Annotated in this window: 189 protein-coding genes, 1 tRNA gene and 17 pseudogenes (1 of these 207 cut by a window edge); 123 read left to right on the top strand and 84 right to left on the bottom strand. The window is 66.4% G+C overall.

The features are described from left to right. Positions 1–71 carry the 5' portion of a DUF427 domain-containing protein gene (locus MMSP_RS01005; RefSeq protein WP_020785102.1) on the bottom strand. Its footprint begins 607 nt before the window's first position, so the window shows 71 of its 678 coding nt (coding positions 1–71); it begins with the start codon at positions 69–71; its stop codon lies beyond the left edge, outside the window. Next, the gene (locus MMSP_RS01000; protein ID WP_020785101.1) at positions 68–1,219 is read right to left on the bottom strand and encodes a phosphotransferase; all 1,152 of its coding nucleotides are present in this window, start codon (positions 1,217–1,219) and stop codon (positions 68–70) included. The genes MMSP_RS01005 and MMSP_RS01000 overlap by 4 nt, the downstream gene beginning before the upstream one ends. 116 nt (positions 1,220–1,335) lie before the next feature. On the opposite strand from MMSP_RS01000, the gene MMSP_RS00995 reads away from it, so the two are divergent. The 9 genes and pseudogenes from MMSP_RS00995 to MMSP_RS00955 all read left to right on the top strand — a co-directional run bounded on the left by MMSP_RS00995 (position 1,336) and on the right by MMSP_RS00955 (position 10,067). After that, on the top strand, positions 1,336–2,529 hold the full coding sequence (locus MMSP_RS00995; protein ID WP_036425919.1) for a CoA transferase: 1,194 nt from the start codon (positions 1,336–1,338) through the stop codon (positions 2,527–2,529). A gap of 142 nt (positions 2,530–2,671) precedes the next feature. Then, positions 2,672–3,221 (top strand): annotated as a pseudogene (locus MMSP_RS00990) (hypothetical protein). Between the two features lie 37 nt (positions 3,222–3,258). After that, entirely contained in the window at positions 3,259–3,963 is a 705-nt protein-coding gene (locus MMSP_RS00985) for a hypothetical protein (protein ID WP_012392377.1), read from the top strand. Beyond that, positions 3,960–5,168 (top strand): cytochrome P450, encoded by a 1,209-nt coding sequence (locus MMSP_RS00980; RefSeq protein WP_020785097.1) that lies wholly within the window; start codon positions 3,960–3,962, stop codon positions 5,166–5,168. Before MMSP_RS00985 ends, MMSP_RS00980 begins: the two co-directional genes overlap by 4 nt. 1 nt (position 5,169) lies before the next feature. Next, entirely contained in the window at positions 5,170–6,138 is a 969-nt protein-coding gene (locus MMSP_RS00975) for a zinc-binding dehydrogenase (protein ID WP_020785096.1), read from the top strand. Beyond that, complete coding sequence (locus tag MMSP_RS00970; protein WP_020785095.1) at positions 6,135–6,839, top strand: HpcH/HpaI aldolase/citrate lyase family protein; 705 nt, start codon at positions 6,135–6,137, stop codon at positions 6,837–6,839. Before MMSP_RS00975 ends, MMSP_RS00970 begins: the two co-directional genes overlap by 4 nt. A 53-nt stretch (positions 6,840–6,892) precedes the next feature. Further along, positions 6,893–7,627, top strand: coding sequence for an SDR family NAD(P)-dependent oxidoreductase (locus MMSP_RS00965; RefSeq protein ID WP_020785094.1), 735 nt, complete (start codon positions 6,893–6,895; stop codon positions 7,625–7,627). Next, positions 7,624–9,129: an NAD(P)/FAD-dependent oxidoreductase gene (locus MMSP_RS00960; RefSeq protein ID WP_020785093.1), complete on the top strand. Its 1,506-nt coding sequence runs from the start codon at positions 7,624–7,626 to the stop codon at positions 9,127–9,129. The genes MMSP_RS00965 and MMSP_RS00960 overlap by 4 nt, the downstream gene beginning before the upstream one ends. Then, positions 9,126–10,067 carry an alpha/beta hydrolase gene (locus MMSP_RS00955; RefSeq protein ID WP_015354171.1) on the top strand — a complete coding sequence of 314 codons (942 nt, stop codon included), beginning with the start codon at positions 9,126–9,128 and terminating at the stop codon, positions 10,065–10,067. The genes MMSP_RS00960 and MMSP_RS00955 overlap by 4 nt, the downstream gene beginning before the upstream one ends. A 4-nt stretch (positions 10,068–10,071) precedes the next feature. Here MMSP_RS00955 and MMSP_RS00950 read toward each other — a convergent pair whose 3' ends face one another. Next, entirely contained in the window at positions 10,072–11,178 is a 1,107-nt protein-coding gene (locus MMSP_RS00950) for an alcohol dehydrogenase catalytic domain-containing protein (RefSeq protein ID WP_036426988.1), read from the bottom strand. Positions 11,179–11,216: 38 nt separating this feature from the next. Between MMSP_RS00950 and MMSP_RS00945 the strand changes: the two genes are divergently transcribed. Then, on the top strand, positions 11,217–11,690 hold the full coding sequence (locus tag MMSP_RS00945; RefSeq protein ID WP_086085822.1) for a thioesterase family protein: 474 nt from the start codon (positions 11,217–11,219) through the stop codon (positions 11,688–11,690). Between the two features lie 72 nt (positions 11,691–11,762). Then, positions 11,763–12,203 carry an SRPBCC family protein gene (locus MMSP_RS00940; RefSeq protein ID WP_015354174.1) on the top strand — a complete coding sequence of 147 codons (441 nt, stop codon included), beginning with the start codon at positions 11,763–11,765 and terminating at the stop codon, positions 12,201–12,203. 24 nt (positions 12,204–12,227) lie between these two features. On the opposite strand, the gene MMSP_RS00935 is transcribed toward MMSP_RS00940, so the two are convergent. Beyond that, complete coding sequence (locus MMSP_RS00935; protein WP_020785090.1) at positions 12,228–12,920, bottom strand: GntR family transcriptional regulator; 693 nt, start codon at positions 12,918–12,920, stop codon at positions 12,228–12,230. Positions 12,921–13,079: 159 nt separating this feature from the next. Here MMSP_RS00935 and fadD5 point away from each other — a divergent pair, with 159 nt between their 5' ends. The 13 genes from fadD5 to MMSP_RS00870 all read left to right on the top strand — a co-directional run bounded on the left by fadD5 (position 13,080) and on the right by MMSP_RS00870 (position 28,005). Then, on the top strand, positions 13,080–14,759 hold the full coding sequence (fadD5, locus tag MMSP_RS00930) for a fatty-acid--CoA ligase FadD5 (protein WP_036425914.1): 1,680 nt from the start codon (positions 13,080–13,082) through the stop codon (positions 14,757–14,759). 242 nt (positions 14,760–15,001) lie between these two features. Next, a complete protein-coding gene (locus tag MMSP_RS00925) occupies positions 15,002–15,778 on the top strand; it encodes an ABC transporter permease (RefSeq protein ID WP_015354177.1) in 777 nt (258 codons plus the stop codon). Position 15,779: 1 nt separating this feature from the next. Further along, positions 15,780–16,649 carry an ABC transporter permease gene (locus MMSP_RS00920; RefSeq protein ID WP_012392390.1) on the top strand — a complete coding sequence of 290 codons (870 nt, stop codon included), beginning with the start codon at positions 15,780–15,782 and terminating at the stop codon, positions 16,647–16,649. Between the two features lie 4 nt (positions 16,650–16,653). Continuing rightward, positions 16,654–17,958 (top strand): MCE family protein, encoded by a 1,305-nt coding sequence (locus tag MMSP_RS00915; protein ID WP_020785089.1) that lies wholly within the window; start codon positions 16,654–16,656, stop codon positions 17,956–17,958. Next, positions 17,955–18,995, top strand: a complete 1,041-nt coding sequence (locus MMSP_RS00910; protein WP_015354180.1) for a virulence factor Mce family protein — start codon at positions 17,955–17,957, stop codon at positions 18,993–18,995. Before MMSP_RS00915 ends, MMSP_RS00910 begins: the two co-directional genes overlap by 4 nt. After that, positions 18,992–20,557, top strand: a complete 1,566-nt coding sequence (locus tag MMSP_RS00905) for a virulence factor Mce family protein (RefSeq protein ID WP_036426986.1) — start codon at positions 18,992–18,994, stop codon at positions 20,555–20,557. The genes MMSP_RS00910 and MMSP_RS00905 overlap by 4 nt, the downstream gene beginning before the upstream one ends. Further along, entirely contained in the window at positions 20,554–22,161 is a 1,608-nt protein-coding gene (locus tag MMSP_RS00900; protein WP_020785087.1) for a virulence factor Mce family protein, read from the top strand. Before MMSP_RS00905 ends, MMSP_RS00900 begins: the two co-directional genes overlap by 4 nt. Before the next feature lie 71 nt (positions 22,162–22,232). Continuing rightward, positions 22,233–23,384 carry a virulence factor Mce family protein gene (locus tag MMSP_RS00895; RefSeq protein WP_036425909.1) on the top strand — a complete coding sequence of 384 codons (1,152 nt, stop codon included), beginning with the start codon at positions 22,233–22,235 and terminating at the stop codon, positions 23,382–23,384. Continuing rightward, positions 23,378–24,931 carry an MCE family protein gene (locus MMSP_RS00890; protein WP_020785085.1) on the top strand — a complete coding sequence of 518 codons (1,554 nt, stop codon included), beginning with the start codon at positions 23,378–23,380 and terminating at the stop codon, positions 24,929–24,931. Before MMSP_RS00895 ends, MMSP_RS00890 begins: the two co-directional genes overlap by 7 nt. Next, positions 24,901–25,704 carry a hypothetical protein gene (locus tag MMSP_RS00885; protein WP_020785084.1) on the top strand — a complete coding sequence of 268 codons (804 nt, stop codon included), beginning with the start codon at positions 24,901–24,903 and terminating at the stop codon, positions 25,702–25,704. Before MMSP_RS00890 ends, MMSP_RS00885 begins: the two co-directional genes overlap by 31 nt. Further along, positions 25,701–26,690 carry an RDD family protein gene (locus MMSP_RS00880; protein WP_012392398.1) on the top strand — a complete coding sequence of 330 codons (990 nt, stop codon included), beginning with the start codon at positions 25,701–25,703 and terminating at the stop codon, positions 26,688–26,690. Before MMSP_RS00885 ends, MMSP_RS00880 begins: the two co-directional genes overlap by 4 nt. Next, the gene (locus MMSP_RS00875) at positions 26,687–27,244 is read left to right on the top strand and encodes a hypothetical protein (protein WP_020785083.1); all 558 of its coding nucleotides are present in this window, start codon (positions 26,687–26,689) and stop codon (positions 27,242–27,244) included. The genes MMSP_RS00880 and MMSP_RS00875 overlap by 4 nt, the downstream gene beginning before the upstream one ends. Further along, on the top strand, positions 27,211–28,005 hold the full coding sequence (locus MMSP_RS00870; protein WP_020785082.1) for a hypothetical protein: 795 nt from the start codon (positions 27,211–27,213) through the stop codon (positions 28,003–28,005). Before MMSP_RS00875 ends, MMSP_RS00870 begins: the two co-directional genes overlap by 34 nt. Before the next feature lie 67 nt (positions 28,006–28,072). Here the strand turns inward: MMSP_RS00870 and MMSP_RS00865 are convergent, their stop codons facing one another. The 5 genes from MMSP_RS00865 to MMSP_RS00845 all read right to left on the bottom strand — a co-directional run bounded on the left by MMSP_RS00865 (position 28,073) and on the right by MMSP_RS00845 (position 34,074). Next, positions 28,073–29,200, bottom strand: a complete 1,128-nt coding sequence (locus MMSP_RS00865) for a phosphodiester glycosidase family protein (protein WP_020785081.1) — start codon at positions 29,198–29,200, stop codon at positions 28,073–28,075. 63 nt (positions 29,201–29,263) lie between these two features. After that, positions 29,264–30,637, bottom strand: coding sequence for a YhgE/Pip domain-containing protein (locus MMSP_RS00860; RefSeq protein ID WP_036425905.1), 1,374 nt, complete (start codon positions 30,635–30,637; stop codon positions 29,264–29,266). Between the two features lie 49 nt (positions 30,638–30,686). Beyond that, positions 30,687–31,412: a pirin-like bicupin family protein gene (locus MMSP_RS00855; protein ID WP_036426983.1), complete on the bottom strand. Its 726-nt coding sequence runs from the start codon at positions 31,410–31,412 to the stop codon at positions 30,687–30,689. A 199-nt stretch (positions 31,413–31,611) separates the two neighbouring features. Next, positions 31,612–33,039, bottom strand: coding sequence for an alpha/beta hydrolase domain-containing protein (locus MMSP_RS00850; protein WP_020785078.1), 1,428 nt, complete (start codon positions 33,037–33,039; stop codon positions 31,612–31,614). Positions 33,040–33,159: 120 nt separating this feature from the next. Continuing rightward, the gene (locus MMSP_RS00845; protein ID WP_020785076.1) at positions 33,160–34,074 is read right to left on the bottom strand and encodes a sigma-70 family RNA polymerase sigma factor; all 915 of its coding nucleotides are present in this window, start codon (positions 34,072–34,074) and stop codon (positions 33,160–33,162) included. Positions 34,075–34,135: 61 nt separating this feature from the next. On the opposite strand from MMSP_RS00845, the gene MMSP_RS00840 reads away from it, so the two are divergent. The 4 genes from MMSP_RS00840 to MMSP_RS00825 are packed head-to-tail and all read left to right on the top strand — an operon-like array spanning position 34,136 to position 38,424. After that, a complete protein-coding gene (locus MMSP_RS00840) occupies positions 34,136–34,975 on the top strand; it encodes an alpha/beta hydrolase (RefSeq protein WP_020785075.1) in 840 nt (279 codons plus the stop codon). Between the two features lie 46 nt (positions 34,976–35,021). Then, the gene (locus MMSP_RS00835) at positions 35,022–35,771 is read left to right on the top strand and encodes a DUF2786 domain-containing protein (protein WP_012392406.1); all 750 of its coding nucleotides are present in this window, start codon (positions 35,022–35,024) and stop codon (positions 35,769–35,771) included. Then, positions 35,768–36,292 (top strand): TIGR04338 family metallohydrolase, encoded by a 525-nt coding sequence (locus tag MMSP_RS00830; RefSeq protein WP_012392407.1) that lies wholly within the window; start codon positions 35,768–35,770, stop codon positions 36,290–36,292. Before MMSP_RS00835 ends, MMSP_RS00830 begins: the two co-directional genes overlap by 4 nt. Positions 36,293–36,348: 56 nt before the next feature. Further along, the gene (locus tag MMSP_RS00825) at positions 36,349–38,424 is read left to right on the top strand and encodes a beta-glucosidase (RefSeq protein ID WP_020785074.1); all 2,076 of its coding nucleotides are present in this window, start codon (positions 36,349–36,351) and stop codon (positions 38,422–38,424) included. Between the two features lie 45 nt (positions 38,425–38,469). Here MMSP_RS00825 and MMSP_RS25480 read toward each other — a convergent pair whose 3' ends face one another. The 4 genes and pseudogenes from MMSP_RS25480 to ilvD all read right to left on the bottom strand — a co-directional run bounded on the left by MMSP_RS25480 (position 38,470) and on the right by ilvD (position 43,394). After that, positions 38,470–38,631 (bottom strand): metallothionein, encoded by a 162-nt coding sequence (locus tag MMSP_RS25480; RefSeq protein ID WP_231389811.1) that lies wholly within the window; start codon positions 38,629–38,631, stop codon positions 38,470–38,472. Between the two features lie 114 nt (positions 38,632–38,745). After that, positions 38,746–38,868 (bottom strand): hypothetical protein, encoded by a 123-nt coding sequence (locus MMSP_RS29245; RefSeq protein ID WP_020727835.1) that lies wholly within the window; start codon positions 38,866–38,868, stop codon positions 38,746–38,748. A gap of 103 nt (positions 38,869–38,971) precedes the next feature. After that, positions 38,972–41,474: pseudogene (locus MMSP_RS29685) on the bottom strand (PE family protein). 225 nt (positions 41,475–41,699) lie between these two features. Further along, the gene (gene ilvD / locus MMSP_RS00805; RefSeq protein WP_020785071.1) at positions 41,700–43,394 is read right to left on the bottom strand and encodes a dihydroxy-acid dehydratase; all 1,695 of its coding nucleotides are present in this window, start codon (positions 43,392–43,394) and stop codon (positions 41,700–41,702) included. 139 nt (positions 43,395–43,533) lie between these two features. Between ilvD and MMSP_RS00800 the strand changes: the two genes are divergently transcribed. The 5 genes and pseudogenes from MMSP_RS00800 (at position 43,534) to MMSP_RS00780 (ending at position 49,348) form a co-directional block, all read left to right on the top strand. Next, on the top strand, positions 43,534–43,824 hold the full coding sequence (locus tag MMSP_RS00800; RefSeq protein ID WP_011739296.1) for a metal-sensitive transcriptional regulator: 291 nt from the start codon (positions 43,534–43,536) through the stop codon (positions 43,822–43,824). 117 nt (positions 43,825–43,941) lie between these two features. Next, positions 43,942–45,198 (top strand): MFS transporter, encoded by a 1,257-nt coding sequence (locus MMSP_RS00795; RefSeq protein WP_036426981.1) that lies wholly within the window; start codon positions 43,942–43,944, stop codon positions 45,196–45,198. A gap of 119 nt (positions 45,199–45,317) precedes the next feature. Next, entirely contained in the window at positions 45,318–46,331 is a 1,014-nt protein-coding gene (locus tag MMSP_RS00790) for a L,D-transpeptidase family protein (protein WP_036425899.1), read from the top strand. Between the two features lie 197 nt (positions 46,332–46,528). Beyond that, on the top strand, positions 46,529–47,125 hold the full coding sequence (locus MMSP_RS00785; RefSeq protein WP_036425897.1) for a TetR/AcrR family transcriptional regulator: 597 nt from the start codon (positions 46,529–46,531) through the stop codon (positions 47,123–47,125). Beyond that, positions 47,112–49,348: pseudogene (locus tag MMSP_RS00780) on the top strand (molybdopterin-dependent oxidoreductase). The gene MMSP_RS00785 and the pseudogene MMSP_RS00780 overlap by 14 nt, the downstream one beginning before the upstream one ends. Positions 49,349–49,404: 56 nt before the next feature. Here MMSP_RS00780 and MMSP_RS00775 read toward each other — a convergent pair. Continuing rightward, positions 49,405–51,399 (bottom strand): annotated as a pseudogene (locus tag MMSP_RS00775) (M13 family metallopeptidase). 42 nt (positions 51,400–51,441) lie between these two features. Between MMSP_RS00775 and MMSP_RS00770 the strand changes: the two are divergent. Then, positions 51,442–52,089, top strand: a complete 648-nt coding sequence (locus MMSP_RS00770; RefSeq protein WP_020785063.1) for a hypothetical protein — start codon at positions 51,442–51,444, stop codon at positions 52,087–52,089. Continuing rightward, the gene (locus MMSP_RS00765; protein ID WP_011739302.1) at positions 52,086–52,775 is read left to right on the top strand and encodes a hypothetical protein; all 690 of its coding nucleotides are present in this window, start codon (positions 52,086–52,088) and stop codon (positions 52,773–52,775) included. Before MMSP_RS00770 ends, MMSP_RS00765 begins: the two co-directional genes overlap by 4 nt. On the opposite strand, the gene MMSP_RS00760 is transcribed toward MMSP_RS00765, so the two are convergent. Next, complete coding sequence (locus MMSP_RS00760; protein ID WP_012392417.1) at positions 52,762–53,301, bottom strand: helix-turn-helix transcriptional regulator; 540 nt, start codon at positions 53,299–53,301, stop codon at positions 52,762–52,764. The two genes, MMSP_RS00765 and MMSP_RS00760, sit on opposite strands and share 14 nt — an antisense overlap. After that, positions 53,298–56,315: an efflux RND transporter permease subunit gene (locus tag MMSP_RS00755; RefSeq protein ID WP_020785062.1), complete on the bottom strand. Its 3,018-nt coding sequence runs from the start codon at positions 56,313–56,315 to the stop codon at positions 53,298–53,300. The genes MMSP_RS00760 and MMSP_RS00755 overlap by 4 nt, the downstream gene beginning before the upstream one ends. 354 nt (positions 56,316–56,669) lie before the next feature. Here MMSP_RS00755 and MMSP_RS00750 point away from each other — a divergent pair, with 354 nt between their 5' ends. After that, on the top strand, positions 56,670–57,179 hold the full coding sequence (locus tag MMSP_RS00750) for a hemophore (protein ID WP_012392419.1): 510 nt from the start codon (positions 56,670–56,672) through the stop codon (positions 57,177–57,179). A gap of 1 nt (position 57,180) precedes the next feature. Here MMSP_RS00750 and MMSP_RS00745 read toward each other — a convergent pair whose 3' ends face one another. Next, positions 57,181–58,398 carry a TIGR00374 family protein gene (locus MMSP_RS00745; RefSeq protein ID WP_015354199.1) on the bottom strand — a complete coding sequence of 406 codons (1,218 nt, stop codon included), beginning with the start codon at positions 58,396–58,398 and terminating at the stop codon, positions 57,181–57,183. Positions 58,399–58,580: 182 nt separating this feature from the next. Between MMSP_RS00745 and MMSP_RS00740 the strand changes: the two genes are divergently transcribed. Continuing rightward, positions 58,581–59,750, top strand: a complete 1,170-nt coding sequence (locus tag MMSP_RS00740) for an AI-2E family transporter (RefSeq protein WP_015354200.1) — start codon at positions 58,581–58,583, stop codon at positions 59,748–59,750. Positions 59,751–59,810: 60 nt separating this feature from the next. On the opposite strand, the gene MMSP_RS00735 is transcribed toward MMSP_RS00740, so the two are convergent. From MMSP_RS00735 to trmB, 3 genes are all read right to left on the bottom strand, one after another. After that, on the bottom strand, positions 59,811–62,693 hold the full coding sequence (locus MMSP_RS00735; protein WP_036425893.1) for an MMPL family transporter: 2,883 nt from the start codon (positions 62,691–62,693) through the stop codon (positions 59,811–59,813). Between the two features lie 105 nt (positions 62,694–62,798). After that, on the bottom strand, positions 62,799–63,536 hold the full coding sequence (locus MMSP_RS00730) for an NYN domain-containing protein (RefSeq protein WP_012392422.1): 738 nt from the start codon (positions 63,534–63,536) through the stop codon (positions 62,799–62,801). A 37-nt stretch (positions 63,537–63,573) separates the two neighbouring features. Beyond that, positions 63,574–64,410, bottom strand: coding sequence for a tRNA (guanosine(46)-N7)-methyltransferase TrmB (trmB, locus tag MMSP_RS00725; RefSeq protein ID WP_174524075.1), 837 nt, complete (start codon positions 64,408–64,410; stop codon positions 63,574–63,576). A gap of 144 nt (positions 64,411–64,554) precedes the next feature. Here trmB and MMSP_RS00720 point away from each other — a divergent pair, with 144 nt between their 5' ends. From MMSP_RS00720 to MMSP_RS00700, 5 genes are all read left to right on the top strand, one after another. Then, positions 64,555–65,685: a hypothetical protein gene (locus tag MMSP_RS00720; protein ID WP_020785058.1), complete on the top strand. Its 1,131-nt coding sequence runs from the start codon at positions 64,555–64,557 to the stop codon at positions 65,683–65,685. After that, the gene (locus tag MMSP_RS00715) at positions 65,685–67,163 is read left to right on the top strand and encodes a hypothetical protein (protein WP_369797342.1); all 1,479 of its coding nucleotides are present in this window, start codon (positions 65,685–65,687) and stop codon (positions 67,161–67,163) included. Before MMSP_RS00720 ends, MMSP_RS00715 begins: the two co-directional genes overlap by 1 nt. A 274-nt stretch (positions 67,164–67,437) precedes the next feature. Further along, positions 67,438–69,291 carry a phosphoenolpyruvate carboxykinase (GTP) gene (locus tag MMSP_RS00710; RefSeq protein ID WP_020785056.1) on the top strand — a complete coding sequence of 618 codons (1,854 nt, stop codon included), beginning with the start codon at positions 67,438–67,440 and terminating at the stop codon, positions 69,289–69,291. Positions 69,292–69,300: 9 nt separating this feature from the next. Beyond that, positions 69,301–70,824 (top strand): fatty-acid--CoA ligase FadD4, encoded by a 1,524-nt coding sequence (gene fadD4, locus MMSP_RS00705; protein ID WP_020785055.1) that lies wholly within the window; start codon positions 69,301–69,303, stop codon positions 70,822–70,824. Between the two features lie 2 nt (positions 70,825–70,826). Beyond that, entirely contained in the window at positions 70,827–71,795 is a 969-nt protein-coding gene (locus tag MMSP_RS00700; RefSeq protein ID WP_020785054.1) for an enoyl-CoA hydratase/isomerase family protein, read from the top strand. Positions 71,796–71,829: 34 nt separating this feature from the next. Here the strand turns inward: MMSP_RS00700 and MMSP_RS00695 are convergent, their stop codons facing one another. After that, complete coding sequence (locus tag MMSP_RS00695) at positions 71,830–72,231, bottom strand: CD225/dispanin family protein (RefSeq protein ID WP_020785053.1); 402 nt, start codon at positions 72,229–72,231, stop codon at positions 71,830–71,832. Positions 72,232–72,426: 195 nt separating this feature from the next. On the opposite strand from MMSP_RS00695, the gene MMSP_RS00690 reads away from it, so the two are divergent. From MMSP_RS00690 to MMSP_RS00625, 14 genes and pseudogenes are all read left to right on the top strand, one after another. Beyond that, positions 72,427–73,434 (top strand): MaoC family dehydratase, encoded by a 1,008-nt coding sequence (locus MMSP_RS00690; RefSeq protein WP_012392431.1) that lies wholly within the window; start codon positions 72,427–72,429, stop codon positions 73,432–73,434. Positions 73,435–73,502: 68 nt separating this feature from the next. Beyond that, on the top strand, positions 73,503–74,669 hold the full coding sequence (locus MMSP_RS00685; RefSeq protein ID WP_232022732.1) for a CoA transferase: 1,167 nt from the start codon (positions 73,503–73,505) through the stop codon (positions 74,667–74,669). Further along, positions 74,669–75,970, top strand: a complete 1,302-nt coding sequence (locus MMSP_RS00680) for an amidohydrolase family protein (protein ID WP_020785051.1) — start codon at positions 74,669–74,671, stop codon at positions 75,968–75,970. The genes MMSP_RS00685 and MMSP_RS00680 overlap by 1 nt, the downstream gene beginning before the upstream one ends. A 318-nt stretch (positions 75,971–76,288) precedes the next feature. Continuing rightward, on the top strand, positions 76,289–76,990 hold the full coding sequence (locus MMSP_RS00675; protein ID WP_015354213.1) for an SAM-dependent methyltransferase: 702 nt from the start codon (positions 76,289–76,291) through the stop codon (positions 76,988–76,990). Then, positions 76,987–78,333 carry a molybdopterin-dependent oxidoreductase gene (locus MMSP_RS00670; protein ID WP_015354214.1) on the top strand — a complete coding sequence of 449 codons (1,347 nt, stop codon included), beginning with the start codon at positions 76,987–76,989 and terminating at the stop codon, positions 78,331–78,333. Before MMSP_RS00675 ends, MMSP_RS00670 begins: the two co-directional genes overlap by 4 nt. A 1-nt stretch (position 78,334) precedes the next feature. Next, positions 78,335–78,853 (top strand): hypothetical protein, encoded by a 519-nt coding sequence (locus tag MMSP_RS00665; protein WP_011739319.1) that lies wholly within the window; start codon positions 78,335–78,337, stop codon positions 78,851–78,853. A gap of 137 nt (positions 78,854–78,990) precedes the next feature. Further along, positions 78,991–80,187: an alpha/beta hydrolase gene (locus MMSP_RS00660; protein ID WP_171944472.1), complete on the top strand. Its 1,197-nt coding sequence runs from the start codon at positions 78,991–78,993 to the stop codon at positions 80,185–80,187. Between the two features lie 44 nt (positions 80,188–80,231). Beyond that, positions 80,232–81,671: a wax ester/triacylglycerol synthase family O-acyltransferase gene (locus MMSP_RS00655; RefSeq protein ID WP_020785050.1), complete on the top strand. Its 1,440-nt coding sequence runs from the start codon at positions 80,232–80,234 to the stop codon at positions 81,669–81,671. After that, positions 81,668–82,450: a crotonase/enoyl-CoA hydratase family protein gene (locus tag MMSP_RS00650; RefSeq protein WP_020785049.1), complete on the top strand. Its 783-nt coding sequence runs from the start codon at positions 81,668–81,670 to the stop codon at positions 82,448–82,450. The genes MMSP_RS00655 and MMSP_RS00650 overlap by 4 nt, the downstream gene beginning before the upstream one ends. A 98-nt stretch (positions 82,451–82,548) precedes the next feature. Beyond that, positions 82,549–84,036, top strand: a complete 1,488-nt coding sequence (locus MMSP_RS00645; RefSeq protein WP_020785048.1) for a class I adenylate-forming enzyme family protein — start codon at positions 82,549–82,551, stop codon at positions 84,034–84,036. Then, positions 84,033–84,329, top strand: a pseudogene (locus MMSP_RS00640) (hypothetical protein). The gene MMSP_RS00645 and the pseudogene MMSP_RS00640 overlap by 4 nt, the downstream one beginning before the upstream one ends. Before the next feature lie 549 nt (positions 84,330–84,878). After that, a complete protein-coding gene (locus MMSP_RS27765) occupies positions 84,879–85,034 on the top strand; it encodes a hypothetical protein (RefSeq protein WP_020785045.1) in 156 nt (51 codons plus the stop codon). Positions 85,035–85,040: 6 nt separating this feature from the next. Further along, positions 85,041–86,633, top strand: a complete 1,593-nt coding sequence (locus MMSP_RS00630; protein ID WP_255342221.1) for a fatty acyl-AMP ligase — start codon at positions 85,041–85,043, stop codon at positions 86,631–86,633. Positions 86,634–86,744: 111 nt separating this feature from the next. Further along, positions 86,745–91,409 carry a thioester reductase domain-containing protein gene (locus MMSP_RS00625; protein ID WP_020785043.1) on the top strand — a complete coding sequence of 1,555 codons (4,665 nt, stop codon included), beginning with the start codon at positions 86,745–86,747 and terminating at the stop codon, positions 91,407–91,409. 77 nt (positions 91,410–91,486) lie between these two features. Here the strand turns inward: MMSP_RS00625 and MMSP_RS00620 are convergent, their stop codons facing one another. After that, positions 91,487–92,107, bottom strand: coding sequence for a TetR/AcrR family transcriptional regulator (locus MMSP_RS00620; RefSeq protein ID WP_011739325.1), 621 nt, complete (start codon positions 92,105–92,107; stop codon positions 91,487–91,489). Continuing rightward, positions 92,104–92,262, bottom strand: coding sequence for a hypothetical protein (locus tag MMSP_RS27300; protein WP_020785042.1), 159 nt, complete (start codon positions 92,260–92,262; stop codon positions 92,104–92,106). The genes MMSP_RS00620 and MMSP_RS27300 overlap by 4 nt, the downstream gene beginning before the upstream one ends. Positions 92,263–92,422: 160 nt before the next feature. Here MMSP_RS27300 and MMSP_RS00615 point away from each other — a divergent pair, with 160 nt between their 5' ends. Beyond that, positions 92,423–93,232, top strand: a complete 810-nt coding sequence (locus MMSP_RS00615; protein ID WP_174524114.1) for a crotonase/enoyl-CoA hydratase family protein — start codon at positions 92,423–92,425, stop codon at positions 93,230–93,232. A 64-nt stretch (positions 93,233–93,296) separates the two neighbouring features. Here MMSP_RS00615 and MMSP_RS00610 read toward each other — a convergent pair whose 3' ends face one another. Together MMSP_RS00610 and MMSP_RS00605 are read right to left on the bottom strand one after the other, a co-directional pair. Continuing rightward, a complete protein-coding gene (locus MMSP_RS00610) occupies positions 93,297–94,763 on the bottom strand; it encodes an aldehyde dehydrogenase (RefSeq protein WP_015354221.1) in 1,467 nt (488 codons plus the stop codon). A gap of 44 nt (positions 94,764–94,807) precedes the next feature. Then, positions 94,808–95,575, bottom strand: coding sequence for a class I SAM-dependent methyltransferase (locus MMSP_RS00605; protein WP_020785040.1), 768 nt, complete (start codon positions 95,573–95,575; stop codon positions 94,808–94,810). A gap of 55 nt (positions 95,576–95,630) precedes the next feature. Between MMSP_RS00605 and MMSP_RS00600 the strand changes: the two genes are divergently transcribed. Then, a complete protein-coding gene (locus tag MMSP_RS00600; RefSeq protein ID WP_020785039.1) occupies positions 95,631–96,794 on the top strand; it encodes a glycosyltransferase family 4 protein in 1,164 nt (387 codons plus the stop codon). Positions 96,795–96,803: 9 nt separating this feature from the next. Here the strand turns inward: MMSP_RS00600 and MMSP_RS00595 are convergent. Beyond that, positions 96,804–98,604, bottom strand: a pseudogene (locus MMSP_RS00595) (hypothetical protein). Positions 98,605–98,614: 10 nt separating this feature from the next. After that, entirely contained in the window at positions 98,615–99,895 is a 1,281-nt protein-coding gene (locus tag MMSP_RS00590) for a DUF3068 domain-containing protein (RefSeq protein WP_012392448.1), read from the bottom strand. A 101-nt stretch (positions 99,896–99,996) separates the two neighbouring features. Here MMSP_RS00590 and MMSP_RS00585 point away from each other — a divergent pair, with 101 nt between their 5' ends. After that, a complete protein-coding gene (locus MMSP_RS00585) occupies positions 99,997–101,241 on the top strand; it encodes an acyltransferase family protein (RefSeq protein WP_369797278.1) in 1,245 nt (414 codons plus the stop codon). An 11-nt stretch (positions 101,242–101,252) separates the two neighbouring features. Here the strand turns inward: MMSP_RS00585 and MMSP_RS00580 are convergent, their stop codons facing one another. The 7 genes and pseudogenes from MMSP_RS00580 to MMSP_RS00565 all read right to left on the bottom strand — a co-directional run bounded on the left by MMSP_RS00580 (position 101,253) and on the right by MMSP_RS00565 (position 105,588). After that, positions 101,253–102,650, bottom strand: coding sequence for a PE family protein (locus tag MMSP_RS00580; protein ID WP_036425883.1), 1,398 nt, complete (start codon positions 102,648–102,650; stop codon positions 101,253–101,255). A 102-nt stretch (positions 102,651–102,752) separates the two neighbouring features. After that, on the bottom strand, positions 102,753–103,022 hold the full coding sequence (locus tag MMSP_RS27295) for a hypothetical protein (RefSeq protein ID WP_200861931.1): 270 nt from the start codon (positions 103,020–103,022) through the stop codon (positions 102,753–102,755). A gap of 79 nt (positions 103,023–103,101) precedes the next feature. After that, a pseudogene (locus MMSP_RS27760) lies at positions 103,102–103,242 on the bottom strand (hypothetical protein); the annotation flags it as partial. Next, positions 103,243–103,536 carry a hypothetical protein gene (locus MMSP_RS27755; protein WP_083866393.1) on the bottom strand — a complete coding sequence of 98 codons (294 nt, stop codon included), beginning with the start codon at positions 103,534–103,536 and terminating at the stop codon, positions 103,243–103,245. Positions 103,537–103,916: 380 nt separating this feature from the next. Then, positions 103,917–104,186, bottom strand: a complete 270-nt coding sequence (locus tag MMSP_RS00575) for a hypothetical protein (protein ID WP_036425879.1) — start codon at positions 104,184–104,186, stop codon at positions 103,917–103,919. Beyond that, positions 104,171–105,286 (bottom strand): hypothetical protein, encoded by a 1,116-nt coding sequence (locus tag MMSP_RS00570; protein ID WP_020785034.1) that lies wholly within the window; start codon positions 105,284–105,286, stop codon positions 104,171–104,173. The genes MMSP_RS00575 and MMSP_RS00570 overlap by 16 nt, the downstream gene beginning before the upstream one ends. Positions 105,287–105,288: 2 nt before the next feature. Continuing rightward, positions 105,289–105,588, bottom strand: coding sequence for a hypothetical protein (locus MMSP_RS00565; RefSeq protein ID WP_235065640.1), 300 nt, complete (start codon positions 105,586–105,588; stop codon positions 105,289–105,291). A gap of 300 nt (positions 105,589–105,888) precedes the next feature. On the opposite strand from MMSP_RS00565, the gene MMSP_RS27750 reads away from it, so the two are divergent. Both MMSP_RS27750 and MMSP_RS27745 read left to right on the top strand, forming a co-directional pair. Continuing rightward, on the top strand, positions 105,889–106,101 hold the full coding sequence (locus MMSP_RS27750) for a hypothetical protein (RefSeq protein ID WP_020785032.1): 213 nt from the start codon (positions 105,889–105,891) through the stop codon (positions 106,099–106,101). A gap of 6 nt (positions 106,102–106,107) precedes the next feature. Beyond that, entirely contained in the window at positions 106,108–106,371 is a 264-nt protein-coding gene (locus tag MMSP_RS27745) for a hypothetical protein (RefSeq protein ID WP_020785031.1), read from the top strand. Between the two features lie 68 nt (positions 106,372–106,439). Here MMSP_RS27745 and MMSP_RS29680 read toward each other — a convergent pair whose 3' ends face one another. After that, a complete protein-coding gene (locus tag MMSP_RS29680; protein WP_020785030.1) occupies positions 106,440–107,192 on the bottom strand; it encodes a hypothetical protein in 753 nt (250 codons plus the stop codon). Between the two features lie 465 nt (positions 107,193–107,657). On the opposite strand from MMSP_RS29680, the gene MMSP_RS27740 reads away from it, so the two are divergent. Continuing rightward, positions 107,658–108,206: a 3'-5' exonuclease gene (locus MMSP_RS27740; protein ID WP_235065638.1), complete on the top strand. Its 549-nt coding sequence runs from the start codon at positions 107,658–107,660 to the stop codon at positions 108,204–108,206. Further along, a complete protein-coding gene (locus MMSP_RS25205; protein WP_020785028.1) occupies positions 108,103–108,666 on the top strand; it encodes a DNA polymerase in 564 nt (187 codons plus the stop codon). Before MMSP_RS27740 ends, MMSP_RS25205 begins: the two co-directional genes overlap by 104 nt. A gap of 42 nt (positions 108,667–108,708) precedes the next feature. On the opposite strand, the gene MMSP_RS27290 is transcribed toward MMSP_RS25205, so the two are convergent. Together MMSP_RS27290 and MMSP_RS00530 are read right to left on the bottom strand one after the other, a co-directional pair. Then, positions 108,709–110,007 (bottom strand): PE family protein, encoded by a 1,299-nt coding sequence (locus MMSP_RS27290; protein WP_036425876.1) that lies wholly within the window; start codon positions 110,005–110,007, stop codon positions 108,709–108,711. A gap of 171 nt (positions 110,008–110,178) precedes the next feature. Further along, positions 110,179–111,159: a phosphotriesterase gene (locus MMSP_RS00530; RefSeq protein ID WP_036425873.1), complete on the bottom strand. Its 981-nt coding sequence runs from the start codon at positions 111,157–111,159 to the stop codon at positions 110,179–110,181. 341 nt (positions 111,160–111,500) lie between these two features. On the opposite strand from MMSP_RS00530, the gene MMSP_RS00525 reads away from it, so the two are divergent. After that, on the top strand, positions 111,501–113,207 hold the full coding sequence (locus tag MMSP_RS00525) for an acyl-CoA dehydrogenase family protein (protein ID WP_020727873.1): 1,707 nt from the start codon (positions 111,501–111,503) through the stop codon (positions 113,205–113,207). A 98-nt stretch (positions 113,208–113,305) separates the two neighbouring features. Continuing rightward, positions 113,306–113,977, top strand: coding sequence for a TetR/AcrR family transcriptional regulator (locus MMSP_RS00520; protein WP_020785025.1), 672 nt, complete (start codon positions 113,306–113,308; stop codon positions 113,975–113,977). Positions 113,978–114,098: 121 nt separating this feature from the next. Here MMSP_RS00520 and MMSP_RS00515 read toward each other — a convergent pair whose 3' ends face one another. Further along, positions 114,099–115,475: an NADP-dependent succinic semialdehyde dehydrogenase gene (locus MMSP_RS00515; RefSeq protein WP_020785024.1), complete on the bottom strand. Its 1,377-nt coding sequence runs from the start codon at positions 115,473–115,475 to the stop codon at positions 114,099–114,101. 212 nt (positions 115,476–115,687) lie between these two features. Between MMSP_RS00515 and MMSP_RS00510 the strand changes: the two genes are divergently transcribed. Together MMSP_RS00510 and MMSP_RS29240 are read left to right on the top strand one after the other, a co-directional pair. Continuing rightward, positions 115,688–116,854, top strand: a complete 1,167-nt coding sequence (locus MMSP_RS00510; protein ID WP_020785023.1) for a PPE family protein — start codon at positions 115,688–115,690, stop codon at positions 116,852–116,854. Between the two features lie 189 nt (positions 116,855–117,043). Beyond that, positions 117,044–118,945, top strand: a pseudogene (locus MMSP_RS29240) (PE family protein). Here the strand turns inward: MMSP_RS29240 and MMSP_RS00500 are convergent. Both MMSP_RS00500 and MMSP_RS00495 read right to left on the bottom strand, forming a co-directional pair. After that, a pseudogene (locus MMSP_RS00500) lies at positions 118,902–119,933 on the bottom strand (lipase maturation factor family protein); the annotation flags it as partial. The pseudogenes MMSP_RS29240 and MMSP_RS00500 sit on opposite strands and share 44 nt — an antisense overlap. Positions 119,934–120,057: 124 nt before the next feature. Further along, positions 120,058–120,819: a glycerophosphodiester phosphodiesterase family protein gene (locus MMSP_RS00495; protein ID WP_181005676.1), complete on the bottom strand. Its 762-nt coding sequence runs from the start codon at positions 120,817–120,819 to the stop codon at positions 120,058–120,060. Positions 120,820–120,997: 178 nt separating this feature from the next. On the opposite strand from MMSP_RS00495, the gene MMSP_RS00490 reads away from it, so the two are divergent. Beyond that, on the top strand, positions 120,998–121,543 hold the full coding sequence (locus tag MMSP_RS00490) for a carbonic anhydrase (protein WP_020785020.1): 546 nt from the start codon (positions 120,998–121,000) through the stop codon (positions 121,541–121,543). A gap of 3 nt (positions 121,544–121,546) precedes the next feature. Here the strand turns inward: MMSP_RS00490 and MMSP_RS00485 are convergent, their stop codons facing one another. The 3 genes from MMSP_RS00485 to MMSP_RS00480 form a co-directional block, all read right to left on the bottom strand. Beyond that, positions 121,547–125,734 (bottom strand): alpha-(1->3)-arabinofuranosyltransferase, encoded by a 4,188-nt coding sequence (locus tag MMSP_RS00485; protein WP_200861961.1) that lies wholly within the window; start codon positions 125,732–125,734, stop codon positions 121,547–121,549. A 79-nt stretch (positions 125,735–125,813) separates the two neighbouring features. Next, on the bottom strand, positions 125,814–125,987 hold the full coding sequence (locus MMSP_RS25435; protein ID WP_012392467.1) for a DUF2613 domain-containing protein: 174 nt from the start codon (positions 125,985–125,987) through the stop codon (positions 125,814–125,816). A 68-nt stretch (positions 125,988–126,055) separates the two neighbouring features. Beyond that, complete coding sequence (locus tag MMSP_RS00480; RefSeq protein ID WP_020785018.1) at positions 126,056–126,310, bottom strand: DUF2613 domain-containing protein; 255 nt, start codon at positions 126,308–126,310, stop codon at positions 126,056–126,058. Positions 126,311–126,413: 103 nt separating this feature from the next. Here MMSP_RS00480 and MMSP_RS00475 point away from each other — a divergent pair, with 103 nt between their 5' ends. The 3 genes from MMSP_RS00475 to MMSP_RS00465 all read left to right on the top strand — a co-directional run bounded on the left by MMSP_RS00475 (position 126,414) and on the right by MMSP_RS00465 (position 129,673). Continuing rightward, positions 126,414–127,607, top strand: coding sequence for a glycoside hydrolase family 3 N-terminal domain-containing protein (locus tag MMSP_RS00475; protein ID WP_020785017.1), 1,194 nt, complete (start codon positions 126,414–126,416; stop codon positions 127,605–127,607). Positions 127,608–127,693: 86 nt separating this feature from the next. After that, positions 127,694–128,320, top strand: a complete 627-nt coding sequence (locus MMSP_RS00470; protein WP_020785016.1) for a TetR/AcrR family transcriptional regulator — start codon at positions 127,694–127,696, stop codon at positions 128,318–128,320. Positions 128,321–128,329: 9 nt separating this feature from the next. After that, positions 128,330–129,673: a chloride channel protein gene (locus MMSP_RS00465; protein ID WP_020785015.1), complete on the top strand. Its 1,344-nt coding sequence runs from the start codon at positions 128,330–128,332 to the stop codon at positions 129,671–129,673. An 11-nt stretch (positions 129,674–129,684) separates the two neighbouring features. Here the strand turns inward: MMSP_RS00465 and MMSP_RS00460 are convergent, their stop codons facing one another. After that, positions 129,685–130,536, bottom strand: a complete 852-nt coding sequence (locus MMSP_RS00460) for a MaoC/PaaZ C-terminal domain-containing protein (protein ID WP_020785014.1) — start codon at positions 130,534–130,536, stop codon at positions 129,685–129,687. A gap of 18 nt (positions 130,537–130,554) precedes the next feature. Next, positions 130,555–131,919, bottom strand: a complete 1,365-nt coding sequence (locus tag MMSP_RS00455; RefSeq protein ID WP_020785013.1) for a 3-oxoacyl-ACP reductase — start codon at positions 131,917–131,919, stop codon at positions 130,555–130,557. Positions 131,920–132,088: 169 nt separating this feature from the next. Between MMSP_RS00455 and MMSP_RS00450 the strand changes: the two genes are divergently transcribed. Beyond that, positions 132,089–133,414 carry an acetyl-CoA C-acetyltransferase gene (locus MMSP_RS00450; protein ID WP_011739368.1) on the top strand — a complete coding sequence of 442 codons (1,326 nt, stop codon included), beginning with the start codon at positions 132,089–132,091 and terminating at the stop codon, positions 133,412–133,414. 283 nt (positions 133,415–133,697) lie between these two features. Here MMSP_RS00450 and MMSP_RS00445 read toward each other — a convergent pair whose 3' ends face one another. Then, positions 133,698–135,533, bottom strand: coding sequence for an acyl-CoA dehydrogenase (locus MMSP_RS00445; RefSeq protein WP_020785012.1), 1,836 nt, complete (start codon positions 135,531–135,533; stop codon positions 133,698–133,700). Positions 135,534–136,075: 542 nt separating this feature from the next. On the opposite strand from MMSP_RS00445, the gene MMSP_RS00440 reads away from it, so the two are divergent. The 3 genes from MMSP_RS00440 to MMSP_RS00430 all read left to right on the top strand — a co-directional run bounded on the left by MMSP_RS00440 (position 136,076) and on the right by MMSP_RS00430 (position 138,254). Next, positions 136,076–136,564: a flavin reductase family protein gene (locus tag MMSP_RS00440; RefSeq protein ID WP_012392475.1), complete on the top strand. Its 489-nt coding sequence runs from the start codon at positions 136,076–136,078 to the stop codon at positions 136,562–136,564. Positions 136,565–136,793: 229 nt separating this feature from the next. Continuing rightward, on the top strand, positions 136,794–136,997 hold the full coding sequence (locus MMSP_RS00435) for a hypothetical protein (RefSeq protein ID WP_015354254.1): 204 nt from the start codon (positions 136,794–136,796) through the stop codon (positions 136,995–136,997). Between the two features lie 6 nt (positions 136,998–137,003). After that, positions 137,004–138,254 carry a hypothetical protein gene (locus MMSP_RS00430; RefSeq protein ID WP_012392477.1) on the top strand — a complete coding sequence of 417 codons (1,251 nt, stop codon included), beginning with the start codon at positions 137,004–137,006 and terminating at the stop codon, positions 138,252–138,254. Between the two features lie 40 nt (positions 138,255–138,294). On the opposite strand, the gene MMSP_RS27285 is transcribed toward MMSP_RS00430, so the two are convergent. The 5 genes from MMSP_RS27285 to MMSP_RS00410 form a co-directional block, all read right to left on the bottom strand. Beyond that, positions 138,295–138,450: a hypothetical protein gene (locus MMSP_RS27285; protein WP_015354256.1), complete on the bottom strand. Its 156-nt coding sequence runs from the start codon at positions 138,448–138,450 to the stop codon at positions 138,295–138,297. Between the two features lie 50 nt (positions 138,451–138,500). Beyond that, the gene (locus tag MMSP_RS00425; RefSeq protein WP_020785010.1) at positions 138,501–139,247 is read right to left on the bottom strand and encodes a succinate dehydrogenase/fumarate reductase iron-sulfur subunit; all 747 of its coding nucleotides are present in this window, start codon (positions 139,245–139,247) and stop codon (positions 138,501–138,503) included. Further along, positions 139,247–141,175 carry a fumarate reductase/succinate dehydrogenase flavoprotein subunit gene (locus MMSP_RS00420; RefSeq protein WP_012392479.1) on the bottom strand — a complete coding sequence of 643 codons (1,929 nt, stop codon included), beginning with the start codon at positions 141,173–141,175 and terminating at the stop codon, positions 139,247–139,249. Before MMSP_RS00420 ends, MMSP_RS00425 begins: the two co-directional genes overlap by 1 nt. 46 nt (positions 141,176–141,221) lie before the next feature. Then, positions 141,222–142,043 (bottom strand): hypothetical protein, encoded by an 822-nt coding sequence (locus MMSP_RS00415; protein WP_020785009.1) that lies wholly within the window; start codon positions 142,041–142,043, stop codon positions 141,222–141,224. Positions 142,044–142,121: 78 nt separating this feature from the next. Continuing rightward, a complete protein-coding gene (locus tag MMSP_RS00410; RefSeq protein WP_012392481.1) occupies positions 142,122–142,418 on the bottom strand; it encodes a hypothetical protein in 297 nt (98 codons plus the stop codon). A gap of 115 nt (positions 142,419–142,533) precedes the next feature. Between MMSP_RS00410 and MMSP_RS00405 the strand changes: the two genes are divergently transcribed. Beyond that, positions 142,534–143,304 carry an isocitrate lyase/phosphoenolpyruvate mutase family protein gene (locus tag MMSP_RS00405; RefSeq protein ID WP_015354257.1) on the top strand — a complete coding sequence of 257 codons (771 nt, stop codon included), beginning with the start codon at positions 142,534–142,536 and terminating at the stop codon, positions 143,302–143,304. 74 nt (positions 143,305–143,378) lie between these two features. Here MMSP_RS00405 and MMSP_RS00400 read toward each other — a convergent pair whose 3' ends face one another. Continuing rightward, complete coding sequence (locus MMSP_RS00400) at positions 143,379–143,837, bottom strand: Hsp20/alpha crystallin family protein (RefSeq protein ID WP_015354258.1); 459 nt, start codon at positions 143,835–143,837, stop codon at positions 143,379–143,381. Between the two features lie 215 nt (positions 143,838–144,052). On the opposite strand from MMSP_RS00400, the pseudogene nirB reads away from it, so the two are divergent. Both nirB and nirD read left to right on the top strand, forming a co-directional pair. Continuing rightward, positions 144,053–146,629: pseudogene (gene nirB, locus MMSP_RS00395) on the top strand (nitrite reductase large subunit NirB). Between the two features lie 25 nt (positions 146,630–146,654). Next, complete coding sequence (gene nirD, locus MMSP_RS00390) at positions 146,655–147,011, top strand: nitrite reductase small subunit NirD (protein ID WP_012392485.1); 357 nt, start codon at positions 146,655–146,657, stop codon at positions 147,009–147,011. A 136-nt stretch (positions 147,012–147,147) separates the two neighbouring features. Here nirD and MMSP_RS00385 read toward each other — a convergent pair whose 3' ends face one another. From MMSP_RS00385 to MMSP_RS00350, 8 genes and pseudogenes are all read right to left on the bottom strand, one after another. After that, positions 147,148–147,603, bottom strand: coding sequence for a hypothetical protein (locus MMSP_RS00385; protein WP_020785006.1), 456 nt, complete (start codon positions 147,601–147,603; stop codon positions 147,148–147,150). A 56-nt stretch (positions 147,604–147,659) separates the two neighbouring features. Continuing rightward, on the bottom strand, positions 147,660–148,421 hold the full coding sequence (locus MMSP_RS00380) for a sirohydrochlorin chelatase (protein WP_012392486.1): 762 nt from the start codon (positions 148,419–148,421) through the stop codon (positions 147,660–147,662). Continuing rightward, positions 148,412–149,563: a uroporphyrinogen-III synthase gene (locus MMSP_RS00375; protein WP_015354262.1), complete on the bottom strand. Its 1,152-nt coding sequence runs from the start codon at positions 149,561–149,563 to the stop codon at positions 148,412–148,414. The genes MMSP_RS00380 and MMSP_RS00375 overlap by 10 nt, the downstream gene beginning before the upstream one ends. Positions 149,564–149,642: 79 nt before the next feature. After that, positions 149,643–151,047, bottom strand: a pseudogene (locus MMSP_RS00370) (nitrate/nitrite transporter). 229 nt (positions 151,048–151,276) lie between these two features. Further along, positions 151,277–151,822 (bottom strand): GNAT family N-acetyltransferase, encoded by a 546-nt coding sequence (locus tag MMSP_RS00365; RefSeq protein ID WP_012392489.1) that lies wholly within the window; start codon positions 151,820–151,822, stop codon positions 151,277–151,279. A 26-nt stretch (positions 151,823–151,848) separates the two neighbouring features. Continuing rightward, a complete protein-coding gene (locus MMSP_RS00360) occupies positions 151,849–152,718 on the bottom strand; it encodes a 5-oxoprolinase/urea amidolyase family protein (RefSeq protein ID WP_020785003.1) in 870 nt (289 codons plus the stop codon). A gap of 15 nt (positions 152,719–152,733) precedes the next feature. Beyond that, a complete protein-coding gene (locus tag MMSP_RS00355) occupies positions 152,734–153,405 on the bottom strand; it encodes an allophanate hydrolase subunit 1 (RefSeq protein ID WP_012392491.1) in 672 nt (223 codons plus the stop codon). A gap of 112 nt (positions 153,406–153,517) precedes the next feature. Then, on the bottom strand, positions 153,518–154,510 hold the full coding sequence (locus tag MMSP_RS00350) for an ABC transporter substrate-binding protein (protein WP_020785002.1): 993 nt from the start codon (positions 154,508–154,510) through the stop codon (positions 153,518–153,520). 253 nt (positions 154,511–154,763) lie between these two features. On the opposite strand from MMSP_RS00350, the gene MMSP_RS00345 reads away from it, so the two are divergent. Then, positions 154,764–156,161, top strand: coding sequence for a NarK family nitrate/nitrite MFS transporter (locus tag MMSP_RS00345; RefSeq protein WP_020785001.1), 1,398 nt, complete (start codon positions 154,764–154,766; stop codon positions 156,159–156,161). On the opposite strand, the gene MMSP_RS00340 is transcribed toward MMSP_RS00345, so the two are convergent. Beyond that, entirely contained in the window at positions 156,162–157,424 is a 1,263-nt protein-coding gene (locus MMSP_RS00340) for a DNA polymerase domain-containing protein (RefSeq protein WP_036425865.1), read from the bottom strand. It abuts the gene before it with no gap. A 67-nt stretch (positions 157,425–157,491) separates the two neighbouring features. Here MMSP_RS00340 and fadD2 point away from each other — a divergent pair, with 67 nt between their 5' ends. After that, positions 157,492–159,165 (top strand): long-chain-fatty-acid--CoA ligase FadD2, encoded by a 1,674-nt coding sequence (fadD2, locus tag MMSP_RS00335; RefSeq protein WP_020784999.1) that lies wholly within the window; start codon positions 157,492–157,494, stop codon positions 159,163–159,165. Positions 159,166–159,611: 446 nt separating this feature from the next. On the opposite strand, the gene MMSP_RS00330 is transcribed toward fadD2, so the two are convergent. The 5 genes from MMSP_RS00330 to MMSP_RS00310 all read right to left on the bottom strand — a co-directional run bounded on the left by MMSP_RS00330 (position 159,612) and on the right by MMSP_RS00310 (position 166,145). Continuing rightward, positions 159,612–160,964: a wax ester/triacylglycerol synthase family O-acyltransferase gene (locus tag MMSP_RS00330; RefSeq protein ID WP_036426971.1), complete on the bottom strand. Its 1,353-nt coding sequence runs from the start codon at positions 160,962–160,964 to the stop codon at positions 159,612–159,614. 235 nt (positions 160,965–161,199) lie between these two features. Beyond that, a complete protein-coding gene (locus tag MMSP_RS00325) occupies positions 161,200–163,386 on the bottom strand; it encodes an acyl-CoA dehydrogenase (protein WP_020784996.1) in 2,187 nt (728 codons plus the stop codon). Between the two features lie 56 nt (positions 163,387–163,442). Beyond that, positions 163,443–164,411, bottom strand: a complete 969-nt coding sequence (locus MMSP_RS00320) for a 2-hydroxyacid dehydrogenase (protein ID WP_015354270.1) — start codon at positions 164,409–164,411, stop codon at positions 163,443–163,445. After that, positions 164,402–165,535 (bottom strand): alpha/beta hydrolase, encoded by a 1,134-nt coding sequence (locus MMSP_RS00315; RefSeq protein WP_015354271.1) that lies wholly within the window; start codon positions 165,533–165,535, stop codon positions 164,402–164,404. Before MMSP_RS00315 ends, MMSP_RS00320 begins: the two co-directional genes overlap by 10 nt. Before the next feature lies 1 nt (position 165,536). After that, positions 165,537–166,145, bottom strand: coding sequence for a TetR/AcrR family transcriptional regulator (locus tag MMSP_RS00310; protein WP_020784995.1), 609 nt, complete (start codon positions 166,143–166,145; stop codon positions 165,537–165,539). A gap of 90 nt (positions 166,146–166,235) precedes the next feature. Between MMSP_RS00310 and MMSP_RS00305 the strand changes: the two genes are divergently transcribed. Continuing rightward, positions 166,236–166,817 (top strand): VOC family protein, encoded by a 582-nt coding sequence (locus MMSP_RS00305; protein WP_020784994.1) that lies wholly within the window; start codon positions 166,236–166,238, stop codon positions 166,815–166,817. A 6-nt stretch (positions 166,818–166,823) separates the two neighbouring features. Next, positions 166,824–167,372, top strand: coding sequence for a hypothetical protein (locus MMSP_RS00300; RefSeq protein ID WP_020784993.1), 549 nt, complete (start codon positions 166,824–166,826; stop codon positions 167,370–167,372). Here MMSP_RS00300 and MMSP_RS00295 read toward each other — a convergent pair. Next, entirely contained in the window at positions 167,326–168,018 is a 693-nt protein-coding gene (locus MMSP_RS00295; protein ID WP_036425861.1) for a TetR/AcrR family transcriptional regulator, read from the bottom strand. The genes MMSP_RS00300 and MMSP_RS00295 overlap by 47 nt on opposite strands. Before the next feature lie 88 nt (positions 168,019–168,106). Between MMSP_RS00295 and MMSP_RS00290 the strand changes: the two genes are divergently transcribed. The 14 genes and pseudogenes from MMSP_RS00290 (at position 168,107) to eccE (ending at position 186,988) form a co-directional block, all read left to right on the top strand. Next, positions 168,107–169,009 carry an oxygenase MpaB family protein gene (locus MMSP_RS00290; protein WP_051153571.1) on the top strand — a complete coding sequence of 301 codons (903 nt, stop codon included), beginning with the start codon at positions 168,107–168,109 and terminating at the stop codon, positions 169,007–169,009. A 242-nt stretch (positions 169,010–169,251) separates the two neighbouring features. Next, positions 169,252–170,829, top strand: coding sequence for a PPE family protein (locus MMSP_RS00285; RefSeq protein ID WP_036426968.1), 1,578 nt, complete (start codon positions 169,252–169,254; stop codon positions 170,827–170,829). A gap of 18 nt (positions 170,830–170,847) precedes the next feature. Continuing rightward, a pseudogene (locus MMSP_RS00280) lies at positions 170,848–171,753 on the top strand (class I SAM-dependent methyltransferase). A 441-nt stretch (positions 171,754–172,194) separates the two neighbouring features. Further along, positions 172,195–174,057 (top strand): type VII secretion system ESX-3 AAA family ATPase EccA3, encoded by a 1,863-nt coding sequence (gene eccA3 / locus MMSP_RS00275; protein ID WP_015354278.1) that lies wholly within the window; start codon positions 172,195–172,197, stop codon positions 174,055–174,057. Further along, positions 174,054–175,655, top strand: a complete 1,602-nt coding sequence (eccB, locus tag MMSP_RS00270) for a type VII secretion protein EccB (protein WP_020784987.1) — start codon at positions 174,054–174,056, stop codon at positions 175,653–175,655. Before eccA3 ends, eccB begins: the two co-directional genes overlap by 4 nt. After that, positions 175,652–179,653: a type VII secretion protein EccC gene (locus tag MMSP_RS00265; protein WP_020784986.1), complete on the top strand. Its 4,002-nt coding sequence runs from the start codon at positions 175,652–175,654 to the stop codon at positions 179,651–179,653. The genes eccB and MMSP_RS00265 overlap by 4 nt, the downstream gene beginning before the upstream one ends. Positions 179,654–179,655: 2 nt before the next feature. Then, positions 179,656–179,964 (top strand): PE family protein, encoded by a 309-nt coding sequence (locus MMSP_RS00260; protein WP_011739404.1) that lies wholly within the window; start codon positions 179,656–179,658, stop codon positions 179,962–179,964. A 2-nt stretch (positions 179,965–179,966) separates the two neighbouring features. Next, positions 179,967–181,520 (top strand): PPE family protein, encoded by a 1,554-nt coding sequence (locus tag MMSP_RS00255; RefSeq protein WP_020784985.1) that lies wholly within the window; start codon positions 179,967–179,969, stop codon positions 181,518–181,520. Between the two features lie 36 nt (positions 181,521–181,556). Continuing rightward, entirely contained in the window at positions 181,557–181,850 is a 294-nt protein-coding gene (gene esxG, locus MMSP_RS00250; RefSeq protein ID WP_011739406.1) for a type VII secretion system protein EsxG, read from the top strand. A 28-nt stretch (positions 181,851–181,878) separates the two neighbouring features. After that, positions 181,879–182,169: a WXG100 family type VII secretion target gene (locus MMSP_RS00245; RefSeq protein ID WP_012392512.1), complete on the top strand. Its 291-nt coding sequence runs from the start codon at positions 181,879–181,881 to the stop codon at positions 182,167–182,169. Between the two features lie 8 nt (positions 182,170–182,177). After that, positions 182,178–183,074, top strand: coding sequence for an ESX secretion-associated protein EspG (locus MMSP_RS00240; RefSeq protein ID WP_015354282.1), 897 nt, complete (start codon positions 182,178–182,180; stop codon positions 183,072–183,074). Positions 183,075–183,145: 71 nt separating this feature from the next. Next, positions 183,146–184,564 (top strand): type VII secretion integral membrane protein EccD, encoded by a 1,419-nt coding sequence (gene eccD / locus MMSP_RS00235; protein ID WP_086084877.1) that lies wholly within the window; start codon positions 183,146–183,148, stop codon positions 184,562–184,564. Beyond that, positions 184,561–185,985 (top strand): type VII secretion system ESX-3 serine protease mycosin MycP3, encoded by a 1,425-nt coding sequence (mycP3, locus tag MMSP_RS00230; protein WP_020784983.1) that lies wholly within the window; start codon positions 184,561–184,563, stop codon positions 185,983–185,985. Before eccD ends, mycP3 begins: the two co-directional genes overlap by 4 nt. Next, positions 185,975–186,988, top strand: coding sequence for a type VII secretion protein EccE (gene eccE, locus MMSP_RS00225; RefSeq protein ID WP_012392516.1), 1,014 nt, complete (start codon positions 185,975–185,977; stop codon positions 186,986–186,988). The genes mycP3 and eccE overlap by 11 nt, the downstream gene beginning before the upstream one ends. On the opposite strand, the gene MMSP_RS00220 is transcribed toward eccE, so the two are convergent. Next, positions 186,975–188,195 (bottom strand): S9 family peptidase, encoded by a 1,221-nt coding sequence (locus MMSP_RS00220; RefSeq protein WP_020784982.1) that lies wholly within the window; start codon positions 188,193–188,195, stop codon positions 186,975–186,977. The two genes, eccE and MMSP_RS00220, sit on opposite strands and share 14 nt — an antisense overlap. A 156-nt stretch (positions 188,196–188,351) precedes the next feature. On the opposite strand from MMSP_RS00220, the gene MMSP_RS00215 reads away from it, so the two are divergent. After that, positions 188,352–189,143: a trans-aconitate 2-methyltransferase gene (locus MMSP_RS00215; protein WP_036425857.1), complete on the top strand. Its 792-nt coding sequence runs from the start codon at positions 188,352–188,354 to the stop codon at positions 189,141–189,143. A gap of 17 nt (positions 189,144–189,160) precedes the next feature. On the opposite strand, the gene MMSP_RS00210 is transcribed toward MMSP_RS00215, so the two are convergent. After that, the gene (locus tag MMSP_RS00210) at positions 189,161–190,558 is read right to left on the bottom strand and encodes a sulfatase (RefSeq protein WP_020784980.1); all 1,398 of its coding nucleotides are present in this window, start codon (positions 190,556–190,558) and stop codon (positions 189,161–189,163) included. A 66-nt stretch (positions 190,559–190,624) separates the two neighbouring features. Beyond that, positions 190,625–191,275: a 5,6-dimethylbenzimidazole synthase gene (gene bluB, locus MMSP_RS00205; RefSeq protein WP_036425854.1), complete on the bottom strand. Its 651-nt coding sequence runs from the start codon at positions 191,273–191,275 to the stop codon at positions 190,625–190,627. Positions 191,276–191,360: 85 nt separating this feature from the next. On the opposite strand from bluB, the gene MMSP_RS00200 reads away from it, so the two are divergent. After that, positions 191,361–191,720, top strand: coding sequence for a hypothetical protein (locus MMSP_RS00200; protein WP_020784978.1), 360 nt, complete (start codon positions 191,361–191,363; stop codon positions 191,718–191,720). Here MMSP_RS00200 and MMSP_RS00195 read toward each other — a convergent pair. Next, positions 191,704–192,186 (bottom strand): hypothetical protein, encoded by a 483-nt coding sequence (locus MMSP_RS00195; protein WP_015354290.1) that lies wholly within the window; start codon positions 192,184–192,186, stop codon positions 191,704–191,706. The genes MMSP_RS00200 and MMSP_RS00195 overlap by 17 nt on opposite strands. A 56-nt stretch (positions 192,187–192,242) precedes the next feature. On the opposite strand from MMSP_RS00195, the gene MMSP_RS00190 reads away from it, so the two are divergent. Further along, a complete protein-coding gene (locus MMSP_RS00190) occupies positions 192,243–192,911 on the top strand; it encodes a phosphatase PAP2 family protein (RefSeq protein WP_020784976.1) in 669 nt (222 codons plus the stop codon). Positions 192,912–193,016: 105 nt separating this feature from the next. Continuing rightward, positions 193,017–193,673, top strand: coding sequence for a L,D-transpeptidase (locus tag MMSP_RS00185; RefSeq protein WP_036426966.1), 657 nt, complete (start codon positions 193,017–193,019; stop codon positions 193,671–193,673). Between the two features lie 8 nt (positions 193,674–193,681). Here the strand turns inward: MMSP_RS00185 and MMSP_RS00180 are convergent, their stop codons facing one another. Next, the gene (locus MMSP_RS00180) at positions 193,682–194,188 is read right to left on the bottom strand and encodes a nuclear transport factor 2 family protein (protein WP_036425850.1); all 507 of its coding nucleotides are present in this window, start codon (positions 194,186–194,188) and stop codon (positions 193,682–193,684) included. 59 nt (positions 194,189–194,247) lie between these two features. On the opposite strand from MMSP_RS00180, the gene MMSP_RS00175 reads away from it, so the two are divergent. The 4 genes from MMSP_RS00175 to MMSP_RS00160 all read left to right on the top strand — a co-directional run bounded on the left by MMSP_RS00175 (position 194,248) and on the right by MMSP_RS00160 (position 199,613). Further along, on the top strand, positions 194,248–195,477 hold the full coding sequence (locus tag MMSP_RS00175) for a hypothetical protein (protein ID WP_015354294.1): 1,230 nt from the start codon (positions 194,248–194,250) through the stop codon (positions 195,475–195,477). 152 nt (positions 195,478–195,629) lie between these two features. After that, on the top strand, positions 195,630–197,501 hold the full coding sequence (locus MMSP_RS00170; RefSeq protein ID WP_020784973.1) for an Hsp70 family protein: 1,872 nt from the start codon (positions 195,630–195,632) through the stop codon (positions 197,499–197,501). Positions 197,502–197,722: 221 nt separating this feature from the next. After that, the gene (locus tag MMSP_RS00165; protein WP_020784972.1) at positions 197,723–199,159 is read left to right on the top strand and encodes a hypothetical protein; all 1,437 of its coding nucleotides are present in this window, start codon (positions 197,723–197,725) and stop codon (positions 199,157–199,159) included. 67 nt (positions 199,160–199,226) lie between these two features. Continuing rightward, positions 199,227–199,613, top strand: a complete 387-nt coding sequence (locus MMSP_RS00160) for a hypothetical protein (protein ID WP_020784971.1) — start codon at positions 199,227–199,229, stop codon at positions 199,611–199,613. 50 nt (positions 199,614–199,663) lie between these two features. On the opposite strand, the pseudogene MMSP_RS25430 reads toward MMSP_RS00160, so the two are convergent. Then, positions 199,664–200,370 (bottom strand): annotated as a pseudogene (locus tag MMSP_RS25430) (DUF3060 domain-containing protein); the annotation flags it as partial. A 63-nt stretch (positions 200,371–200,433) separates the two neighbouring features. Here MMSP_RS25430 and MMSP_RS00150 point away from each other — a divergent pair. The 4 genes and pseudogenes from MMSP_RS00150 (at position 200,434) to MMSP_RS00135 (ending at position 204,461) form a co-directional block, all read left to right on the top strand. After that, positions 200,434–201,474: an NADP-dependent oxidoreductase gene (locus tag MMSP_RS00150; RefSeq protein ID WP_036425845.1), complete on the top strand. Its 1,041-nt coding sequence runs from the start codon at positions 200,434–200,436 to the stop codon at positions 201,472–201,474. Further along, a pseudogene (locus tag MMSP_RS00145) lies at positions 201,452–202,171 on the top strand (family 16 glycosylhydrolase); the annotation flags it as partial. The gene MMSP_RS00150 and the pseudogene MMSP_RS00145, both read left to right, overlap by 23 nt. 99 nt (positions 202,172–202,270) lie before the next feature. Next, positions 202,271–202,930: a muconolactone Delta-isomerase family protein gene (locus MMSP_RS00140; protein ID WP_036425843.1), complete on the top strand. Its 660-nt coding sequence runs from the start codon at positions 202,271–202,273 to the stop codon at positions 202,928–202,930. Positions 202,931–202,964: 34 nt separating this feature from the next. Continuing rightward, the gene (locus MMSP_RS00135; protein WP_020784967.1) at positions 202,965–204,461 is read left to right on the top strand and encodes a bifunctional phosphatase PAP2/diacylglycerol kinase family protein; all 1,497 of its coding nucleotides are present in this window, start codon (positions 202,965–202,967) and stop codon (positions 204,459–204,461) included. Here the strand turns inward: MMSP_RS00135 and MMSP_RS00130 are convergent. Together MMSP_RS00130 and MMSP_RS00125 are read right to left on the bottom strand one after the other, a co-directional pair. Next, positions 204,409–205,850 (bottom strand): annotated as a pseudogene (locus MMSP_RS00130) (xylulokinase). The gene MMSP_RS00135 and the pseudogene MMSP_RS00130 sit on opposite strands and share 53 nt — an antisense overlap. 49 nt (positions 205,851–205,899) lie before the next feature. Then, positions 205,900–207,303 (bottom strand): mannitol dehydrogenase family protein, encoded by a 1,404-nt coding sequence (locus MMSP_RS00125; protein WP_020784965.1) that lies wholly within the window; start codon positions 207,301–207,303, stop codon positions 205,900–205,902. A 525-nt stretch (positions 207,304–207,828) separates the two neighbouring features. Here MMSP_RS00125 and MMSP_RS29460 point away from each other — a divergent pair. Both MMSP_RS29460 and MMSP_RS00115 read left to right on the top strand, forming a co-directional pair. Then, positions 207,829–208,908: pseudogene (locus MMSP_RS29460) on the top strand (PE family protein); the annotation flags it as partial. Between the two features lie 102 nt (positions 208,909–209,010). Then, on the top strand, positions 209,011–210,093 hold the full coding sequence (locus tag MMSP_RS00115; protein ID WP_036426963.1) for a lipoprotein signal peptide: 1,083 nt from the start codon (positions 209,011–209,013) through the stop codon (positions 210,091–210,093). A gap of 114 nt (positions 210,094–210,207) precedes the next feature. Here MMSP_RS00115 and MMSP_RS00110 read toward each other — a convergent pair whose 3' ends face one another. From MMSP_RS00110 to MMSP_RS00100, 3 genes are all read right to left on the bottom strand, one after another. After that, the gene (locus MMSP_RS00110; protein ID WP_020784962.1) at positions 210,208–211,308 is read right to left on the bottom strand and encodes a ferritin-like domain-containing protein; all 1,101 of its coding nucleotides are present in this window, start codon (positions 211,306–211,308) and stop codon (positions 210,208–210,210) included. 97 nt (positions 211,309–211,405) lie between these two features. Further along, positions 211,406–212,167, bottom strand: a complete 762-nt coding sequence (locus MMSP_RS00105; RefSeq protein WP_036425841.1) for a S9 family peptidase — start codon at positions 212,165–212,167, stop codon at positions 211,406–211,408. Positions 212,168–212,205: 38 nt separating this feature from the next. Further along, on the bottom strand, positions 212,206–214,791 hold the full coding sequence (locus MMSP_RS00100) for an alpha/beta hydrolase fold domain-containing protein (RefSeq protein WP_020784960.1): 2,586 nt from the start codon (positions 214,789–214,791) through the stop codon (positions 212,206–212,208). 120 nt (positions 214,792–214,911) lie between these two features. Here MMSP_RS00100 and MMSP_RS00095 point away from each other — a divergent pair, with 120 nt between their 5' ends. Together MMSP_RS00095 and MMSP_RS25425 are read left to right on the top strand one after the other, a co-directional pair. Then, positions 214,912–215,244 carry a hypothetical protein gene (locus tag MMSP_RS00095; RefSeq protein ID WP_152522425.1) on the top strand — a complete coding sequence of 111 codons (333 nt, stop codon included), beginning with the start codon at positions 214,912–214,914 and terminating at the stop codon, positions 215,242–215,244. Positions 215,245–215,247: 3 nt separating this feature from the next. Then, complete coding sequence (locus tag MMSP_RS25425) at positions 215,248–215,535, top strand: tyrosine-type recombinase/integrase (RefSeq protein WP_084472491.1); 288 nt, start codon at positions 215,248–215,250, stop codon at positions 215,533–215,535. A gap of 22 nt (positions 215,536–215,557) precedes the next feature. Here MMSP_RS25425 and MMSP_RS26545 read toward each other — a convergent pair whose 3' ends face one another. The 5 genes from MMSP_RS26545 to MMSP_RS00065 form a co-directional block, all read right to left on the bottom strand. Further along, on the bottom strand, positions 215,558–216,376 hold the full coding sequence (locus MMSP_RS26545) for a hypothetical protein (RefSeq protein ID WP_152522424.1): 819 nt from the start codon (positions 216,374–216,376) through the stop codon (positions 215,558–215,560). Positions 216,377–216,614: 238 nt separating this feature from the next. Next, a complete protein-coding gene (locus MMSP_RS00080) occupies positions 216,615–217,562 on the bottom strand; it encodes an HAD family hydrolase (RefSeq protein WP_020784956.1) in 948 nt (315 codons plus the stop codon). Further along, on the bottom strand, positions 217,563–217,985 hold the full coding sequence (locus MMSP_RS00075) for a hypothetical protein (RefSeq protein ID WP_011738867.1): 423 nt from the start codon (positions 217,983–217,985) through the stop codon (positions 217,563–217,565). A 171-nt stretch (positions 217,986–218,156) separates the two neighbouring features. Next, positions 218,157–218,230: transfer RNA gene (locus MMSP_RS00070), tRNA-Gly, on the bottom strand. Positions 218,231–218,285: 55 nt separating this feature from the next. Further along, positions 218,286–219,065 carry a ZIP family metal transporter gene (locus tag MMSP_RS00065; protein WP_050674470.1) on the bottom strand — a complete coding sequence of 260 codons (780 nt, stop codon included), beginning with the start codon at positions 219,063–219,065 and terminating at the stop codon, positions 218,286–218,288. A 212-nt stretch (positions 219,066–219,277) separates the two neighbouring features. On the opposite strand from MMSP_RS00065, the gene MMSP_RS00060 reads away from it, so the two are divergent. The 11 genes from MMSP_RS00060 (at position 219,278) to rfbA (ending at position 230,273) form a co-directional block, all read left to right on the top strand. Further along, a complete protein-coding gene (locus MMSP_RS00060; RefSeq protein ID WP_020784954.1) occupies positions 219,278–220,678 on the top strand; it encodes an MFS transporter in 1,401 nt (466 codons plus the stop codon). A 21-nt stretch (positions 220,679–220,699) separates the two neighbouring features. Continuing rightward, positions 220,700–221,116 (top strand): hypothetical protein, encoded by a 417-nt coding sequence (locus MMSP_RS00055; protein ID WP_020784953.1) that lies wholly within the window; start codon positions 220,700–220,702, stop codon positions 221,114–221,116. Between the two features lie 23 nt (positions 221,117–221,139). Further along, positions 221,140–221,808: a pyroglutamyl-peptidase I gene (pcp, locus tag MMSP_RS00050; protein ID WP_015354317.1), complete on the top strand. Its 669-nt coding sequence runs from the start codon at positions 221,140–221,142 to the stop codon at positions 221,806–221,808. Positions 221,809–222,010: 202 nt separating this feature from the next. Beyond that, positions 222,011–222,679 carry a hypothetical protein gene (locus tag MMSP_RS00045; protein ID WP_051153566.1) on the top strand — a complete coding sequence of 223 codons (669 nt, stop codon included), beginning with the start codon at positions 222,011–222,013 and terminating at the stop codon, positions 222,677–222,679. Between the two features lie 45 nt (positions 222,680–222,724). After that, positions 222,725–223,297 carry a dCTP deaminase gene (gene dcd / locus MMSP_RS00040; RefSeq protein WP_012392561.1) on the top strand — a complete coding sequence of 191 codons (573 nt, stop codon included), beginning with the start codon at positions 222,725–222,727 and terminating at the stop codon, positions 223,295–223,297. Between the two features lie 164 nt (positions 223,298–223,461). After that, positions 223,462–225,057, top strand: coding sequence for a hypothetical protein (locus tag MMSP_RS27160; protein ID WP_167470891.1), 1,596 nt, complete (start codon positions 223,462–223,464; stop codon positions 225,055–225,057). Positions 225,058–225,212: 155 nt separating this feature from the next. After that, positions 225,213–226,739, top strand: coding sequence for a hypothetical protein (locus MMSP_RS00030; RefSeq protein WP_020784950.1), 1,527 nt, complete (start codon positions 225,213–225,215; stop codon positions 226,737–226,739). Between the two features lie 76 nt (positions 226,740–226,815). Further along, positions 226,816–228,150 carry a UDP-glucose/GDP-mannose dehydrogenase family protein gene (locus MMSP_RS00025; protein WP_020784949.1) on the top strand — a complete coding sequence of 445 codons (1,335 nt, stop codon included), beginning with the start codon at positions 226,816–226,818 and terminating at the stop codon, positions 228,148–228,150. 61 nt (positions 228,151–228,211) lie between these two features. Next, complete coding sequence (locus MMSP_RS00020; RefSeq protein WP_015354322.1) at positions 228,212–228,967, top strand: maleylpyruvate isomerase family mycothiol-dependent enzyme; 756 nt, start codon at positions 228,212–228,214, stop codon at positions 228,965–228,967. Positions 228,968–229,002: 35 nt separating this feature from the next. Continuing rightward, a complete protein-coding gene (locus MMSP_RS00015) occupies positions 229,003–229,377 on the top strand; it encodes a nuclear transport factor 2 family protein (RefSeq protein WP_020784948.1) in 375 nt (124 codons plus the stop codon). A gap of 29 nt (positions 229,378–229,406) precedes the next feature. After that, positions 229,407–230,273: a glucose-1-phosphate thymidylyltransferase RfbA gene (rfbA, locus tag MMSP_RS00010; protein WP_020784947.1), complete on the top strand. Its 867-nt coding sequence runs from the start codon at positions 229,407–229,409 to the stop codon at positions 230,271–230,273. Between the two features lie 36 nt (positions 230,274–230,309). Here rfbA and MMSP_RS00005 read toward each other — a convergent pair. After that, positions 230,310–230,686, bottom strand: a pseudogene (locus MMSP_RS00005) (PE family protein); the annotation flags it as partial.

Below are 230,686 nucleotides of genomic sequence, written 5' to 3'. Positions count from 1 at the left end.
TCGGGCACCGGCGGGCAGAAGCGCCCGGCCGGATGCGTGCTGAGCGGGCCATGCCCGGCCGCCAGGCTCATGACATTCCTCCTAGATCGGCGGCCCGTAACGCGGCCACGGTCTGCAGGTCGTGCAAGGCCGCGACTGTCAGGTCCAGGCCGGTGAGCGCGATGTCTGCGGCCTGCATGCCGCCCAGGCCGGCCACGATCGTGGTTGCGACATAGGCGTAGGCGGCGGCTTGTCGATAGCGCAGCCATAGCTCTTCGCGGTCCAGCTCCGGTCCGCCGGCGGCGGCCAATGCACGGCGGTAGACGCCGAGCAGTTCGCGCTCGGTGACCCGACGGTCGGTGGTGGTCATGCCGGTGATCAGCGTGTAAGCGAGATCGCGGGCGGGGTGGCCGAGCCGGACCGCCTGCCAGTCGAGCAGACCCGCCGCGAGCGGGCCGCCCGATGAGCGGAAATACCAATTACCCGGGTGCGCGTCGCCGTGCAGCACGGTGTGTGGCGGTGCGTCGATGAGTCCGGTGATCGCCCGGTAGTGCTCGAAGACAAAGTCGCGACCTGGCAGGAGCGCCGCGGCGTGCCCGCCCAACCTGCGCCACGAGGCCCGCAGCATGGTGGGAACCAGCGGCACGCTCGGATCACGCGAGGCCGCATACAGCCATCCAAATGGTCGGACACCGCCGTGATTGAGCCGTACCCAGTACGTCGCGTGCAGGCGGGCAAGCAGTTCGACCACCAGGGCGGCCTGATCGTTGTCGAACGGATGCAGCGTGTCCGAGAAATCGCATGTCCCTTCGGCGGGAGCTGCCAAGTCTTCCAGGACAAGCACGAATCGGCCGGTCAGCGGATCGAACGCGCAGCCGTATGCCGTTGGGGCGTCGGGCGCTAACTCGGGGGACAGGTCGCGGTAGAAACCCACCTCGGTCTCGGCCAGCCGGCCCAGCTCGCCGATAAATCTGGTCGCGGCCGTAGCCGCCGCCATCTTGACGAACACCGACTCGGGAACGTTGCCGCTCAGCGCTAGTCGGGCCCGCGACGTCGTCCCACTGCTGTCATCGAGCACCGACACCGAGGACACCCTGCGCCCCATGATTTCCGACAACGCCGGCGGATCCAGGTCGTGGATGCGGCGGGGGAATGCTCTGGCGTTGCGCAGCACGGCGCCGGTTGCCACCCGGCCGAGGCCACGGCCGAGATGAGTGGCTAGGCGAGCCAGCGCGATCACCCTGTTCTCCGGCAAGGCACCACCCCTACATTACAAATGTTGTAAACAGTGTAAATGCAGGGCCTGGGTGCCGATGCGGGCGCGATGCCGCGTACCTACCGGAGTAGGAAGGAGCCATGGCGGGACCGGTGGAAGGCATCAAGGTTGTCGAGCTCGGGGTCTGGGTCGCGGCGCCGGCCGCGGCCGCCATTCTGGCCGACTGGGGTGCCGACGTGATCAAGATAGAACCGCCGGCCGGCGATCCGGGCCGGCTGTTCGGCCGGATGCTGGGCTGCGATCTCGGGATGAACCCGCCGTTCGAGATGGACAACCGCTGCAAGCGCAGCGTCGTGCTGGACCTGTCCACCGACACCGGCCGCGAGCTTGCGTACGAATTGCTCTCCGACGCTGATGTTTTCATCACCAACGTGCGCCCGGCGGCGTTGCGACGGCTGGGGCTCGACTTCGCTGCGGTGTCCGATCGCAACCCACGCCTCGTCTACGGGCTCATCACCGGGTACGGAGAGACCGGGCCCGACGCCGATCGCGCCGCCTATGATGTGGCGGCCTTCTGGTCGCGCGGTGGCCTCGCGCATCTGCTCACCCGGCCCGGGGACACGCCGCCGTTTCAGCGCGGCGGCATGGGGGACCACACGACCGGCTTGACCTTGGCCGCCGCCGTCTGTGCCGCGCTGCTGGCGCGGGAGCGGACCGGGACGGGCCAGTTGGTGAGCACATCGCTGTATCGCCAGGGGGCCTACACCGTCAGGGGGAGCCCTGCCTACACCGTGAGCTTTGACCTCAACACCTACCTGCTCACCGGTCAGCAGATCGCAATCGGACAACGTGAATCAATGGGCAACCCGTGCATGAACAACTACACCGCCGGCGACGGGCGACGATTCTGGATCGTCGGACTGGAGATCGACCGGCACTGGCCCGCCCTGTGTCGCGTCGTTGAACGCCCCGACTGGCTGGCCGATCCGCGCTACGGCGATGCGCGCGGGCGTGCGACCAACGCGGTAGAGCTCATCGCGCAACTGGACCAGATCTTCGCGACCAGGTCTCTCGCCGAGTGGACCGAGATCTTCGACGCTGAACCGGATTTCTTCTGGTCGCCGATCAACAGCCTCGAAGACATCGTCGCCGACGAGCAGTTCCATGCCGCTGGCGGCATCGTTGACGTGCCGGACGGGGCCTCGAGTGTGCCGATGGTGGCAACCCCCGCCGACTTTCACGGCACACCATGCACGCCACGTTCGGTGGCGCCGCAGCTCGGTCAGCACACCGACCAAGTGCTGGGTGAACTGGCGGCGCGCCGCAAGTCCTGACCGCGCGCGAGCCTTTACAAAAAGTCCCGAAAGTGTCACGCTGTCCGATGAGGGGCGGGCGGCTCGGTGTGGCGGGCGGCCCATGGCAAACGCGGCAGTCCGCGCGGGTCCGGCTGTGGTCCCGTGCAAGAGGGATGGATCGATGCTCACTCCAACTTTGGACCTCGGCGCCACGGCGGACAGGGGCACGCTACGACGAACCGGTGCCGACGACGACGGCCTGCACTATCGGGTCGAGGTCGTGGCCGCCAGCGTCATCGACGTAGTTCAGGCGGCTGGAGGCTGGCTGTGCGACCGGGTGATGGCCGGCTGGCAGGTGCGAGTGCTGGTGCCCGGCGGCGACGATATCCGGCCGCTGCAGATCCTCGGGGCAACCGCGATGGACCTGGAAGCGGGTCTGACCGGCCGCGCTCCGATGGGCCACAGCCTGGCCGTCGGCGCCGCCGCCTTTGCCGCCGATGAGCGAGTGCGCGCGAAGCTAACCGAAGCCCTGCAGTGCCGGTGGACCGAAGTTGCGCTGTGGGGTCAGGGGTGGCCGCTGGGGGGTCGATCGCGCGATCGCCCCGGTGCAACACGTGCTCAGTGCCGCGGCACTGGCGTTCAAAAGGCAGGCGCTAACGGCGGCCGGAATTCCTTACGGCTGTGTTGTTTCCGTCGAGCAGCTACTCGCCGACACGGCGTGGTCGGGCTAGCCGGGGAACCCGGTGAACCCGAGGAACCTGAGGGTCGATGAAAAAATATTACGGGCATACGCTGCTGTATCTGCACGAGACGATCAAGCTGGGATCCGGGCGAAGCGACCGCTTCACCGAACTGTTTGTCCAAGTCTGTCAGCCGATGATGGAGGAGCTTGGCGCCCGGCTGTTCGCGATCTGGGAGTCCACCCCCTACAACGGCCGCTGGCCAGAGGTGACGATCATCTGGGAGATAGATGGCTTCGCCGACTATTCCAGGATTGGTGCCGCACAGGCCAAAGGCGGCAGCCAGGAGGCCGCGGCCGGGAAGTGGGCCGCATTCCTGGCGGACATCGGAGCGCGTGGCGAGGGGCGGATCATGTACCCGGGTCCGGCCAACAAGACCCTGGCACAGCTACGCGCATCCAATTTCACTGCCCCGCTGGTGATTCAAGAGATCATGCAAACCAAGCCGGGCCGCCAAGATGACTACATCCGAGAACTGGAGCGACTCTATGTGCCCTGGTCGGAGCGCACGGGCAAACACTGGCTCGGCTCCTTCACCACGACGTTTCGCTACAACGAGGTCATCCACTACTGGGCGCTGGAAGGCGGCTGGGAGTGCTTTGCCAACCACTACCCGTCCTGGAAGGAGAGCCCGCCCGCCGAGATCGTCACATGGATGAGCGTGGCCCCGGCGCTGCGTGACGGCTGGGAAGACTCCATTCTGCAGTCCCTACCGCCTTCGCCGCTGCAGTGAACTTCAGCTACGATCCTTTCGGCGCCCGGGTGATGGCCGACCCGTTGCCCTACTATCGCGTCCTGCGCGACCAACAACCGGTGTACTACCTGCCGCAATGGGATACCTTCGCGATCTCGCGCTTCGACGACATCTGGCGGGTACTGGAAGTCAACGACGGAACGTTCGTCGCGTCGGAGGGGACGTTGCCGGCCGCGTCGGTGCTGGCCCGGCACAATAGCGGCCCGGTGGACGACCCGCCGTGGCATCCGCTGCCGTTTCATGCGGTCTTCGACGCACCGTTGTACGGCGAGATCCGCCGCGCGCACTCCCCACCGCTTCGGCCCAAGTCCGTGGCCGGGCTCGAAGCCAGAATCCGCGAGCTAGCCAACGAACGACTCAACCGGCTGCTGCCGCAAGGCCCATTCGACCTCACCCAAGACTACGGCGGTGTGGTGGTGGCCAGCATCGTATGCGAACTACTGGGAATGCCAGCCTCTTTGGCGCCAGAGGTGCTTGCCGCCGTCAATGCGGGCAGCCTCACCGAACCTGGCGTCGGCGTCGACACCGCCGAGACTCGGCCCAACTATCTGGAGTTCCTGGTCCCGGTCGTGCGGCAGCGCCGGGCGGATCCGACCGGGGAGCTTCCGGTTGTTGACGGCCTGCTGCGCTACCGATTGCCCGACGGCAGTTCGCTCGACGACACCGAGGTTGCCACCCAGATGCTCTGCATCTTCATCGGGGGAACCGAGACCGTGCCCAAGATCGTGGCGCACGGGCTGTGGGAGCTCAGCCGGCGTCCCGACCAGTTGGCGGCGGTGCGCACCGACCCGCAGTCCAACGTGAACGTCGCGCGCGAGGAGATGATCCGCTCTTGTGCCCCCGCACAATGGTTTGCCCGAACCGCACGCAAGCCGTTCACCATAGGCGACCAAACCATCGAGCCGGGCCAGCGCGTCATCACGCTGCTGGCTTCGGCCAACCGCGACGAGCGTGAGTACCCGGATCCCGACGAGTTCATCTGGGATCGGCCGATCCGGCGCTCCCTGGCGTTCGGCCGTGGTCAGCACTTCTGCATCGGGTATCACCTGGCCAGGCTCGAAATCTCGGTACTACTGCAGGAATGGTTCCGGCGGGTGCCCGAATTCCAGATCTGCGCAGCGCAGGCCACCCGATTGCCATCCAGCTTCCAGTGGGGATGGAACAAGATCCCGGTGGAGGTTTGACGTGTGGTCCTATCGAATCATTGCCCCCTGCCTCTTCGAGCGCACCTCGATCGCCGACAAGACACCCGAGTGCTTGGCGGAAGGGCAAGTGCTGCTGCGGTTTCAGGCCGCCGGGGTGTGTGGCAGCGACCTGCCCGCCTTTCGCGGCGCCAGGGGACACCTGCCCGGAGATGACGGCCACAGCGCGGCGGCCAAGGACGGCTTCCCGATTCACGAAGTGGCCGGTGAAGTCATCGCCAGCAGGCATCGCGCCCACCACCAGGGCGACCGCGTGGTGGGCTGGGCATCGGGATTCGACGGCCTGATGCAGCGGGTGATCGCGGATGGGGACGGCTTGGCGCCCTATGACCCGGGGCTTACTCCCACTCAAGCGGTCGGCCTGCAGCCGCCGGCCTGTGTGCTGTACGCCTGCGCGCAACTACCGGATCTGGCGGGTCGGCACGTCGCCGTCATCGGACAGGGGTCGATCGGGCTGCTCTTCTCCCATGCCGCGAAAGTGGCGGGGGCCCGCCGGGTAACCGGGGTCGATCCGATCGACCGGGAGAACCTTTCGGCAACATTCGGAGTCGACGACGCCGTCCGGGCCACCAGCGATCGCTGGGTGAGCCAGCTGGGCGCCGGCGATCGTGCCGACATCGTCATCGAAGCCGTCGGACATCAGGTCGCTACCCTGGGGCACGCCATCGACGCCGCGGCGCCGGGGGGCACCGTGTTCTATTTCGGCGTCGCCGACGACGACGCCTACCCGATCAGCATGCGCACCATGCTGCGCAACAACCTGACCCTGAAATCCGGTGTCACCCAGGATCGCCGGCGCATGCTCGAACTCGCCGGGAAGTTCGCCGCCGAGCACCCCGAACTGCTCAGCGGCTATCTCACGCACAATTTCGACGTCGAAGACGTGCAGGCGGCGTTCGAACTGGCGTGCCGGCCGGTGCCCGAACGGGTGAAGATCGCGATCACCGCATGAAGGTCGTCAGCAACCTCCAACAGCGGCTCGGCCGGGGCACGCCGCTCTGGGGCGGCTGGATCACCGGTCCAACGTGGCTGGGGTCGGAGGAATTTGCCAGGACCGGCTACGATTACGTCGGTTTCGACACCCAGCACGGTTACCTTGACGACGCCGACGTTGCCGGCCTGCTCCGGCGACTCGAAGGTGTGCCCATCGCCACCGTGGTGCGGTTGCCGAATGCGGATCCGGCACCGATAGGGCGGGTGCTCGACGCCGGCGCCGATGCCGTCATCATCGCGATGATCGAGTCGGCCGAACAGGCCGCCGCGGCGGTGGCCGCCACCCGCTATCCGCCGGCCGGGGTGCGCAGCTACGGCCCGCTGCGGGCAAGCCTGGGCGCCGATCCCGCCGAGCTGCAATCCCGGGCGGGCGTCTATGCGATGGTCGAGACCGCCGCGGCGCTCTCGACCATCGATGACATCTGCGCGGTTGACGGTCTGGCCGGAATCTATGTCGGACCCGCGGATCTGGCGATTTCGCTGGGAACCGGCGTCGTCGGCGCCCTCGATCACGCAGCGGTCCGGGAGGCCGTCGTCGGAATCCACCGCGCGGCTTCGGCGGCGAGCCTACACACCGGCATCCACGCCGGCGCCGCAAAGGCGGGTAAAGCGATGGCGCAGCTGGGATTCGAGATGATCACCCTGGCGGCCGAGTCCTAAGCGCTGCGCCGGGGAGCCGCGGAATACTTGAACGAGGCGACGGCGGGCACCCGATGACCGGCGGCGGGCGCGTCGCGCTGGTAACCGGAGCCGCCGGCGGGCAGGGGTGGGCGATTATCCAACGACTGCGCGCCGAAGGCCACTCGGTGGCGGCATGCGATCTACGCGCCGACCGACTCGATGCGCTGGTCGCCGAGTCGGGCGACGATGCCGTGATTTCCCTGGCCCTGGATGTGACCGATGAAGCGCAATGGCAGGAGGCCGTCGAGCGCGCCGTCACCCGATTCGGGGCGTTGACCGCACTGATCAACAATGCCGGCGTGCTGCACCGTGCGGCGCTGGTCGATGAGACGGCCGCCGGCTTCGAAAGTGCTTGGCGGGTCAACTGTCTGGGTGCCTTCCTTGGCATGCGGGCGGCGCTCGGCGCGCTGAGCGCGGCCGAAGGCCCGGTGATTGTCAACATCTGCAGCACCGGGGCGATCCGGCCATTCCCACACCACTGCGCCTATGGTGCGGCCAAGTGGGCACTAAGGGGCCTGACCCAAACGGCTGCGGCCGAATTGGCGCCCGCCGGTATCCGGGTCAACGCGGTGTTCCCGGGGCCGATCGCGACGTCCATGCTCGATGAGCCGACTCAGGCTCGGCTGGCGGCGGTTTCGATGTTCGGCCGGCTGGGCCGGCCCGCCGAAGTCGCCGATGCGGTGGCGTTCTTGGTCTCCGAGAACTCATCATTCATCACGGGATCCGAACTCGTGGTCGACGGCGGACAGTGCCTGCAGGTGCCATGACCAGCCCGCTATCGGTCGGCATCATCGGCGCGGGCCCCGGCGGGCTGGCGCTGGGAATTCTGCTGAAAAACCGTGGCTTTGAGAACTTCACCATCTTCGACCGAGAATCCGACATGGGTGGCACCTGGCGGATCAACACCTATCCGGGACTGGCCTGCGACGTGAAGTCGCACCTGTACTCGTACTCGTTCGACCTCAATCCGGGCTGGTCACGGCTGTGGTCCGGACAGCCCGAGATATTGGCATACTTTCAGCGCTGCGCCGATCGGTACGGGCTGCGACCCCATCTGCGGCTGGGCACCGAAATACGATCCGCACGTTGGGAAAGCCAGACCCGGCAGTGGACCCTGAGCACCGCGGACGGTGAACAGCACCAATTCAGTGTCGTGGTATCGGCCGTCGGCATCTTCAGCCGGCCGGCCTATCCGGATCTCGTTGAGCAGCAGCGCTTCACCGGAACCGTGATGCACTCGTCGCGGTGGGATCACTCGGTGCCGCTCGCGGGCGCCCGAATCGCGGTGCTGGGTACCGGTTCGACCGCGGCGCAGCTGGTGCCGGAGTTGGCCAAGGTCGCGGATCGGGTGTACTCGATACAACGGTCACCGACCTGGATATTGCCCAAGCCGGATCGGCCCTACTCCCGCTGGGAACGCTGGGTCTTCGCCCACGTTCCGTTTGCCGCGCGGCTATACCGGACCCGGCTGTGGCTGCGCAGCGAGTCGAATATCTCCGTGATCGAGCACGGCAGCCCGAAGACCAAAGAGTTCACGGAGCTGGCGTTGCGGATGCTCGAAAACACGGTCAGCGACCCGCAATTGCGTCGCCAACTCACCCCGGACCATCCGATGGGCTGCAAGCGCCTGGTGTTCTCATCGGAGTTTCTGACCGCCCTGACCCGCCCGAATGTTGAGCTGGTGACCAGTCCGGCCCGCTACCTGAGGCAACGATCGTTGGTCACCGCGGACGGCGCCGAATACGACGTCGACGTCGTGGTGTGCGCCACCGGCTATGCCGCGGCCGACTATCTGGGTCAGCTGGAAGTCCTCGGAGAGGACGGTGCTGGGCTGCATGAAGTCTGGCGGGACGGGGCGCACGCTTATCTGGGGATGGCCGTACCCGGCTTTCCCAACTTCTTCATGCTCTACGGACTCAATACGAATGTCGGCTCCAACAGCGTGATCTTCATGCTCGAAGCCCAGGCCCGCTACATTGTGGCGGCGCTGGCCCATCTGCGGCGCAAATCCAAGACCTACATCGCGGTGCGTCCGGGGGTGCTGGCCGAATTCATAGCCAAGGTCGACCGGTGGATGACAGGGACGGTCTGGACCACCGAGTGCAGCAACTACTTTCGTGCGCCCAACGGGCGTGTGGTCACGCAATGGCCGCGCAGCGCGCGTAGCTTTTGGGGGATGACGCGCCGCTTCAAGCCCGCAGACTTCAGCTTCCAGCCCGCTGCCGTGTTCGCCGCGGACGGTGGCGACCGCAACGCGGGGCAGCGGTGACCCAACCCGAGGCCGTCGATCGGCTGGACCCCTTGCTGCGCGCCGTCGCGACGGCGCGAATCGACTTCACCGCGGAGTCGATCCTGACGATCCGCGAGTCGATGAACCAGCGCCGCCGGGAGGCGGCCGCGACCGAGACGGCCGCCGCCGGGGTAGCGGTGGCCGACGATGTTGCCACCGGGGAGGCCGGCAGGCCGGTGCCGGTCCGCATCTACCGGGCTGCCCCGACGCCGGCGCCGGTAGTCGTTTACTGCCACGCGGGTGGCTTCGCCTTAGGAAATCTCGACACCGACCACCGGCAGTGCCTGGAGCTGGCTCGTCGTGCCCGCTGTGCGGTGGTTTCGGTCGACTACCGGCTGGCGCCCGAACACCCCTACCCGGCGGCATTGCGCGACGCGATCGAGGTGCTGACGTGGGTGGTTGGCAACGCGACACGGTTGGGATTCGACGCGCGGCGGCTGGCGGTGGCCGGTAGCAGCGCCGGCGCCACCCTGGCCGCCGGCCTGGCGCACGGCGCCGCCGACGGGTCGCTGCCACCGGTCATCTTCCAGCTGCTGCACCAGCCGGTGCTCGACGATCGCCCCACCGCATCCCGGTCGGAGTTCCGCGCCACCCCGGCCTTCGATGGTGAGGCGGCGAGTCTCATGTGGCGTCATTACCTGGCCGGGCAGACACCTTCACCGGAGTCGGTCCCGGGCCGGCGCGGTCAACTGGCAGGCCTGCCAGCGACGTTGATCACCTGCGGCGAGATCGATCCGTTTCGCGACGAAGTGCTCGATTACGCGCAGCGGCTGCTGGGAGCCGGGGTATCCACCGAACTGCACATCTTCCCGCGCGCCTGCCACGGGTTCGATTCGCTACTACCGGAATGGACGACCTCGCAGCGGCTGTTCGCGATGCAGGGTCATGCCCTGGCGGACGCGTTCTACCCGGATTAGTGGGTCAGAACACGATGATTTGACGCACGGCGGTGCCGTCGGCCAGGTGGTCCATCGCCTCATTGAGGTCGTCCAGCCGAATCGTCGCGGACACCAGCGATTCCACCGGCAGGCGTCCGGATTGCCACAACGACACGAACCGCGGGATGTCGCGGCTGGGGACCGCCGAGCCCAGGTAGCTACCGATGAGTGAGCGCCCCTCGGCGACGAAGCCCAACGGTGCGACGCTGATGCGCGCATCCGGCGGGGGCAGGCCGACGGTGATGGTGCGGCCGCCGGGTGCGGTCAGCCCGATCGCGGTCTCCAGCGCCGCCGGGTGCCCGGCCGCCTCGATCACCACGTCGGCTTTCACGCCTGCGGCAGCGGCCTGCTGTGGGGTATAGGTGGCGCTGGCCCCGAGGGCTTCTGCGGCCGAGAGCTTTTGGGGCAATTGGTCCACGCCGAATACCGCGACGCCGTCCTGAGTCAAGGCGGTGAGCACCGCGGCCATCCCGACCCCCCCGAGCCCGACGACGGCGACCGACTGCCCGGCTACCGGCTTGCCGACATTGAGCACCGCGCCTCCGCCGGTCAACACCGCGCATCCCAGTAGTGCGGCCACCTGCGGGGGCACCTCGTCGGGCACCGCAACCGCGCTGGCCCGATTCACCACGGCATGTGTCGCGAAACCCGAGACGCCGAGGTGGTGGTAGATGGGTTGCCCAGAACGGCTGATCCGGATGCCGCCACCGAGCAAGGTTCCGGCGGCGTTGGTCGCGCTGCCCGGTGCGCAGGGGGTGATGCCCTCGGTGGCGCAGGGCGGGCAGTGGCCGCAGCGCGGCAGGAACACCAGCACCACCCGCTGGCCGACGGCCAGATCGTCGACCCGGTCGCCGACCCGCTCGACGATTCCGGCCGCCTCATGGCCCAGCAGCATCGGCACCGGCCGGACCCGATTGCCGTCGACCACCGACAGGTCGGAGTGGCACACGCCCGCGGCCTCGATGCGGACCAGCACCTCGTCGTCGCCCGGAGGATCGAGATCGAGATCGACGACGCTGATGGGACGAGATTGGGCGTACGGCCGGGGCGAACCGATTCGCTCCAGGACCGCACCCCGGATGTGAATCATGTTGGAATACAACCATGGCTGAAGTCCCAGTTCCATCGGTGCCCGCGGGGCCGTCCCCGGACGAGCTGTCCAGCGGTGATTTTCCGGTGCTCTGGCCGGTGCTCACCCGCTGGGCCGACAACGACATGTTCGGCCACCTCAACAACGCCGCCTACTACCAGCTGTTCGACACGGCCATCAACGCCTGGATCAACACCCGCACCGGCCTTGACCCGCTCACCACCGCCGCGCTGGGCATCGTCGCGGAGTCGGGCTGTCGATACTTCTCCGAACTGCATTTCCCGCAAGAGCTCGTGGTGGGGCTGGCGGTGACGCGGCTGGGCCGCAGCAGCGTCACCTACCGCCTTGCAGTGTTCAACTCCAGTCCCGGGGCCGGGGAGGGACCGGCTGGGCCGGGGCCGATCGCCGCGCTGGGGCGCTGGGTGCACGTCTACGTTGACCGCGTCAGCCGCAAACCCGTTCCGATCCCCGAGACCATCCGCACATTGCTGGCCACCGCGTGCGTGAATTAGGTACCGGCACACCCTAATCACCGGCCTGGCTGCACGCCCGGCGCCTGCCGAGTGCCCAGGTATGCTTCGCCAATGCCAGTTTTGAGCAAGACCGTCGAAGTCAGCGCCGACGCCGGATCGATCATGGGGATCGTCGCAGATATCGAGCGGTACCCCGAATGGAACGAAGGGGTCAAAGGGGCTTGGGTGCTGGCTCGCTACGACGACGGCCGTCCCAGCCAGGTGCGGCTTGACGCCTCGGTTCAAGGCTTCGAGGGCGTCTACATCCACGCCGTGTACTACCCGGGCGAGAATCAGATTCAAACCGTCATGCAGCAGGGCGATTTGTTCCTCAAGCAGGAGCAGTTGTTCAGCGTGGTGGAAGCCGGTGCCGCCAGTTTGCTGACGGTGGACATTGACGTCGAGCCCAGCATGCCGGTGCCGCCGCCGATGGTGAAGCTGCTACTCAACAATGTGCTCGAGCAACTCGCCGCAAATCTCAAATTGCGTGCCGAACAATTGACCGCCGGCTAGAAAATTCAGCGGAATTCCACGGGGTCAGTTGAAGATTCCGTTGGTCTCCAGCATTTGCGTCAGCCGGTGCGCGGCATCGGTGAATTGCCAGACACTGTGCTCGATCACCGCCGCGGTATCGCGGCGCCGCAATGCCGCGATCAATTGCCGATGATTGTCCACCGCTGCGGCACCCCATTGCGGGTCGCTGGCGTAGAGCTGCGCGGGCATGTAGCGCGCGGCATTGAGCAGAAACCAGGCCAACTTGATCCGCCCGCTGGATTGGTTGAGGACGCGGTGGAACGCGAATTCCAGCGCGGCGATCGCCTCGGTATCGCCGGCCCCGACCGCCGCGGTGAGCGCATCGTTGATGTGCTCGAGTTCCCCGATGTCGACTTCACTGATTCGTTCGGTGGCGGTGACCGCAAGTTCGCGGGCGATGGTGGCCTGCAGCCAGAAGATGTCGTCGATGTCCTGGCGGGTCAGCGGCAACACCACATGACCACGGTGCGGCTCCAGCTGCACCATGCCCTCACCGCGCAGCTTCAGTAGGGCTTCGCGACCCGGGGTGATGCTCACCCCGAGTTCGGCCGCGGTCTCATCGAGGCGGATGAACGTTCCCGGTCGCAACGTTCCGGACATGATGGCCGCTCTCAGATGGCCGGCGACTTCGTCGGACAACTGCGCGCGGCATAGTGGCCGCCGGCTTTTGCGACGCGCGGACAGCGGTATGTTCATACGGCCTGCCAGGTCTTTCCGGAGCGTGGCGGGGCTTTACGTGGTCTTGTCTCGGGTCTTGTTTGGGGCCGCCGGGCACATTAATGTGACCCAGGCAACACCATGTTTTATCAAATATCAGTCTGACGCAAGCGGTGCGCAAGTGAAGGGACTGCATAGTTGACCGCGGAACTGGCCAGCCACCTGCCGCAGGCCGCTCACGCCCTGGAGCAGCCTTATTTGGCTCGCCGGCAGAACTGGGTCAACCAACTCGAGCGGCATGCCATGATGCAGCCGCGGGCCACCGCGATCAGGTACCTCGGTCACACCGTGACGTGGGCTGACCTGCGATATCGGGTTGCCGCGCTGGCCGGTTCCCTAAGCCGCCGAGGGGTCGGCTTCGGGGACCGGGTGATGATCCTGATGCTCAACCGCACCGAGTTCGTCGAGTCTGTTCTGGCCGCCAACATGCTGGGTGCCATCGCGGTTCCGCTGAATTTCCGGCTCACGCCGTCCGAAATTGCGTTCCTGGTGGAGGACTGCGCACCGCGTCTGGTCATCACCGAAGAAGTGCTGGCCCAGGTCGCCGTGGGCGTCCGCGAGATCGCTCCCGCACTGAGCACGATCGTGGTAGCCGGCGGCGCATCCGATCCCACCGTGGTGGGCTACGACGAGCTCATCAGTGAGACCGGTGACCCACCCGAACCGGTCGACATCCCCAATGACTCGCCGGCGCTGATCATGTACACCTCCGGCACCACCGGCCGGCCCAAGGGCGCGGTGCTGACACACACGAACCTCACCGGCCAGGTGATGACGGCGCTCTACACCGGCGGCGCCAATATCAACAGCGACGTGGGTTTCATCGGCGTCCCGTTTTTCCACATCGCCGGGATCGGCAACATGCTCAGCGGAATGCTGCTCGGCGTCCCCACCGTGATCTATCCACTGGGCGCGTTCAACCCCGGCCAGCTGCTCGACGTGCTGGAGGCCGAACGGGTCAGCGGCATCTTTCTGGTGCCCGCCCAGTGGCAGGCCGTCTGCGCGGAACAACAAGCCCGGCCACGTGAACTGAGCTTGCGGGTGATGTCGTGGGGGGCCGCACCGGCACCGGCTGCGTTGCTGCGTCAGATGTCAGAGGTTTTCCCGGGAACGCAGATCATGGCGGCGTTCGGTCAGACCGAGATGTCTCCGGTCACCTGCATGCTGCTCGGCGAAGATGCGATCCGAAAGCGAGGTTCGGTCGGCAAAGTGATCCCGACCGTCTCCGCTCGCGTCGTCGACGACGAGATGAACGACGTGCCCATCGGTCAGGTCGGCGAAATCGTTTACCGGGCACCAACACTGATGAGCGGATACTGGAACAACCCGGAAGCGACCGCAGAAGCGTTCGCCGGCGGTTGGTTTCATTCCGGGGATCTGGTCCGGATGGACGAGGACGGCTACGTCTGGGTGGTGGACCGCAAGAAGGACATGATCATCTCCGGCGGAGAGAACGTTTACTGCGCCGAAGTGGAGAACGTGCTTGCCAGCCACCCCGGCATTGTCGAGGTCGCGGTGATCGGCCGAGCCGACGAAAAGTGGGGCGAGGTACCGATAGCGGTCGCGGCTGTAACGAAAGACCACCTTCGCATCGAAGACTTAGGTGAGTACCTGACCGAGCGGCTTGCGCGTTACAAGCACCCGAAGGCGCTCGAGATTATAGACGCACTACCGCGAAACCCTTCCGGGAGCAGGGCTCCGGCGTTCCCTGCTTCCGGGAAGGTGCTAAAAACTGAATTGCGTTTGCGCTACGGAGTAGGCGTCTACTCCGAAAGTCGTTCTGTGTCAAGGTCATTTGAATTCAGAGAGGGAAGCTAAGAAGGTCGAAAATGTTCGCTGGCTGCAGACGATGTGTTAATTGTGTGGATGCGGTTCACACGTAGACAGGCATCAGGTACATTCCTGTGGTCTCGGTTACTGCCTGCCGGTAGTGAGCCGTCGGTCACACACCTAGGGACGGGGGAAGGAGGAGGCGTGCGACGAGATCGGCCGTGTAGCCGCGATCCGCGTGCTCCTATCGGGAAGGGGCAACGGTGACGACGTCTTCTGGCCCGCACCTGATGGGCTACCTTCGCGACCAGCTAGAGACACCGCTGACGATGGTCGGCGGGTTCTTCCGGATGTGTGTGCTGACCGGAAAGGCGCTATTCCGTAGGCCGTTCCAGTGGCGGGAACTCATTCTGCAGTGCTGGTTCGTCATGCGGGTGGCGCTGCTGCCGACCATCATGGTCTCCATCCCGCTGACGGTGCTGCTCATCTTCACGTTGAACGTCTTGCTCGCCCAGTTCGGTGCGGCCGACATCTCCGGCGCCGGTGCCGCGATCGGTGCGGTCACCCAGCTCGGCCCGCTGACCACCGTGCTGGTGGTGGCCGGTGCCGGCTCGACGGCCATCTGCGCCGATCTGGGAGCTCGCACCATCCGTGAAGAGATCGACGCGATGGAAGTGCTGGGCATCGACCCCATCCACCGACTGGTGGTGCCGCGCGTCATCGCCGCGACCTTCGTCGCCACCCTGCTCAACGCCCTGGTGATCACCGTCGGCCTGGTCGGCGGTTACCTGTTCGGTGTCTACCTGCAGAACATCAACGGCGGCGCCTACCTGGCCACGCTGACCACCATCACCGGCATGCCCGAGGTGACGATCGCGATGGTCAAGGCGGCGACGTTCGGCCTGATCGCCGGGCTGGTCGGGTGCTACCGCGGGCTGACGGTGCGCGGCGGTTCCAAGGGTCTGGGTACCGCCGTCAACGAGACAGTTGTGTTGTGCGTGGTCGCGCTCTACGCGGTCAACGTCATCTTGACCACGATCGGCGTGCGATTCGGGACGGGGCACTGACATGTCGACAGCCGCAGTACTGCGGGCCCGCTTCCCGAGGGCGATTGCGAACTTCAATCGCTACGCCGGCTCGGTCACCCGGGGACTCGATGAATCGGGGCGCCTGGCGTGGTTCATTCTGACCAGCCTCGGACAGTCGGGTCACGCGCTGCGTTACTACCGCAAAGAGATTCTGCGGCTGATCGCCCAGATCGGCATGGGTACCGGCGCGATGGCCGTCGTCGGCGGTACCGCCGCGATCGTCGGCTTCGTGACGCTCTCCGGTAGCTCGCTGATCGCCATCCAGGGTTTTGCGTCCCTGGGAAACATTGGTGTGGAGGCGTTCACAGGGTTCTTCTCCGCACTGGTCAACGTGCGTATCGCCGGTCCCGTGGTGACCGGGGTCGCGCTGGCGGCCACCGTCGGTGCCGGCGCGACGGCCGAGCTGGGAGCCATGCGGATCAGCGAGGAGATCGATGCCCTGGAGGTGATGGGCATCAAGTCCATTTCCTACCTGGCGTCCACTCGCATCATGGCCGGCCTGGTGGTGATCATCCCGCTGTATGCGTTGGCGATGATCATGTCGTTCTTCTCCCCGCAGATGGTCACGACGGTGCTCTACGGACAGTCGTCGGGCACCTACGAGCACTACTTCCGGACGTTCCTGCGTCCCGACGACGTCTTCTGGTCATTCTTGGAGGCCATCATCATCGCGGCGATCGTCATGGTCACGCACTGCTACTACGGCTACAACGCCGGCGGTGGACCGGTGGGTGTGGGCGAGGCGGTGGGGCGCTCGATGCGTTTCTCACTGGTCTCGGTCAATGTTGTTGTTTTGTGTGCCGCGTTGGCGCTCTACGGCGTCAACCCCAACTTCGCACTGACGGTGTAGCGCCATGACAAAACCGGGCAAGCTCAACAAGGTCAACGAACCGCCGTACAAGATCGCGGGCATCGCCCTGTTCTTGGTCGGCCTGCTTATCTTGTCCTTGGTCTACCTCCAGTTCCGTGGCGACTTCGATCGCAAGGTCAAGCTGACCATGTTCTCCGAGCGCGTGGGCCTGGTGATGGATCCGGGCTCGAAGGTCACCTACAACGGGGTCCAGATCGGGCGAGTCGACACCATCTCGGAGATCACCAGGGACGGCAAGCCGGCAGCAAAATTCGTCTTGAACGTCTATCCGCGATACCTGCCGCTGATACCGGAAAACGTGGACGCGCAGATCAAGGCGACCACGGTGTTCGGTGGCAAGTACGTGTCACTGACAACGCCGGAACATCCGTCGAACAAGAAGCTTTCGGCCCACAGCGTCATCAACGCCTCGGCGGTGACCACCGAAATCAACACCTTGTTCGAGACCCTGACCTCGATCTCCGAAAAGGTGGACCCGGTCAAGCTGAACCTGACGCTGAGCGCCGCCGCGGAAGCCCTCACCGGACTGGGTAACCGGTTCGGCGAGGCGATCGCCAACGGCAACGAGATCCTCGACGACATCAATCCGCAGATGCCTCAGGCTCGGCGCGACATCCAACAGTTGGCGGCCCTGGGTGACGTGTACGCCGACGCCGCACCGGATTTGTTCGACTTTCTCAACAACTCCGTGCCGACCGCACGCACCATCAATGCTCAGCAGCACGACTTGGACGCGGCGTTGTTGGCGGCGGTCGGATTCGGCAACACCGGCGCGGACGTCTTCGAGCGGGGTGGACCCTATCTGGCGCGCGGCGCCGCCGACCTGGTGCCAAGCGCCCAGCTGCTGGATACCTACAGCCCGGAGTTGTTCTGCACCCTGCGCAACTACCACGACGTCGAGCCGCAGGCCTACAAGTTCCTGGGCGGCAACGGCTACTCGCTGAACAGCCACACGACGCCGCTCTCCGCGTTGGGAATGATGCTCAACCCCGCCTCACTTGTGCCCCTGCTGATCTCGCAGGTCGGTGGCCTGGCTGCCGGTCTGGTCGGCGGGGCGCCCAACCCCTACATCTATCCCGAGAACCTGCCACGGGTGAATGCACACGGCGGGCCTGGGGGTGCGCCGGGCTGCTGGCAGAGCATCACCCATGACTTCTGGCCCGCGCCGGAGCTGGTCATGGACACCGGCAACAGTCTTGCGCCCTACAACCACTTGGAGACCGGTTCGCCCTTCGTACTGGAATATGTCTGGGGTCGTCAAGTAGGGGATTACACGATCAACCCATGAAAATCACCGGTACTGCAATCAGACTCGGCATCTTCTCGTTGGTGCTGATGCTCTTCAGCGTGATGATCATCATCGTGTTCGGTCAGATCCGCTTTGACCGTACGTATGCGTACTCGGCCGAGTTCAGCAATGCCAGTGGTCTGCGGCCGGGCCAGTTTGTTCGCGCCTCCGGGGTCGAGATCGGCAAGGTGAAGTCGGTATCGCTGATCGACGGCGGCAAACGGGTGCGGGTGAATTTCGACGTCGACCGATCGGTGCCGCTGTACCAGTCGACGAGCGCGCAGATCCGCTACCTCGACCTGATCGGCAATCGCTACCTCGAGCTCAAACGCGGCGAGGGCGACGGCTCGGATCGGATCATGCCGCCGGGTGGCTTCATCCCGTTGTCGCGGACCTCGCCGGCGCTGGACCTTGACGCCCTGATCGGTGGTTTCAAGCCGGTGTTCCGGGCGCTGGACCCCGACAAGGTCAACACCATCGCCTCGGCCCTGGTCACCGTATTTCAGGGGCAAGGCGGCACCATCAACGACATTCTCGACCAAACCGCTCAGCTGACTTCGCAGCTTGCCGAGCGCGACCAGGCGATCGGTGAGGTGATCAAGAACCTCAACACCGTCCTGGCCGCGACCGTGCGGCATCGCAAGGACTTCGATCAGACGGTCAACAACCTCGAGGTGCTGATCACCGGGCTCAACGAGCACCGCGACGATCTTTCCGGTGGCATCGCGCATGTCAGCAACGCGGCCGGAACCGTGGCCGACCTATTGGGTGAGGACCGTGCGCTGCTACACAAGACGGTCAACTACCTGGACGCCGTTCAGCAGCCGCTGATCGACCAGCGCCAAGAGCTCGCCGACTTCCTGCACAAGGTGCCGACGGCATTGAACATGATTGGGCGCGCGATCGGGTCCTATGGAGACTTCGTGAACTTCTACTCCTGCGACATCAGCCTCAAGATCAACGGGCTGCAGCCTGGTGGGCCCGTCCGAACGGTTCGACTTTTCTCGCAACCGACGGGTAGGTGCGCACCGCAATGAGGACACTAGAACCCCCCAACCGGCTTCGCATCGGGCTCATGGGCATCGTCGTGATGCTCGTGGTCGTCGGCGTGGGTCAGAGCTTCACCAGCGTGCCGATGATTTTCGCCAGGCCGAGCTACTACGGGCAGTTCACCGACTCCGGCGGAATCAACAACGGCGACAAGGTACGCATCGCCGGGCTGGACGTCGGCAAGGTCGAGGGCCTGCGGATCGACGGTGACCACATCGTCATGAAGTTCTCGATCGGCACCAACACCATCGGCACCGATAGCCGGCTGTCGATCCGTACCGACACGATTCTGGGTAAGAAGGTCGTCGAGATCGAGGCGCGCGGCAACCAGCCGCTGCGGCCGGGTGGCACGCTGCCGCTGGGCCAGAGCACCACGCCGTACCAGATCTACGACGCATTCTTCGACGTCACCCGGGCCGCCACCGGCTGGGACATCGACACGGTCAAGAAGTCGCTGCACGTGTTGTCGGAGACGATCGATCAGACCTATCCGCACCTGAGTTCCGCGCTCGACGGTGTCGCCAAGTTCTCCGACACGCTGGGTAAGCGCGACGACGAGCTCAAGCACCTGCTCGCCCAGGCCAACCAAGTGGCTAGCGTCCTCGGGGACCGCAGCGCGCAGGTCGACCGGCTGCTGGTGAACGCGAAGACTCTGCTGGTCGCCTTCAACGAACGTGGCCGCGCGATCGACGCGCTGCTGGGGAACATCGCATCGTTTTCAGCGCAGGTTCAGGGGCTGATCAACGACAACCCCAACCTCAATCACGTGCTTGAACAACTGCGCACGGTCAGCGACGTCCTGATCGAACGCAAAGAAGATCTCGCCAAGGGCCTCGAGATGGTCGGCGCATTCCTGCCATCGCTGAACGAGTCCATCGCGTCGGGCCCGTTCTTCAAGGTCGTCATTCACAACCTGGTCCCGGGCCAGATCCTGCAGCCGTTCATCGATGCAGCGTTCAAGAAGCGTGGCCTGTCCCCAGAGGACTTCTGGCGCAGTGCTGGGCTGCCGGAGTACCGGTTCCCCGACCCCAACGGCACTCGGTTCCCCAACGGCGCTCCGCCCCCGGGACCTCGGGTGCTCGAAGGTACCCCGGACCACCCGCTTCCCGCGGTGCCACCCGGATCGCCCTGCTCGTACACGCCGGCCGCCGACGCGCTGCCCCGGCCGGACAACCCGCTGCCCTGCGCGGGCGTGCTGGAAGGTCCGTTCGGTGGGTTCGGCTTCCCGGCTCCGTTGGACGGTGTCGAGTCGTCACCGCCGAATCCGAACGGCCTGCCGCCGACGCCGGGTATTCCGATCGCCGGGCGGCCGGGCGAACCCGCGCCGGATGCTCCCGGTACCCCGGTGCCGTTGCCGCCGGATGCGCCGCCAGGTGCCCGCACCGAGCCGGTCGGACCGGCCGGGCCGACGCCACCCCCGTCAACGTTCGCTCCCGGGCTGCCGCAGGGTCCGCCCGCACCGCCTGGGCCCGGGCCGCAGCTGCCCGACCCGTACATCACCCCAGGTGGCACGGGAGGTAGTGGTGCGACGGGAGGTAGCCAGAATTGAGCACCATCTTTGACATCCGCAACATCCGGCTACCCAAGGTTTCCCGGGCGACCGTCATCATCGGGTCCCTGGTGTTGGTGCTCGGCCTGGTTGCCGCGTTCGTCGGCTTGAAGCTGTATCAGAAGCTGACCAACAACACCGTGGTCGCCTACTTCCCGAGTGCGAATGCCCTCTACCCGGGGGACAAGGTCCAGATCATGGGCCTGCAGGTAGGCAAGATCGACAACATCGAGCCGGCCGGCGACAAGATGAAGGTCACCTTCCACTACCAGAACAAGTACAAGGTGCCGGCCAACGCCTCCGCGGTGATCCTCAACCCGACCCTGGTCGCATCGCGCACCATCCAGTTGGAGCCGCCCTACAAGGGTGGCCCGGTGCTGGCCGACAACGCGGTGATCCCGCTGGAACGCACCCAGGTGCCCGTTGAGTGGGATGAGCTGCGCAACAGCATCACCAACATCATCGACAAGCTGGGCCCCACCAAGGATCAGCCGACCGGGCCGTTTGGCGAGGTTCTCGAATCCTTCGCGAACGGCTTGGAGGGCAAAGGCAAGCAGATCAACACCGCGCTGGACAGCCTGTCGCGGGCATTGACCGCGCTGAACGAAGGCCGTGGCGACTTCTTCGCGGTGGTGCGCAGCCTGGCGCTGTTCGTCAACGCGCTGCACCAGGACGACAAACAGTTCGTGGCGCTGAACCAGAACCTCGCCGACGTCACCGGCCGGCTGGTGGGCTACGACCGCGACCTGTCCAATGCGCTGCAGCAGTTCGACAGCTTGCTGTCGACGGTGCGGCCGTTCCTGGACAAGAACCGCGAAGTGCTGACCTACGACGTCAACAACCTGGCCGAAGCGACCAACACTCTCCTGCAACCTGACCCGTTGAACGGTCTGGAGACGGCGTTGCACGTGCTTCCCACGGCCGCGTCGAACGTGAACCAGATCTACCACCCGGCGCACGGTTCGGTTGTCGCCGTACCGGAAATCACGTCCTTCGCGAACCCGATGCAGTTCGTCTGCAGCTCGATTCAGGCCGGCAGCCGGCTCGGCTACCAGGAGTCCGCCGAGCTGTGTGCGCAGTATCTGGCGCCCGTGCTGGATGCGATCAAGTTCAACTACTTCCCGTTCGGGTTGAACGCGTTCAACACCGCCGAGGTGCTGCCCAAGCAGGTCGCCTACTCCGAGCCCCGGCTGCAGCCGCCGAACGGATACAAGGACACGACCGTTCCGGGCATCTGGGTGCCGGACACTCCGCTGTCGCACCGCAACACCCAACCCGGCTGGATCGTCGCTCCCGGAATGCAGGGCCAGCAGGTCGGGCCGATCACGGCGGGCCTGATGACTCCCGAGTCGCTTTCCGAGCTGATGGGTGGGCCCGACATCGAGCCCGTTCAGTCGACCCTGCAGACACCGCCCGGACCGCCCAACGCCTACGACGAGTACCCGGTGCTGCCGCCGATCGGCTTGCAGGCTCCGGTACCAATACAGCCACCGCCGCCGGGTCCGGAAGTGATCCCAGGTCCCGTCGCCCCGACACCGGCGCCCGGACCGGCACCGGCACCAGTTGGAGCACCTTTGCCCGCTGAGGCAGGGGCAGGACAGTGAGGTGCGGCGTGAGTGTGATGGGTGCGATCGGTAAGTCGAAGCAATCGGCCGCCAGACGCGGTGTAGGCGCGATGCGCGCGGTATCGCGCCGGGCCTGGCAGGGCCTGGCACTGCTGATGGTGGCGCTGGTCCTGAGCTCCTGTGGCTGGCGTGGCATCTCCAATGTCGCGATCCCGGGTGCGCCGGGGACCGGCAAGGGGTCTTACACCGTTTATGTGCAGGTGCCCGACACCCTGGCGATCAACGGCAACAGCAAGGTGATGGTTGCCGACGTGCCCGTCGGGTCGATTCGCAACATCCAGCTCAAGAATTGGGTGGCGACCCTGACGTTGGGCATCGACCAGGGCGTCAAGCTGCCCAAGAACGCGCTCGCCAAGATCGGCCAGACCAGTTTGCTGGGTTCCCAGCACGTTGAGCTGGCCGCACCGCCCAACCCGTCGTCGCAGCTACTCAAGAACGGCGACACCATCCCGCTGAAGAATTCCTCGGCGTACCCCAATACCGAGCAAACGCTGGCCAGCATCTCGCTGATCCTGCGCGGCGGCGGCATCCCCAACCTGGAAGTGCTGCAAAACGAGGTCTACGACATCTTCCACGGGCGCGGCGATCAGATCCGGGGCTTCCTCACCAGGCTTGACACCTTCACGCGGCAGCTCAACGAACAACGCGATGACATCACTCGCGCCATCGACTCCACCAACCGACTGATGGCCTACGTGGGTGGCCGGGCCGACGTGGTGGATCGCGCGCTGACCGATCTGCCGCCGCTGATCAAGCATTTCGCTGACACCCGCGATCTGCTGATCAACGCCGTGAACTCGGTGGGACAGCTCAGCGACGTCACCGGCCGCTACCTGTCGGAGGCACGGGGCAACCTGCACACCGATCTGCAGTCGTTGCAGTGTCCGCTCAAGGAACTCGGTCGCGGCTCGCAGTACCTGATCGGGGCCCTGAAGCTGATCATCACCCAGCCGTTCGACATCGACGCCGTGCCGAAGATCTTCCGCGGTGACTATCAGAACGTCTCGGCCACCCTGGACGTCACGTTCAGCGCCATGGACAACGCGGTGCTCACCGGTACCGGCTTCTCCGGCGCGCTGCGCGCCCTGGAGCAGTCGTTCGGCCGTGACCCGGAGACGATGATTCCCGACGTCCGGTACACCCCGAACCCGAACGACGCACCCGGCGGTCCGCTGGTGGAAAGGGGTGACAGGCAGTGCTGACTCCATTCATCAAGCGCCAGCTGATCATGTTCGGGACGCTGACCGTCCTGTCGCTGCTGGTCCTGGGCGTCTACTACTTGCAGATCCCGGCGTTGCTGGGGGTGGGGCGCTACCCGCTCAAGGCCGAGTTGCCGGCCTCGGGTGGTTTGTATCCCACGGCCAACGTCACCTATCGCGGCATCACGATCGGCAAGGTGACCGGCGTCGAACCCACGGCAACCGGTGTCGAAGCCACGATGAGCATCGACAGCCGCTACAAGATCCCGGTCGACGCTTCCGCCAACGTGCATTCGGTGTCGGCGGTCGGCGAACAGTACCTGGACCTGGTGTCCACCGGCGCCCCCGCGAAGTTCCTCTCGCCCGGGCAGACCATCACCAAGGGAACGGTACCCAGCGAAATCGGTCCTGCGCTGGACACCGCGAACCGCGGGCTCGAGGTGCTGCCGGCAGACAAGATCCCGGTGCTGCTCGATGAGACCGCGCAAGCGGTCGGCGGCTTGGGGCCCGCCCTGCAGCGGCTGGTCGACGCCACGCAGGCGATCGTCGGGGACTTCCACACCCAGATCAACGACGTCAACGACATCATCCAGAACTCGGGCCCGATCCTGGACAGTCAGGTCAACTCGGGCGATGCGATCTCGCGCTGGGCACACAACCTCAACGTCCTGGCCACCCAGACGGCCGAGCGGGACCAGAACGTGAAGAGCATTCTTACTCAAGCCGCGCCCACCGCCGACCAGCTCAACTCGGTCTTCAGCGACGTGCGCGACTCGCTGCCGCAGACGTTGGCGAACCTGGAAGTGGTGTTTGACCTGCTCAAGCGCTACCACAAGGGCCTGGAGCAGGTGCTGGTATTCCTGCCGCAGGGTGCCTCGATCGCCCAGACGGTGGCCGCGCCCTTCCCGAACATGGCCGCCCTGGACATGGCGCTGGCGATCAACCAGCCACCACCCTGTCTGACCGGCTTCATCCCGGCCGAGCAGTGGCGTTCCTTCGCCGACATCAGCCTGCAGCCGCTGCCTAAGGGCACCTACTGCAAGATTCCGATGGACACGCCGGCCAACAGTGTGCGCGGCTCCCGCAACATCCCGTGTGTGGACGTCCCCGGCAAGCGGGCAGCGACCCCGCGTGAGTGCCGTGACCCCAAGCCGTACGTCCCGGCGGGTACCAACCCGTGGTACGGCGACCCCAACCAGCTGCTGACCTGCCCGGCGCCCGGCGCGCGCTGCGACCAGCCGGTTAAGCCCGGCCTGGTGGCGCAGGCGCCATCGGTGAACAACGGGATGAACCCGGCACCGGCGGACAAGCTGCCTCCGGGCGGAACGCCACCTCCGATCAGCGATCCGCTGCAGCGACCGGGATCGGGTACGGTGCAGTGCAACGGCCAGCAGCCCAACCCGTGTGTCTACACTCCGGGCCCCCCGACGGCTGTCTACAGTCCCCAGAGCGGTGAACTGGTAGGGCCCGACGGAGTCAAATACTCCGTCGAAAACTCGACCAAAACAGGAGACGACGGATGGAAGGAGATGCTGGCGCCAGCCGGCTGAACCCCACCGACGCGGATGATTCGTTGCGTACCGAGGCGACAGCTGAGGATTCGTCGGAATCTGAGGCCGAAGCCGTACAGATCAGTCACGACGTGACGACCGAGGATTCAGCGGAATCCGAGGCCGCACCGGATTCGACTGAACAACCGGAACCCGAGGCCGCGGCCGAACCCGAGGCCTCGGCCGGTTCGCACGACGCTGCCCAAGAGCAAGCCGAGGACACCGAGCAGTCCGGCGATGGCCAGGCTGTCGAGCCCGGTGTCGAGCGCAGACCTTCGCGGCTGGGGCGGGGCTGGCTGGTGGGCATCAGCGCGGTCCTGCTGTTGGCCGCCGGTGGCATCGGCGCCGGCGACTACCTGGCGCTGCGTTCGCACCAGGAGAGCCAGGTGATTGCGCGCAACGATGCGGCGGCCCTGGAAGCGGCGAAGGATTGTGTCGCGGCTACCCAGGCCCCCGACACCAGCGCCATGGCCGCCAGTGAACAGAAGATCATCGATTGCGGCACCGATCAGTACCGCTCTCAGGCCGTGCTCTACAGCAGCATGCTGGTGCAGGCCTACCAGGCCGCCAACGTGCACGTGCAACTGACCGACATGCGTGCAGCCGTTGAGCGCAACAACCCGGACGGCTCGGTGGACGTGCTGGTCGCGCTGCGCGTCAAGATGTCCAACGATCAGGACCAGAATCAGGAGACCGGCTACCGGCTGCGGGTGCGGATGACGCCCACCGAAGGGCAGTACAAGATCTCCAAGCTTGATCAGGTGGCGAAGTGACGGTGGTGGTCGACAAGATCGAGACCACGGACGTCGTCGCAGAGTTACCCCAGAAGGTTCTTGCCCCCTGGCATCTGCGGCTGGGAGCCTTCGCCGTCGACGTGCTGTCCGGTGCCGCCGTGGTGGCCACGTTGGGGCTGGTCGCCGAGACTGTGCCGCCGGACAGCGTCTGGTGGTGGGTGTGCGTCTCCCTTCTGGCGCTGGTCGTTTTGGTCATGGCGGCCAACCGGCTGCTGCTGCCGCCGATCCTCGGCTGGAGCTTGGGACGGGCCCTGTGCGGAATCACGGTGGTGCGCCGCGACAGCCACGACGGCGATGATGCCCTCGGACCGTGGCTGCTGCTGGTCAGAGACCTGGCTCACCTGCTGGATACCCTTCCGCTGTTGATCGGGTGGCTGTGGCCGTTGTGGGACTCTCGGCGGCGCACGTTCGCCGACCTGCTGCTACGCACCGAGGTTCGCTACCGCGATCCCGAGCAGCGCCCGGCCCACGTCAGGCAGTGGACGGTGGCGGCGTTGCTCACCGCCGCGGCGCTGTGCGTCGGCGGCTCCGCGCTGAGCTACGGTCTGGTCTACGCCAGAGACCAGGCGACCGATCAAACCCGCGCGGAGATCGCGACGCAGGGGCCGAAGATCGTCGCACAGATGCTGACCTACGACCCGAGCACGCTGCAAGAGGACTTCGCCCGCGCCCGGTCGCTGACCACCGACAAGTACCGCGAGCAGTTGGCCGTTCAGCAGGAGACCGTGGCCAAGGGACACCCCGTCCTCAACGAGTATTGGGTGACCGACAGCTCGATACAGGCGGCGACGCCCGATCACGCCACCATGTTGATGTTCATGCAGGGCCGTCGAGGCAGCCCACCCGAGATCCGCTACATCAGCGCAACCGTGCGGGTGAGCTTCGCCAAAGACGGGGCCAACCAGTGGCGGGTGGACGATCTCACCGTCCTGACCAAGCCCAAACCCCCTGGGAATGGGAAATGAGTCCGCGGCGCAAGTTTGTTCCCGGCGAGGCCTCGTTACTGGTCGCGTCCTATCCGGAGGTGCCGAAACGACAGTGGGGGCTGTCACTGGCGGCCACCGCCGCCGCCGTGCTGATGGCGGCGGCGATCACCGTGTGCAGTCTGATGTTCGCCTCGCACGTCACGCGCTACCACGCCGCCAGGAAAGACCATGAGGTGGTCAACTCGGTGAAGTCGTTCATGAGCGAGTTCACCTCCGTCGATCCGTATCACGCCAACGAGTACATCGAGGGCATACTGGCGCACGCGACCGGCGATTTCGCCAAGCAGTACCGCGAAAAGGCGAACGAGATCCTGATACAGATCGCCCGTGCCGAGCCGGCCACCGGCACCGTGCTGGATGCCGGCGTGGAGCGGTGGAATGACGATGGCAGCGCCAACGTGCTGGTGGCTACCGAGGTGACCTCCAAGTCACCGGATGGCAAACAGGTCTTTGAGAACACGAATCGCTGGGCTGCCACGGCAAAGTGGGAAGGGAATCAGTGGAAGATCAGCAACCTGCTGCAGGTGATCTGACCGACGCCGTCTCCGACGGCGAGACCGAGGCTGCTGCCGCGGCATCCGACGACGAAGCTCAACCGGACGAGGCCGTCCAGACGCCGGCCGCCGGGGCCGAGCCCGCCGAGAGGGCCGCTGACGACGAGGCCACGACCGATTCCGTGGAGGACACGGGCGAAGCCAGCGCCGACTCCACCGACCCGGATACGGATGCGGAAGCGGATGGCGCGAAGGGCAAGGCCGCGGCCCGCCCCAAGAGACTGACCGGCCGCCGGCTAGCGGCGGTGGGCGCGGCGATCACTGCGCTGCTCTTTGTGGGTTCCGCGGCATTCGCGGGTGCCGCCGTGCAGCCCTACCTGGCCGATCGGGCGGTGGTGGCGATCAAGCTCAACGTGGCCCGCACCGCCGCGAACGCGATCACCACGTTGTGGACCTACAACCCCGAGAACATGGACGGCCTGCCCGATCGCGCCGCGACCTATCTCAGTGGCGACTTCGGAGCCCAGTACCGCAAGTTCGTCGACACCATCGTGGCGCCCAACAAGCAGGCCAAGATCACCAACAACACCGAGGTCACCGGGGTAGCGGTGGAATCGCTGGATGGCCCGAACGCCATCGCGATTGTCTACACCAACACCACGACGACCAGCCCGCTCACCAAGAACATCCCGTCGATGAAGTACCTGTCCTATCGGCTGATCATGAAGCGGGACCGGTCCCGGTGGTTCGTGACCCGGATGACGACCATCACCTCACTGGACCTGACACCGCGCGTCTAGTCCACCCGCGGCGGACCGACGGCCGACGGTGAACGTGAACGTGACGGCCAGGTGCTGGAGCGGCGGGCTAGTTGAACGCGAGCCAGCTGGGCAGCGCCCGCTCGTGCGAATCGCACAGGACCTGGCGGGTGTCACACGAGCCTTTCGGTGCTCCCGCCCCGGCCCACATGCCCCCGGTGTCGCGGCGCAACACGATCGCGGACGACCCACCGCCGTCGAGCAGGATGGCAGTGTCGCTGCCCAGGCCTCGGAACAGGTCCTGGATGTTGTCCGGGGTGTAGCTGCCGCCCTCAAAGATGTACATCTCGTCTTTCGGCTTGGAGTAGGCAAGGGCCGTCCGCGCCGCACTAGGGCCGCCGTCGTGCAGCTGTCCGATATCGCCGGGGGACAGCAGGCCGATGCCCGCGACCGCGACGAATTTCGCATTCTTGTTGAGCAGATCCTGGATCACCGGGGTGGCGAGGTCGTAGTCCTGCCTACCCTTGGGGCGCAACACATATGGTGCGCCGCCGACCGGAATGATCATGGTCGTCAGGGACGTCCAAACCTCATTTCCGCCGGACAGTCCCTGCTTGCCCGCGTAGGCGACGGTGCCGGTCACGGCCTGGTTGGCGCGTCCCATCCCGTGGGTGTTGTCAACGAAGGCGCCCAGCGGCGAACTGCAACCGGTGGTCCGCCACGAACCGCCCTTCTGCCCCCGCACGTCGAAGAAATTGGCGTTGATGGCAATAGTCGGCTGTCTCATCCGCTGCCACGCCTGAAGCGGCGGGTAGATCTCCGACGCCTGCCATAGCCCTTCGCTGGTGCGGGCCCCCGGGTTGCGCTCGCAGCGGGCCTGGTCGCCGGTGTGCGTGTCAACCAACAGATGCGGCTGCAACCGCTGCGACGCATTCTTGATGATCATCAGATGCCCGCCATTGTTCATCTCATACCAATGGCCGGCCCCGTTGAGCAGCGGCATGGGATGGCCACCGCCGAAGTTGTAGACCAGATAGGAGCCCCGGGTGGTGGCAATGGCGTGCTCGAGCATCTCGCGTCCGTCAGCGGCGCGGGCCAGCGGCCGTCCTGTGGTGGTGGCCAACGTCGCGCACACCGCCAGGACGGCAAAGCAGGCCGTGAGTCGGCGCAGGCTGGCAAATGCCGTCAGCACGAGGTAGCCCTTTCGGCCCAGGTCGAGGAGCAACCCCCCTAGCATCAGACACATCCGCCCCATTGTCAACAAAAATCACAGCGGGGTGACGGCACGGCCGCACCCTAATTACGTTTCCTCGCTTGAGCTTTCAGTTGAATCACGGTCGCGGGCGCGCTCCTTGGCCTGATGCTGCGCTTGGTGCTCCGCCGCAATCGCCATCTCCACCGCGCCGGGAATCCGGTGGAAGCCCTTGCGGTCATAGAGGTGGGTGGTGAGGCCACCTAGCAACAGGCCGATGACCAGGCCGATCGCCGTCATCAACAGCGCGTGCGACAACCCGGACTCCGGTTGACCGTTGAGATACAACAGCGATCGCACGCCCAGAAATACCTGGTGCATCGGCTCGAATTTGGCCAGCCAGCGGAAGAACGGCGGCACCGCCTCCAGTGGGACCGTGGCGCCGGCCGACGGCAGGCCGAGGATGACAAAGACCAGCATGCTGGCCAGCAGGCCCATGGAGCCCAGCACCGCGATCAGCGAACTGGACGTCACGCCCACCGCGGTGATCGCGAACACCCCGTATAGCCATAACTTCCAGCCCGCCGGAATGGGCATGCCGAGCCCATGGGCGATGGCCATATAGACCGCCGAGGTGAGCAATGCCAGCACCGTCATCAATCCCCACTTGAGCAACAGGGTGCGGAATCGCGAGATGTTGACCTGCTCGGCGAAGCGGTAGACGGGGCCGAACTCGGCCGGCACGTATCCCAGCAGTGAGTCCACCAAGGTGCTCACCATGATGCTGCCTGTGAAGCCGGCCAGCAGCAGCAACAGCGCGTAGTAGAAGGCCGACAAGCCGTTGCCGGTCCCGTTGGGCAGCGGATTATACACGGTGGTCTTGACGTCGATGGGGCTGGCCGGCCCGAGCGCCGATGCGCCGGACAGTGGCGCGCCGCCGGTCTGCGCCGCCACCTCGGCCGTAACACGTTCGCCGACTTTGCTATTGGCGGCCGCCATCGCCTGCGTCAGGGTATGGCCGGCGATGCTGGCGCCCAGGGTGCCGGCACGCGGATTGGTGGAGATGGTGATCACGGGCCGGTCGGTGGAACCGGGCTGGACCGCGCTTACCGCGAAGTCGCGCAGCTGGGAGGAGAAGGTCGGCGGTATTACCGCCGAGCCGTAGACCTGGGCCCGGTCCAGCAGCCGCTGGGCCTGTTCGTGGTCGACCACCCGGACATCGAATTTGTTCTTGTCCAATCCGGCGACGATGCCGTCGACAATCTGCTTGCCGGCGGGCCCGGCGTCCTCGTTGACCAAGGCGATGGGGAACTGGCGCAGATTGGTGGTCGGATTCAGGATTCCGCCCAGGTACAGCGCCGCCAGCGCGGACATCAAGGCCAGGGTGATGACGACCGGCGCCGTCCAGAACCGCACGGTCCGAAGCGACTTGATACTTCGCTTGGGGTTCGGCGCCGCATGGCGCGGCTGCGATTGAGACATGTGGGCTCCTGTCTGTCGTGCCCACTCTATGTGGCCTTGCTGGATATCCTCAGCTGCCCAGGATCGAGCGCATCTCCCAGATCAGTACCTCCGCGGGCGCATGCGCGCTCAGGCGCGGGGCTTCGACGTCGGTGAAGCGGACCGCATCTCCGGTGCTCACATCACCGAATGATTCCAGTCCGAGCCGTCCCCGGGCAACGAATAAGTGCAGGTAGGAGGCCGACGGCAGGTCGATGGTGTCGCCCGGGCGCAACCGCGCGCAATGCAGCGCGGCGTGGCGGTTGTGCAGGGTGATCGCCGCGTCCTGGCCGGGGATACCCGAGGCGACGGTGACCAGGCCGCCGTCGAACAGCCGGTGATCGATTCCACGCTGTTGGTAGCTCGGTGTGATGCCCGTCTCGTCGGGCGCGACCCACATCTGCACGAAATGCACCGGCTGTGACTGCGAATCGTTGGTCTCCGAATGCAGGATGCCGCTGCCCGCCGACATGCGTTGGGCCAGGCCGGGATAGATCACGCCGTGGTTGCCTGTGGAGTCCCGGTGTGTCAGTTCGCCTTCGAGTACCCAAGTCACGATCTCCATGTCCCGATGCGGGTGCGTGTCGAAGCCGCTTCGGGGTTGCACCACGTCATCGTTGCTGACCAGCAGCAAGCCGTGGTGGGTGTTGTCGGGGTCGTAGTGGTCGCCGAACGAGAACGAATGTCTGGACGTCAGCCAGGATGTGGTGGTGACGGCTCGGTCGGCCGCGCGCCTAATCTGCACGGTGGCGGGCATGGTCTCCACATTAATCCGGTACAGGGGCCCCGCGCGTGCGCCCCGCGTCGTGCGTCGAATCACTTTGTTGCCGAGGTTGATTCAGATTCACCGCAGTCGAACCGCCCTGCCTTCCGGTGAACGCGTGCTGCCGCAGCGCCGCGGGAATGGCATCAATATCGTTTGCTGCCTGACGGTTTGGCCGGCGATGCGCCCAGCGCTAGCGGCGCGTTAGGCGCTGCGATCCGGAGCCGGGGAAGGTGGCGGTCGCGAGTTGGAGGATCTCGCCGCGGTCGGCCGACAAGATGAATCCGCTTTCGATTGTCCGGTCCAGCGCGGCGCTGAAGTTGTCGAGATACTGTTGCGCTCCGCCCGGATAGAGCCGGTCCAAGGTGGCGGCGTCGAAGGGTTCGCCGGAGCCGAAGATGGCGGCCATGATGCTGTCCTGGGCGCCGTGGCCGGATGTCCGTGCGATCGGCACATCCACCCACGGGGTTCGGATGCCGTCGGTGGCCAGGCCGTTGCGATCCAGCACGGGCCGGGCCAGATCGCTGTCGTGCATCGCGATGCGAGCCGCGTGTGGCGCCGGCTCGCCGGTGCGGACCCAGGAGCTCAGCGCGCTCACCGCCGCCTGAACCACGTAGTGGTGCTGCGGCGCAAAGTTGATGTAGTAGTCAAGTTGGCGCCCCATCAGGGTGTCGGTCGGCGCATAGGCGGCCACGATCGCGTCCAGCGGCGCGTCGCCGGTGTCGATCGGTGCGACCTGGATCGTGTAGTTGTCGGCATGAGCGGCCCCGGGAATCTCCCAGACCCGCAGCCACTGATTGTCGGGCTGACGCGTGTAGACGTAACCCCGGCGCACACCCCCGAACAGGTCGGTTTCGGTGATGATCGTGATCAGTGGGGCCCGAAGATCCGGACGGAAGGTGACCGCTTGTGGTGTTTCGGATTCCTCGAATACGGAGCCGCCGTCCAGCGGTGCGGCGGAGGCGAATCGCGAATGCACGAGGAATCCGTCGTAGATCTCGGCCAGCGGGTCGACGGCATTGATGTAGGTCGTCAAGAACATCGCCGATTGGGACTCGCCCATGGCCACCAGGTGTTGTAGGCGCAGACCGCGCAGCAGGTCATGAGGATCGGCATCCCGGAGCAGTCCGCCGGCCTGGGAGAAGATGTCGTAGCAGAAGGCGTCGCCGGGGTGGTGCAGGGATCGGTAGCGCGCTGGGTCTTGGTTCTTGAGTGACAGGTCCGCGCCAAGCAGGCCTGGGCCACCTTCGACGCCGACCCGTTGGGCCGAGATCGCAACGTAGGCGTATCCGGCGCGAACAATTTCGCGATGCGCCATCATCCATACCGCTGGAGCGTCGATGCCGCCGCTGACGTTGAGCCATTCCAGCAGCACCGTGCCGTTGAACCTGGCCGGATCCGCCGGAGTCAGCACCACCATCCGGGTCGTGTAATCGGCGGTGTCCGAAGGTATTACGTCCCAACGGCCATCGGCGCCGAGCTCGGCCGCGGGGACATAGGAATGCGCCGTTCCGGAGACGAAGAACTCCTCGACGAGGTAGCCCAGCCCGCCCAAATCGAAGGCGCCCAACAGCAGCGCCGGCTTGCCGGGCACGGGCGCGACGCGCAAGGAACCGGCCATCGTCAAATCGAAGCCGGCAGGCCGAATTTCGGGAACAGTGAGCCGTCCAGGAAGGCTGTCACATGTGACACTCGGCCGTCAACCATATCCAGCACATGCAACTGAAAGGGCACATGGGTCTCACCCGCCCGCATGTACATGGCCGCGGCGGGCTGGCCGTTGGTGACCAACGGAATAAGTCGCATATCGCCGGGACATTCGGCCGGGCACTGCTGGTGAATGAGCGTGATGATGTCGCGCGCGCCCTGATACCAGCCGGCATAGGGGGGGCATCTCCCAGATCGCCTCGGCGGTGAATATCTCCACCAGCCGGTCGATGTCGTGGGCCTCGAATGCGGCGATGTAGCGAGTCAGCAGGTCTTGGGCTTCCGGCGAATCGGGTGCGACCAGTCCGTCATCGGCACTGGGCTGGGCGGTCTCGAGCTGTGCCCGGGCCCGTTGCAGCAGGCTGTTCACGGCGACGGTGGTCGTGCCGATCGCTTCGGCCACCTCGGCGGCCTTCCATTGCAGCACGTCTCGCAACAGCAGCACCGCTCGTTGCCGGGGAGACAGATGCTGCAACGCGGCGACGAAGGCCAACCGGACCGATTCCCGGGAGCCGACGATGACCGATGGATCCGCCGGATCGGCCATCAAATCGGGCAATGGCTCGAGCCAGGGCACTTCGGCGCGCTCGACCAGCGGTGCCGTCGGATCCGAACCCGAGGCCGCCAGCCCCGTCGGCAAGGGCCTGCGTTGCCGACCCTCTAACGCGCTCAGGCAGGTGTTGGTGGCGATCCGGTGCAGCCAGGTCCGCAGCGAGGACTTGCCCTCGAAGCGGTGGTAGGACTTCCACGCCCGCAGCAGCGTCTCCTGCACCAGATCCTCGGCGTCATGTACCGACCCGGTCATCCGGTAGCAGTGGGCCAGCAACTCACGCCGGTAGGGCTCGGCGTGGACAGCGAATTCGTCGCCGGCCGGCCGTTCGCGTTCGGCGGCGGGGGCGGTGAAGTTCGCTATGGAGTTCTGCGTGGAGTTCCCGGCGAGCGCACTCACGTCAATGAGCCTACGCAGAGTCGCTGACATTCCCAGTCCTCGAGCAACTACGCTGCCGGTAATGAATACGACCCGCACTGAACGGACCTTCGACGGTGTCGGCGGCGTGCACATCGTCTACGACGTCTGGACGCCGGATGCCGCGCCGAAGGCGGTCGTCGTGCTGGCTCACGGGCTGGGTGAGCATGCCCGCCGTTACGATCACGTCGCCCAACGGTTGGGAGCGGCCGGGTTGGTCACCTATGCCCTTGACCACCGTGGCCACGGCCGCTCCGGCGGCAAGCGGGTGCTGGTTCGAGACATCTCCGAGTACACCGCCGACTTCGACACCCTGGTGGGCATCGCCACCCGGGACAACCCGGGCCTGAAGTGCATCGTGCTCGGACACAGCATGGGCGGCGGGATCGTGTTCGCCTACGGCGTCGAGCGCCCGGACAACTACGACCTGATGGTGCTCTCGGCGCCGGCGGTGGCGGCCCAGGATCTGGTGTCACCGGTGATCGCGGCGGCCGCCAAAGTTCTTGGCGTGGTGGTGCCGGGGCTGCCGGTACAGGAACTGGACTTCACCGCCATATCCCGCGATCCGGAGGTGGTGGCGGCCTACCAGAACGATCCGCAGGTCTACTACGGTCGAGTCCCGGCCGGAATCGGTCGGGCGCTGCTGCAGGTGGGGGAGACCATGCCTCGGCGGGCTCCAGCCTTGACGGCGCCACTGCTGGTGATACACGGCACCGATGACCGATTGATTCCGATCGAGGGCAGTCGTCGCCTGGTCGGACATGTCGGATCCGCCGACGTCGAACTCAAGGAGTATCCCGGGCTGTACCACGAGGCCTTCAACGAGCCGGAGCGTGATCAGGTGCTCGACGATGTGGTCTCCTGGATCACTGCGCGGCTGTAAACCGCATGGACCCGGAAATGTCGGATCACTTCCGTAGTTTGGCGCCATGACCGACGACAAGATGCTGGCCCGTATCGCGGCCCTGCTGCGTCAGGCCGAAGGCACCGACAACGCCCACGAAGCCGATGCTTTCATGAGCGCTGCCCAACGGCTGGCCACCGCGGCCTCCATCGACCTGGCCGTGGCCCGCTCTCATTCGGCCCATCGGTCCGCCGCTTCGGCGCCGACCCAGCGCACCATCACCATCGGGACGGCGGGCACCCGCGGTCTGCGGACCTATGCCCAGTTGTTCGTGCTCATCGGCGCGGCAAATGACGTGCGTTGTGACATCGCAACGAATTCGACGTTCCTCTACGCCTATGGGTTCACCGAGGACATCGATGCGACCCACGCGCTGTACGCCAGCCTGGTGGTCCAGATGGTGCGGGCGTCGGATGGCTACCTGGCCACGGGCGCGCACCGGCCCACCCCGACGATCACCGCCCGGCTCAACTTTCAATTGGCGTTCGGGGCGCGGGTCGGTCAGCGCCTGGCCGAGGCGCGCGAGCAGGCGAAAACCGAAGTTGCCATGGACCGAAGCCGGGCGCCGGGCACCGAGATCGCGCTGCGGGACAAGGAACTTGAATTGCGCGACCATTACCGCAGTGCGTCGCAGGCGCGTGGTACCTGGCGGGCCACCAGGGCCTCTGCCGGGTATTCATCGGCGGCGCGGCGCGCGGGCGACCGGGCCGGGCGCCAGGCGCGGCTTGGGAAAAGCCCCGAACTGCCCGGGGCGAGGACCGCCCTGGATCGGTGACAGCGGCGGAGTCGTCCAAAAGGGACTTCCAGCGTGCCAAGGTGTACGCGGCCGAGGAGTTCGTCCGGACCCTGTTCGATCGTGCCGCCGAACACGGCACACCCAGCGTGGAGTTCTTCGGAACGCAGTTGACACTGCCGCCGGAAGGCCGGTTTGCGTCGGTGTCGTCGGTGCAGAGTTATGTCGATTCCGTGCTGGGGCTGCCCGCGGTGCGGCAACACTGGCCCGCCGTGTCACCGCTGCGGGTGCGGGCGCGCCAGGCGGCCACCGCGGCGCACTACGAAAACCGCGGTGGCGTGGGAACCATTGCCGTTCCCGGCGCTGGTCCCGGCCGTGGCGCCGGCGATTGGGCGATGCGCGAGCTGGTGGTGCTGCATGAAGTGGCGCATCATCTGTGTCAGGTGCCGCCGCCGCACGGCCCGGAGTTCGTGGCGACGATGTGCACCCTGGCCGAGTTGGTGATGGGGCCCGAACTCGGTCACGTGCTGCGGGTTGTGTACGCGAAAGAGGGTGTGCGGTGAGCTCGTCGGGTCACGATGCCCCCGCTGACGTCCGTGCCCGCCAAGTTGAGTCCGAAATGACCGACGAGGAGCGCTTCTCGCTGTTGCTGGGTGTGATGGGGGCCGGCGACCTGTGGCCGCTGCGTGATGAACGCATACCCGCGGACGTGCCGATGTCTGCCGGGTACGTGCCGGGGATTGCGCGGCTCGGGGTGCCGGCGTTGCTGATGAGCGATGCCGGCCTGGGCGTCACCAATCCCGGGTATCGCCCCGGTGACACCGCCACCGCATTGCCGGCCGGACTTGCGCTGGCGGCCAGTTTCAACCCTGCGCTCGCCCGTAGCGCGGGTGAAGTGATCGGTCGCGAGGCCCGCAGCCGCGGGTTCAACGTCCAATTGGCGGGAGCGATGAACCTGGCTCGGGACCCGCGCAACGGGCGCAACTTCGAATATCTTTCCGAGGACCCGTTTTTGACGGCGGCCATGGTCGCAGAGTCGATCATCGGCATCCAGCAACAGGGTGTCATCTCAACGGTCAAGCACTTTTCGTTGAACTGCAATGAGACCAACCGGCACTGGTTGGATGCCGTCATCGATCCCGATGCCCACCGCGAATCGGACTTGCTGGCCTTTGAGATTGCCATCGAACGCGCCCAGCCTGGCGCGGTGATGGCGGCGTACAACAAAGTCAACGGTGTGTATGCCGCCGCCAACGGGGAGTTGATCAATGAGGTGCTCAAAGGGGCCTGGGGATATCGCGGTTGGGTGATGTCGGACTGGGGCGGCACGCCGGGATGGGAGTGCGCGCTGGGTGGCCTGGATCAGGAGTGCGGCGCCCAGATCGATGCGATCCTTTGGCAATCAGAGGCATTCGGCGATCCGCTGCGGGCCGCGTACCACGAGGGGCGGCTTCCCAAAGCTCGCCTCTCGGAGATGGTCCGACGCATCCTGCGGTCGATGTTCGCGGTCGGTGTCGATCGCTGGGAGCCGGCACCGGCGCCCGACATGGATGCCCACGACGAGGTCGCCGCTGAGATCGCACGCCAGGGAATTGTGCTGCTGCAGAACAGGGGAGTGCTACCGCTGACGCCGGCGCCGGGCACCCGCATCGCCGTCATCGGCGGCTACGCGCAGCTTGGAGTGGTGGCCGGCTACGGCTCCAGCGCTGTGGTTCCCCCCGGCGGCTACGCCGAGGTGATTCCGATCGGCGGGGCAGGACTGACGGCGGGCGTGCGCAACCTCTATCTGCTTGGGTCAAGCCCGCTCGATGAGTTGCGTACCCAGTTTGGCAACGCTGAGCTCGAATTCGATCCGGGGATCAACCCAGCGGAGGCGGTGGCGGTGGCCCGGCGGGCCGACGTCGCGGTGGTATTCGCAATCCGGGCCGAGGGCGAAGGCTTCGACAGCGCCGACTTGACGCTGCCGTGGGGGCAGGACGCGGTGATCAGTGCGGTGGCGGCGGCAAACCCGAACACGGTGGTCGTGCTCGAGACCGGCAACCCGGTGGCCATGCCGTGGCAAGACCCGGTGAACGCGATTGTGCAGGCCTGGTATCCGGGCCAGGCGGGTGCCCGGGTCATCGCGGAAGTCCTGGCCGGCCGGGTGAATCCGTGCGGGCGGCTGCCGATCACGTTTCCGGTCGGCCTCGGCCAGACACCGCGCCCGGAGCTCCCCGGCTACGGGGCGCCGGTGGGAGCGCCGATGCGCATCCACTACCGCGAGGGCGCCGATATCGGCTACCGCTGGTTCGCTACCACCGGAGAGGTTCCGAACTTCGCGTTCGGGCATGGGCTGACCTACACCAGTTTCGGCTACCGGGACCTGGCGGTCAGCGGCGGCGACACGGTGACGGTCACGTTCGGGGTCGCCAATACCGGCGATCGAAGCGGGGCGGATGTCCCGCAGGTGTACCTGACCGCGGTCACCGGTGAGCCGCGGTTGCGGCTATTGGGGTTTGAGCGAGTCGAACTCGAACCGGGCCAGTCGTGTGCCGTGGAGATCGTTGCCGATCCACGACTGCTGGCCTGCTACGACGGCGCCGCCGGGTGCTGGCGCATCGAAGCGGGCACCTACACGGTCGCGGTGGGCGCCTCGGCGGCCGCGCTGAGCGCGGCCGCCGAGGCGGAGCTGGCCGGCCGGACATTCGGACGCTGATCGCCGGAATCGACGAGTTCCCGGGATCCGGCCGGCCCCTCATGCCTACTGGACGGGAACCAAGGCGTCACCGCAGGTGCAGCGGTAGGGCTCGCCGGAGCCCGAGCAGTGGCACGGTACCTCGATCCGAACGCGACAGCCGCAGCCTTCGTGGCCGCAGGTCAACATGGTCCCGGCCTCGTGAGTTGCCATCGGTATCTCCCTCATCCAAGTCATGGGACTGAAGTCCCTCCGGTTTACCTCCGCAAGATTTTATACCCTATACGGGTATCTGGTAAAGGATGATGGGTGATTTTGGGGTAGCCGATCGGGTCGTCGGGCTCAGCTGGTGTGGCCGCCGAGGCCGTCCGCGCCGGTCTTGCCCGGTCCGCCGTTGGCTCCGCCGGGCGGGGTGCCGGTGCCTCCGGTGCCGCCGGTGCCACCGCCGCCGCCGATGCCGCCCACAGCGCCGCCGCCTCCGCCCTTGCCGCCGTCGCCCCCGTCGCCGCCAGTCTGGCCGGCCGTGGTTGCGGTGCCGCCTGTCCCGCCGTAGCCGCCGGTTCCGCCCTTACCTCCGGTTCCGCCGTTTCCGGTGCCGTTCGCGATTCCCCCGGTGCCGCCGAACCCGCCGGCGCCGCCGGTGCCGCCGGGCCAGGCCGGGAGCGCCGTTGGCGCCGGCTCCGCCCTGGTCACCCGGGCCGGCGTTTCCGGCGTAGTAGCTGTTGCCGCCGGTGCCACCGAACCCGCCTTCGCCCCCGTTACCGGCACTTCCGATGCTGCCGGCGGTGCCCGCGCCGGTGCCGGGCAATCCACCCTCGCCGCCGGCGCCGCCGGTTCCGCCGACGCCGCCGGGCATGCCCTCGTAGGTGCCGTTGGTGATGCCGCCGTAACCGCCCTTGCCGGCGTATCCGCCTTGGCCGCCGGTGCCGCCGCTGCCATTAGCGGCACCGGCACCGGCCGAACCGCCAGTGCCACCGGTACCGCCCTTGCCGCCATCTCCGCCGGCAAACCCCGCTGAGGTGGCCCCGCTGCCGCCGGTGCCGCCGATGCCGCCGGCGCCACCATTGCCGGCGGCACTACCGCCGGGCCCGGGGGCACCGCCTGTCCCGCCGGTGCCTCCGGTGCCGCCGGCGTATCCCGCCGTTCCGAAGCCGGTGTCGCCGTACCCGCCGGGGCCGCCGGTGCCGCCATCGCCACCGTTGCCGCCGATACCGCCGGGGCCCGGGTTGCCGCCTGTGCCGCCGGTTCCACCGATCCCGCCCATGGCGCCCGCCGCATCAAAGCCGGTGCCCCCGTAGCCGCCGCCTCCGCCGATGCCACCGGTGCCGCCGTCGCCGCCGACGGCCGCCGTCCCGCCGGTCCCCGGGTCACCGCCGGTGCCGCCGGTCCCCCCGCTGCCCCCGGCATAGCCGTTTTCGTTGTAGTCGCCCGGGCCGCCGGAGCCGCCGTTGCCGCTGGTGCCGCCGGTGCCACTATTGCCGCCGGTACCACCGGTGCCGCCGGCGCCGCCAGTGCCGCCGGGTTGCTCGAACGAGCCGGCGCCGCCGTAGCCGCCCTGTCCACCGTCGCCGCCATCGCCGCCCCGGCCCCAGGCCACCTGGGTGCCGTCGCCGGACGTGCCGCCGGCAGCGGAGTTGCCGCCGGTGCCGCCCTCGCCGCCAACCCCGCCGGTCCCCCGGATGCTGTTGCCCCCGTAGCCGCCGCCCCCGCCGCCACCGCCGTCGCCGCCATAACCGCCGTAGCGGTCGGTTCCGGCGGTGGCGTTCGCGCCGGTGCCGGCCGCTCCGCCCGCTTCGCCCTTGCCGCCGGTGCCGGCCACACCGTCGGCGCCATCACCATGCCCGGGCAAGCCGCCACTACCGCCGTAGCCGCCGTCTCCGCCATCACCGCCCCCGCTGCCGGTATCGGGGGTGCCGGTGCCGCCCCTCCGCCCTCGCCTCCGGTGCCTCCGGTGCCGCCCGCGCCGTTGGTGCCCCCGGGAAGACTGTTGCCGCCGTTTCCGCCGTCGCCGCCGTAGCCCCCGCTGCCGCCGATGTCTCCGGTATCGCTCTTGCCCGCTGCGCCGTTGCCTCCGGTGCCGCCCGCCCCTCCCGTGCCTCCGGCGCCTCCGGTGCCGCCCGCGCCTCCGCTACCGGCGACGCCGCTGACCCCTCCGGTACCGCCCTTGCCGCTGCTGCCCCCGTTGCCCGCACCGCCGCCGGTGTCGGCGGTGCCGCTGCCCCCGTCGCCACCGGCGCCTCCGAGGCCGCCGTTGCCGCCGCTGCCGTTCGTCCCACCGGCGCCGCTGTTGCCGCCGGAGCCACCCTGGCCACCAGCGGCGCCGTCGCTGCCGTTGTCGCCGGTTCCGGCCACCGCGTTGGCCCCGGCCCCACCCGTGCCGCCGTTTCCGCCCCCGCCGCCGTTGCCGTAGCTACCGCACCGGCCCCGCCGTTGCCGAAGAACCCGCCGTTGCCCCCGATTCCACCGGCCCCGCCGGCGCCACCGTGCCCGCCCGCACCGCCATTGCCGAAAAATGCCGCGGACCCGCCGGCGCCGCCGATCCCGCCGGCACCGCCTTGGCCGCCGATGCCGCCATTGCCGATGAGGCCGGCGGATCCGCCGGCGCCGCCGGCCGTTGCAGCGTTGGTGCTGGTTCCGCCGTTGCCGCCGTTGCCGTACAAGATGCCGCCGTCTCCGCCCGGCGTCCCGACCCCGTTGACCGTGGTGCCGTTGGCGCCGTTGCCGATCAGCGGCCGGCCCAGCAGTGCCTGAGTGGGCGTATTGATCACCCCGAGCAGGGCGTCGGCAGCATTGGTCGCCTCGGCAGAGGCATATGAATTCGCGCTAGCCAGAACGGTTTTTGTGAACCGGTCATGAATGGCGGCCAGCTCGGCGGCCAGCAGCTGATAGGTCTTGGCGTGCTGGGAAAACAGTGCCGCGATCGCTGTGGACACCTCATCGGCCGCGGCGCTGGCCACGTTGATGGTCGGGCTGGCGGCAGCGGCGTTTCCCTGGGTCAGTAGCGCCCCGATGCGCTCTATGTCGGCCGCGGCCGACGCCATGGCTTCCGGGGAGACCAGTACAAACGTCATCGCGCACCTCGCTGTACCTCACGAATCCATCGCCCAGCAGGTGCTGGGCGATGGATTCCACGATGGTATCGCCAAGGTGTGGCGCCTGTCGCGGTTGTCGTGGAAACGCGCGGCATCCCAGGGCGCCGGTGGCGCAGCCGTGGGTACGGCCCGGGTGGCGGGCACCGGCCCGGGCGGCTGGTGGTTCCAGAACCGCTCAACCACAAGCCATCCGGGCTTATCGGGTTAGCCGCAGACCGCGCCGATCGCGGCGGAGCCGACCAGCTTGACGTACTTGGCCAGTACGCCGGTCTTGTAACGCGGCGTCGGAGGAGTGAAATTCTGTTGACGGGCCGCGAACTCTGCCGGGTCGGTCAGAACGTCGAGCGTCCGGCCGGCAACGTCGAGCCGGATCCGGTCGCCGTCGCGCACGAACGCGATCGGTCCGGCATCCACCGCCTCGGGCGCGATGTGTCCCACACAGAAGCCCGTTGTGCCGCCGGAGAATCGACCGTCGGTCAACAGCAGCACGTCTTTGCCGAGCCCGGCGCCCTTGATCGCGCCGGTGATGGCGAGCATCTCCCGCATCCCGGGGCCGCCCTTGGGTCCCTCGTAACGGATCACCACCACGTCACCGTGGGTGATGGTGCCGTCCTCGAGGGCATCCAGCGCGGCCCGCTCGCCGTCGAAAACCCGTGCCGTTCCTTCGAATACATCGGTGTCCAAGCCGGCCGTCTTGACCACGGCACCTTCGGGGGCCAGGGATCCACGCAGGATGGTGATGCCCCCGGTCGCATGGATCGGGTTGTTCAGCGCGCGTAGCACCTTGCCGTCCGGGTCCGGCGGAGCAATGGCCTCCAGGTTCTCGGCCACGGTCCGGCCGGTCACGGTCAGGCAATCCCCGTGCAGCAGGCCGGCATCCAGCAAAGTCTTCATGACCACCGGCACGCCGCCGATGTGGTCGACGTGGGACATCACATGGCGGCCGAACGGCTTGACATCGGCTAGGTGCGGCACCTTCGAGCCGATCCGGCTGAAGTCGTCGAGCGTGAGCTCGACGTTGGCCTCATGGGCGATCGCCAGCAGGTGCAGCACCGCATTGGTCGAGCCGCCGAATGCCATCACCACCGCGATGGCGTTCTCGAACGCCTCCCGGGTCATGATGTCGCGAGCGGTAATGCCCTGGCGCAGCAATTCGATGACGGCTTGACCGCTTTGCCGGGCGAACCCGTCGCGGCGGCGGTCGGTGGCCGGGGGCGCCGCGCTGCCCGGCAGCGACATGCCAAGTGCTTCAGCGGCACTGGCCATCGTGTTGGCCGTGTACATCCCGCCACAGGCACCCTCGCCGGGGCAGATCGCGCGCTCGATGGCGTCGACGTCGGCTCGGCTCATCAACCCTCGCGAGCACGCGCCGACCGCTTCGAACGCGTCGATGATGGTGACCTCGCGTTCGCTGCCGTCGGAGAGCTTGGCGACCCCCGGAAGGATCGAGCCCGCGTAGAGAAACACCGACGCCAAATCCAAACGGGCGGCGGCCATCAGCATTCCGGGCAGGGATTTGTCGCATCCGGCCAGCACCACCGAGCCGTCGAGGCGCTCGGCCTGCATCACGGTTTCCACGCTGTCGGCGATCACTTCGCGCGACACCAGGGAGAAGTGCATGCCCTCGTGACCCATCGAAATGCCGTCGGAGACCGAAATCGTGCCGAACTCAAGCGGGTAGCCGCCCGCGGCGAACACCCCCTCTTTCACCGACTTGGCCAGCCGGTCCAGCGAGAGGTTGCACGGCGTAATCTCGTTCCAGGACGAGGCAACCCCGATCTGCGCCTTGGCGAAGTCTTCGTCGACCATGCCTACCGCCCGCAACATGCCACGGGCAGCGGCTTTTTCCAGTCCGTCAGTGACGTCGCGGCTACGGGGCTTGATATCGGCTTCTGGCATTGCCCAAGTATGCTCGCAGGGTCATCGTCGCCAAAATCGGGACCTCATACCCCAACGGGGTATATCATGCAACTGAGTCCCTCCGGCAAGTGTGATCAGAGACTTCCGTCGGGGGAGCGTTCCGCGCGTATGGAGAGTTATGACAACCGCACACGGGTATTCGCAGCAGAAGGAAAATTATGCCAAGCGGCTGCGCCGGATCGAGGGTCAGGTGCGCGGCATCGCCCGCATGATTGACGAGGACAAGTACTGCATCGACGTGCTCACCCAGATCAGCGCCGTCAACAGCGCACTGCGGTCGGTGGCCTTGAACCTGCTCGACGAACATCTGAATCACTGCGTCACCCGCGCGGTGGCCGAGGGGGGCACCGACGCCGACGGCAAGCTCGCGGAGGCGTCCGCGGCCATCGCACGTCTTGTTCGTTCGTAACGCGAGGGTGTGTTGCGGGGCCACCGGGTTTAATGCCGCCGGTGTGGTGCGTACGGTGAGAGCAGCGTGATCGGTCGTAGCACTACCGCAGTACCGGCCGATCCCGTCGCACTCGCCATGACTTCCGAAGCCCGAACCGCAACCACCGCAGCGCGACCGTGGACGCCACGAGTCGCTGCACAACTGTCTGTGCTGGCGGCGGCGGCCTTCATCTATGTGACCGCGGAGATCCTGCCGGTTGGCGCCTTGTCGGCCATCGCGCGGAACCTGCACATCAGCGTGGTACTGGTGGGGATCCTGTTGTCCTGGTATGCGCTGGTTGCGGCCCTGACGACGGTTCCGCTGGTGCGCTGGACCGCGCACTGGCCGCGCCGCCACGCCCTGATGGTCAGCCTGGTGTGTCTGACCATCTCGCAGCTCATCTCGGCGCTGGCGCCCAATTTTGCGGTGCTGGCCGCCGGACGGGCGCTGTGCGCGATCACCCATGGCTTGCTGTGGTCGGTGATCGCCCCGATCGCTACCCGATTGGTGCCGCCCAGCCACGCCGGACGCGCCACCACCTCGATCTACATCGGGACCAGCCTGGCGCTGGTGATCGGCAGCCCGCTCACCGCGGCCCTGAGCCTGATGTGGGGCTGGCGGCTGGCCGCGGTTTGTGTGACGGTCGCGGCCGCCGTTGTGACGGTGGCCGCCCGGCTGTTGCTCCCCGAAATGGTGCTTAGCGCCGATCAGTTGCAGTATGTGGGCCCGCGGTCGCGGCATCACCGCAACCGGGCGCTGATCATCGTCAGCCTGATCACCATGGTCGGCGTCACCGGCCATTTCGTTTCCTATACCTACATCGTGGTGATCATCCGGCAAGTCGTCGGTGTGCGTGGGCCCAGCCTGGCCTGGCTGTTGGCCGCCTACGGTGTCGCGGGTGTCGTCGCGGTGGCGCTGGTGGCGCGACCGCTGGACCGCCGGCCAAAGGGCACCATCATTTTCTGTGTGGCCGGGCTGACGTTTGCGTTCGTGCTGCTGACCGCGCTGGCATTCGGGGGTCACCTGGCCCCGATGACGGCGTTGGTGGTCGGGACGGGGGCGATCGTGCTGTGGGGCGCCGCTGCGACCGCGGTGTCGCCGATGCTGCAATCCGCGGCGATGCGCAGCGGGGCCGACGACCCGGACGGCGCCTCCGGCCTTTATGTGACGGCATTTCAGGTGGGCATCATGGCCGGCTCGTTGATCGGTGGGCTGCTCTATGAGCGGAGTGTGGCGATGATGCTGACCGCTTCCGCGGGCTTGATGGGCGTGGCGCTGGTCGGGATGACGTCGGCTCGCCGCGTGTTCGAGGCCCCGGTCGCGGTTGCTGGCGCAACTTCACACAACCAGTAAAGTCGCAGTTCAAAGACTCGGAATCGTCGGCTGACGGGGTTTTGGACGGTCGCGGAATGGGCATCGGGTGGCTGTGCTATGCCACACTGGGTTCCAGGACGTGACCGGAGGGATGTCATATGTCGCGCTGGACGAGAGGCCGAATCAGGGGAAGCCTCTTCGCCGCTGTCAATGCGGCCGGAGTCGTTGGCGTGCTGCTGCTGGGTGCCGGCCCCGCTGTTGCCGACCCGGATGACGCTCCCGGCGATCCGCCGGTGATTGCCCCGGCCGAACCCGCGCCGGACCCGCCGGGGCCGCTGGCGCTGCCGCCGATGCCCGACCCGCTGGCGCCGCCGCCGTTCCCCGACCCGTTGGCCCCGCCGCCATTGGTGCCGGTCGCTGCCGGTCCGGTGGCCGGGCAGGACCCGACTCCGTTCTTCGGCCCGCCCCCGTTCCGGCCGCCGTCGTTCAACCCGGTTGACGGTGCGATGGTTGGAGTGGCCAAGCCGATCATCATCAACTTCCAGGTGCCGATCGCCGACCAGGCGATGGCCGAAAGCGCCATCCACATTTCGTCGATTCCGCCGGTGCCGGGCAAGTTCTATTGGATGACTCCGACGCAGGTGCGCTGGCGGCCGTTCCAATTCTGGCCGGCCAACACCGCGGTGAACATCGACGCGGCGGGCACCAAATCGAGCTTCCGCACCGGTGACTCGTTGGTGGCCACCGCCGACGACGCCACGCACCAGATGACGATCACCCGCAACGGGGTCGTCGAGCAGACCTTCCCGATGTCCATGGGCATGGCGGCCGGTAACCACCAGACGCCCAACGGCACGTACTACGTGCTGGAGAAGATGCCCACGGTGGTGATGGACTCCTCGACCTACGGTGTGCCGGTCAACTCGCCGCAGGGCTACAAGGTGACCGTCGCCGACGCCGTCCGGATCGATAACAGCGGCAACTTCGTGCACAGTGCGCCGTGGTCGGTAGGGGACCAGGGCAAGCGCGATGTCAGTCACGGCTGCATCAACCTCAGCCCGACCAACGCCAAGTGGTTCTTCGACAACTTCGGCAGCGGTGACCCGATCGTGGTGAAGAACTCGGTGGGGACCTACAACAAGAACGACGGCGCGCAAGACTGGCAGATCTAGCGGTGCCGGTGCTGGTGCGCGCCTGAGGGCGCAATACCGGCCCTAGATCGGCCCTGAATCTGCACTGAATCGCGCCCGTCGCCCAATTTCGCGAGTGCGCTCGCATGTCGGGGACTGCTGAACCCACCGCAAATTCCCGATGTCGATTTCTGAACAGGGCTTTCGCCGGTCCGGGTGTTATGTATAGCAGCATACATATGCCGAGTCCGCGCGAACGGATGGTCATTTCAGCCGTACTTCTGATTCGCGAGCGTGGTGCGCGCGCCACCGCCATCTCCGATGTGCTGCAACACAGCGGCGCACCGCGCGGGTCGGCCTACCACTACTTCCCGGGCGGACGCACTCAGTTGTTGTGTGAGGCCGTCGACTACGCCGGCGCGCATGTCGCAAAGATCATCGGTTCGGCGAACCGGAGTTTGGACCTGCTTGACACCCTCATCGATCAGTATCGTGAGCAGCTGCGCGCCAACGATTTTCGCGCTGGCTGCCCCGTCGCGGCGGTCTCGGTCGAAGCCGGCGAACCATCGGATCGGGAACGGATGGCTCCGGTGGTCGAGCACGCGGCAGCGGTGTTCGACCGCTGGTCGGATCTGATCGCGCAGCGGTTCGTCAGCGACGGCATACCCCTGGATAGCGCCCACGAGTTGGCGGTGACGGCGATGTCGACGCTGGAAGGCGCACTCCTGCTGGCTCGGGTGCGGCGTGACCTGACGCCGCTGGATGTTGTTCACCGCCAACTGCGCAGCATGCTGCTGGCGCAACGGCCGGAAGGGAATCGCAATGACCACAACTGACTGGCAGCCCACGGCCTGCATCCTGTGCGAATGCAATTGCGGCATCGTGGTACAGGTCGAGGATCGTACGTTGGCCCGCATTCGTGGCGACAAAGCGCATCCGGCGTCACGGGGGTACACCTGCAACAAGGCTTTGCGGCTGGACCACTATCAAAACAGCCGAGGCCGGCTGACGGCGCCGTTGCGGCGCCGCCCGGATGGGACCTACGAGGAGATCGACTGGGACACCGCCATTGTCGAGATCGCCGAGGGGTTCAAGCGCATCCGGGATGTGCATGGCGGCGACAAGATCTTCTACTACGGCGGAGGGGGCCAGGGCAATCACCTCGGCGGTGTCTACAGTGGCGCCTTCCTGAAAGCCCTGGGCTCCCGCTACCGGTCAAATGCGTTGGCACAGGAGAAGACCGGGGAGGCGTGGATAGACGGGAAGCTCTACGGCGGTCATACCCGTGGTGAGTTCGAACACGCCGAGGTGTCGGTGTTCATCGGGAAGAACCCCTGGATGTCGCAAAGCTTCCCCAGGGCGCGGGTGGTGCTCAACGAGATCGCCAAAGATCCCGCCCGGTCGATGATCGTCATCGACCCTGTCGTCACCGACACCGCGAAGATGGCCGACTTTCACCTGCGGGTGCACCCCGGCGCCGACGCCTGGTGCGTCGCCGCATTGGCGGCGGTTCTGGTCCAGGAAAACCTCTGTGACGAAGCATTTCTCGCCGAGCATGTGCGCGGTGTGGAAGAAGTCCGCGAGGTCTTGGCTGAGGTGCCGGTCGCCGAGTTTGCGCAGCGTTGCGGGGTCGACGAGGAGTTGCTGCGCGCGGCCGCGCGGCGCATCGGCGGCGCCGCCAGCGTCGCGGTGTTCGAGGACCTCGGCGTCCAGCAGGCACCCAACAGCACGCTGGTTTCCTACCTGAACAAGATGCTGTGGATTCTCACCGGAAATTTCGCGAAAAAGGGCGGCCAGCACCTGCATTCGTCGTTCGCCCCGCTGTTCAGCATGACCTCCGGGCGCACCCCGGTCACCGGGGCACGGATCATCGCCGGACTGGTGCCGGCAACGTGGTTCCCGAGGAGATTCTCACCGACCACCCCGACCGATTCCGCGCCATGATCGTCGAGAGCGCCAATCCCGCTCACTCCCTGGCTGATTCGGCGGCCTGCCGGCAGGCGTTCGAGGCGCTGGAACTGATGGTGGTCATCGATGTGGCGATGACCGAGACCGCCAGGCTCGCCCACTACGTGCTACCGGCCGCTTCGCAATTCGAGAAGCCCGAAGCCACCTTCTTCAACCTGGAATTCCCGCACAACGCGGTGCATCTACGGCGCCCACTGCTGGACCCGTTGCCGGGCACGTTGCCCGAACCCGAGATCTGGGCCCGGTTGGTGCGCGCCCTGGGTTTTGTCACCGACGATGATCTGCGGCCGCTGCGGGAGGCGGCGCAGCGGGGGCGTCAGGCGTACACCGAGGCGTTCCTGGTGGCGGTGGCCTCCAATCCGAGCGTGGCCAAACTGCTTCCCTATGTGCTCTACGAAACGCTGGGCCCCACCTTGCCCGACGGTATGGCCGGCGCCGCCGCGCTGTGGGGACTGGCGCAGAAGACGGCGATGACCTACCCGGATGCGGTTCGGCGGGCTGGGCACACCGACGGGAACGCGCTGTTCGACGCGATCCTCAACGGTCGCTCCGGGGTCACCTTCACCGCCCACAACTACGAGGACGACTTCGAACTCATCAATAACGACGATCACAAGATCGCACTGGGCATTCCCGAAATGCTGGACGAGATAAGGTCACTGGCCGACCTGAAGATGTCGTTGACCACCACAGAGCTGCCGATCGTGCTGTCGGTGGGCGAGCGCCGCGCCTACACCGCCAACGACATCTTCCGTGACCCGTCGTGGCGCAAACGCGACGCCGATGGCGCACTGCGTGTCAGCGTCGAGGATGCCCAGGCTCTCGGGCTTACCGACGGATGCCGGGCCCGGATCACCACCGCGGCCGGCGCCGCCGAGGCGACGGTGGAGGTCACCGAGGTGATGCTGCCCGGGCATGCCTCGCTGCCCAACGGTTTCGGCCTGGACTACGTCGACGGCGACGGCCGAACCGTTGTTCCAGGAGTCGCCCCGAACGCGCTCACCTCGACCAAATGGCGCGACCCCTACGCCGGGATGCCCTGGCACAAGCATGTGCCGGCCCGAATCGAGGCCTGCCGAGCAGACGCGTAATCGCATATCCAGCCGCGAAACCGTGCGAGTTTGTGTCTGCTCGCCGGGGTCAGGGGCTAGTTCCAGATCCTGACCCGGCTCTGCGGAGTCAGGAACAGCTCGTCGTCCTCGGCGACGTCAAACGCGTCATAGAACGCGTCCAGGTTGCGCACGACGCCATTGCACCGGAACTCCGGCGGGGAATGCGGGTCCACGGCGAGCCGCCGGATCGCCTCGGCGTCACGTGATTTGGTGCGCCACACCTGAGCCCAGCCGAAGAACACCCGTTGCACGCCGGTGAGACCGTCGATGACCGGAGCCCGCTTGCCCTGCAGCGAGAGCTGGTAGGCCAACAGGGCGATGGACAGTCCGCCCAGATCGCCGATGTTCTCACCCACGGTGAACGCGCCCTGGACATGCGGCGGGCCCTCGGAAGCCGCCAGATCCCGCGGCACGTAGGCCTCGTACTGGTCGATCAATGCCTTGGTCCGGTGTGCGAACTCGGTACGGTCGGCATCGGTCCACCAGTCGACCAGGTTGCCGTCGCCATCGTATTTGGCGCCCTGGTCGTCGAATCCGTGCCCGATCTCGTGTCCGATGACCGCGCCGATTCCCCCGTAGTTGGCGGCGTCATCGGCCTGCGCATCAAAGAACGGTGGCTGCAAAATCGCTGCCGGGAACACGATTTCGTTCATCCCGGGGTTGTAGTAGGCGTTGACGGTCTGCGGCGTCATGAACCACTCATCGTGGTCGACCGGGCCGCCGAGCTTGGCCAGCTCCCGGTCGTGGTCGACCGCGTAGCCGCGCCGGAAATTGCCGTAGAGGTCGCCGCGGTCGATCACCAACTTGGAGTAGTCGCGCCATCTGACGGGATAGCCGACCTTGGCGGTGAACTTGGCCAATTTGGTCAATGCCCGTTCGCGGGTCTGGGGGGTCATCCAGTCCAGGTCGGTGATGCTGACCCGGTAGGCCTCCCGCAGGTTGGCCACCAGCTTGTCGACGCGGTCCTTGGCATCCGGCGGGAAATGCCGTTGCACGTAGAGCTTGCCGACGGCGTCACCGGTCAGGCTCTCCACCAGCGCCACCGCCCGCTTCCAGCGGTCCCGAATCTGCTCGGCGCCGGTCAGCCTGCGGCCGTAGAACTCGAAGTCCTCGGCAACCAGGTCACTGGTCAGCCACGGAGCGCGGGCCCGGATCAACCGCCAGCGCGCCCAGCACTTCCAGTCTTCGAGGCTTTCGCTGGTCCACAGCGACGCGAAGGTCCGTAGGTAATCGGGTTGGCGCACCACCAGTTCGGCAACGGCGGCCGGGGTGGTGCCCACGGCGGTGACCCAGCCCGTCCAATCGAATCCCGACCCTTCGGTCTGCAGTTCGGCAAACGTGCGCAGGTTGTAGGTGAGTTCGGCATCGCGGCGTTTCACCACATCCCAGTGGGCCGCGGCCAGTTTGGCTTCCAGCGCCACGATGCGCGCCGCGACGTCGGCGTGGTCGGTGCTGTCGCCGCCGAACACCAGGCTGAACATCCGGGCGATGTGCCCGGGGTAGGCGGCCAGCACCGCGGCGTGGCGCTCCTCCCGAAACTAGGACTCGTCGGGCAGGCCGATGCCCGATTGGGAGAAGTGCATGAGATAGCGGGTCGAGTCCTTGGAATCGGTGTCGACGTACAGCCCGACGCCACCGCCCATCCCGGTGCGTTGCAGGGCCCCGATAGCCGCGGCCAGGGCGTCGCGATCGGCGGCGTCATCGATCGCGGTCACTTCGTCGTGCAGCGGCTGCAGGCCGACGCGCTCGACGGTCTCCTCGTCGAGGAAGCTGGCGTAGAGGTCACCGATGCGCTGCTCGTCGGTCCTGGTAGCGGCGCCCTGCTGACTGGCTTCGATGATCAGCTCGCGCACCTGCTCCTCGGCGCGGTCGAACAGGTGGCGAAATGCGCCGTCGGTCGCCCGGTCCGCGGGTATGTCGTATTCCTTCAACCAGCGACCATTGACGTGGCCGAACAAGTCGTCTTGCGGACGGGCATCAGGATCTACATGGCTCAGGTCGATACCCGAGCGAACAGCCGCATACGTCACCCCGCCATCTTTTCACCTCATTTCAAGTGCGACGATCGGGCCATGCCAGACGACGCCGCGGCCGATACCGCCAAAGACTCCGATCCGGATTCTGCAGACTCAGCGCCCGCCGCTACCGAGGGGGAGTCGTCCGGCGAAGGGATGTTCTCCAGCTATGGCGTCGGCTCGGCCTTCCTCGGCGTGCTGTCGGTGGCCGCGGTGGTGCTCGGTGTGCTGATCTGGATCGGCCACCGCGACGAAATCTCCGAGCGCGTCTACCTGACCCGTGTCATGCAGGCCGCCGCCGAATGGACGGATGTGCTGATCAACATGAACGCCGGCAACATCGACTCCAGCCTGCAGCAGCTGCACGACGGCACGGTCGGACAGCTCAACACCGACTTCGACGCGGCCGTGCAGCCCTACCGGCAGGTGGTGGAGAAGTTGCAGACACACAGCAGCGGCCGGATCGAGGCGGTGGCGATCGAAACGGTGCACCGCGATCTGGACACCCGGCCCGGTACCGCTCGGCCGGTGGTGACCACCAAGCTGCCGCTGTTTGCCAGCAGAACAGACTCGGTGCTGCTGGTGGCGACATCGGTCGCCGAGAACGCCGGCGTCAAGCCGCAGACGGTGCATTGGAGCCTGCGGGTGGAAGTCTCCGATGTCGACGGCAAGCTGTTGGTCTCCGGGCTGGCTTCGATCCGATGAGAAACGCATGGCGGCTTGCCGCATTCGACATCTTGGCCCCGCTGGTCGCGATCGCGGCGCTGGTCATGATCGGTTTCATCCTGGGCTGGCCGTGGTGGTGGATATCGGCGTGCTCGGTCCTGGTCCTGTTGGTCCTGGAAGGGGTGGCCGTCAATTTTTGGCTGTTCCGCCGCGATGCGGTCACTGTAGGCACCGACGACGAGGCGCCCGGGCTGCGCCTGGCGGTGGTCTTTTTGTGCACTGCTGCGTTGGTGGCCGCGGTGCTGACCGGATACACCCACTGGACGTCCCCCGACCGCGACTTCAACCGGGACTCGCGAAGGGTGGTCGCGATCGCCACCGGAATGGCCGAGGCGGTGGCCTCCTTCTCGCCGGGTGCGCCCAACGCGTCTGCCGACCGGGCCGCCGCGATGATGGTGCCCGAGCGGGTCGCGGAGTTCAAAGCGCAGTACGCCAAATCCAGCGCCGATCTGGTGCAACACAAGATCACCGCCCAGGCCGACACGCTGTCGGCCGGGGTTGAGGCGCTGGGGCCGTCGGCGGCCAGTGTCGCGGTGATTCTGCGGGTGACCCAGAACTCGCCCGGTCAACCGCCCAGTCAGGCCGCGCCCGCGTTGCGGGTGAGTTTGACCAAGCGCGGCAACGATTGGCTGGTGCTCGACGTGGTGCCGATCAACTCCCGCTAGCCGCGTCCTGGTCGGAGTCGGCCGCGCGGGTGTTCTTGACCCGCACGAACCGGTCGGACAGGCGACGCATCCGGATCATCAGCGAAGCCGACGGGCTCACGCTGCCGTCCAGGTAGGCGGCCAGGTCCTCGGGCGAAACGCCGATGCGGGACGCGAATTCCTGTTGGCCCAGACCCGATCGATCCATCAGCAGCTTGACGTGACGGGCGACCTCGGCGCGCTCATTGGCTTCCAGATGGGCTCGGGCCCGGTCCAGCACCTCCCACAGCGCTTTGGAGATGCCAATCGGCCGGGCTCCGCCGAGGACCTCTTCCACCTGGCGCGCGGTGCGACCGTAGGGGTCGCGCTTGAGCGCGGCGGCGATGCGCTTCCAGGTGGCGATATCGCCGCTCTGTAGCGCGGAACGGATGGCTGCCGTCGGCCAAAATTCCACCGGCTGGTCAACGAAGTGCTCGCGGTTGTCACCATCGGGGCGGTGCGGCGGCTGTACTTGCGCAGGTTTCCGCTGGTCGGTTGCCAACGTCACCTCGCCTCCTCCAACATGGCTACTGCCACCGCCAGACAGCGTTGCCGGACTTCCTCCCAGTCTGCCTTGTCATCGGGCTGGGGCCACTCAACGTCGACATCAGACGGATGCGGATCCGCAAGACGCCGAACCAGCTGGGTGGCGATCCATTGCCGCCTTGGCGGTTGACAACAGTAGTACCTGTCCATCCCCGCCAGTACGACGGCCGCGGTCTCGGGTTCCATCGCTTCGACCATGTCTGCAAGTTCGGCGTAATCCCGGCTGCTGTTACGGCTCATGATCAGGTAGCCCTTGAGACGCAACGTTTCGGCCCCGGTCGGGATCAGCAGCCGGTCCCCGGTGGGCAATTGGACGTTGGTGGTTTCCACCGGGCTGCGCCGCCGGTAGCTGGGCTCTCGCCCGCTGCCCGGGCCGGCCCGCCGCTCGGAGGCGTTGGTTTCCAGCGCGTCCAGTGCGATCGAGAGCCGCCCGCGCCACACGGTGACCGGATGGACCGGGCGCTCCGCCCACGACATCGCGCGCGCGATGCCGCTGCGGTAGGCCAGGCCGACGGCCTTTCGCGCGGCCGACTGCCCGTTGGAACCGTTCTTGGCCTCAGCGGCACCGCCCGGTCCCGCGGTGTCGGTGCCGCCGGCCAGGTTGAGGCCGTCCTTGACGAGCTCGGGAATCCGCTCCGGCCCCTTGCCGACCCGCTCACAGCCGGTGAATGCGAGGGGGTCCGCCACGCAGATGGTGTCGGGTGCCAGCTGCTTGAGCTTGGCCGCCGACTTGAGCACCATGCGCAAGTCGGCGCCAGGCGGAATCGTCGCGGCGATGTCCTCGGGAATGACCACGACGTCAGCGAGGTCGACCTCGGGCAACGGCCGGTCAAAGTCCACCGACGGCAGGATCCGGCCCAGCCATCTGGGCAACCACCAGTTCCACTGCGAGAACATCGCCATCAGGGCCGGCACCATGATCAGCCGCACGATCGTGGCGTCCACCGCGATCGCGACGGCGCAGGCGACGCCGATCTCGGCCACCAGCGGCATGCCGGCGAAGGCGAATCCGCAGAACACCGCGATCATGATCAGCGCCGCACTGGTGATGGTGCGTGCGCTGGTGCTCACGCCGTAGGCCACCGCGTCGCGGGTCCGGCCGGTGTGCAGGAAGCGTTCCCGGATTCGGGTGAGCAGGAAGATCTCGTAGTCCATGGACAGCCCGAAGGTCATCGCCAGGACCAGCGGCGGCACCGTGGAGTCGATGGAGGTCAGCTGGGGGAAGCCGAGCCGTTCCCCCCAGCCCCATTGGAACACCATGACCAGGCTGCCGTAGGCCGCCGCCACCGACAGCAAGGTCATCAGCACGCCCTTGAGCGCCAGCAGCACCGAATGGATCGAGATCAACAGCATCACGAAGGCGATCAGCGCGACGAAGGCCAGCACCAGCGGCTCGGTCGCCGACACCCGGTCATCGAAATCCTTGATCAGCGCGGTCGATCCGCCGACGTCGACTTGGGCGCCGCCGGCAGCCTGCGGTAGCTCGCTGCGCATCCAGTCGACGGTGTGGCGGGCACCCATGTCCTCGGGATCCACCGACAGCACCGCGCTCAGCAGCGCGCTGTCGTTGTCCTCGGCGAATTTCGGCGGTGCCACCGTGGTGACGTTGGGACCTTGGGCCATCCGCTGGCGGACCGCGCCGACCGTCTGGCTGTGTGCGGGCGTGGAGGCGCCGCCGTCGGGGAACTTGATCAGCACCTGGACCGGACCCAGCGCGCCCGGTCCCAGGGCCTGGGCCGCCGCGGACACCCCGGCGCGGATCTCGTGCGAGGAATCGAACTGGCGTAACAGGCTGTTGCCCAGCACCATCGACGCCGCCGGTGCCGCCATCAGCAGCAGCACGACCGAAGCCGACAACGCGGTGATCCAGGGCCGGTGCATCACCCAGCCCACCCAGCGGGTCCAGAACCGGGACTGGGTGCTTTCCGGCCGGCGCGACCAATGCAGCAGGGCCGACCTCTTGGCGGCGGCCCGGGCAAAGGTGGCCAGCACCGCGGGCGTCAGGGTGGCCGATGTCAGCATGGCGACGGCCACCGCGAGGATCGCCCCGGTGGCCATGGATCGCAGCGCCGGGGTGTTGATCAGGTAGATACCGCTGAGCGAGGCGACGACGGTCATGCCGGACAGCGCCACCGCCAGCCCGGACGTGGCCATGGCGGCGTCCACCGCCTCCTGGGGCTGACGGCCGGAGCGCAACTCCTCGCGGAAACGCATCAAGATGAACAGCGAGTAGTCGACGGCCAGCGTGATGCCGAACATCGACACCGTCGACGTCACGAACACCGACATCGTGGTGTGCATCGACAGCAGGTAGACCAGGCCCATCGTGACCACGACGGTGCAGATCCCCAGCGCCAGCGGGATGGCCGCGGCGGTCAGCGAGCCGAACACCGCCAACAAGACGATCAGGATGATGGGCAGGTTCCAGCGTTCCGCGGCGGCGATGTCGTGCTTGGTGTTCGCCGCCGCAGCGGCGCTGAGCGCACCCTGGCCGATGACGTAGAGCCGTACCCGGCCATCCGCCGTCTGTCCCGGTTTGTCGCCTTCCACGCCGACTCGCGCGCGCAGCTTCTTGGCGAGGTCGCTGGTGCCCGCGTTGCGGGCGTCCAGGCGCAGCGACACCACGTAGGGCCGATCGGGTTGCGGGGGCCGCTGGGTGGGGTCGGGCACCTCCGAGACCCCGGGAAATTCGCCGGCAATTCGTCTCAGTTGCGCGACCGCGTCGGTGATGTCCTGGTAGCTGGCATCCGGGCGCGGGGTCGCCACCAGGGCCAGCGAGGATGCCCCCTGGTCGGGGTATTGCGCCTCGAGCACATCGTGTACCCGAAGTGACTGGGACCCGGCGACCTCGAAGCCGCCACCGGTGAGATTCCCTGACTGAGTCAGCGCCAGATAGATTGCCGGGACCAGAGCCAGCATCCATCCGGTGAACACCAACCAGCGGAATCTGCGCAGGTTGCGGCTCAGGCGCATCATGAACTGCTGGATGTCGGACTCCCCGTAATTCTCACGCGACGCGTTGCTCGCGAGCCTACCGCAGACAAATGTGGAGTAGGTCCGTTTATTGGTTGCTGAGCCGCAACGATGCCGACACTGCCAGGACGCTCGGAAGACACTGTGAAGTTCACCGGGTGGCCGCAGGGCCGCGGCGCGAGTTGGCGGTGCCCGCGCCGGAGATGGCAGTATGGCTGATGTCCACGCGGGGGACTTGGGTCGATCCGAGTACCAACCCGGGACAGTCCAGACAGATCGCGACGGAATGCGTCGCTGATCGCCGCCACTGGCGTGGCAAGGGAATTCGTACGTTATGCAATCCATGAGGAGTTATCCATGAAGTCAGGCAATGCGACAAAGCGCCGCGGGCTGTTCGCCGCATTGGTCGCCGTCGGGCTGCCGGGCCTCGCGCTCGTGACGGTGGCAGAGCCGACGGCCACCGGTGCTACCGATCCATGTGCCGCCAGTGAAGTGGCCAGAACGATCGGTTCGGTCGCCAAGCAGACGGGCGATTACCTGGACTCGCATCCGGAGACCAATCAGGCGATGACCGCGGCCTTCCAGGGCTCCGCGGGCCCGCAATCGTTCGGATCGCTGAAGAGCTATCTGGAGAAGAATCCCAAAGTCGCCAGCGACCTGCAGTCGCTGTCGCAGCCGCTGACCAATCTCTCAACGCAGTGTCGGCTGCCGATCACGCTGTCGCAGGCGGTGGGGCTGGCGCAGGCGGCCCAAGATGGCGGTGCTTTGTCGGGACTACCGGCCGTTGGGCTGCCGCTGACGCCGGGGAATCTGCCCGTGGCGGCGGGCCCGCTGCCCGGGCCGGCGCCGGCGAACCGCGCCGGCTGAGCTAGCCGACGCGTCCGGGGTTGCCCTCGCACCCGCGGTCGGGGGGCGGTAGCGGACCTTGCAGGGCCGTTTCGGCCGGGTCCTCGTACAGTTCGCCCGGGATGGGGATGACGATCGCCAGATTTGGGTCGGTTGGCGGGTCGCCAGCGTCGGAATCGGCGGCCTTCTCGGTGCGGAACATGAAGAAGAACACCACCCAGCCGATCGCGGCGATGAACAACCAGCTGATCAGCCGATAGATCAGCATCGCGGAGATGGCGTTGGGCAGGGCCATGCCGCTGGATACCAAACCAGGCACCAGCACGGCCTCGACCACCAACAGTCCACCCGGCATCAACGGGATGGTGCCCACCGCGCGGGCCGCCGCATAGGCAACGGTCAACCCGGCGACCGACGCGTGGTCGCCCGCGGCGTATGCGGCGAAGCCCAGACACGCGACGTCGGCGATCCAGTTGAAAAGCGACCAGCTAAATGCCACTCCCAAATCGCGCCGGCTCAGGCTCACCGACTCGAGTTGCATGAGAATCTGACGCCACTTCTCCATGCCGGTCGCGGCCGGCCGGCCGCGGATCGAGTTGACCCACGCCAGCACCCGGCGGCCGATTCCCTCGAGCAACTCCGGACGTGAGGCCACCGCCTGGGCAAGCAGCAGCAACGCGATGAACCCGCCCAGGGTGAACAGCAGTGAGAACGGGTTGTTCTTGGCGCCCAGGAAAAAGGCACCACCCAGGCCGAGCAGTGCCAGGCCCACCGCCTGCAGCACTCCCGACATCACCAGCTGCCACGACGCCACCACCGTAGAGGCGCCCCAAATGCGTTGCTGGCGCAGCAGGAACGTGGCCGACAACACCGGACCGCCGGGGAGGGTGGTGCTCAGCGAGTTGGCGGCGTAGAACGCGGCTTCGGACCGAAGTTGGCGGACGTGCACACCCGCGGACTTCAGCAGGGTGCGCTGGATTTGCGCGAAACTGTGCATCGACGCCGCCGCGGCCACCATCGCCGCGAGCAGCCACCACCACTTGGCCTGATACATGCTCATCCAGGCTTTGGCCAGCTGGTCCCAGCCCAGCGCCACCTCGACGGCAAGCACGATCGCGACGATGCCGAGCACGGCCCACCGCAGCCACCAGTACTTGCCACGGGGTGCCTCCGTCCCGCGAGCGCGGGGCAGCGCCCCCACACGCTGGCGGAGTTTGCGGACGGGGGCGTCAAACGACATCGAATAAGGGTAACCGCGCAGGTGATGCCACGATCGCCGCACGTCACTGACCGTGTCTGCCTCGTTCTGGGGTCGTGACCGGATCGTGGTGGCGGTGGCAGCCCGAAGCGCCGCGGGCGCCCGCGATCAGCTCGGGGGAATTTGCGGGAGAGCCGGGTCCGGCGCCCGGTTAGGCTTGCCGGATGTCGGCGAGCCTCGACGATGCCTCGGTAGCCCCGCTGGTCCGCAAGACGGCGGCCTGGTCGTGGCGCTTACTTGTCATCCTGGCCGCTCTGGTGGCCCTCTTGCTGGTGATCAAGAAGCTCGAAATCATTGTCGTGCCGGTGCTGCTGGCGCTGATGCTCAGCGCATTGCTGGTGCCGGTGGTGGACTGGCTGGACGCCAGGGGGCTGCCACGTGGTGCCGCGGTGTCGCTGGTCTTGCTGGGCGGGTTTTCCATCCTCGGCGGCATCCTGACGTTCGTCATCAGCCAGTTCATCGTTGGTCTGCCCGATCTGGCCTACCAGGTGGAGCACAGCATCGACTCCAGCCGCAAATGGCTGATCGAGGGGCCGCCGCACCTGCGCCGTGAACAGATAGACAACGCGGGCAACGCCGCGATCGAAGCGCTGCACAACAACCAGGCGAAGTTGACCAGCGGCGCGATCTCCACCGCGGCCACCATCACCGAACTGCTGACCGCCGCGGTGCTGGTGTTGTTCACGCTGATTTTTTTCCTCTACGGCGGCCGCAACATTTGGCAGTACGTCGCCAAGATCATCCCGGCCCATGTCCGTGACCGCGCGATGGCGGCCGGACGCGCGGGCTATGGGTCACTGATCGGGTATGTGCGGGCCACCTTCCTGGTGGCCCTGACCGACGCGGCCGGCGTGGGGACAGGGTTGGCGGTTATGGGTGTTCCGCTCGCCCTGCCGCTGGCCTCCATCGTGTTCCTGGGCGCGTTCATCCCGCTGATCGGTGCGTTGATCTCCGGCTTGCTGGCGGTGGTGGTTGCCTTGCTGGCCAAGGGGCTGGTGTATGCCCTGCTCACACTGGCCTTGCTGATTGCCGTCAATCAACTCGAGGCGCATTTGCTTCAGCCCTTGGTCATGGGCCGCGCGGTCTCGATTCACCCGCTGGGTGTGGTGCTGGCCATTTCCACCGGCGGCGTGCTGGCCGGGATCGTCGGTGCTTTGCTGGCGGTCCCCACCGTCGCATTCCTCAACAATGCGATGCGGGTGTTGTTGGCCGAGGATCCGATCGCGGAAGCGCAGCAGCAGGACCAGGATCCGCTGGCCCTCATCGCGGCGCAACCCGACGAGCCCGACGAGGGTACTGAGGCCGAAGCCGGCGCTGACCAAACTCGCGCTTAGGCGGTCGCGTAGAACCGCTGGCCGTACCCGCAGCGCCCGGTTGCGGGCGCCGGGGCGTTGCTACAGGCGTCCCTCACGACGCAGCAGATCCTGGGCGCTGAGCCCGCCGGCCCCGCCCGCTCCGCGGCGGCGTGGCCGCGGATTCTCGCCGCCGTCTGGTTGCCCACCGCGCGCATTCAGCTGCTCGGTGGCGGCCTCCGTGTCGGTCCCTTCCGGGCGCTGGATCGGTAGCGCGGCCGTTGGATCGGCCGGGTCGCCGCCGGTGTCGCTGGAACGGTTTGTCGGAATCTGCATGGCTCGCGTCTGACCGGCGGATGGCGCCGGCGGCGGGGCCGGTGCGGGAGGCGCCGGCGTGGTGGGCCGGGTCTGCGCCGGTGGAGCCGGATTGCTGGATCCGCGAGCGGGTGGCGCCCCCGGTGCCGTGAGCCGGGTGGTCGGGGGGTCGCTTGGCTGGCTGGCCCTGGTCTGGATCTCTTTGGTGCCGGCGCTGGACGGACCGCTCTGGGCCGACCCGAGCTCAGTTCGCGCGGGCCCGCCCGAACGGGACGGCCGAGCCGCCTCGGGGGCCGACGGGTGGGTGGGGTCATGCGGTGCGCGGGCCGTGGCCGCGGCCAGGGCGGCCTTGACGGGTGGGCGGGCGCTGCCGTTGTTGGCCGGGCGCTTCCGCTCGTCGGGCAACTGGATCTCGCCGAGCCCGATGCGGGTCTGCAGGCGGCGCATCCAGCGCGGCGCCCACCAACAATCATCGCCGAGCAATTTCATCACCGACGGCACCAGGAACATCCGGACCACGGTCGCATCCAGCAGCAACGCCGCCACCAGCCCGAACGCCAGATACTTCATCATCACCAGGTCGGAGAACACGAACGAGCCGGCGACCACGGCGAGCACCAGTGCGGCCGCGGTGATGAGGCGACCGGTGGTTGCCGTGCCGATCCGGATCGCCTCCTGAGTCGACATGCCGTTTTCGCGCGCCTCGACCATGCGGGATACCAAGAACACCTCATAGTCGGTGGCGAGGCCGTATCCGACCGCCACCACCAGCGCGATGACGGGCGCGGTCAGCGGGGTGGCGGTGAAGTTCAGTACGCTCGACCCGTGTCCGTCGACGAAGATCCAGGTCAGGATGCCCATCGTGGACCCGAGCGTCAGCGCGCTCATCACCGCCGCCTTGATTGGCAGCACCACCGAACCGAACGCCAGGAACATCAACAGCGTGGTGGTCGTGAGCAGGATGACCAGCATCGCCGGCATGTTCTCGAACAGGCTGTGAATCGAATCCTGTTCCAGCGCCGGGGTCCCGCCGACAAATATCTCGAGGCCCTTGGGAGGTGTGATCGCGCGTAGCTCCGCGAGTTTGGTGGGCGCGTCACCCGGGTTGATCAACCCGTTCTGTAGGACCCGGACCGACGGATCCTTGGATCCACCGGGCGCATAGCTGCGCTCCTGCCACATACTGTCCGCGTCGTTGTCCTGGTCGATGAACCCGCTGATCGACATCGCCTTGCTGCGAATATCGGCAATCTGCTGGTCGGTGACCGGCTGATTGTTGGTCGATTTGATCACCAGGGTCAGCGGATTGGTGCGGTATCCCGGGAAGAGTTGGTCGAAGTGTTCCTGCGACTGGCGCACCGCATTGTTGGGTGGCAGATACTTCTCGCTCATGCCGCCCAGCGACAGGTTGAACAGCGGGATGACCAGCAGGATCATGCCGAGGACGATCGGGATGGCGAACACCAGCGGGCGGCGCATCACCCGGTTGGTGAGGTTGCCCCAGAAGCCGGCCTCGACCTCTTCGCGGGTCTTGGTCTTCTGCAGCCGGTCGGCCAGCCAGTTCAGGTAGGCCCGCGACACCTTCCAGTTCCGCAGGAACGGCACCCGGAACGCGGTCCGGACGCCGAGCGCGTCGACGTGCCTGCCCAGCACGCCCAGGCACGCGGGCAGCAGTGTGATCGACAGCAGGGCGGCCAGGCCGACCGCGGCTAGCAGGGCGTAGGTCAGCGATTTCACGAAGCCCTGGGGCAACATCAGCAGGCTCGCCCCCGAGGCCATGATCAGGACCGCGGAAAAGGCCACCGTGCGCCCGGCCGTCATCACCGTTCGGCGTACCGCCGTCTCGGTGTCATAGCCTTCGGCGATCTCTTCTCGGAACCGGCTGACCACGAACAGCCCGTAGTCCACCGCGATACCCAGACCGATCAGGGAGACGACGGGTTGGGCGAAGAAGTGCACCGGCCCGAACACCGCCACCAGCCGCAGGATGCCCAGGGCGCCCGCGATGCTCAGCCCGCCCACCATCACCGGGAGGCAGGCCGCCACCGCGCCACCGAAGACCAGGAACAGCACCACGGCCACCAACGGCAGGGCCAGCACTTCCATCCGGCGCTGGTCGGTGGCGATGGTGCCGGTCAACCCCTCGGCCACCGGCTCGAGGCCGGCGAGCTGGACCGTGCCGCCGTCGAGCTTCTGCAGCGACGGCGCGATGTCCTTGTAGTTGTTGAGGATGGTGTCGTCGTCGTCGCCCTTGAGTGGGATGGAGACGAACGTGTACTTCTTGTCATCGGTGGCCATGCCCTTGATGACCGGGCTGGTGCTGTCCGGTGCCCTGAGGTAGCCGGCCCAACCCAGCACCTGATCAGGGTGGTCTTTCACAAACTGGTTCAGCTGGTCGGTGATTTTCTTCGACCACGCCGGGTCATTGACGGTTTTGCCGTCCGGGGCCTTGAAGACCGCGACGATGTGGCCGGTTCGGTCGCGGCCGTAGACCTCGTCGCCAAGGATCGAGGCCGTCACAGATTGACTGCCCTCGTCGTAGAAACCACTCTGCGTGACGTGCTTACCCAGGCTCAGCCCGAAGACGCCGCCGCCGAGGCATAGTGCCACCGTGACACCGATTACGATGAATCGGTAGCGGTACACAGTTCGACCCCACCAGGCGAACACGTGAGCTCCTTACTGGATCGTTAACGACCCGCGCATTGCTCTGCTTTGCTTCGCAGCGCTTTTCGATTGTCGGTGAGACGTGGCCTTTTCACACACACGAGATTCTCACGCCCGCGAGTTCAGCAGCGAGGACAGCGGCCGGAACGGCTGCAGCCAAGCTCCCTGCTCAGGCAGCGAATCGAGGCCGATTCGCGGGAGCGGCTCGCGGAAAACACCAGCAATGTCCTCCAGGTCGACAAACTCTAAGGTATCCGACGCTAGCGCCCAACTGGCGTGTTCACGAAATCCGAGCACCTGAACAGGGGTTCCGGCTCGCGAAATCTTTTCCAGCGGCTGCCGGAATGCCTGGCCATCCGCGGAGGCAACTACCAGCGCCGCGAGTCCCTCCCGGTACCGCTGATCGATGTGCTCGAGCATGTCACGGTCGACGTCGCTGTCCTCGTCGATCTTGGGCTTGGCGAAGACCGCGAATCCGACGTTGCGTAGCGCGTCCACCCATGGGCGAACCACTTCGGCGCTCCCGGGCGCGATATTGGTGAAGACGGTTGCTTCGGGTTCGACCCTGACGTCCGGGCCGTCCGGTGCCGTGGCGGACACCTGCGTCGTGCGGGCCAACAACCAGCGCCCGAGTGCGTCGAACCGGGGTCTTTCCAGCGCAGTCGGCCGTCGCCCGAGGATGGAACCCAGCCCCATGTCCAGGTTCGGGGCATCCCACACCAACAGGACCCGGCCCGCCGGCGCCGCGGAGCCGGACAGGCCGTCGCGCGACAAATCTCCGGCCACCATCGGCGGCTCCGCCACAGGATCGGACCCTTGTGTGGTCACATCTTCGGTCAGGCTCATTTGCTCATCTAATTTCAGGTTTCCCTATCGGCCACGTCTAACGCTGCTTTTTCCATATCAACTCGTTAATGCTGCTGCCCGCGTTATGGGCTTTCATCTCGTACTTGGTGGTCGGACGGACCACCGAGACGGGAAGCGAATCGACGCCCGGATCCACTCGTGCCAGCGCTGGCTCGGCATCGCCGGCGGCGATGATGTGCTCGGCGTAGCCGGGATGGTCGGTTGCCGCGTGAAAAACACCTCCAGGGAGTAGCCGGTCGGCGATCAGGGCAACCGTGCTGGGCTGTATCAGCCGGCGCTTGTGATGGCGCGCCTTGGGCCAGGGATCGGGGAAGAAGACGCGCACTCCGGTCAAGGATTCCGGGGCGATCAGATCGCGCAGCACGTCGATCCCGTTACCGCGGATCAACCGGATGTTGATTCGCTGCAGGTCCGCCCGGTCGATCGCGCAGAGCAGTTGCGCCAGCCCCCGGCGATAGACCTCCACCGCGATCACATCGACGTTGGGCTCGGCCTGCGCCATCGCCAGCGTCGAGGTGCCGCTGCCGCAGCCGATTTCCAGCACCACCGGTGCCTCCCGGCCGAACCAGGCCCGGGCGTCGATGGGGTCGATGGGCTCATGGCCGCGTGCCGATGGCTGGGAGTGTGCCGTTGCCTGCCGGCCCAGCTGCGGCCATCGCCGCTCCCAGGTCTGCTGCTGGATGCTCGACAGTGCCGAATGGCGCGAACGAAAGGCGGTCGGGGGAAGATAGCCCCACGCGCTCTTCTCGGCCTCTGGCTCGTCCGCCGGGCCTGACCCCGTGCCGGTCGAAGACGACGTGTCGGACTGGAGCCCCACCCCGGGCTGGACATGCATTGGTCCATCGTGGCGCATGAAGCCCGGCCGTAGCCGCTCCTGGTCCAGATTGATACCCAACAGTTGTCTTCGGGTGGTAGCGGCCGGCACATCTCTAACTAGTTGTGACTCGCGCCGTCGCGCCGCAACTGTCACCATGCGAGTGGCCGCGAGGAGGATGCCATGGGGGTGATGGTTGCGATGCAGACGGGGCATCAAGCTTTTGTCGATGAGCTCACCTGTCTCGCCGCCAGCACCGCTGACCAGCGTATTCGCGCGATCGCGGAGCGGGCCGCGCGACCTTTACGGGTGGCCGTGCGGGGACGACGCGGGGTCGGCCGCAACACGCTGGCGCGGGCATTGGACGGCGCGGGAAGCGCAGCGGGGCTGGCTGCGACGTCCGGCGGCGACCCCGCCGACGTGGTGGTCTACGCCCTTGCCGAAGTGGTCAAGCCCGAGGATCGCGCAGGGATCGCCGTGCTCGAGCCGACCGAGCGTCCGGTGCTTGCGGTCCTGACCATGGCCGACAAGACCGATGTCGTCGGATTCGCGGGTGCCGGGCCGATGGCCGGGGCGCTGCAGCGGTGCGAGCTCTTGTCGACGCTGGCCGGCGTGCCGGTGGAGCCGATCAGCGCACTGTTGGCAGTGGCCGCGCTCGACGATCTCGATGAGCGGTCCTGGTGCGCCTTGCGCGCGCTGGCCGCCCATCCAGCGGCCGGTGCCGCCCTCGATGGCTCCCATGCCGGCTTTCTGTCCGCGGATCTTGGGGTGCCCACCGGGCAACGGCTGCGATTGCTGGAGTCACTCGATCTGTTCGGGGTCGCGATCGCCATCGAAGCGTTGCGGCGCGGTGCGGCCCGGACGCAGGTACGGGCGTTGTTGCGCAAGATCAGCGGAATCGATGCCGTCGTCGCGAACGCGGTCGCCGCCGGTGCCGGTGTGCGCTACGGCCGGGTACTCGAGGCAGTCGCCGCACTCGAGGTCCTGGCCGTGGCGGACGAGCAAGTCAGCGAGTTCCTGGCCGGTGAGGCCGCCGTGCTGGCCCGCATGTCGGCCGCCCTGGATGCGGCGTCCACGTGGGGGCTCGACCCCTTTGGTGCGGCCGTGCCCCCTGACGATCCGGGCGCCCAGCTGCAGCGGGCGCTGCGCTGGCGGCGCCACCGGTCTCAGCGCGGCCCCGCCGCTGAGAGCCCGGACAGTGACCTACGGCGTTGGTGCGGTGCCGACATCGTCAGGGGATCGCTGCGGCTCTGGTCCCGGGCCGCGGGATCGCTGGCGTGCGCGGGTCCGCCGGAGGGCGGGCGGCCGCGGTGATCGGCAGCGCCCACCACGAGGCGGTGGCCCGGGTTGACGAGCTGGTCCTAGCGATCGGGCCGAAGCTGGGTGCGCCGTCGATCAACCGGCGCGATGTGGTGCTGGTGACCGGTCCGTGGCTGGCCGGGACGGGCAGTGTGATCACGGCATTGCGGCGGCGGTTGCCACAGCACAGATTTGTTGAATCGCCGCGGCTGGGAGCCGGTGCTGTGCCGACAGTGGTGGTGTTCGTGGTGTCCGCGGCGACTCCGATGACCGAATCCGACTGCGCATTGCTGGATGCCGCCGCCGGTCACACCGATGTGGTGATCGCCGCGGTGACGAAGATCGACCTGCACCGCACCTGGCGGGAGGTGCTGGCGGCGAACCGCGCCAAGCTCGCCGCCCACGCGCCGCGCTACGGCGCGGTGCCCTGGGTGGGCGTCGCCGCCGCGCCACAGCTGGGCCCACCGGGAGTGGACGACCTGGTGGCGACCGTGCGAACCGAGCTGGCGGCCCCCGATATCGCCCGGCGCAACAGGCTGCGCGCCTGGCACGCCGGGCTGCTGCTGGCCGGGCAGCGCTTCAACCGCGACGCCGCGGGTGCCGGCAGGCGGGCGCGCGTGGACGGATTGCGGGAAGAGCGCGGCTCTGTCCTGCAGCGGCGGCGTCAGGACCGGACCGGGCGCACCATCGCGCTGCGCGGTCAGATCCAGCAGGCGCGGGTCCAGTTGTGCTATTTCGCGCGCAGCCGCTGTGCGTCGGTGCGCACCGAACTGCAGGAGGACATCGCGGGGCTGGCCCGGCGGCGGCTGGCCGATTTCCAGAGCTATGCCCGGGGCCGGATCGACGAGATTGTCACCGAGGTGGGCGATGGCATCACCGCCCAGCTTGTCGACGTCTCGCGAGAGATGAGTTTGCCGGTGGACTTCCCGCCTGCCGACCCGCTGCCGGCCGTTGCGATGCCCGCCCCGCCGTTGGCGTCGCGGCGGCTGGAAACGCGGTTGATGATGGTCTTGGGTGTCGGTTTTGGACTCGGTGTGGCGCTCACGCTGAGCCGGCTGCTGGCCGGGTTGGCTCCGGGCCTGGATCTGGGGCTGACCCTGGCCGGAATCCTCGGGTGTGTCGTGGTGGGCCTGGCCGTGGCCCTATGGGTGGTGCGCACCCGTGCCCTGCTCGCCGACCGTGCGGTGTTGGAACGCTGGACCGCTGACGTGTTGTCGTCGCTGGGCTGCACGCTGGAGCAACTGGTCGCCAGCCGGGTGCTTGCCGCCGAAACACTGTTGGCCACCGCACTCTGGGGCAGCGACGAGGCCGCGAACGCGCGGGCGGCCGCGCAGGTCAGCGCCATCGACAGCGAGTTGCGTGAGCATGCCAGGGCGGCGGCTCGTGCCGCCGCGCGACGCGACCGCGAGATGCCGACAATCCGGGCCGCGCTCGAGGCGGTGTGTGCGGAACTGGGCGAATCGGGTACATCATCGGGTACCGCTACGCCGTGAACCGCCACGGCCGGTGGTGGGGCCGGGCTTCCGCGACATTCTGAGGCAAATGGCCGCGATTTCGGGAGTTAGTGAGGCTTTCTGAATCGGTCTTGTGAGGAGGCTTATACCCGCCCACGGCTTCCCCCACAAGTGATGCGCGATAACCTGTATGAAAGCACTACCGGGTCGAAAGTCGTGCCGGCAAAAGCTTGAGCAGACCTATCGCATCCCAAGAAGTCGATGGCAAGTAAGTAAACCAAAGAACCGAAGTAACAGAATCCAGGAGAGTTCGATGACCTCAGCGACCATCCCCGGTCTGGACACCGCGCCGACTAATCGCCAGGGGCTGCTGTCCTGGGTGCAGGAGGTCGCCGAACTGACCCAGCCCGACCGGGTTGTTTTCGCTGACGGTTCCGACGAGGAGTTTCATCGGCTCTCCGCGCAACTGGTCGACGCCGGTACCTTCACCCGGCTCAACGACGAGAAATTCCCGAACTCCTACCTAGCTTTGTCTGATCCCTCCGACGTCGCGCGGGTGGAATCACGCACCTTCATCTGTTCCGAGCGCGAGATCGACGCCGGCCCCACCAACAACTGGATGGACCCGAGCGAGATGCGCACGCTCATGACCGACCTGTACCGCGGTTGCATGCGTGGCCGCACCATGTACGTGGTGCCGTTCTGCATGGGTCCGCTGGGTGCGGAGGACCCCAAGCTTGGGGTGGAGATCACCGACTCCGAATACGTCGTGGTTTCGATGAAGGTGATGACCCGCATGGGCACCGCCGCGCTGGAGAAGATGGGTCAGGACGGCTTTTTCGTCAAGGCACTGCACTCGGTCGGCGCGCCGCTGGAAGACGGTCATGCGGACGTGCCGTGGCCCTGCAGCGACACCAAGTACATCACCCACTTCCCCGAGACCCGGGAAATCTGGAGCTACGGCTCCGGCTACGGCGGTAACGCGCTGCTGGGCAAGAAGTGCTACTCACTGCGGATCGCCTCGGCGATGGCTCGTGACGAGGGCTGGCTGGCCGAGCACATGCTGATCCTCAAGCTGATTTCGCCCGAGAACAAGGCGTACTACATTGCGGCGGCGTTCCCGTCGGCCTGCGGCAAGACCAACCTGGCGATGCTGCAGCCCACCATCCCGGGCTGGCGCGCCGAAACCCTCGGCGACGACATCGCCTGGATGCGGTTCGGCAAGGACGGCCGCTTGTACGCGGTGAACCCGGAGTTCGGTTTCTTCGGGGTGGCCCCGGGCACCAACTGGAAGTCCAACCCCAACGCCATGCGCACCATCGCCGCGGGCAACACGGTGTTCACCAACGTCGCGCTGACCGACGACGGCGAGGTCTGGTGGGAAGGTCTGGAGGGCGACCCCCAGCACCTGGTCGACTGGAAGGGCAACGAATGGTACTTCCGCGAGACCGAGACCGAGACCGAGACCGAGACCGAGACCACGGCCGCGCACCCGAACTCGCGGTACTGCACCCCGATGTCGCAATGCCCGATCCTGGCCCCCGAGTGGGATGACCCCCAGGGCGTGCCGATTTCGGCCATCCTGTTCGGCGGCCGCCGCAAGACCACCGTTCCGTTGGTCACCCAGGCACGCGATTGGCAGCACGGTGTGTTCATCGGCGCCACCCTGGGCAGCGAGCAGACCGCCGCCGCCGAGGGCAAGGTCGGCAACGTGCGGCGCGACCCCATGGCCATGCTGCCGTTCATGGGCTACAACGTCGGCGACTACGTCCAGCACTGGATCGACATCGGCAAGAACTCCGACGAGTCCAAGTTGCCGCAGGTCTTCTTCGTCAACTGGTTCCGTCGTGGCGAAGACCACCGCTTCCTGTGGCCCGGCTTCGGCGAGAACAGCCGCGTGATGAAGTGGATCGTCGATCGCATCGAGCACAAGGCCGGCGGTAAGACCACACCGATCGGTACCGTTCCCACCGTCGAGGACCTGGACCTGGAGGGGCTGGACGCCAACCCCGCCGACGTGAGTGAAGCGCTCGCGGTCAACGCCCAAGAGTGGCGCGAAGAGCTCCCTCTTATCGAGGAGTGGTTGCAGTTCATCGGTGAGAAGCTGCCGACCGGCATCAAGGACGAGTTCGACGCGCTCAAGGAGCGGCTGCGCGACGCCGAATGACGTCGCAGCATGCAGATTCGCCAGCACGTCGGGGCGGATAAGCCTGCAGTCATTCTGCATCCGTCGGGGACGGTAGTCAGTTTCGACGAACTGGAAGCGCGGGCCAACCGGCTGGCGCATCGGTTTCGCCGCGCGGGACTGCGCGAGGGCGACGCCGTGGCCATCCTGATGGAAAACAACGAGCACATCCACGCGGTCATGTGGGCGGCTCGACGTAGCGGGTTGTATTACGTACCCATCAATACCCATCTGACCGCGGCCGAAGCCGCCTACATCATCGAGAACAGCGGTGCCAAGGCCATCGTCGGTTCGGCGGCGCTGCGCGATACCTGTGCCGGTCTGGGCGAACATCTTCGGGCGGGCCCGCCCGAGCTGCTGATCCTGGCCGGGCCCGAAGGCTGCCTGACCGGCTGGGAGCCCTATCCGCAATGCGTGGCCGATCAACCCGACACTGCGATCGACGACGAGCTCGAGGGTGACCTGCTGCAGTATTCGTCGGGAACCACCGGACGGCCCAAGGGAATCAAGCGCGAACTACTCCACGTTGCCCCGGATGCTGCGCCCGGGATGATGTTGGCCCTGGTTGGCTATTGGATGGACGCCGACTCGATCTATCTGAGCCCGGCGCCGCTCTATCACACCGCGCCGTCGGTGTGGTCGATGAGTGCGCAGGCCGGCGGAATCACCACGGTCGTGCTGGAGAAGTTCGACCCCGAGGGGGCGCTCGAGGCGATCCAGCGCCACCGGGTAACGCACGCACAGTTTGTGCCGGCCATGTTCACTCGGATGCTGAAACTTCCTGAGAGCATTCGTAATTCGTATGACGTATCCAGTCTGAAGCGAGTCATGCACGCCGCCGCCCCGTGTCCTGTTGAGATCAAGAAACAGATGATGGACTGGTGGGGGCCGATCATCGACGAGTACTACGCCTCTTCGGAGGCGATCGGCTCGACATTGATCACCGCCGAAGACTGGCTCGAGCACCCGGGTTCGGTCGGCAAACCCATGCAAGGTGGCGTGCACATCCTCGGCGCCGACGGCGTCGAGCTGCCGCCGGGCCAGGCCGGCGAAATCTACTTCGAAGGCGGCTATTCCTTCGAGTACCTCAACGATCCGTCGAAAACCGCCGCCTCCCGCGACAAGCATGGTTGGGTGACGGTGGGCGACGTCGGCTACCTGGATGACCAGGGGTACCTGTTCCTGACCGATCGCCGCCACCACATGATCATCTCCGGCGGGGTCAACATCTACCCGCAGGAAGCCGAAAACATCTTGGTGTCCCATCCCAAGGTCATGGATGCGGCGGTGTTCGGCGTACCCGACGACGAGATGGGCCAGCGCGTGATGGCCGTCGTGCAGACCGTCGACCCGACCGATGCGACCAGCCAGTTCGGTGACGAACTCATGGAATGGCTGCGAGATCGTCAGTCGCACTTCAAGTGTCCGCGATCGGTTGCCTTCGAGGCGCAGCTGCCCCGCACCGACACCGGCAAGCTCTACAAGAACGGACTGATCGAAAAGTATTCGGGATAACCATGTTCGGTGTGGTTGACCTCTCACGTGCCCCGGATGCCACCCGTGCCGCAGGCGAAATCTCGGCTCCGGGGGTGACCGTGGCGCACGGCTGGGCCAGCGAGCTCGCCGAAGCCGAACCATGTTTGAGTGCCGCAACTTTCACCTTGGCCGAAGGCCCGTGTGCCGACCGCAGGGTGATCACCGTGGAGTCGGTGTCACAGACTCTGGCCGAGCTAAGGCAGCGGTGCCAACGGTGGCCGCAGGCCAGCGCCGTCTGCGACGACGTGCTGCGCACGATAGATCCCGATGGCCCGACACTGGCCGGCGTGCTGACCGAATCGCTGGCCTATTCGACATTGCAGGCCGGGCCGGAGTTCGCTCGCTGGCTCGACGAACGCGGACCCGCTGACCTGCCCGACATCGCCGATCCCGTGCAGACCGAGCGCGACGATGACACCCTGAGAATCAGATTCAATCGGCCCCAACGGCACAACGCATTTTCCGGCGATGCGCGGGCCGCGCTGCTGGAAGCGCTGACCGTAGCCCAGCTGGACCCCTCGGTGAGCGGGATCGTGTTGAGCGGCAACGGTCCATCGTTCTGTAGTGGCGGCGATCTGGCCGAGTTCGGTACCTTCGCCGATCCCGCCAGCGCTGATCTGGCGCGCACCAGGCACAGCCCGGCGCTGGCGCTGGCTGCGCTCACCGCCCGGCTGGGCCGGGCCTGTCGCGCCGAAGTGCATGGCCGGGTGCTGGGTAGTGGCCTGGAAATGGCCGCGTTCTGTGGGTGGGTGCAGGCGCATCCGGATTCGGTATTCGGCCTACCGGAACTGAGTCTGGGACTGATCCCCGGTGCCGGCGGCACCGTCAGCGTGACGCGTCGAATCGGACGCTGGCGCACCGCATATCTGGTGCTTTCCGGGCGAACCATTGACGCCGGCACCGCACGGGACTGGGGGTTGGTCGACTCGATCGCGGTCACCGGCGACTAGCCCACCAAAGGTGGCTGCCGCCTAGCCGTGTTGATCAGAAGTCGGAATACGTGGTGATGGTGGAGGGAGTGTTGTGGTCCACCGAAACCGCCACCAGGATAAGGGCGATGTAAATCACCGCAAAGGCCACCGCGACCACCACTCCGCCGATTGCGCTGATGATGGCCCACTTCTTGGCGCTGGCGGAGGCGGCCTGCGCCTCGGCGTAGCGCCCTTGCGCCCACAAGCCGGAAACCTTGGAGGAGTAGACGATCGAGACGATCCCAAGGGGCAGGCAACAAAACAGCGTGGTCAAGATCGCCCAGATGAGGTAATTGTCCGGCTCCGGTGCGTAGCCCGGCTGCTGGGCCGGCCAGCCGGGTTGCGGTGGCTGCCAGCCCGGCTGCTGACTCTGCGACTCTGGGGAACCTCCGCAGGGCCCTGGCGGATAACTCATGGCGGCTGCCTTCCCTCGGGTTACCTGTGGTCCAACAGTGTTGTGCCGCGCCGCTTTGCTGGTGGGCGAAGTCAGGCAGCAAATATACCGCACGGGCGCTGCGGTGCATCAAGCTGACTGTCTGCCCGTTGGTTGTCCACCGTTATTGCCCTCCGTATTGACCCTCGGTTCGACAGCCTGCCAGCATGTGGCGTTGTGCATACTGGGTACATGGGCATCCGTGAGGGCGGGCCCTACTTTGACGACTTGTCCGTGGGTCAGGTGTTCGACTGGGCGCCGGCGTTGACCCTGTCGGCCGGCCTGGCGGCCGCCCATCAGGCGATTCTGGGGGACCGGCTGCGGCTGGCCCTGGACAGCAGCCTGTGTGGCGCGGTAACCGGCGCACCGGCGGCGCTGGCGCATCCGGGGTTGGTGTGCAACGCGGCGATCGGGCAGTCCACCCTGGTCACCCAGCGGGTCAAAGCCAACCTGTTCTACCGCGGGCTGACCTTTCATCGGTACCCGCTGATCGGAGACACCATCTACACCCGCACCGAGGTTGTGGCGCTCCGGGCCAACACGGCCAAGCCGGGCCGGGCGCCGACCGGAATGGCCGCGCTGCGGATGACCACCATCGACCAGGCCGATCGGCTGGTGCTCGACTTCTATCGCTGCGCGATGCTGCCGGCCAGCGCGGACTGGGATCCCGCCGGCGCCGCCGACGACGACCTGTCGGGCATCGGCGCCGACGCGAAGCCACCCGCGATCGATCCGACGGCGCACTGGGATGCCGAGGCCTACCGCACCCGGGTCCCGGGGCCCCATTTTGACGCCGGCATTGCGGGCAAGGTCATGCACAGCACCGGAGATCTGGTCAGCAGCGCGCCCGAGCTCGCCCGACTCACGCTCAACATTGCTGCCACACATCATGATTCGCGGGTGGCTGGGCAGCGGCTGGTCTACGGCGGGCACACCATCGGCCTGGCCTTGGCGCAGGCGAGCCGACTGATGCCCAACCTGGTCACGGTGCTGGGGTGGGAGCACTGCGACCACACCGGGCCGGTACGGGAGGGCGACACCCTCTACAGCGAGTTGCACGTCGAGTCGGCGGAGCCGACCGCCAACGGGGGCGTGCTTGGCCTGCGTTCGCTGGTCTACGCCGTCGGCGACTCGGAGCCCGACCGCCAGGTGCTGGACTGGCGGTTCACCGCACTGCAGTACTAGCTGAACTCCCGGGCTTGTTTACCGGCGATTCCGGTGGCACCGGCCTGGACTGCGAGCAACATGGTGGTGTGAGTGCGGTGCCATCCCGCTGGGCCAGCAAGTGGGGAAGTAGTGGGCTGGCCTACCTGACCGGTTTGCCCGGCGGGCCGCCCGACTTTTCGCGCGCCAACATTTTGGGACGCGCCGAAACGATTGCCGCCGACGCGGCCACCTTGCTGACCGGGCGGGCCGGTCTGCTCGGGCTGACTCGCCGGGGCCGGGTCTCGGCGGGCGGCGCCACCCGGCTGCTCGCGGCCGCCGACGGCTGGTTCGCAATCACACTGTCGCGCCCGGACGATGTCGATGCGGTCCCCGCGCTGCTGCGGGCCGACGAGGTGCCCGACGACCCATGGGGATCGCTGCAGAGGTGGGCCACAACGCGTCCCAAGTCCGCCATCATCAAACGAACCGAATTGCTCGACATCCCGGCTTCCGCCCTGGGGGAGGCCTACCCCGCCCCGCCCCGAATCCGTCGGGCCGGAGCGCGAGCTCGCGCGCGTGACCCCGCTGGTCTGCTCGTTGCCGATTTGTCGTCCATGTGGGCGGGCCCGTTGTGCGGTCAGCTGCTGGCCCGGGCGGGAGCTACCGTGGTCAAGGTCGAAAGCCCGCGCCGGCCGGACGGCACACGCGCCGGCAACCGCGCCTTCTTCGACTGGATGAACGCGCAAAAGCTCTCCTACTGCCTGGATTTCGACGACGATGCGGAAGAGCTGCGCGAGCTGTTGGAGGCCGCGGACATCGTGATCGAGGGTTCGCGTCCCGCTGCCCTGGCGCGACGCCGGCTCGGCCCGGAGCACATCGCAGCGCGGCCCGGGCGAATCTGGCTACGCATCAGCGGATATGGAGAGCACTCCCGGCGGCCCGCTTTCGGCGATGATGCCGCCGTGGCCGGTGGCCTGGTAGGAGTCGCGGCCGACGGCCCGGTGTTCTGTGCGGATGCCATAGCCGACCCGCTGGCCGGACTGGAGTCAGCCCGGGCCATCACCGAATCGCTACGGCGCGGGGGTGGTGAGCTCATCGACGTCTCCATGGCCGGCGTTGCCGCGACGTATGCCGCACTGCCCGTGGGGGCCGCGGCGGCCACGCATCGGGCCTTGCCGCCACAACCGCCGGCGCCGCCGTCGCGACCCGCCGCCGCGCTGGGGGCCGACGGTGACCTGGTGCGGCGGCTGGTCCGCGAAAGGGACGGGCACTAGTGCTGATTCGGCGAGCCACCTTGCTGGATGGGTCCACGGCCGACATCCGGGTGTGTGCCCGCATTCAGGAAGTCGGTCAGGGGTTGGTCGCACGGCCGGGGGAGCGGGTGCTCGACGCCGCCGGCCAAACCGTGCTGCCCGGCCTGCACGACCACCATGTGCACCTGCGCTCGGCCGCCTCCGCCCTGGATTCGCTGACTCTGGGGCCGCCCACAGTTGATTCCAAAGAGAAATTTCGGCAACATCTTTCGAGCGCGCAGCCCGGTCCGGACGGATGGATCCGCGCCGTCGGCTATCATGAATCCGTTGCCGGACCACTGGACCGGACCGTGCTGGATGCGCTGGTGCCGCACCTTCCCGTGCGCGTTCAGCATCGCAGCGGGGCGCTGTGGATCCTGAACTCGGCGGCACTGAACCGGATCGGGCTGGCCGGTCATGTCGACGGCCGCCTGCGCAGCGCCGACTCCGACTGGTCGGATGCTTTGCCGCGACGCAAGACCGACCTCGCGGCGCTCGGTGACCGGCTCACCGCGGCCGGGGTCACCGGAGTCACCGATGCCACACCGGATCTCAGCGACGAAGACATGGCCGCACTCACCGTTGCGCATCAGCGCGGGGAGTTTCGTCCGCGGGTCCGGTTTCTTTCTCCCGGCAAGAAGATCCTGCGTGACGATCACCTGGACCTGGAAGCGCTGATGGCCTGGATCACGGACTCGCATGGCGCCGGACAACCCGTTGCCATCCACTGCGTAACCGCGGCTCAGCTGGTCGTGACGATCGCGGCGGTGCGCGCCGTGGGCCGCCATCCGCATGATCGAATCGAGCACGCCGCGGTGGTGCCCGATGACCTGGTGGCCGACTTGGCCGGGCTCGGGCTGACGGTGGTGACGCAGCCCAACTTCGTTGCCGAGCGCGGCGATCAGTACCTCGACGAGATCCCCGCCGCCGAGCACGGGCAGCTGTGGCGGGTCGCTTCACTGTTGAATGCAAACGTGCCGGTGGCCTTGTCCACCGACCTGCCGTTCGGGTCCGGCGACCCGTGGGCGGCGATGCACGCCGCGGTGCATCGCAGGACCCCTCGCGGGGTCGTTCTGGGCGTCGATGAATGCGTCACGGCGCGTGCGGCTTTGACCATGTTCTTGGGCCGGCCGGATCAGCCGGGGCGGGTGCGTGCCGTGGCCGCCGGTCAGCCCGGGGACCTCTGCGTGCTGGCACAGACACCGGCGGTGGTACTGACCGAGCTGGACGCCGGCCTGGTAAGCGCGACGATCATCGGTGGCGAAGTCGCCTATGCGGCCTAGCGCCGCCGGCACCGGCCTGGCGGTGCTCACAGAGTTCGGTACAACGGCGCAGTCGCCGACGGACCGGGCAATTATTCCTTCCCTACCGCCAACGATGTGTCAGCAGATCTTGGGTTTCGGCCCCAAAAAGTGTGAGTTGCGCCCAAATTTGCCTACTTACTGAACCATTCCGCCCCTTGTCTACGTAGCTCTTGCAGGCTTGGTGTAGTCGATAAAATATCGGGGTACCGGTGGAAGTGCTGGCGCAAGCGGTTCCTGTCAGCGTGTTACCCGGGCGTGGACGTCCGGCCTGGTCGGGCTCGATGCAAGGGGCGTGAAATGCTGGGGCATCTGTACGAGCGGGCGCTAGGTGGCGAGCGGTGCTGGATCCGCCATGAGGACGGTGAGCTCCGCCCGTTGCCGACTCACCGTTGGTTGGGGGCCGGGGCAGCCGAGCGCGGTTGCGCTTCGGCCGAGGGTTCTTCTTCCGGTGACGTCGGCACCGGCGACGAAGACGCCGCCTCCGACGAGGACTTCGATGAAGCCGTGGCGCAGATGTGTAGCGGGCCGACCATCGAGCTGGGCTGTGGACCGGGCCGGCTGGTGGCCCGGTTGGTGCAGCGGGGAATCCCCGCGCTGGGCATCGATCGGTCGGTGACCGCGATCCGATTGGCCGGTCGCGGCGGTGCGCCGGCGATACTCGGCGATGTTTTCGAGCCGTTGCCCGGGATGGGGCGTTGGCAGACGGTGTTGTTGGTCGACGGGAATGTCGGCCTCGGTGGGGACCCGCTGCGGATCCTGGGCCGGGCCGCCGAGTTGTTGTCCCGCGGCGGGCGGTGCGTGGTCGAATTCGATGCCCAGACCATCGGGGTTTGCTCCCGCTGGGTTCGTCTGGAGTCGGCGCGCGATGTCGGGCCCTGGTTTCGATGGGCGTCGGTCGGCGTGGACAGCGCCGCAATGCTGGCCGCACAGGTAGGTCTGACGCTGATCGGCGTCAGGATGCTTGGCGGACGGGTGATCGCAAACCTGGCGGCCCTGTGAACTGCCCGGCTGAAGACGACCCCGAGCGGGAGCTGGAACCGGAGCCGGCCCACGGGTTTCCCGCCCGGCTGTGGCGCACCTTGGAGCGACACCCGCCGCCGGGGGTGCGGCGATTGGCCGCGTTTCGAAGCCCGCTGCGGGGACCGTGGCTGACCTCGGTGTTCGGGCTGGTGCTGTTGGTGGCAATGCCGATCGTGATCCTTACCGGATTGCTGTCCTATATCGCCTATGCCCCGCAGTTCGGGCAGGCGATCCCGGCCGATGTCGGCTGGCTGCGCCTGCCAGGTTTTGACTGGCCCGCTCATCCGTCTTGGCTGTACCGATTGACCCAGGGCCTGCACGTAGGACTGGGTCTGGTGCTGATCCCGGTGGTGCTGGCCAAGCTCTGGTCGGTGATCCCGAAATTGTTTGTTTGGCCGCCGGCGCGGTCGATCGCCACACTGCTGGAGCGGCTGTCGCTGTTGATGCTGGTCGGTGGGGTGCTGTTCGAGATTGTCACCGGCGTGCTCAACATCCAGTACGACTACATCTTCGGCTTCAGCTTCTACGACGGCCACTACTTCGGCGCCTGGGTCTTCATCGCCGGTTTCCTCATGCATATCGCGGTCAAGATGCCAAAGATGATCACCGGACTGCGGTCATTCTCGATACGAGAAGTCTTGCGCACCAATGTGACTGACACGCGCCCCGAGCCGCCCGACGCATCGGGGCTGGTGTCCGAAGATCCCGCCGAACCGACCGTGAGCAGGCGCGGAGCGCTGGCCCTGGTCGGTTCGGGTGTGCTGCTGCTCGGCGTCTTGACCGTCGGCCAAACCTTGGGCGGGCCACTGCGCAACATCGCCCTGCTGCTGCCAAGAGGCCGGCCCGCACAGGGCAACCGGGAATTCCCGGTCAACAAGACCGCGGCGGTCGCCGGAATCACCCCCGAGGCTGTGGGGCCGGCGTGGCGGCTGGTGCTCCGTGGCGGTCCCAACGAGGTCGTGCTGGACCGCGCCGCCCTGGCCGGATTGCCGCAACACACCGCCCGCCTACCGATCGCCTGTGTTGAAGGGTGGTCGACGGTTCAGACCTGGACCGGGGTGCGACTGTCGGAGCTGGCCCGCAGGGCCGGAGTGGCCGCGCCCCGGTCGGCGCGGGTGACGTCGCTGCAACGCGGCGGCGCCTTTGGTGAGGCGACGCTGCAGGGCAATCAGGTCGGCGCTTCGGATGCGCTGCTGGCGTTGCGGGTCAACGGCGAAGACCTGCCGCTCGATCACGGCTATCCGGCGCGGATCATCGTTCCCGCATTGCCCGGCGTGCACAACACCAAATGGGTCGCCTCGATCAATTTCGAGGCTGGTTGAGATGCGCGAACTCACTAGGCGCTTCGGTCGCTATTACGGCGCGCACCCGCTGCATCTGCTGACCATGCTCGCCGGCCTCGCGCTGGTTGGCTACATCGTGGCGACCTTCAAGATCGCCACACTGTGGAATCCGGGTACCTGGTGGCAGTCGATCGCGGTGTGGTTCGCGGCCGCCGTCATCGGCCACGACCTCGTCGCATTCCCAGTCTATTCTCTGGTTGATCGCATCTTTGCGGTGCGCTGGGGCCGCGCCCGCTCCGGAAGTCGAGAAGTCTCGGTCCGCAACTACCTGCGGATCCCGGCGATGGGGTCCGCCCTGACGCTGCTGATATTCCTGCCCGGCATCATCGAGCAAGGTGCGTCGACCTACCACGCGGCCACCGGCGAAACCCAGCAGCCGTTTTTGGGTAGGTGGCTGTTGCTCACCGCGGTGATGTTCGCGCTCAGTGCGGCCACCTACGCCGTCCGACTGGTGCTCGCGCATCGGCGGCGCGTGAGCGAAGTCCAGCTCAGCCGTTGAATAGCGGGGTTGGCGACCCTGGCAAATCATCGGTCGGGCGCAATCATTTGCCGTCGGACCCAACCCGGACGCGAGCCGGTGCGGTGGCGGCCAACAGGAGTACGCTCCCCCACATGGCTGCCACCGGCCCGACAACGATGTCGATGACGTCGATGATGTCCCGTGTCAAATGGATGCTGCGCGCGCGTCCTGCCGACTATCTGCTGGCCATGAGTGTCGCCGGGGCTTCGCTACCGGTGGTGGGCAAGCATCTCGAGCCGCTGGGTTGCGTCACCGCAATGGGGGTCTGGGGCGCGCGCCATACCCCGGAGTTCGTCGCGGCAAGGGCAAAGGATCTGTTCACTCCGGGTATCAACGTGACGCGTCAGCGCGACCGGGACAGCACGAACGAAGTCTCGGCGGCGGCGCTGCGGGGGATCGTCTCAACGGCGGATTTGGATGTCGAATGGCCGGCGCCCCAGCGCACGCCGCCAGTGTGCGAAGCATTTCGTCACCGCCGCTACCTACATCGGGGCGGGGTTCACTACGGCAACAGCCCGGCCCAGGTGCTCGACGTGTGGCGCCGGGACGACCTGCCCACCGAGCCCGCGCCGGTGCTGATTTTTGTTCCCGGCGGCGCCTGGATACACGGCAGTCGAGCAATCCAGGGGTATGCATTGCTGTCGCGGCTGGCCGAACAGGGCTGGGTGTGCCTGTCGATCGACTACCGAGTCGCGCCGCATCACCGGTGGCCCCGCCACATCCACGACGTGAAAGCGGCCATCGCCTGGGCCCGCGCCAATGTCGACAAGTTCGGCGGTGACCGCAACTTCATTGCGGTGGCGGGGTGTTCGGCCGGCGGTCACCTGTCCGCATTGGCCGGCCTGACCGCCAACGATCCGGATTATCAAAGTGAGCTTCCCGAAGGGTCCGACACGTCGGTGGACGCGGCCGTCGGGATCTACGGTCGCTACGACTGGGAGGATCGATCCACCGCCGAACGGGCGCGGTTCGTCGACTTCCTGGAGCGAGTGGTGGTCAAGCGCTCGATCAAACGTCACCCGCAGGTGTTCCGCGACGCATCACCGGTTGCCCGGGTACACACCAACGCGCCGCCGTTTCTGGTCATTCACGGCAGCCGCGACGGTGTCATCCCGGTGGCGCAAGCGCGCAGCTTCGTCGAGCGGTTGCGTGCGGTGTCGCGTTCACTGGTCGCCTACGTCGAACTGCCCGGGGCCGGCCACGGCTTCGACCTGCTGGACGGGGCCCGCACAGGCTCGGCCACGCACGCGATTTCGTTGTTCCTCAACCAGATTCATCGCACTCGGGCGCAGCTGTCGAAAGAGGTCATCTAACGCGTCGGTCGATAGTGAGGTCACGCCATGACTAGAGGGCTGAGATGAAACGGCTCAGCGGTTGGGACGCGGTACTGCTGTACAGCGAAACGCCCAACGTGCACATGCACACCCTCAAAGTTGCTGTTATCGAACTCGATCCGGACCGCCGCGCGTTCGGCGTCGACGCGTTCCGGGCAGTCATCGGCGAACGCATGGCCAAACTGGAACCTTTCGGGTATCAGCTCGTCGACATCCCGTTCAAGTTCCATCACCCGATGTGGCGAGAGCACTGTGAAGTTGACCTCGACTACCACATCCGCCCCTGGCAGCTCAGACCCCCAGGGGGTCGGCGCGAGTTGGGCGAGGCGATCGGTGAGATCGCCAGCACGCCGCTGGACCGCAGGTACCCGTTGTGGGAGATGTACTTCGTCGAAGGCCTGGCCAACCATCGAGTCGCGGTGGTGGGCAAGATCCATCATGCCCTCGCCGACGGGGTCGCCTCGGCGAACCTGATGGCACGCGGCATGGACTTGTTGCCCGGCCCCGAGGGCGATCCGTACGTGAGCGACCCGGCTCCTACCAAGCGGGAATTGATGAGCTCGGCGTTCCTGGATCACCTGCGCCACCTTGGCCGGATCCCCGCGACGATGCGCTACACCGCGCAGGGCCTGGCCCGCGTGAGACGCAGCTCGCGAAAGCTGTCTCCCGAGCTGACCCGCCCGTTCACCCCGCCACCGACGTTCATGAACCATATGCTCACCCCGCAGCGCAGATTCGCCACCGCGACGTTGGCGCTTGCCGACGTGAAGCAGACCGGTAAGCAGCTGGGCGCGACGATCAACGACATGGTGCTGGCGATGTCCACCGGAGCGCTGCGGAACCTGCTGTTGCGCTATGACGGCCGGGCCGAGCCACTGCTGGCCTCGGTCCCGGTGAGCTACGACTTCTCGCCGGACCGCATCAGCGGGAACTACTTCAGCGGGATGATGGTGGCGCTGCCCACCGACTGCGCGGACCCATTGGAGCGGGTACAGGCCTGTCATGAAAATGCGTTATCGGCCAAGGAGAGTCACCAGCTGCTGGGGCCCGAGCTGATCAGTCGCTGGGCGGCGTACTGGCCGCCGGGGGCAACCGAAGCGGCCTTCCGGTGGGCGTCGAGCCGGGACGGGCAAAACAAGGTCCTGAATCTGAACATCTCGAATGTTCCCGGCCCGCGCGAGCACGGCAGGGTGGGTGGTGCGCTGGTAACCGAGATCTATTCGGTGGGGCCGCTGACCGCGGGTAGCGGCCTGAACATCACCGCGTGGAGCTATGTCGACCAGCTCAATATCTCGGTCCTGACAGACGGTGCCACCGTCGAGGATCCGCATGAAGTGACTGAAGCCATGATGGCTGACTTCGTCGAGATACGAAGGGCGGCTGGGCTTTCCGCAGAGCTGACGGTCATCGAGGCAGCGATGGCGCAAGCTCGATCAATGAATGAAGGAGCTGGGAGCGCGTGAGTGAACTAAACGGCGACACCGAACCCGAAGTCCTGGTCGAACAGCGGGACCGAATCCTGATCATCACGATCAATCGGCCCAAGGCCAAGAACTCGGTCAACGCCGCGGTGAGCCGGGCCTTGGCCGATGCGATGGATCGCCTCGATGCTGACGCCGGCCTCTCGGTGGGGATCCTTACCGGAGCGGGTGGCTCGTTCTGTGCCGGCATGGACCTCAAGGCGTTTGCCCGCGGCGAGAACGTCGTGGTCGAGGGCCGGGGGCTGGGGTTCACCGAGCGCCCACCGGCCAAACCGCTGATCGCGGCGGTCGAAGGATACGCCTTGGCCGGCGGCACCGAGCTGGCCTTGGCCACCGATCTGATTGTGGCGGCGAGGGATTCGGCGTTCGGAATACCGGAGGTGAAACGGGGTCTGGTGGCCGGTGGCGGGGGATTGCTGCGGCTGCCCGAGCGCATTCCCTACGCGATCGCGATGGAACTGGCGCTCACCGGTGACAACCTGTCCGCCGAACGCGCCCACGCACTCGGCATGGTCAACGTGCTGGCCGAACCCGGGGCAGCCCTGGATGCGGCGATCGCGTTGGCGGAGAAGATCACTGCCAACGGTCCGCTCGCGGTGGCCGCCACCAAACGGATCATCACCGAATCCCGCGGCTGGAGTCTGGACACCAGATTCGCCCAGCAGATGAAGATCCTGTTCCCGATTTCCACCTCCAATGACGCCAAGGAAGGTGCGATCGCGTTCGCGGAGAAACGTCCGCCCCGCTGGACCGGTACCTGACCGGCGCCGACCACGGCTTCTCCCCGGGAAGCCGGGCCCGCCGATGGGTTACACTGAGGCCAAGTTTTGTAAAGGGAGGGCTTCCTGAAGGGTCCCGGATGAGCGTTTCGTTGCTGCTCGAAATGGCTGCGTCAGCTAGTCCTGACCGCATCGCCGTCGTCTCGGGCGACTTGCGGCTGACGACTCAGCAGCTCAGCGATCTCGCCGACGGGGGTGCGGGGGTCATCGCCGCATCCGATGCCCAGCATGTGGTGTACGTCGGCACCGGCGGGGCGATGCTGCCGCTGCTGATCTTCGCCTCGGCGCGCGCCGGGCTGCCCTTCACCTCGATCAACTACCGGCTGTCCGCCGACGGCATCGCAGCCTTGATCCGCCGGTTGCCACGGCCCCTGGTGGTCGTCGACGAACGCTACCGGGACACGATCGCAGCCGACCAGTCGCTGAGCTCCCAGCAATTTCTGGAGCTAGCCGGCCGCGCCGAACCGGTCGCGGAGTTTCCCGGCCCGGACTCGGTGGCCATCGTGCTGTTCACTTCGGGCACCACCTCGCAACCCAAGGCCGTCGAGCTGACCCACAGCAACCTGACCAGCTATGTCACCACGACGGTCGAGTTTGGGTGCGCCGCGCCCTCCGACGCGGCGCTGATCTGTGTGCCGCCGTATCACATCGCCGGGGTAAGTGCCGTCCTGTCGAATCTGTATGCCGGACGAAAGATGGTCTACCTGACCAACTTTGACGCGCACGAGTGGGTAAGGCTGACCAATGCGGAACAGGTCACCACCGCCACCGTGGTGCCGACCATGCTGGACCGCATCGTCGCCGTGCTCGAGACCGGCGAACACAAGCTGCCCTCGTTGCGCAACCTGGCCTACGGTGGCTCGAAAGTCGGTCTGCCACTGGTGCGCCGGGCCCTCGAGCTGTTGCCGGACGTGGGCTTCGTCAACGCCTACGGGCTGACCGAGACCAGCTCGACCATCGCCGTGCTGACGCCCGATGACCATCGCGCCGCGCAGTCCGCGGCGGCGGCTGGCCTGGCCAGGCGGTTGGGCTCGGTGGGGCGGCCGGTGCCCGGCGTCGAGCTGCAGATCCGGGGCCAGGACGGCAGGGTGCTCGGGCCCGGTGAGACCGGCGAACTGTTTGTGCGGGGTGAGCAGGTGTCCGGACGCTACACCGGAATCGGTTCGGTGCTAGACGGCCACGGCTGGTTCGGCACCAAGGACATCGCCATGCTCGACGAAGACGGCTACCTATTCATCGGCGGACGCTCCGACGACACCATCATCCGCGGTGGGGAGAACATCGCGCCGGCCGAACTCGAGGAAGTGCTGATTGAGCACCCGCAGGTGCGCGACGTGGCCGTGGTCGGAGTCGAGGATGCCCAGTGGGGCCAGGAGATCGTGGCCGTCGTGGTGCCCGTCGCCGGCGTCGACCCAGATCCGGAAGAACTACGTGAATTCGTGCGAAGAAGTTTGCGGGGGTCGCGCACCCCGGACCGGGTAGTGTTTCGTCGCGAGCTGCCCACCACCGCCACCGGCAAAATCCTTCGCCGGGAGATCATCGAGGAACTGGCAGGTACGAAATCATGATCAAGAACGGAACCCGGCTGGCCAGCCAGGTGTGTGACACCCAGGTCATCGTGGTCAGAAGCGCCGACACCCTCGACGATCTGCGGTGCGGAGGCGCGCCGATGGTGGAGATTGGCGTGCAGCGCTCGGGCTAACTCGATCCCGAGTTCGCCGACGGCTCGGTGCTGGGCAAACGCTATGTCGATGAGGCCGGTGCCGAGTTGCTGGTCACCAAACCGGGCGCCGGGTCGTTGAGTGTCGGTGCCACCAAGCTGGCGCTCAAGGAGGTCAAGCCGCTTCCGGCCAGCGACTGATCCAGCCGGCCGATGGCAATCGGTGCCCCCGCGCATCGGGGTTTTTGCTCCAGGTCTGGCGTTTTGGTCTAGCAACAACCCGCCGAGTCCGGCTCCACCGCCGGTACCACCGAACCCGGCCTGGAAACCCAGCCGGCCGGTTCCACCGTTGCCTCCGTAGGCGGCGATGGCCGCAAAGGCGCCCAATTCGGCGTTCCCACCGAACCCACCGTCGTCGCCAACCCCACTGTTGCAGCCACTCACCGTTGTCGCCGCCCCGCCATTGCCGGGGTCTTGGCTGTCCGCGCCGTCGTTAGTGCCCCAGCCCGCCGGCCTACCGGCGCGAGAGTGGTTGTGTTCGAACTGATCTAACGCCAAGGGCGGTGAAACCCCGGCGGCGCCAGTTAAGAATTCATTGAGCAGCAATTGTTTTCATGGTCAAGATGGCGTTGTCGTTGGGTTGGTGCAAAGTATCGAACCTGATGCTGAGCAAGGGGGGTGGGCCGCGGCTGCTCGCGGTTCGGGGCTTCGTCCAAGCCATCGATCAAGCAGGAAGGTCAGGGAGACACTGTGAACGAATCGATTCCAGGGGGACGAGTGGCGCACCTTCCTCCTCCCCACCTCAATCTCGTTGAGCGACTGGCATGGCGCGCGCGCAATCAGCCTGACGAGCTGGCGATGGTCGAGCTGCGAGGCATGCGTGGCGAGACGGACAAGGCTACCTAAGCGCGGCTGGACGCTCGCGCCCGGGCAATCGCGTTTCAGCTGAAAAGTCTTGGTAATCAAGGTGATCGCGTGCTACTCGTGATGGGCAACTGTCTCGACTATGTCGTCGGCTTCCTGGCATGTGCTTATGCTCGCCGTGTTGCGGTGAATCTGCCCGTGCCGCGCCGTGCCAAACACCTGGATAGGCTCGCCCACGTCGTGGCCGACTGTGGGGCGGAAGTCTTGCTCACGAGCGGGCCCGAGGCGAAAGAGTTGACGGCAAGCGTGGCTGCCGATTTGCGCCTGGACTTCCTGACGGTACTGCGCCTCGACTGGCTGTTGGCCATCCCTGATGAAGATTGGCAACCCGTCGCACCGGCATCCAAAGACGTATGCCTACTGCAGTACACCTCCGGCTCCACAAGCGCACCGCGCGGGGTGGTCGTCACCCACGACAACCTCATGTTCAACTGTGCCCAAATCCAATACGGCTTCGGCCTTACCGCGGAAGACCGTGCGCTGAGCTGGCTTCCGCTGTATCACGACATGGGCCTGATCCTCGGAGTGCTCACGCCCATCTTCGCGGGCTTCCCGGTTGTGCTCGCCGATCCGCTCAGCTTCGTTAAGCGTCCCGACCTCTGGCTCCGTGCGATCTCCGACTACCGCATCACCTTCACCGGTGGCCCTAACTTCGCCTACGACCTCTGCGCAGACGCCGCCTCGTACGCCGATCTCAGCGGCATCGATCTCTCCTGTTGGAATGTCGCCCTCAACGGCGCAGAACCCATCCGCGCTACCACTCTGGAACGCTTCAATGCGGCCCTTGCCCCCTTGGGCTGGGCTCCAACCTGCATGCAGCCCTCGTACGGCCTCGCCGAGAACACCCTGGCGGTCTCTACCAAGATTCCTGCGACTGAGCCAACCGTTGTGGAGATCTATGTCGCGGCTCTGCGGCAGTCACAGGTGTGTGCACCTCGCGGTGACTCCCCGTCGCGGCGGCTGGTGAGCAGCGGGCGCATCTTGGCGGGGACGATGGTGACGATCGTCGACCCCGAGACCGGACACTCGGTGGGCCCGGACCGGGTGGGCGAGATCTGGTTAACCGGCAGGAGCGTCGCGAAGGGCTACTGGGGCAGGGACATTCAGACGGAGGAGGTCTTTGCGGCGCGCCTACCCGGTGATCCTGCCCGCTATCTGCGTACGGGAGATCTCGGCTTCTGCCGCGACGATGAACTATTTGTTGTCGGTCGTTTGAAAGACCTCGTCATCGTCCATGGCGCCAACCATTACCCGCAGGACCTAGAAGAGACCGCAGAGGGCGCCCATCCGGCTGTGCGCTCACACTTCGTGGCCGTGTTCGCCGAGGAGCGAGAGGACCGTGAGGCCCTCATTGTCGTTGCCGAGATCCGCCGGGAAGCAGAACGGGGCCTGGACCCGCGCGACGTAGGGCAGCGCATCGCGCGCGCCATCACCCGAGAGCACGAGGTATCGGTCGACGCGGTATTTCTCGCGCGATGCGGCGAGGCTCCCAAGACCACCAGCGGCAAGATCCAGCGGTCCTTGTGCCGAGAGCTGCTGCGCCAGGGTGGCCTCGCTTTGCACGGCGCGTTGGAGAAATGAGACAGGCCGATTGGGCCTGAGGCGTTGAGCTCCGGTGCCCACGGCGGGTAGCCGAGTGGCTCGAAGAGATTAAGCACCCGAAGTCAAACCCACCCACTCCTAAGGAGCGCGATGTTCAAGGAAGATGTCGATTTCGTGGCCAGCGGTGGAAACACGACGACCGTGCGCAGTCTGGAGACGTTCCGCGACTGGCTTCGGCATGAGATAGCCAAGAGCAGCGACGCCGGCTTCACCGGTGTCGATTTTTCACGCTCGCTAGCCGACTTGGGGTTCAGTTCGGTTCATACCGTACGTCTGGCCGGCGAACTGGAAAAGCTACTGGAAATCGACATGGAGCCAACCCTGCTCGCCGAATTCGAGAGCATCGATGCCATGTGCGTCACTCTCTTCCGCATGCGCGAGGGAATGCGTAACCGCGACACCAACGCGCCCTACGTGCAAACGGTGCGTGTCGCCGCCTCATTCACCGCTGAGCTGATCGAGCCGACCGTGTGCAACCTGCTCGGTCGCTTGGGCATGCCGGCGAACGTCCAATTCGCCGGGTACAACCAGGTGTTCCAGGCCTTGCTCAACCCCGAGGGTGTATTCGCAGGCGAGGGCGGCATAAATGTCGTGCTCATGCGCGTGGAGGACCTCTTTCGGCACCACAACACGCCTCCCGGCCGGGAGGAACTCGAGCGTGCCGTCGCGGAGCTTTGCGACGCACTGCTCGGCCATGCTGACCGAAGTGGTGCGCCGACTCTGGTCGCTCTGGCGCCGCACTCCCCCCACTCGGTACGCGCACTCGGTCTGGCAGAGCTGCTGGAGGATTTGGACCAACGCATCATCGCCGCTGCTGGCTCCCACCCCAGTCTCTTCCCCGTGGACCTGCGCCGAGTTTACGAGGACTGGCCGGTTGTGCGCATCTGGGATGAGGCCCGTGACAGCCTTGGTCACCTGCCCTTCACTCAGGGGTGTTTCAGTGCCATCGGGGCCTGTATCGCCCGGCGCATCGCTGCCGTGCTCAGCGAACCGGCAAAGGTGATCGTGCTGGACTGTGACAACACCTTGTGGGGCGGCGTGGTGGGGGAAGACGGTCCGGAGGGCATCACGCTCTCCGAGCATTTTCTGGTCCTCCAGCGTTTCATGGTCGCCCAAGCAGAGGCAGGAAAGCTGCTATGCATTGTCAGCAAGAACAACGATGCCGATGTATTGGCCGCCTTCGCCGCTCACCCTGACATGCCGCTCGGCTTGGAACACATCTGTCTTCGTCGGATCAACTGGCTACCCAAATCAGAGAACATGCGCTTGCTCGCTGACGAACTCGGACTGGGGCTGGACACATTTATCTTCATTGACGACAGTGCCATGGAAGTCGCCGAGGTCAGCGAGGCGTTGCCGCAGGTGCTCGCCATCGAGCTGCCGCAGCCCGAGTGCTTCGAGTCATTCCTCAACCACCATTGGGCCTTCGACGCGGCGCGTACCACCGAAGAGGATCGGAGTCGCACCGCGATGATGCGCCAGAGCGTCCAGCGCGCCGAGATCGAGGCGAGTGCGCCCACCATCGATGATTTTCTTTCCCGGCTGGATCTCGAGATCGACCTCGCACCCCTCTCGCTGGAAGACGAGCTTGCGCGCGCCGCGCAGCTCACTCACCGCACCAACCAGTTCAACGCCCGCAAACGATCGATGTCCGAGGCGGAGCTGCGTGCGTTCTGTCGCGAGCCGGGCCGGCGCACGTGGCGCGCTCGCGTCAGTGATCGCTTCGGCGACTATGGATTCGTCGGTCTGGTATCCGCGGTGTCGCGTGACAGCGCCCTAGTTTGCGATCTTTTCCTGATGAGTTGTCGCGTACTGGGCCGTCGGGTGGAGCAGGCGCTGGTGCGCAGGCTGGCAGTGGATGCCAGCGAGGCCGGTTGCGACCAGCTTTTGCTGGAGCTGGAGACCAGTGCGCGCAACGTTCCCGTTCGCAGCTTCTACGACAGCCTTGCCGGCGTCAGTGTGCCCGCGGGGGTCGGCGACGTACAGAAGATAATTCTCGAGGTGGCCGATATCGAGGCTCACCTGCTCGCTCCCACCCGGGTGATCTTGCGGGAGGAGACCGACCCGGCGCGGGATGAGTCCGCGCCCGTGCCGTCCCGGTCTGGCGCCCGGACCCGGGCCGCCGGTGGTTACGCTGAAATTGCCCGCATTGGCTCGAACGTCGATGCCCCGATGACCGCCTTGGCGGTGACCGCCCACGCGCGTCGTCCGGCGCTTGCCACGCCCTACGTCACACCCCGTGATAGCCAGGAGAAGGCGATCGCTCGCATCTGGTGCGATGTGCTGGGCATCGACCGGGTGGGAGTGAACGACAACTTCTACGAACTCGGCGGCGACTCCCTGCGCGCCGCCGAGGCCTTTGCCCATATGTGGGACATGGGTGTAGCAGAGTCAATCTCGCTGCAGACCATCATCGAGCCCACTGTTGCCGTGCTGGCCCAGGCGATAAGGGACGTGGAGGCCGGCCGCGCCCCGCAGCTGCTTGCTGATTCCTTCTCGCTCAAGGAAGAAGGCCATCTTGCCGCTGACATTTGTCGGCCGGGCTATGACCCCAGTACCTACGACCGGCCCATGCACCACATTCTGCTGACCGGCGGTACTGGCTACCTGGGCGCATATCTCATCCGCGAGCTGTTGATCCAAACCGAGGCTCGCATCTCTTGTTTGGTGCGTGCGTCAACCCCCGAGGAGGGGCGGCAGCGCATTCTGAACAACCTTTGCCGGTACGGGCTCTGGGATGTCACCTTCGAACCGAGGGTTGACGTCGTGTTGGGCGACCTGACCGCGCCCTGGCTGGGGCTGGACGGCCTGGCGCCGTTCCAAGTGCTTGCTCGCTCCATCGACACCATCGTGCATTCCGCGGCATGGGTCAACTTCGTCTATCCCTACCAGCATCTCAAGGCCACCAATGTGGAGTCCACGGAGACGATCCTGCGATTGGCAGTGTCCAGCGAGGCCCCCATCCAGGTGCACTTTGTTTCAACCCTTGGCGTGATCATGTCGACCGGCTACGGTCGACACTCCGTTGTGCAGGACCGGGAGGCGATCACCCACTGCGACGACCTGCTAAACGGCTACGAGCAGACCAAATACGTCAGCGATGTGATGATGTGGCAAGCATTCACCGAACGAGGTATACCCGGTGCCATCTACCGGCCGGGCATGGTGTCTGGACTATCCGACGGTACCTACCACAAGCTCGACGAATTCCTGCCCCAGTTCCTCAAGGGATGCATCCAGCTCGGCGCCTGGCCGCTGCTGGACACCACCTGGGAGATGGCGCCCGTGGACTTCACTTCCAAGGCCATCGTGCACATCGCAAAACGCCCGCAGAACCTCAATCAGGCTTATTTTGTGGTGCATCCGCGCTCCAGGCAGGTTTCGGACTACATCGATTGGCACCGCGAGGTGGGCTACGACATTCGTGGACTGCCGTGGGATGTCTGGAAGAGGGAGTTGCTCGGCCTCGGTACTGAGGGGCTGCGGAAAAACGCGCTCTTCCCCTTCGTGGACTTCATCCGCGCGCTCTCCGAGGAGCAGGTATTCTTTCCGCCCACCGGCCGCGCGTTGTTTGATTCCGCCACAGCGGATCTGGACTTCGACGTGCCCGATCAACTGGAGCTGTTGGCCCGCTACACGCGCCATTTTGTGGCATGCGACTACTACGACCAACTGCCCAGCAACCCGCGTGCCGGCCTATCCGACGAGCCTGCGTTGGTGCTGCACCCCCCGGGAGAATCCGGGCAGGCTTTGGATGATCGCCTGCGCTTCGATGGCGTCCAGCTGGATTTCGTCGAGACCTATTACGTCCTCTTCAACGATCCGGTGCGGGGCCTCAGCTTTATGGCGCGCTACGTGCTGCACAACGGCTTTCTGGAGTCCGACAAACTCGCGGAGGTGTGGTCTACGTTCCGCGACCGCCAGCGCCCGGGTACGGAGTTGGCCATCCGCCAGCGTTATCCACTAGGTCATGCCCGGCTCGAGAACTCGGCGAAAGTACGTCTTGAGATCGGTCCTTCGGGCTATGGCGAAGAGAAGGTATGGGGCCGCGTGGATTCCGCGGACGGGGTGATCGAGTGGGATCTCGAATTGGACCGGAGCGAGGCGATCTCCTTAGATCGCCTACCCGAAGCCTCGGCCTACGACTTGCTTCCACACTTCCAGTCGAACGGGGCAAGACAGCACCTTCGCGGTGTTGTCACGGTTTGTGGCCAGACATACGAGATCGGCCGCACGGTGGCGAGCGACGGGCACTATTGGAACACCAAGAATCTGCGCGAGTCCGCCTGGGTGCATGGCGCCAACTTCGAGGGTGATCCTGACTTCCTCATCGAAGGCTTCGGCGCCCGCTTCAACGATTGGTCTCAGACCTCGCTATGGCTGACCTTCAGCTACAAGGGCGAGTGCATCGAGAGCAACCTGATCGATGCTTTTCATCACAACCGCGAGTTGGATTCAGCCACGGACTCTTGGGACTTCGTTGCCGAGCGTGGCGACCTCCGCTTCGTGGTGCGTGTCAAAGCGGACCCGGCGCGCATGCTGCTGTCGGTCCGCCCGTTGCCCGGTGACGAATACGTTTACACCCATTTCACCGACGAGGCGGACGTGACGATCGACATCGAACAGCGCTCCGGCCGCGGCTGGTGGAAGAGTGACCAGCGCATCGCCCGGGGCACAGCGGTTTTCGAGTCAACGCGAAAGGTGCGTAACCCGGGCGCCACGCGGGAGTTCCGCATCGTGAGGGGGAGGTGCTGAAGGGCACACTGCCGCGGAGACGATCGAGACGTTTCTGACCGATCGCGACCGCGGACCAGTGGCTACCGCTGCGGTTTCTACTCGCTATCCAGTCTGCTTTGTGCGACGAATCCCCTTGCTTTTACCAAGAATTCGAGCTGCTCGCCGACCTGGCGCAGCGGTTCGACGCTACGCGTGGACCGGCACAGCATGATGGCGCCTTCCAACGCGGCGATGGAGGTCACCGCCAGCGATGCTGCGGTCGATTCGTCGAATCCGTCGGCAACAAAGGCCCGGCCCAATGCGGCGCACCAGCTGTCGAGGATGGTGCCGGCTTCCGCCGCTAGCTCGACTTCATCGTCGGCGGGGCCGAGGGCGGCTGCCACCACGGGGCAGCCGGCGGCAAAGCCCCCGTCGGTAAGCAGGTGCTCCCACAGCCTGACGAATTCGCGCAGCAGGGCCCGGGCGCCCTTGTCGGCGGCCTTGTCGATCACCGCGGTGATGGAATCGCCGGCATAACGCAGCGCTTCGATCAGGATCTGATTTCGGCCGTCGGGAAAGTGGTAGTAGACCGAACCGCGGGGGGCGCCGCTGCGGGCGAGCACCGAATCAATGGTGACCCCGGCCGCGCCCCGCTCGCGCATCACCTGAGCGGCGCTGATCAACATCTTCTCGCGGGTGCCGCCACGCTTCGGCGTCGATGTGCTGGGCGGTGTCATGCGGCGGGGGAATGTCCGTGCGAGTGGCGCAGTACCGGCCAATGCAGGTGGCGGGGGCGCAACCGGGCTTGCTTGCGGGGCAGATCGGGCATCTCGCGGGTGAAGCGATAGCCGGCAACGTTGAGCTCGATGATCCACACGGTATCTCCCGGCATCTGCGTTATCCCATGCGCCGGGGCCGCCGGCCCATGATTATGCAAAGCAGCATATAAGCGTGGGCGGAGATAGAGAAACCCCTGCAACCAACTCGTAATGCCCGACAATTGGACGGTATGAACTATTGCATATGACATATTTCTGCGGTTTACTGTGCAGATGACTACGACGGAAACTTCCCTGCCCAAACTGGCAACCGTGTCCCTCGAGCGGGATGGCCACGTCCTGCTGATCGGCCTGAATCGGCCGCAGAAACGCAATTCGTTCGACCGGGCAATGTTTGCTGACCTGTCGCGCGCCTACGCGCTGCTGGAAACCGACGACTCGGTGCGGGCCGGCGTCCTGTTCGCCCATGGTGACCACTTCACCGGCGGCCTGGATCTGGTTGACGTTGCGCCCAGCATCGCGGCCGGACAGTCCCCGTTCCCCGCGGATGGTCGCGACCCGTGGCGGCTGGACGGCCCGTGGCGCACACCGCTGATCGCTGTCGCACACGGCTGGTGCATGACGTTGGGCATCGAATTGCTGCTGGCCTCCGACATTCGCATCGCGGCGGCCGGAACCCGATTCAGTCAACTCGAAGTACAGCGCGGGATCTACCCGTTCGGAGGCGCGACGATCGGGCTGACCCGTGACGCCGGGTGGGGTAACGCGATGCGCTGGTTGCTCACCGGCGACGAGTTCGATGCCGCCGAAGCGCATCGCATCGGGCTGGTCCAAGAGGTGGCCGACGATGCGGCGACGGCTCTGACCCGGGCTCGGGAGATCGCGCAGACCATCGCCGACCGTGCCGCACCGTTGGGCGTGCGAGCCACCCTCGCGTCGGCGCATCTGGCTCGCCGGGAAGGTGAGGCCGCGGCGATCGAGCGCCTGGTCCCCGATATTCGGGCGCTATTCACCAGCGCAGATGCCGCCGAGGGAGTGCAGTCTTTCATCGAACGCCGACAGGCCCGATTCACCGGCCGCTAAGCCCAGGCTCCTGATTCCAAAGGGCGGCGAATTGCGGTGGTATTCGGCCTCCTACCGAAGTGGGCTAGCTTTCGAGCGTGTAACCCATCGGCATCAGCACGCTCTTCTGCTGGGTGAAGTGCTCGACGCCCTCGGGCCCGTTTTCGCGACCGATGCCGGAATTCTTGTAGCCGCCGAATGGGCAGCACGGATCAAAGGCGTACCAGTTGATCGCATACGTGCCGGTGCGGATCTTCTCCGAGATCTCGATGCCCTTGGGCACGTTGGAGGTCCATACGCTGCCGGCCAGACCGTACACCGAGTCGTTGGCGATCTTGATCGCATCCTCCTCGGTGTCATAGGGGATCACCACCAGCACCGGCCCGAAGATCTCCTCTTGCGCGATCGTCATCTTGTTGTCGACGTCGGCGAAGACGGTGGGCTGCACGAAGAATCCGTTGTCCAGACCCTCCGGGCGGCCGCCGCCGGAAACCAGCCGGGCGCCTTCCTCGATGCCCTTGGCGATGTAGCCCTCGACCCTGGCCCGCTGCTTCTCCGAGATCAGCGACCCGATTTGGGCGGCTGGGTCCGACGGCGGCCCGACCGGTAGTGCTTGTACGAAGGCGCTTACCGCCTCCACGATCTCCTCGTAGCGGGACCGGGGGGCCAGGATGCGGGTCTGGCCCACGCAGGCCTGCCCGGTGTTCATGATCCCGGAGAAGACCATCATCGGGACCGCGGTGCTCAGATCGACATCCTCGAGCAGGATGGCCGCCGATTTTCCGCCGAGTTCCAAGGTGCACGGCTTGAGCATCTCCGCGGCCCGTCGCCCGATCTCTTTGCCGACGGCCGAGCTGCCGGTGAAGGTGAACAGGTCCACCCCGGGGTTGGAGGTCAGGGCTTGCCCGGTCTCAACCCCGCCTGGCACCACCGACAGCACGCCCTCGGGCAGGCCCGCCTCGGCGAACACCTCCGCCAACGCATTTGCGGTCAGCGGTGTTTCGGCAGCGGGTTTGAGCACCACCGTGCAGCCCGCCAGCAGCGCCGGACCCAGCTTGTTGATCGCCAGGAACAGGGGCACGTTCCAGGCCACGATCGCGCCCACCACACCGATCGGCTCCCGGTGGACGATGGTCTGCCCGTAGGACCCGTTGCGGATCTCTTTCCACCTGACCTGGTCCACGGCGGGGCCGGCGAAGAAGTTCAGCGCCCCGATCGAGCCCATCCAGTGCATCGTTTCGACGGTCATCGGCGGTTGGCCGGTCTCGTCGGCGAGCAGCTTGGCGAAATGGTCTTTGCGCTCCTCGAGCAGCTTGAGGGCATTGGCGATGACGGTCGCGCGTTCCTTTGGCGGCGTGGATGGCCACGGACCGTTGTCGAATGCCGCGCGCGCGGCGGCAACCGCAGCGTCGACGTCGGCGGCGGCCGCCAACGGCACCTTGCCCACGTACTCGCCGGTGGCCGGACAGTGCACCTCGATCACTTCCGAGGTCGACGGCTCCGTCCACCTGCCGCCGATGAAGAGTTTGTCGTATTCGGTTTTCTCGCCCATGGCGCCACCCTACCCAAGCGAAAGCAAAACAAGAACACGTTCCATTACCGGGGCGACAGCACCAGGACCAGATTGCTCACCAGGAACTCGCGAAGCATTGGCACCGAAGTCATCCACCAGGCCCATCGGGGGTGGTAGCGGGGAAATGCGGCGATCAGGGTTCCCGTGCCCTCCGCCCATCGCAGGCCCTCGGCGGCTGACACCGCGAACAACGACGACCCGTAGTTATTCTTTGTCGGATGGCCGTGCCTGCGGGCATACCGTGCGGCGGCTCGCGCGCCGCCCAGGTAGTGGCTCAGGCCCATCTCGTGCCCGCCGAACGGGCCCAGCCAGACGGTGTAGGAAAGCACGGCAAGCCCACCCGGCCTGGTCACCCGCAACATCTCGGCCCCCAGTTGCCAGGGGCGCGGCACATGCTCGGCGACATTGGAAGACAGGCAGATGTCCACCGAGTCGTCGGCGAGCGGTAGGGCCATGCCCGAGGCGCGGACAAACGAACCGGGCCCACCCGCGTGCGCGGGCCCGGCCGCATGCATTTCGTTGGGGTCCGGTTCGACGCCGATGTACCCGACGCCAGCGGCCGCGAACGCGGACGCGAAGTATCCGGGACCCCCGCCGACGTCGAGCAGCGTGCGGCCGGCCACCGATTCACCGCGGGCGGCCAGCCACAAGTCGCTCACCAACGTCGCGGTGTCGGCTGCGAGTGCTCCGTAGAAGCGCGCCGGGTCGGGTTGCTCGTAGCGGAATTCGGACAGCAACCGCAGCGACCGGGACAGCGTTGCCCGCCGCGCAAACCTGTCGGTGACGGCCATCGGCACACCCTACGGCTGGCGTTGGGGACGCTCGCGCGGGCTAGGCTAGCCACTGATGTCTGATCTGCGCTCCGTGCTGCTGCTGTGTTGGCGCGACACCGGACACCCACAGGGGGGCGGTAGCGAAACATATCTGCAGCGCATCGGCGCGCAACTGGCGGCCTCGGGGATCGAGGTCACCTTGCGCACCGCCCGTTACCCGGGTGCTCCGCGATGGGAGCTGGTCGACGGGGTGCGGGTCAACCGCGCGGGTGGCCGCTACTCGGTATACGTGTGGGCGCTGTTGGCGATGGTCGCGGCGCGAATGGGTCTGGGTCCGCTGCGACGGGCGCGGCCCGCGGCGGTCATCGACACCCAGAACGGGCTCCCTTTCCTGGCTCGTCTGGTGTACGGCCGGCGGGTGGTGGTGCTGGTGCACCACTGTCATCGCGAGCAGTGGCCGGTGGCGGGTCCGGCGCTCGGGCGGTTGGGCTGGTTCGTGGAGTCGAAGTTGTCGCCATGGCTGAACCGGCGCAACCAGTACGTGACGGTGTCGCTGCCCTCGGCCCGCGATCTCGTCGCGCTCGGTGTCGACAACGAGCGAATTGCCGTGGTCCGCAACGGCCTCGACGAGGCGCCCGGGCAAACCCTGTCCGGACCGCGGGCGGCGACGCCGCGGGTGGTGGTGTTGTCCCGGCTGGTGCCGCACAAGCAGATTGAGGACGCGCTGGAGGCTGTCGCGCAGCTGCGGCGACGCACGCCGGGCAGCCCGAATCTGCACATCGACGTCGTCGGCGGCGGCTGGTGGCGACAACGGCTGATCGATCATGTGCACCGGCTCGGCATTTCCGACGCGGTGACTTTCCACGGTCACGTCGACGACGTGACCAAACACCACGTGCTGCAGAGTTCATGGGTGCAGCTGCTGCCGTCGCGCAAGGAAGGCTGGGGGCTGGCGGTGGTCGAGGCGGCCCAACACGGGGTGCCCACCATCGGGTATCGATCCTCGGGTGGTCTATCCGATTCGATCATCGACGGAGTGACCGGCATCCTGGTCGACAGCCACGCCGAACTGGTGGATCAGCTCGAACGACTGCTGGCCGATCCGGTGCTGCGCGATCAGCTCGGCGCCAAGGCTCAGGTGCGCAGTGCCGAGTTCTCCTGGCAGGAAAGTGTCGACGGGATGCGTAGCGTCCTGGAAGCCGTACCGGCCGGTCGGTTCGTCAGCGGCGTTGTGTAGCCCCGAGACTTAATCCGCTGCGAGATCCGTCGGCGATTCCTTGCGACCGCTTAAGTGTCGGCCGGACCCGGCCGGCGGCCATCCCGGCGCCACCCGCGAGCAACATCGACAACCACGCCCAATGCGCGAGCATCATTGCCCGACGATCCCCGGCCGGGACACCCGCGGACCGGCCACCGATCCGGTACAGGGCCAGCTCATCGTCGCGGTAGGTCGGCGTCAGGCGGTCCAGTGTGCGTCCGGCTTCGCCCACCTCGCCGCCGCCGTGCACTTCGACGACGAGCCAGCCCACCCCGGCCTGGGCCAGGGCCTCCGGATCAGCCCCGGCGAGCAGCAACTTTTGGATCGTTCGGGCGCGCACGCCATCGCCGGGCACCAGCACCCCGGAGATGACCAGATCGCCGCTGCTCAACACGTCCGGTCGAACCCAGCGGGGGAGCGGGTCGAGCACCGGCGCCCGACGGGACCAGGAGAATCGCCGCATGGTGCCGATGGGCAAGACCGCGACGGTCCCAGGCTGATGGTTGATCGCGGTCGCCACGGCGGTCCACCCCGGCGGGTAATGCACCGGCGCAACCCGGCCCAGCACGCCCCATGCCAGATCGGGCAGGGCCAGCACGAGCGCCAGGCAGCACGCCGACGCCGCCAGTGTCGATTTCAGGGGCGTTGCGGCCGTCTTGCAGCGTGACAGGGTCGACACCGCGGCCGCGGCGGATACGGCATAACCCGGCATCGCCAGCGCCACCCATTTCTGCCCGTCGCGGAGCACCCCCAACCCGGGTGCGGCATCGACCGCGGCAGCCAAGATGTGCAGGCCCGGGCCGGTTGCCAGGGCGGCGGGCACCAGCACCGACACCGCGGCCAGCACTAGCAGCGGCACCAGCGCCGGCCGTCGCGCCACGGTGGGGAGTCCGACCGCCACCACGACCAACAGGACCGCGGCGGAGGCCACCGCGAAAAGAGTGGTTCGCGAACCGGGCACGGCATCGCCGTTCCAGATTCCGCCAAGACTGGCCAAGCTGAGGAGCGTGCCCAGACCCGGTTCGGCGCGCGGCGCGAACGCGGCAACGCCGAGTCCGTTGGCGGCCGTGTGGGTGGTCAGCGACGAACCGAGGGCCGACGCCGTCAGCCAAGGCAGGGCACCGACCAGCGCGGCCGCTAACGCGGCCGTTGCGCACAGCCACCGTGGTTTGCCGCCACCGGGAGCAGCCACACAGGTCAGGGCTACCGTCGCGGCCAGCAGCAACCCAGTTGGGGTGAGACCGGCGAGCGCGATCCAGAAGGCCAGCCCGAAGAATCCGGTCTGGCTTGCCTCCGGTGCGCGCAACCCCAGCATGGTGGCCGCGACCCAGGGCAGGCAGCCGTAGCCGAGCAGCAGGCTCCAATGGCCTTGCAGGAGGCGTTCGGCCACGTAGGGATTCCAGATCGCCAGGGTGATCGCGACGAACTGGCCTCCGGCGCCGGCCGCGGGCAGTGCCCGCGCTACCAGCACGGCCGCACCCCAGCCCGCCAGCCACAGCCCCAAGACCAGCAGTGCCTTGACCAGGATCCCGCCGTCTATCACCTGGGAGGCCAGCGCTATCGCGAAATCCTGCGGCGTCGCCCGCGGCGCAGCCATCAACCCCAGGGCGCTGTCGGAGAGATATGACCGCGGGGTGGATACCGCGTCGCGCAGCAGCAGATATCCGGGCCCCAGCACCGGCCCGACCACCAGCAGCGCCAGCACCAGCGCGTACCCCGGCCGCCACCAGCACGCGCAGCGCGGCGAGGCCCAACCTGCGCCTTCTCCCCGGGCCATCTTGGCCCGCATCGTCGGCGGGCTAGGTCCGTTCCTCGGGACCAGAGGGCTCAGCCGAGCCCGACTCCGACGACGATTCGGCCGAATCGGGCGGAGTCTTGTCCGAGTCAGGACCGTCGTCCGACGAGTCTGGACGCTGCGCGGGCAGCTTCTCGGTCTCGGCTTCGGCTCCCGGCACCGGCTGCTCGAGTCCGACGCGCCGCAGGAAGTCGGTGTCGTCGCGGTCCAGGCTCGGATCCATCAGGATGCTTTCGGTCCGCAGGCTGAACGAGGTGAGCAGCCCGCCGCCGACCAGCGCGACCAAGCCGATTGCGGTGAACGTGATCGGCAGCACCCGCGACCACAGCGCCAGCCGGTCACGTTCGTCGCGGGCGGTGTTGACCTGGGTCTCGACCGTGTCTTCGTTGGAGGTGACCTTGTAGTCGGCTAGGGTTACCTCTGGCTTCATCGCCTCACGGGCGAAGTAGTGGTTGGCGTGCACGGTCTGCTTGACGATGGTGCCCGTGACCGGGTCCACCCAGAAGGTGCGTTGCGCCGCGTAGTAGCGGGTCATCGTGATCTCTTCGTCCGGCTCTCCCGGAACACCCCACATCGCGGCGGTCGTGGTGACCTTGCCGTCTTCGTCGCCGGCGTACAGCGACGGGTACTTGACCGGTGCGACCAGCTTGCCTTCGGAGTTGTAGCCGATGTTCTGGGTGAACCGGTAGGTGGTCAGGCCGTTGACGTCCTCTTCGCTGTCATAGTTGGCGTCGAATGGCTTCTGTGCGATCGGATCGAAGTAGGGGTAGGACTTCTTCTCGGTGTGGAACGGGAAGCGGTAGGACAAGCCCTCGTGCCGCAGCGGGATAGCGGTTGGCGGGCTTTCGTCGCCGAAGCCACGCGGTTTCTGGACCGTTCCCCCGGTGTGGGTGTCGTCGGAGATGGCCATCGCCGTGTGCCGGTTGAGGGTGACCGTGTCCACGATCGCCAGCAGCAGACCGGTGTCCTTCTGCTTGTCGGTACGCCGGACCGAGGTTCCGACCTGCAGGGTGACCACATCGGCATTGGCCGGTGACTCGACCGTGATCTGCTGTTGGGACACCAACGGCACGTTCTGGTTGATGACGATGTGGTCGGTGGCCAGCGAGGCCGAGTCGAGCGCCGATCCCTTGCCTTCGCTGATCAGGGTGGCATCGATATCGAGCGGGATTTTGGTGATCTTGCTGCTGGTATAGGTCGACAGCAGCAGCGCGGCGATCAGGAGAGCGGACCCGAGTCCGATCGTTCCCAATGCGGCGATCCGCAACATGACTGCTCGGTTCACGTTGCTGTGACCTCCTTCTGGACCAAAGACTCGTTGGCCGCGACCTGTTCCCACCCGAATAAGTAGGCAGTCAAACCCGTTTGACCCTAACAGCAGAACGTATGGTCCCGGTGTGCGAACCTGCCCCAACTTTGCCGGTGTACCCGATTCGGCCGCCAGTCGATGATGGGCAGACTGTGATGGTGACCGACGGCCAGCAGGTGGGGGGGACACGCAGCTTTCTGCCTCCCGTGGAGGGCATGCGTGCCTGCGCGGCAATGGGGGTGGTCGTCACCCATGTCGCCTTCCAGACCGGCCACTCCAGTGGAGTCGCCGGCCGGCTGTTCGGCCGCTTCGATCTGGCGGTGGCGGTGTTCTTCGCGCTGTCGGGGTTTCTGTTGTGGCGGGGGCACGCTGCGGCCGCTCGGGGCGGATCACCGCGTCCCCGCACGGGTCACTATCTGCGGTCGCGGGCGGTCCGGATCATGCCCGCCTACGTGGTCGCGGTGGTTGTGATCTTGTCCCTGCTGCCGGATTCGGACCACGCGAGTTTGACCGTGTGGCTGGCGAACTTGACCCTTACCCAGATCTACGTGCCATTGACGCTGACCGGGGGCCTCACCCAGATGTGGAGCCTGTCCGTCGAGGTCGGCTTCTACCTGGCGTTGCCGCTGCTCGCGTTCCTGGCCCGCCGTGTGCCAGTCGGGGCCCGGGTGCCCGTCATCGCCGCCGCGGCCGCGCTCAGTCTGGCCTGGGCGTGGTTGCCGGTGGCCGCCGGTTCCGGGATGAACCCGCTGAACTGGCCGCCGGCCTTCTTCTCTTGGTTCGCCGCCGGCATGTTGCTGGCCGAGTGGGTGCACAGCCCGATCGGGCTGGTACACCGGTTGGCGCGCCACCGCGTGCTGATCGGTGTGGTGGCGATGCTGGCGTATCTGGCGGCGGCATCACCGCTGGCCGGTCCGGCCGGCCTGGTCCAGGGCTCGGCGACGCAATTCGCGGTGAAGACCGCGATGGGTGCCGTGGTGGCGTTCGCGCTGGTGGCGCCGTTGGTGCTGGACCGGCCCGGCACGCCCCACCGGCTACTGGGCAGCACCACCATGGTGACCCTGGGGCGCTGGTCCTACGGGCTGTTCATCTGGCATTTGGCCGCCCTGGACATGGTGTTCCCGGTGATCGGCACCTTTGCGTTCACCGGACGGATGCCGACGGTGCTGGTGCTGACATTGATCTTTGGCTTCGCGATCGCCGCCGTCAGCTATGCGCTGGTGGAGTCACCCTGTCGAGAAGCATTGCGCCGCTGGGCGAAACGGACCGAGCACAGCGCCGGGCAGGACATCGACCGGGAAGCGGACGCGATCGCGCCCTGAGCGCCGCACAGCTACGGCGACCCGTTCATCCCGTCCAGTCCGAACAGGAAGCCACCCGTGCCCGCGGTGCCGCCGACACCAGCGGTAGCCCCGGTCCCGCCGTTGCCGCCGTTGCCGCCGTCGCCGATCAACAGGGCGCTGCCGCCATCGCCGCCCTTACCGCCGGTGCCGGAGAAGCTCTGGCCCCCGGCCCCGCCGGTGCCGCCGCTGCCGATCAGCCCCGCGTTACCGGCGGCTCCTCCCGCACCGGCGAGACTGGCAAGGGAATTTCCACCATCGCCGCCGTTGCCGAGCAGCATCGCGCCGGCAGCTCCGGCCCCGCCCTTGCCGCCGACATTTCCGATTCCGCCATGCCCGCCGGAACCCCCGTTTCCGCCGAGCAAGGCGGCGGCCCCGTCCTCCCCGCCGGCGCCCCCGAAGGTGACGCCGGCGCCGGCGTTTCCGCCGTCCCCACCGGTGCCTCCGCTGCCGAACAGTGTGGCGGCCGCTCCTCCGGCCCCGCCTTTGCCTCCGACGTTGATGCCGTCTCCGCCGCCTCCGCCGGCCCCGCCGTTGCCGAACATCGCGCCCCCCTGTCCGCCGGCCCCGCCGGTCCCGCCGCTGTCGCCGCCGCTGCCGCCGACCCCGCCGACCCCGCCGGTGCCGAACAGGAGCGCGGAGGAGCCGCCGGTTCCCCCGGATCCGCCCGCTCCGCCATCGCCGATCAGCCCGGCGACTCCGGCGCCGCCGGGCAGGAAGCCGCCGGTCCCGCCGCTCCCGCCGCTCCCGCCGCTCCCGCCGGTGCCGCCGGTGCCGGTTATGCCGTGCCCGCCGATACCGCCGTCGCCGCCCCCACCGAAGAACACGCCGCCGTTTCCGCCGTCCCCGCCCGCGCCCCCGCTGACTTGGCCGAGCCCGCCGGCTCCACCGTGCCCGCCGATGCCGGACAACGTGCCGCCGGCCCCGCCGGCCCCGCCGTTGCCGCCGGCCGCTCCGGAGCCACCCGCGCCGCCGTTGCCGTACAAGATGCCGCCGTCGCCCCCGTTTGCCCCGGATCCCGGGGCCGCATTGGCGCCGTTGCCGATCAGCGGGCGTCCCAGCAGCGCTTGGGTGGGCGCATTGATCGCGTCGAGCAGGATCTGTTGGACGCTGGTGGCCTCGGCGCCCGCATACGACGCCGCACCGGAGGTGACGGCGCGCACGAACTGGTCGTGAAGGGCCTCCACCTGCACGCTGAACGCCTGGTAGTCCCGCGCGTAGGCGCCGAAAAATGATGAGACGGCCGCCGAAACATCATCGGCGCCGGCGGCCAACGCCGCGGCAGTGGGGCCGGCCGCGGTGGCATTGGCCGTGCTGATCGTCGATCCGACACCGGCCAGGTTCGTGGCTGCCGCAGTCAGCTGTTCAGGGATGACGGAAACGAACGACATGAGCCAGTCCTCTCGTCAGCTCACCGGCCGCCGCCTGGTCAGTGGGTCGAGGAATCAGTCAGGAATACAGCGTATCGCGGTCTGGTGGGCGCGATGGGCAGTTCATCCAACGTTGACGCGCTGGTAGTCGGGCATGTCGTCACCGCCGGCCGGACCTGGGGCCCGAACGCCGATACCCCCAGTGGAACGCGCCAACCGCTCCCGGCCCAGGGCTCCGGCGTTCCCTGGCTCCCGGCCCTGCCCGCCGCCGCGGCGGGTTGAAGCGGCGCCCCTGGTGAGGGAGGCAGCGGCAAGTTCAACGGCTTGTTGACTCCATTGAATGGCGGTGGTTTGCAGCTGTCGGACAGCGACCCGCAGCAGACCCGGCTCCATCCCCGGAAAGTGTGACGGCGGGCTCAGGGGCACCCATCGTAGGCCGAGCCATCGTGCAGCCTCGTAATCGGACCACCTGGCCCGGGCCGTGCGACGCTACTTCGTGGCGCATCTGCAAGAACACGTCTTCCCACTGATCGGCGGTCTGAGTCCAGTAGCTAGTCGCTTCGATCAGATGCCCGGTGCTCCATGCCCGAACCTGGGACAGGGTCGGCACCACCTAGACCAACCTGGGTTGCACGGCAGCCATCTCGGCTGGTGAGGTCGTTTCGTTGGTGGCATACCGTGTCGCACCGCTCTCGACGGCAACGATTGTCTCTTGGGTGCGGGTTGTAAGCGCTGCTGCGGCGAGGCCAACAGCTGTGTGGGCACTGCTCACCGCGGCTGTGGTGGGCTGAAACGGCTGTCCTGGTGAAGGGGGTGTTAAGGCGGCCAGAGTGGCGCTTCGTTGACTCCATTCGCCAGCCGTGGCTTCTAGCTGAGGGACCTCGACCCGCAGCTGACCCGGTTGCATTCTTGGGGGTTTAACGGCGAGCTCATGGATAACAACTCACATCGCAAGCCAGATGGCCATCGCGCCACAATGGCTCAATCACGCGCGGTTCCGTGCTCTGCGATCGCGCGGGAGTCTTGCTCGAGGTGACGCTACTTAGATCAGCTATGGATGTCTCTTTTCTAGAGATTTGAGCTCGAATCTCGTCTCGATCCTGCCGACGTATCGCTGGACCGCCGAGCCGCCCACTGTTGCAAGCTCACCCGCCTTGCACAGTCTCGTTTATAAAGAAACGTGACGACTGGGTTCTTGTCCCCGGCCGAAGGTGCCACGATGATGGGAACGCTGTCCTGTCCTCGGGGACACGGCAGGGAACGCCGGAGCCCTGGGGGACGCGGTGTCTACCTGTATATGGGCCACGCTTCGAGGTAGGCGTCAATTGCGCGTTCAACCGCTAGTCCATAGTCGTTTGGTACATGCCCTGGCCCGTAGTTCGCGCTCAACGCATGCGACAGCGCATCCACAACGGTGTCGCTCTGGTCGTTGGTTGGCTTCTGCACGGTGCGAAGCTCCGCAAGGAGATCGGGGTTACGGCGTGTCAGCTCATCCATGATAAGAACGCGGTGCTCGGATGGAACGACATCGAGAATGTTGTTCACGGATTCCTCCATCCATTGCGGCTATTTGCCCAGGCCGTTGTCACTTGCCCGTTTTCGTTCAGACTAACCGTCGCGTCCTTGCCGATATATCGCCAGGTGCCACCATATTGATCAGGCATGAACTGTGGTGGCTCTATCGGATGCGCGACGGCGTCTTGCATTGCATTGTCGTTGACCCCGTGGCCGTCTCGCCCTTCGACACGTTGTGCTCCATGTTCTGTCAGCCCGTTGATTCGGGTGGGTGGTGGAAATGGTGGTTCCGCGGTTCCTGGGTGGGTTGGGTCTTCGCCTTCGACGGGTATACTTAGTTGCCCGAGGCGGGCTCGGATGGCAGCTTGGCGATCGAGTAGGGGTCCTTTGTCGGCGATACAGGCGTCGTAAGCGCCCTGTTCGGTCGGCAAGACGAAGGTGCGCCCGCACCGGGCGTTGTACTTGCCTATTTCACTGTTGATGTCCGCCCATGCTGCGCGAGCCTCCTCTGCGGTCATGTCCTTGGGGTCGACCGGCGCTGGTGGCGGGTTTTGTTTGAACGTGCGGTTGTCGACGGCGCGGACCGGGTTGCCCATTGGCGGGGCGGCGGGTGCAGGAATTTGCGGGAAACTGCTGCCGATCCCGGCCACCGCGGCCGTAACTTTTGTGGCGACTTGAGCGTCCAGGCCCACCAGTTGGGCGGCACGCTGACGGAGGTCGCCGGCGAAGGCCTGGGCTTGGGCTTGCCGGGCCGCGCGCTGGGCCGCTGATCCGCCCGTCATGCGATCGGTGACCGAAAGGTCTTCTTCTACTTGAAATCCCGCTGCCTGGGCGTCGGTGACTGCGTACCGCACCCGCGAACGGGCGGCGTAAAGATCCGAGGCCCCATTACGCGCGACACGGGCCGCTTCCTGCAACTGGTCGACTGCCGCGCTGGTAGTTTGCAGGTCGGCGTGCGTTGCGGCGCGCAACGCGCCGGCGGCATGGCCGCTCCAATCAATCGACGTTGCATCGCGCCACAGCTGGTGGGCCACCGCATAGGTGTGCTCGCCTACGTTGTCCCAATGAGCAGCCGCCTCAGTGAGATGATCGGTGGGCCAAGCCAACAACGCTGACAGGTCCGGAATTCCCGACGCTGCCATTACTACACGCGGGTCACCGATGGAGCCACCGCTGCCAGCACATCGGCCGAGGCAGCTTCATTGGCCAGATAGCCACTATCGGCTTGAGTCACGCCCGCGGTGCGTGCGTTCACCTGAATGGCTAGCCCGGTAGTAAACGCCGCCACCTCACCATGGGCGGCATCGACTGCGGCCGCGCTGAGCTGGCAGTACAACCCCAGCCCCGCCGGCGCATCCATGCTGGTCAGCTCCCCAGCTGCGATACCCCACCGCCAGGCCATCGCCTGCACGCCCGCGGTATCCACACGCAACGAAGACCCCACGAACCGAAGTGTAGGCAAACACAACAACGGCGGCCAGCTACCATCCCAGGGGCTTGGGCGAACGCCCGACGTGTCTCACTTCTAGAGAACCGAGACGCCTCACATCTTGTCTCAGAGGGTGCCCGGACCCGGAGGGCTTCACGGGCGTCGAGTTGGCGCGAGACACGGGTCAGGGACTACGGGCGTGTCGTCGTCGGGAGTCGCAAGATTGCTGGACTGGCTAAAACCTGGTCAAGGTAGCCCCATCATCGTGGCAGTCGACACCCTCGTACGTCAGGTGCTGGCCGTACGATCGACTCAATGACAAATTCCTCTGAGTTGGTGGCGGTCGAGCTGACCGGGGATGAGCGCGATTTCATTCGGCAGACATTGGACGAGTGGCGGAGGTCGGCGGCCGGGAAGCCGTTTCCGTTCCAGGTGCTGGGGTTATCAACCTGGGAGCAGTTCGGCGAACTCATCGTGCGTCTTGAGCGTGCTGTCACCGATCGTGAGCCCTTGACAGATCTGGATTGAGCGCGGGTGCTGTTATTGTCTGAAGTCACGTTCGCCAGCAGCTTGATCGGTGCGGGTCTGGATTTCGAGATCGGTACAAGGTTCTCTGACGCCGAGCCAATGGGCTTGCTGCGTGGCCTGCAACGCAAAATCGGCGGCTACGAGCGCGCCAAATTATTGTTTCCGAACGGCGGCCGCATCCGCACGGCCGAGGAAATTGAGAATATCGAACGGTGGGGGGAAGGAATACGTCGCGAGCAGCGGAGGCGACAGTCCCCTCCTGGGGTGTAATCGTCTGGTCACGCAGCACTTTGAGACGCTCTAATCCGTTGTCTTAGAAAGTAATTAAGTTCCTCTTGTCATCCTGGGTTGAATTCACCTAAGTCCGGTAGCTCGTCTTTGCCCAGCACAGGTGGCCCGTGGTGGCTGTGCGGCGGTTGAACGGGGTGTGGGATGGATTCTGGCGGTACCGGGCCGCCCGCAATGGGGCCGCCTAGACGGGCTGGTGGCTCCATAGGTGTGCGCACAACAGGTGGGGGTTCGGCCGGCGCGAGATCGGCGCCGCCCCGTATCGGAGGCTGCGGTGGGGGTGCTGGCAGTCTGGGGGTCGCCATTTCGCCTGGGGTCAGGGGCGGCAGCCGTCCCGGGGCAGGAGGCGGCAGCGGCTCGACTGCGCGTTGGCGGATGTCGGTAGCGAGTGCTTGTGCTTGTGCTTGTGCTTGTGCTTGGCGGGCTGCTTGCTCGGCGGAGCTGCGGCTGGTTCGGATATCGGTGACTGAGAAGTCTTCTCCGACAGTGAAACCGGCGTTGTGGGCGTCTTCAACGGCATGGAGCACCCTGCGTTGGGCAATGCCGATGGTTCCGGCGCCATCGCGGGCGATTTTGCTGGCTTGGCGTAGTTCGTCGGCCTTGGTGCTCACGATCGCCAGGTCAGCACCGGTTCGCTGCCGTAGCGCATCACCGCCAGCGCCTTCCCACACGAGGGTGTGGGATTGGTTGCGCATTTGGAGAAACACGTCTTCCCACTGATCGGCGGTCTTGCTCCAGTAGGTGGCCGCCTCGATCAGGTGCTCGGTGCTCCATGCCTGGACTTGGGAAAGGGTCAGCACCATCTAGACCAACCTGGGTCGCACGGCGGCCATCTCGGCCGCTGCGGTCTCTTCGTTGGCGCCATACCGTGGGCTACGCCTGCGTCAGCACCGCCGGTCAGGACCTCGACGCCCTGCTCGTGGCGCTTGCTGCGACCAGGCATGCCTTGGAACGCGTCATTGCCGACAAACTGTTGGGATCGGCCAAGGGGGCCCGACCGGGTTGTCGGCGATGCCCGACTATTCGCGCCTTGGAGACACCGTGGTCGTTGCTGCCATCGACCGGCTTGGCTGCTTCGTGACCGACGTGGCCCGAACGATCACCGACCTGAGTGAGAATCGAATCTTGTGGTCCCCAAATTGTTTCCCAAAAGCGCCCGGTCCATACGGGGGCATTTGGAGTGCATACATGATCCCGCGCGCCCCGCTGACGCGGTGATCCCTATTTGTCATCTTTGAGTCCTCGTGATTCCACGATCGCCCGAACAAATGCCCCTTTGGGACGAGTTCGGGCAACAGCCCCTCTTTGCGCAGTCGCCGTTGCTGCTCGGAGCCCTGGGGGAGCGGGCCGCTCCTTGGTGGGTAATTCTCTACAGAACGGGTCAAACATTGGCCCCACAGCCGTCTCGTGGTGAACTCCATGACTTCAAAGTAGTTCCCGTCGCGCGTTCTAATTTGATTGAACGCCAGGCTTCCTGTTGGGGGTCCGTTTACTCTTCGGCAGGATGGGAGCCGCCGAATCGAGGAGTAGTAGACGTGGCCGGTTTTGCCGTCCTGGACTTCGAGACCACCGGATTCGCCGCCGAGTACGACCGTGTGGTCGAGGTTGGCCTCGTGCTGCTGTCGGCGGAGGGGGACATCGAGGACGAGTGGTCAACTCTGATCAATCCTCATCGCGATGTTGGTGCTACCGAGAGGCATGGAATCCGGGCGCATGCCCCACGAGGACGACCCTCGCGTCGAGTCCTACCTCGAAATCCTCGAATCCGCCCTCCTCGACTGTTACCTGTCCTGCCACGAGGAGGATGCGCTGGTTGAGATGGCCGACAGCTTGGGCCTCTCGCGTCGGCTGCTCGACGAGATCCACCACGACTACCTGCGGTCGATGGCGAGGGTTGCGGTTGCCGATGGGGTTGTCACCGACGACGAGCGCGCTGACCTGATTCAGGTCGCTGAACTCCTCGGGCTGTCCGCCGACCGCGTGGATGCCGCTCTGGCAATGGCTTCTGCACGTTCGGCCTGCGCCGAGTTCGCGTTGGCGGCGGGCGACGTTCTATGCCTCACGGGGTCGATGCGGCGCCGCCGGTCTGAGTGGGAGGCAGAACTAGCTCAGCGCGGCATCGAGGTCGGGTCGCTTACCCGCAGGACGCGCCTGTTGGTCGCTGCCGATCCCGACTCGGCCACTGGAAAGGCAAGGAAGGCGCGCAAGTACGGCATCCCCATCATTAACGAGGATGCGCTCAGTCGTCTGCTAGGAGCTCGAACCTCTGGCGAATGAAGTCCTACCCCGCGGCTTCAGCAGCACACGCAGCCCACCCTGCTAAGCGGACCCGTTCGACCCGTTCTGGCCAAGCAGCAGCCCGCCGTAGCCGCCGGTACCAGCGGTGCCCCGAATTGCCCCGATTCCCGCATGTCCGCCGTGGCCGCCGTTGCCGATCAGCTGGGCGTTGCCGCCGTTACCGCCGTTGCTGCCGTTCCGGCCGGCCCCGCCGCTTCCGCCGCCGCCGATCAGCCCGGCTTTGCCTCCAGCCGCGCCGTTTCCACCCGCAGCACCCGTGCCGGTCCCGCCGCCCCCGCCGTTGCCACCGGCGCCTAGCAGCAGGCCAGCATCGCCGCCGGCCCCGCCGTTCGCGCCGGTGCCATTGATACCGTTGCCGCCCTGTCCGCCATCGCCGCCGTTGCCGATGAGCAGGGCCGCGCCGCCACCGGCTCCGGCGTGCCCGCCGCCGGTGGTTCCTATCCCGCCGTCGCCGCCGGCTCCGCCGTTTCCGATCAGCGTGTTGTTGTTGGATGCGCCTTCGCCGCCCTGCCCGCCCGTGCCGAACAGCAAGCCGCCGTCGCCGCCTGCTCCGCCGTTGCCGCCAGAGCCGCCAAGGCCCCCTTGCCCGCCGTCGCCGCCCGTACCGAACACCGCGCCGCCCGGCCCACCTGCCCCGCCGTTGCCGGCGATACCTGCTCCGCCGTGGCCGCCGCTGCCGCCGGCGCCGCCCGGGCCCCAGAAGGTGCCGCCGGCTCCTCCCGCCCCGCCGGTACCTCCGCCGCCGCCACCGCCTCCGCCGTTGCCGAATAGCCCAACGGACCCGCCGGTTCCGCCGGTTTGGCCGGCTCCTCCGTTGCCGCCGTAACCGCCCTTGCCCAACAGCCCGGCATCCCCGCCGTCGCCGCCGCGCTGGCCGGGCGCGCCGGAGCCGCCGTTGCCGCCGTTGCCCCACAGGATGCCGCCGTCGCCACCGTCTTGTCCGGTCCCGGGCGCGCCGTCGGTGCCATCGCCGATCAGGGGCCGGCCCAGCAGCCCCTCGGCGGGCATGTTGAGCGCGTTGACCAGGTTCTGGCTCGCGTTGGCGGCCTCGGCACTCGCATACGAGAACGCGCTGGAGTTGAGGGTCGTGACGAATTGTCCGTGCAGGTTTTCGGCCTGGGCGCTCAGTGCCTGAAATGCCTGGCCGTGTGAGCCGAACAGTGCGGCGATGGCCGTCGATACTTCGTCAGCCCCGGCGGCTAGCAGCGTGGTGGTGGGGGCGGCCGCGGCCGTATTGGCCGTGCTGATGGTCGAACCGATGTTCGCCAGACTTGTTGCTGCTATTGATAGTTGCTCGGGAATCGTGACCACAAAGGGCACGCTGCTACCCCTCTCTTCTCCCGCTTACCGACCATCGTGCCTGGTCAGCTGGATTGAGTATTCGGCCGCGCGGCGAGCATATCGCATTCCGGCTTGCCGATCCGGCGCTTCGCCGGACTTCGGTGAATTTGCTGGCCTATCCGCGAACGCGCCTGCGGCGGGGACGCGTCGCTACTGGTAGCCGCCCTGTCGTTCAAAGATCCGGCGCGGATTGTCCACCAGCATGGTGTGCACCTGTTCGTGGGTCACCCCTCGTTCTTTGAGCGCCGGGATCACGTCGTTGTGGATATGTAGGTAGTGCCAGTTCGGCGTGGCCACCGCTGTCAGCTCCTCGGGCAGCGCGTCGAAATAGCAGTTGGCGTCGTGGGAGAGCACCATCTTGTCGGCGTGGCCACGCTCGCACATCGTCGCCACGATGTTGACTCGGTCCTCGAACGGCAGGATCAGGTCGATGCCGAAGCGGTCCATCCCCAGGTAGGAGCCAGCGGCGATGAGCTCCTCGAGGTAGCCGACGTCGGTGCTGTCACCGGAGTGCCCGATGATCACCCGGCTCAGGTCGACACCTTCTTCTTCGAAGATGCGCTGTTGCTCGAGTCCGCGTCGCAGCCCGGCGTGGGTGTGGGTGGAGATCGGCACCCCGGTGCGCTTGTGCGTCTGGGCCACCGCACGTAATACCCGCTCGACACCGGGGGTGATGCCGGGCTCGTCGGTGGCGCACTTGAGGATGCCCGCCTTGACGCCGGTGTCGGCGATGCCCTGTTCGATGTCCCGGACGAACATGTCGGTCATGATCTCCGGGCCGTCGAGCATCCCACCGGGGCCTTGATAGTGGAAACGATATGGGACGTCGTTGTAGGTGTAGAGGCCCGTCGCCACGACGATGTTGAGGTCGGTGGCGGCGGCGATCCGGGCGATGCGCGGGATATAGCGGCCCAGGCCGATCACGGTCAGGTCGACGATGGTGTCCACACCGCGCGACTTCAATTCGTTGAGCCGGGTGATCGCATCAGCCACCCGCTTCTCTTCGTCACCCCAAGCCTCGGGGTAGTTCTGGGCGACTTCGGTGGTCATGATGAACACGTGCTCGTGCATGAGCGTGACGCCTAGATCAGCGGTATCGATGGGTCCGCGAGCGGTATTTAGCGCTGACACATCAGCGATGCTAGGTCGATAATGGCCTGGCCAACAGGGGTGTTTGCCCGGCTCATTTCCGTGCTCGAACCGGCCAAATCCTTCGCGCCGCGCGGCCGCACCAGGGGCCGGGAATGGCTCACCGCTATTACGGTGTAGCGGATGTGGCGGCCGCCGGAATACACATTCGTGGCGGCCGGAAACGGAAAGAACGCAGCGAATTTCAGCCGAATTGCTGATTGGCTTTAGCCGTTCGACCTGGCGTTATCGACGGTTTGTGCCTACCGGCGCGGTCGCGGTGAGGCGCGTGGCGTACCGTCTAAGCTCGTCCTTTTCGAAGTCAAGTCATGGGAGCTCCCCTCATGCTGCTCAACCCCAACCGCCTGCAACGCAAATACCCGGACGCGCGCTCGGCGGAGATCATGGCCGCGACAGTGGACTTTTTCGAGTCCCGCGGAAAGGCGCGCCTCAAGCGCGACGACCACGACCGGGCCTGGTACTCGGACTTTCTCAACCACATCGCCGAGCACCGCATCTTCGCCTCGTTGTTGACGCCGTCCGAATATGGCGCTGACGATTGCCGCTGGGACACCTACCGCATCAGTGAGTTCGCCGAGATTATCGGTTTCTACGGGCTGAGCTACTGGTACCCGTTCCAGGTGACGGCGTTGGGCCTGGGCCCGATTTGGATGAGTGACAACGAGGACGCCAAGCGCAAGGCGGCCGCGCAGTTGGAGCAGGGCGAGGTCTTCGCCTTCGGACTGTCCGAGCAGGCCCACGGCGCCGACGTCTACCAGACCGACATGATCCTGACGCCGTCCGAGCACGGCTGGACCGCCAGCGGCGAGAAGTACTACATCGGCAACGCCAACGTTGCGCGGATGGTCTCGACCTTCGGCAAGATCGAGGACTCGTCAAAGGAACCGGAGTACGTCTTCTTCGCCGCCGACTCGCAGCACGATCGGTATGAGCTGAAGAAGAACGTGGTGAATTCGCAGAACTACGTGGCGAATTACGCGCTGCACGACTACCCGGTCACCGAGGCCGACCTGCTGCACCGCGGGATGGGGGCCTTCCATGCCGCGCTTAACACGGTCAACGTCTGCAAGTACAACCTGGGCTGGGGCGCGGTCGGCATGTGCACCCACGCCTTCTACGAAGCCATCACGCACGCGGCCAACCGCCACCTGTACGGCACCGTCGTCACCGACTTCAGCCACGTGCGTCGGTTGTTGACCGACGCCTATGCGCGCCTGGTCGCCATGCGGCTGGTGGCCAGCCGGGCCAGCGACTACATGCGCAGCGCCTCGGCCGAGGATCGTCGCTACCTGCTCTACAGCCCGCTGACCAAGGCCAAGGTCACCAGCGAGGGCGAGCGCGTGATTGCCGCGTTGTGGGACGTCATCGCCGCCAAGGGAGTGGAGAAGGACACCTTCTTCGAGACCGTGGCCCGCGAGATCGGCCTGCTGCCCAGGCTGGAGGGAACCGTCCACATCAATATCGGGTTGTTGGCCAAGTTCATGCCCAACTTCCTGTTCGCCCCCGACGCCGCGCTGCCGCTGATTCCCCGTCGCGACGACGCGGCCGACGACACCTTCCTGTTCAACCAGGGCCCCACCGGCGGGCTGGGCAAGGTGCGCTTCCACGACTGGCGCGCCCCGTTCGACAGCTACGGTCACCTGCCCAATGTCGCGCTGCTGCGGGAGCAGATCGACGTGCTGACCGAGATGCTGGCCGGCGCCACCCCGGATGCGTCCCAGCAGAAGGACATCGACTTCGCGTTCGGTGTCGGCCAGATCTTCGCGCTGGTGCCCTATGCGCAGCTGATCTTGGAGGAGGCGCCGCTGTCGGGCGTGGACGACGCGCTGCTCGACGAGATCTTCGGCCTGCTGGTGCGGGACTTCAACAGCTACGCCGTCGAACTGAATGACAAGGCGGCCACGACCGACCAACAGGCCCAGTTCGCGATGCGGATGATCCGCCGCCCGGCGCATGACGCGGCGCGTTACGACCAGGTCTGGAAGGAACACGTCCTGCCGCTCAACGGCGCCTACGAAATGCGCCCCTGATTCGGTAAAACCGTGGCAACCTCGGTGCGGGGCGGTAATCGTTAACCGTGAGCCCCGCACAGTGAAATGACCAACGGTCATTGGCGCGAGGAGGCTTGATGCCGACGGTGACTTGGGCGCGGGTGGATCCGGCTCGTCGGGCGGTCATCGTGGAAGCCGCAGAGGCCGAATTCGGGGCACACGGCTTCTCCCAGGGCAGCCTGAACGTCATTGCCCGCCGTGCTCGGGTCGCCAAGGGCAGCCTGTTCCAGTACTTCGCGGACAAGCGCGACCTGTATGCGTACATCGCCGACACCGCCAGTCAGCGGGTGCGCACCCACATCGAAGGTCTGATCCGGGAACTCGACTCCAGCCGGCCATTCTTCGAATTCCTCACCGACCTACTCGACGGCTGGGTGGCCTACTTCGCCGAGCACCCGCGCGAACGCGCGCTGCATGCCGCCGCGACCCTAGAGGTCGACACCGATGCCCGCATCAGCGTGCGCAGCGTCATACATCGCCATTACCTGGAGGTGCTGCGGCCGCTGGTGCGAGATGCGCTGGCCCGCGGGGATCTGCGTGCGGATTCGGATACAGATGCGTTGTTGTCGCTGCTGCTGATGATTTTTCCGCACCTGGCGCTGGCGCCCTACATGCGTGGTCTGGACCCCATCCTCGGGCTCGATGAGCCCACCCCGGAGCAGCCTGCGCTGGCCGTGCGCCGGCTGGTGGCGGTGCTGGCGGCGGCCTACTCCCCGAGCCTGACCGTCGAGGTTCGAAAGGTCACCTGACGCGCGTGTGGGCGCGCGCGCCGCTGGCGGAGTGAGGCCGTCGCGGCCAGGGCGACGTTTCGCAGGACGTTGCTCGAACCTTCCTGCAAAACGTCGACCTCGAGCCGAAGCCGGCGCGCGTCTAGCCGACCCAGACGGTCTTGATGTTGCACAACTCGCGGATCCCGTGCCCGGCGAGCTCGCGGCCGTAGCCGGACCGCTTGATGCCGCCGAATGGGAGTTCGGGGTAGGAGACCGTCATGCCGTTGATGAAGACCTGACCGGCTTCGATGTCGTTGATGAAACGGCGCTGCTCCGCCTCGTCCTGGGTCCAGGCATTGGATCCCAGCCCAAAGGTGGTGGCGTTGGCGATCTCGATCGCTTCATCGATGTCGGCGGCCCGGTACACCGAGGCGACGGGGCCGAAGACCTCTTCGGTGTAGAGGTTCATGTCCTTGGTGATGTCGGTGATCACCGTCGGCGGGTAGTACCAGCCGGGGCCGGCCAGGGGCTTGCCGCCGCAGCGGATCACGGCCCCGGCCGCGGCGGCGTCATCGACCTGCTGGGCGATTTCGTCGCGGCTTTGTTCGGTGGCCAGCGGACCGACCTGGGTTTGCGGATCGGTCGGGTCACCCACTGTCAGCGCCGACATCTGCTCGACGAACTTGTCGACGAACGCGTCATAGATGTCGGCGTGGGCGATGAATCGCTTGGCGGCGATGCAGGATTGGCCGTTGTTCTGCACCCGTCCGGTCACCGCCGTGCTGACCGCCTTGTCCAGGTCTGCCGACGGCATCACGATGAACGGGTCGCTGCCGCCGAGCTCGAGCACGGTGGGCTTGATCTCGTCGCCGGCGATGGCGCCGACCGATTGACCCGCGGGCTCGCTACCGGTGAGCGTGGCCGCGGCCACGCGGGGGTCACGCAGGATGCCTTCCACCGCGCTGGCGGAGACCAGCAACGTCTGGAAGCAGCCGTCCGGGAAGCCGCCGCGGGCAATGACGTCGGCGAGGTAGAGCGCGGACTGCGGCACGTTCGAGGCGTGCTTGAGCAGCCCGACGTTGCCGGCCATCAGAGCGGGCGCGGCGAACCGGACGGCTTGCCACAACGGAAAGTTCCACGGCATCACGGCCAGCACCACACCCAGCGGCTGGTAGTGGGTGTAGGCCTGAGAGGCGCCCACCTTGCCGGCGTCCGCGGGCTCGTCGGCGAGCAGCGCCGCAGCGTTGTCGGCGTAGTAGCGAAAACCCTTGGCGGACTTGAGGACTTCGGCCTTGGCCGATGCGATCGTCTTGCCCATTTCAAGCGTCATCAGGGCGGCAGTCTGGTCAGCCTCGGCCTCTATCAGATCGGCCGTGGCGTGAGCCCACTCGGCGCGCTGGGCGAACGTGGTGTTGCGGCGGTAGTCCTGGAACCGCGCGTAGGCGCGCGCTATCGCGGCGTCGACCTCATCGTTGGATGCTGCAGTGAAAGTCTTGACTGTCTCCCCGGTCGCCGGGTTGGTCGTGGCGATTGGCACGCTGACTTCCTTATCGCTGGGTTGATTACATGAATCGGGCCAGTATCCAGCCTGCCACTACGGCGCCAGGGCTCCGGCGTTCCCTGTCCCGGTGGGTCGCTGACTGTCGGTTCGGCGACGCGGCCGCCGTTGCGGGCGGCAACGGCGTTCGGGGGCCGCGGTGAGGGGCGAAGCGCGGGCCCGGCGGACTCGACACTACAGCGCCGCTGTGGATGGCTTCTGCGCCGGAGGCGCATTCGGCGCTGCTGAGCGCGGGGCCGGGACCAGGTTCACTGCTGGCGGCGGCGCAAACCTGGACGGAGCTCAGCGCCGAATACCTGGCGGTGGCCGAAGAACTGACCGCGATATTGACCGGTGTCCAAGCCGGCGCCTGGGACGGCCCCAGCGCGCAGTGTTGCATCGCGGCTTATCTCCCGTACCTGTCCTGGTTGATGCAGGCCAGCGCCGACAGTGCGGCAACAGCAGCGGCCCATCAGGCCGCCGCGACGGCCTACACCGGCGCCCTGGCCGCGATGCCGACGCTGGGCGAGTTGGCGGCTAACCATGCCACCCACGCGGTGTTGGTGGCCACCAACTTCTTCGGCCTCAACACCATCCCCATTGCGCTCAACGAGGTCGACTACGTGCGGATGTGGATCCAAGCCGCCACCACCATGAGCGTCTACCAGGCGGTTGCGGCTGATGCGCTACTCGCCGTACCGCGCACGCCCCCGGCGCCGGTCATCATCAAGCCCGGGGCCGATGCCGCAGCGCAATTCGCCAGCGCCGTCGTCCAGGCTGTCGCTGAAACGCCGATCCAGCGGTTATTGCTCGAGTTGGCGACGCTGGTCGGAGCCGAATTCATCAATGTATTTGAATTGATTGTCGGCATCGTTGTGCTGTCGACGTACGGACTGAAACTCCCGCTGCTGGCGCTATTGGATTTCTTGACCGGCCAGTTTTCCGTTGCGCTTTCCCTGCTATGGAATTACGCGATGCTCTGGTTTGGCTTTGTCGTGCTGCCGGCGCTGCAGATCGTGTTCGATCCGTTGTTGGTCGTCGCCGCGGTGATCGAATGGATTCTCGGTGGCGGTGCGGCTTTGGGCTCGGTTGGGGCGTTGGGTGCCAATCTTGCCGCGGGGTTGGCGCTGCCGGCCGTTGCGGCTGCGCCGGTCGCGGATGCCGCGGTGGGTTCACTGGGGGTGCTGACGAGCGCGGCAGCGGTGACCGCCGCAGCCGCGGCGGCGCCCGGTCAAGGCGTTGGCCTGGTCGGATTCGCCGCAACCATGCCCAACCCGACAACCCTGCCGGCCGGTGGGTTGGTCACCGTCGGCGGCGCCGACCCGTGCGCCGGCGCGCGGGTGCCGATGCTGCCGGCCAGTTGGGTAGCACTGGCGTAAGCGCGGTCAGCATCAAACCATCCAGTCCTGCAAGGAGTTTCAATCCAGGGCCCGTGCCGGGGGCGGTGCTGGCCGGTGCCGCGAAGCCGCGGCTGCGTCGGCCGGAGTACCTGTCAGCGCAATCCCCGGATGGGGCACCGGAGTTGTGCTTGAATCTGGATCGACGGCTGGCCGGGGTAAGGGGAGCTCATGTCTGGTGTGATCGCGGCCCTGGACACCTTGACGGCGGCCGCCACGGATGTGGCCGGTCTCGGTGCGGCTATCAATGCGGCCAATGCGGCAGCCGCGGTTTCGACCACCCGGCTGATGGCCGCTGCCGGTGATGAGGTGTCGGCCGCCATCGCGGCGTTGTTCTCCGACCATGCCCTGCAGTACCAGGCCGTGAGCGCTGAGGCGGTGGCGTTCCACGGCCGGTTCGTCCAGGCGCTGACCGGTGGCGTTCAGATGTATGCGGCCGCCGAGACCGCTAATACGGCGTCGTTGCAGACCCTCGGGCAAGACCTGCTGGGGATGGTCAACGCGCCCGCCGCCGCCGTGTTGGGGCGCCCCCTGATCGGCAACGGCACCAACGGTGCCCCGGGAAGCGGGGACGCCGGCGGACCCGGCGGGCTGTTGTTCGGCAACGGCGGCAACGGCGGATCGGGTTCGGCGGGGATGGCCGGGGGCGCCGGCGGGTCGGCCGGGCTGATCGGCAACGGCGGGGCTGGTGGTGCCGGAGGCGCGGGAGGGGCATTCATCGCGATCGGCGGAGTCGGTGGCGATGGCGGCGCCGCTAGCAGCGGAACCGGCGGAGTCGGCGGCGCCGGAGGCAACGCGGACGGCCTGATCGTCAGCCTCGGCGGAGCCGGCGGACACGGCGGCGATGCCACCACGGGAATCGGCGGTGCCGGCGGCGCCGGAGGCATGGCCACCGCTCGTATCCCCGCGGGGATCAATTTCAACGTCGGCGGTGCTGGCGGGCACGGGGGCGCCGGCGCTACGGGCGGTGCCGGAGGTGGCGGTGGTTCCGCTTATTCGGGCTATGTCGGAATCGCCTTCGGCCAAGGCGGCGCTGGAGGCATCGGCGGTGCGGCGAGCACGGGGGATGGCCGGGGCGGGCGGTAGCCCGGCGCGACCGCCGCGGCCGGCGGCGCTGGCGGTCTCGGCGGGACGGGCTTCGGGTTGATCGCGGCGGGCGGCGACGGTGGCGGCGCCGGCACCGGTGTCGGCAGCAACGGCGGTGACGGTGGTGGGGGCGGTGGCGCCCACGCAGTGCTGGCCGCCATTGCCGGATCCGGAGGTCAGGGTCAGGCCGGTACCAGTGGTTTCGGCGGGTTCGGTGGATCCGGTGGCAGTGCGGAGAGCCTGTTTTTCAGCATCGGTGGGGCCGGCGGCGCCGGCGGCGACGCTTCCACCGGCGGCGGTGGACTCGGCGGCAACGGCGGAGTGGCCGTCGCCCACAGCCCCATCGGGATCGACATCGGTATCGGTGGTGCCGGCGGGCACGGCGGTTCGGGTACTAGTGGCGCCGACGGCGGCGCGGGCGGCGTCAGCATTTCCGAGGGCATCTTTGCCATCGACGTGAACCTGGGCGGTGCGGGCGGCGACGGCGGCACGGCGACCACCGGGACCGCTGGGAGCGGCGGAAATGGTGGCTTCGTCGAGAATTTCGACTTCTTTGGGTTCGGTGTGGCCCATGGCGGCGACGGCGGCTCCGGTGGTGCGGCCTCCGGTGCCGGTGGAATCGGCGGGGCCGGCGGCAACGGTGGCTCGGGGACGACGCCGCTCTTCGGCGCCTACAGCGGCGGTGCCGGCGGAGACGGTGGAGCCGCCACCGGGACGGGTGGGGCGGGCGGCAACGGCGTTGCGGGCGGGGCCGCCAGTGGATTGGGGGTTGGCATCGGCGGTGCCGGCGGGCACGGTGGTGCGGCGCCCACCGGTAACGGCGGCAACGCCGGGTTGGTCATCAACGGTACTTACGAAGCGTCGCCGTACGGCAACGGCGGCAACGGCGGCAACGGCGTCAACGGCGGAAGCGGCGGCAAGGGCGGTAGCGCCGGCCAGGTTGGCGGCACACCGGGTCAAAACGGCCGAACGCGCCGTAGGTGTTGACCAGGTGCACGGGGTTGAACGACATGTTCATTCGCTGCCGGGGGGAGAGCATGTTGCGTGCCGGCCAGTAGCTGAGGACCAACACTGTTGCCGCGAAGATCAGCACGAGTGCGGCAAACCACGTTGGCGGCGGCGGCAGTGCGGCCCGCACGGGTATGGGTAGCACCTTGCGCGCGGCTGACTGCTCGATCGCGCTGCACGCCAGCAAGATCGTCAGCCAATTGAGCCAGGAGAAATTGCCCGACATCACCAACCACAGTTGGGTGACGATGATGATCACGGCCGCGATGCTGGCGATCGGTTGCGGAGCGAACAGTCCAAACGGCACCACGAGTTGAGCAAAGTGGTTGCCCGCCACCTCGATACGGTGCAGTGGTCGGGGCATGCGATGAAAGAACCAGCTCAGCGGTCCCGGCATCGGCTGTGTCTCGTGGTGGTAGTACAGGCAGGTCAGGTTGCGCCAGCATGCGTCACCGCGCATTTTGATCAGTCCGGCGCCGAATTCGACCCGAAACAGCAGCCAGCGCACCAGCCACAGCATCACCAGCGGTGGGGCAACCCGGTCATTGCCGAGGAAGACCACCAGGAAGCCGGTTTCCAACAGCAATGATTCCCAGCCGAACCCGTACCAGACCTGACCCACATTGACGATCGACAAATACAGCACCCACAGCGTCAGCCACATCAGCATTGCGCCCCACAGCGGCACCAGGTCGGCGGTCCCGCCGACCACCGCCGCCGACAGTGCTGCGCCCAACCAACAGACTCCGGCGCAAAGCCGGTCAGAATAGCGGAAGTGAAATACGCTCGGCGTCCTCCAAAAGGACCGGTGGGCCAGATACCTCGGCACCGGCAGCATGCCGTGCTCGCCGATGAGGGCCCGGAACTGCAGTGCCGAGGCGACAAACGCGGTGAGATAGACGGCCGCAACGCCACGTTCGAGCACGAGGCGGCCCAGCCAGTATTCGGATGCCGAAAACCATTCCATGGCAGTACTCCTCAGCCGGTGACAGCCCTAGAAGCCCATAACAAGTCAAAGCGTGCTTGCCCGAGTGCCCCCGGCACGTCGGTCCAACAGATCAATCATGTCTGTTGCTCCAGGCGGTTTCGCGCTACCACTCTCCCCGCGCGCCGAGCACATCACACAGCACATCCGCGCGATCGGTGATGATTCCGTCCACGCCGATGTCGAACAGCGCGTGCATCATGGCCGGGTCATCGATGGTCCAGGCATGAACCTGCCGCCGCGATGCGTGAACCGACCGCACCAGTGCCGGGGTGATGACGGGCAGGCCGCCGAATCGCGCGGGCAGCTGTAGGCAGTCACTGTCGCGCAGCATCCGCATCGCCGATGCCCGTCGACCGGCCGTTCGCGCGGCCATGAACCCCAGGAATGCCCCCATGCCGGCCGCGCTGGCGACCCGCTGGGACATCAGACGCAGCGCGCGTTGGCGACGGCGTTCGGAGAACGACGCGATCAGCACTCGGCGATGTGCCTGCAACCGCTCGATGACCTCGACCGTCGGCTCGACCGCCGAATCGGCTTTGATGTCGATATTGAACCGCATCTGCGGCAGCGCCACGAGCAGCTCCTCGAGGGTCGGGATCGGTTCTCCGCCCCCTAGGTCCGCGGTGCTGACCTCCGGCCAGGTCAACTGGTCGACCGCGCCGGCCACTCCCGATTCGGGTGCCAGCTTGCGGTCATGCTGGATCACTGCGACGCCGTCGCGGGTGGCCCGAACATCTGTCTCGATGTACCGGAACCCGATCTTGGCCGCCTCGTGGAACGCTCCCATGCTGTTCATGGGAAACCTGAACGAGGTGAATCCTCGGTGCGCCATGGCAATCCGCCGCGCATCGCGAAGGAATTCCACCTCCTGCGGGTGAGCATCTCCGCCCATCGGCTAAGTATCTCCCATGCGGCGGCGGCAGCCAACGGCATGATCGGCGGCCGCGGTGTTGCCAGACTCATCTCGGGGCCAGCGCATGTGGGGTGCGACCCCTTTGCTAGGTTTCATCATCCGCGTCGTTTGATCGTTGATGGAGGGGAACGTGAACAGCGCTGAACACATTGGCTTGAAATTGGGGCGCCGGCGATTACTAGAGCTTGGCGCCGGGACTCTCGGGCTGGGTGCGCTGGCTTCCAACGCGCCGGGCAACGCGACAACCGACCCGCCGCCGGAGGGCTACGAAGCGTTGCTGCTGATGTGTATCGACCCCCGCTTCGTGCACCCCACCAACGAGTACATGGTGCAGCGCGGTCTGCTCAACCGGTACAGCCAGTTTGCGTTGGCCGGGGCCGCCGCCGGAGCCGTTTCCCAACATTGGGAGTCGTGGCACAACACCTTCTGGGATAACCTCGCGGCCTCGATCGAGCTGCACTCGATTGACGGAGTGATTGCGGTCAATCACCGCGATTGCGGCGCCGTGCAGATCGCTTACGGCGAGGATTCGATCTCCACGCCGGAAATCGAGACCGCCACCCACGAACGAATCCTCGGCACTTTTCGGCAGGAAGCGCTCAGGCGCCATCCGGGTATCGATGTGGAGACCTGGTTGATGGCACTTGATGGCACGGTCCAGAAGATCGGCCCGTAGCGCTCACTTTTCCCCACGCGTAAGGCCTGGCGCCACCGTGGCCGCCACCAACGCGGCGATCGAAATTAGTGCCAGCAGTTGCACGATCGCGGAATGGCCGGCATAGCCGTCCACCGAGCGCCAGGGGTGACGGGATAGCGCCGCGCCGGCCAAGATCAGCCCACCCGCACTGGTTGCGATGGTGAGTCGGTCACGCAGGCGCTCCCGTCGGCGCAAGGCGTAACAGACACCGAGGGCGGCTCCCACCAGCACCGCTCCGAGGGGCCCGGCAATCAGCGCACCGGCCGCCAGGGCCGCGACCGCGGCCGCCCACCCGGTTGTCCATGGCCGCGCCGGTGGGTCGTCCGGACCGCGTCGGCGCGCCCGCCACAGGACGAGCAGAACCAATACGGGCAGCAAGGACAACCCGATCGCCAGGCCGGCGCGGTACAGCGAGTTGGCGGCAAAGCTCAGTGTGATGGTGCCCGGGTCTCCGGCGGGTACCACCCAACCCTGCTGCCATCCGTTGACCGCGACGGGTGTCAGCTGGGCTCCGGCGCCGGTGCGGGCCACCCAGCCCGGATTGATGCTTTCCGGGATGACCAGCACCCGGGGGGTTTGTGATGCGGGGGCCCGCACCTCGCGACGAGTCGCACTCCAGGCGCCGGTCTCCGCGGGTACCGCCGCGGCGCCGGGTAATTCGCCAGCCGCCGGCGGCGTCAGCTGGGCGCCGTCGACGACGAACTGGGTGCCGGGGCTGATCAACAGCTCTTGCTGGCCGGGCGGCAGCGCAATCGGCTCGGGCTCGCATGGCTGCGCCTGAATCGGTTCGTCGTCCAACAGTGCGCCGACCGTGGTTCGCACCGACATGTGCACGAAACGGCCGGCCACCGCGATGACCGGGCCATGGTCACAGCCGATCCTGACCTCGCGCGCGCGGTTGTGTGCGGCATCGGCAGGCGCGATTGGGCGACCGCCCGCACCCAGCACTACCAGCTCGGCCAGCCCGGGGGGCTTGAGCTGGTCGAAGCCCAGAGCGTTGCGGTCGATGACGTCTTCCCAGTCGAGCAGGCTGACGGTGACGGTGCCGGTGACGCGCGGATGCAACGAGACGGTCTGCGGCCCGCCGTCGGGGCTCAGGCTCCGGATCTGCGGACCGTCGCCCAAGTTGATGGCCACCATCGTCGGATGGGCGGGCAGTGCCGACCGGCTGGGAGCCACCCGCAGCCCGGTCACCTCGGTGGGCCGCGGCAGGGTGAGCGTCAGCGTCGGCGGCGTTTTGCGCTGTACCACCCGCTGCGGCGCCGTCCACGAGGTTGCCCGATCGCCATCGGTGGCCGCATACGCCGAGCCGAGGACTTCCAGACCGTCGGAATCGCCGCGGGCGCGGGTGGTGTCCGGTTGGGCGATCAGATCGGCCAGCTTTGGGCCCTGACGTGGTCGCACCCAGACCGTCGGGGTCACCGTCATCGGGTGCGGCACCGTCAGCGTGCGGCTCAGATTGACCGGCTCTTCCGGCGCCAGAGCCATCGACGCCGCACAGCGCATCGTGTCCGGTGCCGGGGCGCAACCCGGCCGGCCCAACAGTTCCGATCCCAGGTCCCAGCGTGCGATTTCCGCGCCCGGTGGGGGCCCCGGTACCAAAACGGTATGGCGCAACTGGACCGAGTGTGCGAATCCGGATGCGTCGTATTGGGTGATCGTCAGGTCGGTGATGCCGAACTGCACCCCGGGGGATCCGTCATCGGTACCGGCCGCGGTGATCCGCACCCACGGAGTCTCCCCGTAGGGCAGCGCCGCGGTCAGGGGCTTTCCCGCGTCGTCGAACCGCAGGGTGGTGCTGCCGTTGACGGTCTCGACCAGGATGCGGCGCACCTGGGCGCCGACGGCGGTCGGGCTGGGCGTCAATGTGATGACGGCGTTGGTCACCGGATGGTCGAAGTCCACCTGCAGCCACTGCCCGACCGCGGCTTGAAGCGCGTTGGACACCCACGCGGTCGCCGGGTCGCCGTCGACCGCGGCCGCCACCGAGGCCCCCGGGGCGACGTCGGGCATGGCGGTGGAGTCCGACGACGAACTCGAAACGGTGATGCGGCCGCCGGTCCACCCCCCGTAAACCACCTCGGCGCCGGGTACCGGATAGTCGGGTACCCGGTTGTAGGTATGCCGGGCGTCGCCCGGGGCCCGGACCGCCGAGGAGTGCTGATCGACCCGGCCATAGTCGGTTTCCCGTGCGACCGGAGTGTCGGTGACCGTGACGACGGGGACCGGCAGCTGCGCGGCCCGAGCATCCTGGGTCAGCAGCACCGGGCCCAGCGCCGTCTGCCCCAAGAGCCGTCGGCGTTCGTCGAGGCGCAGCAGCACCTCGGGGCCGCCATCAACGCGCGGCAGCGACGCGGTGTCGGCGAAATACGGTGCGCCCGGATTGCCGGCGCCACCCACCTGGTCGATCACCCGGAATATCTCGATGGCGGAATACCGGGGCCGCAGTCCGCTGTCGTTGACGAAACCCGCCAGCGAACCCGGCCCCACCGGTTCCCCGAACTCGGCCACCTTCTGCAGTCGCGGTGATCCCGTGATGGCGCGATGCGCCAGGATCGGACGGGCCGACCGGGATGATTCGGGATCCAAGTCGTTGCGTAGCACCAGATATGAGATTCCCTGGCGGGCAAGGCTATCGGCCAGCCCCACCGAGGGGCGTCCGGACGCGATCAGGCGCTGCACCGAATCCAGGGCGCGGATGGTTTGCGGCGGGGTCAGCGGAATGGAGTCGCGCACACCCCATGGACTCGCGCCCAAAACCTGCAGCACTTCGTCATGGCTGGTGCCCCAGACCTGGGTGGCGAACGGCGCGCCCGGGACCACCAGCACCCGCCCCGGCGCCGGAGCGCCGGTGTTGTGCTCGCTGAGCCAGTCGGCGGCCTGGTGCCAGTACGCAGGTATCGCGGTGAACGTGCCGGGCGGGGTGAGCCGGCCCGTCCATGCCAGCGAGGTGCTGACCAGCAGCGCCGTCAGCGCGACGATTCCCGCCGCGACCCGTTTGTCCCGTTCGGGGTGGGCGAATGCGCCCAGCCACACCGGCTTCGGTGCGCTGCCGGGCAGCGGAATGCGCCCCAGCAGCTCCGCGAGGCCCAGCACCAGTGGCAGCCGAATCACCGGCCCCAACTTGTGCACGTTGCGCAGCGGTGTGCCCTCGGCGTCGAGAAACGCCTGGACTTGATGGGCGAGTGGCGAACCCAGGCCACCGCTATAACCGACGGCCAGCAGGACCACCCCCACCGGCAGCATCGTCACCAGCCGGCCCCGGGCCGGCATCTCCCGGCTCGCCAGACCGGCCAGTCCCGCGGCCGCCACCAGGCAGGTCCCCAGTATCGCGACGGACCCGGTCACCAGCGGTGCGCCGGCGGTGGCGTTGGGCGCCACGAACGGAGTCCAGCTGTCGGTGCCGCGCAGCATCTCGACCAGCGAAGACCACTGGGTCGTCACACCGGAGGATTCGATGAAGTCCAAGAACGGCGGGCTGACACCACGCAGTTGGGTCAATGCGACCAGCCACCACAGCGTCGCCAGGAGCAGCGCCAACATGAACCATGCGGTGTAGCGCCACCACCGCCGATTGGGCCGATGGCAGGCCAGCCAGATCATCGCGGGTAGACAACCCGCCAACGTCGCGATGGCATTCACCGCGCCCATCAACGCGACCGCCAACCCGGCCTGGGCGGCCAGCGTTCGTAGTGGTCGCTCCGATGTCGCCCGCAGGGCCAAGATCGTGGGCAGCAGCACCCAAGGCGCCAGCATCATCGGCAGGGTTTCCGACGAGATCGAGCCCAGGGTGGTCAGCACCCGGGGCGACAGCGCGAATGCCGCGGCCGCGATGATGCGCGAGGTCGGGCTACCGATGCCCAGCGCCTCGGCAACCCGCAGCAACCCCCAGAAACCGATTGTCAGCAGCAGCGCCCACCACAGCCGTTGGGTAATCCACCCGGGTAGCTGCAGCAGGTGTCCGACCAGGAAGAACGTGCCGTGCGGAAACATGTAGCCGTAGGCCTGGTTCTGGGATTGGCCGAACGGGAGTTCGCTGTTCCACAGGCTGGTTGCGCGGGCCAGGAACCGCAGCGGATTGGCGGTGAGATCGAGCTTGGTGTCGGGGGAGACGCGCCCGGGGGATTGGGCGAATGTCAGCGCCAACGAGACGGCTGCCACCAGCAGCAGCCATCGGCGCGAAAGCGGTGTGACCGGCGGGCGAGCTGCCGTTTGTGCAGCTCCGGCCTCGGGGGCCTGCGCCGCCGGACTAGCTACGGTTGCCGTACTCGACCCGGTTGAGCACTGACGACGACGGATCGCCCCCGGGAAGTGGCGGTTTCGTGTCCTGCTGCACCATCACGGTGATCCCGAAGATTGCGGCCGCGCCCAGCAACAGACCAACCACCACGCTCGCGGCGGCAGGCGCGACGATCCGGTTCATCGAATGGCTCCTTGAGGCGTGGGGTCGTGGCTAGAAAAACCTAGCCGTCAACCTAGCAGAACAAGCGCTCATGGCTGCCGGGAGCGATCGGCCGGGCGTTGTTGACTGTTCAAACACGTCGTCTCACCGCATGGGGGTGGGCAGTAGTCATGCAGGCAACGGTCCCCGTACTCCACGATGGTGGGCGCTGCGGGATCCGACGGCACATCGGTGGAGACCGTGCTGCCGCTGTGCACCACGAGGGTTAGGCCAACGGTGGCCGCCGCACCGATCGACAGGCCGGCCGCGATGCTGGCCGCCGCGGCCAGGGTGAACCCGGGCATACAGCTCGTCCCTCTAGCCCCACTTCGGTACGGGGTCGGTCGACAACGTAACAGGGGTTGCCCCCCGGGCCCGCGATGAAACACAGCGTGACAGCATGTCCGGATGGCTTTTCCGCGCACACTGGCGGTACTTGCCGCCGCGTCAGCGCTGGTGGCGGCCTGCAGCCACGGCGGAACACGCACCGGATCCTCCTCGACCACGACCTCGGCGGGCGCTAGCCCGTCAGCCACCAGCTCGACCCCGATGGCCGCTGCGGCCCCCCGGATTTGTGCTGACCCCGCGGCCGTGCCGGCGGCGATGCCCAACGTTCGAGACAAACTGGCCCAGTTGCTCATGGTCGGCGTCCGCGATGGCGATGACGCCAGGGCCGTGGTCACCAACTACCGCGTGGGCGGGATCCTCATCGGTAGCGACACCGATTTGTCGATCTTGACCAACGGTGTGCTGAAGGACATCGTTGCCGGCTCCGGCCCGCTGCCGGTGGCGGTGAGCGTCGACGAAGAAGGCGGCCGGGTGTCCCGGCTGAAGTCATTGCTCGGAGGCCGGGGGCCCTCGGCGCGGGAGCTGGCCCGCACCGACACCGTCGACCAGGTCTACGACGTGGCGCTGCAGCGGGGCCGCAAGATGAAGGAGCTGGGCATCACCGTTGACCTGGCGCCGGTGGTTGATGTCACCGATGCCCCGGACGACACCGTGATCGGGGACCGGTCGTTTGGTTCTAACCCGGAGACGGTCACCGAATATGCCGGTGCCTACGCGCGCGGCTTGCGCGACGCCGGGCTGTTGCCGGTGCTCAAACACTTCCCCGGGCACGGGCGTGCCTCGGGTGATTCGCACACCGGCGGGGTCGTTACGCCGCCGCTGAGTGACTTGCAGGACAGCGATCTGGTGCCCTATCGGACGCTGGTGACCCAAACCCCGGTGGCGGTGATGCTCGGCCACCTCCAGGTCCCGGGTCTGACCGGCGACGAGCCGGCCAGCCTCAGCAAGAACGCGGTGGAGCTGCTGCGTAACGGCACCGGTTATGGCGGACCGCCGTTCGATGGCCCGATCTTCAGTGACGACCTATCCAGCATGGCCGCGATCTCCGACCGCTACGGCGTGACCGAGGCGGTGCTGCGCAGCTTGCAGGCCGGTACCGACATCGCATTGTGGGTAAGTACTGAAGAGGTGCCCGCCGTGCTGGATCGGTTGGAACAGGCGCTGGCCGCCGGTGAGCTGCAGATGTCGGCGGTCGACGCATCATTGGTCCGGGTGGCGCGGATGAAGAACGTCAGCGCCAGCTGTGGGCACTAGCGGGTGTGCGGCGAGGCGGTATTGCCTACTCTAGGGTCAGATAGACCGGCTAGTGAGGCCAAGAAAGGGCCAAAAAGGGGATAGCAATGGCAGGTGGCACCAAGCGGCTACCGCGCGCCATCCGTGAGCAGCAGATGCTTGATGCGGCCGTGCAGATGTTCTCGGCCAACGGGTACCACGAGACCTCGATGGACACGATTGCCGCCGCGGCGCAGATCTCCAAGCCGATGCTCTACCTGTACTACGGCTCGAAGGAAGATTTGTTCGGCGCCTGTCTGAACCGTGAGATGAGCCGGTTCATCGATGCGGTGCGCGCCGACATCGACTTGAGTCAGAGCCCCAAGGACCTGTTGCGCAACGCCATCGTGTCCTTCCTGCGCTATATCGACCAAAACCAGGCGTCGTGGATCGTGATGTACACCCAGGCGGTCAGCTCACAGGCCTTCGCTCAGACGGTGCGGGAGGGGCGCGACCAGATCGTCGAACTGGTGGCCGGGATGCTGCGCGCCGGCACCCGGAGCCCGCGCTCCGACGCCGAAATCGACATGATGGCGGCCGCCCTGGTGGGCGCGGGCGAGGCCGTGGCCAACCGGCTCAGCGCTGGTGACACCGATGTCGACGAGGCGGCCGAGATGATGATCGATCTCTTCTGGCGCGGCCTCAAGGGCGCGCCGTCGGATCGGGAGATCGGCTCGAACTTCGCCGCGGGCTAGATTCGGGCGGTGACCATATTGCCCGCCTCCTTCTCGGGCCGCTTCGCGTCCGTCCTCAGGCGAGCATCCCGGCCCGATGTCGACTTCTTCTGTGCGGTAGTCATTGTCGGGCTGCTGGCCGGGGTCGCCGGATTGTCCACCACCGTGGTGCTGCGCTTCGTCGAACACCTCACCTACCACTACGCTTTCGGCTCCCTGCTGGAAGGCATCACTGGCAGCAGCCCCGTTCGCCGGGCCCTGGGGCCGATGGTTGGGGGAGCGTTGGCGGGCCTGGGCTGGTGGTTACTGCGCCGCAGAACCGATGTGCCGCCGCTGACGGGAACCATCGCCGATCACGCCCGGATACCGCGGCGGACCTGGAGCATCGGTGCGCTGCTGCAAGTTGTGTTGGTCGGCTCGGGTGCTTCGCTGGGCCGAGAGGGCGCCCCACGTCAATTCGCAGCGGCGTTAAGCGATTTCGCGACTACGTGGTTGAGGCGGCTGTCACCCGGAGATCGAGAGATTCTGCTGGCCGGGGCCGGGGCCGGGGCCGGGGCCGGGGCCGGGGCCGGGGCCGGGGCGGGGGCCGGGCTGGGGGCGGTCTATGCCGTCCCGTTGGCAGGGGCGCTTTTCGCGCTGCGGATCATGTTGAACACCTGGAATATCCGGGCCCTCGGTGCGGCGCTGATCACGTCCAGCCTGGCCGTCGCGATCGGTTCGCTCGTCACCCACGATCGGCCCGAACTCGATTGGCCCAGTGCGGAATCAACGTATCTACTGAGTGCACATGCGTTGGCGTTGGCCCCGGTGGCCTTCGTGGTGGGTGTGGCCTTCAATCGCATCATGGCCGCGGCGCGGCCGGCCAGCCTGGTGCGGTCCTGGACGTTGATCCCCGGCCTCGCCGCCGCCGGGCTGGCGATCGGCATCGGTTCGCATTGGTGGCCGGAGCTACCCGGCAACGGCAAGAGCATCCTCACGGTCAGCCTTGCCAGCGGGATGGCGCTGTCGGCCGCGGCCGTGATCTTGGTGCTCAAACCGCTGCTCACCGCGCTGTTCTTGCGGGTCGGGGGAGCGGGCGGCATGCTCACGCCGTCGTTGGCCACCGGCGCCGCCGCCGGATCATTGCTGGTCCTGGCAATCGACGCGGTCTCCGGAACCCACCTGCATGGGCCGGTGATCTCGCTGGCCGCTGCCGCCGGAGTGCCCGCGGTCACTCAGGGCTCACCCATCTGGGCGGCGATCTTCGTCTGGGAGCTGGCCCGGCCACCGATTTGGATGCTGGTGGTCTTTCTGGTCACCGCGGTGGGCGCCCACGGGCTCAAGACGCTCGTGCTGGGGCGTCGACTGCCCCTGCGCGACCACCGGGCGGGCTGAGCCCCACCGCCCTAGAGCGGCTTAATGGTCGCGGTCAGGTGCGGGTAGCCCTTGGACATGTTGCGCAACGCAATTTCCCAGCCGGGGTCGGCCGCGTCGGCCTCGTCGATATAGAGGCCCGCGGTGGCCGGCAGCAACACCGGCTTTCCGAGCCGGACCGAATACCGCACCGCATCCGGGATCTTGGCTTCGATGTTCACCAATACCGCTGCAGCGCTGAACATCCCGTGCGCAATAACGGTAGGGAAGCCAAACAGTTTCGCCGCGATCGAATTGGTGTGGATCGGGTTGTGATCGCCGCCGACCGCCGCGTAGCGGCGGATTTGGGCAGGCGTGATCCGCAGCACCGCTGCCGGCGGCGGCAGCTTGGGCTGCTTCTGCGGCGGCGGCTTGGGTTCGCCGGACAGGCTCGTGCGTTGCTGGTGCAGGAACGTCGTCACCTGATGCCAGGCGAGTTCGTTGCCGACGTTGATGTCGGTGACCAGGTCGACCATCAGGCCCTTGCGGTGCTCTCGCAGGTTCTCGGCGTGCACCTTGACACCGACGGTGTCGGTCACCGCGATCGGCCGGTACTGCGTGATGTGGTTCTCGGTGTGCACCGATCCCATTGCGGCAAAGGGAAAGTCAAACCCGGTGACCAGTGCCATCACCGATGGAAAGGCCAGCACGAACGGGTAGGTCAGCGGCACGTTGTTGCGGTACCGCAAGCCGGTGACCGCCGCATAGGCCGCCACGTTGGTGTGGTCGATGGGAAGTTCCTCGACGCTGACCGTGCGGTTGGGCAGCGCGTCCCCACGCGGCACCACGGGCAATGCCCCTGCCGCCGCGCGCAGCATGTTTTTCAGGCCGCTTGGCTGGTTCACTTTGATTCCCCTTCGCGGTCAGGCGCCGATCATGGCCTGGCCGCAGACGCGAATGACGTTTCCGGTCACTGCGTTTGATGCCGGGCTGGCGAAATACGCGATGGCTTCGGCGACATCGACGGGCTGTCCACCCTGCAGCAAGGAGTTCAGCCGGCGTCCCACCTCGCGGGTGGCCAGCGGAATGGCGGCAGTCATCTTGGTCTCGATGAATCCCGGCGCGACGGCGTTGATCGTGATGTCCTTCTCGGCCAGGCTCGGTGCCAGCGCCTGAGCGATGCCGATCATGCCGGCCTTGGTGGCGCCGTAGTTGGTCTGCCCACGGTTGCCCGCGATTCCGGCGATCGAGGACAGCCCGACCACCCGGCCACCCGCACCGATGCTGCCATTGCCGACCAGGCCCTCGGTGAGGCGCAGCGGGGCGAGCAGATTGACGGCGATGACCGAGTCCCAGCGGGCGTCGTCCATGTTGGCCAGCAACTTGTCTCGGGTGATGCCGGCGTTGTTGACCAGGATGTCGGCCTTCCCGCCGTGGTGGTCGCGTAGATGCTCGGTGATCTTGTCCACGGCGTCGTCGGCGGTCACGTCCAGCCACAGCGGGGTGCCGCCGACGCTGGCGGCCGTCTCGGCCAGCGCGTCTGCGGCGGACTCCACGTCGATCGCGACGACGCTGGCGCCGTCACGGGCGAACACCTCGGCGATCGTCTGCCCGATGCCGCGGGCGGCGCCGGTCACGATGGCGACCTTGCCCTCTAGCGGCCGGTCCCAGTCGGCCGGCGGTGTGGAGTCGGCCGCGCCGACGTAGAAGACCTGGCCGTCGACATATGCCGACTTCGCCGACAAGATGAACCGCACGGTCGATTCCAGCCCGGTGGCGGCCGGTTTGGCCTCCGGCGACAGGTAGACCAGCGCCGCGGTGCTGCCCCGGCGCGATTCCTTGGCCAGCGACCGGGTGAAGCCCTCCAGCGCCCGCTGCGCGATCCGCTCATGACTGTTGTCGATGGCGTCGGGTGTGGTGCCCACCACCACCACCCTCGCGGAGGCGCCCAGATTGCGCAGGACGGGCTTGAAGAAGTCGTGCAGCCCTTTGAGTCCGGCCGGGTCGGTAATGCCGGTAGCGTCGAAAACAAGGCCGCCGAACGAGTCGGCCCAGCGCCCGCCCAGGTTATTGCTCACCTGGTCGTAGTCCTTGGCGAGGGCGGCGCGCAGCGGCTCGGCCACCCGGCCCTCACCCCCGATCAGCAGCGAACCGGCCAGCGGCGGGTCCCCCGGGCGATAACGGCGCAGCGTCTCGGCTTGCGGAACACCAAGTTGCTTGGCCACAAACGTTCCGGGGCCGGAGTTGACGACCTGCGAGAACAGATCGGACGAGAGCCGGGGTGCCACTGAGCTGCCTTCCGTGTCGGGTGTGCGATGTAGGAGCCACCGTATCGAGGACGAACTTACTTCAGAGTAAGAACAGTGGGTAGTATGGCCCCCGACTGCCGATCCCCCAAAACCCAAAGCTCAAGTACATACGTACATACCGAGAGCTCAAGTACCTACGGAGAGAAAAGTGGCCCCTGCTGCTGAGAAGAATGCCCAGACCAAGCGGCGAGTCGCCGTCCTGGGGGGTAATCGAATCCCCTTCGCCCGGTCCGACGGCGCTTACGCCGAAGCGTCCAACCAGGACATGTTCACCGCGGCGCTGGCCGGGCTGGTGGACCGGTTTGACCTGCGCGGGCAACGGCTGGGCGCCGTCGTCGGTGGTGCCGTGCTCAAGCACAGCCGCGACTTCAACCTGATGCGCGAATGCGTGTTGGGATCAGAGCTGTCCCCGTACACCGCGGCGTGTGACCTGCAGCAAGCCTGCGGGACCGGCCTGCAGGCCGCGATCGCTGCCGCTGACGGGATCGCCGCCGGACGTTATGAGGTTGCGGCGGCCGGCGGCGTGGACACCACCTCGGACCCGCCGATCGGGCTGGGTGAGGACCTGCGCCGCACCCTGCTGCGGCTGCGTCGGGCCAAGTCCAACGTGCACAGGCTGCGCCTGGTGGGTGGGCTGCCGGCCAATCTGGGAGTCGAGATCCCGGCCAACAGCGAGCCCCGGACCGGGCTGTCGATGGGCGATCACGCCGCCATCACCGCCAAGCAGATGGGTATCAAACGCGTTGACCAGGACGAACTGGCTGCGGCCAGTCATCGCAACATGGCCGACGCCTACGACCGCGGATTCTTCGACGACCTGGTGACGCCATTCTTGGGGCTGTACCGCGACGACAACCTGCGCCCCAACTCGAGCGTCGAGAAGCTCGCCTCGCTGCGCCCGGTATTCGGCGTCAAGGCCGGCGACGCCACCATGACGGCGGGCAACTCGACTCCGCTGACCGACGGTGCCTCGGTTGCGTTGCTGTCCAGCGAGCAATGGGCGCAGGAGCATTCGTTGTCGCCGCTGGCCTACCTCGTGGACGCCGAGACGGCCGCGGTGGACTACGTCAACGGCAACGACGGTCTGTTGATGGCGCCCACCTACGCCGTGCCGCGATTGCTGGCCCGCAACGGGTTGACGCTGCAAGATTTCGACTTCTACGAGATCCACGAGGCCTTCGCCTCGGTGGTGTTGGCGCACCTGCAGGCATGGGAGTCCGAGGAGTACTGCAAGCAGCGCCTGGGACTGGACGCCGCGCTTGGTTCGATCGACCGGTCCAAGCTCAACGTCAACGGTTCATCGTTGGCCGCCGGGCACCCGTTCGCGGCGACTGGTGGACGGATACTGGCGCAGACCGCCAAGCAGCTGGCCGAGAAGAAGGCCGAGCGCAAGGGATCGGCCCAGCCCGTGCGCGCGCTGATCTCGATCTGCGCTGCCGGCGGTCAGGGCGTGGCCGCAATCCTGGAGGCCTGAACCCCCAGTTGACGCCGGCCGCGCGGCGGAACTTCGGTGCCCGCGGTTTGTAACCCCATCTGATGGGTATCTAACTGATTGGAAAGCCCCGTATTGTGGTCTGACCCCCGACCCCGACCGCAACGCGGGGCAATCCGTTAGATCGACCGCCGGTCATCGGTATTGACGGGCGTACGAAAAGGGCCGCCGCTGGAACGAGGGGAGCCAGCGGCGGTCTTTTTGGTTGAGAAAAAAGTTGAGCCCCCGTTCCTGGAACGGGGGCTCAACTGTTGATCGGGGCGCTCTAGAAGGCGGCTTCGTCGAGCTCCATGATGTCGTTGTCCAGCGTGTCGATCACCTCGCGGGTGCTGGTCAGCAGGGGCAAGAAGTTCTTGGCGAAGAACGACGCCACCGCCACCTTGCCCTCGTAGAACGACCGCTCGTCGCCGGTGGCGCCCGCGTCGAGTGCCGCGACGGCCACCGCTGCCTGACGCTGCAGCAACCAGGCGATGACCAGGTCGCCGACACTCATCAGGAAGCGCACCGAACCCAGGCCGACCTTGTAGAGGCTGTTGATGTCCTGCTGCGCGGCCATCAAGTAGCCGGTCAGGGTGGCTGCCATTGCCTGCACGTCGGTGAGCGCCTTGGCCAGCAGTGCGCGTTCGGTCTTCAAACGGCCGTTGCCGGTCTCGCTGTCGACGAACTCTTGGATCTGGCCGGAAACGTGGGCCAGCGCCACACCCTTGTCGCGGACGATCTTGCGGAAGAAGAAGTCCTGAGCCTGGATGGCGGTGGTGCCTTCGTACAGGGAGTCGATCTTGGCGTCCCGGATGTACTGCTCGATCGGGTAGTCCTGCAGGAAGCCGGACCCACCGAGGGTCTGCAGGCTCTCGGTGAGCTTGGCGTACGCCTGCTCGGAGCCGACACCCTTGACCACCGGCAGCAGCAGGTCGTTGATCTTGACCGCCAGCTTGGCGTCCACACCGTGCGCGGCCTCGGCGACCGCGGCGTCCTGGAAGGTGGCGGTGTAGAGGTACAGCGCACGCAGGCCCTCGGCGTATGCCTTCTGGGTCATCAGCGAACGACGCACGTCGGGGTGATGGGTGATGGTGACCCGGGGTGCCGTCTTGTCGGTCATCTGGGTCAGGTCGGCGCCTTGTACGCGGGACTTGGCGTACTCAAGTGCGTTGAGGTAGCCGGTCGACAGCGTGGCGATCGCCTTGGTGCCGACCATCATGCGGGCCTGCTCGATGACCTCGAACATTTGCGCGATGCCCTCGTGTACCTCCCCGATCAGCCAGCCCTTGGCCGGCACGCCGTGCTGGCCAAGCGACAGCTCGCAGGTCGCGGATGCCTTCAGGCCCATCTTGTGCTCGACGTTGGTGACGAATACGCCGTTGCGCTCGCCCAGCTCGCCGGTCTCGAAGTCGAACAGGAACTTGGGCACGAAGAACAGCGACAGCCCCTTGGTGCCCGGACCGGCGCCCTCGGGGCGGGCCAGCACCAAGTGGAAGATGTTCTCGAACAGGTCGTCGGAGTCACCCGAGGTGATGAACCGCTTGACCCCGTCGATGTGCCAGAAACCGTCGGCCTGCTCGACGGCCTTGGTCCGCCCGGCGCCTACGTCCGAGCCGGCGTCCGGCTCGGTGAGCACCATCGTCGAACCCCAGCCGCGCTCGCTGGCCATCACGGCCCACTTCTTCTGCTCCTCGGTACCGAGGTGGTACATGATCTGGGCGAAGCCAGCGCCGCCGGAGTACATCCACACCGCCGGGTTGGCGCCGAGAAGGTGCTCGTGCAGCGCCCCCATCAGGGCCCGGGGCATCGGCATGCCGCCGAGTTCCTCGTCCAGGCCGGCCTTGTCCCAACCGGCTTCGATGACGGCACGCACCGAGTCCTTGAAAGACTCCGGCAGAGTCACCGTGTGGGTCTTCGGGTCGAAAACCGGCGGGTTGCGGTCACCCTCGATGAACGACGCGGCGACCGGGCCTTCGGCCAGCCGGCTGATCTCGGTCAGCATTTCGCGGGCGGTGTCGGTGTCCAGATCGCTGAACTGACCTTCGCCCAAAGCCTTGTCAACGCCCAGCACCTCGAAGAGGTTGAATACCTGGTCACGGACGTTGCTCTTGTAGTGGCTCACTACGGTCCTCCTCGTTGAAGAATGCCACATGATGGTTGGGTACTAGGTTCTAAGTTACCCACCAGTAACACTGGTAAAATATATCGGTTTGATACTTGTTCGCAAGTTGATGTGAGCTACATTGCACGACCAAACCAACCAACCGGTTGGGACCATGGTTTCCGATCCACCGGCGGTGTCCTCTAGCTGCGGTGATGGCGGCGGCATGGCGGATGTGGGGCGCGTCACCACGGGGTCGAATGGCGGATCTGCGGGCCAACCGGGCCTGCGTAATGGCCGCCGCGTGGCCGCCCACGCACTGCGTTTGTGCCATTTCCTCGGAGGCGGTGCGCGCGACCCGTTTATTGGTGTCGGTCAGCGATTCATGCCTAATTCGGCTCCCCCGATCGGGGCGGCGGGCTCAGTTGGGGGTGCGGACTCGCGCCGCCAGCTCTGGACAGCCCGATTGCCGGTCATCCCGATCTGGTCACTGCCCGCGGGCATCCGGCGAGTAGGGTCGGTGACCAGAAATTGTCCTCGGCTCAAGGGGCGCTTGAAGTCTGGTGAATCCACAGAGCAACCTGACACCATCGTCGCTGCGCGAAGCGTTTGGCCACTTTCCATCCGGTGTGGTAGCGATCGCCGCGGAGATCAATGGCGCGCGGGAAGGCCTCGCGGCCAGCACCTTTGTTCCCGTCTCGCTGGATCCGCCGCTGGTTTCTTTTTGTGTGCAGAACGTTTCGACGACCTGGCCCAAACTCAAAGGCGCACCCATGCTGGGTATCAGCGTGCTCGGCGAAGCTCATGACGAGGCGGCGCGCACGCTGGCCGCGAAGACGGGGGACCGCTTCGCCGGTTTGGAGACGGTGTGCAACGACAGCGGTGCCGTCTTCATCAAGGGCACCAGTTTGTGGCTGGAAAGCGCCATTGAGCAGCTGATTCCCGCCGGGGACCACACCATCGTGGTGTTGCGGGTCAGCGAGGTCACCGTGGACGCGCAGGTGGCGCCGATCGTATTTCACCGAAGTGTGTTTCGTCGCCTGGGCGTGTGACCAGTCGAACTTCTCGAACACGATCCGCCGTGTTCTGGTGGGGAATCACGGGTCTTGACCTGGCGGTGATGATCCGGCGCACCATTTTCGGGCCGGCGTAGCGCGCGGGGGTCGCTTTCTTTTCGTGCGGGTGCGGGTGTGGGGCGCCAAATTGTGGACACGAATGCCTGGCGCCGCGGCGGTACTAATTAGTACCCTGTTTTTTTGCGTTTCCGTGCAGGAGGTGCAGATGGGAATCGACCGCGACTTCGCCCACTCGATTCCTGGTGCCCCCGATACCGCAGATTCTGATGCTTTTGCGGCGATCATTGGTGGGGCTGAGGGCGTTGCCGGATTGATCGCGTCACCCATGCGCTGGAAGGGCCCCTCGGGCCATTCGTGCTGGTTTGCGAATGCGCCCGACGTGGGGGCGACCCGGGTGGCCGGCGGGTAGCAGAACGTGGTGGAAACATCGCGTCCGGAAGGACGCATCGATGGCCCGAGCAAGCGTGTTCTGTGGCTGGTCATCACGCAAAGTGGCTTCTACCGGACGGCACTTCAGCTTGGCAATGTCCCCATCGTTTTGCCGTTTGTGGTGGCCGAACTCCACGCGGAATTGTGGATGGCGGCACTAATTTTTCCCGCGTTCACAGCCGGAGCGGCAATTGGAAATATGCTCGCGCCCGCCGTGCTCGCCGCGGTCCCGAGACGCCGCCGATTGGTCATTATTGTGTTCGGGCTGACCGTCCTGGCCGCCGTCAATGCGATGGGCGCAACCATGGGCGACGGAAACGAAGCCGGATCGCTGTTCTTGGTGAATGTGCTCTTTATCGGGGCGGTGTCAGCCTTCTCCTTCGTGGCGTTCGCGGATTTGGTGGCAGCGATGCCGTCGGGAACCGATAGGGCGCAGGTGCTGCTCACCGAAGCCGGCGTCGGCGCGGCGTTGACGGCGATCGTCACCGTGGCGTTGTCCTTCGTGCCCCATGAAGACCACTTGACCAACAACATCCGCCTGCTGTGGACCGCCACTGCGGCGATGGCAATCTCCGGGCTGATTTGTCTGGGGTTGCCGCAGCGGATCGTCCCGCCCGTGCACAAGGCCCCGGGGCTGAACAAGGTCGTGCACGTCGGGCTGGCGGCCCTGCGTCGTGAAAGTTGGTATCGCCGCTACCTGGCAGTTCAGCTGCTGTTCGGATCGGTCGTGCTGGGGAGCTCGTTCTACAGCATCCGCGTTGCCGCAATACCCGGGGACGAGCACGACAACGTCGTCGTCTTGGTCTTGTTCGTCTGTGTCGGACTCGTGGGTGGGATACGGGTGTGGAATCGGATCCGCGAAAGATTCGGGCTGGTCGGCTTGTTTGCGGGCAGTGCGATTCTCAGCATCGCCGCGGCAGTGATCGCCATCGCGTTTCAGCTGGCCGGATCCTGGCCCAACCTGGTGGCCATCAGCCTGGTGATCGCATTGGCGTCAATCGCCAACCAAAGCGTGTTCACCGCGGGGCAACTGTGGATTGCCCACAATGCCGATCCCACGCTGAGAATCTCGTTGATCGCCTTCGGGCGACTTGTCATCAGCGCGGGCCTGGTGGGGTTGAGTTCGCTGCTAGGCATCCTCGCCCAGTTCCACGATGTGGTGTGGCCGGTGATGATCGTTCTGCTGCTCAATGTGGCGGCGGCCTACTCGGCCAAGCGGCTCGCTCCCGCCGACTAGGCCCGCATCGGCTACCCGATTTCTGTCCGCGGCCAATCCGCTACGGGCGGTCCCCGAGTTCGTCTCGGTAGCCCGCGATACGGCGCTCGATCTCCGCGGCGTCATCGTGGCGGCCCTGCTTGTGCGCGAGTTCAGCGCGGACGGTCAACTCGCGGATCGCGGTTCGGATGTCGCTAATGCTGGTCGTTTCTCGCATCACTGCGGGGTACCCGGCGCGGCCCCGGGCCTAACGCTAGGGCCGCCAAGTCAGCGTCGGAACAGCTTGTTGCCCAGCCACACGACCGGGTCGTACTTGCGGTCGACCACGCGCTCCTTCATCGGGATCAGCGCGTTGTCGGTGATCTTGATGTTTTCCGGGCATACCTCGGTGCAGCACTTGGTGATGTTGCAGTACCCCAGGCCATGCGCCTCTTGTGCCTCGTTGCGCCGGTCCCGAGTGTCGAGGGGATGCATTTCCAGTTCGGCGATGCGCATCAAGAACCGCGGACCGGCGAACGCCTTCTTGTTCTCCTCGTGGTCGCGGATCACGTGGCAGACGTTCTGGCACAGGAAGCACTCGATGCACTTGCGGAACTCCTGCGAGCGCGCGACGTCGACCTGGGCCATCCGGTACTCGCCCGGCTGCAGCTCCTCGGGAGGCGCGAAAGAGGGAATCTCGCGTGCCTTTTCGTAATTGAACGAGACATCGGTGACCAGGTCGCGAATCACCGGGAAGGTGCGCAGCGGCGTCACGGTGACGATCTCGTCTTCGGCGAAGGTCGACATTCGGGTCATGCACATCAGTCGCGGCTTGCCGTTGATCTCCGCCGAGCAGGATCCACACTTGCCGGCCTTGCAGTTCCAGCGCACCGCCAGGTCGGGCGTTTGGGTCTGCTGCAGACGGTGGATGACATCGAGCACCACTTCACCCTCGTTGACCTCGACGGTGAAGTCGCGCAGCTCGCCGTTGCTCTCGTCGCCGCGCCACACGCGCAAGCTCGCGTTGTAACCCATTACGTTCTCCGTCCTGGATGGTCGGCCAACTCTTCGGCGGTGTAGTACTTCTCCAGCTCGGAAATCTGGAAGAGGTCCAGCAGGTCCGGCCGCATTGGTACCTGCGGCTGGCGGGTGATGGTGATGTGGGAACCGTCGGTGGCTTCCTGGGCGGCCCGGCAGACCAACAAGACGTTGCGCCAGTTCGGGTCCATGCCGGGATGGTCGTCGCGGGTGTGCCCGCCCCGGCTCTCGGTGCGTTCCAGCGCGGCCCGAGCCACACACTCGCTGACGGTCAGCATGTTGCGCATGTCGATCGCGAGGTTCCAGCCCGGGTTGTACTGGCGGTGGCCTTCGACCTGCACATGCTCGTAGCGTGCCCACAGCTCCCGTAACAGGGTCAACGCCTTGCTGATCTCGTCGGCGTTGCGGATGATGCCGACCAGGTCGTTCATCAGGAACTGCAGGTCCATCTGCAGCGCGTACGGGTTTTCCGGAGCGGTGCCGTCGGTGGGCCCTTCGAACGGCGCCAGGGCCAGCCTGGCGGCGGCGTCGACGGACTCCGGTGAGACGGTCGGACGGCTGCTCAGCGCGCGCACGTAGTCGGCGGCGCCCAGGCCGGCCCGCCGACCGAAGACCAGCAGGTCGGACAGCGAGTTCCCGCCCAGCCGGTTGGAGCCGTGCATGCCGCCCGAGCACTCGCCGGCGGCGAACAGCCCGGGGACCGTGGCCGCGCCCGTGTCGGCGTCGACCTCGATGCCGCCCATCACGTAGTGGCAGGTCGGCCCGACTTCCATCGGCTCCTTGGTGATGTCGACCCCGGCCAGCTCCATGAACTGGTGATACATCGACGGCAGCCGGCGCTTGATCTCCTCGGGGGTCAGCCGCGACGCGATGTCGAGGTAGACGCCGCCGTGCGGGGTGCCCCGGCCCGCCTTGACCTCGGAGTTGATGGCGCGGGCCACCTCGTCTCGCGGCAACAGGTCAGGGGTGCGACGGGCCGAGTCGTTGTCTTTGAGCCACTGGTCGGCTTCTTCGGCGGTCTCCGCGTATTGGCCTTTGAACACCGGCGGGATGTAACCGAACATGAATCGATCGTCATCGGAGTTCTTGAGCACCCCGCCGTCACCGCGAACACCTTCGGTGACCAGGATCCCCTTCACACTGGGCGGCCACACCATGCCGGTCGGGTGGAACTGAACGAACTCCATGTTGATCAACGTCGCGCCGGCCCGCAGTGCCAGGGCATGCCCGTCGCCGGTGTACTCCCAGGAGTTGGACGTGACCTTGAAGGACTTGCCGATCCCGCCGGTGGCCATCACCACGGCGGGCGCCTCGAACAGGATGAAGCGGCCGCTTTCCCGCCAGTAGCCGAAGGCTCCGGCGATCCGCCCGCCGTTTTCGGGACCGTCTTTGAGTAGCTCGGTGATCGTGCATTCGGCGAACACCTTGATCCGAGCCTCATAGTCGCCGACCTCGGCGAAGTCCTCCTGCTGCAGCGACACGATCTTCTGCTGCATGGTGCGGATCAACTCCAGGCCGGTGCGGTCACCGACGTGGGCCAGCCGCGGATAGGTGTGCCCACCGAAGTTGCGCTGGCTGATCTTGCCGTCTTTGAGGCGGTCGAACAGCGCGCCGTAGGTTTCGAGCTCCCAGACCCGGTCCGGGGCTTCCTTGGCGTGCAGTTCGGCCATGCGCCAGTTGTTGAGGAACTTCCCGCCTCGCATGGTGTCGCCGAAGTGGGTTTTCCAGTTGTCTTTGGGGTTGCTGTTACCCATCGCGGCCGCGCAGCCACCCTCGGCCATCACCGTGTGGGCCTTGCCGAACAGCGATTTGCACACGACCGCGACTTTCAGGCCGCGCTCGCGTGCCTCGATGACCGCCCGCAGCCCCGCGCCGCCGGCACCGATCACGACAACGTCGTAGGAGTGCCGTTCGACCTCAACCATTGAAAACCTCGCTCAGCTATTTCTTGATAAATCCTGAAACGGCTTGTCAGCCAATAAATCTGAGATCTGTGATGGTGTTAGTAGCCACCAGCATGATGTAGAAGTCGGTGAGCGACAGGGTGCCCAGCGTGATCCACGCGAATAGCATGTGCCGGGTATTGAGCTTGCTCACTTGTGCCCAGATCCAGTAACGCACTGGGTGTTTGGAGAAATGCTTTAGACGGCCGCCGGTTGCGTGCCGGCATGAATGGCAGGAAATGGTGTAGGCCCAGAGTAAGAGCACGTTGGTCACCAAAATGACATTGCCTAAACCGAATCCAAAACCCGTGGGCGAGTGGAAGGCCATAATTGCGTCGTAGGTGTTGATAAGTGACACCACTACCGCAACGTAGAAGAAATACCGATGGCTGTTCTGAATGATCAGCGGCAGACGGGTTTCCCCGGTGTAGTGCGCGCGTGGTTCGGGTACCGCGCAGCCGGTCGGTGATTGCCATACCGAACGGTAGTAAGCCTTGCGGTAGTAGTAGCAGGTGAGCCGGAAACCGAGCAGGAACGGTAATACCAGACTTCCCAACGGAATCCACCAGGGAAAGTGCCCGAACCAGACACCAAGGTGGCTTGCGCCCGGTGCGCAGGACGCGCTGACGCACGGCGAGTAAAAGGGTGTCAGGTAATGGTATTTCTCCACCCAGTAGCCACTGCCCCAAAACGCCCGGGTGGTGGCATAGACGATGAACGCCAGGAATCCGATGTTGGTGACCAGCGGCGCCCACCACCAGAGGTCGGTACGTAGCGTCCGCTGCGGGATTTTGGCCCGGCTGGGTGAGAAAACGCCAGTATCGGGACGGTTCGCCGTGGGTGCGCTCATCTAGTGCGATCCTCTTCGAGTGGTATCTCGTCGAAGGGTACACAGATAGAGGACCCTGATTTCGGCGGGGCTTGATTGTCAGTATCTACTGTGACCCCCGACACCTTCGTCGTCGACATCGCGCCAGAAATCGCGGTCATAGTCGGTGTCGGGGATGGCGATCTTCTCGACGGATTGCTGCACCGAAGCTCGATCCAGGTCCAATTCTGCGATATCGGTGTCGAGTAATTGGATGTCGGTGAGGATCCGATCGGCATCGATGACGACGCGGCGCATGCCTGAATCGTCGCCGTATCGCGACTTCAGCGAGGTCACGCACCGCCTCAGATCGCCGATGAGATCGTGCAGTTCGGCGAGTTCGTTTGTGGGGGACAACGCATGCTCCCTACGGGCTGATGGTGTTACGGATCACAGTACGCCCACCGATACTATCCACAGTCTCTGCCAGACGGCAGTCAAGACATAGCGCGGGCAGGAAACCAAGGTCGCCATGCCATCCGAGCAAGGTTTGAATGTCACCGCCGAGCGCGCCCTGGCGTTGCTCGCGCTGCATCAGCCCGGCAACCCGGTGGTGCTGCCGACGGTGTGGGACGCGTGGTCGGCGCGGCTGGCCGCGAACGCCGGCTTCGCCGCCCTGACGGTGGGCAGCCACCCACTGGCCGATTCGATCGGAAAACCTGACAACGAGGGGATGTCGTTCGACGACGTGCTCGCCCGGGTCGCGCAGATCACGGCGGCCGTCGACATCCCGGTGTCGGTGGACATCGAATCCGGGTATGGGCTGGATGCGCAGCGGTTGATCGAGGGCTTGCTGAGCGTGGGCGCTGTTGGGCTGAACATCGAAGACACGGTGCACTCCGAAGGCGCAAGACTGAGGTCTCGCCGCGAACACGCCGAGTTGGTCGGCGCGTTACGGTCGGCCGCCGACGCGGCCGGCGTGCATGTCGTCCTCAACGCGCGCACCGATCTTTTCCTGCGTCGCGACGGTGACCCGGCAGACCGCTTCGAGCGGGCCGTGGCGAGGTTGACCGAGGCCGCGGCCGCCGGCGCCGATGTGCTGTACCCGGTGGGCCGTCACGACCCGGATACGTTGCGGCGGTTGGCGGCGCAGTTGCCGCTGCCGATCAACGCGATCGCGCTGCCCGACCAGGACGATCCAGCCTCATTCGGCCGGTTGGGTGTCGCCCGGATCAGCTTCGGCCCCTTTCTGCAGGCCGCCCTGTCCGGCCGGGCGACCGAGCTGCTGGCCCGCTGGCGCTGACCGGAGTCGAATGCCGCTGACCCGGCGGAGCCGTTCACTCCGCCGGATCAGTGCGCCCAGCGAGCCGGCCGGACCTACTTGGTGATTGCGATGCGCTGCGGCTCACTCGCCGCCGGATCCCGGTAGGCGCCTTGCACCCGCACGGTCAGCACGCCCGCGTCATAGGAAGCCGAGACGGCCTCGCTGGTGACGTGTTCGGGCAGCTGGAACGACCGGCGGAACGATCCGTACCGGATTTCGCGCAACGTGCGGCGGTCGGCTTCCCCAGCTTCCTGGGCGTGCTCGTCGCGGTGTTCGCCGCGAATGACCAGCTCGCCGCGCTCCACCTCGACATTGACGTCGTTTTCCACGTCCACGCCGGGCAGCTCGAGGCGGACCACTGCGTCGTCGCCGTCCTTGACGATCTCCGCGGCCGGATTGAATCCGGTGGCCAGCGGCTTGTACCAATCGGATGCCGCCGCTGGTCCGAAGAAGTCCCGCAGCCAGCGATCGGTGCTCCAGGCCGGACGCGACCACAACGCGAGATTGCTCATGATTTTCTCCTTATGCTTCCGTGTGAGTTAGCTGTGTCCGGCTCCTCGCCGGTCGGCTACTAGCAAGAACATGAGTTGACCACGCTAAAGTTCCACCTGGGGTTTCGCCCAGAGCGAACGGGGTCACACAGTCCGTTGGCAGGTGTGAGCGCCACGTCACCCACGTGTCACATTTGGCGATTTTTCGGTAATTTCCCGCCTCTAGCCTTCATGCCATGGCCCCAGGCGGAACTGTGCGTGCGCACGATGCGAACCCCGGTGTCCCGCGACACGTCATCGTGGTGGGCCACGGCATGGTGGGCCACCGGATGGTCGAGGCGCTTCGGGCCCGCGACACCGACGATCGCTGGCGGGTCACGGTGCTGGCCGAGGAAGCGGATGCGGCATATGACCGCGTGGGCCTGACCTCCTACACCGAAACCTGGGATCGGGCTCAGCTGGCATTGCCGGGCAACGACTACGCCGGTGACGAGCGGGTTCGGGTGCTGCTGAGCACGCGGGTCACCGAGATCGACCGCGCGGCCAAGTCGGTGGTCACCGCCGACGGCACGCGACACGGTTATGACGCCCTGGTGCTGGCCACCGGGTCCTACGCCTTTGTCCCTCCGGTGCCCGGCCATGACCTGCCCGGCTGCCACGTGTATCGCACGCTCGATGACCTCGACGCTATCCATGCCTGCGCTGAACGCGCACTGCGCGATGGCCACGGTGGCGCCGGCGTGGTCATCGGCGGTGGCCTACTCGGGCTGGAAGCCGCCAACGCGTTGCGCCAGTTCGGGTTGCAGACGCACGTCATCGAGATGATGCCGCGGTTGATGGCCCAACAGATCGATGAGGCCGGGGGCGCGCTACTGGCCCGGATGGTTTCCGACCTCGGGATCGCTGTGCACGTCGGGACGGGCACCGACTCGATTGAGTCTGTCGAGCATTCCGATGGCGCGACGTCGCTACGGGTGCGGCTGGCCGGCGGCGACGTCATCGACGCCGGCGCATTGATTTTCGCGGCGGGTATCCGGCCCCGCGACGAATTGGCCAGGGCGGCCGGCCTCGCGATCGCCGAGCGCGGCGGCGTGCTCACCGATCTGTCCTGTCAGACAAGCGATCCCGACATCTACGCGGTCGGTGAGGTGGCCGCCATCGAGGGGCGCTGCTACGGATTGGTCGGGCCCGGCTACACCAGCGCCGAGGTGGTGGCCGACCGGTTGCTCAACGGTGTCGCGGAGTTCCCCGAAGCCGACCTGTCGACCAAGCTCAAGTTGCTCGGCGTTGACGTGGCCAGCTTCGGCGACGCGATGGGTGCTACCGAGAACTGCCTCGAGGTAGCCGTCAACGACGCGGTGAATCGCACCTACGCCAAGCTGGTGCTCTCCGATGACGCCAAGACGCTACTGGGCGGCGTGCTGGTGGGCGACGCTTCTGCGTACGGGGTGTTGCGCCCGATGGTCGGCAGCGAGTTGCCCGGCGATCCGTTGGCGCTGATCTCGCCCGCCTCTGGCGACGGTGCTGGTGCCTTGGGCATTGGCGCACTGCCCGATTCGGCACAGATCTGTTCCTGCAACAACGTCACCAAGGGCGAGCTGAAGTGTGCGATCGCCGACGGCTGCGCCGATGTGCCCGCGCTCAAGGCGTGCACCGCGGCCGGTACCTCGTGCGGTTCGTGCGTGCCGCTGCTGAAGCAACTGCTGGAAGCCGAGGGTGTCGAACAGTCCAAGGCGCTCTGCGAGCACTTCAGCCAATCGCGCGCGGAACTCTTCCAGATCATTTCGGCTACCGAAATCCGGACCTTCTCGGGACTGCTACAACGCTTTGGTCGCGGAAAGGGTTGTGACATCTGCAAACCCGTGGTCGCGTCGATCCTGGCGTCCACCGGGTCCGACCACATCCTGGACGGCGAGCAGGCTTCGCTGCAGGACTCAAACGATCACTTCCTGGCCAACATCCAGAAGAACGGTAGCTACTCGGTGGTGCCGCGGGTCCCTGGTGGCGACATCAAGCCGGAGCATCTGATTCTGATCGGCCAAATCGCCCAGGAATTCGGGCTTTACACCAAGATCACCGGCGGCCAGCGGATCGACATGTTCGGTGCGCGAGTCGATCAGCTGCCGCTGATCTGGAAGCGGCTGGTCGATGCGGGCATGGAGTCCGGCCACGCCTATGGCAAGGCGTTGCGGACGGTGAAGAGCTGCGTGGGTAGTGACTGGTGTCGTTACGGGCAACAGGATTCGGTGCAGCTGGCCATCGACCTGGAACTGCGTTACCGAGGCCTGCGGGCGCCGCACAAGCTCAAGCTGGGCGTTTCGGGTTGCGCGCGCGAGTGTGCCGAAGCCCGCAGCAAGGACGTCGGCGTCATCGCCACCGAAAAGGGCTGGAACCTGTACGTCGGCGGCAATGGCGGCATGACTCCCAAGCATGCTCAGCTGCTGGCCAGCGACCTCGACACTGAGACGCTGGTCCGCTAGATCGACCGGTTCCTGATGTACTACGTCCGAACGGCCGATCGGCTACAGCGCACCGCGCCGTGGGTCGAATCACTTGAGGGCGGACTCGATCACGTCCGCGAGGTCGTGTGTGACGACTCCTTGGGCCTGGCCGAAGAGTTCGAAGCGGCGGTGCAGCACCACGTCGCCAACTACAAGTGCGAGTGGAAGGGCGTGCTGGAGGACCCGGACAAGCTGTCGCGGTTCGTCTCTTTCGTCAATGCCCCCGACGCCGCCGACCCGACAGTGACATTCACCGAGCGTGCGGGACGTAAAGTTCCTGTCTCCATTGGCATTCCGCGGGTCCGATCATGAAGTCGCGAAGATTCTAGGAGGTAGTGTGACACTTCTCAACGACATTCAGGTATGGACCACCGCCTGTGCATACGACCATCTGATCCCCGGCCGGGGTGTGGGTGTGCTGCTCGATGACGGCAGTCAGGCGGCTCTGTTCCGGCTGGACGACGGCTCGGTGCACGCGCTGGGAAACATCGACCCGTTCTCCGGTGCGGCCGTGCTGTCCCGTGGCATCGTCGGTGATCGGGACGGCCGTGCGGCAGTTCAATCTCCGATTCAGAAACAGGCGTTCGCGCTCGACGACGGTAGCTGCCTTGATGATCCACGCGTTTCGGTGCCGGTGTACCCGGCGCGTGTCACTGCGGAAGGCAAGATTCAGGTCGCGCGGTTGGCCGCCTGACCGGGTCTACGGATTTGGGCGTGAGCCCACGGATCCGGGGGTGCAGCCGTGGCGATCCAGCTCACGATGTGACGCCCCATGCGCACGGTCAAGCCCCAGGATGCCCGCCCGATATCGTGGCAGGCGGCTTGGGCGCCTACCCCCGGCTGATGTCGCCGACAAGGTAGTGCTGCATGGTGGGGCCGATGGCGTCCACCAACGCATCCACTGACATTGAATGCATTGGTTCGGAGCGCAACCCGTAGCGCATGATGCCCAAGCCGACCAATTGCGAGGCACATAATGACGCGCGGACGGCGATCTTATCCGCGCCGAGCATTTTGAGCAGTGGGTTGAAGATGGGCCCGATGAACATCGACTGGACGATTTCGGCCATCTTGGCCAGGCCGGTGGAGGCGACAGCGCTGGCGGCGAACGGGCCGCCGCCCACCGCGTCCCACGTGGTGATCAGCATGTACAGAGTCCGGCGGCCGACCTGGTTGACACTGCCGGCGACAATCTCGTCGATGAACTCCGGTGTGCCGAAGGGCAAACGCAGCAGCTTCGCCACCGGATCGAGGAGCCCGCGGGAGGGCTCTTCGTTATTGGCCATGGTGTCAGGATCACCCGGATATGGTCAAAGATCAAGCATTGTCCACGTCGGCGTTCTCAACCAACAATGCTTTGTGTTTCATGTGATTCGGCTCGGGTGTGCATCGGTGATCGTGGAACCGTAGGCACCGCAGCCGAGATGGCGCTGTGGAACCGCGTCGCGATCAGTTCGGCCAAGCCGGGGTGGTTGCCCAGCGGCGGGGTCACCACGTCGGCGCCGCAGGCGCGCAGCCGCTCCTGGAACAGGCCTTCGGCCAGCAGATAGGAGACGACCACGACCCGGCGGGCCCCGTTGCGCCGCGCGGCGCGAACAGCGGTGCGGAGGTCGGGACGGCCGGTTGCGGCAAACCCGAGGGTCACCGGTGAACCGGTAAGTGCGCACAGGAACGCGCGCGCCGTGCGCAGGTCGTCGAGCGCCCGTCGATCCGATGTCCCAGCCGCGGCCAATATCACCGAATCATCCGGGCGCCAGCCGGATTCCAGCAGCTGCTGGATGAGGATTCTGGCGATCTCTCGGCTGGGGCCCAGTGCCGGGGTGACGGTGACGTCGGGGTGGCCACTGGCCGCGACGTGCGCCGGCAGGTCGATGCGGACGTGGTAGCCGCGGGACAGGAAGGCGGGTACCACGATTGCCGATTGCGCCGAGCCCCGTCCCGGCGCAGGTCGGCCGAGCACTTCGCTGGGTGTGGGACCCAACACGTCGACAAACGCCACCTGCACGGTCTGCTTCAGCAGCGCGCTCACCCGCGCCGCCAGGTCGCCGATCATCGCGACACCGGCCGGCCGGCGGGTGCCGTGCGCCGTGAGTATCAGGTGCATGCGGTGTCGTCCTGGGTGTCGAGCGCCAGCCGGTAACCACGCTTGACCACCGTCGCGATGATGTTTTTGTCGCCCAGCGCCGTGCGCAGCCGCAATACGGCGGTGTCTACCGCGTGAGTGTCGTCGCCGTTTCCGGGAAGCACATTCAGCAGCTCGCTGCGGGCGACGACGTCTCCGGGGCGCTTGGTCAAGGCGCGCAATATCGCCATGCCCGACCCCGACAGTGTCTTGATGGAGCCATCGACGAGCACGCAGGTTCCGCGGATGTCGACGACGTGGCCTGCGGCGTTCACGGTGCAGGAGCCAAGTAGCGGAAGTTCCTCGGCGATATGACGGGCCAAGGCGCCCAGCCGCATTCGCTCCGGCGATGAGGTGGGCACCCCCTTGCGGATCAAGGGGCGAGAGGTGACGGGGCCGACGCACATCGCGTGTACGTCGTTGCGCAGCGCCTCCAGCAGTTCCTCTTCGATATCCAGCTTGCGGCCACGCTCGAGCACCGCGGCCGCGGCGGGCGCAGAGGTGAAACTCACCGCGTCGAACTGTCGCCGGGCGATCTCGGTGACCAATTGGTCGAACGCGCCGCCCAATGGCGTTGGCTTCCAGCGGTACACCCGAATGGGCACCACCTCGGCCCCCGCCGCGCGGAGGCCGCCGACAAACTCGGGGAAGGGATCCCAGCCATCGGCCGCGCCGTGTAGCTGAATGGCGATCCGCTGACCGGCGACCCCGGATTCAAGCAGGTATTCCAGAACTTCTTGCGAGGATTCCGATTCTGGCGACCATTCTTCGCGCAAGCCCGCCGCGCGTAGCTCGCTGGTCGCCTTCGGTCCGCGCGATATGGTCCGGCCTACCGACAACGCATCAACGAGTTCGCCGGCCAGCCCCCACCCCTCGGCCGCGGCTACCCAGCCCCGGAAACCGATACCGGTGTGGGCCACCAGGATGTCGGGTGGGTTGGCGATCAACGCCTCCGTATTGCCCTGGAGTTCGTCGTCTTCGGGCAGCGCGATCATGTTGATCGCAGGGGCACTGCAGACGTCGGCACCGTGGCGGCGCAGAAGTGCGCACAACTCCTCGGCCCGGCGAGAAGACGTCACCGCAATCCGGTAGCCCCGCAGTGGCTCAGATTTTTGCTGGGCCATATGTCGTGTCTAAGCGTGTGAGGTTTCGGATGCGTTACCAAGCAATTGCTGCCCGCATTGCCCACCCCTGCGACCCCAGTCACACTCGGGCCAGCCGGGATCCGGATGCCGTCCCCGCGGTACCGGCGACCGGGACCGCTCGGCGCCCGTATCTCGACCAGGTCAGAAGCGCGGCGCCGACGTAAAACAGCAGGAAGACCCAATAGGCGGAGGTGTCTGTTCCGGTGCTCAGATAGGACTGTCGCAGCGCCAGATTGATGCCCACGCCCCCGAGGGCGCCAAAGGCGGCGACAAATCCGATCACCGCTCCCGACATGGCCTGTGACCAGCGGCGTCGCTCGAATTCGGTGATCTGGTTCCGGTGGCTGAGCGCCTCGAAGACCGAGGGGATCATCTTGTACACCGAACCGTTGCCCAGGCCGGCGAGCGCAAAAAGGGCCAGGAAGCCGCCGATGTAGCCCGCCGTCATCGCCACGGTGGCCGGACCTGGGGTGTGGTCGCCGTGGGTACTGATGGCCACCAACAGCCCGGTAAACAACGCCATCGTGATGAAGACCGCCAGGGTGACCCGGCTGCCGCCGACCCGATCCGCCAGTCGGCCGCCGTAGATCCGGGCCAGCGAGCCCAGCGCCGGCCCGATGAAGGCGAACTCGGCCGCGTGCAGGGCGGCCTGTGCGTGGCTTTGTCCGCTACCGACGAAGTTGATCTGCAGCACCTGGCCAAACGCGAAGGAGAACCCGATCCAGGAGCCGAAAGTGCCCAGATAGAGCAGGGCCAGTACCCAGGTGTCGCGCTGGGTGAGGATGGCCCGCAAATGGCCCACGTCATAGGTGGCGTGCGCCAGGTTATCCATCTGGCGGGCCGCTCCGACGGCGACGACCGTCAACAGCAACAGATACAGTCCACACACCCAATACGGCTGGTGATAGCCGGCGATCGCGATCACCAGCAGCCCCACCAGCTGAATCATGGGGACGCCGAGATTGCCGGCGCCGGCGTTGAACCCGAGAGCGAAGCCTTTGCGCCGATGCGGGTAGAAGGCGTTGGTGTTGGTCATCGACGCCGCGTAGTTGGCGCCACCGCATCCGGTCAATGCGGCGCATGCCAGATACGGCCACAGCGGCAACCCCGGGTGGCTCGGCAACCAGATCGTGCCGATGGTGGGAATGGCCAGCACCGCAATCGAAAACACGGTCCAGTTCCGGCCGCCGAAGGTGGCGATACCCAGCGAATACGGGATGCGCAGGCAGGCCGCAACAAAGGTGGCTGTGGCGCCGAGCAGGAATTTGTCCGCAGCGGAGAAGCCGTAAACGTCGTAGGGCATGAACAGCACCAACACCGGCCAGAGCGTCCAAACCCCAAAGGCGACGTGGTCGCTATGCGGTGATCCACAGCAGGTTGCGGCGAGCGACGGCGTGGTTGCTAGCCTCCCAAGCCTGGGCGTCTTCGGGATCCCAGTGCTCGATCCGATGGTTGCGGTTCATGTTGGCGTCTGCACCTTTCGCCGACGGTGGCGCCGCTTTTCCGGCAAGCATGCGTTGAGAAGTCAGGCGAGTCTCGAGATGAATCACGAATGAAGAGGCATGCGCCACCGCCTGTTTCGATGCTCACATCGATCATGCAAGCCGGTCAACTCGAAGGGGTGGATATGGGCTGAAAGTTGAATCGCAGTTATCTGAAAACTGGCTGGCAGGAAGGCGCGGCGCCGAGGTATTACCAGACGTCTCCCGCGCGCCAGTCGCACATCAATTCGGCGGAGGTGTCCAGGCTGGCATCGACCGGCAGCACAAACACGGTTCCGTCATCATCGGGTGTGGGAGTGGGGCCGGTGGGGGACAGCACCGATGTCGGGCCGTGCCACGGCAACCAGCCTCGAGATGTGTACAGCCGGCGGGCGCCCGCCGAGGAACTGAGCGCCCCCAGTTCGTAGGCGCCACGAATCACTTGCTCGGTGGCGTCCAACACCGCAGTCGCCAGTCCTTGGCCACGCCAATCCTCTCGCACCGCAACACCTTCGACATAGCCACAACGCAGGGCGCTACCGCGGTAGATAAGGCGCCGCTGCACCACGGCGCCGTGCGCGATGATCGCGCCGCGATGCCAGATCAGGGCGTGCATACCGCCCAGGGCGTGTTCCCAATCGTGATCGGTGAAGTCGCCGGCAAAGGCGGCGGTGACCATCTGGCGAATGCCCTGACGCGTCTCACTGTCCAGATCGGCGGTATGGACCAGCCGAGCCGTGTGAACCTCGGTATGCACTATTTCTGTCTACCAGTGCCCGCGCGTCAGCGGCGAGGGCGTGCCCAGTGCAGCCATACGTGCTGACCGGGCCGCACCTGGGCCACCTTGTCGATGTCGTCATCGATCACCACACCCACCACCGGGTAGCCGCCCGTGATCGGGTGATCGGGCCCCAGGATCACCGGTAATCCGTTGGGCGGCACCTGGATTGCGCCGCGAGTGGTCCCTTCGCTGGGCAACTGGCGGTCTGGATTGCGGTGCGTCAGCGGGCGGCCGACCAATCGCGTTCCCACCCGGTCGCTTTGACCGGAGACCACCCAGTCGGTGTGTACCAGCGCTTCGGGATCAACGAACCAGTCATCGCGCGGTCCCGGTATCGCCCGCAGTTCGACCACCCGGTCGGCGATGGCGGCCACCGGCGCCTGGTCGAGTTCCGGATAATCCTGCGAACGGTCGCCGATCGGCAGCACATCCCCGGTCCGTAATGGTGCCGGGCCGATTGCCGACATCACGTCATAGCTGCGTGAACCCAGCACGGGGGTGACGCTGATACCACCGCGCACCGCTAGATAGGTACGCAGTCCCGCATTGGGAGTTCCCAGTGAGATTACCGAGCCATCGCGGACATGATGAATGCTGTTGGTGCCGAACAACGTTCCGTTGACGGTTGGGTCGGTGTCGGCTCCGGTCACCGCGATGTCGATGTCGCCGCCACGAACCCGGGCCGAAAAGCCTCCCAGCGTGACCTCGACGGTCGCCCAGTCGTCGGGATTGGCGACCAAGCGGTTCGCCAGCGTGTGCGAGCGACGGTCGGCCGCCCCGGACCGCCCGACTCCCAGGTGGCCCAGACCGGCCCGGCCGAGGTCCTCGACGATGGCCAACGGCCCGCTGCGCAGTATTTCCAGGGTTATCACGACAGATCCTCCTCGCTACGCCGGCCGGAACTGTACCCACATGCCCTGGGTGAGCAGGGCCGGGTTGGGCCGGTCAATGTCCCACAACACCGCGTCGGTATGGCCGATGATCTGCCACCCGCCGGGGGAGTGCCGCGGGTATACCGCGCTGTATTCGCCTGCCAGCGCGACCGACCCGGCCGGCACCGAGGTCCGCGGCTCGGACCTGCGGGGCACCTGCAGCCGAGGATCGCCGCCGATGAGGTAGGCAAACCCGGGCGCGAATCCGCTGAACCCGACGCGCCACCGGGTGGCGGTGTGGGCGTGGATGACCTGTGCGGTGGTCAGACCGGTATGGCTGGCGACCTCGGCAAGATCGGGGCCGTCGTAGATGACGTCGATGACCGGCGCCGGCAGCGGTTCGCCCTGGTGCTCGGACGCGAGCAGGTCGGGGTCGACGGGCAGCCGGCGTATCCGCTGCCGGGTAACCCCTTGGAAGCGGGGACCGGCGAGCTTCACCAACACCGTGCGGGAGGCCCCGACGATGTCGACCACGCCGGGCAGCGCAGCGGCGCGTAGGGTCTGCGTCCACGCCAAGACCTGCGCGGTGCTGTCACACTCCAGCATCAGCGCTTGATCGCCGTAGTCGAAAATGTTGCGCGTCACCATGTCCGCCGCAAGCTCGGTTGAGATATCGGTCACACTCATTCTTCGACGTTAGCCCCGGATTCGGCGGTGGGCGAGAAATTTTCGAGCACTGCCAGAAGGGCCTTAGCGGATGCTCAGACCCGCGCGGTCGGTGGCCGAATAATCGGCAATCTCAGCCCAATACCTTCGCGATCAGCGCGGGCAATTCGTCGGCCACCACGGGATAACTCAGGGGCGACGCAAACGCGATCGCGCCGGCCTGATCGCCGGTGGTGAAGACATGGCGTTTCTGCTCGGTCGCCGCTGATGCCGCAATCTCGGGGTCGGCCAGCAACGCCTGTTCGTCTTCGGGGCTCTCGGTCAGCCAGATCAGCACGTCGGCGGAATCGAGCACCTCCTTGATGTGATCGCGCGGGATCACACCGCGTTGATCGACGGCGAAGGGTTTGATGCCCTCGGAGATGACCAGACCCATCTCGTTGAGAAAGTCGGTCCGCCAGCCGGCCATCGTTGCGATGACATTGCCCTGCCAAAGCCGCCCCTGCAGTAACAGTGCTTTTTTGCCCATCCATTGCGGATGCTGTTGTGCCACAGCGGCGAACTTCTGGTCGACGGCGTCGATCAGGGACTTCATCTGCGCCCTCTGAAACACCGCCTCACCGACTGTGCTGGCCTGCAGCTTCCAGGGCTCGAAGAACGCGTCACCGCCCGATTGCGGGATGGTGGGGGCGATCGCAGACAGCTTCTGATAGGTCTCGGCGTCGACTCCGGCGTTGATGGCCACAATGAGATCGGGTTTGAGGTTCGCGATCTGGCCGACCTGAATCCCGTCGTCGAGGCTCAACACCACCGGCTGTGCCGCGCCGAGTTTGGGCTGCGCCCAGGGCCACACCGCGAACGGCTGGTCCCCGAACCATCGGGTGACGGCGATGGGCACGACCCCCAGCGCGAGTAAGTCGTCTTGTTCGGTAAAACCGGCGCTGACCACGCGCTTGGGCGGCTCCTTGATGACGGTCTGGCCGAACAAGTGGGTGATGGTCACCGCCCCGGTATCAGCGGTGCCCGCCTGCGGCTTGGATGACGAGCACGCCGCGACCCCGCTGGCGAGCAGCCCTGTGGCCGCCGCGACCTGCAGGAATCCGCGCCGACTCCATCCCTGTTGCATCGCGTGAGATTATCGCGTGCCTGACCGTCACCCCGCCACAGCACCGGCTGGTGCACGCTTGGCCGGGGCACCGCGCGTGCGTGGGTGCGGCGATTTTTCTAACAGCGGGGCCGCGACCGTTGTGATTTTTGCGTTGCGACGACGTAACTGCGACCACCTAGTTCGGTAACAGCCCGTCGTTAGCGTCGACTCGTTCGTGCGTCCTCGGCCCATTCGGCCGCGGATTGGCCGCTCTCTTGCACAGGAGACGTAGATGACCATCACCCCGGTACGCCAGCACACCGCACCGTGCGAGCAGCACGTCGGACGCCACTGGATTCATGACTGGCGCCCCGAAGATCCCGAATTCTGGGACACGATCGGCCGGCCGATCGCCCGGCGCAACTTGGTTTTCTCCATCTTCGCCGAGCACATCGGGTTCAGCGTGTGGATGTTGTGGAGCATCGTGGTCGTGCAGATGATGGCCGTTGGCGCACCGGGGCATCCCAGCCATCCCGCCGCGTCGGGCTGGGCACTTTCGCCCAGCCAAGCCCTGTGCCTGGTCGCTGTTCCCAGCGGTGTCGGCGCACTGTTGCGATTGCCCTATACCTTCGCGATCCCGGTTTTCGGCGGCCGCAACTGGACGACCATCTCCGCAAGCTTGTTGGTGATTCCCTGTCTGCTGCTGTCCTGGGCGGTAAGTCACCCCGGCATACCCTTTGTGCTGCTGACGCTGATTGCCGCGACCGCCGGTGTGGGCGGCGGCAACTGCGCCTCGTCGATGGCCAACATTTCGTTCTTCTACCCCGAGAAGGACAAAGGCTGGGCACTGGGCCTCAACGCGGCCGGAGGCAACATTGGCGTCGCGGTAGTGCAAAAGATCATCCCGCCGATCGTGGTCGCCGGTGGCGGGATGGCGCTGGCGCGGGCCGGATTGTTCTATGTGCCGCTGGCGGTCGTCGCCGCGGTCTGCGCCTTTGCGTTCATGAACAACCTCGCCGAGGCGAAGGCCGACGTGAAGCCGGTTTGGCAGTCGCTGCGCCACGCCGACACCTGGATCCTGGCCCTGTTGTACATCGGTACCTTCGGATCCTTCATCGGCTACTCGGCGGCGTTTCCGACACTGCTCAAGACCGTCTTCGATCGCGGCGACATCGCCTTGGGCTGGGCCTTTCTGGGGGCGGGCATCGGATCGGTGATCCGGCCGCTGGGCGGCAGGCTGGGCGATCGCGTTGGCGGCGCCCGCGTCACCGCGGTCAGCTTTCTGATGCTCGCGATCGGGGCGGCCGCCGCGCTGTGGTCGGTGCAGAACGTCAACTCGCCGCTGTTCTTCGCCAGCTTCATGTTCTTGTTCGTGGCCACCGGCATCGGAAACGGATCGACCTATCGCATGATCTCGCGGATCTTCAAGGTCAAAGGTGAGCTCGCGGGCGGTGACCCCGACACGATGGTGCAGATGCGTCGCCAAGCCGCCGGTGCCTTGGGCGTCATCTCGGCGGTCGGCGCCTTCGGTGGGTTCCTGGTGCCCCTGGCCTACGCGTGGTCGAAGGCCCAGTTCGGCAATATCGAACCCGCGCTGCGCTTCTATGTGGTCTTTTTCCTCGCGCTGCTATTCGTCACCTGGCACTGCTACCTACGCAGCAAGACTCCGATGGCGCAGCTAGGGGTGTGATCAGCCGTCGGCTCCGGGCCTGCCCCGGCCATCGGGGGGCCGGTAGCCGTGCCACGGGTTGTACTCGGCGATCAGCTCCTCCTGCGGGGGACGCGCCTCGGGCGGTATGTGCTGCAGGTTGATCCGGATGCGGTACCAGATCGAGCTCGGCCCGCGCATGCCGTCCACCAACACATCGGCGGGTTGCAGCCGATCCGCCACCGCGGGATGGCGAGCGCGCCAGGTGTCCAGGGCGGCCATCGCCTCGTCCTTGGTCTTGGTGCGGGCGACTTCGATCAGCGGCATGCTCGGCTGCCGGCGGCCATCGCTGCGCTTGCCCGCGCCGGCGGGAGCGCGCTGGGGCGGGCCCAGTTCCTCGGCCAGCATCAGCAGCCGGTCCAGCGCTCCCACGGCGCCGTCCATGCCCGACCACGGGTCGCCCAATTCTGCGAACCGATCGGGGACGGTGTCGAGGGTGAAGTCCTGCGGATCGCAGTCGGCCACCTCGTGCCAGTGCAGCGGCGTGGACACCCGGGCGTCGGGGTTGGCCCGCACCGAATAGGCCGAGGCGACCGTGCGGTCCTTGGCGTTCTGGTTGAAGTCGACGAACACTCCCTCGCGTTCCTCCTTCCACCAACGGCTGGTTGCCACGCCGGGCATCCGCCGTTCGACCTCGCGCGCGACGGTCTGCGCGGCCAGCCGAACCTGGGAAAACGACCACTGTGGCGCGATCCGGGCATAGACGTGGAAGCCCCGCGAACCAGAGGTCTTGGGCCAGGGCGTGAGCCCATAATCTTCGAGCACTTCGCGGACCACTTGCGCGACGTCGAGGATGCGGCGCCACTCGACACCGGGCATCGGGTCCAGGTCGATCCGTAGTTCGTCGGGGTGATCGAGGTCGCGGGCAAGCACCGGATGTGGATTCAGATCGGCGCAGCCCAAGTTGATCGCCCAGGCCAGTCCCGCGGCATCGTGGATGACCGCTTCCTGGGCGGAGGTGCCTGACGCGTAGCGCAGCTCGGCAACGTCCACCCAGTCGGGGCGGTTGGTGGGGGCGCGCTTCTGAAACACCGCTTCCACGTCGATCCCTTTGACGAAGCGCTTGAGCATCATCGGCCGGCCGGCCACCCCGCGCAGCGCGCCATCGGCCACCGACAGGTAATAGCGGACCAGATCGAGCTTGGTGCGGCTCGGCCGGTCGCCCTGGCCGGGGAAGACCACTCGGTCTGGGTGGGTGATCTTGACCTGCCGACCGGCCAACTCCAATGACACCGGGCCGGTCATGGGAATCAATCGTAATTCCGATGCACTCTATGGTCGCGGTGCGACCGGCGTCACATATGGTGAACTTATGCCTAACCTCAGTGACCTGCCCGGGGTCGCAAAAATTCAGCAATACGTCGACCGCGGGGCGGCCGAACTGCACTACGTGCGCAAGATCATCGAATCAGGTGCGTTCCGGTTGGAGTCGCCGCTGAACTACGCCGCGATGGCAACCGAAATCGCGAAGTGGGGCGAGTTCGGCATGCTGCCCTCGTTCAACGCCAGACGTCATCCGCACCGCGCGGCGTGCATCGACGAAGAGGGCGAATTCACCTACCAGCAGCTCGACGAAGCCGCCCACGCCGTGGCCAACGCCCTGCTGGCCAAGGGGGTATCCGCCGGCGACGGGGTCGCCATCCTGGCGCGCAACCACCGTTGGTTTTTGATCGCCAACTATGGCGCTGTCCGGGCAGGCGCCCGCATCATCTTGCTCAACAGCGAGTTCTCCGGCCCACAAATCAAAGAGGTCTCGGAGCGCGAAGGCGCCAAGCTGATCATTTATGACGACGAGTACACCGGCGCGGTCAGCAAAGCCGAGCCGCCGTTGGGCAAGCTGCGGGCGCTGGGCGTCAACCCCGATTCCGAGGAGGACTCGGGCAGCACCGACGAAACGCTGGCCGAACTCATCGCCCGCAGCAGCACCGCGCCGGCGCCCAAGGCCGGCAAGCATGCGTCGATCATCATTCTGACCAGTGGCACCACCGGCACCCCCAAGGGCGCCAACCGCAGTACCCCGCCGACGCTGGCGCCGGTCGGGGGCATCTTGTCGCACGTCCCGTTCAAGGCCAACGAGGTGACCTCGCTGCCGGCGCCGATGTTCCACGCGCTGGGGTACCTGCACGCCACCATCGCGATGTTCCTGGGCTCGACGCTGGTGTTGCGACGCAAGTTCAAGCCGCAGCTGGTGCTCGAAGACATCGAGAAGCACAAAGTGACCGCCATGGTCGTGGTGCCGGTGATGCTGTCGCGTCTTCTCGACGCGGTCGAGAAGATAGACAAGAAGCCAGACCTGTCCAGCCTGAAGATCGTGTTCGTATCCGGCTCCCAGTTGGGCGCCGAACTGGCCAGCCGCGCACTCAAAGACCTCGGTCCCGTTATCTACAACATGTACGGCTCGACCGAGATCGCATTTGCCACCATCGCCGGGCCCGAGGACCTGCAACGCAACGCCGCGACGGTGGGACCTGTCGTCAAAGGCGTCAAGGTCAAGATCCTCGACGACAACGGCAACGAGGTCTCGCAGGACCAAGTCGGCCGGATCTTCGTGGGCAACGCCTTCCCCTTCGAGGGCTACACTGGTGGCGGCCACAAGCAGATCATCGACGGTCTGATGTCCTCAGGTGACGTCGGCTACTTCGATGAGCACGGGCTGCTCTACGTCAGCGGTCGTGACGACGAGATGATCGTCTCCGGCGGGGAAAACGTGTTCCCGGCCGAAGTCGAGGATCTGATCAGCGGGCATCCCGACGTGGTGGAGGCCACCGCGCTCGGCGTCGACGACAAGGAGTGGGGCGCGCGGCTGCGCGCGTTCGTGGTCAAGAAGCCCGACACCGACCTCGACGAGGAGACCGTTAAGCACTACGTGCGCGACCACCTGGCCCGCTACAAGGTGCCCAGGGAAGTGATCTTCCTCGAGGAGTTGCCGCGCAACCCCACCGGCAAGATCCTCAAACGCGAGCTGCGTGAGATGGAGATCGAGTAGCCGGTCACTGGCTCCGCAGTTCATCGCTGCCCGTAGCGGCTGCGCTAGTTGTCAGGTGGCGGTGTTGGTGACGACCGCCTGGTATCGCCCGGCCGTCGGCGACATCCCCACCGGCATCGCACCGGGCGGTCGGTGTCCACCACCACTAACTGCCCTGCACCTACGAAGTGCCTTCCGGTTCGAGAACCTGAGCCGCCGCAATCCCACGAATTCCCTGCTGGACAGACACTTCCGTGCATCTACAGGACGACGACCTCAATCACCGGTGAACAATCCGGGGCGGGGCACGTCGATGCCCAGTGCTCGGCTGAGCCGGGGAGGCGCCTCGCTTTGGAAACGAGGACGGAGTCATGCCGAATTCATCAGTGATCGACTCATTCTTGCTTGCCTGTCTGACGATCCGTGATGAGCAGTTCGCCGGGCCGCGCCACGCTGGCAGTGAACTTCTAGAGTCCGACGGCCTGTTCCAGGCCATACAGTGACGTCTCCAGGTGTAGCAGGAGTCGCTGCAAGTGCGGGGCACTGCGACGGCACCCGACTAGGCCGAATTCGAGCGTGCCGGCGTTGCTGAGCAGAGTGATGCTCAGCGCCTGACCGTCGTGAGCGATCGACAGTGGATAGATGCTGTCCAGCCGGGCCCCGTGCCAGTACATGGGTTTGGTCGGTCCCGGCAGGTTCGACACAATGACATTGAACGACGGCTTTGTCCATGGGACGAAGCCCGGAACAGCTGTCAGCGTCAAAGGCGCCATATTGAAGGCCCACAACGCTTTTGCCTGCAGCGGGGACAATTCGGAAAATGCCTTCTTGTTTCGGCGCATCGACTGACTGATCATTTCCAGTCGTTTCGCCGGATCCGTGGTGTCGGTCGCGAGACCGCAAAGCACGGTCCCGACCATGGTGCCGCCGGAGTCATCGGTTTGCGAACGCAGGCTAACCGGGACCAAGGCAACTAGCGGCGCATCCGGTAGCGCATTCTGCTCGAGCAAGTACTGGCGCAGCGCACCGGCGCACATTGCCAGCACTACATCGTTGATGGTGACCCCCGCGCATTTCGCTACGGCCCGGAACCGATCCAACGACCATGACTGCGCTGCGCATCGGCGCGCGCCGCCGACCTTCACGTTGAACAGGGTGCGCGGAGCCCCAAATGGCAGGGTCAACTGCTGCTCAACCAGCGCAGCGCGGATCAAGGACACTGTCGATGGACCGAGTGCCATCAGAGATCCCGCCGTGTTGGCCAGCGATCCCAGCCTGGAAGAGCCAACCGCGTGATCCGGCTGCGGGGGCAGATTCCATGGTGCCCGCACTTCGGTGTCGCGAGGGTCATCCGAAAGTGCGCGCTGCAGCAGCATCAATGCCGAGGCACCGTCGAGCAGGGCATGGTGGAACTTGGAGTAGATCGCGAACCGGCCGTCTGCCAACCCGTCCACCACGTGCATTTCCCACAACGGGTAATGGCGATCGAGCAGGTGGCTGTGTAGCTGAGAAACCAATTGGAGCAACTCGCGTACCCTCCCGGGATGCGGAAGCACCGAACGCCGCACGTGATAGTCGGTATCGATCTCGTTGTCGTACTGCCAGCCCAGGTTGGTAATACCGCCCAACAATGTTGCGGGGTGCTTGCGGAATGCGGGTTGTCCCTCTCGATTTGCCGCCAGGCATCTATAGATCTCATCGACAAATCCCGGACCGGCCGCGTCGGGAGGATCGAACAGCTGCAAACCGGCCACATGCATGGGGTGCTCGCGGGACTCGGTGAACAGGAAGGACGCATCGGTCGGCATCATCAATTCCATCGAAGTCATTAGACAGCGGGGGCCCATGGCGAGCAACCGGCCTCGATGAAACTGTCGGCGGATCCCACAGCAGAGATCGTGAAATGTGCGGCGCACAACAGGCCGCCGCCGGCATCTTCATTTCATGGCGACGTCGAGTTGCTGGCTGAACCTGATCGAGCCTTGGTTCAAGGAACTGGCCGGTGCGCGAAGCCCGCCGCGGATCGAACCGAATCGCAGACAGACCGCTTGCGGCTTACGGGTCGCGGGGCAGGCCCAGCAGCCGCTCGGCGATGATGTTGAGCTGCACCTCGGAGGTGCCGCCGTAGATCGTGGTGGCGCGACTGGATAGCAGGTACTCGCCCCACTTACCGGCCAACTCGTCGGTGTCGCCGATCGCGGCATCCGTGCCGAACGACGACACGGCGAACTCCGCATAGCCCTGACCGGTGCGCATCGACAACAGCTTGGATATCGCCGCCGACGGCATGGCGTCCCCACCCGAGAGGGTCAACAGGGTGGAGCGCAGGTTGAGCACCTTGGCGGCGTGACCCTCGGCGATCAGGTGTCCGGCGCGGTGCTGGGCGACCTGATCGAACTGGCCGTCCCGGACGAACTCGACGAACTGCGGCAAGGTGGCCAGGAAGTTGTTGTCGGTGCTGCCAATCGATACTCGTTCGGCGGTCAGGGTGTTGCGGCTGACTTCCCAGCCCCGGTTGACTTCGCCCAGGACACACTCGTCCGGGACGAACACATCGTCGATGTAGACGGTGTTGAACATTTCGTGGCCGGTCAGCTCGCGCAGCGGCTTTACCTGTACGCCTTCGCTTTTCATGTCCAGCAGGAAGTAGGTGATGCCGTTGTGCTTGGGTGCGTTCGGGTCGGTTCTGGCCAGTAGCGCGCCCCATTGCGAGTACTGAGCGGCGGTGGTCCAAATTTTCTGTCCGGTGATGCGCCAGCCGCCGTCTACCCGTGTCGCCTTCGTGCTCAGACCGGCCAGGTCCGAGCCGGCGCCGGGCTCCGAGAACAGCTGGCACCAGATCATCTCGCCGCGGAAGGTGGGCGGCAGAAATCGTTGCTTCTGCTCTTCGGTACCGAACGCCACGATCGACGGGAGGATCCACGCCGCGATGCCGACCTGGGGCCGTTTTACCCGACCGGTGCTGAACTCCTGGGCGATGATGACCTGCTCGACCGGGCTGGAGGCCCGTCCCCAGGGCTTGGGCAGATATGGCAGCACCCAGCCGCCTTCGGCGATCGCGGCCTTTCGGGGCTCCCGATCCATCCGCTTGAGGGCCTCCACATCGGCGCGAATCTCGGCCCGCAGCTTCTCGGTGTCGGGATCCAAGTCGATGTCCACCGCTCGCATGCCCGTGGTGGTCGCGGTGTCCACCACCCGCTGCGGGTACTCGACGCTGCGGCCGAAACAGGCCGCCAGCATCAGGGCCCGGCGGTAGTAGACGTTGGTGTCGTGCTCCCAGGTGTAGCCGATGCCGCCGTGCACCTGTATGCAGTCCTGGGTGCAGCGCTGGGCTGCGGCCGGTGCCAGTGTCGCGGCGACGGCCGCGGCGAACTCGATGTGCGGGCTGTCCTCGTCTAGCGCGCGGGCCGCGTCCCACACGGCGGCGGTGGCGCGCTCGGTGTCGGCGATCATCTCGGCGCATTTGTGCTTGATCGCCTGGAACTGGCCGATCGGCCTGCCGAACTGTTCGCGGATCTTGGCGTAACCCGACGCGGCATCGGTGGCCCAGCGGGCTACACCCACCGCCTCGGCCGAGAGCAGGGTGGACATCAGCGCGTGGGCGGTGGTCATGCTCAGATTGCTCAGCACCACGTCATCGCCAACCTCGACGGCGTTGGCGCGGACGTGTGCGACGGGGCGCAGCGGGTCGAGGCTGCGGACCGGTTCGATTTCAAGTTGCTCGGCGCGCAGCACCACCCACTCGTCGCCGCTATCGATGGCGACCGGCAGCACCAGAATGGAGGCCTGGGCTGCGGCTGGAACCGCGCGGACCTCGCCGCGGATGACCAGCACGCCACCGTCCTCTAGCCCCTGGCGCGTTGCGGTGAGCCCCGAGTCCAGCGCGTAGGCCGCGATGGCGGCACCGCTGGCGAGTTCGGAAAGCACCTTGGCCTCGGGGTCATGCACCGAAATCAGTGCGCTGGCGATCGCCGACGGGACGAACGGACCGGGGACCGCCCCGTAGCCGAATTCGGCCAGCGCCACAGCCAGCTCGAGGATCCCGTAACCCTGTCCGCCGACGGACTCGGCGAGATGAACACCCTGCAAGCCTTGTTCGGCCGCCGCTTGCCAGTAGGGCGGTGGATTCTCGACCGGAGTTTCCATAGCCGCGTGCAGCACTTCCGACGGCGCCACGCGCGCTACCAGTGATCGCACCGAATCGGCCAGGTCCCGATACTCAGGGGTTATCGCGATCGGCATTGCTCGCCTTCCCTTGCTTTATTGCTGAACCGCCATATCGGCCAAGCACCTCCAAGCTAACAATCGGCTTGGCAGTTGACCGCATTGGCTAGTGACAGGCCGTCGCGCAGGCTGCGGCAGTTGTCGACGGCCTCGGTCAGATAGCGCCGCATGGTGTCGACGGTGTACCAGGTGACGTGGGGGGTGAGCACCACGTTGTCCAGGCGCAGCAACGGATTCTCGGGCACCACCGGCTCCACGGCGAACACGTCGAGCCCGGCGGCGGCCAGCGATCCGCTGCGCAGCGCGTCAACCAGGGCGTCTTCGTCGACGACGGCGCCGCGAGAAGTGTTGATCAGCAACGAATTCGGCTTTATCCGGGCCAGGGCGTCGGCGTCGAGCAGCCGATCGGTGTGCGGCGTCAAGGGCAGGTGCAGCGAGACGATGTCACTGGTGGCCAGCAGTTCGGGCAGGGGCCGCCAGCCGGGCCTCCCGTCGTCTCGGGTGCTGGTGTGCAGCACGGTTGCGCCCATCGCGGAGACTATGGTGGCCACCCGCTTGGCGATGTTGCCGTAACCGATCAGTCCGACGGTGCAACTGCCGATGTCGCGCACCGATTCGCCCAGTTGCGGGTCGGTTGGCCAGCCCCGTCCCTGCCGGGTCGCCGCGTCGAGCTCCGGCAGCCGGCGCAGCGCCGCCAGCATGAGCAGCACCGTGCCCTCGGCGACCGAAGGCGCGTTGGCGCCGGGCATGTTGGCGACCGCGATGCCGTGCTTGGTCGCGGTCGCCACGTCGATCGTGTTCACTCCGGCGCCGAGCTTTTGGACCAGCCGCAACCGCGGCGCGCGTTGCAGGTCGGCGCCCGAGAGTGGACGCAAGACGTGCCAAATTACCTCGGCGTGGTCCAACTCCCGATAGAAGCCACTGTCGTCGTCTTCGGCGCACCACCTGATTTCGAGCCAATCGCGCTGTGCGGCAACAAATTCAAGTACTTTCTCGCCGGGCACGAAGTGGGCCAGAACTCGTAACGGCTGGTTCACTGCCACCGCTTCGCTATCCAGTTTGTGATGGTGTCGGCTTGTTCGTCGCGTGCGCCGGGGGTGGTGAAGTAGTGGTCGGTATCGATGGAGGCGCGTGCTTTGTCCGTGCTGGCGAGCCCGTCGTAGATGCACTGCGCGTCGGAGGGGAACACTCCGGTGTCGGCGTCGGCATTGATCACCAGGGCGGGACACGTGATCCGGGCTAGGTGCGGTGCCGCCCGGGTCTGCGCCACCCGCAGGCTCCACATGCCCAGCCAGTTGCGCAGCGTGCAGGCCGCGGCGATGCCGCGCGCTGAGCGGTTTGCCCGCACCGGTTTTCCGGCGTAGCACAGATTGGGCTCTCGGTTGGTTGGTTCGATGCTGGCGTCGACCATGCGCGGATCGGCCCAGGTGCGCATCACGGTGAATGGCCGGTCGGAAAATCCCGCGGCGCGTACGCGTTTGAGTTCGTCCTCGGCCCAGTCGGTGATGCTCTCGTTGCGCGCCGCCTGCGCCGCCCGGTAGCGGCTGAGGAACTCTGGGGAGTATGGCGGCCCGTTGCGCTCGTTGAACAGGTCCAGGTCGGGATCGGTTGCAACGGGGTCGTTTTCGTCGATGACGGCGGCGTCCATCCAGGCCGTCAGCACTTCCGGGCGGCCGGGATGGGCGGCGGTGGCCACGTAGCCGTCCGCGGTGGGTAGTTCGTTGACGCCGGCCGCCGGGCGCGTTCCCGCCAGCGGCGTTACGTTTGGATCCACCGCCTGTGACTGATAGGCGGCCATCAGCGACCCGCCTCCGGAGTTACCCAGCAGCACCACCGTTTCCGCGCCGGCGACCTCGCGCAGCCAGCGCACCCCGACCCCGATGTCGACCAGCGCGTGGTCCAGCGCAAAGTTGCTTTCGAAGCCGCGAAACCTGGTGTTCCAGCCCAGGAACCCGATGCCGCGGGCGGCCATGTAGTCGGCGAGGTAGTGCTCGGAGAAATCGATCTGGTAGTGCGTGGCGATCATCGCCACCGTTGGCCTGGTTCCGGCGGCACGGTGATAGAGCCCTTGGCACGGGTGTCCGCCGGCACCGGCTCGTCCGGCGGTCGGCGAACTCAGCCCGACGAACTCGCGGTTGATCTCGGGCGTGCCGGTTGCAGCGGACAATTCAGGAGACCTCCACGCCGTAGATGGCTCGGTAGTAGATGTTGGCCAGGGTCTGGATGCAGGCCAGGTCGTCGGGTTCTTTGGTGCGAGACCCGCTGAGCTGGATGTAACAGAACTGGTTGAACATTGCCACGATCGCCTCGGCGACCAGCTGCGGGTCGTCGCCCGGGCAGTAGCCCTCGGCCTGGGCGCGCTTGACCGTTTCCTTGATGAAACTGATGGGGATTGCACACATATCGGCCCACTGTTGGGCAAAGTCCTCATTGACCATGGCCAACTGCGACACGCCGACCATCTCCGCGAGGCGGTTGCGATAGGTGTTCCAGTGCGCGGCGGCGGCTTCATAGGCGCGCTCCCGATTGGAGAGACCGTGGCTGGTCACCGACAGCGCCCGCTGGTTGACTTCATCGCGAAACCGCAGTGCCCACTGGCGGACCATCGCTTCTTTGGAGTCGTAGTAGTTGTAGAAGGATGCCGCCGAGCGGCCGGCCTCGGCGGCGATGTCGGCAATCGTGGTGGCCAAGATGCCCTTGCGCGCAATAACCGTCCGGGCGGCGGTGTCGATCGCGGCCTGCGTCTGGCGTCCGCGGTGCGTCGGGAACTCCGGCACCTGGCGTACCTCCTCTGGAACAAATCTGAATCTGATGTTAGATTCAGATTTGAATCGTGGCCAGGCCACGCACTTGATCGGAGTCAACAGATGATCAAGCCGCACAACACCAATACCGAATTCGAGTTCGGCGGAATCAACCACGTCGCGCTGGCCTGTTCGGACATGGCTCGTACCGTGGACTTCTACAGCAACATCCTCGGGATGCCGCTGATCAAGTCGCTCGACCTGCCCGGCGGCCAGGGCCAGCACTTCTTTTTCGATGCGGGCAACGGTGACTGCGTCGCCTTCTTCTGGTTCGCCGACGCACCCGATCGCGTCCCGGGCATCTCGTCGCCGGGGGCCATCCCCGGCATTGGCGACATCACCAGCGCCGTGAGCACCATGAACCATCTGGCCTTTCACGTACCGGCGGAAAAGTTCGACGCCTACCGGCAACGGTTGAAGGACAAGGGCGTGCGGGTCGGCCCCGTGCTCAATCACGACCACAGCGAGTTCCAGGTGTCGGCGACGGTGCATCCGGGGGTGTACGTTCGCTCCTTCTACTTCCAGGATCCCGATGGCATCACGCTGGAATTCGCCTGCTGGATAAAGGAGTTCACTGCCGACGACACGCCGGCGGTGCCCCGCACGGCGGTAGACCGGCGGCCTCCGGTGGCAGCGGGGCACTAGGTAAGCGTGACCGACGCTATCTTGACCGACGATCAGATCGCGGCACTGAGCCCGCAGCAACGGCGTGATCTGATTTCCTGGCTGGAACGGCCGCTTGGCGAGTTGGTGGACCCGACGATCCTCTCCCGGACTCGTCGTATCCGACTGCGGCTCATCATCAGTTGCGCGCTGGTGCTGATCCCGTGGACGGTATTTCTGGGGCTGACCTTGCCGGGCAACTACGTGGCGCACAACTGGCCGGCCACTTGGGTGGGCTTCGACATCCTGTTGGTGGCCTTCATGGCGGCTACCGCGGTGCTGGGCTATCTGCGCCGCCAACTGCTGCTGCTGACCGCTTTCACCACCGGTGTGCTGCTGATCTGTGACGCCTGGTTCGATCTGATGACGGCGGGGCCCAGCGACCGCTGGTGGTCGGTGGGGTCCGCGCTGTTCATCGAGCTACCGATAGCCGTCGTGATGATCACCGGGGCGCAACGCATCATGCGACTCACGCTGGCGCGGCTGTGGCTTATTGAGCCGGGGACGCGGCTGTGGCACCTGCCCTTGTTCCCCTGAGGCCGTAAAGCCTGGGATCGGAGAGTTCATCGAGCAGCGAAGCCAGCTGGTCGACGAGCTGGCCGGGCTCGAGTTCGACGTCGCCCTCGATCCAGGCGCTGATGGTCTGGGCAACGCCGCCGACGATGAAGTGCGCGCCCACCTTGATCCGGTCGTTGGCCGGGATTCTGAGCGCATCGCCGGCATGCTGGCCCGACAGCATGGCGAACAGTGCGCTGGATTCGGTGCGCTTGCGCACGACCACGGGATTGGCCAGGTGGGTGCTGAAGAGCAGCCGCCCGATGCGGGCGTCACCGACGATGGTGCGCACAATTTCGGCGATCCCGGCGCGGGCCTGCTCGGGAGGGGGCACCGTCGCAACCGCGGCCTGGATGGTGGTGGCCAGATCGCCGACCACCCAGTCGAAGACCCCGCCGATGAATTCATCCTTGTCGGGGAAGCTCTCGTAGAAATAGCGTGCCGACAGGCCGGCCTGGCGGCAGATGCCCCGCACCGTTAGCTCGGCGATATCGCGATCGCTGGAACCGAGCAGTTCCAGCCCGGACTGGAGTAGCTGGCTGCGGCGAGCTGCGAGCCGTTCGGTCGCCTCCACTCCCCGGTACGGACGCATGCTTGGGGCGCTGGACCCCTCGGTATTATTAGTCATTGCCAAATATCTTGACATTAAAGCGGTAGCACGACACCATCGGGAAACAGGTGTTTTCACAATTGATACCCGCGGGCAGGGGGTTTCGGTGACGATCCAGGAGGCGGCGGGCCGGCTTGCGCCGCATGTCGAGCGGCCGATCTCTGACCCGCCGCGCCAGGTCAGGCAGCGAAAACGCGGCGGTTTCGGGGATGGGCTGATGGGGGTGGCGCTGCTGGCCGGTCCGGCCAACGTGATCATGGAGTTGGCGCGTCCTGGAGTTGGACACGGCGTGATGGAAAGTCGGGTCGAAAGCGGTCGAATCGACCGCCACCCGATAAAACGGGCCCGAACCACCTTCACCTACGTTGCGGTGGCCAGCGCCGGCACCGATGAGCAAAAGGCCGCCTTTCGCCGTGCCGTGAACCGGGTCCATGCCCAGGTCTACTCGACACCGGAGAGCCCGGTGAGTTACAGCGCCTTCGACGTGGAGCTGCAGCTGTGGGTGGCGGCCTGCCTGTATAAGGGCGGCGTTGATATCTATCGAACTTTCGTCGGCGAGATGGACGACGAGGAGGCCGATCGCCACTATCGCGACGGCATGTCGATGGGCACCACCCTGCAGGTGCCCGCCGAGCTGTGGCCGCCGGATCGGGCCGCCTTTGATCGGTACTGGCAGGAGTCGCTGCAGAAGATCCACATTGATGACGCCGTGCGCGAATATCTGTATCCGATCGCCGCGTCCCGGGTGCGCGGGGTTGCCCTGCCGGGCCCGCTGCGGCGGTGGTCGGAAGGCTTGGCGCTGCTGATCGCCACCGGTTTTCTGCCGCAGCGGTTCCGTGACGAGATGCGGTTGCCCTGGGATGCGGCCAAGCAACGGCGGTTCGATCGGTTGATTGCCGTGGTGGGTGCGCTGAATCGGATGATGCCGCGAATCGTGCGCGAGTTCCCGTTCAATTTCATGCTCTGGGACCTGGACCGCCGGATCAGGACCGGCCGTCGGTTGGTGTAACGCCCGAGCGGGCGGTCCGGCCAACGCGGCTGACTCTCCATCTTACGGAAGGGGCGTGGACTTCGGCGCGCCCTGACCAGATCCGTTCGGCCCGATCCGTTGGGCCGCCCACCGGCGTTGATGGACCTGATGGCGGCCTCCAAAACCCCCAGGAAGTGGTTTCCCGCCGGACTTGCAATGTGGCCGTCCGTGGTGTCGAATGTCGATAATGACAATCATATTCATCTCTGGCAGTGCTGGCCGTGCTGGCCGTGGTGGCTCCGGTGTGGTTCGCCTCGCCGCCTGAGGTGCATTCGGCCCTGCTCAGCAGCGGCCCGGGGCCGGCGTCGCTGCTGTCGGGGGCTGCGGCGTGGGCGGGGTTGAGCACCGAGTACGCGTCGGTGGCAGACGAACTCATGGGCGTGCTCGCAGCGGTGCAGGGCGGGGCCTGGGAGGGGTTGAGCGCAGAGCTGTATGTGGCCGCCCATGTGCCATACCTGATGTGGCTGATGTGGGCCAGCGCGACCAGTGCGCAGGCGGCTGCACAGCATGAGGCGGCGGCCGCCGCCTACACCACCGCATTGGCGGCCATGCCGACCATGCCGGAGCTGGCCGCCAACCACGTCATCCACGGGGTCTTGATGGCGACGAACTTCTTCGGCATCAGCACCATTCCGATCGCCGCCAACGAGGCCGACTACGTCCGAATGTGGATTCAAGCGGCGACCACCATGTCGACCTATCAAGCGGTATCCGCGGTCGCCGTGGCGTCGACGCCACCGAGCACTCCGGCTCCGCGCATCCTGGCAGCGCCGGCCGCCGCCCATGACCATGACCATGACCATGGGGGCGATCCCACCCCGATCGACTACTTCGTTGCCGAGGTACTGCGCATCATCAGCGGCGGCAGGATCATCTGGGATCCCGCCGAAGGGACCGTGAACGGCATCCCCTACGACGACTACGTCAACGCAGCCCAACCGATCTGGTGGCTGGTTCGTGCCCTGGAGTTCGGTCAGGACTTTCAGACCTTCATCAAGGAATTGTTCACCAATCCGATCGGCGCCATCGAGTTCATGGTCGAACTCGTCTTGTTCGATTGGCCGACGCACATCGCCCAGATCATTCAAGCGCTGGCGCAATCCCCGCAGTTGCTCGCCGTTGCACTCGGTGGCGTTGTTGCCAATCTGGGGGCGATATCGGGATTGGCCGGGCTATCCGGGCTGGCCGGTCTGCATTCGGCCGCCCTTCCGGCCGCCATCGCGCCGATCGCCCCGCCGATGCCGCCCAGCGTTGCGTTGGCCCCCACGGTCGCCGCGTCGGTGGCGGCGCCCACGCCGCCATCTGCACCGCCGTCCGCGGCGAGCACGGTGGCCAACGCCGCGCCGCCGCCCCCGCCCGCCCCGGCCACAGCGGGCTTCGGGTTCCCCTTCGTGGTGGGGGGTGGTCCCGGTATCGGCTATGGCGAAGGCATGAGCGCCAGCGCGGCCGCGAGCGCCAGGAGAAAGGCGCCGGAGCCGGATTCCGCGGCGCTGGCCGCCGCGGCGGCCGCGCGCGAGGAGGCACGTCGGCGTCGGCGCAAGCGCAAGACGGAACGTGGCTACGGCGAGGAGTTCATGGACGTGGAGGTCGATCCGGACTGGGGCGGACCCCGTGACGATGAGCCGGTGGCCTCGACGCAGGGTGCCGGGCGACTGGGATTCGCCGGCACGGTGCACAGCGAATCGGCCGCCACGGCGGCGGGGTTGACCACTCTGGTCGCCGACGAGTTCGGTGGCGGTCCGAAGATGCCGATGCTTCCGGGTACCTGGGACACCGACTCGGATGCGCCGAGCGACTAGCCGCGTAATATCGGTTGGGTGCGTAGCGAAGGCGATAGCTGGGACATCACCACCAGTGTTGGGTTGACGGCACTATTCGTCGCCACGGCACTTGCACTAGAGGCGCTGAAGCCCGACCCCTTGGCCGTGGACCCGTACGCGGAGCTGTTCTGCCGCGCCGTCGGCGGTTCCTGGGCCGACGTCCTGGACGGCAACGCAGCGGACCACGAATTGCAGAGCGACGACTTTGGCAAGCACTTCGTCAATTTCCAGGGTGCCCGCACCAAGTACTTCGACGCCTACTTCCGCCGCGCGGTCGAGGCGGGGGTGCGGCAGGTGGTGGTCTTGGCGGCGGGGCTGGATTCGCGCGCCTACCGATTGTCCTGGCCGGACGGGACCACCATCTTCGAGTTGGACCGACCTCAGGTCCTCGATTTCAAGCGTGAGGTGCTCGGTGGCCATGGTGTTCGGCCGCGCACCGAGCGTCGGGAGATCGCCGTCGATCTGCGAGACGATTGGCCCCAGGCGCTACGGGACAGCGGCTTTGATGCCGAAGCTCCGTCGGCGTGGATCGCCGAAGGGTTGCTGATTTATCTGCCCGCTGCGGCGCAAGAGCAACTGTTTACCGGCATCGACAGCCTGGCCTGCCTCGGCAGTCATGTCGCGGTGGAGGATGGTGCACCGCTGCCCGACGCGGAGTTCGCCGCCAAGTTGGAGGAAGAACGCGCCGCCGTGGCTGCTGGAGGTGAGCGGCCGTTTTTCCAGCTGCTCTACAACTAGCGATGTGCCCCGGCCGCCGACTGGTTTAGCGAACACGGCTGGACCGCGCTGGGCACCCCGTTGAACAACTACCTGCGCGAGGTGGGCCGACCGGTACCCGGTCCCGGGTCCGAGGTTGCGGCGATGTTCGCGCGCAACACCCTGATGAGCGCCACCAAGCCCTGATCAGCGATTCGATGCCGTTATCGATGCCGGATTCGGTTCGGCTCGGAACTTCTGGATGCCCGGATCCGACCACTGGGCGGCTTGTGGTTTACGCCGCCCAGGCGATGCGTTCTGCGGGTGATCAACCGTGGTGAGGGGTCGGCTGGTGGGTGGTCCGGGCGTCAACCAAGTTTTGATAATGAAAATCATGTTCACTACTCCGGAGTGCTTGGTGACGCTCGGTGGGCTCGTCTGGGGAGGAAATATTCATCATGTGGATGCAAGCTGTGTGCAGTAGTCCGCCGGGGGACTATAAGTTGCAGTTCAGCGCACTGGGGCGCGAGGTCCGGTGGTGAGTAACGTGCTCGCAATCACCTCGACAGTTAGCTTATGCAATGCTAACTTCAGGGCTGATTTTGACGGTAGTTCAGAACAACGTGAGGTTCAGGAGACAGCAGAAGCGTGAAACGTGGTGATATCGGCATGCCTGCTGCTCAGTCCCCTACGTCGCGGGTAAGCGGCCGGGTGGACGCTGACGTTGTCAGCCGGTTCGCGACCTGCTGCCGCGCGCTTGGCATCGCGGTTTATGACCGCAAGCGCCCAGCTGACCTGGACGCCGCACGATCGGGTTTCGGTGCGCTGACCCGGGTCGCCAGCGATCAGTGTGACGCATGGACCGGATTGGCGGCCGCCGGAGATCAGTCAATTGGAGTCCTCGAGGCGGTCTCGCGGACCGCGGGTACGGCCGGTACGTTGCAGCGCCACGTGGAGTTGGCGGCCGGGTCGTTGGGCTTTCTCTACGACACCGGCCTTTATCTGCGGTTTCGGGCGACCGACCCGGATGGCTTTCATCTCGCGTACGCGGCGGCACTGGCGCTGGCGGGAGAGTCGGCGCAATTCGCCAAGGCCAACGAGTTGGTGTCGGGCATTGTCGACCGCCGGCCGAGCTGGCGCGACGCGCGCTGGCTCGCGGTCGTCATCAACTACCGCGCCCAGCGTTGGTCGGATGTCGTCAAGCTGCTGACCCCGATCGTCAACGACTCCGAACTTGACGAGGCCTTTGCGCACGCGGCCAAGATCACCCTGGGCACCGCGCTGGCCCGGTTGGGCATGTTTGCCCCGGCGCTGTCCTACCTCGAGGAACCGGACGGCCCCGTTCCGGTCGCCGCGGTCGATGGCGCACTGGCCAAGGCGTTGGTGTTGCGTGCCCACGTGGACGAGGAGTCGGCAAGCGAAGTCCTGCAGGACCTGTATGCCGCCCATCCGGAGACCGAGCAAATCGAGCACGCGCTCTCCGACACCAGCTTTGGGATTGTGACCACCACGACAGGTCAGATCGAGGCTCGTACCGACCCCTGGGATCCCGAAACCGAGCCCAGCGCCGACGACTTCGTCGACCCCTCCGCCCACGAGCGCAAGGGCGTGCTGCTGCACGAGGCCGAGCTTCAGCTGGCCGAGTTCATCGGACTGGAAGAGGTGAAAAACCAGGTTTCCCGGCTGAAGAGTTCGGTGGCCATGGAGCTGGTGCGTAAGCAGCGGGGGCTTGCCGTAGCTCAGCGCACCCACCACCTGATCTTCGCCGGCCCGCCCGGGACCGGTAAGACGACGATTGCGCGCGTGGTTGCCAAGATCTATTGCGGCCTTGGTCTGTTGAAGCGGGAGAACATCAGGGAGGTGCACCGCGCCGATCTCATCGGCCAACACATCGGCGAAACCGAGGCCAAGACCAACGCCATCATCGACAGCGCACTGGACGGGGTGCTGTTCCTCGATGAGGCCTACGCGCTGGTAGCAACCGGCGCCAAGAACGACTTCGGGCTGGTGGCCATCGACACCTTGCTGGCCCGCATGGAAAACGACCGTGATCGGCTGGTGGTGATCATCGCCGGTTACCGGGCCGACCTGGACAAGTTTCTGGATACCAACGAGGGCTTGCGCTCGCGATTCACCCGCAGCATCGACTTCCCCTCGTACACCTCACACGAGCTGGTGGAGATCGCACACAAGATGGCCGAACAGCGCGACAGCATCTTCGAACCGGCGGCGCTGCAGGACTTGGAGGGACTGTTCGCCAGGCTGGCGGCCGGCTCAACTCCGGACTCCAACGGAGTCTCGCGGCGCAGCCTCGACATCGCCGGCAACGGCCGGTTCGTGCGTAACATCGTCGAACGTTCCGAAGAAGAACGCGAATTCCGGCTCGACCACTCCGAGCACGCTGGATCCGGCGAGTTCAGCGATGACGAGCTAATGACAATCACCGGCTCCGACGTGGGCAGGTCGGTTGAACCGCTGCTGCGCGGCCTGGGTCTTTCGGTGCCCGCATGACGACCAATGAGCCCGATGGCGAATGGGCCGGTGCCCGGCGATCGTTCACGTCGCGTACCCCGGTCAACGACAACCCCGACAAGGTCGAGTACCGGCGCGGTTTCGTCACCCGTCACCAGGTGACCGGTTGGCGGTTCGTGATGCGCCGCATCGCTTCGGGTATCGCGTTGCACGACACCCGGATGCTGGTCGACCCGTTGAGCACCCAGTCGCGTTCGGTCCTGATGGGTGTGCCGATCTTCATCACCGGTTTGGTTGGCTGCTTCGTATTCTCGCTCATCCGGCCCAACGGCCAGGTGGGGGGCAACGCGGTACTCGCCGATCGGTCCACCGCCGCGCTGTACGTGCGGGTCGGAGACACCCTGCACCCGGTGCTCAACCTGACCTCCGCCCGGCTGATCGTTGGCCACCCCGTCAACCCCACGACGGTGAAAAGTACTGAGCTGGACCGTTTTCCGCGCGGCAACCTGATCGGCATTCCTGGTGCCCCCGAGCGGATGGTGCAGAGCGAGGCCCGCGACTCCGACTGGACGGTGTGCGACGCCATCAGCAGTGGGTCGCAAGGCGGCAGCGCCGCCCACAGCACCGGCGTTACGGTGATCGCCGGCTCGCCGGAGCCCAGCGGCCACCGGGCAACCGCGCTCGGCGCCGGGCAGGTGATTCTGGTCAATGACGGCACCAGTAGCTGGCTGCTGTGGGACGGCAAGCGCAGCCGGATGGACCTGGCCGACCATGCGGTCACCAATGCGCTGGGATTTGGCACCGACCTGCCCGCGCCGCGACCCATCGCGCCGGGTTTGTTCAACGCGATACCGGAGGCGGCACCGCTGGCGGCACCGGCCATTCCCGACGCAGGCAATCCGGCGGCCTTTGCCGTGCCCGGGCCTATTGGCTCAGTGGTTCAGGCTTACACCCTGGGTGACAACAGCATTCAGTACTATGCCGTGCTGCCGGACGGACTGCAGCCGATCTCGCCGGTGCTGGCTGCCATCCTGCGCAACACCAACTCCTACGGTCTGCAGCAGCCGCCGCGGATCGGTGCCGATGACGTCGCCAAGCTGCCGGTGTCGCGAATGCTGGATACCACCCGCTATCCCGCCACACCGATGCACCTTGTCGACACCGAAAGCAATCCCATCACCTGCGCCTACTGGAGCAAACCGGTCGGTGCGACGACCAGCTCGCTGACCTTGTTGTCCGGAGCGGCGTTGCCGGTGCCCGACGCGGTCCACACCGTCGACTTGGTGGGTGGCGGATCGCAAAACGGTGCTGTGGCAACCCGAGTTGCCCTGGCGCCAGGTACCGGCTACTTCACCCAGACCGCTGGTGGTGGCCCTGCGGCGCCGCCCACCGGGTCGTTGTTCTGGGTCTCCGACACCGGGGTGCGCTACGGCATCGACACCGAAGGGGAAGGCGGCCGCAAGACGGTTGAGGCGCTTGGGCTGCAAGATCCCCCGGTACTGATTCCGTGGTCCGTCCTGTCGTTGTTCGCGCCAGGCCCGACGCTGTCCCGCGCCGACGCACTGATGGCCCACGACGGGTTGGCACCTGACAGCAAGCCGGGTCGTCCGGAATCGGCCGAGGGGGAGCCCCGATGAGCAGACTGATCTTCGAGGCCCGCCGGCGGCTGGCGCCGCCGAATACCCGCAAGGGCACCATCACCATCGAAGCTCCGCCGGAGTTGCCGCGGGTGATTCCGCCGTCGATGTTGCGGCGTGCGATGCCTGTTCTGATCGTGATCCTCATCGTCGGAATGATCATCGCCCTGGTGGCGACCGGGATGAAGATGATTTCCCCGCAGACCCTGTTCTTCCCCTTCGTGCTGCTGCTGGCCGCGACCGCGCTCTTCCGCGGCAACGACAAGAAGATGCGCACCGAGGAAGTCGACGCCGAACGGGCCGATTACCTGCGTTATCTGTCGGTGGTGCGGGACAACATCCGGGCCCAGGCGGCTCAGCAGCGGGCCGCGGCGCAGTGGTCCCATCCCGACCCGGACGCGTTGGCCGCGGTACCCGGATCCCGTCGGCAATGGGAGCGCGACCCGCACGATCCCGACTTCCTGGTGCTGCGGGCCGGCCGCCATTCCGTGCCGCTCACCACCACCCTGCGGGTTAGCGACACCGCGGATGAAATCGACTTGGAGCCGGTGTCGCACAGTGCATTACATAGCCTGCTCGACACCCAACGCACGGTTCGTGACGTGCCGACCGGGATCGATCTGACCAAGGTCTCGCGGGTCACCCTCGTCGGGGACCGTGCCCAGGTGCGCGACGCGCTGCGGGCCTGGGTTGCCCAAGCGGTGACCTGGCACGACCCGACGGTGCTGGGAGTGGCGCTGGCCACCCGCGACCTGGAAAGCGGCCAGTGGTCCTGGCTGAAGTGGTTGCCGCACGTCGACATCCCCGGTCAGGCCGACGGCGTGGGCCCGGCCCGCTACCTGGCGGCCGACCCCGATGACCTGGTCGAAATGTTGGCTCCCGCGATACTCGATCGCCCCGCCTACGCCGGCTCAGCAGCAGACGCGTTGCGGCACTTGCTGATCGTGGTCGACGATCCCGACTACGACATCAACGCGTCGATGCTGGCTATGGGCCGCGCCGGGGTCACCGTCGTGCACTGTTCGTCCACCCTTCCGCACCGCGAGCAGTATTCGGATCCGGAGAAGCCGATCCTGCGCATCGAGGATGGCGCCATCACCCGCTGGCAGACCGGCGGCGGCTGGCAGGCCTACATTGACCACGCGGACCAGTTGGGTGCCGACGAAGCCTCACACCTGGCCCGCCGGCTGTCGCGGTGGGATTCCAACCCAACGCATGCCGGGCTGCGCTCGGCGGCCACCCGCGGCGCGAGCTTCACCACGCTGCTGGGCATCCCGGACGCTTCACAGCTGGATGTACAGGCAATCTGGGGCCAGCGCCGCCGCGACGACGAGTTGCGCGTGCCGATCGGCATCACCGCCAGCGGCGAGCCGTTGATGTTCGACCTGAAGGACGAGGCCGAAGGCGGGATGGGGCCACACGGCCTGATGATCGGCATGACCGGGTCCGGGAAATCCCAGACCCTGATGTCGATCTTGCTGTCGCTGTTGACAACTCACTCAGCGGAGCGGCTCATCGTCATCTACGCCGACTTCAAGGGTGAGGCCGGGGCGGACAGCTTCCGGAATTTCCCTCAGGTCGTCGCGGTGATCTCCAACATGGCCGAGAAGAAGTCGCTGGCCGACCGGTTCGCCGACACCCTGCGCGGTGAGGTGGCTCGTCGCGAGACGCTGTTGCGCGAGGCCGGCCGCAAGATCCAGGGCAGCGCCTTCAACTCGGTGCTCGAATACGAGAACGCCCGGGAATCGGCGGGCGTTGCCGGACTTGACCTTCCCCCGATCCCGACGCTGTTCGTGGTCGCCGACGAGTTCACCCTGATGCTGGCCGACCATCCCGAGTACGCGGAGCTGTTCGACTACGTGGCTCGTAAAGGCCGGTCGTTCCGCATCCACATCCTGTTCGCGTCCCAGACCCTCGATGTCGGCAAGATCAAGGACATCGACAAGAACACCTCCTATCGGATCGGGCTGAAAGTCGCCAGCGCCAGCGTTTCTCGCCAGATCATCGGGGTAGAGGACGCCTACCACATCGAGGCGGGCAAAGAGCACAAGGGCGTCGGCTTTCTGGTTCCGGCGCCGGGTGCGGCCCCGATCCGGTTCCGCAGCACCTACGTCGACGGCATCTACGAGCCGCCCCAGCAGACCAAGACCCGGGTTGTGCACAACATCCCGGAGCCCAAGTTGTTCACCGCCACCGCGGTGGAGCCGGATCCGGACACCGTCATCTCCGAGGTCGAAGAGGAGCACCCGGTTGGTCCGCCGCGCAAGCTGATCGCAACGATCGGCGAACAGCTGGCCCGCTACGGTCCGCAGGCGCCGCGGCTGTGGCTGCCGCCGTTGGACGAGCCCATCCCGTTGAGCACGCTGCTGGCCACGGCCGGGGTGGCGCAACGACAGTGGCGCTGGCCCCTCGGCGAGATCGACAAGCCATTCGAGATGCGCCGCGACCCGCTGGTGTTCGATGCGACCTCGTCGGCCGGGAACTTGGTGATCCATGGTGGTCCCAAATCCGGAAAGTCCACCGCGCTGCAGTCGTTCATGCTGTCGGCCGCCAGCCTGCATTCGCCCAGCGAGGTCACGTTCTATTGCCTGGACTACGGCGGCGGGCAACTGCGGGCGCTGCAGGACCTGGCCCACGTCGGTAGCGTCGCATCCGCACTGGAACCCGAACGCATTTGGCGCACCTTCGGTGAGTTGGAGCAGTTGCTGCTGGCGCGTCAGCAGCGCGAGGTGTTCCGGGACCGGGGTGGAAACGGTCAGGCCCATGGTTCGGTCCCCGACGACGGTTTCGGCGAGGTATTCCTGGTCATCGACAACCTGTACGCGTTCAGCCGCGACAACACCGACCAGTTCAACACTCGTAACCCGTTGCTGGCCAGGGTGACTGAGTTGGTCAATGTCGGCATGGCGTACGGGATCCACGTCATCATCACCACCCCCAGCTGGCTGGAGGTGCCGTTGGCGATGCGCGACGGTCTCGGGATGCGTCTCGAACTGCGGTTGCACGACGCGCGGGACAGCAACGTGCGGGTGGTCGGCGCGCTGCGTCGACCGGCCGAATCCGTTCCGCACGACCAGCCCGGCCGCGGGCTAACCATGGCCGCCGAGCATTTCCTGTTCGCCGCGCCAGAGCTGGATCAGGTGCCGGCAATCAACGCGCGCTACCCGGGCATGGCCGCCCCACCGGTGCGGCTGTTGCCGATCGACCTTGCCCCGGACGCGGTCGGAAACCTCTACCGCGGCCCGGATCAGATCGTCATCGGTCAGCGCGAAGAAGACTTGGCGCCGGTGGTGCTCAACCTTGCCGAGAACCCGCTGTTGATGGTGTTCGGTGACAGCAAATCGGGCAAGACGACCCTGCTGCGCCACATCATCCGCACCGTTCGTGAGCACTCCACCGAGGATCAGGTGGCTTTCACCGTGCTGGATCGACGGCTGCATCTCGTTGACGAGCCGTTATTCCCCGAAAACGAGTACACCGCCAACATCGACCGGATCGTCCCGGCGATGCTGGGCCTGGCCAACCTGATCGACTCACGACGGCCGCCGACGGGCATGTCTGCCGCGGAGCTGGCCCGGTGGACTTATCATGGCCACACCCACTACCTGATCATCGATGACGTTGACCAGATCCCGGACACGGCCGCGATGTCGGGTCCCTTTGCCGGGCAGCGGCCGTGGACACCGCTGATCGGTCTGCTGGCCCAAGCCGCAGATCTCGGGTTGCGGGTGATCGTCACGGCGCGCGCGTCCGGATCGGCGCACGCGCTGATGACCAGCCCGCTGTTGCGCCGGTTCAACGATCTGCAGGCGACCACGTTGATGTTGGCGGGCAACCCGCAAGACAGCGGCAAGATCCGCGGTCAGCGGTTCAGTCGCCTACCGGCGGGACGAGCGATGTTGTTGGGCGACAGTGATGATCCGACGTACGTGCAATTGGTCAATCCGCTTGTCGGTGAGGCCGCGACAGTTACTGAAACGCAACAGAAGGGAAATTAGTCATGACGTTGCGAGTGGTTCCGGAGGGATTGGCCGCGGCTAGTGCTGCGGTGGAAGCGCTGACCGCCCGGCTGGCGGCTGCGCACGCAAGCGCATCCCCAGTGATCTCAGCGGTGGTGCCCGCCGCGGTCGATCCGGTGTCGTTGCAGACTGCGGCCGGGTTCAGTGCCCAAGGCATTGAGCACGCTGCGGTGGCGGCCGAGGGTGTCGAAGAGTTGGGACGAGCCGGTCTCGGCGTGGGTGAGTCCGGCGTGAGCTATCTCGCCGGCGATGCGGTTGCCGCTGCTACCTACGGGATCGCAGGCGCCTGACAATGGCTGTTGCCGCCGGTCCTATCTGGATTGCGTCGCCACCCGAGGTGCATTCGGCGATGCTGAGTAGCGGTCCCGGCCCGGCTTCGCTGCTTGCAGCGGCCGGAGTCTGGAGCGCGCTCAGCGCCGAGTATGCCTTGACAGCGGCGGAACTCAGTGAGGTACTGGCGGCGGTGCAAGCGGGAGCCTGGCAGGGGCCAAGCGGTTTCCAGTACGTGGCCGCGCATCTTCCGTATGTGGCGTGGCTGCTGCAGGCCAGCGCCGATGGTGCCGGCAAGGCGGCCGAGCACGAGGCCGCTGCGGTGGCCTACTCGGGCGCGTTGGCGGCAATGCCGACGCTCACCGAGCTGGGCGCAAATCACGCCCTGCACGGTGTCCTGGTCGCAACAAACTTCTTTGGGCTCAATGCGATTCCGATCGCGCTCAATGAAGCTGACTACGTTCGGATGTGGGTGCTGGCCGCTACCACCATGGGTTTGTATCAGGCGACTGCGGGTGCGGCGCTGGCCTCGGCGCCGCGCACCGGTCCGCCGCCGAAGGTGGTCAACCCCGGCGGTGGGCAGGTGGCTCACCTTGCCGCCGACGCGGCCCAGGCGCAGTCCGGGGCCGCAGCGGCAGGGGGCTCCGACCCCTGGCAGTTGCTTTGGCAGTTGCTGCAATATCTGTGGAATGCCTACACCGGGTTCAACACCTGGATGTTCGATTTGATCTGGGAATTCCTGCAGGACCCAATCGGAAACACGATCAAGATCATCATCGCGTTCCTGACCAACCCGTTGCAGGCCATCATCACCTACGGCCCACTGTTGTTCGCGTTGAGCTATCAGATTTTCTTCAACCTCGTCGGCTGGCCGACCTGGGCCCTGATCTTGAGTTCTCCTTTCCTGCTGCCGGCGGCGCCGGGTCTGGCCTTGAGCGCCATAGCGTTCACGCCCATCCAGATTGCGGCGGAGGTACCGGCCGCGGCCGCGCCACTGGCCGCCGCGGCCGTCACTGCCAAGTCTGTGTTCCCGGCGGCCAGCCTCGCTTCGCCGGGCACCGGCTCCGCGGGGGCTCCTGCGTCGGGCGCCGGCGCCGGCGCACCCGGAACTGCGCCACCGGGCCCGGGCGCTCCGGCGCCGGCGAGTTTTCTCTATGCCGTTGGTGGCAGCGGTGATTGGGGTCCCAGCCTGGGGCCAACGGTAGGCGGTCGAAGCGGTGCCAAGGCGCCGGCTGCGACCATCCCGGCGGCCGGCGCGGCGGCGGCCAGCCGGGCCTCCGCGCGCAGCCGGCGACGTCGGCGAACCGAAATGCGGGACTACGGCGACGAGTTCCTGGATATGGACGCAAATGGTGTCACCGGGCCGGCGGCGACCGACGACGCCGCACGGGCGTCCGAGCGTGGGGCCGGGCAATTCGGCTTCGCCGGCACCGTATCCACCGAGGCGGTGTTGCAGGCCGCGGGCCTGACGGAGCTCGCGGTGGACGAATTTGGAAACGGTCCCCGGATGCCGATGGTGCCGGGCAGCTGGGACAGCCCCCAGGAAGGGAGAGAAGACGGTTTACAAAGTGAGTGACCGAAACCCACGCCGAGAGGAGACAACGAGATAGTTATGAGTCTTTTGGATGCACACATTCCACAGTTGGTGGCGTCGCAGGCAGCGTTTGGTGCGAAGGCCGGATTGATGCGCCACACCATCAGCCAGGCCGAGCAGGCTGCGCTGTCGGCGCAGGCTTTTCACCAGGGCGAGTCCGCGGCATCTTTTCAGGCCGCCCACGCGCGTTTCGTCGCGGCAGCCGCCAAGGTGAACACCTTGCTGGATATCGCGCAGGCGAACCTGGGCGAAGCCGCCGGCACCTATGTGGCTGCCGACGCTGCGGCCGCCTCTGCGTACACCGGTTTCTGAGTTCAGTCATAGAACGAAAGGGTTTGTGATGTCACAGATCATGTACAACTACCCGGCGATGCTGGCCCACGCCGGGGACATGTCGGGCTACGCCGGCACGATGCAGGGGCTGGGTGCCGACATCTCCGCCGAGCAGGCCGCGTTGTCCAGCGCCTGGCAGGGTGACACCGGGGTGACCTACCAGGCGTGGCAGGCGCAGTGGAACCAGGCGATGGAAGACCTGGTGCGGGCCTACCAGTCGATGTCTGGAACCCACGAAGCCAACACCATGGCCATGCTGGCTCGCGACACGTCCGAAGCCGCAAAATGGGGCGGCTAATCCTTTAAATGGAGTCAATGCCCAACGCAGTTGAACTCACGGTCGAGAACGCGTGGTTCATTGCGGAGATGGTTGGCGCGGGCACCTTTCCGTGGGTGCTCGCGATCACCACGCCCTACAGCGATGAGGCCCAGCGCAGTGCCTTTTTCGCGCGGCAACGAGATGAGCTGACCCAGCTAGGTCTGTTGTCCTCGGACGGTGTGGTCAATCCGGCGGTGGCCGAGTGGATCAAAGTGGTCTGCTTTCCTGAGCGGTGGCTGGACCTGCGTTACGTGGGTCCAGGCACGGGCAACGGCGGCGAGGATCTGTTGCGCGGCATCGTGGCGCAAAGTGCCGGAATCATGGGCAAGGCCGGCAAGGCCCACCCGAGCTTCAACACCGTTGTCGCGCTGCGTAAGGCCCAATTGGTCACCTTCACGGCAATGGACATCGACGACCCCAGGGCCCTGGTTCCGGTGCTCGGCGTCGGACTGTCGGCCCGGCCGCCGGCCCGCTTCGAGGAATTCAGCATGCCGATGCGGGTTGGTGCCAGAGCCGATGAGCGGTTGCGCTCCGGCGAGTCGCTCGACGAGGTTCTCGACTACCTCGGCATTCCAGTTTCGGCGCGGCCGGTGGTCCAGGCCGTCTTCTCCGGGCCGCGCAGCTACGTCGAGATTGTCGCCGGCTGCAATCGCGACGGCGAGCACACCACCACCGACGTCGGCCTGAGCATCGTCGATACCACCGCGGGGCGAGTGCTGGTCAGCCCGTCGCGCGCCTTCGACGGTGAATGGGTTTCCACCTTCAGCGCCGGGACTCCCTTCGCGACAGCGGTCGCGATAGACCAACTGATCGCCAACCTGCCGGACGGCCAGTGGTTCCCCGGCCAAAGGTTGTCCCGAGATTTCTCGAGTCAACCCTCCTAGTGACCTCCTAGCAATGAGAAAGAGAGCATGATGTCCCAGCAACGGCCGCAGCGCCTTTCGAGGGCCCAATGATGTCCGGCACCGTCATGCCGATCGTCCGCGTTGCGATTCTGGCGGACAGCCGGCTGACGGAAGTTGCGCTGCCCGCGGAGTTACCGCTACGCGAAATCCTGCCTGCCGTACAGCGGTTGGTGATTCCGGTGGCCGAAGACGGTGACGCTGGATCGGCCGACCTGGGCATAGCTGGACATCTGAGCCTGGCGCCCGTCGGTGGGGCGCCGTTCAGCCTGGACGCCAGCCTGGACACCGTCGGGGTGGTCGACGGCGATCTGCTCGTGCTGCAGCCGGTACCCACCGGTCCGGCCGCGCCGGGAATCGTTGAGGACATCGCCGACGCGGCCATGATCTTCTCGACTTCGCGGTTGCGGCCCTGGGACGCCCGGCATCTGCAACGCGGCGCGCTGGCGGCGTTGATCGGTGTGGCGCTGGCGGGATCCGGGCTGGCGGTCGCCTACCGGGCGGCCACCGGTGCACTGGCCGGACTGCTCATCGTCAGTGTGATCGCGGTGGCCATGGCGTTGGCCGGTCTGCTGTTGGGCGCCCGTTCGCCACGAACCGGTATCGCATTGTCGATCGCCGCGTTGGCGCCCGTCGGCGCGGCGCTGGCGCTGGCGGTGCCCGGATCGTTTGGTGCCGCGCAGGTGCTGCTCGCGGCCGCCGGCGTGACCGCTTGGTCGCTGATCTGTCTGATGGTTCCCGGTGAGCAGCGTGAGCGCATCGTCGCGCTGTTCACCGCCGTGGCTGTGGTCGGGGCCGCGCTGTTGCTTGCGGCCGGCGCCGAACTGCTCTGGCAGCTGCCGGTGTCGAGCATTGGCTGCGGGTTGATCGTGGCGGCGCTGCTGGTCACCATCCAGTCTGCTCAGCTCTCCGCGGTGTGGGCGCGCTTCCCGTTGCCGGTGATCCCGGCGCCGGGGGACCCCACCCCGTCGGCTCCATCGCTGCGAGTGTTGGAAGACCTGCCGCGGCGGGTGCGGGTCAGTGACGCCCACCAGAGCGGTTTCATCGCCGCGGCCGTACTGCTCAGCGTGCTGGGGTCGGTGGCAATCGCGCTGCGCCCGGACACGGTGAGCGCTCTGGGCTGGTACGTGGTCGCGGCAACCGCGGCGACCGCTACGTTGCGCGCCCGAATTTGGGATTCGGCCGCCTGCAAGGCATGGCTGCTCACCCAGCCCTATCTGGTAGGCGGGACGCTGTTGGTGCTCTACGCCGCGACCGGCCACTTCATTGCCGCCTTCGGCGCATTGGTGGTGCTGGCCGTGCTGGCGGTGGCCTGGGTTGTGGTCGCACTGAATCCCGTCATCGCGTCGCCGGAAAGCTACTCGCTGCCGCTGCGGCGGCTGTTGGGCTTCCTCGCCGCGGGCTTGGACGCCTCGCTTATCCCGGTCATGGCGTATCTGGTGGGCTTGTTCACCTGGGTGCTCAATCGATGAAGCGGGCCGGTTCGGCCTGCCTCACAGCAATTCTGGCCATTTTCACCACGGGTGCGTTGTGGGCCGCGCCGCCGGTATCGGCGATCAGCCCTCCGGCGGTTGATGACTCGGTGCAGCCGCCAAGCGGCACCCCCGGGCCCGTACAGACGATGGAGCAACGTGGCGCCTGCAGCGTCTCGGGGCTGATCCCCGGTACCGACATCAGCGTCCCGGGAGCCAGCCAAGCGATGCTGAACCTTCCTGCCGCATGGCAGTTTTCGCGTGGTGAAGGTCAGCTGGTGGCAATCCTGGACACCGGCGTGCAGCCGGGCCCACGGCTACCCAACGTCGATGCCGGTGGCGACTTCGTGGATTCGACGGACGGGCTGACCGACTGTGATGGCCGTGGCACCCTGGTCGCCGGGATCGTCGCCGGCCAGCCCGGTAACGACGGCTTCTCGGGCGTGGCACCCGCGGCACGCCTGCTGTCCATCAGAGTGACATCGGACAAGTTCTCGGCCCGCTCGAGCGGCGGGGATCCTTCGGTGGAGCGAGCGACGATCGACGTCGCGGCCCTGGGGCGGGCCATTGTGCATGCCGCCGACCGGGGCGCGCGGGTGATCAACATTTCCTCGATCACCTGTCTGCCGGCGGACCGCCAGGTCGACCAGGCCGCGCTCGGCGCCGCGATCCGCTATGCGGCCGTGGACAAAGACGTGGTGATTGTGGCCGCCGCCGGCAACAGCGGAGCTGGTGGCTCGGGCAGCGGCGGCACGTGTGAGTCCAATCCGCTGACCGACCTGAGCCATCCGGACGATCCGCGCAACTGGGCCGGCGTCACCTCGGTGTCGATCCCGTCGCTGTGGCAGCCCTACGTGCTGTCGGTGGCATCGTTGACTGCGGGTGGACAGCCGTCGAAGTTCACCATGGCCGGGCCGTGGGTGGGCATCGCCGCTCCCGGCGAAAACATTGTCTCGGTGAGCAACGCTGGCGGCGGTGGTCTGGCCAACGGCCTGCCCAACCAGCGCCAGCAACTGACGCCGCTCAGCGGCACCAGCTACGCGGCAGGCTACGTCTCCGGCGTCGCCGCACTGGTCCGCAGCAAGTATCCCGAACTGACCGCGGCGCAGGTGATGCATCGCCTCACCGCCACGGCACACAACGGTGCCAGGGATCCGTCCAACGTCGTCGGAGCCGGAATTCTGGACCCAGCGGCGGCGCTGACCTGGGAGCTGCCCGCCGCCGACGGGGGTGCGCCGCAGGTGGCACCGGCAAAGCCGGTGTCAGTTCCGCCGGCACCGCAGCCGCGGAACACCACCCCACGAAACGTGGCGTTCGCCGGCGCCGCCGCCTTGACGGTGCTCGTTGCGGGTGTAGCGGCGACCGTGGCAATAGCGCGCCGACGCAAGGACGCCGAAGGAAGGACTGCGCGTGAGCTTTGATCGATCCATACCTCGGCCGGGCTCCGGGCGGATCACCCTGGCGCTGCTCGCGGTGGTGCCCGCCGTGATGGCCTATCCCTGGCATTCCCGCAGGGACTACTGGCTGATCGGCATCGCCGCCTTCGTCGTGATCGTGCTCTTCGCCTGGTGGCGCGGGCTTTACCTGACAACCATCCTGCACCGGCGAGTGGCGATGATGCGCCGTCGGCCCGCTGAGCCAGGGGCCGAAGCCGACACCAGCACGACGGTGACATTGCGCATCGGGCCGCCCGCCTCCGACATCGACGTGCTGCCGCTGCCGGTAATAGCTCGATACCTGAACTGCTACGGCATCCGCGTTGACGCGATTCGCATCACCGGCCGCACCACCGGGTCGGGTGAAACTCAGACCTGGATCGGACTGACGGTGTCGGCGGCCACCAACCTGGCGGCGCTGCAGGCTCGCGCAGCGCGCATCCCGTTGCACGAGACCGCCCGGGTTACCGCCCGCCGGCTCGCTGATCACCTGCGCGAGATCGGCTGGGAGGTCAGCTTGGTCGCGGCCGAGGACTTGCCGTCGCTGCTGGATCCCGACTCCGATCACGCTCTCCGCGAGACCTGGCGGGGCGTGCAGCACGGCGACTCGGAGTATCTGGCCGCATATCGGGTGATTGTGGACGCTGCGCTGCCCGACACACTGGCCGAGATCTGGTCGCATCCGGCGTTGGAAACCTGGATGGCCATCGAGATCGCCGCGCGCGGTCGGTCGGGAGCCGATTATTCGGTTGCCGCCGCGTGCGCATTCCGCACCGATGAGCAACCGGCCGTCGCAGCACCGTTGGCCACCCTGATACCGCAACGGGGAAACCATGGGCCCACGCTTGCGGCCATGGAACTGTCCTCCACCCGTGCGCTCGACGGATACGCCGACGCGCCGGAGAACCTGCTGATGCGGCTGGTGTGGTCCACCCCGGGTGCCGGGTTGCACCGCGCTGCGCCGACCGAAACCGCTAGTCGAACATGAAGTCGCCCAGGAACGCGGTCATCCGCCGCAGATAGTCCAACTGACTCACGTGTAGCACGTGACTGCCGGGAAACCAGTGCAGCGCGCAGCGATCCCAGTGTTCCCAAAGCGTTTCCGCGTGATCGGGTGGAGCCATCCGATCGCCCAGGCCGGCGATGATCATCCGGCGGTGCTTGGGTAGTTGCGGCCGGTAGTTCAGCGGGCTGTGAAACGCCAGCCCGGCATCCAGCTCGCCGCGGCTGATGCTGGACAGGCACAGTCCGAGCCGGACCAGTTTGCTGGCCGGGAACCATTGCTCGAATAGCTTTGCTGGTGTGACGACCGGACAGTTCGGGATCACGGCCTCTAGCCGGTTTTCGACCGACGACACCAGCGCGGAGGTATAGCCGCCCAGCGATATGCCAGTCAGTGCTATTCGCGTGACACCGGTGTGGTGCAGGTAGTCCACGATAGACCGGAAGTCGTACACCGCTTGGGCCATCGACTCGGCGAAACCGCTCAACCCGCTTGCGAAGAATCCGAAACCGCTAAATGGCGAGAATCTTTCGGCTCGCTTCCCATGAAAAGGCAACGTGTACAACAGCACGTCATAGCCGGATCGGTAATACCACGGCAGGGAGAAAAACAGTCCGTTGAGCAAGTACGACGACCCCATGAAGCCATGAATGACGCACAGGGTGGGCCGTGGCCCGTCGTCGTGGCGCCAGTGTTGCGCGCGTACGACGTTGTTGGAAGTCAGTGCGCTCCAGTGCTGGCGCATGTTGGGGTTGATCGCGCGAAAGCCGCTGGTGAAAGAGATGTCGTCGACGCTGCCACGGGCGATCCACTCCGCCAGCGGGCTGGCCGGGCGGGCCGAAATCCTGGGCAATTCGGTGGGCGCCGCAAAGGACTTGCGTGGATCTTGTTCGGCCGCGAGCTCGGCATAGAAATTCAGGTTTGCCCGCTCACCACCGGAGTCGAGGCGGCGCAGTGCGTGAGCGACCACGGCGGGTGCCACGGTGGTGGACAGCAGTGAGGACGCGTAGGTGCGTAGCGCGATATCGCCGACTGCCGATGACTCGACAACGAGGCGTTGCCGAAGCGACAGCGCCGACAGTGGGGGCAGGCCTTCGGCACCGGCTTCCCCGCCGGGCACATCGGGAATCGGGACCGGCGGATCAATGGGATCGGTCTCAGAAGTCCCGGACGTCTCCGAAATCTCCGACATCCCGTCGATGCTATCGCGTCGATATCCCAGAGCGTGGGTTGTTCCGACAGTATCGTCAATTTCTGCGTGGGTTTGGGTGCGTGTTAGGGGCGTTTTCGGTAAGTAGGTTTGTCCTATGGCACCCATCTGGCGACGGTGTTGATCAGGAGGACCGATATGTGGGATCCCGACGTCTACCTAGCCTTTGCGGATCATCGCGGCCGCCCGTTCTATGACCTGGTCTCGCGGATAGGTGCCAAACGGGCGCGCCGAGTGGTCGACCTCGGCTGCGGGCCGGGCAACTTGACCCGATACCTGGCGCGACGCTGGCCCGAGGCGATCATCGAAGCGTGGGACAGTTCGCCGCAGATGGTCGCGGCCGCCCGGGAACGTGGAATCGATTCCACTACAGGCGACTTGCGCACGTGGAAGCCGAAGCCTGACACCGATGTGGTGATCAGCAGCGCCGCGTTGCACCGGGTGCCCGAACACGCCGACCTGATGGTCCAGTGGGCAACGGAGCTGCCGCACGGATCGTGGATCGCGGTTCAGGTTCCGGGGAACTTCGAAACACCATCGCATGCTGTGGTGCGTGCGCTGGCCCGCCGCGAACACTATGCAAAACTGATGCGCGACATACCATTTCGGGTTGGTGCCGTGGTCGGCTCACCGGCAAGCTGCGCAGGTTTGTTGATGGACGCCGGATGTAAGGTCGATGCCTTGGAGACGACCTATCTGCACCAGCTCACCGGCAAGAATCCGGTGCTGGAATGGATTACCGGCACCGCGCTGGTTCCGGCGCGGGAACGGCTCGACGACGTGAGCTGGGAACAGTTCCGCCAAGAACTGATTCCGCTGTTGGATGAGGCCTATCCGCCGCGGTCCGATGGCACGACCATGTTCCCCTTCCGGCGGTTGTTCATCGTGGCCGAGGTGGGTGGCGCCCGCCGCTCCGCTGACGTTTCCTAGTTATTGTCCTGTGCGACTTAACCTTCGATGTCACGGTCCGCCGCCGCTGACGAGTCCTCGCGTGGCGTCGGCTGATGGCTCTTCAGGTAGGTTTCGGTATAGCGCGCCGCGATGTGGGAACCGGCGAAATCCGAAGGGATCACGTCCCCGGTGCTCTGGCGCCAATCGTTGAGGAGCGCCGCCAGTTCGGCCGCGACAGGATCCGCGGACGCGGCGCCCTCGCCGGCCAGCAGGTTGGCGGTCTCGGTGGGGTCGCTGCGCAGGTCATACAATTCTTGCGCCGGACGCGGTGACGAAACCAGGGGTGCGACCGCCAGCCCGGACGGGCTTTCCTCGATGTCCTTGGGCAAATCCAGCATTGGCCGCGAGACGTAGTTCTCGATGTAGCTGTATTCCTTGGTGCGGATAGCCCGAATGGGATCGAACGAGTCGTGGTAGGTCTTCATGGCGTAGACATGCTCACGAACCGGCCGGCCATCCGCGTCGGCCTCAGGCGAGATCAGCGCGTGCGCGTGGGAGAGGCCTTCGACATCGGCGGGAATGTCGATTCCCAACAGGCTCAGTAGGGTTGGTAGCAGGTCGACCCCGCTGAACAATTCGTCATAGACCCGAGGTGGCACCGCCAGGCGCTTGGGCGGACGGACGATCATTGCAATGCCGGTACCGGCGTCATACAGCGTCGACTTGGAGCGGGGAAAGGCCGGGCCGTGATCGGTCAGGAACACCACCCAGGTGCTGGCGTCCAGCCCGGTCTGTTCGAGCGTGTCCAGGATGCGGCCGACGGCCGCGTCCGCGGTGGTGATGGCGCCATAGAAATCCGCAAGATCCTGACGCACTTCGGGGGTGTCGGGCAGGTAGTCGGGCAGGTCGACGGTCGAGCTGTCCGCGGGCTCGTAGCGTTCGTGCGGGTAGGGGCGGTGAGTTTCGAAGAACCCGGCGGTGAGCAGAAACGGCTGCCCGGCAAGGGCTGCGACGCCCTCATGCAGCCAGTTCTGCACTTTGTCCACCACGTAGTCGCAGTAGGAACTCGAGACGTCCAGCTCATCAAAGCCCAGTCGACTCGGCTGCGAAGTCTCGTGTTGCATCCCGAAAAGCGCTGAATGCCAGCCATGTTCACCGAGCAACTGGGGCAGGGTCCGGACACCGGAGCGGTACTCCCAGCCGTGATGGGCCAGACCTACCAGGCCATTGCTCTGCGGGTAGCGGCCGGTGAACAGCGAGCCGCGCGATGGCGAGCACAGCGGGGCGGTGGCGTGCGCGCGGGTGAACAGGATTGCCTCGCCGGCGAGCCGGTCCAACCGCGGGCTGTCGACATCGCGGTGGCCGTAGGCGCCCAGGTAGCGCCCCAGATCGTGCCAGTGCACGATCAGCACATTTTGCCCGCCGTCGTTGCTGCCGCTGCCCGCACCCGTCATCTTGGCCTCACCCCTTCAGCGCGCTCGCGGCGGCGACGATACCGGGTGCAGCGGATGCGCCGAAGGTCACGGCTGGTCCCACCGGTTTTCCGAAACGAACTCCGGCAGTGGCCGCGCAACGGCCCATCCGTCCAGCTCCAACGCCGGCTGCTGCGGAAACTCGGGCACCGGGCCCAGGCACAAGACTGCCACCGGTTCGGCCCCGTCGGGCATCCGCAACAGATCCGCCAACCGATGCGGGTCGAACAGCGACACCCAACCCATGCCCAGGCCTTCGGCGCGGGCGGCCAGCCACAGATTCTGGATCGCGCAGGACACCGAGGCGAGATCCATCTGCGGCAGCGTTCGCCGTCCGAAGATGTGCCCGTCGCGCCCGTCGCGCAGGGCCACCACCATCAGCTCCGCGCACTCGAGAATGCCTTCGACTTTCAGTGCGAGAAATTCCTCGGCCCGCTCGCCCAGCGCCCCGGCGGTCAGCGCCCGTTCCTCGTCGACCAGGGTGTGGATGCGTCTGCGCAGCCCCGTGTCGGTGATCCGGATGAACCGCCAGGGCTGCATCAGGCCCACGTTGGGTGCGGCGTGCGCGGCATGCAATAGGCGTGTCAGCATGTCCTCGGGCACCACGGCGCCCGGGACGAAGTGACGCATGTCCCGCCGCTCGGTGATCACGCGATACACCGCTTGCCGTTCTTGGGCGGTGAATGCGTAGTCAGTCACACAGCCATCGTAGAAATGTGAAGACTAGGAAGAGTACGAACACTAAGACGAGCATTGCGAAGGCAGACAAACGAAAGGGTGGCCCGTGAAGGTTCCCGATGTTTTCGACGACCTGCCCGCCGACCCGGCGGTCAGACGTGTCTATGGCGAGCCACACGTCACCCCCGACGGTGCGACGGTGATTCCGGTGGCCAAGATCCAGGAAGGCCGCGGCCGGCTCCGCCGCGGCCCGGACGCCGACTCCGGGCAGCCCTACGGCCTGGCTGCCGTCCCGATCGGCGTGTTCGTCATCCGCGGCGGCGACGCGAAATGGGTGCCTGCCGTCGATGCGAACCGCATCGCGCTGGTCGGAGTGCTCACCGGCCTGTTCGCGGCGGTGATCGGCAGTCTCGCGGTGCTGCGGCGTCCGCCGTGGCCCGACATCACCATCAGGGACTGTAGGTAACCCCGACCGCGCGGAAGACGTACTCCGGCGGCACGTCGAAGGCGAGTGAACGCAGCGGCAGCCGCGCCAGCACGTCCTCGGGGATGTCCGCTTTGAAGTGCAGCGAGAGGTCGCCGTGAAACCGCGGGTCGACCTTGGCGACATCGATATCGACCTGCACCCCCGTCGACGAGATCTCGGCTGTCGCCGCACCGCTGTGGGGTGCGTCCCAGCGCACGTCGATGGCCCGGCCGGCTAGCTTGGGCAGCGAGGAGAGGGTGCCCAGTACCCGCTCCTGGGTGAACGCCAAGGCGCCCGGATAGCTCGCGACGCTGTGTGAGGCCCGTACGCCCGGGATGGTTCCGGTAAATCGCCTGGTGACCGGAACATACTCCTCGAGGTAGATGAGCCCTTCGGCCTCGACCTGAGCCCGAAAATCCTCGCTGAGCTTGCCGATGCCGAACAGCCGCCGAATGATCACCGCCATGCCGCCAGTATGGGCCCGTTTTCGCGGCGCTGCATCGATGCTGGTATCCGTTGAGCATGACCCGCCCACGAATGACTTTGCCTCTTCTGCTCGCCCTGGCCGCCATCGTTGTCTACGCACTGATGTGGATCGGCTATCGCCAGGACTGGGGCTGGCTGCACGCCATGGACTGGTCGTTGTTGAACGCGTCCCATGACATTGGGGTCAAGCACCCGGGATGGGTCAACTTCTGGTTCGCCGTCTCGTTTGTGCTGGGCCCGATCACCACGCGGATCGTCGGCTTGGTGGCGATCACGATCGCGCTGGTGCAGCGCAAGATGCGGATGGCGCTGCTGTTACTGGCCTGTGTGCCGTTGAACTGGATCGTCACCATGATCGCCAAGGGACTGGCGGACCGGCCGCGACCGGTGACCAAGCTCGTCGCTGCGCATTCCGCCTCGTTCCCGTCGGGGCACGCCCTGGAGCTCACGGCCAGTGTCCTGGCGATGTTGACCTTCCTGCTTCCCATGATCCGGGTGCACTGGATGCGCATCCTGGCAGTGGTCGTGGGTGCGCTGAGCGTGTTGTTGGTGGGGATATCCCGAGTCGCGTTGAACGTGCACCACCCCTCCGACGTAATCGCCGGTTGGGCGCTGGGCTACGTGTTTTTCTTGTTCTGGCTGTGGGTGCTTCGGCCGGTCCCGGTAGCTGAGCAGGAGCCGGCCGAGCTGGTCAGCGCGGGTTAACGCCTTACCGCGCTGCGGGTTTCGCCGGGTGATCTCGGAGCAGTGGCCCAACCGGAACGAAACCTTTACTTGACCTTCAGGTTTGGCAACCTTGACGATGAAACGGTGCGTCGACTGGTAGCTGTTCTGTTCGCTGGAGTGTGCACCGTCGGTGTGGCGGTAGGGCTCGCGCCGGTGACCGCGGCGGCGGGTAATCCCTGGTTTGCCAACTCGGTCGGCAACGCCACCCAGGTGGTTTCGGTGGTCTCAACCGGCGGCTCGAACGCAAAGATGGATATCTATCAGCGCACCACCGCCGGCTGGCAGCCGCTCAAGGCCGGGATCACCACCCATGTCGGTTCGGCGGGGATGGCGCCGAAGGCCAAGAGCGGCTATCCGGCAACCCCGATGGGCGTCTACAGCCTCGACTCCGCGTTCGGCACTGCCCCGAATCCCGGTGGGAGACTGCCCTATACCCAAGTCGGACCCAATCACTGGTGGAGCGGCGACGACAACAGCCCCACCTTCAACTCCATGCAGGTGTGTAAGAAGTCCGACTGTCCGTTCAGCACGTCCGCGAGCGAAAACCTGCAGATTCCGCAGTACAAGCACTCGGTGGTGATGGGCGTCAACAAGAACAAAGTTCCCGGGGGCGGCTCGGCGTTCTTCTTTCACACCACCGACGGCGGCCCCACCGCCGGGTGCGTGGCGATCGACGATGCCACGCTGGTGCAGATCATCCGCTGGCTGCGTCCCGGCGCGGTGATCGCAATCGCCAAGTGACCCTCAGATCAATCGGCAAGAGCGCGACCGGGTTTCACCTGAAAGCCGATATTGGCCAATGACATCGTCGCCTCGTAGGTGCGGTCGTAGCCGGTGGCGGTGATCCGCCAGCCGGCCGCGGTGCGCCGGTACTGGTCGCGGTAGAACGCCGCACCGATGAGCATGAAATTGGCTTCGGCGACGATCACCCGGTCCTGCAAATACCAGCGGCCGGTCGCCGTATCGCCGGTGACGGTGATTTCCGGATGGGTAACCCGATGTTCGGTGATGATGGTGGGGCCCAGTGCTGAGCGCATGTAGTCCACCAAGTCGGTGCGGTTGGTGAAGTGCAGCTCGGTGCCGACCGACGACCCGTAGTCGCCGACGACATCTTCGGTCAGGGTGTCGGCGAATTCGTCCCAATGCTTGGTGTCCAGCGCGCGCAGGTAGCGGTATTTGACCTGTTGGATCGCCGCAATGTCGGCGGTGACATCGGGCGAGACATCGTTTCGGCTCATCACGCCATTGCAGCACAACTGCTGCCCGGCGCGCCCCGCGTCTTTGAACTCGACCCGCGGTGGCTTACCTTGGGAGTATGAGCCAATCCCGGTACGCGGGGTTGTCCCGCAGCGAGCTGGCAATCCTGGTACCTGAGCTGCTGCTGATCGGCCAGTTGATCGACCGTTCGGGGATGGCTTGGTGCATTCAGGCGTTCGGCCGCGAGGAGATGCTGCAGATCGCCATCGAAGAATGGGCGGGTGCCAGCCCGATCTACACCAAGCGCATGCAGCGGGCGCTCAACTTCGAGGGCACCGACGTGCCCACCATCTTCAAAGGCCTCCAGCTGGACATCGGCGCTCCGCCGCAGTTCATGGACTTCCGCTATGGGCTCCATGATCGCTGGCACGGTGAATTCCACCTGGACCATTGCGGCGCCCTGCTCGACGTCGAACCAATGGGCGATGAGTACGTCTTCGGGATGTGTCACACCATCGAGGACCCGACGTTCGATGCGACCGCGATCGCAACCAACCCACGCGCCCAGGTGCGTCCGATTCACCGCCCGCCCCGTAGCCCAGCGGACCGGCATCCGCACTGTGCCTGGACGGTCATCATCGACGAGGCCTATCCCGAGGTCAAGGGAATTCCGGCGCTGGACGTGGTCCGTGAAACCAAGGCCGCCGCTTGGAAATTAGCTGCGATCGATCCCTCCGAGGAGGGGCTGGCGGACTACTCGGGTGCGCTCCTGTCCGATCTGGACTTCACCGACTTCTCGCACTCCGCGCTGGTGCGGATGGCGGAGGAAGTGTGTCTGCAGATGCACCTGCTCAACCTGTCGTTCGGCATCGCGGTGCGCGAACGGGCCGGGGCGGACGCCGAACTGGCCGTATCCGTGGGCACCCGCCAGTTGACCGGAGTGGCCGGTTTGGCCGCCGAACGCATTCAACGGGCGCTGGGACTACCCGGCGGCGCCGAAGGGGTGCTGCGGGTGTTCGAACTGCATCCACTGTTCAATCCCGCTGGCTACGTTGTGGCCGAGACGGTTGCGGACCGACTGCTGGTTCATCGCTCGCCGGCCCACGACGACGGGGCATGGATTTCGCTGTGCACGCCGGAATCCGTGCAGCCGCTGCAGGCGATCGCGACCGCCGTCGAACCCCACCTCGAGGTTCGGGTGGCCGGGACGGACACCGACTGGACTGCTGAGCTGGTGCGAACCGAAAAACCGGCCGACGAGCTGCCGGAGGTGTTGGTAGCCAAGGTAAGTCATGGTGCACAGTTTCAGTTCCAGCCCAGGCGTTCGCTGCCCCTCACCGTGGTCTGATTTGGCACCGTCTGTCAAGGTGGCGTTTATACCTTTTTGATGACGACACGGCCTCGAGCGCATACCAATCAGATTGGCAAGGAACTATATACGGCCCGTTCACGACTATGGTTAACGCTGGCCACCGACCCTTTCGACGAAAGTATTCTCATATGTACGACCCGCTGGGGTTGTCGATCGGGACCATGAACTTGGTTGCGGCGTCTAACGGTAAGCCTGCCGTTATTCGCCGTGCCGTGCTCACACTGTACCCGCACTGCGCCCCGAAAATTGGTGTGCTCGGCGAGAACCCGAGCCTGGACCAGCCCGGCACCTTCATGAGCGGCTTTGTCGAGCGCATCGGTGACTCGGTCGCATTGGTGTCTCCGGACGGATCGGCTCATGATCCGGATCTTCTGATGGTCGAGGCGCTGGACGCGATGGTTGTTGCTGCCGGGGCTGATTCGAATTCCTCCGAAATTGTGATTGCTGTTCCGGCGCACTGGAAACCGACAGCGGTACAGGCGCTGCGTAACGGCTTGCGGACACACGTCGGCTTTGTCCGCAGTGGCATGGCGCCTCGGCTGGTCCCGGATGCGGTGGCGGCGATGGCGGCGGCGAACTCGGAACTGGGTATTCCGGCCGATGGGGTCGTGGGCCTGCTGGATTTCGGTGCCTCGGCCTCCTACGTCACGCTGATGGAGGCCAAGTCGGATTTCGAGCCCGTCTGCGCCACAATGCGTTACGAGGACTTCTCGGGCAATCAGATCGACCAGGCGTTGATGTTGCACGTCATCGAGGAACTTGGCCCCAACGGCGTCGACCAGGCCGGGACCGCCGCGGCCAGTCAACTCGGCCTGCTCAGAGAGCAGTGTCGTGCGGCCAAAGAGCGGTTGTCCATCGACGCGGTAACGGAATTGGCCGTCGATCTCGCCGGATCCGCGACGACCATTGAGGTCACGCGAGATCAGCTAGAAGACCTGATCCAGGATCAGCTCACCGGTTTCGTCTATGCGTTCGATGACCTGCTCGCCCGTAACAACGCCAGCTGGGCCGATCTCTCGGCGGTGGTCACCGTTGGCGGCGGCGCCAGTATTCCGCTTGTCACACAACGTCTTTCCGTCCATACCAGGCTACCCGTGCTGGTCGTGCCGGAACCGGCGTGCGCGGCGGCAAACGGTGCGCTGGCGCTGGCCGCCCGCGGCAAGGAACTCGACTTCCGCACCCGAACGTCGATCGGTTTGCCGGCGGCTTCGGCGGCTACCGCCGCAACGACAGTGATCGAGCCGCCGGCCGGTGACGTCATGGTGATCGACCAGGACGCCCTGACCGATCGCGAATTGGCCTGGTCACAGACCGACTTTCCCAGTGAAGGGCTGGTGCGATTCGAGGGCGATTCCTACAGCGAAGAGGGCCCCTGCTGGTCGATGCGGTTGAACATGATCGAACCGCTCAAAGAACCGGCGTGGCGGCGATTTCGGGTGTCCCAGGTGCTGATCGGACTCTCGGCCGTGGTGGCGATGACCGCGATCGGGGGCGTGGCATTCACGTTGACGGCCATCGAGCGCCGCCAGAGTCCGGTAGTGCCCAGTGTGGGGCCGCTACCGGCGCCATCTCGATCCATTGCCGCGAGCTCCGCGCCGCCCAAGGCGCTGGAGCCAAGCTTTGTCCCACCGCCCGCCAGCGCCGCGCGGGCGCCCAGCGCCGCGCCCGCTCCCACCAGTGTCGCGCCGCCGCCGCGTCCGGTCGCAACGGCGACAACCACGGTGGCGCCCCCGGTGACGACCACCAAGACGACGGTGCCGCCCACCACCGCCGCGACGACCACCCCGACGACCACGCCGCCGCCGACCACGACGGCGCCCCCAACCACGACCGCGCCGCCGAGCACCACCTCGACGGTCAAGATGACCACGGAGTGGTTGCATGTCCCGCTGTTGCCGATCCCGATACCCATCCGGGTGCCGGCCAGTCAGGCGCCGCCGAGTCCCGTCTCGCAGAACCCCGGCCCGCAGAACCCCTTCATGAGCCCCGGCACCCCCTGAGCTAGCACCGCAGCGCCGGCCGATTTGAGCTTGATCAGAATCGGTCCGCGCCCTGGCCCGGGCGAGTAGTGTTTGAGCTGGCAAAACTGCATACGCGCCAGCTGATCCGGATGTAACTCGTCGCACCCGCATTGCGGCGCGAAGACTGTCGACGGCGGCCCGCGCGGTGCGCTCGTCCGCCCCAGACTCCATGGCTAGCTATCACCCGGCTTGGAGGGGCTATGGACATCGTGCTTGGGGTATCGATGGAGCCCGGTGCGGTTCGCTTGGTGCTGGTCGAAGGCATTGATGCGGACGGGGTGACGGTCGAGGAAGACACGTTCGAGCTCGACACGGCCGACCGCTCGCAAGGCGCACCCGCTGCCGCGGTGGCCGCGTTGATCGGCACCCGCGAGGGTGCGATCGAAGGCGGCTACCGGCTGATGTCGGCGGGCGTGACCTGGACAGAACCCACCGACGTCGCGGCCCTGCGTGCCGAACTCGCCGGACATGATGCCGGCAGCGTCATGCTGGTCTCGCCCCTGCTGGCCGCCGCCGCGCTGGCCCAAACGGTTGGCTGCGCGCTTGACTACGAATACATCGCGATGCTGTTCGTCGAGGCCGACAGCGCGACGCTGGCCGTAGTTGACATCGGCGACGGCTCGATCGTCGACCTGCACCGCAGGTCGTTGGGTGCCGAATCCACGGCGGCCGATCTGACTTCGCTGGTGGGCGGGCTGGCGACCGCGCAGTCGGTGGCCGAGGGCGTGTTCGTCGTCGGCTGTGGGGTCGACATCGTCGCGCTCAAGCCCGTGCTGGAGGCGGCGACGTCGCTGGTGGTGAGCGTTCCCGAGGAGCCGGACATGGCGCTGGCCCGGGGAGCGGCGCTGGCGTCGGCCAATGCGCCGCTGTTCGCCTCGTCCACCTCGGCGCTGGCCTATGCGCTGGATCCGGGCACCGGCGAGGTGAATCCTCGTGCGCTCGCCCCCAGCTACCTCGACGTCTGCGCCAACGCGGACCGCGGCGCCGGCGCGCTGGCCTACAGTGCCCTCGCCGATGACGGCGAAGACGCCGTCGAGGGCCGGCGCCGGCCGCTGGTGCTGGCCGGTAGCGCGATGCTGGGGATTGCCGCCTTTGCCGCCGGGCTGATGGTGGTGACGCTCACCTCGGACGTCCGTCCCGCTGCGGCCACCCAGCCAAGCCCGCGAGAAGGGGTTCTGACCCCAGCGTCGCCGGCGGCTCCGCCGAAGACGGCGACTCCGGTGCCGGCCAAGGCGCCCGCGCAGGTGCCCGCCCCTGGTCCGGCGCCGGCAGCGTCCCCGGTTCCGGTGGCCGCCCCGCCGTCGGTGGTACAGCCACCCCCGGTGGTGCGGGCGCCGCGCCCAACGGTGGTCAAGCCGCCGCCGCAATACATTGCGCCCGCGACGCAGCCCCGGCGGACTCCGGCCCCGCAGGCTCCGGCACTGACCCCGGTGCAGGCCCCGGCCCCGGAAGTGCCGCCGCCGGTCGCGGTGCCCGAACCCGCCCCGGCCCCACCGGTGCCTACCCAAGCCCGGATGACGATGTACCTGCACCTGCCGTTCGTGTCGATTCCCATTCCGATCAACCCGCCCCCACCCCCAGCACCGCCGCCGGAGCCGGCGCCGGTCGAGCCGCCACCGCCCGAACCCGGGCCGTAGGCACGTGGCGCATCGGCTTGGGTGCGCGCAGACTGGGCATCAAGGGCATGAACCGCGAGGAGATGGTGTGGGCGACAACGGTGGTTTCGGATTTGATCCCGACGACTTCGATCGGGTGATCAGGGAGGGAAGTGAGGGGCTGCGCGACGCGTTCGAGCGAATCGGCAGGTTCGTCTCCGGCCCGGGTGACCGGCCCGCGTGGTCGATGATCTTCGAAGATCCCGGGCATCGCCGGCGCCCCGCGCCGGAAACCGCGGGCGAAGCCGGCGACGGCGTGTGGGCCATCTACACGGTGGATGCCGATGGCGGTGCCCGCGTCGAACAGGTCTATGCGACCGAACTGGACGCGTTGCGGGCGAACAAGGACAACACCGATTCCAGGCGCAAGGTCCGCTTCTTGCCGTACGGCATCGCGGTCAGCGTCCTGGACGACTCGTCCGGCGAGCCCGAGTAGTCGGTCCCGCGCCGGTGCCGGCCCGCGAGATGCGGGTGCCGCGCTGGCCAGCCTTGTTCGATGACATTCCCGCTGCCGGACTTGCTGATCTTGGGTGAGCCCGACTGGTAGGTCACCTTGTTGTTGAGTCCCGAGGCCGTGATGCGGTCGGCGGTCTCGACGGTGACCGTGTTCTGCAGCCCAGACACCGAAACGCTGGCGCAGTGGCCGGTGATGGTGACCGTGTTGGACATTCCGCTGACGTGACGATGTTGTCATTGCAGGTAATCGTCTGGCTCTGGTTGACACCCACAACGCTGATCGTGCTGCCCGCGGGCGGCCCGGCCGACGTCGATGGCCCGGCGGTCGGGGTTTGGGTCTTGTTCCCCGGGGACATCGGCCCCGGTGGGGTAGAGATCACCGTGGTGCCGGGCGACAAAGTTGTGAACGGTTCGGAAACCCGGTTTACCGCGAACAGGGCGACCGCTGCCACCGCCCCCAGGATGCCGACGACAAAAACGGCGGCAATTATCCAGAACGCCCGGTTGCCCGAGGACGAACGCGGCGTGGCCCCGGGGAAGGCCGGCTGATAGCCATAAGGCGGTGGTGACGGTGGCACCGAGCCCGGCGGCGGCTGGTAACCCGGATAACCCTGGTAGTTCTGGTAGGCAGACTCGCCGGCCGGCTGTGAGCTGCCCAGTTCGGATGCGCGCGCCGCATCGGCCAGCGGTTGCTCGAGCTGGCGGATCCGAGCTTCGGGGTCATCCTCTGGATTCATGCACAGATGCTCCCACACCGGATTCGTGCCGAATAGGGCCTCTTCCTTGGGTAGTTTCGGTATGTGTCGGACTTGCTGAACAGTCAGATCGTGTTGCGTCGTCGCCCCAGCGGCCTAGTCCAACCCGGAGACACGATGCTGGTCACCATGCCGGCACCCGAACCGGCCGACGGTGAGGCGCTCCTGCGTACCACCTACGTCGGTATCGATGCCGCCGCACGGACCTGGCTCGATGACCAGCCCGGCTACCTGCCGTCGGTGCGCTTGGGTGAGGTGATCCGGGCCGCCGGGATCGGTGAAGTGGTCGAATCACGTTGCGACGCTTACGCCGTCGGCGACGTGGTGACCACGTTGACGGGGTTTCAGGAGTACGTGATCATCCGCGACGACGTGTTCAGCACGCCGATTCCGGGCGAGGATGACCAGTTGGCGATCATGTCGGTGTACGGCCCCACCGGCGCCACCGCCTACTTCGGCATGACCGACATCGGCCGGCCGCAGCCGGGGGAAACCGTGGTGGTCTCCGACGCGGCCGGCGCCACCGGGTCGATCGCCGGGCAGATCGCCAAGATCGCCGGCGCCCGAGTGGTGGGCATTGCCGGTGGGCGGGAGAAATGCCGGGCGGTGGTCGAGAACTTCGGTTTCGACGCGTGCATCGACTACAAGAACGACGACTTGGACGCGGCGCTCAAAGCGCACTGCCCCCGGCGCGTCGATGTCTATTTCGACAACGTCGGCGGCCCGATCCTCGACGCGGTGCTGGGCCGGCTCGCCCCCAAGGCCCGAGTTGTGCTGTGCGGGGTTATCTCTAGCTATCTGACCGGTGAACATCCGGGGCCGGCCAACTACGTCAACCTGCTGTCCAAGACCGCGTTGATGCAGGGGTTCAACGCGCTCGATCAATGGGGCCGTTTCGACGAGGCCTTCGCCAACCTGCGCAAATGGGAGGCCGAGGGGCGTCTCAAGCACCGGCAGACCGTCTACGAAGGTATTGACTCCTGCGTAGATGCGCTTAACGGATTGTTTACCGGGGCAAATATCGGCAAGACGCTGGTCAAGCTCGGCGAACCCTCAGGGCATATTTCTGTGGCACGACGAGTTTGACGGCCCGGCCGGCTCTGCCCCCGATCCGTCCAAGTGGCAGGTGTCCAACCACCGGACGCCAATCCGCAACCCAGTGGGCTTTGACCGGCCCGAATTTTGGGGGCAGTACCGCGACAACCGTCAACACGTCTTCCTCGACGGCAACTCCAACCTGGTCCTGCGCGCCACCAGGAGCGGCAACGACTACTTCGGTGGCCTGGTGCATGGCCTCTGGCGCGGCGGCATCGGGACCACCTGGGAAGCCCGCATCAAGTTCAACTGCCTGGCGCCCGGTATGTGGCCGGCCTGGTGGCTGTCCAACGACGATCCCGGCCGCAGCGGCGAAATCGACCTGATCGAGTGGTACGGCAACGGCTCCTGGCCGTCGGGGACCACCGTGCACGCCAACCCCGACGGAACGGCATTCGCGACCTTCCCGATCGGTGTGGACGACAACTGGCACAACTGGCGGGTCACCTGGAACGTGACCGGCATGTACTTCTGGCTCGACTATGCCGACGGCATGCAGCCCTACTTCAGCGTTCCGGCCACCGGCATCGAGGACTTGAACGAGCCCATCCGTGAATGGCCGTTCAACGACCCCGACTACACCGTGTTCCCGGTGTTGAACCTTGCGGTCGGTGGTTCCGGTGGCGGCGACCCCGCGGCGGGTACGTATCCCCAGGAAATGCTCGTCGACTGGGTGCGCGTCTTCTAAGGGCTTCACACGCTCTACCGCGTGACCGCGGTACCCGAAGTTCCTGGCAGTTCTTGCGCTGTAGGCATCCGGTGCGCAACGGTGGCACCGGGAGACAGCATGGAATTTCTGGTCAGCATGACCATCGAGGTTCCCCGGGGCACACCGGCGGCTGAGATCGATCGGGCCCGGGTGAGCGAGAACGCCGGCTGGCGTGAGCTGGGCGCCCAGGGCCGCCTGCTGCGGTTGTGGCGTCGGCCGTGCGGACCGGGCCAATGGTGCACCCTGGGCCTGTTCGCCGCGCGCGACGAGCCGTCACTGCGCAAGCTGCTGGCGACGGTGCCGCTGCAGGATTGGCGCAGCGACGAGGTCGCCGTGCTCAGCGCCCACCCCAACGACCCGCTCGGTGCTGGGGTAACCCCTCGGCCCGGTAAGGCGCCGGAATTCTTGATCACGACCACGCTCACCGTCCCGTCCGGCACGTCGGCGCGGGTTGTCGACGACGCCACCGAGCGCGAGGCCCGCCGTTGTCACGAGCTGGCCGAGGCCGGTCATCTGGTGCGGTTCTGGGCGCTGCCGGCCGGCCCGGACGGCCCGCGGATGCTGGGGTTATGGCGTGCGCGCGACCCCGGCGAGCTGATGGCCGTCGTGGAGTCGCTCCCGCTTTCGGGGTGGATGACCATCGAAACCACCCCGCTGCGACCCCACCCCAGCGACCCGATCCGGCTGTCTTGGGCGCGCCGCGCGGGAGACTGGCGCAAACCGAACCGCCAGTGCTGAAGCCCGCGCCCGGGCGCTGGTTAGGGTGGAGCGAATGAACGGGCGGCCGTGGCAACGAGCGCGCAGCATCAAACAGATCACCCGGGGCCTGGGGGCGCTGGATCGGGAATTGTTCGAAGCGATTGCCGACATACCCACCCCGCTGCTCGACACGGTCATGCCGCCGCTGACCCGCGCGGCCGACCATTCCAAGTTGTGGTTCGCGATGGCCGCGGGCCTGCTCGCGTCGAGAAGTCAGTCCGCGCAACGGGGCGCGGTGCGCGGGGTGGTGACGCTGGGGACGGCCAGCTTGTTTACCAACCAGGTGGCCAAGCGGATCCGGCAGCGCCCGCGTCCGCTCTCGGACTCGGTGCCGCTGGCCAGACGAGTCCGACGCCGGCCGACATCCAATTCGCTGCCGTCCGGGCACTCCGCCAGCGCCGCCGCATTTGCCATCGGCGTAGGTCTGGAGAATCCGCCTCTGGGCCTAGGCTTTTCGGTGCTGGCCGCGTTGGTCGGGCTGTCGCGGGTGGCGACCGGGGTGCACTATCCCGGCGATGTGCTGGCCGGATTCGGCATTGGTGCCGGCGTTGCCGTGCTGGGCGGCCGGCTGGTCCCACCGATTATCGAGACGGCGCTGCCCAAAACGGAACCGCTCTGGGTGCAAACACCGCAGCGGCCCGACGGTTCCGGAGTGGTCTTGGTGGTCAACCCGGCATCGGGCAGCGGCACCGGGGCCCAGGTCATCGACGAGGTGCGTGCGGGCCTGCCGAAGGCGCGGATCGTCGAACTGGCCGCGGGCGACGACCCGCAGCGGGTGCTGCGCGAGGCGGCCGCACAGGCCGAAGTGCTGGCGGTCGGTGGCGGTGACGGCACGGTGGCCGCCGCCGCGGCGGCGGCGGTTGACGCGGGACTGCCGCTGGCGGTGTTTCCCGCCGGAACCTTCAACCACTTCGCCAAGGACATCGGCTGCGACAGCGTGGCACAGACCATCGACGCGGTCCGGCGCGGCAGCGTGGCGCGCGTCGACCTGTTGTGTCTGAACGAAAGCCAGATGGTGATCAACACGGCCAGCATCGGCGCCTACCCCAAATTCGTCCGGTACCGGGAAAAGCTGGAAAAGCGCATCGGCAAACCGCTGGCCAGCATGTACGCGATGTTGCACACACTGCGCAAAGACCAGCCCGTGCGCATCCGGTACGACAACAAGACGCTGCAGACATCGCTGCTGCTCATCGGCAACTCGGTGTACCTGCCGGCCGGATTCGCCCCCTCGCGGCGCACCCGCATGGACGATGGCCTGATCGACGTGCGCATCCTCGAGACCGGACGCCGCTTGGCGACCGTCAGGATCCTCACCGCGCTGGCCCTGGGCCGGCTGCAGCGCAGCCCGCTCTACCACGAACTGCAAGTGCCCGAATTCAGCTTCAGCACCGTGGACGCGCCGACCGTGCTTGCTCATGACGGCGAGGTGGGTGAGCAATACGACCAGGCCAGTTTCACCGCGAAGTATCGGGTGCTGGCGGTGTTTCGCCCGGGCCCGGGACGCTAGCCACTCCTTCGGTCAGCTCGCGCACCTGCGCATAGCGCTGGCGTACGGCGGGTGACGGCTCGCCGGTGTACTCGTCGGTTGCCGGTGGCTGCCACGAGGGTGGCCGAGTCGAGCCGCGCAGCGCCCACGCGGCCTGCCGGGCAGCCCCCAGGGCGACGTACTCCGCGGGGTCCGGAACCAGCACGGGCACACCGAATATCAGCGGCGCGATCTCGCGCAGCGCCTGCGATCGGGCGCCGCCGCCGATCAGCAGGACCCGGCGTGCGACCACGCCGTGTTCGGTGAGCTGCGCCAGGCCGTCAGCCAATGCGCACAGCAGCCCTTCCACCGCCGCCCGGGCCAGGTGCGCGGGCGTGGCGTTGGCCAGCCGCAGGCCATGTAGTGCGCCAGTTGCCTTGGGCCGGTTAGGGGTTCGCTCGCCTTCCAAGTACGGGACAAGAACCAGTCCGGCGCTGCCGGGCGGCGCCGACAGCGCCAGCCGGGACAACTCGTCGTGGTCGACCCGCAACATCGCCGCCGCCGCATCGAGCACCCGGGCACCGTTGAGCGTGCACACCAACGGCAGATAGCGTCCGGTGCCGTCGGCGAACCCGGCAACCAGACCCGCCTCGTCGCGAACCGGATCGGCCGCGACGGCGCACACCACCCCCGAGGTCCCGATCGAGACCATCACGTCGCCTTCGTCGGCCCCAGGCCCAGCGCCGCGGCGGCGTTGTCGCCCAGACCCGCGCCGAATATTTTGCTGCCGCGGGTAGCTCGCGCCGACGGTCCGAGCACCCTGGGCAGGTTGGGGCGGCGGCCGTGCATGGCCAGTTCGAGTAGGTCAAAGCGGTAGCGATCGCTGCCGGCGTCGTAGTAGCCGGTGCCGCTGGCGTCGCTGCGGTCGGTGGTCAGCGTGGCGACATCGGTGTCCCCGCGTAACCGCCACGTCAGCCAGTCATGAGGCAGACAGACCGCGGCGGTGCGGTCGGCATGTTGCGGTTCGTTGTCGGCGAGCCAGCGCAGCTTGGCCACCGTGACCGCGGCCAACGGCACCAGGCCGACGGCTTGTGCCCACGCCCGTGGGCCACCGAGTTCGTCGATGAGCGCCAGGGGCGCGTCGGCCGAGCGGACGTCGTTCCACAGCAGCGCGGGCCGCACCACCACTTCGGCCATGTCCAGGCACACCATGCCGTGTTGCTGGGCGCCCACCGCCACCGCCTCGACATCGTCGAATCCGCCGGCGGCCGCGATCGCTGTGTGTGCGGCGGATTCCCATGCGGCAGGATCGATTTCGGTTCCATCGGGGTGTGCGGCCTGGCCCCTGCGGGCCACCTCACCGGTGTCGGCGTCACATGCCAGCACCTTGCAGGACTGGGTGGACGAGTCGATGCCGGCGACGAGGGTCACGTTCGCGCCGCCGATGCCATTCGGACCGCACCGCGTCTAGACATGGGCATCAGGATCCGTCCTTGTCGAGTAGCGCCTGCAGCGTCGCGCGGGCACCGACCCGGTGCAGCGAGTCCAGCGCCCACAGATAGGGCTGTACGAAGCGGGGCTGGTCGATGAGGTCACCGAACACGGCGCGATTGGCCAGAAATGCGCGTGCGTCGTGGCGCTGCGAACGCGCTATCGGCTCCAACATGTCGGCGAGGCGATCCACCACCTCGATCGGCTGGCCGGCCTCGTCGATGCCCTCGGCATAGCGTGCCCAGCTGGCGACGATCGCGGCCGACAGCCGAACCGGGCCGGTCGAGCGGAGGTTGTCCCGAACCACCGGTAGCAGCCATTTTGGGATGCGGTCCGAGGATTCGGCGCACAACCGGGCGACGGTGTCGCGGACATATGCGTTGGCGAAGCGTGGGAGCAGTCCGTTCTTGAATTCGGTCAGGCCTCCAATCGCGGTCAGGGTCGGCGCCGCCTCTTCGTCGAAGTATCGGCGGAGGAACTCGGCGATCAGCGGGTCCTGGGCGGCTTCGTGCACCAGCCGATACCCGGCCAGGTAGGCGAAGTAGCACAGGCCCTGGTGTCCGGCGTTGAGCAGCCGCAGCTTCATCGCCTCGTACGGGGCCACATCGTCGACCAGCTCGACGCCGGCTTGTTCCAGTGGGGGCCGCCCGTGGCTGAAGTCGTCTTCGAGAACCCACATGGCGAATGGCTCGGCGGCGACGGGCCAGGCGTCGCGCACACCGAATTCGCAGTCCAGCCGCTCGATCAGCTCGGGGGTGGTGACTGGCGTGATCCGGCCGACCATGGAGTTGGGGAACCTGGTGTTTTCTCGCATCCATTGTGCGAGTGCGGGATTGGACATGTCCGCGTAGCTGGTGAACGCGCGCTCGGCAACTTTGCCGTTTTCCACGATGTTGTCGCAGGAGACGATCGTCGGTGACCCGTGGCCCCGTTGGCGACGGCGGTTCAGCGCCTCGGTCACCAGCTCGAAGGCGGCGCTGCGCGGTGCGGTGTAACCCCCCTCGGTGATGGTGAGCGAGATGATGCGGATCGCCGGGTCGGCGAGCAACTCGATGACCGACTCGGGTTCATCGGGTGCGTAACGGTAGTCGACGATCGAGCCGATCACGCGGGGCTCTCGGGTGCCGTCGGGATGCTCGAGGATCAACGTGTAGAGGTGGTCCTGGCTGCGCAGCGCATCGCGCATCCGCTCATCACCCGGCAATACGCCGATACCGCAGATGCCCCAGTCGCGTGCGAGCCCGGCGTTGAGCAGCCGGTCAAGATACATCGCCTGGTGCGCGCGGTGGAAGCCACCAACGCCGAAATGCGCGATGCCGATGTTGATTTGGCTGCGGTCATAGTTCGGGACCGGGATGTCGAGGGCGCTCGCGTTGGCTGCGGTTAGCTTCATCGGGGGGGGGGGGTCACCCCAGCCCGCCTCGCGGCTGCGCCGCTGCGCTCGGTGGCGCTGACCCCGCCATAAGTCCGCGTTGCCGATCCCATCCTGAGCATTCTGCCTGCCGTCGCCGCACCAGTTGAAACTGGTGCACCGTGCACCGCGGCAACTTTGTGGCGGCGCCGGAGTGCGGCTGAGTGGCGAAGAAAGTCAGGGGATTTGGGATCGATTCCGTCGGACCGCGGCCTGCGTGCGCTACGCGCCTACTGCTAGCGGATGGCTGCGGCGAAGCTGCGACCGACGAGCGTCCTGCGCGCGGTCGTGCGCGGCATCCGGTGTCGGCCGAACCGGGCTCACCGCTTTGCTGTCGGTCCGGCATGGCCGGGCTGGTTGGCGGGTTGATGGCGCCGTCCGGCCGCGGGACGGCGGGGCGAGTGGCCTGGTCAAACCCCAGATGGGCCGGCGGGATCGCGATAGCATCGAATCCTTCAGGATGCGTCGGCGCTGACCGGGCCATGCGGCCCGGCCGAAAGGTGTCAGATGTCGTTTGTCGTGGTGGTGCCCGAGATGCTGTCAATGGCAGCAACGGATTTGGCGAGTGTCGGGTCCGCGGTCAGCGCGGCCAACACGGCTGCCGCGGCGCCGACAACCTCGGTACTGGCCGCCGCCGGTGATGAGGTGTCCGCGGCGGTGGCGGCGTTGTTCTCCGATCATGCCCACAACTATCAGGCGCTGGGTAGGCAGGCGGCCGCGTTTCATGACCAGTTCGTGGCGGCGCTGAGCGCGGGCGGGGGCGGCTATGGGGCCGCCGAGGCCGCCAACGTTCAGCAGAGTCTGCTCAACCTGATCAATGGGCCCACGCAGGCGTTGCTGGGGCGTCCGCTGATCGGCAATGGCGCGGACGGGACAGCGCCGGGGCAAGCCGGCGGGGCGGGCGGATTGCTGTACGGAAACGGTGGAAACGGGGCGCCGGGTGCCAACCCGGGGGTGGCCGGGGGTGCCGGTGGCGCGGCGGGGCTGATCGGCAACGGCGGGACCGGAGGCTCCGGCGGCGCCGGCGGCGCCGCCGGAATCGTGGGTGAGGGCGGGGCCGGCGGGGCCGGCGGTACGGGCGGTTCCGGCTTCACCAGCGCGGTCACGACGGCCGGTGGCAACGGTGGCAATGGCGGCGCCGGTGGCGGCGGTGGGCTACTTGCCGGAAGCGCCGGCGCGGGCGGGGCCGGCGGGGCGGGCGGTGAGGCTCTCGACGGCGGCGTCGGCGGCAGTGGTGGCGCCGGCGGTCACGGCGGCGGCGGTGGGCTGCTGTACGGCAACGGCGGATCTGGCGGCGCCGGCGGCAAGGGCGGCGTCGCCGCGGGGATCTTCGACCGGGGCGGCACCGGCGGTACCGGCGGCAACGGGGGTGCCGGTGGGCTGCTGTACGGCAACGGCGGAAGGGGTGGTGCGGGCGGTGATGGCGCCAACCTCGCCGGCGGCGGCAATGGCGGCAACGGCGGGGACACTCGGTCGATCGGCAACGGCGGCGACGGTGGTCACGGCGGAAGCGGGGCTTTGGTCGGCGGCGCGGGCGGCAGCGGCGGCATCGGTGGGCGGTTGTTCGGCCAGGCCGGGGCGGCGGGCTGAAGGGCCGCTCCGACGGTCGCGGCCCGGATCTGTGGCTGGGATCGACCTCCCGCCGACTCTGTCTCCGAGTTGCTTCTGTCGATCAATTGCGACAGGTTCATGGCCGTGCGCCCAACGATGGTTTCGCTTCTCAGGGTCTTGTCGGTCGTTTCGGTCCTGTCGGCAGCTGTCTGGTTGGCAGCCGGTTGCGGCACCGGAGTTCGGGTCAACGGCCAAACCCCTTCGCCTCCAGTCGGTTTGCGGCAGATCGAGTTTGTCGACCCCCACGGGCCAGACAGTCCGCGCCGGCTGGCGGTCAGCCTGTTCTACCCGGCCGAGCAACCCTCGCCTGATGACCGTCCGTTCGCCATGCCGTTCGCCACCGAGCTGTCGTTCTATCCGGATCTGCCGCCGCGTGCGGGCGGGTCGCGGTTACCGCTGATCCTGCTGTCCCATGGTCGCGGCAGCAACGGGCTGTTCTACGCATGGCTGGCACAAGCGTTGGCCAGCAAGGGCTACCTAGTTGCCGCGCTGAACCATTACCGTGCCAATACCTACGATTCGTCGATCGTCTACCTCGCCAACAAGCTGTGGCAAAGGCCGCGCGACCTGAGCCTGACCGCCGACTTCTTAGTGCACGATCCGTTTTGGGGCCCGCTCATCGACGCCTCCAGGATCGGTGTGGCGGGGCACTCTCAGGGCGGATTCACCTCGCTGTGGCTGGGCGGGGCCCGGGTCAACCCCGACCGGTACCTGGACTTCCAGCGCGGCGTGCAGAGCGACCCGGCGATACCGGCGCATCTGCGCACCGAGTTGCCGGTGGACGCCGGCCCGGCACTCGACGTCGCCGACTCTCGCATCAAGGCGGTGTTCGCGATGGCTCCCGGCATGGTCAGGGATTTCGGCATGGACGCCGACGGCCTCCATCAGCTCCGGGTGCCCACCTACATCATCGTCGGCGCACACGATGCCCAGACCCCGCCCGGCGACAACGCCGAATTCGCCGCGGCCAACGTCCCCGGCGCTCAACTGAACGTGTTGCCCGGCAAGGTCGGCCACGAGATCTTCCTGAACGAGTGCAACCAACTTGGACGCGAACAGTTCCCGGAAGCGTGTATCGACGACCCGAGCGTGGATAGGCACCTGCTGCACGCCGAAATCAGCTCCGCTGCAACGACGTTCTTCGACACGCAGCTACGTTGAGGTGCGATTCCGGACTTGCGGCCGATCCGAGTCTTGCGTGACTACGCGCAGGCTCGCGCCGCCGCGGCGCGATGCCCGCTTGGGCCGGAGGCGGGATCGACTACCGGATGCGAGTCAGCTTGCGCCCGCCGCGATCACCTGGTCCACCTCGATGGCCCGTTCGGCCATCTCGGCGTGCGCCTTGTCCAGCGCCTCGGCCTGATCTTCATCGGCCTTCATCAGCGCCTCGATGTCGGAACCGGCCATATCGAGCACACCCATGTCCCGGAACGCCCGCTGCACCTTGCCGCCCCACAGCCCGATGTCCTTGACGATCGGCACGATGCGGCTGAACAGGTGCGAGCGGAACTGGATCATCAGCGGCGAGGTGTCGACCCACTCGGCGCATGCTTTGACGTCCATGCCGAGTGTCTCGAAGACCTCCTCGCCGCGGAACCGGTCGCGCATCAGGTAGCAGGCGTCGACCACGAACTCTTCACGCTCCTCGCGCTCGGCCTCGGTCAGCGCCGAGTAGTAGTCCTTCAGCGAGATTCGGCCGAAGGCGACGTGGCAGGCCTCGTCCTGCATGACGTAGGCCAGCACCTGCTTGGCCAACGACTCCGGCGCCGCCATGTCTCGGAGTACCCCGAAGGCGGCCAGGGCGAGTCCCTCGATGAGGACCTGCATGCCGAGGTAGGGCATGTCCCAGCGGGAGTCGCGCAGGGTGTCGTCGAGCAGGGCGGTCAGGTGCTTATTGATCGGGTAGACCAGGCCGATCTTCTCCTGCAGGAACCGCGAGAACGCTTCGACGTGGCGGGCCTCGTCCATGGTTTGGGTGGCCGCGTAGAACTTCGCGTCCAGGTCCGGGACCACCTCGACGATCTTGGCCGCGCACACCATCGCCCCCTGCTCGCCGTGCAGGAACTGTGAGAACTGCCAAGCCTGGAAGTGCTGGCGCATCTCGGATCGACGCGCCTCGTCTGCGGCGTTCCACATCGGGCTGCCGAACAGCGGATGGAACTCGTCGGGCAGCGCGATCGCGTTCATTGGGTCGACGTCTTGGCCCCAGTCGATGCGCGACTGGGCGTCCCACTGTTTGTCCTTCCCCTTTTGGTACAGGGAAAGGAGCCGGGCGCGCCCCTCGTCGTACTCCCAGGTGAAGCGTGCGTCACCGGCGCTGGGAACCTCCCATGAGTACGGCGTGGACACGTCGGTGTACTTGTCCCTTGTGGTCATGAGCTGCCACCTTTCCGACTGTCATGACCGGCGGTGATATGACTTGTATCACATTGCATCGCGTTCGGCGGCGCGCGTCAACCCTGACGTGCGGTCTTTATGGTTCGTCGAGGTAGGCGTCGGCCCAGGCGCCGATGATCCGGGCGGCCCGATGCGCCTGGCCGCGGGCGGTGAGCAGGTGGTCGGAGCCCTCCAGCGAGACGAAGCTGCGGGGGTGGCGGGCCAGGCGGAAGATCTCGGTCGCGTTGCCGATGCCGACCGTGTTGTCGGTGGGAGAGTGCAGGAAAAGCAAGGGCAGCCGCAGGCTCTTGATCTTGTCGCGCAGGTCGGCGGCGCGGACGTCCTGGACGAATGCCCGTTTCAGGGTCAGCGTGCGCCCGCCGACCATCCATTCGGCGCTGCCCTCGGACAGGCAGCGGTCGACGACTGCGTCGTAATGCTTTTCGACGTGGCTGGGGTCCACCGGCGCCGCGACGGTGACCACCGACCGCACGCCCGGTGAGTGCCGGGCCGCGGCCAGCACGGCCGCGCCACCCCAGGAGTGCCCGACCAGGATGTCGGCCGGGGTTCCGCGGGTGGTCATGAACTCGCAGGCTTTGACGATGTCGTCGACCTTGACGGTGAAAGAGCCGTCGCCCCAGCCGCCTTCCGAGTCGCCGAGGCCGAGTGCGTCAAAGCGCAGCATGCCGATCCCGTCGGCCGCTAGCTGTTTGCAGATGCGGGCCGCCGCCGGTGAGTCCTTGTTCAGGGTGAATCCGTGCGCAAACACCCCCCAGCCGCGCACCGCCGCCTCGGGCACATCGATGGTTCCCGCCAGGGTCGGGCCCGTTGAACTCTGGAACGTGACACGTTCGGCCATGGGCCACATGTAGCACGCCAGCGGCGCCGGCGGCGGCCCTAGGCGGGCACGGCGGCGCCGATCGCGAAGAATCCGCGCAGCGCGCCGGCGAGCTGGGCCCGAATCCGGGCCCCGGAGACGACCACATCGACCATCGTCAGCGACAGGTGGGTGTGTCCGCGGGCCCGCACCAGCTCGGTGGGTACCCCGGCCGCGGCGAGTGCCTCGGCGTACTCGATGCCCTCATCGCGCAGCGGATCGAACTCCGCGGCGACGACGATCGCCGGGGGCAGGGCCGACAGATCCGGGGCACGCAGCGGTGCAATCCGCGGGTCGGTGCGCGCGTCCGGATCGGCGTAGTGGTCGAAGAACCATTGCATCAGCGGTGCGGTGAGGCCATAGCCGTCGCCATTTTCGAGGTAGGAGCCGCGGGTCGGGTCGAAATCGGTGACCGGGGTGAGCAACGCCTGGCCGACGATGCTCGGCGCACCCGCGTCCCTGGCGAGGTGGCAGACCACGGCGGCAATGCCGGCGCCCGCGCTCCAACCGCTCAGCACCAGCTGGCCCGGGATGCCGCCGAGCTCCCCGGCGTGCTCGGCGATCCACTGCACGGCCGCCCAGCCGTCGTCCAGCGCGGCGGGGAAGCGGTGCTCGGGTGCGTGCCGGTAGTCCACCGACACGATGAGCGTGTCACTGCGCACGCACAGGTCGCGGCACAACGGATCGTCGGAGGTGTGGTCGCCGAGAACCCAGCCACCGCCGTGGAAGTAGACGACCACGGGGTGCGGACCCGGGCTGGCCGGACGATAGAGGCGGTAGGCCAGCGGCCCGGCGGCGCCGGGCAGGGTGCCGTCGACGATCTCGCCGACGTCGGGGCCCGGCGGGCGTGCCAGGTTCATCTCGTTCATGAGCGCGCGCGCCTGGTCGGCGGGCAGCGATTCCAAGGGCGGAAGGCCCAGCGCCTCCAGCTGCTCGAGCACCATCTGAATGTCGGGTTGCAGGCGGCGCACCACACCGTCGTTGCACTGTGAGCCGTTCGGGCCGGAGAACCGGAAGCCCAGATAGTCGCGGGCCACCACCTCCTCGCAGGCCACCCGGTAGACGTCGACCCCGGCGGTGTAGGCCATGAAGGTGCGCGGCTTTCCCGGGATGTTGGCGCCCACGTACCACGAGTTCGCCTGTGGGAAAAGCGTTATCGATGCGGCGTCATCGGAATGCTGCATCCAGCCGGCCTCGGCGAGCTCGGTGGGCTCGATGCGGTCGAAGCCGAGCTCGCGCAGATAGCTCAGGGCGTCGGCGACGAAGTCGACATGTTGTTCGATCGACACCGCCATGTTGGACAGCACCGAGGGGCTGTTGGGGCCCGCAATGAGGAACAGGTTGGGAAACCCCTCGGTGGTCAGGCCCAGATATGTGGATGGGCCGGGTGCCCACTTGTCCCCCAGCGCGAGGCCGTTGCGGCCGACGATGTCGATCGCCGCGAGCGCTCCGGTGACGGCGTCGAATCCGGTGGCGAACACGATCGCGTCGAACTCGAAAGATTCACCGACCGTGTCGATTCCGGTCTTGGTAACGCCCACCAATGGCTGGTTACGCAGGTCCACCAGCCGCACCTGGGGCAGGTTCAAGGTGGCGTAGTAGTTGCTGTCCAGGCAGAGCCGTTTCGAGCCGACCGGGTAGCCGCTGGGGCACAGCGCCTCGGCGGTCTGCGGGTCGTGCACGGTGGCGCCGATCTTGTCGCGGATGAATTCGGCGAACTCGCTGTTGGCCAGCGGATTGATCATCTCGTCGGCGTAGAGGTTGAGCGCCTCGAGAAGCTCACCGAGCTGCCAGGCGCGTTCGTATCGTTGTCGACGTTCTTCGGCGGACACCGAGAATGTCGGAGTGAGCGAGCGCTCCATCGGGACCCCGCCGAAGGAGTATCGCGCCGCGCGACGGTAGGCGTCGTCGTCGGCCAATTGGGCGAGCTTGTCCGGGGAGATCGGGCCGTTGTGGGCGGGGATCGAGAAGCAGGGGGTTCGTTGGAACACCACCACCTGCGCGGCCTGGGCGGCGATCAGCGGGATCGATTGGATGCCCGATGAGCCGGTGCCGACGACACCGACCCGTTTCCCGGTGAAGTCGACGGGTTCATGGGGCCAGCGGCTGGTGAAATACAGTTCGCCGGTGAAGTTTTCGATGCCGTCGATGTCGAGGTCTTTGGGTACCGACAGGCAGCCTGTCGCCATGATCAGGTAGCGGCAGGTGATTTCGTCGCCGCGGTCGGTGCGCACCCGGTACCGGCCGGTGTCGTCGTCCCAGTGTGCGTGGGTCACCCGGGTGCCGAACTGGATGTCGCGACGCAGGTCGTGCTTGTCGGCGACGTGGTTCAGGTAGCGCAGGAACTCGGGCTGGGTGGCGTACTTCTCCGACCACTGCCAGTCGCGCGACCAGTCGGGATCGAAGCTGTACATGTAGTCGACGCTGGGGATGTCGACGCGTGCCCCGGGGTAGCGGTTCCAGTACCAGGTGCCGCCGATATCGTCGCCGGCCTCGAATATGCGCATCGAATGCCCCGCGCGCCGCAGACGGTAGGCGGCATACAGACCCGCAAAGCCGGCACCCGCGACCACAACATCCACATCGGTGTGGTGTGCATCAGACATGCGTTTATCATTCGCCGCGGTCGCACGTTTTGGTAGCCACAATTAACGGCGCCCCGTCCGCCGATTCGGCGAAAGAAACCGCAATGCGCGCGGGTTTGACCGCGGCTCAATGCGGTCTTAATGCGTGGGGCCGCGCCCAGGGCTCCGGCGTTCCCTGATGACACCCCGAAGACAAAAGGCAGCCGTCGCCGGGTGCCGCTGACGACACTGACAACCGAGCTGCTGCGCGACTACCTCAGGGCCCATCCCCGCCGTAGTGAGCCGGACGCGCCGCTCTTCTGCGCGGTGACTCTCACGCCGTTCAAGCCGACCGGCAAGCGGGCAACCGACGACCGAGGCAACCGGATCACGCCGACCGGCACTGACGCCCTGGCGGCGCTCTCAGTCGATGAAGCAGCGGGGCGGTTGGTGTTGGACTGGTCGGCCCCGATTCGTCACCAGACGTTCTATTAGGCCGTGTTCCGGCCAGCTGTAGCCCGCTCTAACCGCCTGGCGGGTGAGACCGTGCTGTCACCTGGTCTGAAGTTTCACGCGCTTCGGCATAGCTACGCCAGCTTATGCGTGGCTGCCGGTATCCCGGCGTTGCAGCTTTCCCGGTTCATGGATCACGCCAAGATCACTACGACACTGGCGATCTATACCCATCTGTTCGATGACGACCACGCCGAAACGATGGCCGCGCTTGAGGCGATGAGCTGCCCGGTCAGCGCCCCGAACGTCGTACCGATGCGTCGGCGCAGCTAGCCGTCCATCGCGACAAGGTTCGCTAACTGGAATTTGATTGCGACCATGAGGGTGGCACCTTCACGAATCTGACGCTCACAGTCTGGTTGTCGGGATTCGCGGGGTCAGCTGTGCCTGTAAATTGGTCGACAACAAAACCGCCATGAGCGATCAGCGGCCCGAATTGCTCATACTGGAAGCCGCCAGCATCGAAAAATCCAAAGCTGCTGCCCGTCGTTGATATATCCGTATCGTCCAGGTTGCCGACCATTCCTGCGTGATGTTGCTGTCTAGGAATAAAAACACATTGATCATCCAGGCCCACTGTTTTATGAAGTTTGGCGACTTGGCGTTGGTTTTCTACCATAATCTTGATCGCGCGGTTGATGCCGTTCGTTTGGTCTACGATGCGCGGAAGATATCGCCTCAGCAACTTTTTTTTGCAACTCGTTGAGGGCGCCCCTGCGGTGTGTGAGCCGGTCTTACGCCCGTTAACCAGTTTAAATCCTTTGAGTGCAAAACTGTTCTGATCTGAGGTGAACCCTGTCGTGGTGTCGAAATTTGCAGCTCCCACACAGAGCAAGCTGCCGTTTGAATCGAATCCGGCAACGACGACGGCAAGTCGTTTGTCCCAATGATTAGGCAGCTTTCGGATAGTCTTTTCGGCTTCCCGGCGTAGTGCGTCGACTCCGTACCCGAAAACCGGATAATCGCACAAAACCTCAGCGATCCATTCTGATGTTGACTTTTTCTGCCCAATATCGATACGCGCAAGCCCCGTGAAACCAGCAGTGAACGTTTGGTTCCAACAAGTCAGCTTGGTGTATTCGTCATCGAAGACTGATCGATCAGCTTTGGTCAACCGGCAGGGCTCCGGCGTTTAAGCCTGCTAATCAACAACGCCGGAGCCCTGGGTCAACCGGCGATCCGACACCTGTATCACGTAGTCAGCCGAGAAGAACGTCTGTATGAGTGTCATCGCGGTTCAGCCCGGTTCCCTCCCGCCCCGCCGATGTCCGGTTCCTCCGATGGTCCCACCCACCACCGACAACCAGCAAACAGTTTTCGCGGGTAGTGACATCTGCAGGTCGCAGCGTTGCTTAGACCGCGTGTCCCGCCGGGTTGACGATGCTGTCTATCAGCTGTTCCCGTCGTTGGCAGATCGCGTCTGCGATGATTCGCAGCGATCGGAATAGCCATAAATCGGCGTCGCTATGTTCGCTGTAATCCGCGCTGGCCGTGTGGTTTACGCGCCCGTCGTCCTGTAGTTGCTGCACGCCCTCGTAGTTTTTTCCGCTGTGCACAGCTAGTGTTTTGCCGCCGGAGCCGCCGACGACCGAGAAGACCGGCACGTCGCTCGGGCCGTCGGCAATGTAAATCATGTTGCTGATCGGAACGCGACGCTCGTCGGGTGTCATGCGTGCGTTAACGTTGACGTTTTCGATCTTATTTATGCCCTTGTTAATTTCGAACACTGCTCGAGTCTTCGTCGTGTTATCGATGGTGTATCCGATTTGCGTCAACGGCCCGTCAGGGTCGAAGCTGGCGGGATCGAGCGCACCGTCATTGTTAATAGGCGCGTCTGGCAGTAGTTCACACGCCCAAACCCCGTCAACGTGCTCAAAAATCGGATTACCCTCAATCATCTGGCGAAGACCTGTCGAGACGACGTAGTGCTCGGCTGAGATCAAGTGTTTGGCGTACCGCTTGTCTTGTGTAACAAAATCTCTTGTCCGCTTTATGAATTCGGGCATGCCAGGCGCCAGTTCGACCTGGGCACCGAGTTCGCGTAGGAGGGCGTTTGTCAAACCTGGAAACTTTCCTGTGCGAACGTAGTTGAGAGTGTGCTCTAGGTATGCAGTGTCCTCGGCAAGTTGTAGGTCGTATCCGCCGTAGAACTTCTTGAGTGCGTTGACCTCTTGCCAGAACTTGCTTTCATCAACGTCGTAGTGCTCGAAAAGCGGCTTCTGCATATAGCCGCGGGTAAGAGTCCGGTCAAAATCCCAAATGAAGGCAATGATCGTTTGGGTTACGAGGGACGGCGGCATTCACGCGACCTCGGGGCCGGTGAACCTTATTACGTCGTCGCCTCGGTCGATCCAGCCGTACAGGATCAGTCCGGTTCCCCAAAATTCCTCATGTGCTCGACCGAGTTCCGGCATCGGCAGCACAACCCCGACGTCGATGCCTCGTTTGCGAATCTGCTTTAAAATATCCGCATAGTCCGCTGCGGACTTGGTGCTTTCAAATACCCATTCAACGAGTTTGCGCTCATGGAGGTACACAGCAGTACTGGTCAGCATTCGAACGGTAGTGTTCGACTCGTCTTGCCATCGGCGGGCGATGGTGTTTGCGATGTCTTCGACGGCGATCCGATGGTGAACCGGGCTCCCCACGTTCGTCATGGAGGCAGTGTAGGTCTGCCGGTGGAGGGCCGTCGAGATTTCCGTGTCTTCCGCGTGGTCGCTCATGCATGGACGGTATCGACGGGGGCCGACAGGTTTCCGAACGGATGTTCGATGCGTGTGCTATCTGGCGGCTGTAGCAAACGCCTCTCAAATCGGTCAGGGTCACCAGACGGTCATCGGTTAGATGGGCTAGCGATTGTGACGCTTCAGTATGGGATTTGACCAGGTCTTTCGTGGAGCCGATGACGGGAATCGAACCCGCGTATTCAGCTTGGGAAGCTGATGTTCTGCCATTGAACTACATCGGCGCTGTTGCCCCGAAAGGCTAGCACCCAGCACCGGGCGCGGTGTGCGGGATCCGCCTCACTCCATCACTCCCAGGCTGTAGAGGATCAGGAAGCCGGCGAAGAACATGATCGCCATCCACGCCCGCTCCTCGCCTTCATGGGCTTCGACGAGCAGTTCTTCCACGACCAGCCACAACAGCGCCGCCGCCGCAAACGCCAGCACGAGGGTCAGCACGGTACCTCCCGCGTTGGCGAGCACCAGCGCACCCAGCACGCCGCCCACGGCGGTCGCCAGGCTGACCCCGCCGGTGAGCGCGGCGGCCCGGGCCTTGGGTACTCCGGAGCGGGTCAGCCGCAGCGCCACCGACACCCCCAAAAACAGCACCTCGACGGTCAGCGCGATGGTGATGATGATCGCGGTGCGCCGGGAGACGGTCGCGCCCGTCGCCACCAGCAGCCCGTCGATGAACAGGTCGACGGCGACCACGGCGAGAAAACCCACCGGCACTTGACCGCCCGCACGGACGTCGTCGTGGCCGTCCTCGTCCTCGCCGTGCGGTCCGTGGTCTTCGAACTGGCGGAATCCGACCAGCAGCGCGACCCCCGCACTGAACCCGAGAATGATCAGCCACAGCGGGCCCCGCGCCCGCAGGTCCGGCAGCACCTCGGTGGCCACGGCGGCCATGACCACACCGGCCGCGAAATGCTGCACACCGCTGACCAGCGCCGCCGACGGCGTGCGCACGACTGCCACAGCGCCACCGATGATTCCGGCGATCACCGGGAAGGCGACCAAAGCCGCAGCGGTTGTCAGGGTGCTCACGCCAAACCTCCCGGGGCCGATTGAGACGAACATACTCGGGTGCGCTCGATCGGCCGGTATCGGCGGAGGCCGGATGGCGCGCCGGCGTATACAGTGCTCGGCGGACGGGCCGACGGCACCGGAGCCTCGGTTCGTACGTTTCCGACGTGACGCACGCTGGCCTCGCGGGCCACCGTGACCCCGACATCCAACAGACGCGAGCGTTGCGGAACTCGACGGCACCGGGTCCTCACGCAGGAGACACGATGGCCGTTTTAGACACCGGTGAACGCTCGCTGGAAGCGCGCACGATCCGCAAACTGGGCATTCGCATCGTGCCGTTCTTGATGGCCCTGTATTTCGTCAACTACCTGGACCGCACCAACCTCGGCATCGCCCGCGCCGACATCAGCGCGCACCTACAGCTCACAGCGACGATGTTCGGCCTGGCCTCGGGCATCTTTTTCATCGGCTATGTGCTGGTCGAGGTTCCGTCCAATCTCGCGCTGGATCGCTACGGCGCCCGACGCTGGCTAGCGCGGATCGCGGTGTCGTGGGGAATCGTGGTGGTGGCCACCGGCTTTGCGCCAAACGCGACGACGCTGTTGGTGTTGCGGTTCCTGTTAGGGGTGGCCGAGGCGGGCCTGTTCCCGGGGGTCATCTACTACCTGAGTCGCTGGTTCCCGCGCGACTACCGGGCCCGGGTCGTCGCGCTGTTCATGATGGCCAGCCCGATCGCGGCAGCGCTTGTAACCCCGTTGGCGGCGTGGCTGATCCACCTCGGCAACGGGGTGTTCGGGCTGGCGGGCTGGCAGTTCATGATGATCGCCGTCGGTGTCCCGGCGATCGTGTTGGGGTTCGCCTGTTGGTACTACCTGGTCGACCGGCCCGGTGACGCCGCATGGCTAGAGCCCGACGAACGGCAATGGCTCGTCGACACCCTGGCCGAGGAGCAGCGCCAGGTTGCCGGCGACTTTCACTTTCCGCTGCGCCGCGCGCTGACCAGCCCACGGATCTGGGCGCTGGCCCTGGTCTACTTCGGCATCGCCTACGGGCTCTACGCCCTGACGTTCTTCTTGCCGAGCATCATCTCGGGCTTCAAGAAGACCTTCGGGATCGACTTCTCGATCGTGCAAGTGGGACTCATCGCGGCGATCCCGTACACCTGTGCGGCGGTGGCCATGTACCTGTGGTCGCGGCACGCGGACGCCACCGGTGAGCACGTGTGGCATGTCGCCGTCCCGATGTTGCTTGGCGGGCTGGCCATTCCCGTCGCGCTGCACCTGCACACCCCGGTGCTGGTGATGGTGGCCGTGGCGATCACCGCGATGGGGGGTGTTCGCTGCCATCCCCAGCTTCTGGGCGTTGCCGTCAAACTTCCTGACCGGCACCGCGGCAGCCGGCGCCATCGGGCTGATCAATTCGGTGGGCAATCTGGGCGGGTTCGCCGCGCCCTATCTGACCGGGGCGCTCGAACAAGTGACCGGGACCGACAAGGCGGGCATGTGGGCGGTGGGCGCCATGATGCTGATGTCGGCCTTTGTGGTGGTCCTGCTGCGCGCCGTGCCGGGCTCCCCGACGGCTGCCGAGCGCCCGAATTGATGCCGTGGCGCCGAGCGCTGGCCGCAACGCGACCAACGGGAATCGCCAACACCACGTACAAATAGAGGCGACGAGGGAGATCGATCGTGCACATCGTTCCGACACCGCAAGCGGCTGAGGCGATGCTGACCGCAATGCCGCCCGGCCCCTTCGTCATGCTCAACCTCTACCGCATCCGCGAGGTCGCCGATTACTCAGCGAACCCCGAGCTTGCGCCCCCGGCGCCGATCAGCGGTCGCGAACTGTTCGAGCGCTACGCCGCCGGGATGGAGTCGGTGCTGGCGAAGGTCGGCGCCGAGCGGGTCTTTGTGGCCGACGCCGGCGGCTGCTTCATCGGCCCGCCCGAGGAGCGCTGGGACGTCATTCAATTCGTGCGGTATCCCTCGCTGAAAGCCTTCATCGCGGTGATGTCCAGCGAACAGGTGCAGGCCGATCTTCCGCATCGGTTCGCGATGCTGGAGGATTCCAGGGTGATACCCATGGCCGAACGCCCGCTCACCTAGTTTCGACCAGGAAGGAACACCACATGACCAAGGTGCTGGTTACCGGGTTCGGACCGTATGGCGTGACGCCGGACAATCCGGCCCAGTTCACCGCCGAGGCGCTGGACGGACGCACCATCGCCGGGGCGACGGTCGTCTCGCGGATTGTGCCCGGCGCCTATTTCGACTCGATCGCGGCGGCTGAGCAGGCCATCGCCGAGGTGGATCCGCAGCTGGTGATCATGCTGGGCGAATACCCGGGGCGCGCCATGCTGACCGTCGAGCGGCTGGCCCAGAACATCAACGATTGCGGGCGCTATGGCCTCGCCGACACCGCCGGCAAGGTGTTGGTGGGCGAGCCGACCGATCCGGACGGCCCGGTCGCCTACCACGCCACCGTCCCGGTCCACGAGATGGTGCTGGCGATGCGCGCGGCCGGGATCCCGGCCGATGTCTCCGACGCGGCGGGCACCTTCGTGTGCAACCACCTCATGTACGGCGTGCTGCACCACATCGCCTCGCGGAACCTGCCCATCCGCGCCGGCTGGGTCCATCTGCCCTGTCTGCCGATGGTCGCCGCCCTGGATCGCAACCTGGGTGTTCCGAGCATGTCGGTGGAGACGGCGGTCGCGGGACTGGTCGCCGGCATCGAGGCGGCGGTGCAGCATGCGGCCGATACTCGCCAGCCCGTCCCGTCACGTTTGCAGATCTGAGGGCACTAAACTCTTGGCGGCCAGACAATCTTGTTCGGCTGTGTCTTATGGCGCAAGAAATGTCGCGCTGAGCAGGACAAATGGCCCCGCGTCAAGTCGGGTGCCATTATTGTCTTGATAAGTGGCAAACTGCGATATATGCCACAGGATTGCTAACCAATCCGGTGTTTATTATTTCGTTATCGTGTCGTAATCTGCTTCCGTGGGTCGGCACGAGTTAGCCAGGAAGCGGCGCAAGCTGTCTGTTCTGCTGGCTGCAGTGGTAGCGCCCGCGGCCGCCTTCTTCGCGGTGGCAGGGGATATCGGCCCATCGTCCGCGCGTGATCGCATCGACCAAATGGCCGTTGGTGATGAAGCGTGTTGTGTGGAGATTGTCGCGGCAACGCCCATCGAGTTGTCGTCGAAAATATCCAGCGGTGCGGTGGGGATGGGTTTTGCGGCCGGTCAGTTCGCCGCGGCATCGAGATTGCGGGTGGACAGGTCAGCGCGCCTGCTGCCGGTCGGGGTGGCACCGGAACGCGGGCTACAGGTCAAGACCATCCTGGCGGCGCGCAGCATCAGCGCGGTCTTCCCGGAGATTCACGAAATCGGTGGGGTGCGCCCCGATGCGTTGCGCTGGCATCCGAACGGATTGGCGCTCGACGTGATGATCCCCAACCCCGGCAGTGCTGAGGGGATAGCGCTGGGCAACGAGATCGTCGCCTACGTCTTGGCCAACGCCGAGCGCTTCGGGATGCAGGATGCGATTTGGCGTGGCGTCTACTACACGCCCACCGGTGCAACCAGAAGCCGCCTCGGTCACTATGACCACGTCCACGTCACCACCACTGGTGGCGGATACCCCACTGGCAAGGAAATCTACCTCCGCTGACTCGTCGCGCGGCGGCGGCGATCCGAGAGCAGATACGCTCATCGCGTGCTGCTCTCTGATCGAGACCTCAGAGCCGAAATTTCCGCCGGGCGGTTGGGTATCGACCCGTTCGATGACAGCCTGGTTCAGCCGTCCAGCGTCGACGTCCGGCTCGACTGCATGTTCCGGGTGTTCAACAACACCCGGTACACCCACATTGACCCGGCGCAGCGCCAGGACGAGTTGACCAGCGTGGTGGAGCCGACCAAGGGGGATCCGTTCGTGCTGCACCCGGGCGAGTTCGTGCTGGGTTCCACGCTGGAGATCTTCTCCCTGCCCGGTGACCTGGCCGGGCGGCTGGAGGGCAAGTCGTCGCTGGGCCGGCTGGGCTTGCTCACCCATTCCACTGCCGGGTTCATCGATCCCGGCTTCAGTGGGCACATCACGCTGGAGCTGTCCAACGTCGCCAACCTCCCGATCACGTTGTGGCCCGGCATGAAAATCGGCCAGCTGTGCATCTTGAAATTGACCAGTCCGTCTGAGCATCCCTACGGGAGTTCCGGAGTAGGGTCGAAATACCAGGGTCAGCGGGGGCCCACGCCGTCTCGTTCATACCAGAACTTCATAAGGTCTACATAGCTGCCGCATAGCTTGCGCGATAAGGATTAGTAGACCGTTGGCTCGGCTATCCAAGAGCCATTGCCGGGCCATCCGGAGCCATCCGCGCCGTGTTCTCCTCCGCAGCGACCGTGGTGGGTTGCAAGACCTTGGGAGGGGTTTTGGACGTCGTACTTGGGGTATCGATGGCAGCGGCTGACGTCCGGATGGCGTTGGTCGAAGGCGAAGACGGCGACGGCTTGATTGTCGAGGAAGACAGTTTCGACCTCGACCGCAATCCGGTCACGTCGAGCGCATCCGATCAGGTGGTCGCGGCGATTCTGGGCACTCGGGAGGGTGCGGCCGACGCCGGCTTGCGGTTGTCCTCGATCGGCGTGACATGGACCGACCCGGTTCAGGCCGCGGCGCTGCGCGATGCGCTGGCCTGGCACAAGGTCGAAAACGTCATGCTGGTCTCGGGTTTTCTGGCTGCGGCCGCCCTGGGGCAGGCGGTCGGCGGCGCCCTCAGCTATGCGCGGACCGCGGTGTTGTTCATCGAGCCCGATACGGCGACCCTGGCCGTCGTCGACACCGCGGACGGCTCGGTCAGCGAGGTGCGCCAGCAATTGTTGGCCGAAGACGACGACGCGGCGGTGGCCGAGGTGGTCGCCATGGTGGCCGCGGCCGAGTCTCTGCCGGCGCGTCCGGACGGTGTCTATGTGGTCGGCACGGGTGTGGACGTCGCCATGATCAAGCCGGCACTCGATGCGGCGACGTCGCTGACGGTGAGCGTGTCCGAGGAACAGGAAATGGCGCTCGCCCGAGGCGCGGCGCTGGCCTGCGGCAATGCGCCCCTGTTTGCCGCCACCACCGCCGCCCTGGCATATGCGCAGGACCTCAATGATCCTGACCCGCTGGCGGAGAGCGACCTGGTCGACGAGCTCTCGCCCGACCAGGAACCCGCCGGACGCCGATCCGGGCTTTTGATCGGCAGCGGCCTGGCCGTGGTCGCCACCGCGGCGGTGGTGGCGCTGGAAGTCGCCCTGGCGATCGACATCCGCCCGACGGTGGCCCTACAGCCCAGGCCCAACGAGAACCACCTGGTCGCCCCGCCTCAGCAGGCGGCCGCGCCGCCGCAAGTGGCCGCTCCCGAGCCGAAGATCGAGTTGCCGCGCCCCCGGGTGGTGCCGCGCGCGGCCAGCCCGCAGCTGCCGGCCCCGGCGGCGCCGGCGCAGAGGGCGCCAGAGGTGCCGGTGTTGCCCGCCCCCGCCATTCCTGAACCGGTGGTGGCCGTGCCGCCGCTGGTGCCCATCGTCGTGTCGCCGGTCCGGGTACCCAGCGGGGTCGACACCTTCCTGCGCCCCTCTGTCCCCAATATCCAAGCGCCGGTGCCACGTCAGCAGCCCAAGGTGCCCGCCCCCCGTGTTGAAGTTCCAGCCTCGCCCCCGCCGGTGGTGAGTCCGAATCCGCGCGGGCGCGGCGGTCTGAGGCTGCCCGGGCTGGGCCGGATACCCAACCCCGGTCGTGGGCCCGCTGGCGGCAGCCTCGGTCCTGGCCGGCGCGGGCACTTCGGCGGCGGCGCTCCCGGTCGTAGCGGTCCGTCCGGCGGCGGCGGCCATGGGGGCCAGTTCGGCGGCGGCCACGGGGGCCACTTCGGTGGCGGCGGTCACGGCGGTGGGTTCGGCGGTGGCCGCGGTGGCGGTGGCCATGGTGGCGGGTTCGGAGGATTCGGTGGCGGCCACGGTGGAGGTTTCGGTGGGGGCCACGGTGGTGGTTTCGGTGGCGGCCACGGGGGACGCTGACAGCTAATCGTCTGTTCGACGGTTAGGCATCCTTTTACTGCTGAAATGTGCTGACCCAAGCCGATCCGGCAACTAAGGCTCCGGTATGCACCCCGGGAGGCGCGTAAAATCGGCGGCTACAGGGTTGGGGGACCCGCGTAGGCCCGCTGTATGCGATGGTCGAACAGGTATTGGGGGAGCTCTTGGACACCGTGCTCGGAGTATCTGTGGCACCGACGGCAGTGCGGTTGGTGCTGGTCGAAGGCGAAAACGGCGATGGCGCGCTGGTCGATGAAGACGCGTTCGATGTCAGCGGTGATGGCGACGCGGCAACCATCGGGGCCGCCGAACAGGTGATCTCGGCGATCCTGGGAACCAGGGAAGGCGCCTCCGAGGGCGGCTACCAGCTGACCTCAACCGGGGTGACCTGGAGAGACCCGGCCCAAGCCGCCGCCCTGCGCGACGTCTTGGCCCGGCGCAAGATCGAAAACGTCGTGCTGGTCTCGGCGTTCCTGGCCGCCGCCGCGCTGGCTCACGCGGTGGGCAGCGAAACCAACTATGCGCAGACCGCGTTGCTGTTCATCGAACCCGAGGCCGCCACGCTGGCGGTTGTCGACAGTGCGGACGGCTCGGTTACCGACATTCATCGACTCTCACTGTCAGACGACGATGACACGGCCGTGGGCCAGTTGACGGAGTTGATTTCCCAGGCCGAGAGCCTGCCGACCCGTCCCGACGCGGTGTTTCTGGTGGGCTCGGGTATCGATCTGCCATTGATCAAGCCGACGCTCGAGGCGTCGACCACATTGCCGGTTACCGCGGCCGAGGAACCGGATACCGCGCTTGCCCGCGGTGCCGCGCTCGCGGCGGCGAGCAGCCCCCTGTTCGCGTCATCCACGGCGGCGCAGGCGTGGGCCCAGGATCCCGGCAGCGGGGTGCTCTACTCACACGCGCCGTACGGGCTCGATGCCGCCTACTTCGACGATGTGTCGGACCAGTTGGGGACGGGTCAGCAGGCTCTGGCCTACAGCGCGGTGCCCGAAGAGCAGCATGAGCGAAGGCCGTTCGCGCTGCTGGCCAGCATCATGGGGTCAATCTTCATGATCGGTGTGGGTGCCTTGGCCGTGTCTCTGGCGGTCAGCATCCGCTCCGAACCCGGCACCCGCCCCGATCCCGGCCAGAGCGTCGTCACACACCTGCCCGCGCCGGCGCACGCGGCCCCGGCCCCTCAACCCCAGGCCCCGGCACCGCAGGCTCCGGCGCCCCAAGCCCAAGCCCAAGCCCCGGCGCCCCAGGCCCAGGTTCCGGCCCCAGCCCCGGCGCCCCAAGCCCCCGCCCCGCGGGCGCCGCAAGCCCCGGCCCCCCAGGCGCAGGTTCCGGCTCCGAAGGCCCCGGCGCCGGTGCCGGTACCGGTTGCCCAAGCGCCAGTGCCCGTGCCGCAGGCTCCCGCGCCAGTTCCGGTTCCGATTCCTCAGGCTCCCGCACCCGCGCCGGAGGCTCCGGTGCCGGCTCCGGTGCCCATTCCGGTGCCCATTCAGATCCCGCTTCCCCAGATCTTTGGTCCCGGTGGCGGCGGCGGGTTCCCCGGCGGTGACGATGACCGTGGCGGACGTGGTGGTGGACGCGGCGGCCGGCACGGCGGCGGTCACGGCGGTGGGCACGGGCGGGGCGGGTTCAACATCCCGTTTATCCCGGGTATCTGATCTTGCCGGGTAGCTGTCATCTGCCGTTCAGCGTCGCGATGCAGTTCGCTCATCGCAGTCGCCTACACACGGTGTTATGCGATGCACCGTCTTTGGCACCGGCTATCTAGGCGCCACCCACGCCGTTGGAATGGCGCAACTTGGGCACGAGGTTGTCGGGGTCGACATTGATCCGGGCAAGGTGGCCAAGCTGGCCGGGGGCGATATCCTCTTCTACGAGCCGGGTTTGCGAGAGCTGTTGAGGGACAACCTTGCTGCTGGACGTCTGCACTTCACGACCGACTACGACATGGCCGCCGAGTTCGCCGATGTGCACTTTCTGGGTGTTGGCACACCCCAGAAAAGGGGGGAATACGGCGCCGACTTGCGTCACATTCACGCCGTCATCGATACCCTGGTGCCGCGGCTGACCAGAACGTCGGTGCTCATTGGCAAATCGACGGTCCCGGTCGGAACGGCGGCCGAGTTGGCCCGGCGGGCGGCCGGGCTGGCAGTGGCCGGCGTTGGTGTGGAGATCGCCTGGAACCCGGAGTTTCTGCGCGAAGGTTTCGCGGTCCGCGATACGCTGCGTCCGGATCGGATTGTGCTTGGTGTGCAGGAGGATTCGATCCTGGCCGAGCAGTTCGTCCGAGAACTGTACGGACCGTTGCTGGAGGCCGGGGTGCCCTTCTTGGTGACCGATCTGCAGACCGCGGAATTGGTCAAGGTCTCCGCCAATGCCTTTCTGGCTACCAAAATTTCGTTCATCAACGCGATCTCGGAGGTATGCGAGGCCGCCGGTGCCGACGTCAGTCTGCTTGCCGATGCCCTCGGCTACGACACCCGCATCGGGCGCCAATGTCTCAATGCGGGTTTGGGATTCGGTGGCGGCTGCTTGCCCAAAGATATCCGCGCGTTCATGGCCCGTGCCGGCGAGCTCGGTGCCAACCAGGCGCTGACCTTCCTGCGTGAGGTCGACAGCATCAACATGCGGCGGCGTACCCGGATGGTGGAACTGGCCACCACCGCGTGTGGCGGTTCGCTGCTGGGAGCCAACCTCGCGGTGCTTGGCGCGGCGTTCAAACCCGAATCCGACGACGTTCGAGATTCTCCCGCGCTCAACGTCGCCGGACAGCTACAGCTCAACGGTGCGGCGGTCAATGTCTATGACCCCAAGGCCCTGGACAACGCGAACCGACTGTTTCCCACGCTGAACTACGCGGTCTCGGTTGCCGAGGCCTGCGAGCGAGCCGACGCCGTGTTGATACTCACCGAATGGCAGGAGTTCGTCGACCTCGACCCCGACGATCTGGCCGACCGGGTGCGGGCCCGCGTCATTGTCGACGGCCGCAACTGCCTTGATGTCTCCCGCTGGGAGCGGGCTGGCTGGCGAGTGTTCCGGCTGGGGGCTCGGATTCGGGCGGCGTCCTAGTCGGCCGCGTCCGTCGGCGAATTCGGGCTGCGGGCAACCCGGCACGAGTAGCGTTACCGGGGTGGACCAGGTGGCGGCATACCTTGACCAGACCCGTGCTTTCGGCGAACTCATCGGCGACAATGACCAATCCACGCCAGTGCCCAGCTGCCCGGGATGGAACCTCGGGCAGCTGTTCCGTCATGTCGGACGCGGCGACCGGTGGGCGGCCCAGATCGTGCGCGACCGGCTGGACAGTTTTCTGGATCCCCGCAATGTGGCAGGCGGAAAGCCGCCGGCAGCTGTGGACGACGCGATCGCCTGGCTGCAAGACGGCGCGCAGCTGATGGTCGACGCCGTCGAGCAGGCGGGCGCGGAAACGCCGGTGTGGACATTTCTTGGGCCGCGCCCGGCGCACTGGTGGGTTAGGCGCCGGCTGCACGAGGTGGTGGTGCATCGGGCTGACGCCGCCATCGCGCTCGGGCAGCAATTCGTCCTGGAACCCGAGATCGCGGCCGACGGCATCAGCGAGTTTCTGGAACGCATTGCGGTCCAGGCGGGGCGCGACGGCGCGCCGCTGCCGATCGAGGACGGCGACACCGTGCATCTGCACGCCACCGATCCCGGTCTCGGTGACGTCGGGGAATGGACCGCCGCCGTCGAGGACGGCCACATCACCTGGTCGCCTGAGCACGGCAAAGGCACCGTGGCCGTGCGCGGCGGCGCCGCGGAGCTTCTGCTGGCGATGACGCGGCGGGTCTCGGTGCCCGACACCGGGATCGAGGTGTTCGGCGACCAGGCCGTATGGCAGAAATGGCTGGAGCGCACGCCTCTTTAGCGTGCGGACTAGGCGAACACGGTAATTTGCAGGCCATGACCACATCGGAGATTGCCACCGTGCTGGCCTGGAGCGACGCACTCAACGCCGCTGACATTGACACCCTGGTGGCCCTGTCCAGCGACGATATCGACATCGGCGACGCGCACGGAGCAGCCCAGGGCCTCGAGGCGCTGCGGCGCTGGGCCAGCTCGCTGCAGACGACCGCCGAGATGGGCCGCATGTACGTGCACGACGGTGTTGTGGTGGTCGAGCAACGGATCATCGGCCGCGACGACCCCGACAGCGTCGCGAACGCCGCCTCGGCATTCCGGGTGGTCCGCGATCACGTCACCTCGGTTTTCCGCCATGACGACTTGGCGTCGGCGCTGGCGGCCACCGAACTCACCGAGGCTGACCTGGTCGATTGAGTTCGACGAAAGGCAACTAGGAGCCACTCATGCGCGGGATCATCTTGGCCGGCGGTTCGGGCACCCGCCTGTACCCGATCACCATGGGTATCAGCAAGCAGCTGTTGCCGGTCTATGACAAGCCAATGATCTACTACCCGCTGACCACCCTGATGATGGCCGGCATCCGCGACATCCAGCTGATCACCACCCCCCATGACGCTGCCGGGTTTCACCGCCTACTCGGCGACGGAACGGATTTCGGCGTGAACATCACCTATGCAACCCAGGATCAGCCCGATGGTCTGGCCCAGGCATTCGTCATCGGCGCCGACCACATCGGCACCGACTCGGTGGCATTGGTGTTGGGGGACAACATCTTTTATGGCCCGGGTTTGGGCACCAGCCTGCGCCGATTTCAAGACATCAGTGGCGGAACGATTTTCGCGTACTGGGTGGCAAACCCAACTGCCTACGGTGTTGTCGAGTTCAGCGCCGACGGGACCGCGCTCTCCCTGGAGGAGAAACCGGCCACCCCGAAGTCGCACTATGCGGTGCCAGGCTTGTATTTCTACGACAACGACGTGATCGAGATCGCGCGGAGCTTGAAGAAATCCGCGCGCGGCGAGTATGAGATCACCGAGGTGAACCAGGCCTATCTGAACCACGGCCGGCTCAACGTCGAGATGCTGGCCCGCGGAACGGCCTGGCTGGACACCGGCACGTTCGACTCGCTGCTAGACGCCGCCGATTTCGTCCGGACGCTGGAGCGGCGGCAGGGACTCAAGGTGAGTGTTCCCGAGGAAGTGGCATGGCGGTTGGGCTGGATTGACGACGAACAACTGATGCGGCGCGCACGCAGCCTGGTCAAGTCCGGGTACGGCAGCTACTTGCTGGAGTTGTTGGAAAGGAACTGATTTCAGCGCCAATCCGGTGCCCGACGGCTCGTACTATCAGGTATTCCCGATCGTGCCGATCAACAGCCCGCCGTTGCCCGGAAGGCCCGGGGTGCCGGCGCCCGATAGCCCGACGTCGCCGCTGTTTCCGCCATTTCCGATCAGCGCGGCATCGCCGCCGTTTCCGCCGTTTCCGCCGGAGAAGCCGCCGTTCGGGCCGGGCGCCCCGCCCGCGCCGCCGGCCCCACCGTTTCCGATCAGCCCGGCCCTACCACCGCCACCGCCGTTGCCGCCGTCACCGGCGGAACTGGGGCCGACGAAGCCGGCTCCGCCGGTGCCGCCGCCACCACCGTTACCGAATAGCGTGCCGCCGGTACCGCCCTGGCCGCCATTGCCGCCGGTGGCGTTCATGAGGATGTTGCTGGTGTATGCGG

The sequence above is a fragment of the Mycobacterium sp. 012931 genome (assembly GCF_000419295.1).
GTDB lineage: Bacteria > Actinomycetota > Actinomycetes > Mycobacteriales > Mycobacteriaceae > Mycobacterium > Mycobacterium marinum.
The sequence above is the reverse complement of the archived record's forward strand: the minus strand, read 5'-3'. Positions and strand labels throughout refer to the sequence as shown.

Excerpts from the sequence above, each read along its gene's own strand:
- MMSP_RS25205 (WP_020785028.1), top strand. The coding sequence starts at position 108,103 with ATGCCCCACGAGGACGACCCTCGCGTCGAGTCCTACCTCGAAATCCTC.
- MMSP_RS00295 (WP_036425861.1), bottom strand. The coding sequence starts at position 168,018 with ATGACTAATAATACCGAGGGGTCCAGCGCCCCAAGCATGCGTCCGTAC.
- MMSP_RS27740 (WP_235065638.1), top strand. The coding sequence starts at position 107,658 with ATGCCCCTTTGGGACGAGTTCGGGCAACAGCCCCTCTTTGCGCAGTCG.
- MMSP_RS00110 (WP_020784962.1), bottom strand. The coding sequence starts at position 211,308 with ATGACCACAAGGGACAAGTACACCGACGTGTCCACGCCGTACTCATGG.
- MMSP_RS00660 (WP_171944472.1), top strand. The coding sequence starts at position 78,991 with ATGTCGATGACGTCGATGATGTCCCGTGTCAAATGGATGCTGCGCGCG.
- MMSP_RS00800 (WP_011739296.1), top strand. The coding sequence starts at position 43,534 with ATGACAACCGCACACGGGTATTCGCAGCAGAAGGAAAATTATGCCAAG.
- MMSP_RS27285 (WP_015354256.1), bottom strand. The coding sequence starts at position 138,450 with ATGCGAGAAACGACCAGCATTAGCGACATCCGAACCGCGATCCGCGAG.
- MMSP_RS00835 (WP_012392406.1), top strand. The coding sequence starts at position 35,022 with ATGACCGACGACAAGATGCTGGCCCGTATCGCGGCCCTGCTGCGTCAG.
- MMSP_RS00215 (WP_036425857.1), top strand. The coding sequence starts at position 188,352 with ATGTGGGATCCCGACGTCTACCTAGCCTTTGCGGATCATCGCGGCCGC.
- MMSP_RS00645 (WP_020785048.1), top strand. The coding sequence starts at position 82,549 with ATGAGCGTTTCGTTGCTGCTCGAAATGGCTGCGTCAGCTAGTCCTGAC.
- MMSP_RS00570 (WP_020785034.1), bottom strand. The coding sequence starts at position 105,286 with ATGGCAGCGTCGGGAATTCCGGACCTGTCAGCGTTGTTGGCTTGGCCC.
- MMSP_RS00135 (WP_020784967.1), top strand. The coding sequence starts at position 202,965 with ATGAACGGGCGGCCGTGGCAACGAGCGCGCAGCATCAAACAGATCACC.
- MMSP_RS00325 (WP_020784996.1), bottom strand. The coding sequence starts at position 163,386 with ATGCCGATCGCGATAACCCCTGAGTATCGGGACCTGGCCGATTCGGTG.
- MMSP_RS00970 (WP_020785095.1), top strand. The coding sequence starts at position 6,135 with ATGAAGGTCGTCAGCAACCTCCAACAGCGGCTCGGCCGGGGCACGCCG.
- MMSP_RS00170 (WP_020784973.1), top strand. The coding sequence starts at position 195,630 with ATGTACGACCCGCTGGGGTTGTCGATCGGGACCATGAACTTGGTTGCG.
- esxG (WP_011739406.1), top strand. The coding sequence starts at position 181,557 with ATGAGTCTTTTGGATGCACACATTCCACAGTTGGTGGCGTCGCAGGCA.
- MMSP_RS00920 (WP_012392390.1), top strand. The coding sequence starts at position 15,780 with ATGTCGACAGCCGCAGTACTGCGGGCCCGCTTCCCGAGGGCGATTGCG.
- MMSP_RS00855 (WP_036426983.1), bottom strand. The coding sequence starts at position 31,412 with ATGCCCGCCACCGTGCAGATTAGGCGCGCGGCCGACCGAGCCGTCACC.
- MMSP_RS00245 (WP_012392512.1), top strand. The coding sequence starts at position 181,879 with ATGTCACAGATCATGTACAACTACCCGGCGATGCTGGCCCACGCCGGG.
- MMSP_RS00125 (WP_020784965.1), bottom strand. The coding sequence starts at position 207,303 with ATGAAGCTAACCGCAGCCAACGCGAGCGCCCTCGACATCCCGGTCCCG.
- MMSP_RS00380 (WP_012392486.1), bottom strand. The coding sequence starts at position 148,421 with ATGCACCTGATACTCACGGCGCACGGCACCCGCCGGCCGGCCGGTGTC.
- MMSP_RS00265 (WP_020784986.1), top strand. The coding sequence starts at position 175,652 with ATGAGCAGACTGATCTTCGAGGCCCGCCGGCGGCTGGCGCCGCCGAAT.
- fadD2 (WP_020784999.1), top strand. The coding sequence starts at position 157,492 with ATGCCTAACCTCAGTGACCTGCCCGGGGTCGCAAAAATTCAGCAATAC.
- rfbA (WP_020784947.1), top strand. The coding sequence starts at position 229,407 with ATGCGCGGGATCATCTTGGCCGGCGGTTCGGGCACCCGCCTGTACCCG.
- MMSP_RS00065 (WP_050674470.1), bottom strand. The coding sequence starts at position 219,065 with ATGTTCGTCTCAATCGGCCCCGGGAGGTTTGGCGTGAGCACCCTGACA.
- MMSP_RS00950 (WP_036426988.1), bottom strand. The coding sequence starts at position 11,178 with ATGATTCACATCCGGGGTGCGGTCCTGGAGCGAATCGGTTCGCCCCGG.
- MMSP_RS00860 (WP_036425905.1), bottom strand. The coding sequence starts at position 30,637 with ATGTCTCAATCGCAGCCGCGCCATGCGGCGCCGAACCCCAAGCGAAGT.
- MMSP_RS00840 (WP_020785075.1), top strand. The coding sequence starts at position 34,136 with ATGAATACGACCCGCACTGAACGGACCTTCGACGGTGTCGGCGGCGTG.
- MMSP_RS00580 (WP_036425883.1), bottom strand. The coding sequence starts at position 102,650 with ATGTCGTTCGTTTCCGTCATCCCTGAACAGCTGACTGCGGCAGCCACG.
- MMSP_RS00415 (WP_020785009.1), bottom strand. The coding sequence starts at position 142,043 with ATGAGCGCACCCACGGCGAACCGTCCCGATACTGGCGTTTTCTCACCC.
- MMSP_RS00770 (WP_020785063.1), top strand. The coding sequence starts at position 51,442 with ATGCCAGACGACGCCGCGGCCGATACCGCCAAAGACTCCGATCCGGAT.
- MMSP_RS00720 (WP_020785058.1), top strand. The coding sequence starts at position 64,555 with ATGGGGGTGATGGTTGCGATGCAGACGGGGCATCAAGCTTTTGTCGAT.
- MMSP_RS00925 (WP_015354177.1), top strand. The coding sequence starts at position 15,002 with ATGGGCTACCTTCGCGACCAGCTAGAGACACCGCTGACGATGGTCGGC.
- MMSP_RS00525 (WP_020727873.1), top strand. The coding sequence starts at position 111,501 with ATGCTGCTCAACCCCAACCGCCTGCAACGCAAATACCCGGACGCGCGC.
- MMSP_RS00375 (WP_015354262.1), bottom strand. The coding sequence starts at position 149,563 with ATGGCCCAGCAAAAATCTGAGCCACTGCGGGGCTACCGGATTGCGGTG.
- MMSP_RS27295 (WP_200861931.1), bottom strand. The coding sequence starts at position 103,022 with ATGGAGCCGGGTCTGCTGCGGGTCGCTGTCCGACAGCTGCAAACCACC.
- MMSP_RS00785 (WP_036425897.1), top strand. The coding sequence starts at position 46,529 with ATGCCGAGTCCGCGCGAACGGATGGTCATTTCAGCCGTACTTCTGATT.
- MMSP_RS00985 (WP_012392377.1), top strand. The coding sequence starts at position 3,259 with ATGAAAAAATATTACGGGCATACGCTGCTGTATCTGCACGAGACGATC.
- MMSP_RS00910 (WP_015354180.1), top strand. The coding sequence starts at position 17,955 with ATGAAAATCACCGGTACTGCAATCAGACTCGGCATCTTCTCGTTGGTG.
- MMSP_RS00095 (WP_152522425.1), top strand. The coding sequence starts at position 214,912 with ATGCGTGGGGCCGCGCCCAGGGCTCCGGCGTTCCCTGATGACACCCCG.
- MMSP_RS00330 (WP_036426971.1), bottom strand. The coding sequence starts at position 160,964 with ATGGAATTGATGATGCCGACCGATGCGTCCTTCCTGTTCACCGAGTCC.
- MMSP_RS00355 (WP_012392491.1), bottom strand. The coding sequence starts at position 153,405 with ATGAGTGTGACCGATATCTCAACCGAGCTTGCGGCGGACATGGTGACG.
- MMSP_RS27750 (WP_020785032.1), top strand. The coding sequence starts at position 105,889 with ATGACAAATTCCTCTGAGTTGGTGGCGGTCGAGCTGACCGGGGATGAG.
- MMSP_RS29680 (WP_020785030.1), bottom strand. The coding sequence starts at position 107,192 with ATGGTGCTGACCCTTTCCCAAGTCCAGGCATGGAGCACCGAGCACCTG.
- MMSP_RS00730 (WP_012392422.1), bottom strand. The coding sequence starts at position 63,536 with ATGAGCCTGACCGAAGATGTGACCACACAAGGGTCCGATCCTGTGGCG.
- MMSP_RS00350 (WP_020785002.1), bottom strand. The coding sequence starts at position 154,510 with ATGCAACAGGGATGGAGTCGGCGCGGATTCCTGCAGGTCGCGGCGGCC.
- MMSP_RS00345 (WP_020785001.1), top strand. The coding sequence starts at position 154,764 with ATGACCATCACCCCGGTACGCCAGCACACCGCACCGTGCGAGCAGCAC.
- MMSP_RS00655 (WP_020785050.1), top strand. The coding sequence starts at position 80,232 with ATGAAACGGCTCAGCGGTTGGGACGCGGTACTGCTGTACAGCGAAACG.
- MMSP_RS00935 (WP_020785090.1), bottom strand. The coding sequence starts at position 12,920 with ATGAACATACCGCTGTCCGCGCGTCGCAAAAGCCGGCGGCCACTATGC.
- MMSP_RS00850 (WP_020785078.1), bottom strand. The coding sequence starts at position 33,039 with ATGGCCGGTTCCTTGCGCGTCGCGCCCGTGCCCGGCAAGCCGGCGCTG.
- MMSP_RS00105 (WP_036425841.1), bottom strand. The coding sequence starts at position 212,167 with ATGGCCGAACGTGTCACGTTCCAGAGTTCAACGGGCCCGACCCTGGCG.
- MMSP_RS00470 (WP_020785016.1), top strand. The coding sequence starts at position 127,694 with ATGGCAGGTGGCACCAAGCGGCTACCGCGCGCCATCCGTGAGCAGCAG.
- MMSP_RS27755 (WP_083866393.1), bottom strand. The coding sequence starts at position 103,536 with ATGCAACCGGGTCAGCTGCGGGTCGAGGTCCCTCAGCTAGAAGCCACG.
- MMSP_RS00165 (WP_020784972.1), top strand. The coding sequence starts at position 197,723 with ATGGACATCGTGCTTGGGGTATCGATGGAGCCCGGTGCGGTTCGCTTG.
- fadD4 (WP_020785055.1), top strand. The coding sequence starts at position 69,301 with ATGCAGATTCGCCAGCACGTCGGGGCGGATAAGCCTGCAGTCATTCTG.
- MMSP_RS00340 (WP_036425865.1), bottom strand. The coding sequence starts at position 157,424 with ATGACCGGCCCGGTGTCATTGGAGTTGGCCGGTCGGCAGGTCAAGATC.
- MMSP_RS00075 (WP_011738867.1), bottom strand. The coding sequence starts at position 217,985 with ATGAGCGACCACGCGGAAGACACGGAAATCTCGACGGCCCTCCACCGG.
- MMSP_RS00960 (WP_020785093.1), top strand. The coding sequence starts at position 7,624 with ATGACCAGCCCGCTATCGGTCGGCATCATCGGCGCGGGCCCCGGCGGG.
- MMSP_RS00665 (WP_011739319.1), top strand. The coding sequence starts at position 78,335 with ATGCGCGAACTCACTAGGCGCTTCGGTCGCTATTACGGCGCGCACCCG.
- MMSP_RS00885 (WP_020785084.1), top strand. The coding sequence starts at position 24,901 with ATGGAAGGAGATGCTGGCGCCAGCCGGCTGAACCCCACCGACGCGGAT.
- eccB (WP_020784987.1), top strand. The coding sequence starts at position 174,054 with ATGACGACCAATGAGCCCGATGGCGAATGGGCCGGTGCCCGGCGATCG.
- MMSP_RS00965 (WP_020785094.1), top strand. The coding sequence starts at position 6,893 with ATGACCGGCGGCGGGCGCGTCGCGCTGGTAACCGGAGCCGCCGGCGGG.
- ilvD (WP_020785071.1), bottom strand. The coding sequence starts at position 43,394 with ATGCCAGAAGCCGATATCAAGCCCCGTAGCCGCGACGTCACTGACGGA.
- MMSP_RS00825 (WP_020785074.1), top strand. The coding sequence starts at position 36,349 with ATGACCGACGAGGAGCGCTTCTCGCTGTTGCTGGGTGTGATGGGGGCC.
- MMSP_RS00140 (WP_036425843.1), top strand. The coding sequence starts at position 202,271 with ATGGAATTTCTGGTCAGCATGACCATCGAGGTTCCCCGGGGCACACCG.
- MMSP_RS00905 (WP_036426986.1), top strand. The coding sequence starts at position 18,992 with ATGAGGACACTAGAACCCCCCAACCGGCTTCGCATCGGGCTCATGGGC.
- MMSP_RS25480 (WP_231389811.1), bottom strand. The coding sequence starts at position 38,631 with ATGAGGGAGATACCGATGGCAACTCACGAGGCCGGGACCATGTTGACC.
- MMSP_RS00405 (WP_015354257.1), top strand. The coding sequence starts at position 142,534 with ATGCCATCCGAGCAAGGTTTGAATGTCACCGCCGAGCGCGCCCTGGCG.
- MMSP_RS00175 (WP_015354294.1), top strand. The coding sequence starts at position 194,248 with ATGAGCCAATCCCGGTACGCGGGGTTGTCCCGCAGCGAGCTGGCAATC.
- MMSP_RS00030 (WP_020784950.1), top strand. The coding sequence starts at position 225,213 with ATGGTCGAACAGGTATTGGGGGAGCTCTTGGACACCGTGCTCGGAGTA.
- MMSP_RS00435 (WP_015354254.1), top strand. The coding sequence starts at position 136,794 with ATGGGAATCGACCGCGACTTCGCCCACTCGATTCCTGGTGCCCCCGAT.
- MMSP_RS00895 (WP_036425909.1), top strand. The coding sequence starts at position 22,233 with ATGCGCGCGGTATCGCGCCGGGCCTGGCAGGGCCTGGCACTGCTGATG.
- MMSP_RS00240 (WP_015354282.1), top strand. The coding sequence starts at position 182,178 with ATGGAGTCAATGCCCAACGCAGTTGAACTCACGGTCGAGAACGCGTGG.
- MMSP_RS00425 (WP_020785010.1), bottom strand. The coding sequence starts at position 139,247 with ATGGGTTACAACGCGAGCTTGCGCGTGTGGCGCGGCGACGAGAGCAAC.
- MMSP_RS00385 (WP_020785006.1), bottom strand. The coding sequence starts at position 147,603 with ATGGCCAATAACGAAGAGCCCTCCCGCGGGCTCCTCGATCCGGTGGCG.
- MMSP_RS00475 (WP_020785017.1), top strand. The coding sequence starts at position 126,414 with ATGGCTTTTCCGCGCACACTGGCGGTACTTGCCGCCGCGTCAGCGCTG.
- MMSP_RS00795 (WP_036426981.1), top strand. The coding sequence starts at position 43,942 with ATGACTTCCGAAGCCCGAACCGCAACCACCGCAGCGCGACCGTGGACG.
- MMSP_RS00695 (WP_020785053.1), bottom strand. The coding sequence starts at position 72,231 with ATGAGTTATCCGCCAGGGCCCTGCGGAGGTTCCCCAGAGTCGCAGAGT.
- MMSP_RS27160 (WP_167470891.1), top strand. The coding sequence starts at position 223,462 with ATGGCAGCGGCTGACGTCCGGATGGCGTTGGTCGAAGGCGAAGACGGC.
- MMSP_RS25435 (WP_012392467.1), bottom strand. The coding sequence starts at position 125,987 with ATGAACCGGATCGTCGCGCCTGCCGCCGCGAGCGTGGTGGTTGGTCTG.
- MMSP_RS00605 (WP_020785040.1), bottom strand. The coding sequence starts at position 95,575 with ATGGCCGTCACCGACAGGTTTGCGCGGCGGGCAACGCTGTCCCGGTCG.
- mycP3 (WP_020784983.1), top strand. The coding sequence starts at position 184,561 with ATGAAGCGGGCCGGTTCGGCCTGCCTCACAGCAATTCTGGCCATTTTC.
- MMSP_RS00115 (WP_036426963.1), top strand. The coding sequence starts at position 209,011 with ATGGCCGTGCGCCCAACGATGGTTTCGCTTCTCAGGGTCTTGTCGGTC.
- MMSP_RS00710 (WP_020785056.1), top strand. The coding sequence starts at position 67,438 with ATGACCTCAGCGACCATCCCCGGTCTGGACACCGCGCCGACTAATCGC.
- MMSP_RS00195 (WP_015354290.1), bottom strand. The coding sequence starts at position 192,186 with ATGGCGGTGATCATTCGGCGGCTGTTCGGCATCGGCAAGCTCAGCGAG.
- MMSP_RS00305 (WP_020784994.1), top strand. The coding sequence starts at position 166,236 with ATGATCAAGCCGCACAACACCAATACCGAATTCGAGTTCGGCGGAATC.
- MMSP_RS00610 (WP_015354221.1), bottom strand. The coding sequence starts at position 94,763 with ATGGGCGAGAAAACCGAATACGACAAACTCTTCATCGGCGGCAGGTGG.
- MMSP_RS00060 (WP_020784954.1), top strand. The coding sequence starts at position 219,278 with ATGGCCGTTTTAGACACCGGTGAACGCTCGCTGGAAGCGCGCACGATC.
- MMSP_RS00600 (WP_020785039.1), top strand. The coding sequence starts at position 95,631 with ATGTCTGATCTGCGCTCCGTGCTGCTGCTGTGTTGGCGCGACACCGGA.
- MMSP_RS00750 (WP_012392419.1), top strand. The coding sequence starts at position 56,670 with ATGAAGTCAGGCAATGCGACAAAGCGCCGCGGGCTGTTCGCCGCATTG.
- MMSP_RS00210 (WP_020784980.1), bottom strand. The coding sequence starts at position 190,558 with ATGACGGGTGCGGGCAGCGGCAGCAACGACGGCGGGCAAAATGTGCTG.
- MMSP_RS00790 (WP_036425899.1), top strand. The coding sequence starts at position 45,318 with ATGTCGCGCTGGACGAGAGGCCGAATCAGGGGAAGCCTCTTCGCCGCT.
- MMSP_RS00615 (WP_174524114.1), top strand. The coding sequence starts at position 92,423 with ATGACTACGACGGAAACTTCCCTGCCCAAACTGGCAACCGTGTCCCTC.
- MMSP_RS00510 (WP_020785023.1), top strand. The coding sequence starts at position 115,688 with ATGGCTTCTGCGCCGGAGGCGCATTCGGCGCTGCTGAGCGCGGGGCCG.
- MMSP_RS00100 (WP_020784960.1), bottom strand. The coding sequence starts at position 214,791 with ATGTCTGATGCACACCACACCGATGTGGATGTTGTGGTCGCGGGTGCC.
- MMSP_RS00255 (WP_020784985.1), top strand. The coding sequence starts at position 179,967 with ATGGCTGTTGCCGCCGGTCCTATCTGGATTGCGTCGCCACCCGAGGTG.
- MMSP_RS00260 (WP_011739404.1), top strand. The coding sequence starts at position 179,656 with ATGACGTTGCGAGTGGTTCCGGAGGGATTGGCCGCGGCTAGTGCTGCG.
- MMSP_RS00745 (WP_015354199.1), bottom strand. The coding sequence starts at position 58,398 with ATGTCGTTTGACGCCCCCGTCCGCAAACTCCGCCAGCGTGTGGGGGCG.
- MMSP_RS00015 (WP_020784948.1), top strand. The coding sequence starts at position 229,003 with ATGACCACATCGGAGATTGCCACCGTGCTGGCCTGGAGCGACGCACTC.
- MMSP_RS00625 (WP_020785043.1), top strand. The coding sequence starts at position 86,745 with ATGTTCAAGGAAGATGTCGATTTCGTGGCCAGCGGTGGAAACACGACG.
- MMSP_RS00675 (WP_015354213.1), top strand. The coding sequence starts at position 76,289 with ATGCTGGGGCATCTGTACGAGCGGGCGCTAGGTGGCGAGCGGTGCTGG.
- MMSP_RS00940 (WP_015354174.1), top strand. The coding sequence starts at position 11,763 with ATGCCAGTTTTGAGCAAGACCGTCGAAGTCAGCGCCGACGCCGGATCG.
- MMSP_RS00480 (WP_020785018.1), bottom strand. The coding sequence starts at position 126,310 with ATGCCCGGGTTCACCCTGGCCGCGGCGGCCAGCATCGCGGCCGGCCTG.
- MMSP_RS00995 (WP_036425919.1), top strand. The coding sequence starts at position 1,336 with ATGGCGGGACCGGTGGAAGGCATCAAGGTTGTCGAGCTCGGGGTCTGG.
- MMSP_RS00025 (WP_020784949.1), top strand. The coding sequence starts at position 226,816 with ATGCGATGCACCGTCTTTGGCACCGGCTATCTAGGCGCCACCCACGCC.
- MMSP_RS00575 (WP_036425879.1), bottom strand. The coding sequence starts at position 104,186 with ATGGAGGAATCCGTGAACAACATTCTCGATGTCGTTCCATCCGAGCAC.
- MMSP_RS00190 (WP_020784976.1), top strand. The coding sequence starts at position 192,243 with ATGACCCGCCCACGAATGACTTTGCCTCTTCTGCTCGCCCTGGCCGCC.
- MMSP_RS00400 (WP_015354258.1), bottom strand. The coding sequence starts at position 143,837 with ATGAGCAATCTCGCGTTGTGGTCGCGTCCGGCCTGGAGCACCGATCGC.
- MMSP_RS00620 (WP_011739325.1), bottom strand. The coding sequence starts at position 92,107 with ATGACACCGCCCAGCACATCGACGCCGAAGCGTGGCGGCACCCGCGAG.
- pcp (WP_015354317.1), top strand. The coding sequence starts at position 221,140 with ATGACCAAGGTGCTGGTTACCGGGTTCGGACCGTATGGCGTGACGCCG.
- MMSP_RS00585 (WP_369797278.1), top strand. The coding sequence starts at position 99,997 with ATGGTCCCGGTGTGCGAACCTGCCCCAACTTTGCCGGTGTACCCGATT.
- MMSP_RS00915 (WP_020785089.1), top strand. The coding sequence starts at position 16,654 with ATGACAAAACCGGGCAAGCTCAACAAGGTCAACGAACCGCCGTACAAG.
- eccD (WP_086084877.1), top strand. The coding sequence starts at position 183,146 with ATGTCCGGCACCGTCATGCCGATCGTCCGCGTTGCGATTCTGGCGGAC.
- MMSP_RS00220 (WP_020784982.1), bottom strand. The coding sequence starts at position 188,195 with ATGTCGGAGATTTCGGAGACGTCCGGGACTTCTGAGACCGATCCCATT.
- MMSP_RS00875 (WP_020785083.1), top strand. The coding sequence starts at position 26,687 with ATGAGTCCGCGGCGCAAGTTTGTTCCCGGCGAGGCCTCGTTACTGGTC.
- MMSP_RS00700 (WP_020785054.1), top strand. The coding sequence starts at position 70,827 with ATGTTCGGTGTGGTTGACCTCTCACGTGCCCCGGATGCCACCCGTGCC.
- trmB (WP_174524075.1), bottom strand. The coding sequence starts at position 64,410 with ATGCGCCACGATGGACCAATGCATGTCCAGCCCGGGGTGGGGCTCCAG.
- MMSP_RS00765 (WP_011739302.1), top strand. The coding sequence starts at position 52,086 with ATGAGAAACGCATGGCGGCTTGCCGCATTCGACATCTTGGCCCCGCTG.
- MMSP_RS00080 (WP_020784956.1), bottom strand. The coding sequence starts at position 217,562 with ATGCCGCCGTCCCTCGTAACCCAAACGATCATTGCCTTCATTTGGGAT.
- MMSP_RS00520 (WP_020785025.1), top strand. The coding sequence starts at position 113,306 with ATGCCGACGGTGACTTGGGCGCGGGTGGATCCGGCTCGTCGGGCGGTC.
- MMSP_RS27300 (WP_020785042.1), bottom strand. The coding sequence starts at position 92,262 with ATGCCGGGAGATACCGTGTGGATCATCGAGCTCAACGTTGCCGGCTAT.
- MMSP_RS00740 (WP_015354200.1), top strand. The coding sequence starts at position 58,581 with ATGTCGGCGAGCCTCGACGATGCCTCGGTAGCCCCGCTGGTCCGCAAG.
- MMSP_RS00420 (WP_012392479.1), bottom strand. The coding sequence starts at position 141,175 with ATGGTTGAGGTCGAACGGCACTCCTACGACGTTGTCGTGATCGGTGCC.
- MMSP_RS00865 (WP_020785081.1), bottom strand. The coding sequence starts at position 29,200 with ATGCTAGGGGGGTTGCTCCTCGACCTGGGCCGAAAGGGCTACCTCGTG.
- MMSP_RS00755 (WP_020785062.1), bottom strand. The coding sequence starts at position 56,315 with ATGATGCGCCTGAGCCGCAACCTGCGCAGATTCCGCTGGTTGGTGTTC.